Origin of the sequence: Cytobacillus sp. Bva_UNVM-123 (genome assembly GCF_046351715.2) — a bacterium.
Lineage (GTDB): Bacteria > Bacillota > Bacilli > Bacillales > Cytobacillaceae > Cytobacillus.
Genome location: NZ_CM177772.1, coordinates 4,317,334 through 4,548,019 on the forward strand (window position 1 = coordinate 4,317,334; position 230,686 = coordinate 4,548,019).

Genomic DNA, 230,686 nt, shown 5'->3' on the forward strand with positions numbered 1-230,686 from the left:
GCCCTTTTTAATCCAGAATTTCAATACGCCATTTTCGTCTACGTATTTCAACAATTTATGGCCACCTGATTTTGCCCATGCCGTTAAATCATTTATTGATCCTTTATCTGTAGTATGAATCTCAATTATTTGTCCCTCTTCTAATTCATTCATTGCTTTTTTTGTTCGCACAATGGGCATCGGGCAAGCTAAGCCTTTTACATCCACCATTTTTGCTACTTCCATTTATATAAAACCTCCTTTTTGTTAGCAACTCACGATATGTCAAACATTGCCTAATCTCCGCTCACTATGTTTGGAGAAGTATTTTTTTACCGCACGGCACAACGGTTTGGGCCAATTTCCATTTCACGTTGTTCTTCTTCATTTGGAGTCATTTTCCCCATGTTTGTTTGACGGATTTCTTTGTATGAGTTGGGCTGTGGTGGTAAATTTTCTGTTACAAGTCGTCTGAATTCATTCTCATCCTTTATGTTTAAGCCATGGTTTTCCGCAAAAAGCTTTCCTAGTGTTTTACTGACGCTACCGTCTTCATTTAATTCTTCCATTATCATGAAGTGAGCCGGAAGAACAATTAGCTCTTCAGATAATTGTTTATATCGTTTATATAGACTTTCTCTTAAATCATCAACCCAGTCTTCAGCAAGTCCTGCAAGGTCAGGCCTTCCGATTGAATCAATAAATAAAATATCACCAGAAAGTAAAAATTGCTCATCCACTACAAATGAAGTTGACCCAATTGTATGACCTGGTGTGTAAAGTGCATGAATATTAATGGCCGTCCGACCAATTGTGACATTATTTCCATCTTCTAGTGGCTCATAATTAAAAGTCACTTCTGTTGCATCTTTCGGTGGAAGCCAATAGATCGCATTTGCTTTCTCTGCAATGTTACGACCGCCAGAAATATGATCAGCATGGAGATGTGTATCAAAGACGTGGGTAATTTTTGCTCCCTTAAGAGTAGCAAACTCTAGAAAGACATCTGCCATTCTTGTCGCATCAATAATGGCAGCTTCCCCATTAGAAATAACCATATAGGATAAACAGCCTTTTCCGATCCGAACGAACTGATAAACCTCGCCTCCGTCTTTTAGATCACCTACTTTGACAGGCTCTAAATGTTCACTCCACGTTTTCATCCCACCTTCTAAATATGAAACAGTTAAACCAGCCTCTGAAAGCAATTCCGCAACATAAAGTGATGAACCTTCTTTCGCACAAACAACTAAAATATCTTTATGAGAAGGAAGTCTATCGAGAATTTCATCTACTCCATCAAGTAAGTCAAAGTACGGAATATTCAAGTATTCAAAGTGTTCCCCATCAATCTTCCAATCTTGAAAATCATCTGTATTACGTACATCAAGAATAAATAATTCTTCTTTATTAATTACTTTTTTTGTTATCTCTCCTGCTGTCATTACGTTTACAGCCATCTTCTTAGTTACCCCCTATGGTATTGTTTTACACAAAAAAATAATTTCTCTCATGCCTCATGATTAGCCTGCCTTTAGGACAGGCAACCACGAAATCCTATTAAAATGTTAATGTTACATCTGCGTCTTTGGCGAATTCTAAAAATGTTACGGCTCCCCCAACCTCAATTCCATCAACAAAAATGTCTTTTTCTAATCCCATGACATCCATTGTCATTTGACAGCCTATAAATTTAACACCCATTTCTTGAGCCATTCCAACCATTTCTGGAATAGCAGGGACATTTGCCTTAGCAAAGCCTTCTGCAAAATGCTCTTTTCCCTCTGGCATAGGAAGCTGCTTGTTTGCCTCTTTATGAATTAAATGTAAACCTTCAAATGTGAAAAATACGGCTACCTCCTGATCCGTCGCTGCTGCTGCAGTTGCAATATTAAATACTTTATATGCATCAAATAATCCACCATTGCTTGCAATAATCGCTACTTTTTTATTCATCATTACTCCCCCTCATTTTGTAATACTCTTAAAATATTTTCTGGATCATAGCCAATAATCCAGTGGCCATTAACTTCTGACTGAGGCACACCCATTTGTCCAGTTGTATGAATAAGCTTTCGCATCATTTCTGGGTTTGCTTCAACATTGACTTCATTAAAAGAAATCTTTTGATCCTTTAGAAAGTTTTTCAACATCACACAATATGGACATCTTGTAGTTGTGTAAACTGTGACTGCATTCATCTTCTACACCTCTTCACCTTGAATATTTACTGTCCGTCCAGACCATTCACTCATGCCTGGAATAACATTCATAACTTTTCCAAATCCCTTTTCTGCTAACTTTTGTGCGGCAAAATCGCTGCGATTTCCGGTACGGCAAATGACAAAAATTTCTGCGTCTTTCTCAAGTTCATGAAAGTGCTCTTCTAATTCACCTAAAGGAATGGAGAGTGCATTTGGAATATGGTTAAAAGCATATTCAGCTGCTTCCCTTACATCTAGAACAACAATATTATCTTTAACCAGTAGCTTTCGTTCAAGCTCTTCATTTGTTGCGATATGGGGGTACTTCTTTTCGTTCAGTTCTTCACCTGAGGATTTTCTGACATAATGAGCTAATACATCCCCATCCTTGATTGTCCCTAAATATTGATGTCCAGAACTTTTGGCCCATGCTTGCATATCTGCTCGAGAGCCTTGATCTGTCGCTTCAACCTTCAATACTTGACCAGCCTCTAAATCGGTTATCGCTTTTTTCGTTTTCACAATGGGCATTGGACAAGAAAGCCCTTTAGCATCAACCACCTGATCTGATTTAATATGATTCACTATGAAGCCTCCTCCACTTACCTTATAGGGTATATTTTTACGTAAAAAAATTACTCTACCTCTCCATCCCAAGAAAGCATTCCACCTGACATATTTATAACCTTGTAGCCGTAACTACTAAGAAACTGACAAGCACGGCCACTTCTACCACCTGAACGGCAAACGACAATATATTCTTTAGATTTATCTAATTCATGCATACGAAACTCTAGTAATCCTAACGGAATGTTAATAGCACCAGGTATTTTCCCGGCCTTAACCTCCTCTACTTCACGAACATCAATAATATTTAACGATTTGTCATTCAATAATAACTCATTCACTTCACTAGCATATAATTGTTCCATGATGATCACTCCTTTATTTGGCTTTGGATGTTAATTCAATGGGAGCTTTTGCTACATAAGTGATAATCGATCCACTTCAGTTTTTCATTCTTATCGCCAGGCACTTACTCCGCCTTTAACATTTGTGATTTTAGCAAATCCTAATTTTTTTAAAGTTTTACATCCTTGCTGACTTCTCATTCCACTTTGGCAAATAACAACGACCTCTTTATCTTTTGCTAGTTGACTTGCTTTTTGCGAAAGCTGGTTTAAAGGAATATTTTTGAACCCTCTAATATGATTACTTTTAAACTCCCCTGGTGTGCGAACATCAATAAATTGTTTTGTCCTGTCTTGCAATTCCTGTTTGAGCTCCGTTGTAGATATATGTTTAACCCCTTTAGTTGGTGCAAGGCGCCTTATGATGAAAATAATTAATAATGCTAAAATGAGATAATTTATATACTGCATGGCATTTGCCTCCTTTTTTACTTTACCATTACCCCTACGGGTATAATGTTATCTAAAATAAAAAGAGGTGTCAACTCTTTTTTCCAGCAAGAAGGGATAGTTCGACCTTCTCACTGGCTTGTCTTATGCTTGTCGCCCCTGAGCAAGGCACATCAGCTTTTCTTTGTCTAGCTTCTGTGCCTAGGGGCTCGAGGTCATAAGCCATTCCAGCAAGAAGGTATAGTTCGACCTTCTCACTGGCTTGTCTTATGCTTGTCGCCCCTGAGCAAGGCACATCAGCTTTTCTTACTACCTGCTTTTGACTAGGAGGTTGACTGCCTCTTTTACTAATTCCTCTGTACTTTTTTCTCCATTTTCTTCTGCGTGTTTGACACATTCTACTAAATTTGAACTGACAATGACGCCTATGGTGCGGTCGATTGCTGTTCTTGCAGCTGAAAGCTGAGTGATGACGTCCTTACAGTCTTGATCCTCTTCCATCATTCTTAATATTCCACGAAGTTGGCCTTCGATGCGTTTTACTCTATTTTTTATTTGATCATTGTAATCCATCGTACTCCCTCCCCCTTAACAAGATTTTAAATGATTTCTTTCAATTATAGTATACCCATCAACTTGATAACCTTTTTGCCGTAAATAACGAATACCTACATTTCTTTCTAGTGGTCCAGATGCAATAATATGAAGTTTCTCCTTCGGTATCTCGCTAAGGTTTCTATTAAGATACGCAATAGGGATATTTTTCGCTCCGAAGATCGGACTATGATTTGAAACATTGTAGTCCCTTATGTCAATAATATTCGTTTTCTCCTTATCTAAACTAGTGCAATCTACACTTTGTACGTGTAAGACAGGGATATATCTTATATATAGTAACCATATTACGAAACTGAGTAAAATGAGGATAAAATATAACAATGAAGAAACACTCCTTTTTAAAATAAGCGGCCAACCTTTATATTATACCCCGTTAGGTATGTTGTCAACTTATATAATTCCTTTTAAAACGATGTCTGCATTTACTTTTCAAAGGAAGATTTTTATTGCTTGCATTTCATAAAATTACGTTTAAAATAGGGGTAGGGGTATATGAAAACCGAAAGGATGGAGCAATATGAAGAAAAAGATATTGATAGTAGGTGGAGTGGCTGGAGGAGCAACTGCCGCTGCCCGACTTAGAAGATTAGATGAGAAGTCAACGATTATTTTATTTGAAAGAGGAGAACATATTTCCTTTGCAAACTGTGGGTTGCCTTATTACATTGGAGAAACAATTAAAAGCCGTGACAAACTGTTAGTGCAAACAGTAGAAGGGATGAGTAAAAAGTTTAACTTAGATATTCGTAATGTAAGTGAAGTAACTGCCATTAACCGTGAACAGAAAACAGTAACAGTGAAAAATATGAAGACGAATGAAGTTTATGAAGAAAGCTATGATGTGCTCTTGCTTTCTCCAGGTGCAAAGCCTATTGTTCCCCCTATCCCAGGGCTTAAAGAAGCAAATCATGTTTTTACATTAAGAAATATTCCGGATACGGATAAAATAAAAAGCTTTGTTGATGAACAGAAACCAAGCACTGCTGTTGTAATCGGTGGTGGATTTATTGGTTTAGAAATGGCGGAAAACTTAGCTGAACGTGGTGTACATGTCACGATTATCGAAATGGCAAATCAAGTAATGGCTCCGTTAGATTTTGAAATGGCAGCGATTGTTCATAATCATTTAATTGAAAAAGGTGCGAATTTAATATTAGAAGATGGTGTACAGTCTTTTGAAAATGATGGAAAAACCATTACATTATCGAGCGGACGAAAAATAAATACAGATATGATTCTCCTTTCAATTGGCGTTAGACCTGAAAACACATTAGCTATAGACGCAAATCTCAATATTGGTGAACGAGGCGGCATCCAGGTAAATGAATATTTACAAACGAATGACGAAAATATTTATGCGATTGGGGATGCCATTGAAGTAACTGATTATATAAATGGAAAACCTGCAATGATCCCACTTGCAGGACCTGCAAACCGTCAAGGTAGAATTGTCGCAAATAATATTTATGGAAAAAATGAAACGTATAAAGGAACATTAGGTACTTCTGTTGCTAAAGTCTTTGATTTAACCGTTTCTACAACCGGAAATAATGAAAAGTCATTAAAGAGATTAGGAATAGAATATAAGGTTGTTCATATCCATCCTTCCTCACATGCTGGCTACTATCCAGGAGCTTATCCAATAGCATTAAAGCTGATTTTTGATTCTCGAAATGGAAAAATATTTGGTGCACAAGCTGTTGGACGTGATGGAGTTGAAAAGAGAATGGATGTTATCGCGACAGCAATTAAAGGAAATTTAACAGTCGAAGATTTAACCGAAATTGAATTAGCGTACGCGCCACCGTTTTCATCTGCCAAGGATCCAGTTAATATGGCTGGGTATGTCGCAACTAACATCCTAAATGAAGATGTCAAAACCGTGCAATGGCATGAAATCAACCAAATAGTTGATGATGGTGGTCTGTTAATCGATGTTCGCGAACCGATTGAAAGAGAAATGGGCTTTATAAAAGGATCCATTAATATTCCTTTAGGAGAAATTCGCGAGCGCTTAAATGAAATTCCAAAGGACAAGTCTATTTATGTTTCATGTCAAGTCGGCTTAAGAGGATATTTAGCATCAAGAATTTTGTCAGAGAATGGATTTAATGTTTACAATGTAGACGGTGGTTGGAAAACATATGCTAGTGTTTATCGAGAGTCAACTAAAGCCAGATCAAAGGATCATTCTGAAAAAGCGACTGTATCGATTTCAATTGATACTTCTGGCATAATGTGTCCTGGACCTATTTCAGAAGTGCAAACAAATCTAACAAATCTACAGGTCGGAAATATCCTTGAAGTAACGACAACTGATAATACTTTTGTTGAGGACATTAAAACTTGGTGTGTAACAAACGAACAAACTTTCATTAAGGTTGATTGGCAAGAAAATCAATTCCACGTCCTGATTAGAAAAGAAAAATAAAAAAGGCAAAAAATCATTGCATTCGCCAGCTCCTTCTGGCGAATATTTTGTTTTTATCAGCAGAAAAATATTAATGAGCAGTTCTTTTTAATTTTTGGCCATGCTTTTTCACATGTTTATTAAAATAATTTCTAACCTCAATTGGCGTAATTCCAATCTTTTTAGCTGTTAAAATTAATGCCATCCACTCTTCGTCTAGCTCTTCCCCTTTTGTCTTTTTTAACGAGCTCATTTATGGTCATCTCCTAACTAGACATTATATCTTTCATTATGCTAACTATGGATTCGGCTACGATACTTATTCGTTAATTTAAGAATTTTTTTAATAGACATTTTCTCATTTTTTAGAAAGATGCTTTAATCATACAACTTCACTCTGAACAAATACTGAACATTCTGAATTTACCGTTAAAAAAAGCCGATAACAAGCTGCAAAAATGCACACTTTTTATCGACAAGATTTATTTTCAGAACTATACGATGAAATAGGCGATAATGGATAAACAAATGGATGTGATTCCCATAGCAATTAAAGGTTTTAACGCTTTTGTCCGCAGGTCGCGTAAACTTACATTCAGCCCAAGTCCAACCATTGCTGCGGTTAAGCACCATGTCGTTAAGTTTGCAATATCATTCATAAAATGATCAGAAACAGTAATAACGGGGCCAAGTACATAACTGCCCAAAACACTCATCATGATAAAGCCTAATAAAAACCAAGGAAATTCAACTTTTGTATCTTCTTTTTCTTCACCCTTATTTTTTCTTTTCATCCAATACATAAAAATAAAACATAATGGTACAAGAAGAAATACTCTACCGAGCTTCGCTAGCAAACCGATAGCAAGTGAATCCTGCCCTCCAGGTGCAGCCGCCAATGCTACATGGGCAATTTCATGCAAGCTTATCCCTGACCATATCCCATATTCAATATCTGTTAAAGGTAAAAACGGTCTTAAAATTGTATAAATAATAGCAAAAATGGTCCCGACTAGAGCAATAATGCCTACCCCTATGGCGGTTTCTTCATCCTTTGATTTAATGATCGGGGCTATGGCGGCAATGGCAGCAGCTCCACATACCCCCGTGCCTACACCAACTAGTAGGGAGATATTTTTTTCAGCTTTTAATAGACGAGCAAGCCACACCGTTAACAATATCGCAAACATAATCACACCTACATCACGAACGAGCAAGCCAAGCCCATCTTCAATAACCGTACCGATATTAAGTTTTAACCCATACAATATAATGGCAAAGCGTAATAATTTCTTCGATGAAAAACCAATGCCAGAGCGCAAAAATTCTGGATAGCCAAAAAACTGGCGGTACATTACAGCTAAAATAATTGCTGATGCTAATTGTCCAATATGATCAAAGCCAGGTAATTTTGCTAATAAAAAGCCAAGAAAGGCTATTAAAAATGTGAAGGCTATTCCACCTAGCCAGCGACCAAAATGGTTCTTTTTCTTATGAGTAGAATTTATATTCGTTTCATTTTCTTTTCCTAACTTATCTACCACTATCCACATCTCCAGTCTTTCTGTTTGGCTCTGTTAACCTTATCTGTTGATTTCCGCTGCAGGTTGCTCGCTTTCCGCGGGCGGTCCGGAAGCCTCCTCGGCGCTATCGCACCTGCGGGGTCTTCCCTGTCCCTTCCTCCCGCAGGAGTCTCGCCACCTTCCGCTCCAATCAACAGGTGCAAAAATCAACAATTCTCTCTAACAGAGCCTTCTATTTATAGAAAAATCAATTCGTCCATTTACGTAATTCTTGTTTTTATCATACTGCTATTTTTATCATTAGAAAAATAAAAATAAATAATACTAATGATAAGTAAAATTATATAATAGAGATGAACAGTACGAATTGAAAGAGGGACTCGACGTGGACCAGCAGCTCTTTATTTTTATAACTGTAGCAGAAAAGAAGAATTTTTCGCGGGCAGCAGAGGAATTGCATATGACGCAGCCTGCTGTAAGCCAATATATACAAGCACTTGAAAGAACGATGGGAACAAAATTATTAGAACGTAGCAATAAATATGTCCGCTTAAATAAAGCAGGAGAAATTGTCTATCACCACGCCAAAGAAATTCTCGGGCTTTATACAAAAATGCATTATTTAATTGATGACCTGACAAACAATACGAGCGGGCCGCTAGCAATAGGAGCGAGCTATACGTATGGAGAATATGTTTTGCCACATCTGCTTGCGAAAATGCAGGAAAAATACCCGGCAATCAATCCAACCATTTCGATTGGCAACACAAAGGAAATTGCTGAATTAGTACTCGGTCATCAATTAGATGTTGGAATTGTAGAGGGAAACTTTAAAGATAAAAACCTTCAGATTGAACCATTCGCCGTAGATTACATGAGCATTGTCGCATCACCAAATCACTCACTCGCACAAAAAAATAACGAAATTACGCTTTCAGATTTAACAGAAGCAACATGGATTGTAAGAGAAATTGGCTCTGGAACGCGAGAAGCAGTTGAAAACATGTTTGAGCAATACGAAATTTCCCCAAAGAAAAAATTGGAATTCGGCAGCACACAAATCATAAAGGAAGCGGTTGAAGCGAATCTTGGTATTAGCTTATTATCAGATTGGACAATTCGTAAAGAAATTTCACTAGGAACGTTGAAAGTGATTCATGTGAATGGTATTGCGATTACACGAGAATTTTCTACCGTTCTTTGCTCGCCTTTTCAGACAAAAGCTTTAAAAGTTTTTCTAGACATGATTAAAAAGAATTAGATGACATTGTATCTCATTATTTTTTCACTATAATAGAAGTGAGGTGAACACCATGGCACGGGAACGGAAATTTTCACTTGATGAACTTTATGCAACAACGAAAGAACTCCTTCTACTTCACGGATATGAGGGCTTTACATTTAGTATTTTAGCTGAAAGACTAGCTGTATCAAGAGGCACATTGTATAAATACTATGAAAATAAAGAAGAGCTGATTACAGATTATATGTTAGATGAAATGAATAAATTTTTAGTCAAGCTCCAAAAGTTTAATCAACATAATAGCTTTGAATCGCAATTTAATGAACTCATTGAACTAATTTTTGAGCATCGTGAAATTCATCATATTATCATAATTGCTTTACAAATACCCGCTAATATATCTAAAAAAGTGAAATTAAATAAAGCAAAACTAGATGCGCAGCATCTTGATATGTACAAGCATTTACAAGGCTTTATCCAATTAGGAAGAGAAGAACAAATGCTAAAGCCTCATATTCCAGATGGTTTAATTTTAGGTTTTATTTTTCAAACGATCGCGATTCCGAATCATTTTGGAATTTCTTATGCTGAATGGGTTGATTCGGTAAAGGAAATTATTAGTCACGGAATGTTTAAACATAATGATTGACACTAATGTCACCTATAGAAGATAATAACATTGACATTAGTGTCTTTTTATTTTTCCTCAAAGTGACAGTACTGTCACTTTGTCCATTCTAATAAGATGTAAGTAAATAATAAAAGAAAGGAATTAGATAATGAAATCATTTTTACACTTCATTACCGATCGTGTTACGACGAAAAAAGGAATGTGGATTACGTTAGCTGCTTGGTTCATTATAGCGATGGTGCTAGCCATTTTCGCTCCAAGTGCGAAAGACTATCAAGTTTCTTCCATTGATTCACTTCCTAAAGATGCCGAGTCCATCATTGCTCAAAATAAGGTCGATCAGTACTTTAAGGATAATGATGGCATTCCCGCCATATTAGTCTTTCAATCAAAAATTGGCGAAATTCAATTCGAACAGCTTGCCAACCTTTTTGACAAGATAACAGAAGAAAATATTAAAGGAGTAGAGCAAATTATTCCTTTATCTTCTATTCCTCCACAAGCTGCTTCTGGCTTCTTTTCTGAAGATAAGTCAACAGCATTAATTCCTTTATCATTTGATTCTTCTTTTGAGACGAAAGAAATTAAACTAGCAAAAGAAAAGATCGAAGAAATCGTCTCGTCCGAAACAGATTTAACTCTTTATGTGACAGGTCCTGCAGGAATTGGAATCGACTCTCTTGATCTTTTTTCTAGAGCGGATGTCGTCTTAATTTTATCAACAGTTGGGTTAATTCTAATTTTATTAGTCATTATTTATCGGTCACCGTTACTAGCTTTAATTCCATTGCTTGCTGCTGCCTTCGTTTATGAAGTCGTTATGCAAACACTCGGATTAATGGGCGCTGCCGGACTAGAGATGAGCAATCAAACGCTTTCGATTATGACAATTCTTTTATTTGCAGCTGTCATTGATTACTCATTATTCGTTTTCTCGCGATATCGTGAAGAACTCAAAAATCATGAAAGTAAATTCGAAGCGATGAAAGCGGCTATGCGAGAAACTGGCATGCCAGTGTTCTTCTCTGGAGGAACTGTACTTGCAGCTATGCTCGTTTTGTTCTTTGCACAGTTTGGTGATTATCGTAATTTTGCCCCGACCTTCGGGACAACGATGGTTATTATAATGGCAGCGTCCATCACGCTTGTTCCTGCCCTATTTACACTGTTTGGACGTAAATCATTTTGGCCGAAAATTCCACGTGTCGGAGAAACAACCATTAAGAAAAATTCTTTTTGGAGCCGAATTGGCCGCTTTGTTGTAAAAAAACCTGTTCTTTCCGTTTCATTAATGGGGATTTTCCTCCTTATTTCCGCAAGCAATATGTTCAATTTGAAGTATGAGTTTGACACAATGAAATCCTTCCCAGAAGATATGCCTTCAAGACAAGGGTATGAAATTTTGGAGGAGAATTTTGCTAAAGGGGATCTGGCTCCAACGACCGTCTTATTCGAAGCAGATGAAGTGATGACAGATGAACAAAAGGAGGCATTAAAGCAAGAGCTGGCCAATCAGCCGCTCGTAAGCAATGTTCGTGTGAACGGCATGGCTGAAGAGGGAAAAGTAATTAATTATAGTCTGACATTTGAAGAAAGTCCTTATGCAATTGAAATGATAGACGCTTTAGAAGAAATTAGAAGCAATGCTGAAAAAATTATCTCTGGCAGCAAAGTTTCAGGTGAGCTCTACTTCGCAGGCGAAACTGCTAAAAAGGTTGACGAGCGTTCAATCAACAATAGGGATTTAATCGTCATTGTCCTATTAGAAACGGTTCTCATTTTTGGGATGCTGATCGTTTTAACAAAATCATTTAAAATGCCAATCTATATGATGGGAACCATTTTAATTAGTTTCTTGGCTGCTCTCGGCTTAGGGATGTTTCTTACTAATTTATTCTTTGATATTCAAACGATTAGTGACCGTGTACCGCTTTATTCGTTTGTATTCTTAGTTGCACTCGGAATTGACTATAATATTATTTTAATATCGAGGTATCAAGAGGAAAAAAGAAAACATTCGGTTAAAGAAGCAGTTGAAATTGCTGTCGCAAATACAGGTGGAGTCATTTCCTCTGCAGGCTTAATCCTTGCCGCAACCTTTGCCGTATTAATGACCCAGCCGATTGAACTACTATTTGTTTTCGGTTTCATCATTGCAGTTGGAATCCTATTAGATACATTCTTAATTAGAGGTATTTTATTACCTGGATTAATCGTATTATTTGAGAAAGAAAAAGCCGTTAAAGGTGAACAATAAGGACAAGGGGACAGGTCCCTTGTCCTTTCCCCTTGGCAATTTTTTGTTTAATCAAAACCAACTTTTCTTAAAAATAAAACCTTACTTGATCGTTAATCTTATTGGATAGGGTACCTGTCCCTCTATCCGTTAAGTAAATGATTCTTTGGTTATGACTTCCCCTGAATAATAATGATAAATTTCTTTCTTCCATTTTGAAAGGCCCGTCTACAAGGACATCACAGAAGTTCAATAAATGTCGTTTGGTAGAATCTTTAATGATTTCTTCGTAAGTAAACCCACTATAGACCCATATGTTTTTTCCTAGTTTTTTGATTCTTTCTGCCAGCTTAGCTATTTCTTTTGCTTGAATAAATGGTTCTCCTCCTGAGAAAGTTACATTTGTTAATGGATTGTTTTCAATTTCACCCATTATTTCATCGATAGACATTTCCTTGCCGTTGCTCATATTCCAGCTCGAAGGATTGTGACAGCCTAAACAGCCATGCGGACACCCTGCGAAAAAGATAACCGTTCGCAGCCCTTCTCCATCAACAACAGAATCATGGAGAATATTCATCACCATCATCGGTGTTTCACTCTTTCTCTCTCTTCACTAAATTTCGCGGAATTCCATTTGCTCATATCCCCGACAAGATAGCCTGTTATCCTTCTAATCCGTTCGATATGTTGTTCATCATTATTTTCGCAGCTTGGGCATTCATGATCAATTATTCCAGAATAGCCACAGCACTTACATCTATCTACTGGGTGATTAATGGAGCCATAGCCCATATCGGCTAAAGCCATTGCTTTCACGATTGTATCTAATGCCGGTATATTTTTGGATACATCCCCATCACATTCAATATAAGAAATATGTCCGGCATTGCAAAGTGAATGGAAAGACCCTTCTTTTTTAATTTTTTCGATTGCTTTAATATCGTAGTAAACGGGTATATGAAAGGAATTCGTATAATAATCACGGTCTGTTATTCCTTTCAGCTTACCAAACTCAGTACGATCACGTTTCGTAAACTTTCCAGATAGCCCTTCTGCCGGGGTCGCAATGAGCGAAAAGTTAAGCTTATATTGGGCAGCCGCTTCATCCATTTTGTCTCTCATGAATTGGACAATTTGATAACCGATTTGATAAGCGTCTTCACTTTCTCCATGATGCTCGCCTAGCAATGCAACTAAAGCTTCTGCCAGCCCGATAAAACCGACACTCAATGTTCCATGCTTAAGCACTTGTTCCAGCGTGTCATTTTCGGTTAAGGTTTCGCTATCCTTCCAAACGTTCTGTGAATATAAAAATGGAAAATGACGTGCTTTTTTCTTTATTTGAAAATGATAGCGATCTAATAATTGTTGAATAGCTATATTTAAATAGTGATCCAATTTTTCAATAAATGCTTCATAGGTTGGATAGTTTAAAGCAAGTTTAACTAAATTAATCGAAGTAAAGGATAAGTTCCCTCTCCCAATACTATTCTCGTCACCATGGAGATTTGCCATTACTCTCGTTCGACAGCCCATGTACGATACTTCTGATTCAGGTGTCCCATTATAAAATGGACGGTTGAAGGTTGAATCAAGAAAACTAAAGTTTGGAAATAATCTTGTTGCTGTTGTTTTTAAAGCTAATAAATACAAATCATAATTTGGTTCACCACTCGAAAAATTGACACCCTTTTTCATTTTAAACACTTGGATTGGAAAAATCGGTGTCTCCCCTTTCCCTAATCCAGCCTGTGTGGCTAATAATATATTTTTTACAACCATTCTTCCTTCTTTTGATGAATCAGTGCCGTAATTTATCGAGACGAATGGAACTTGTCCCCCACCTCTTGAATGCATACTATTACAATTATGTATAAATGCCTCACATGCCTGGTAAACAATGTGATCGGTTTCCTGCCATGCTAGCTCACTCATTTCTTCTTCCGTAAAGGTTGTCGGATAGGAGTGAAGCCGCTTAATCGTTTTCTCATATGTTTTTCGTACATATGGAGCTAAATCAAAATCAAACATCGGATAGCTTTGCCCTCCATGCTGCATATTTTGATTGGACTGAAAAATAATGGAGGCTAACGCCATGGCGCTGCCAATATCATTCGGCTCTCTCATATGACCATGCCCAGTATTAAATCCATTTTTTAAGATTTTCCCTAAAGGAATTTGACAACATGTTGTGGTGCCAGTTGGAAGAAAATCTAAATCATGTGGATGAAGATAATTTTCATCAATGGCTTGTTTAACTTCCGAACGGAGCAGACATTCTTTTGCATAATATTTTCCACTTTCTGATGCGAATTTTCCCATTTGCCCCATTGGTGATTGACCATCTACATTTGCATTCTCCTGAAGGAGATCTTGATTATTTACCTCAACGATATCTTTGAATGCATCTAATAATTCATCCCTCACTGCGTTTTCCAAAACCAACTTATTCATCCTTTTCCCTCCCAAATGATTAAACAGAAACTATTAAATTAGGTAGGCTTTCCATATAAAAAAAGCCCACCATAGGTGAACTTAGGATAGGAAGAAGACATACTAAATAAAGCATCATATGTATGAATTTCACTTACCCCATCTTCTTTCACCCGAAGAAGCGGATAATAGATAAAGTCAACCATCCACCTGTGTTTTTGATGGTTTGTTGAACTTATCGGGACAATACGATCTATAACCATTCGTTCATCCGCGATCTAGGCAGGTCTCCTGGCTCGTGCTTCACTCTACTTTAAGCCCTTCCCATATAAAAAATCATATAGTGGTCTGCTTATTTCGTCACACTTACAGTTGCGGGGACAGCTTTGGCTTCACACCAAATTCCCTATTAAGTCTAAGAAAAGACACCTAATATCTAATATCTAAATCAATATGTAGTAGTGTTCACTTATATACTATCGTATATATAGTATTTTTCTTATTCTACCATAAACTTCTTTCTTTTGTCAGCCACTTTTGCGAAATAAAAAACCACCAATCATTTGATGGTGGTGTGCCCTTCTTAACTCGATATTTTCAATAAGTCAGCCGCTTTGCTCTCTGATATATCCTTTATTAAAATTAACTCACTAATTAAATTTCTTTGTGCGTTCTGAAGCATTTGTTTCTCACTTGAATTAAGGGTTTTTTCCTTATTTTGAAACAATAGATCTCGCACTACTTCAGCAGAATCACTCATTTTACCTGTCTTCATTTTCTCCATATTTGCATTAAATCTTTCTTTCCACGGAAGTGAGCGTTTTGGTTCTGCATGATGAAAATCATACAAAATATCCTTCATTGTCTCAAGATCAACAATGGCCCGAACACCCGATTTCGACATCTTATCCAAAGGAATCATGATATCCATCTTACTAATAGGGATAGTAATCACGTAATATTCCTGGGTTTTGCCAAGAATTTCTCTGTCTTCTATGGCTTTAATGATACCTGCCCCATGCATCGGATAAAAAACCTTGTCTCCAATTTGAAACAAATTCTCCACCTCCATATATACTTACAATATATATGGTATCATATTGAATAAAAATAAACAATTTTTAAATATAACATTTTATTTTAATATATGTCAATACATTTATGAAAAATATTTTTTGGATTTTTTTATAAGATTTTCGTGAAAATTTTTAATACTTCTTTTGGTTGATTAACGGGATTATTTAAGGAACAAAAAGTTCTGCTCCTTCCTTCTCCTCCTGAATTACTTCAACTCCTCCAAATCCTTCGATCTGGGCTCCAAATGATTGAATAAAGCTGCCTGCAATGGCTAATTTTTGTGCATTTAAGATCATTTCTTTATCAATTGTAGACAATTCTTGTGATACCCCTAAAGCTTCCATTATTTGTCCTAACGCTTGCACCCAATTTCCAACGACAATTTTTTGCTCGCCATGAGAGTCAACATTATCACTAATAAATAATAGCTTAGATAATAAAATGGCTTCACTTAATTGCCCAAATGCTTGCAGCCAAACAGCAACTTCTATTTGCTCTTCAAGGCTACGTATTAAAGATGCTCTGTCTGAAAATTTATTTTGGTTATCCTTATCCCATTTATCTTGATGATTTTCCATTTTAATCACTCCACTACACGAATCGAATTACAATCATTACTATTCTAATTTGAGAAAAACGTGAGTAACGCGGTGGAAGTTTATTTATATAAAAAGATGGTTAGCTCACCATTTTTATCAACTGTTGCTAACAATACGTCACTTACCTCGACCTGATGCGTTTTTTTTAAAGTATGAATTAGCCAATTTTCTTCCTTCCCCACCTGCTTTAATTCTTCATTATCAATGACACCTTCTCGAACAATTATTTTTGGTAAATCAAACGGTTGTGGCACGAGATTTACATCACTTCTAGTAACCGTTTGATGACTAGGAAGCAAAAAAAATGAAATGTGGCCATCTTGCTCCCACAAGGCTAGTGCAACTTTTCTAATATCTTCGATTTTGTCTTTTCTAGCTGCTGATAATAAATCATCTATTGAAATCCTTGCTTTGCGCAAATTCTCAGATAAGATCTGACCATTTTTAATTAATGGAAAAGCTTCTGGAAAAACAAACCTTCTAAGCTTTGCCCATTTTAAAGTTAAAAAAATGCTCAATAAATATAATATGGCGAGGACAATCATTGTAATGATAGGACCCTTTAATCCACGTCGTTCATCAGAAAGTGGGTGAGAAATAATATTTCCTATTATTAAAGCCATTGTAAAGTCAAGAAAGCTTAATTGTGAAATGGAACGCTGTCCCATTACTCTCGTAATAAGGAGCATAAAAAAATAAGCAATGATAGCTCTTAAGATCCATTGCATAGTCGTAAGCGTTTCCTGGCCGAAAAAAAAGTCCATTCGATATTCCTCCGAACAAACAAATTTGCTTTGGTAAACTTTGACCTGTTGAGTAAAGTTCATTTAATACTGATAATATGTCCTGAAATTCAGCTTTTAAGCAAAATCTTCCTTGCATGAGCTCGCTTGTTTAGGCAAATATTAGATCGTGGAAGGTGGATTTTTTGCGTTCCAATTTTTATTAAGGAAGTGGTTGAATTGAATAAGATGGTTTCCGCTCTCTTTAACATGAAAAGAACACAAAATCGTTTCAATATGTTTCGCAAAAAAAGAAACAATCGAGGGATACTTTGGACAACTGTGCTAAGTCTTGCTGTTAGTGCAGCCGCATTTGGAATAAAAAGAAATAGAAACAGAACAATTCAAAATTCTGTTCAAAATCTCATGAGTAACCTCAAAGTACCAAGCATGGGCCAAACACCTAAAATGGCTGATTTAACAGAGTTCTCAAAAGAGTTACTACCTGATAATAATCAAAATAAATAGCTTTCACGCCCACTTTAAGTGGGCATTTTACATTTGAGAGGGAATACTTTCAATGTTCCGAGGTCATATTAAAACTGCTATTGCGTTTAATATTGAAAAAGTTAGGAGCCTATTCTTCATGGACTACAAAGCTTTTCGATTCATTAATCAGCTTTCAGGACACTGTCGTCCGCTTGATTTACTGATGATATTCATATCGAATAAGATTCGCTATGTATTTATTTTTGTGATCATTTTTATGTGGATTAAAAAAAGCCGTTACCGGATTTTAGCATTAAATAGCATTTTCTCTATGGGTGTATCATTTTTCATATACAAGATCATTAAGATTTTTTATTTTAAACCACGCCCATTTATGAACAGACGAGTTGGCATCCTTATCCCGTCTAAAGTGGATTCTTCATTTCCAAGTAAGCACACAATACTTGTATATGCTATCTCTACGACTATTTATCTTCGCAATCGTCTGCTAGGTGCAATCATGCTTTTCCTATCAAGCTTAACAGGCTTCTCTCGTATATGGTTAGGTCATCATTATCCGCTTGATATTATCGGGAGTGCAACCATTGCATCTATAACTAGTTATGTTATTAATCAGATCGGATTCATGGATGAGAAAAATGAACATACAGAAAGGTGATATAATATGCCGTTTCTTCAAATAGATACTGAGACAAGAATGTATTATTCAGTGCGGGGAAGTGGAATTCCCATCGTTTTTATTCATCCCCCTGTCCTTACCTCTGCTAACTTTGACTACCAAACATCATACTTATCTCAGTATTTTCAAACGATCACCTTTGATATAAGAGGACATGGAAAAAGTGAGTTTTCAAATACATCTATTACATACCCGCTCATTGTCAGTGATATAAAAAAACTGCTGGACCATCTAGAAATAGAAAAAGCTTTCATATGCGGTTATTCTACCGGAGGATCTATCGCATTAGAGTTTTTACTGACCTTTCCAAATCGCGCTTATAGCGGAATCATTATTAGTGGAATGCCGAATGTTAATGATGATTATTTAAGAAAAAAGATTCTCATAGGAATTAATCTTGCGAAAGTAAGAGCAAAGTTTATATTGGCATGGTCCATTTCGATGGGTAATTCAAATACCTCAGCCATTTTCAAAAAGATGTTTGCCGAAGCTCGACAGGGAGATATAAGAAATATGGAACAGTATTTTCGTTGCAGCCTACAATATAATTGCACACAAAAGCTTGAAAAGATTGAACATCCTATTTTATTAGTGTACGGGAAAAAGGATTTATCATTTCACCAATATGCAATGGTGCTTCAGGAAAAATTACCACATAACCAATTATTATTAATAAATGAAAATCATCGAATTCCGACTAAAGCTGCAAAACAATTAAATGATTCGATCATGCAATTTGTCCATACAATTTCAATTGGTTAAGGTAATAATTTGAAAATCATCCATATTTTCATTTACATCATCTGGTATATCCTGTAAAATATCCGCTAGTCGAAGAGTAAAAAAATGAAATGTTTATGATTAACTACATAGCTGTGTTATAATATATGTAACTAGAAATAAATCATTTCAACTTGTCCACAAACCTGATTAGTAAACACTATTCAGGTTTTTTGTCGTCCAAAAAATGGTTCATAATTCAATCTTAATCGTTGTAACACGAGGTGGGGGTGTCTATGATTTAAGGAATGATAGATGTGGCAAACATTCGGTAAGACCAGAAATTTGTCGTATGTTTGGATTTTACGAAGGGCTTGCTTGTTTCCGAAAGCCTAAATTAGCAACAAAACAAATGCACCAATCTGTTAAAGTTAACCATATTGGGATTTTAACATTTGATTTTACTTGGGAAGATTTTAAGTAGCTATATCGATTGGAAAAAGCATATTAACATGCACATTTGTAGACTGTAGAAATCAAGTTGTATAAAAAAGGTTGGTTATAAGTGATAAATAAGTTATAATTAATAGCTATTAAAGTGCCAATTATTATTAAACCAACAAGGCAATCTGAGTGAGATGCCTTTTTTATTTTAATAAATTCAAAAAACTATTAAAGAGGGTGAATCAATTGATTAAAAAATTAAGGCAATTGAAAAACGTTTCAGTGTTCCAGACGCTTCTAAGTTAGAAAAAAATTTAGAAGCGAGGAATCTTAATATGAATAAACAAAAAATCTTTAATACATCATTTCTTTTTATCTTTATTAGCAACTTTTTCGTTTTTATTGGATTTGAAATGTTGCTTCCCATTTTGCCAGCCTATTTAATAAGTCTTAATGCTTCTACTATGCAAGTGGGTTTAGTGACAACGTTATTTACGATAGGCGCTGTCCTAATCAGACCTTTAGTAGGATATTATTTAATTGATAATCAACGGAAAAGTCTAGCCATTGGTGCAAGTGCAGTTCTAATGTTGATTACACTTATTTATCCTTTTCTCAATATCGTTTGGCTGTTTCTATTAATACGATTTTTTCATGGCATTACGTGGGGCGTCTCAACAACAGCCAATAGTACATTAGCAGTCGATTTAATTCCTAAGAAAAGGTTAGGAGAAGGAATGGGGTATTTCTCCGTCTCAACTACGGTGGGAGCTATCATAGCACCGAGTTTAGGGATTTTTATATATGACTCTTTTTCCTTTGACATTTTAATTTGGTCTTCTGCGATACTCAGTCTATTGGCAGTCATTGCATTTCAATTTGTCCATTCGCCTGCTCCTGTAAAGCGTAAGAAGCAACCTTTTCGATTTTTGGATATGATTTTTGAAAAAGATGTATCGTTTCAAGCATTACTGACGGTTATGACAACACTTGGTTTTGGAGCGATTATTACGTTCTTAGTTCTTTTTGGAAAACAAAAGGGATTAGATCATATTTTTCTTTTCTTTCTTATCAATGCAACGGTCGCCACTTTAATACGTCCGTTTACTGGGAAATGGTATGACAAAAAAGGACCTTGGTCTATCATCATAATGTCAGCAGTTTTAGGATTTTTGTCACTTATTTTGCTGTCTTATACCACAAATGATTTCCAACTTATTTTTGCGGCGATTTCATTTGGGGCCGGTTATGGAACTGTTATGCCATGTTTACAAGCATGGACAGTTCAAAAGGTAAGTGAAGAAAAAAGTGGCGCAGCCAACGCAACCTTTTTTTCCAGTTTTGACGTTGGGGTTGGAGTCAGCGCATTTATATTAGGTATTTTAGCTGAATGGGTCAGTTTAGAGATGATTTTTCGAATCGTTAGCCTAAGTTTTATTGTTGTGGCTGTATTAGTCTATAAGGATTATTTAAAAGAAAAAGTAAAAAATGATTAAATCACCCTAAAACAAATCCACCTCTATGTTATTAGAGGTGGATTTGTTTGCATAAAAAAGTCTTTGGCTTAAACGATGTTTATAATGTTATTTGTTTAATAACTTTTGCGGGATTCCCGCCAACAACAACATTTGCAGGTACATCTTTCGTTACTACTGCACCTGACGCAATTACAGCATTGTCTCCAATTTTAACACCTGGATTTATTACTACACTTCCACCAATCCAGACATTATTCCCGATCGTAATGGGTTTCGCATATTCTTTTCCTGAGTTACGTTCAGTTGGGTTAAGCGGGTGAGTTGCTGTATAAATATGTACCCCAGGTGCGAGCATACAATTATCCCCGAATCTTACTTCACAAACATCCAAGATGACACAATCAAAGTTTGCAAAAAAGTTATCTCCAACAAAAGTATTATAACCGTAATCAAAACGGATATTTGGCTCCATATATACGTTTTCTCCTATAGAACCTAAAAGCCCTTTTAATAATTGAGTGCGTTTATCACTTTCCGTTTCTAAAGTTTGATTATATATTCTTACTTGCCTTCTAGCATTTTCACGGTCTTTGACCAATTCAGGGTCAGCAGAATTATACATTTCTCCCGCCAACATTTTTTCTTTTTCAGTTTTCATTACAATCGCCTGCCTTTTTAAAACTTCATTTATTGCCCAGTCGTGATGTTCATGAAAAAGAAGCTCTTGTACACGGTTAATATCTATCCATTGAATAAAGTGATCATCATCGATTGGTTCTTGTTTTTTATCTAATAAGTCTACCAAGTAAAAATATCCGTCGTTAAGCTGAGGTTCATTTTTAGTAGAACGGAAAAATCTCATTGCATTCCCAATAAAAGAACCTATCAACACTTTATAACCCGTTTCCTCAAGCATTTCTCTTTCTAGACACTCTTGATAGCTTTCATTATTTTCAATTCCACCACCAGGTAAAAAATAGTGCCCCCTGGAAGTTTGGACTGTTAAAACTTTATTTCTTTCAGAGTTTAAAACTATCGCATAAACACATTTTCTTAATTTATAATCAAAACCAGCCATTTTTTCTCCAAACACTTTAACCATTTTTCACCTTGCCAATCACTATTTTTTATTTTGACAATACAACTTCTAATCCGAATCACTAATTCGAAAACTTGGTTTATCTTCATTATTATTGTCCTTGGCTGTAAAACAAAGAATAATAAATGTGTGAGTATTTAACTAAAAAACCTAGTTAGTAACTAGTTAACCCATTTCGACGAAACACCAAAAAATCCCTGTTTCTTTTTTAACTTGAACAAAAGTCTCCTAGAGCGAATTAAAAACCCCACATTTATAATGTGAGGTCACTAGATTACTCTATATTATCCTGAAATGTCTGTTAATGGATCTATAATTATAGTTAAATCTGATTGAGTTTCATTTTTACTAGGTAAATAAATATTTACCTTTTTCTGAAAAAACTAATTCAACTACTTTTTACTAATTACAATTTTTCTGTACATTCCATTCATCATTATCGGTTGATCTTCTCCTATCACTAACCCTTTATGATTTCTGGAATACAACTCTTCAAAATTCAATCCAATATCTGTCCCTAATACTCTAATAAATGGTCTGAGTATTTTTTTCAATAGTGAGGGTTTATTATTTTTTGGAGCAAATTTATCGAATATAATTATTTCTCCATCCCGTGTTAGTACCCTCGCCATTTCTTGAAAACACTTATCTGCATCAGGTACCACTGAAAGAATTAGACTGGCAAAGACATAATCAAACGATTCATTATTAAAAGACATATTAAGCGCATCCATTTCTAAAAACGTAATGGATGAATTCTTAAATTTCTCTCTTGCCTTTTTAAGCATATCAGGTGAAAAATCAATTGCGGTTATATCTAAATCAGATTGAGTTATTAGCTCTAAATCAGCACCCGTTCCTACACCAACAAAAAGAACCTTCTGTTTACTACGAAAAGGTATATGTTTAAATATTTGTCTTCTTGCATTTAAAAAAACACCTGAATTAAAAATCTTATCGTAAATTGGAGACCAAATTTTATATATCACTCTATTCCAAGTATTATTCATAAGTTTCCTCTCCCACTTTAATTCCTTCTTAGTTGTTCCAAACTTCTTCAAGGGTGTCCCTAAAAAGTTTATCTAATTTTGGAGTAAAGTTTGGAAACTGAAGATTAAGTGTTTTTGTATATTCACGGAGACGAATAATTTCGGCATTCAGAAAATTGTTTATTACCTGGATTTTTGGCTCTAAATCCAGCTCATCCCCAGCCAATTTTCTTTTTAAAAGAATTTGGATTTCATTCTTTAGTTCACTTTCTGGTATTAAGGTTTGCAATAATGTTTGAAATTTCAAAGGAGGAAATTCATTAAATCTCTCTATCCACTGTGCAGCTAATACGGGTCGAAGAACATAGAAATATTTTTTAATCTTCACTTTTTCTCCTTCTAAATATTCCCTAAAATTATTACTTGCCATATTTAAATAGTGATGGAGGCAAGCGCTTGGAGCAAAGATGGTTTTGCTTAGCTCTCTCATCTGTTCAATAGTTGAAAAATCTTGATAATAAATAATTCCTGAATGTAACCATTCCATTAATGGCGGATTGGATTTCCTAAATAATTTTAATGCTTTCGTTAAATCCCAGCCTGAAACATCAAGCAAATCATTTATAGGCAACTCAATAACATCTCGTTTCGTCCCTATTCCCATTTGATCAATGGTTAAGTAATCCTCTGTTTTATGAACATAAATAAATCGAACATCATAATCGCTATCCTTTGAAGGGAACCCCCAAGCCCTGCTGCCTGATTCACAAGCATAAAGAATTTTCACTTGAAAATCTTCCTCGATTTTTTTTAGAGATTCTACTATGGTTTCTTTCAATTTTATTACCTCAATCCATTTATGATAATTTTTTTGAACGTCATTTTTTACTACCCATATAAATGAACAAATTCTATATAAAAAGAGTTATTCCTTCTTCAATTAATACTGCCCTCCCATTTAAGAAGATATCTTGAGGGAATGAATTTCTCAGATTGATTCTCTGATTTTTTGTTTGCTTATTTTTTGGTTTATTTCTTTTATATTTTATTCCAAAAATATTGAATATATAATTCGATTAGTTTAGAATAAAAGAAATGTATAATGAGGAGGTTCGTTCTTTTATGAAACACCTTTATTCCCCACAGCCAATTGAAACCATTTCCATACAAGTAGAATCCTCACCTGTCTGGGAAGTAATTCTTGGAATTACAGGATATACACATGCACAGCTTCGACATACATTCGATTTAGATGAAAAGTGGTCATTAGAGCAGAACTCAATGCCTACATCATTAGTAAAGTATTTACAAGTGATTGAGAAGACTAACTTCTGGTATGGGATGATTATGATTCAAAATAAACTATCCACATCATCTGTTCAAGATTTTTCGAATCGTCTTTCAGAAATTCCAATTGATTATTTTTATGACATACTTTTACCTTACAAGAATCGAGATACTGAGGCAATTAGAAAAGCAACAGCCATTGGACATCAACAAGGTGAATTATTTGAGAAATACGCTACCTATTTTGAATCCCACGACTACTTAGGTGGATATATTCGTAATCTCGGTCATTATTCACATCAAGATATTTGCAAAATATTCACTAATACATTGGAGGAGTGGTATAAGTGGGTAAGCCAACAAGATGAATGGGAAAAGTGGACTCAGGCACTTACTTATGAGCAGAAGCAGTATAGCTCATTGAATAAATCAAAACCAATTGAGGAAATTGAACGAATTACAGGTGGTGTTCAGTATCTTCCTGAACCTTCTGTGTGGACTGTCAAACTAATTCCTCAAGTATCTTATCGTCCATGGGTATTGGAACAGCGAACACCTGATACTAAGCTTTTCTTTTATCCTTTGAAGGAAGAATATTTGCTCGAGGCAGGTATTCCACCAAATGAATTGATTCGTGGTCATAAGGCGTTAGGGGATGAACTCCGGTTGAAATTGCTATATCAGCTTCTCAAGGGACCGTTATCTCTTCAAGAGATTAGCACGCAGTTTAACACTTCCAAAACAACATTACATCACCAGCTTTCTATATTAAAAGCAGCAAAGTTTATTCGTGTTGATAAAGGGATCTATTCAGCAAATCTAGCGCAAATTCATGCTTTTTCTGGACGAATCACTCAGTATCTTGGAATTCACATATGAAGAGGCACTCGAAATCTTTTAAAGCACTTTGGGTAGGTGAAATCATATCAGAATTTGGTGGCGCCGCAGGGGGAATCATTAATGGTTTGCTGCTGTATGAACTAACAGGATCAAAGGAATGGATGGGTGTACTCTGGCTTATTTATTTTATTCCTTCTTTGATTTTACAAGGCATAAGTGCCCCCTTTCTAAACCATGTTGTGAAGGAAAAAACGCTTCGAAATATACAGTTAGTTCGTGCCGGAGCGTACATTCTTCCACTAGTTGGTTATGTAATTGGTATAAATGCGGGAACGATTTTTGGCTTAGTCGTTTTGCAATGTTTGTTAGGTTTGATGCAGCCGATTTATGCAAGTTTATCTTTTTCACTTCTGCCAGAAATTTGTAAAGAGAAAGAGCTTATCCATGCAAATTCACTTCTGGATGGGACTATACGACTTATGAGCTTTATTGCTCCCGGAGCAATTTCATTACTGTTATTGCTCATTCCTATGCATTTTATATACGGATTTTCATCTGTCATGTTCCTTGCTAGTTTTTTTGCACTATCACGCATTCCGGAGTCAAGTACAAAGAAAGTGGCAACTTGGACAAAGAAATTTTGGTGGACAGAAATGAAGGAAGGCTATCGAATATTTTTTAAACATCCGAATCTTTTGCGGCTCACAATCCTTTCTTCTACAGTACAATTTGCAGTTGGAGCAACAATGGTTTTAAGTGTGCCTTTTATACGTGGAGACCTTAATGGTCATTATTGGGAGTATGCCATCTTTTCTGGAGCATTCCCAGTCGGTTATTTCTTAGGGATGATGATACTTTCGAAGTTGCCAAAAACCTATCAAACTATGTATATCGGTCTAATTGGAGGCGGTCTTTCATTCGTGCTCTTGTTTTTTGTAAATTCCATTCCATTTGCTTGGGTATGTGAATTATTCGGAGGAATGTTATTTCCTTTATTCAATGCCCAAAGTGCAGCAACTTTTCAGCGTGAAGCCCCCAGCGATCGTTTAACCCAACTTAGTGCAGTACGATTACTTTTCCTGCGGCTTACCATGCCATTAGGAATATTGTTTGCTTCCTCATCATTTTTCGGTTTAAGTATTCGTCAAATCTATGCGATTGTTGGCTTAGTGATTGTTTTACCTGGGTTATTTTATTTCTTTGCTTCATTTTTTCAATCTGATAACGGATTACTTGCAAATAAAAAACGAAAAATAAGTTAATGATAAAGCGTATGTCAGAAATTCGTACATACGCTTTTTAGCGCAAATAAAAAGTTGTTTCGGCGATTAATAAGTAAGATTACTTAATTACCTTATGGTATCAAACAACTCTACATCAATATTTTCAGGATCATCCCAACTATAAAACTTTTCTAAATGCCATTTATTTTTGAGCCTTGAATATTTGTTATCATTTAATCGTTTTATTCTGTATTGTTGTCCCTGACATTTCATTCCCTCCTTATCGTTACCATTTTCTACAAAAAACAGAAAATACCTTCTATTCACGAGTAAAACATACTAACATTAGTAGTACAAACCAAGGCCATGGTTTGTGCTACTATTTTTTTATAGTAGAAGTGAAGGAAGGTCGACCAGCCTCTGGGACCATATTAGAGTCCGTATTATAAACAGACCAAATTCACACCCTTATTTGAATCAGTTTAGTATGTTGGGTCCGAAGAGATCGTGTATAAGAAAATGGAATCGATAAGGCAATGTGAAGACTTCTATGATTGGCAATAGGGGGAAGATTAAATGAAACATGTCATAGCTTTTGACGTTAGTAAGGGAAAAAGCACAATGACGGTCTATGACCGTTATAAACGTTGTGAATTTGAAGGAGAATTGGAACCATACTCGAACTAGCTTTTTAACACTTCATGAACGACTAATGGAGTTAACAACGTTAGATGGTCAAGCACCTGAAATTTATTTGAAGCGACAGGCGTATATTCAAAATTTAGAGGAATTTTTACGCGATCATGGTTATCAGTATAGCCGGATGAATCCGTTAGAGGCAAACCTACAAATGGCTTCCATGCGACGTCATAAAACAGATAAAAGTGATGCCCACGAGTTAGCTAAAACCCATTTCAATATGAATCGTGATTATACATATCAACAGGATGAATATTACGAACAGATGCGTGCATTAACACGGTATTATGGTGAAGTAGATACAGAAATGAATCATTTACGGAATCGTATGCATGCCATTTTACAACTAAGTTTTCCAGAGTTAGAAAAGCTCATTACACCAAAATCGGCTCTGTTTCTAAACATTGTACAACTCTATCCGCATCCAGCAATACTACTTACACATTCTAAAACCATAATCAAAAATAGATTAAAAGAAAACACACGTAAAAACCTTTCTTTAAAACGAGCAGAAGAAAAAGCAATTGTTTTATTAGAAGCTGCTAAAGAATCGTATCCTGCTATATCACCAATGGATATCCGATGCGAACAAGTAAAGGATTACGCAAAACGTATCGCAGAATTAAAAGAAAAAAAAGAACAGCTTGTTAAACAGATGGTCGAACTCTCAGAAGGAGGAACAGAATATAAAATTCTTCGTTCATTCCCTGGTATCGGAGATGCAACAGCTGTCCGTATTATTGGTGAGTTAGGAGATATTCGCCGATTTAAAAACAATAAGCAATTAAACGCCTATGTTGGAATTGATATTATGACGTATCAATCAGGTAACACGCGTTATCAGGATCGTATTAATAAGCGGGGAAATAAGAAACTACGAAAAATCTTATTTTTTATGCTCAAAGCGATGATTACATTACGCCAAATAACAAGTAACCATCTCGTCGATTATTATGACAAATTAAAAACGCAACCTCATAGAAAGCCTCATAAGGTTGCGGTCATCGCGTGTATGAATAAGTTCCTAAAACTGATTTCTCATCTTATTCATCACAATTTACCATATGATTACAACACAGCTAGACCCTGTGTGTAGATGGTTGATATAACTATAACATAGTCTGACCTTGCGAAAAAAGTAAATTTCGTAGGGGCTATTTGTCATGCACATTTTTTTTGTTTGGGGAGGGGGTACTCCCTCCCCAAACAAAAAAATCATCACTCTATACAAAATAATTTAATAAACTACTTGACTGGAGGTAAGAAAGAGGCTGGGACATAACTAATTTTCCACTTCGTAAAACCGAATGATATATTGAGAAACAACGTACAAAGAAAGTAAAAACCGAACTATTACGAAGTACTTAATTGTAGCTTCGTAAAATAGTTCGGTTTTTTTATTAGCTAAAATACTTTTGTCCCAGCCTCCTCCGAGAATTTAAGTATTTTCCTTAACCGTTAAAAATGGATTATCCTCGATTCTAGTGGCAGTTTTCCCCTTTACTAGCTTTAATGTCGCTACAATAAGAAAGCTTACAATTACTAATAAAAGCCACGAACTTACCTTTCCTAGATGAACGAGACTCCATGCAGTGGTTTGGTTTGGATATGTCCAAGCTCCAAAGAATGTTGCGATATTTTCAGCTATCCATATAAAAAATCCGATGAGCACAAATGAAAGAGCTAATGGCATACGGTAGCGAGTTCCATTAACCTCGTATGAGACCCAAGATTGCCAAAAGACGATTATGACAAGGCCTGATAACCACCAACGAACATCAATCCAATAATGATGGGTGAAGAAATTCAAATAAATCGCAGCGGCAAGAGGTACAACGACTATAAACGGTGGCCACTTAATTAGTTCCACATTCAATCTTCTCCACGCCTGACAAAGATAACTCGCTACACTAGCGTACATGAATCCACTATACAAAGGCACACCAAAAATCTTGAAATATCCTTCCTCTGGATAAGACCAGGAGCCCATATGTGTCTTGAAAAGTTCAAGAGTAAGTCCAATAATGTGAAACAATGTGATAACCTTTAGTTCATCTCGTGTTTCAAGCCCAGAACGCACCATCCACCATTGCATCAGAAAACAGATGATCAGCAGCCAGTCATACCGTGGTAGGAAGGGCAGTGGCATGAATTTTGTAATTGCCAAAGAAGCAAAAATAACGACAGGAAACAAACATGATAGGGCCTGCTCCCAACCAAAACGAATGAGTTGTTTTAATGCTCTCATAATTTATGCCTCCACTTTTTGGAACATGGAAATAGATTCAACTTCCCCGTGTCCCATCTTTTAATCTACTGTATCTTCATCCCTTCGGTATTCTAAAATATCTCCAGGCTGACAGTCTAAAGCCTTACAAATCGCTTCTAAAGTGGATAATCTAATTGCTTTTGCCTTTCCATTTTTCAATATAGAAAGGTTAGCCATTGTTATTCCAACCCTCTCCGAAAGCTCGGTTACACTCATTTTCCTTTTCGCTAACATCACATCAATATTGATTATAATTGCCATCTCATTCACCTCAGACCGTTAAATCATTTTCTGATTTTATATCAATTGCTTCTTGTAAAAGTTTTTGGAGAACAGCGGCAAAAACTGCGATAACCATCGAAGCAAAAGGAACAACCAATCCGATAAAGATGACACCTGGGGAATCGTCCTGCTGTGCAAAGAGATAGAAGAGTGGCAAGACTAGTACATGCAAACAACTGATTATGATTGCACAGTATTTAATTTTCTTTAAAGCATTGACAGAAATTTGCGAGAAAGCTTTATTTTCGTCAATATAACGCAAAAGTTTGAATGCCTGATACAAAGCAAAGTAAAAAGGCAGCGCTGATGCATAAAAAAGGATGGAAACGAGATATTTTATATAAGCAAACTTTGGGAGAAGTTTTGCTGCAACATTTCCTATCTCAGGCACCAAAAAGATGCACAAAGCAAGAATAGGAAGTCCAATCAGAATAACAGCAATCTTTAAAAAGAGTGTTGACACTTGTTTCATAAAAGCACCTCACTTCATTATTCACAAATTGATTTTAAAACAAAATTTATCGTTTTACAATAAATTTTTATTAATTTTAATAATATTTTTGTTGTTATAGCAACGTAATATTAGACAAAAAATCAAAAAGCATTCCTTATTAAAAAGAAATGCTCTATAGAAACATAAACCTATTCAATTAAATAATTGTTGAATCAAACTACCCATTAACCCATTGACTTCAACAAAAAAAAGTGCCGATCCTTCTCAGATTAACACCCCGAAGCGAAGCTGATATTAACATCTTACATATTTACGTTTGAAACCGATTCTGCCTTTATCAATTTCTTTTTGAATACTTTCGTAGGCGTTGAGAAAACTGCTTTTTTTCTTATCCCGTTTGATTTCTACTATCCCTACTTCCTTTGCGGTCTCGACCGCCTTTTCATGGAGTGGCAAATAGGAAGTCCCCACGGTGTACAGAAAATTATTCATGGCGGATTTCGTTCGTTCTGGCGAATCATGAATCGTATTTTTCACCACATTAAGCATATTCGACATTTTGCTCTCGGAAAATTCATGGTCTTTGCGATTCCCTAAAAGCCAGCAGTAGCAACTCCAGCCCGCTGACATTCTTAGCTCGTCACCGCTTGCAATCCACTTATCAGCAACTTCTTGTGCAATATCTGCTTCTGCTAAAGTTACTGCCACTACATAATCGGATAGCATATAAAAATATGTCGAATCCATCCAACGCTCAAAATCCAACTCAGTCATGGCTTTCGGATCCGCAATAATGCCTGCAAAGTACATGGCATCGTAATTACCTGTGTCATAAAGCTCATCCGCTAAATGTTGATTTATTTTTATTTTCTTTGCGATTGGTTTCATAGCACCAGTAGCCACGCCAAAAACTGGCTTACGTGCACCATTGGATAGGTATATTTTTTTCGTTCGCTCTTTACCAAGGGCTTCAAGCTCTTGCATAACTGTTTCGAAATCCATCGTTTTGCACTTCCTTCCTTAATCGTAATCCCCTTTTCATTGTATCCAACTAGTTTGTATTCTGTATCAGACTTCAATACTTCTCCATTTTATCATTAATCTAATTCCTGTATTCTGCCCACTCGCAAAAAGACAATTCCACTTATTAGTAAATTAATACAACCATACATTCCCACCTGTTAACATTTCTTCATTTTCATCGTTTGACAACAACTATCCCCCTCACTCTTGCACTATTCGTTTAATTACCATCATTACATTTTTGGAGCCTCCATTCCAAAATAAGCCCATTCTTCTTTTGCCGGACCATAAATGCCTGGAACAGTTAATCCTGCTTGTCGCATTAGAACCGTCATTTGTCCACGATGGTGGTTTTGATGCTGAATCAAAAATAACAAAAGAGATCCATTTGGAATTTTTTCACCTAAAAAGTCTATATATTCTACTAAGCTTTTATCGCTCCATTGAGCCTTTAATGACTGTATAAATGAATGACTGGCTTGCTGGTAGTTGTTCGCTATTAGCTGAGCTGAATCAGGAACAGGCCAATCTTTTGTTGGGGCCTCAAACGTTAAATTTGTATTTGAAGCAATTATGCGAATAGAACATACGATGTGCCAAGCTATACGTCCTAAAGTCCAATTTTGTGAAGTTATTTCCTGTTTAAGTGACCCATCAGTTAAATGATTTAATAATTTCTGAGTGGCCTCTGATTCATATTCCCAAGATTTTAAAAAATGCTCTATCTTTATGAACATAATAATCCTCCTAATTTTTTTATAAACAATTCGCTAAATATTTCAAATTCCCTTTCAATGATCGTGAATTTATACGATAACTTGAAGTTCAAGCAACATGCTATCTAGTCAATTTCTTGTTAGATTCTTTAGCCCTAATTTGTATTAATAAAATAGGGCTAATCATATCTTATAAAAAACCAAAAGAAGGAGTGAAATATTAGTTGATAAAAGTAAAGGTTAGTTTACGGCCTATTGTAAGCAAGCTGAATTTACCGACTGTTATGAAAACAACGATACTTCCAGGTGACTCAAGAGAAACCTTATTTATTGCAACCCAAGTAGGAGAGATCTTTTACATAAGAAATGGAGTTGTAAGCACTTTTTTAGATATTCGAGAGCGAATCATAAAATTAGGCACTTCTGAATCAGGAGTTTCTGGTCGTGGATATGATGAACGAGGATTGGTAGGGCTAGCGTTTCATCCAGAATTTTATAATAACGGTCTGTTTTTTCTTCATTATTCAGTAGCTGGAACACAAGGTCCGGGTGCTCTTCCTAAACCTTTTAGTCCTGATCCGTGTGATCCCAAAACTTTAAACCTAAAGTGGACAAATAGAGAGGCGCAATATGACCATATTGATACAGTTGAAGAGTGGATTTTACCATCAAATGGTCAACCACAAAAACGACGAACATTACTAAACTTAAGAAGACCATTTTTTAATCATAATGGTGTCAATAGCTTAAATTTTTCACCTGAAACTGGAAAGCTAGTTTTAACAACCGGAGATGGTGGTGCAGGCTATGATCCATTCAATTTAAGCCAAAATGATATAGAAATTGCCGGTAAAATAATTGAAATTGATGTAGCTAGGAATACATTTATCCAGAATCCTCCCGTAGTTACACGGTTTAATGAACTTCCCATACCTATTCAGGAAACACTTACAGTGATTGCCAAAGGCGTTCGGAATATAACAGGTATTTCATTTCAAAGGTTTTATAATCAATATATTAAATATGTAGGTATTGTCGGGCAGAATTTGGTAGAATCCATCTTCTCATTCAGCCAAAGTAGAAAAATCCCAGTTACCCAACTTGTTCAAGCTTTTTTAATGAAATCTGAGGTTGACCTTGAAGGATTTATTAACTTTGGCTGGCGAGGTTGGGAAGGTGTTTTCCCAACTCCAATTATAAGGGGCTGCACTGCAAATCCGTCTTTAAATGAAAAAACAATTGCTTATTACAATGAAGCAATAAAAACTTCAGTAAAGCGTCTTCAGCCTGTAACTAGTTATTTTCATGAGGATCAAAGGCCTGATAAATTTGGAGGAACTGCACTTACAGGAGTGCAAGCCTATATGGGGAATAATATCCCCGCTTTAACAGGAAGTGTTGTGTTTACCGATCTTCTCCGGAAGGAAGAAGCGCAATCTCCAGCTAGAGGGGTTTTAGCTTATAGTAGAATAAGAACAAATTGTAAACTAAATGATTTTAGTGTTATTCAAACCGATTATAATTTTGGGTCTGAATCAGCTTATTATGTTAGTTTAGGAACAAATTTGGATCAAACCACACTATATTTAGGGGTTCATGGCTCTATGAAAGTGACTGATTTTAACCAGGGGACTGTTTTTGAAATCATTCCGTAAAAAGGGAGCTGCCATAGCAACTCCCAGTTTTTGTTATTTTTTAACAATTACCTTTCCAGTCATTCCTTCATTGATATGGTAGCGACATATCAGCTCATATATACCTGATATTTTCGGTTGCACGGTAATTGTTGTTTCTTTTCCCGGCTGGATTTCGACGTCAATTCCAAGCTTTTCCACTGTGAAGGTGTGTTCTTTTCTACCTTTGTTTTTTAATATCAGCTTTGTCGTTCTACCATTGGAAATAGTGATGACTTTCGGATTAAAGTAATCATCGTACAACTCGACCTCAATATCTTTCACCGTCTCCATAGGTTGTGTAGCGGCACCAGATTCGACGGCAAATACGCTGAGTGAACCTGCTGTGTTCACAACCACAATCATTGCAAGCAAAGCAGCCAATCCTGTTAAACACTTTTTCACAAACATTCACAAACCTCCCTTCCTTTGCATTATTTTTTCCAATTTATAAAAAATTATCATTTAAAATTGAGTTCCAACGTGCTTTCAAATTTAAAAAGGACAATTAGTTCCATAAAAGAAGTAGAACTACATTGAAATTAGACAAAAACATAACCGTGCACAAATATATAAATCATATTAAGCACTGTCGCAGTGATTGATTTAAAGAAAGATTCTTTTAATACAATAGCACCAATTCCAAATAGAACTCCAGTAAACGACAACAAAAAAGGCACGATCAAGTTGCTCAAAACAACTAGTTGGGAAACCGTTCCACCCCTATTATCAATTACAAAAAGCATTGTATTTGAGATCAAATTGAAAGATACACAAATAAATGACATCTTATTGAATGTAAACATATATTTGCTTCCCCCAGTAATTTACAAATACATCTTATTGAATCTGCTGCATTGTAAACATTAACTGCCTAAACACGGTTTACTCATAATTAAACAGTGTTTAGGCAGTTAATAGTATCAAACTATATATTCCAAGCTCTAGCTAAATTTAGTGGAACATAAACTTTATCCCCTTGGATTTCCCTATGGATTATCGGTTCTTCAAAGTATTTTTGCATGGATAAGCGATTATTTATTTTATGTCTCGCTCGTTGATGATTTCCCAATAATTTTTCTAAGCTTTGAGTAGAAAATTTCATGTCAATCTCCCTCCATCTATTAGTAGATAATGCTTCAAAAAATAGTTTGAGAGTTATAGGAAACAAAAAGTAAATTACCTTTTGTTTCCTATCATCACCTTTTTTAGTGAACTGCTACTACTACGCATTTGCCATGATCCAATTCCTCTTCATAGCGCTCAGCTTCTGCGGTAGATAGCCCTAGTGACTCAAACTTTGAGCGAAGTTCATCACCTCGAGATCGAAAAACGTTTGCGATTGAGTCAAAAACACCTTGTTCTTCGATGCCAATATCATTAATATCAAGAGAATCTGACAGATCTTTTGAACGATGTTCGTCGTGAGCTAATAAATAAATTTCATGCTTATGAAAGCCTTGCATAATAAATTGCTCAATTTCTTTTTTTGCTTCTACACCGTTTTCTACAACTTTTACATTTACCATTTTCCATTCCTCCTCAAATGTATATTGGCCATTTGCTATCTCAATATGAAAATGATTAGCTTGACCTTTAATCTGTTATATAACCATTTCTTGAATGTTCGAAACCTATTTTTCTCGTATTCTACTAAGAAAATTTTTATTCCAAACAAGGATTGAGGCAAAGACGGGTAATTTGTGTGCTCCTAACTTTTTATTACAATGTTTAAACAATTAAGAAGCGGGTATTTAAATGACATACTCATTTAGAAAGGGGAATAAATAATTATGGGTTTAATTTGGACATTAATTATTGGAGGAGTTATCGGTTGGTTAGCAGGTCTCATTCTTGGGCGTGACATCCCAGGAGGGATTATTGGAAATATTATTGCAGGATTTATCGGTGCATGGCTTGGCTCATTCCTTTTAGGAAGCTGGGGACCTGTTATTGGAGGATTCTACCTAATTCCGGCACTTATCGGGGCTATTGTAATCGTTCTTATTTTGAGCTTTATTCTAAGAAGTGTTAGACGCACCTCATAATACGAATACTACACAAAGACGAGACTGCATGTATATGCAGTCTCGTCTTTGTGTAGTATAAAATAGATACTTGACCCTTAATACTTTCCTGCAACGATGCAAGTATCTACACCTTTCGGTAAATTCTTTCATGTGAATTAAAGTCCTCATATTTCATGCCCTTAGGCATACTTAGAATGGATTCTTTATTTCCGAGCCCAATGAATCCTCGGTCAGCCAGGCTATTATGAAATAAGCCATATACTTGCTGCTGCAGGTCTTTGTCAAAATAAATCATGACATTTCGGCAAAAGATCATATGAAACTCATTAAACGAACTATCAGTCACCAAATTATGCTGCGCAAAGATGAGGTTCTCATTCAAAATAGGATAAAAATAAGCAAACTGATGATCTGTTGTATAGTACTCGGAAAAGGCTTTTTTTCCACCTGCTTGTAAGTAATTTTTTGTATATTGCTGCATTTTCTTTAACGGAAATGCTCCTTTTTTAGCAGTTGAAAGTGCCTTTTCATTCATATCTGTTGCATAAATTTTTGTCTTTTCCAATAATCCTTCCTCTAGCATCACGATGGCCGTGGAATAGACCTCCTCTCCTGTCGCGCAGCCAGCATGCCAAATTCGAATCTCTGGTAGATCTCTTAGCAGAGGAACTACTTCATCACGAAAAGCCGCAAAAAAACGAGGATCTCTATACATTTCTGTCATTCGGATTGATAAATCATTTAGCAATTTCTCTAAAAATCCTTGTTCATGAAGTACTTTTTCCAATAGCGCTGTAATCGTAGGAAGTCTCTCCGCCTTCATACGATATAATATTCTTCTGCTCAAAGATGATCTCACATAACCTCGAAAATCATATCCAAACACCTGATATAAGCCCTCAAGAAGTAGGTTAATTTCTATTTTTTGAAGCTCATTTGGTGTGATTTGATCTGCTTCCGTCATTAGCCCTGATGAAAAATGAATCGTTGTGTTGCTCAATTTGGTTTCACCTGCTCTGTTAGCCACACACGCATCAATGAGAATAGCTGTTCAATATTTAATGGCTTCATTATATAATCAGAAGCTCCTGCTTCCATACACTTATCTCGCTCTCCTTTCATGGCTTTAGCCGTTAACGCGATAATTGGAAGACTTTCCATTTGCAAATCGTGACGTATTATCTTCATCGCCTCATAACCACCCATCACAGGCATCATGATATCCATGAAAATCAAGTCAAAGTCAGCATGATCCTGCAGAATTTCAATTGCTTGTTTACCGTTCTCAGCTACTTGAACTTTAATTCCCTTCTGCTCAAGAGCCGTTACAAGTGCAAATATATTTCGGCCATCATCCTCTACTAGAAGCACTTTCTTCCCCTTGAACAATTGTGCCTCTGAGCTTTTGGCATTAATCCGTTCAACTGAAATCTCTTCTGCATCTTTCTCAATATGATCTATTTCCTCATTTAATTCACTTAGGCTTACCGCCACTTCTGCTAACGCCAGATTATCTGCATATTCTTGCTGGTCAGATTTTAGCCTGCTTGGTATATATAAGGTAAATATGCTCCCCTTTTGTGGTTCACTTTGAAGTTCAATGGCACCCCCAAGCAAGTTTGTAAATTCACGACAAATCGATAATCCAAGTCCAGTCCCGCCATGTTGTCGGTTAGTAGTACCATCCACTTGTTGAAAGGCATCGAAAATAATTTGCTGTTTATCTGGCGGAATTCCAATTCCCGTATCCGTTATCGCTATCTCGAGTACAGGGATCCCAACTTCGTCCCTAAGTAACTCTTCAACTTTTTCAGAATGTGCAAGTTTAATTTGTACGGTGACAGAGCCCTGTTCAGTAAATTTAAAGGCATTGGATAGAAGGTTCTTCCAAATTTGTGCCAATCTTTGTCCGTCAGTTAGAATGATAGGAGGTACATTAGAATCAATTTGCACTTCAAATGTCAAATTCTTTTTAGCAGCTACTGGGTTAAACATATTCTTCATCATCTGAGGAATCTCTGTCACATTCACTTCATCCGTTAAGATTTCAATTTTACCTGCTTCAATCTTGGATAAATCTAAGATATCATCAATTAGTCGCAACAAATCTCCACCTGCGGTATAAACAACATGTGCCGATTCTCTCACTTCAGACATGTCCATATTATCCGTATTCTCCATGATCATTTGTGACAAAATCAGAATACTGTTCAATGGTGTACGTAGCTCATGAGACATATTTGCCAGAAATTCAGATTTATATTGTGAACTCATTTCCAATTTCAATGAATATTCTTCTAGTTCATCCTTCGCCTTTTTTAGCTCCAATGCTCGTTGTTCAGCAGATTGCTTTTGCTCTTCCAAAAATTCATTCGTAATTCGCAACTGTTCTTGCTGCATTTGCAATTCTTCAGATTGGGCTTGGAGTTCTTCAGATTGTGTCTGTAGTTCTTCCGTTAATACTTGAGATTCTCCTAGTAGCCTTTCCACTTCCATTCGTCCGGTCACATTTGTGATGGCTGAACCAAATTTATCTTGAAGCTGATCAAGCAAAGTCAGGTGCTGTGATAAAAACGGTTGAAGCGCCGCGAACTCGACAACTGCTTCTACTCGGCCCTCCACTAAAATTGGAGCAATTAATAAATTTCGGGGGGAAGAAGCCCCTAAGCCTGATGTCACTTTGATATGCTCTTCTGGTAGCTTATCAATAAGAAATATTCTTTTATCAAGGGCCACTTGACCGATCAATCCTTCTCCCAATCGAAAGCTAGTCTTAGCACATGCCTCATTCGCTATGGCATAGCCAGCTACTTTGGCATAGTCCGTTACTCCTTCATGATTTCGTCGAAGATAAATGACTCCGTAGCTTGCTTGAAGCAAAGGAGCAAGCTTTGTAACAAATGATTGCGTTAATTCTGTAATGTCGGTTTTTCCCTGATACATCGTCGCAATTTCCGCCATACTTTTCTGTACCCAGCTCTGTTTTTCGAGATTATTAAGAAGATGATTCATCGCTTCCGCAAGCTCCTTGGTCTCGTCACGAGTCTTTACCTCAATACGTGTAGTAAGGTCAATCTCTGAATCAGTAATGCTCTTAATTGTTTTTACAACTTTATTAATTGTACTTACAATCGAATTAGATGAAGAAAATGCTGTTATTACCGTAATGACAGTCACAAAAACAATAAGTGTATACAATGTAATTTTCAAATTCTTATTAGTCTCATTGAGATTATCGACTCTGTCAGCCGTCATTGTTTTTTGGTCAGCAATGAATGAATCTAGCTGGGTACGCAGCTGATCTGTTATGTTCTTTCCAATGTTTTTCTCGAAATGCTCGTTCAATCCAGATACGTTATTTGCCTTTTTTTGATTAATAACATAATCTCCAGAACTTGAAATCCATTTCATTATTAGAGATTTTATCTCTTCTAAATTTTGCTGTTTCATTCCATTTTCAACTAATAGGGAATGGAGTTTATTGTAGTTGTCCTGCCAGCTTCGACTCGCTAAATTATAAGGCTCAAGATATGCCTCATCTCCTGTTATCACATACCCTCTCATGCCAGTTTCCATATCTAGGACATTTTTTTGAATCTTATTTGCTAAATCATGTACTTCAATATCATGCTTAGATAAGAAATTTACCTCGTTTTGTAAATCGGTCATCCTATTAATAACGAAAAGTAAGGACAAGACCAAGCAAATTAAGATGGTTAAATAACCCATTAAAATTTTAGCTTTAATATTATTTAGGCCTTTTATTGTAACCGCCTCCTGGTATAGTTGGTCTACTAGAAATATACCTTATTCTACCATACCATCTAAATGCGAATCACTCAGTCGAATGTCACTTTCCCAGGCTTCATTATCAACGCATTATGCCCAAGCTTCTATACCCGTTTCCATCCTTTTTCAAACATGCTGGGAAAATAAAATTTCAGGTTTCAAATCACTAGCTGAAGGGTACAAAATTGATATCACGATTATTTCAAAAAATGGAGGAGAAAAACATGGTAAAAACAAAGGATGAAATCGAGTTAATAAAGGATACACTCAACAGGCAGGTGGCAAATTTCTCAGTTCTGTACATGAAACTTCATAATTACCATTGGTATGTAAAAGGTGCAAACTTTTTTACCTTACATGTTAAATTTGAGGAATTATTCTCAGAAGCTGCTTTGCAGCTCGATACCATTGCGGAAAGAATGCTTTCGCTTGGAGCTCTACCAACCGCAACACTTAAGGAGCACTTACAGCTTTCTACCATTAAAGAAGCGACCGGAGATGAAAATACACAGAAAATGATAGAGACATTAACGGATGACTTCAATACTATATGTAAAGAACTCACAGAGGGAATAAACCTTGCTGAGCGTAAGGACGATCAACCAACAGCTGATATGTTCATTGCTATTCGTACTTCTTTAGAAAAGCACAATTGGATGCTAAAAGCCTATCTAGCAGAATAAATTTACTAGATTTAAATTGACTACTTTAAAAATTGTACCCAACCAAACAACTTGCAGCTAAAAAGGCATTGAGGAATTCTGTTCCTCAATGACCTCATTGCAAGTTTTCATTTGCTCTTGATTTTCCAATCATTCTTTAGAAAATATTTAAAGTTCTGCGTTCGTTCTAAGCATAACTACGCACATATCATCCTTTTGTCCATTAAGCATCGTTGAAGTTGGTAGCAAATGTTGCAGTAAAGATTCAGGATTGTCATAGTCATGTTCCTGTAAGCAACTGATGATCTTAGAAATCGCATCATCATATTCCTCCTCCAGCCATTCGGACAGTCCATCTGTAAAGAGAAGAATACGTGCTTCTTGCTTGTAAGAAATGACACTTTTCTTCACTTCGATTTCTTCGAAAAAACCTAGTGCACAGCAGCCTTCTGACAACAGCATCACTTCATCATCTACAATTACAATACCTGCTGGATGCCCTGCATTGACATATTCGATGGTCTGCTTCTCTGTATCTAGGACAAAATATATGGCAGTTGTATAATAGTTTATTAAACTATCGGGAATTTGCAGCTGATTCATACGCCGATTCAATTCTTTCATTACACTTACTGGATCACATTGTCCGATAATCGTATCCTTTAATACTGAATAAATGTACATACAAACAAGTGATGATGAAATGCCATGTCCCATTACATCTAGTAAAATGACTCCATAGCGGGTTGGACTAATTTGATACCAGGCATATAAATCCCCAGCAAGCTCAAATGAAGGTTTATATACAGCCGAAATTTTAACATTTTCCCCTTGAAATGGCCCACTTAGCATACTTCGTTGGACCTGGTTAGCCAAGTCCAACTCATATTGAATTCGCCTATCACGTTCCTTACGCAAATCTTTCTCTTGCTTTAACCGAAGTACTGAACGTATTCGAGCTAGCAATTCAACTTTATTTATTGGTTTCATTACATAATCAAGAGCCCCAGCATCCATTGCCTCAGCCATCTTATATGAATCTCCCATTGCTGTAACAAAAATAATGGGAAGGTCCTCGAACCGCTCATTTGCCAAAATAGTTCGGCACGCTTCCATTCCATCAATTTCTGGCATCATCAGGTCCATTAGAATTAAATCCACTGGGACTTCAACTGAACTTGGCGCATCTAGTTTTAATAATTGATATAATTCCTTAGCAGATGAAAGCAATACTAGTCTATTATAGCCTGCCTTCTGCAAGATTTTTTCAATAATCATTAGATTTGTTGTATTATCGTCTACCACGGCAATCTTCATAGGCATTTTTAGCCTTCACCTCTTTTTGTAAAAAGCTACCAAACTCTCACTTTTTCAAGTTTTATTTATACCTTTAAAAGATTCACTAGCGAACGCCTTGCGCAATTTTTCAATCGCCTTCTTTTGCAGTCTTGAAACATGCATCTGTGAAATACCTAAATATTCACCTGTTTCCTTTTGACTCTTATTTTCTAAAAATGTGCAATGAATAATTTTTCTTTCTCTTTCCGTTAACACATGAAGTGCACTCTGAAGTAAAAGTCTTTGATCAACTTTTTCAAAGCCCTCATCTTGCGATCCGATTATATCGAGGACCGTAACCGGGCTTCCTTCGTGACCGGTTTCAATCGCTTGGTCTACTGAAGCAGCTTGATAACTTTTCCCCATTTCCATCGCTTCTAATAATTCCTCTTCTGTGATGTCCATATAATCAGCGATTTCCCTAATTTTAGGGGAGCGCTGATATTGGTTCGTCAACTCTTCTTCAACTTTCTTTATTTTGGATGATATTTCTTTTACCCGTCTCGGTACATGAACACTCCACGTTTTATCCCTAAGAAACCGCTTGATTTCTCCAATAACGGTAGGAAATAAGAAAGCTTCAAAAGATTTCCCCATTCCAGGATCATACCTTCTGATTGCACCTAATAACCCAAGCATACCTACTTGCATAATATCTTCATGAATATTTCTTCCCTTTGAATATTTTCTTGCAAGGCTTCCAACAAGAGCTGTGTAATGTTCCACTAAAAGGGTTTGTGCGGATGAACTCTCGTTCTGCTGGTATTCTAAAATCAAGGCCTCGATTTCTTCCTTAGACCTCTTCACAGTTTGAGATGGCTGTGTCATGATTTTCACGCTCCCCACTTAAATACTTCACCATGAAGACCGTTACGCCAGAGTGTTCCAAAACACGGACTTCATCCATAAGCGCTTCTATCAAATATAGACCTAACCCTCCCTCTGTAAGTTGGTCAACTGTACATGATTCTGTATAAGGACCTAATTCATTTTTGGTTTGGATAAAATTAAAGCTCTTTCCATTATCAGCTACCATCGTTTCTAACTTATCCCCATAAATCCCAAAGCCTATGATCACTTCACCAATCTCATCCTCAGAGTAAGCATGTTGGACAGCGTTTGTACAAGCTTCACTAACAGCTATCTTAAGATCCTCAATCTCCTCGTAAGTGTAACCCATATGGCTGGCGATTCCTGATAATGTCAATCTAACGACACCTATATATTCTGGTTTTGCTGGAATTTTTATTTCAATATAATCCTTCACTTTTTTCATCTTCCCCCATCTTCTGAATTTGTAGAAATATCCATAATATTACTTAAACCTGTAATCTTGAAAAGACGCTTTAGTCGATCCGATAAGTCTGTCAGCTTTAATTCCCCATTATTTTTCTTTAGTTGCTTGAATAAACTGACAAAAACACCAAGTCCAGTACTATCTAAATAGGACACATCCTTTAAATTAACAATGATCGTATAATTCCCTTCTGCATAAGGAAATAATTCTTCTCTTAGCTTTGGTGCTGTATATGCATCGATCTCTCCTGCAACAGTTGCCAATATTTCATTTTCATTCTGAAGTCTATTTATATGTAACTTCATATCATAATCACCTCTGAAAATATTTATTTCGTACATACCCAAATCATTAGAAGTCTAAACCTATCTTATTAAATAATAGAAAAAACATTGAGATTTTTATTTTGTATTATACCAAAATATTCTATTGAACGAATAAACCTAGTGTCCTAGACATTATGTGTTTTTACAAAAATATGTTTCACCATTCCATATTAGGGTAATAAAAATTAGAAACAAAAAATTCATCAGGAAGGAGTGTAGTATGATGGATGACAAAAAGAAGCAAAGAAAAAAAGACCTTCATATTAAGCTAAATTCAGCTGACAATAGCTCGATGGCACAAGATTTAGATGAAATAAAAAAACTAGGCAAGGAAATGGAGCAGGAGAAAACGAATACTGAGCTGCGAGAAGAAAATCTAACTCCAGATCCGAAACAATAGCCAAAGATTGTGGGTATGAATGTATTCCTTTAGCCATGGAAGAGGCTGTCCGAAAACAAAGAGCCTGGCACCTCCAACATTTTATATAGATAAAAAGCAGTTAAAGCTACTCTATATATTGTGTTGTGAGGAGAGAGCCAGGCACTTATCGGTCAGCCTCTTTGTATTCTCAGTTTGACATTATTTCAAAAAAGAACCTTTTGATTTTCCTTTTAAAAGGTCTCCTGTCCAACCTTTGATTTTCAAATACCCATAAAGCATGAGAGTTGAGATAACGATTAAAATGATTGACCAAACATAGCCATACTGCCATTCAAGTTCAGGCATATGCTTAAAATTCATTCCCCATAAAGCCCCTAAAGCCATAATAGGAGTAAAAATAGTCGTGATAACGGTCAAAGTTTTCATGATTTCGTTTCCCCGGTGAGAAGAAATTACTTCCTCTAAATTAATAATTGAATCCATCTCATGTTCATACTCTCTTAGCAGCACTAGTGCACGCTCAATTCTCTTGTATGTACATTCAAAAATTTCTCCCTTGTTAATTCCTTGAAAATTCATTTCATCAATCGCCATTTTAACTTCATTTATGGGAATCAAAAGGTTTTTCCACACTAATAGTTCATGCCTTCTCAGAAAGACAAGTTCGAAAATATCTTCCTTATTCTTCTTTCGCATACTCCATATAAGTGTTTTGATTGCTTCCTCAAACTGGTCAATTTCAACTAACATTTCATTCAAAATCTCACCAAGAATAAGTAAAAAGCCATCGACAGCATTTTCAGTCTTCTCTATTTGCTTTGATAGAAATTCAAGATTCGTTTGTTTAAGAAGTGTTAACTCAAGATCAAGTGTAGCTAACTGGTTCGTAGCTAGATAAAAATGAAATATTTTATAGTCACTTTCCTCTGAAAAATTTTGTTTGAAAATAAGGGAACCTTTCAAACATTTCTCCCCACTCTCCATGCATGTCATTCGGAGACAGTTTGTTTTACTTTTCCTCATACGTTTTCCCCCTACAGACTTGAAGTCATCCAGTTCAAACAATGGTGGCATTCTATCATTCTCATTATTTTTCAACTGAATCCACTTCCATCTGTTAGCACCAATTAATTTCTCCATTTTTATCTCTCCTTTTATAAAACCTTTTTTCATCTAATTCCCAAAGTATCCGTAAACGAAACCTCAAAAAAATGTTTAATTAAGTAGATAGCTGGGTATCCATAGGACAAATAGAGATTCATATTTTTTCAAATCTAAAGGAGGAAATTCTCATGAAACGTGTACTTGGTGTGAGCTCACTTTTGGCGGTAGGAATTGGTACATCAGCTGCAATTTGGTTATCCAATAAACCGAATCGCCTCAAGCTTGAAAATTTTATTCGAGACTGGAAACGAAAAATAATCCCGACAGTGTACGATAAAAGTGAGCATCTCCCTATCGAAAAAGGCGGCAATCCCGATCCACATGATATTGAAGATAACAGTATGGTTAGCGAAGGCGCGATGTATTCAGTAAAATTCTATAATGAAAAAAAACAGTGAAACTAGTAGTTGGGGCACTTTTGCTCCGACTATTTTTTGAGAGGTGCTTTTCACCATAAATATTAGTTTTCGGATTATCAAACGGCGATAAAAAAAGCCCTAAAAGGGCTTTTTTAGCTTTTTTTTACTTCCAAATACATAATTTGATAGCCTATCGCTTCATGAACCTTAAATACATAGCCTTCTACTTCCACTTCATCAACATTGACCATTTCAGCCTCTGATTTTTGTTGAAGATACCAGCCGCCAATTGTGTCCATATATTCCGAAGATAGCTCGATTCCAAGTAACTGATTGATATCACGAATTGGTAATTTAGCATCGATAATATAATGATTAGCTGCTATAGAACGAATCTCCTCCACTTCATCTTCGTCAAATTCATCCTTTACTTCTCCAATAATTTCTTCGATAATGTCCTCAACTGTCACTAATCCAGAAGTACCACCATATTCATCCATTAGAATGGCCATATGTGTTCCTTCTGTTTGCATTCTTATTAATAAATCATGGATTTGAATTGTTTCTAACACTCGAATAACAGGTTGAATAAATGGTTTGACATCCCAGTTTTGATTTGAGTTGAATATTTTCGTTATGAACATTTTAATGTTTATTACTCCAAGAATATGATCTTTATCTCCGTCTACAACTGGATAGCGGGTGTATTTTTCTGTCTTCATCCTTTCAACGACCTCAACAATTGAATCATCAACCGATATGCAACTCATTTCTGTACGGGGCACCATAATTTCTTTAGCAACCCGCTCATCAAATTCGAAAATATTGTCTACGTATTTCCATTCATTTTGGTTAATCTCTCCACCTTCATAGCTTTCAGAAAGGAGGATTCGCAGCTCTTCCTCTGAGTGAGCTATTTCATGTTCGGATTTAGACTTTAAACCAAAGATACGAACGAGCAAACGAGCGGAATGGTTTAATGCCAAAATTAGTGGATACATCATTTTATAAAATAAAATAATTGGTTTCGAAAAAAGCAATGTAATTTCTTCAGCTTTTTGGATCGCAACTGTTTTTGGTGCTAATTCCCCCACAACTACATGGATAAAAGTAACGATAAAAAAAGCGAGACTAAAGGATAAAACATGTGTAACGGTTTCGTTCAAATTTAGTGCCATTAGCAAGGGATGAAAGAGCTTTTCGACTGTAGGTTCTCCTAACCATCCAAGTCCTAATGCAGTAACCGTAATTCCGAGCTGACAGGCTGATAAATACTCATCTATGTGGGTCACTACCTTTTTAGCTGAGACAGCGCTTTTTTTTCCTTCATCTAACAATTGTTCAATCCTAGATGTTCTGACTTTTACGATGGCAAATTCGGTAGCTACAAAGAATGCAGTTAAAGCGATTAATAGCAAGATTACGAGTAAATTTATGAGTATCATTAGGCTCCAACACCTCCTAGATGAAACTTTTAATTCTAAAAATAACAATCCGAAATCATGGAAGGTTTCGGATTGCTTATTGTTCGGGTTTACAAATTATTTTCTTTGTCCAATTTATCATCTAGTTTACTTAAATATTTTGCCGCAAACTCTTTGCCTCCGAGACCAAAGGCCAGACCAAAGGCTAGAGCCAATCCACCTAAAACAAGAATAAAGGCAGCATTTACAATAGAATGAGCAACTCCGAGTTGATCTAATGCCATTATTGCTGTAATTGTAAAAATAGAATATTTTGCGATAGCTGCAAGGGAACGGGAATATCTTTGTTTCACTATATTTATTAATATACGTTCGATTAAATTTCCTAAATATAACCCTATCCCCAAAATAAGGACAGCAGCTAATAGCATAGGTAGGTAAGCAATAACCCCTGTAGCTAACGTGACTAAGAAATCTAAATGAACAATTTGTAACGCTTCAACAGTAAATAATAAAATAATAACCATTTTCGCCAATAAGCCGACTATTTGAGAAGGGGTGAATCTCTGCTGTTCTGGAGTGAATGAGCCGATGCCCATATATTGAAAGACAGCATCAAACTTGAACCGCCAGAGCATTTGTGTAACCATTCTCTCTACCCATTTTCCAAGCCATATGCTTACCAATATCAAAATAACGGCAACCGCGATATTAGGGATCATTGCCAGCACATCTTCAAGCATTGCAATAGCCGGATCGGAAACCCCTTTAAGATCTAGCTTTTCCAATGCCGTAATTATCGTTGGGATTAAGATAAAGATGAACACGATATTTCCAATCATGCTTGATAGATTCGTATCTTCTACGTTTTTTACCATTCTTGATTTCCATCTTAATTGATCCGTTCCTATACTTTTTAGAAAGTTTGTTAAAATATCACGCACTAATTTTGCAATGAGCCAGCCAACGAACATGATGAGGGCAGCTGCAAATACTTTCGGGATATATGCAAGGATCGTGGATAGAACATGTGAGAAAGGTTCTGAAACACCTTTAAGCTGTAATGCTCCTAAAACCGCTGGTAAAAATAGAAGGAGGATAAAATAAAAGATTGCTTTAGCAAAACTATTAACTTTAATAGAAGCTTCTAGTTCACTATTAACCATTTTCCATTTTACTAACTTACTCTCTAAATGAAGCATCGGAATCGCTTTTTTAAAGAGGAGCTGTAATAAAAAAGCAATTACCCAAGCAAATAATAGAATGAGAGCTGCTTTCAATAGATGAGGAATAGCTGCCATCATTGTTGTCACCATACTAACGAGTGGTTCTGCAATAAGACTTAGGTTCAGCATATTAAAAAAGAGTATCCACACCACAACTAGTAAGGTATAGTAAACAATTTTTCCGATAATCAATTCTATGGTATATTTTCTCTCGCCAAAATTAGGAAATAGTTTATCATCCATACTAGCTTTCTTTAATGCAGTCTCTACTGCTTTGCCAATTCCTTTCGCAATGAGCCAGCCAATCAATAATACAAGCAGTGCTAATAATAGGTTTGGGATTTGGTCAATGTATCGGTACCAACCTGCAGTCGTCATACCATCTACAGTCATTTAATATCTCTCCTTTTCTCTATCTCTCAATTACCTCGGTAAATGTAATACCCGGCCTTAATTATTTTAAACATAGCTGTTGAGCATTAGATTTTTGTCCATTTCCGAAAAGAAATGTTTCACTTTCAATTTCAATGGGAAGATAATGACCAGTTCCATTAACAAAAGGAGGAGAGAACATGAATAAAAAAATCTTTCTAACAGGTGGATTGGCTATATTACTTGCATTTGGTGGTTTAGCTGGTTGTGGTGATGGAGTCGACCAAGATAATGGCATTAGTGATGGCGAGCAAAAAGATAAGATAGATAACGATACAACAAATCAAGCCGAAAAAAGCATAAAGGAAGCAAAGGAAAATCTAAAGGATATGAAAAAGGATGTCGAGAAAGAATTAAAAAAGAAAGAAATCGATGATGGGGTAAATTAAGATAATCGTATTAGCAATGAGTTAAACATATGGATACATTAGATTAAAGTTTCGTTTTCTTTCACATAGGGTAATAGACTTATGAAACCAAAAAAGCAAATACAAGGAGGACATCAACATGAATAAAGATAAAATAAAAGGAAGTCTTGATCAAATAAAGGGTGAGGCAAAAGAGCAATGGGGGAAATTAACGAATGACCATTCAAAAGAAGCGGAAGGAAAACTAGATAAAATGAAAGGAAAAGTAAAGGAAGGCATAGGTAAAGCAAAGGAAAAATTGTGAAATCATGCCGTCTCTTTGCAAAATCCAAACCATTCGTTATAAATTCATCAAAACATACTAGACGTTGATAACATGTTAAAGCATATAAAAGCGAGACGCATTTCAATCGTACACGCCTCCGAGGCGGAAACAGCAAAAGTGAATGATCTTGCTAACGCTGAATCAACATGTTGGGCATTACTAAATTAAGTGAAAGGGGCCGTCCAGAAAGTTGCGTTGCCTAACTTTTGGATGCCCCCTGTATTATGCTTCAAAACCAGTAACATCATGACTTCATTTACTTAGCTAGTTAATTGAATATGAGCTCATTAGTCAGAGATAATAATTACATTTTCTGCAACCTGCTTTTGGTCAATAGAATTTGGTTTTTTAATTAAATCAAAGGATACTTTTTGCCCTTGTTTCAAGAATGTGAATCCGTCCGGAAATCTTTCTTTATCAGGTAAAATCGAACTGAAATGAACAAAAACATGATTTTCTTCCTCACCGTCAAGCATAACACGACCATACCCCTTTTCATCTTTATACCATTTAACAATTCCTTCTCGTTTCATGTTTGATCAGCCCCCTATTCATATTTTCCTTACACTCTTCTCGTTCGCCATAAATTCTACTAATTCCTTTATAGCTCAAAATTTCTATGCTAATTTAAAAACCTAATATTTACACATCTTTAATTTGTTTTTACAATAATTTGACATTATTTATATATGGGATCGGTATAATTTAGGAAGAATGCCATAAAGGAGGAGGAAAAATGAAGAAAAAGTTATTTATACATAAGCTAGTAATCTCATCGTTTGCTTCTTTAATAGCCATTGGTAGTCTGTTAGCAGCACCGGGAGCTAACGCAAATGAAAAAGAAGTCCAAGAAAATCAAGTTTCAAAGTTACGTGAACCAGTAACAGGATTCCGTGTTTTACCATATTTACAATCTCCAACGAGTACTTCTATGACCATTAGCTGGGTATCAGAGTTAAATGAGCCCGGAAAGGTAATTGTAACTGGTCCAGGAATAAGGATGAAAGAATTGACTTCTACTCCTCATTACATGAAATTAATGGAGTATACAGAAAAAGAATTAAAACAAAAATTATCTTATGACAATGGAAATGGCAAAAAAGAAACGATTCCACAAGGCTCTTGGTTACTATCAAATTCCAATTATAAGCATGCTGTCACAATTGATGGGTTAGATGCAAATTCAACCTATTATTTTACAGTCAAGCAAGGAGAAAAAAAGCATACTTCTCATTTTAAAACATATCCAAAGCGTGAAAATTGGGATGAATTAACTCTGATCGCCTTTTCTGATACTGAAACAGAACCATTTGGGGCGTTAGAGCATCGTGAGTGGGAATTACATACAGTCACCCCTTATGCAAAAGGCTCAGAGAAACGCCCAGATAAGGGATCGGCTTTTGATAAAAAATATGGAAATGTTACACGCAATGAAATGTTTTTAGTACGTTATCCACTTGATCAACAAACTGCTTTAAATGAAAACTTAGCTCATATTGAAGCAGCAAATCCAGATGCATTAATTATTGCTGGAGATTTGGCACAAGGTTCAGGATATCAACCTGCTTGGGATGAGTTTTGGCGACATTTTGCTGGTGAATTTACCGATATCGCTTCAAAGACACCACTATTAACCGCTTTAGGGAACTGGGAAACATATGCTGCCATTAATGGTGGATATGGGAATGATAAAGATCGTTCTCCAGCTGTTATTTCTCGCAATAGATATCATGAATACTTTGATACTCCTGGTGATCCGAAAAACCCTCAATACAAAGATTCATATTACCGAACAGAAATCGGTCCTATTACATTATTAACCTTAGATTCTACGAATGGAATTGCTGATGAATCAACGAGAACAGAAACTTTTACAGGGAAAGTGTACAGTGAAAATGACTCTGTATTAAAGGAATCAGTATGGGCAGACCAAGGTGTAAAAGGCGATCCATATATGACTACAGACACACAGGGTGAATTTACAGCTGAAGATTATAATAAAGCATATACAGAGGTGTTCAAAGGAACAACAACGAAAGATTCCGACTTGCCAAACTTTAATCCAGGTACTGCACAATACAAATGGGTTGAAGAACAATTAAAGGATGCCCGTAAAAAAGGACAAATTATTTTAGTGCAATTTCACCATGCTGCTTATTCAAGTGGGGTTCACGGTGCACCGCCAAATCATGAACGAGCAGACAACCAATCTGGGGTAGCCATGCGCGTATATTCACCTATGTTTGAGAAATATGGAGTAGCTGTTGTTATTTCTGGACATGACGAAATGTTTGAACGCAGTTGGGTAGATTTGAATGGAGATGGCATTGGTTTTCATTCTTATGACGTTGGGGTAGCAGCTGACGGTTTACGCGGGGAGAAAATGATTAAAGACAAAAACGGGAAGCTTGTACCGCAAAACTACAATACTCGTACTCAATGGAGTGCAACTCGAAATGTCCCTGAATTATGGGCAACGAATGAAAACGGAATAAAACATCTAATTGATGGTGGCTTACATTACGGACATTTACAAATGGATTTCGTAAAAACCTCATATGGGACGGAATTAACATTATCACCTGTGTATATTTTTCCAATCCTAGATGATGACTATAACTTAATCCATACAGAACGCCGCGTCTATAATGATGTACAAAAGGTTCATTTTGATGAAAAAGGAAAGATCTTAAAAAATGGTAAACCCAAAAAATAAGTTGTGAAACATAAACTACCTGTTTCCTCTATTCTACTGGAAACAGGTAGTTTTCTATAATTTTGATAGATTTCAATTACGACACTTATTTCGCAAATCGATGATTGCCGATTGTAACTGTTATTGGACGCGTAAGAATCCAGTTGCTCTTGGCTGTTTTTGGATTATAGAAGTATAAAGATCCCTTCCCTTGTCCTCTAAATGCTATCGCTTCATCTACTGCTTTGATAGAATCCTTGTCAGCGGGTTGATTGATCGTTCCATTTTGAACTGGTGTGAATGCGTAATGTCCACTTACCTTTTGATAAATGACCTCTCTCACAGTACTCGGAAAATCTTTATTATCAACTCGATTTAAAACTACTGTCGCAACTGCCACTTTCCCTGCGTAAGACTCCCCCTTTGCTTCAGCAGATACAAGACGTGCTATTAATTCTTTATCAGCAGCAGATAAAGCTGAGCTAGGAATGATAAGATTTTCCCCAGGATATAACAGATCCGTAGATTTATGATTTTCCTTTTTCAAGCTGTTAACCGAGATACCATATTTATTTGCAATGAGCCAATACGTTTCACCACTATGTACAAGATGTGTATTTACTGCTGCTTCTGAGTTAGAATGAAAACCAAATAATGAAATTGAAAAAGCTGCCACAATTAGTAGTTTCTTAATCTTCTTCATGCCTGTTTACCTCCTAATGACGAATTTATTAGTAGGTTAACAGATGTAATATCATGAATCATGGTCCAAAATATGTCATATCGCAAAAAGGGAAATGAAGCCGCTCTATACCTACTATAACTTTAACAGTGGTAAAGTATGGATAATAACATAAGCATACATAAGTTACCTTTTACTTCAAAAAATGGATCGTTTATAACAAGATTGTTTCAAGTTCGTAACAGCTAATATTGTCATTCTGCATATATTCTTCAAATTTTTAAAGTAAAATGGATATATTCCATTCATATAGGTGATGTGATGAACTATGAATAAACTTTCGATTAAGCTTGGAATATTGTTTTTCTTAATTTTTTTCGGCATAGAGACGATGATGTTTTTCTTTTTACATGCGACCATTGTTGGTTCTAGAGTCGAAGAAGAGCTTGCCGCACTTAGAGCTAGAGGAAATTCTCATCGGGACGTGCTTGAAAAGCACTTCGATACAAATACAATCTCCCACGTTTCTTTAATGGAGTCGGAAGCAAATACAAATGTTGTGATAACAAATGAACACGGGCAAATTCTTGATTCATCAGACGAGATTGTCCATTTTAGTTCGTATTTACATGCCATTCCTGCAGATATCCAAAGAAATGGGGAAATCATCGCGGATAATTGGAAAAATGAGCCGTATATCTCAACTGTCAGTCCAATTGAAATTGACGGCCAAATAGCTGGATTTGTTTATATGTTTCAAGATACGAATTCCGTTCACTCTTTAATAAATCGGCTTAATGAGCACTTCCTGTTCGCAGGTGTTATTGCTGTTGGTCTAACAGGAATTATTATTATTTTTTTAACAAAAGCACTTACAAAACCGCTTATAAAGATGAAGAATGCCACTTCACAAATGAGCAAGGGGAATTTCTCAGTTACCGTTCCTAAATCTACGAATGATGAGCTTGGGGATTTAGCAAAATCGATTCAATTATTAGCGAATGATCTTAGTTATTTAAGAGAAGAAAGAAATGAATTTTTGGCGAGCATTTCCCATGAATTGAGAACTCCGTTAACTTACATAAAAGGCTATGCTGATATCGTCCTAAAACGAAGCCTGTCAAAGGAAGAACAAGAAAAATATTTACTTATTATTCTTGAGGAAACGAACCGCATGTCTGCTTTAATTAAGGATTTGTTTGAATTAGCCAAAATTGATAAAAACACATTTGAAATTAAGAAAATCAAAATCAATTTAAATGATTTACTTTCATCCATTGTGAAAAAGCTGGTTCCTGCTTTTAAACAGAGAAACATGAATTTACGTATTTCTTGTCCTCCAAATGTTTTTGTTATGGCCGATCCTTCAAGATTGGAGCAAATCATCTTAAACTTATTGGACAATTCAATGAAATATTCATCAGTTGGTGGGACAACCACTTTAACAGTTGAGGGAAATAAACAAGCTGTCCAAATTTCCATCCATGATGATGGTAAGGGAATACCAGAAAAGGATCTCTCCTATATTTTCAATCGATTTTATCGAGTTGATAAAGCAAGAACGAGATCATTAGGTGGGACAGGACTTGGTCTCGCCATTGTAAAGGAACTAGTTGATAAACATGGCTGGGAAATTACTGTGAAAAGTGAATTAGCAGTTGGATCGGAATTCACGATTATCATTAAGGAGTGAGAATAAATGAAAACCATTTTACTAGTAGATGATGAACCACTAATGCTGGATTTACTTTCACTTTATTTAACACCGCTTGGATACAACTGTGTGAAGCTGACCTCTGCGCTTGAAGCCATCACCTTTTTAGAAGAAAACGAAGTAGATTTAGTGTTGCTTGATGTGATGATGCCGGAGATGGACGGGTGGGAAGCATGTCAAGAAATTCGAAAGCATTGGGAGGTTCCCATTATTATGCTCACTGCTAGAAGTGAAAAACCTAATATTGTGAAGGGTTTAAAAACAGGTGCAGATGATTATATTACAAAGCCATTCGACGAAGAAGAATTGACCGCTAGAATTGAAGCCGTCTTAAGAAGGAATAATAGTAAGATAGGAAAAATTCGTTTTCAAGGTCTTATTTTGGATTTAAATTCCTTTGTTCTGCAATACAATCATAAAGATATCTCCCTAACCCCTAAAGAATTTGCGATGATGGAGCTATTTTTAAATCATATGAATAAAGTATTTTCTCGAGAGCATTTAATTAATTCTATTTGGGGGTATGGCGTCTCCACTGAAGATCGAACGATCGATTCCCATGTTCGCAATTTACGTGATAAGCTTCGAAAAGCGGGGTTTCCCGCAGATACACATCTTGTGACCGTTTGGGGCATCGGTTATAAATGGGATGGAAAAGGATAAATCAGAAATCGAACTTTCCCTTTTATTGAAGGCGATTCTTTCTGCTTCCCATGGAGAATCGACCTTATTCCCTTCCTTAGAAGGCGATTCTTCCTGATCCTCCTGGAGAATCGATCTTATTCCCTTGCTTTGAAGGCGATTCTCCTTCCCTCACTCTAAGAATCGACCTTTCGCCTTCTTATTAAGGCATTTTCGAGGGCTATCCCTAATAAATTGGAGCAACTAAGCTAACGCTAAATAAAGATAGACTGTCCCATTTCGGGAACAGCCCACTACTAAAATAGAATTCTATCATTCACTTTTTGTCTCTAAAGGATTGTATGTGTTCGCTAAGTCAGTGCGAATGTAAATGACAATATCGCTAATGTCCTGTTCGCCTAATTGTTTTACACCATTTTCGCCTTTTAAAGAAGGGCCCATTCTTGTTCCATCTCGACCATAGGCAATGGAAAGCCACATTTGTTTATCCGTTATTTGTTTAAGTGTATCAGGATTAGCTATAGCCGCTGCAGCTGTCGAAAAACCACTACCTGTTTGTCCGTGACATGTCATGCAATTCGCTGCATAAAGCTGCTTTCCGTTATCTACATTTCCGGTAATTTTGGATGGCGCTTTAAAGGTAAGCGGCTTTGTTTGCCAGCTTCGGATTAGGGAGACTATGTTTGTCTTTTCCTCATCCTCCAAAAAACGATATGCTGGCATTAAAGCCTGGGGTCTGCCATTTTCAATCATATTTTTTAGATCATTATCGGAAAAAGTGCTTAAAAATTGTTGATTATTGAATGATATTCCTATTAATGCCCCTTCTCCCTCTCCAGTCTCACCATGACAGTCAAGACAAAGCTGAGTGTAGAGCTGCCTTCCTTTTACAATAGACTCTTCTTTCGCTACTTTAGTTTGATTATGAACCGTAGTGCTAATGGTAGCTACAATAATGATCGAGAAAAAAATAGCCATTCTTATTTGTCTTTTTTTCATCATCATTCCCTACTTAGGTTCTGGGGTAGGTGTCGGGGTCCCGAAGCTTCCATATTTCTTTACAATTGATTGGTGAATCTCCTTTAATTCCTTGCCTTCATTCTGTAGCTTAACCGCCTCCCGGGCGATTTCTACACAAATGTCTCAGGCGGTACCATGGGGATCCCATTTGATTACTTCATTATTTGGACCTAATTCTTCGATAAAACAATTCATATTGCTCATATGCCCAGCTGATTCATTGCAGTTGCAATAACATGGGACTGCAGCCACTACATCAGGGTGTTCTGCCGCCATCATATATGTTTCCTGTACATATGATGAAGTATTTAACACGAAGTCTGGTAAAGCAGTATGCTTCGGATCAAGAGCCATTTCTTTCTGCTCCTTATCACTGCTTGAACTACAGCCAGCTGCAATACTCATTGAAAAAACTCCAACTATTAATAAGAGTAGTAAGCGTTTCAAATTATCCCCTCCTTTTACACCTTTATCTCATTTATCTACAATTCGAATGTAAAAAATTAATATGCAGAAATTATGCAGAAAGCATGAAGAAATAATTAATATCATCTGAAAATAATCGAATTGTCACGATTTTTTCATAATACCTTAAAGACCCCAATACGTGATTGTATCAAGGATTCCTATGATTAACATAAAGCCCCCTGCTATTTTTTGTATGAGCATACCAAGCTTTCGCCCTTTCTTCTTAATGAGCGAGCCTCCTAAATCTAAATACCAGATTAGAAAAATCGCTATAAGTAACGGTAACGAAGTACCAATGGCAAAAACAATCGGAAGAACTGCTCCATAACTTACGGATGTTGCCATCGGCATCAGCGTGATGAAAAAGAGTGTAAACATCGTTGGACAAAATCCGAGTGTGAAGCTCACTCCCATAAAAAATGCACCTAGCCTGCCCTTTCTCTGCAATTTTTCTGGAAGGCTTCCAAAGGAAAAAGATTTATGAAATTTGATAAATCCGAGCATGAATAAACCAATCAAGATAAATAGAGGACCAACAATCTTTCTTATCCATGGAAAATAAGTAATGAAAGAAAAACGTACTTCACTTCCAACCACCCATACGATCAAACCTAAACCGGAAAAAACGACTATTTTTCCAAGTGTAAAAAACAATACATCGATCCAGGCAATATTTTTTTGTATGGATTGATTTCCATAGACCGTAATCGCCCCTAAATTTCCGGTAAACTGGCACGGTGCTAAGGCGCCGACAATTCCTAGCACAAAAGCGGATAAGAGAGGAATACTTGTCGTACTAAGGCCAATATTAATGAATGGTTCAGAAAAAAAATTGCTTATTTGGCTAAAGAAACTGTACATCTTTATTCTCCTTATTTGTATGAACGTTAGTCATCATGAGTTGACCATACAATAAAACTTTGCAGATTTCATGCACAAATATAAGAATACTTGAAGAGGCTGAAGCAAATATTAAGATTGATGTTAATTACTAAGGAGGGTTATGTTTCATGGACAAACTAAGAGCTCAAGAAATTATTACATCACCGACAATGATTAACGTAACTTATAATGGAGCCCCAATCTATATTCAAAATGTAGATAAAAAAAATGAAACAGCTCGAATCTATCCACTTGATGATCCAAATAATGAGCAAAATGTACCTATCTCATCCTTAAAGGAACATGGATAAAAAGAGCAGTAAAATCATAAGAATTTAGTTCAAACTCAATTCCTTTACTTTCAAATATTTTAACATTAAAATACTTAATATCATAATAAAAGGGGCAAACTTGTTTAACGAAAAGATTAAAAATGATAGAATGATTAAACAAGTTGCCCCACAATTTAAGGGGATGGATGAAAATGGGTAGATTAGATAATAAAATTGCCATTATTACTGGGGGAGCTTCAGGGATGGGGGCTGCAATGGCAAAATTATTTGCTAAAGAAGGAGCAACCGTTATTGCTGCAGATATTAGTGAAGAAAATTTAGCAAAGATTGCAGAAGTAGAAAATGTTGAAGGAATGAAATTAGACGTTACATCTGATGAAAATTGGGCTGAAGTAACGAAAGCAATTATAGACAAATATGGCCGCATAGATATTTTAATTAACAATGCAGGCATTTCCTCAGAAAAGTTGCCAGAACAAATTACGGATGCCGACTGGAGCTTGATGCACAAAATCAATTCATTCGGTCCATTTTTAGGAATAAAGCATGTTGCTAAATATATGAAAAATGCTGGTAAAGGGGCAATCGTTAACACTTCTTCATACACAGCTATTATTGGTTCTGGTTTTAACCATTACTCAGCTTCAAAAGGCTCTTTACGTGCGATTGCTCGTGCAGCTGCAGCTGATTTAGGTAAATTTAATATTCGTGTGAACACAGTATTCCCTGGTGTGATTGAAACACCAATGACGGCTAACTTAATCCAATACAAAGAAGCGATGGATATGCTTGTAAAGGCAACTCCCATGCAGCGTTTAGGACAACCTGAAGAAGTTGCAAACTCCATTCTTTTCCTAGCATCAGACGAAGCATCTTATATTACAGGTGGAGAACTCGTTATTGATGGTGGATATTCCGCACGGTAGTTTTAAGAATAAAAGGGGCTATTCCAAAAATTTACTTTTGGAATAGCCCCTTTCATTTAGTTAAACTGAAACTGTATGGCTTTTATCTTTCCCTTTATTAAAGAGTTTGCGTAAATATGGCAATACATAACGATCAAGTCCAAATTTTCCTGCATTGTATCCTGCAGCAACGATGAAGAATCCCATTAAGATGTCAGTAGGGTTGTGAGAAATTGTACCTGAAAGTAAGAATGAGAAATTCATCATCATTCCAAAGAATGCAGCTGCTGTTGTTAAACATCCTAAAATAAGTCCAAGTCCTACTAAGAATTCTCCCCAAGGGATAATAAAGCTAAATATCTCAGCATTTGGTGCTGCGACTGATTCGATGAATGTATGATACATTCCGAAAACAGGCTTGCCATTTTGTGCGACAGGGTTAGCTGCCGCATTTGCCAAGAATCCTGCTGCATCAAAACCGTTCGTTAGTTTCCCCCATCCAGCTGTAATCCAAGAATAACCCCAATATAGCCTAATAACAGTTAAAATCCCGGCTACGATATTATTTTCTCTTAACAATTTGTTAAACATAATCCTCATCCTTTCGAGATATTTTAATATAGGATAATTTCTACACTTAAAATGTAACACTTATTAAGAAAGCAGAAAATACCTTTGTGAGATAGTTCACATTTGTGTAAAAAAGATGTGGCGTTCTTTTGAACACCACATCTTTGACAACGTTTTCACAAAAAAAAGGAATCAAGAAAAAAAGTTATTAAATTAGGATTTTTTAGACGTGAATTAAAAAAGTGTCAAAAATATGTACCTAAGTGAGAAAAATTACTGCTATCATAAATCACAAATCTCTTTTTAATCGATTAAGTAACAACTATATATATAATATAATTTTGATATTCCGTAACATATATTTACTTAGAGCGTCTATTTACGATGAAGGGAGGTTATTATGGGAAATTTATATCGTATATTCATACTATTAAGCATTTTTTTCTCAATCATTTTAGCTAGCCACATCCTGCCTGTTTCGGCTACAAAGTGGATAGAGTTAGAGCCTCAAGAAATTGTTGACAGTGCTGAAGTAATCGTAATGGGCCAATATGACTTTTCTAGCAAACCTATATCAAGCAATTTTATTTTTCAAGGATTCCCCTTTCATATAACAAAGGTTTATAGAGGTGAAGTGTTTACGCCATTAATCGTGGGGATTGATGAATATGACGTTGGATGGGTAAAGCGTTTTCAAAATGCTGATGGCGAATTTATCTTATTTCTTGAAAAAAACGATGAAGCAACGTTCCTTGTACCAGTAGGAGGCCCAAATGGAATGATTCAATTCTCAAATGGGGAAATTCAAGAATCAAAGGATGAAAATAAAACTTTCTTCGAAGATTTTCTAAAAAAACAAATTGAAATACCAATCATTACAAAAATAGAACCTCCAAAACAAGATTTAAGCGGTACATCTATAACAAAGATAATCGTCATTGTATGTCTGTCGATTAGTATTGTACTCATCGTATTTTTCATTTCATTTCGTTACAAAAAATAGTTTTATCCTAAACAAAAATTCAACAATTTTTCCAACCATAACGATTTTTTGAGTCAAAGTTCATACTAATTTTTGCAATGAGTTGATTGGAGTGGAAGACGCGAAGACTCCTCGAAAATGCATACGCATTTTCTCGTGCGGGGTTAATTCTGAGATGATTACTCAACGTCCTGCGGGAAAAGCGGACAGGTGAGACCCCGCAGGAGCGTTCGCTTTCCTTGGAGGCTTACCGCTTGCTCCAAGGAAAGCGAAGCGTCTGGAACGGAAATCAACGGACAGGTTAATAAGAACATAAAAAAAAGAGTGCCCCTAAAGTTATACTTTCGGGACACCCTCCATGATATTAACGGTATTATTTCCAATATTATCTAATCGTTTTTAATGCCTTACTCCAAGTATTTACTTGATCAAGCATTAAATTGACATTATCAAAATGTAGATCTTGAGGTTTGAAAACAGATCCGTTCTCAAAATCAGTGAATAATGACAATGTTGGATGTGTACGAACATCTGCAATCATTAACTCACCCATAATTCCACGTAAATGTTCAGCTGCACGTGCTCCACCTGTTGAGCCATAGCTTACAATACCAGCTGCTTTGTTATTCCATGCTTCACGAGCTAAATCTAATGCATTTTTTAATGCACCTGTAATGCTATGATTGTATTCTTGAACAATAAACACAAATCCATCTAGGCTTGAAAGCTTTTCATTCCATTGAGCAATTCCTGGTGCATCCTCTTCTCCTAAAAACGGTAATTTAAAATCAGCAATATCTACAATTTCATAGTTGGCATCCCCACGTTTGTCAGCAATTCCTTTTACCCATTCTCCAACTTGTGGACTAACACGTCCTTGACGTGTGCTTCCTAAAATAATCCCGATGTTTAAAGTCGTGTTTGTCATTGTTTCTTCCTCCTTGATTGATCGATTAAATAATTTATTTAAAAAACTCATGTTTGATACCACCTATACTTATCTCATTAAACTTGTAATTGAATACGATTCCCAGAAGGATCGACAGTCATAATAAAACCATTTTCTTCAACAACAGTTGCACCCATATTTTTTAAGTTCGCTACAACAAGACGTCGTGCTTCTTCAGTTGGCAGAATTAATGTAAATAAATCAAGGCCAACACTATTTTCAGGAGGCGTAGGTGCTCCAACTCCATTCCATGTATTTAAACCTATATGGTGATGATACTTACCAGTTGAGATGAAGAGTGCTTGGGAGCCATAACGATTCACAACTTCAAATCCAAGTCCCTTCGTATAAAATTCCTCCGTTTGTTTCAATTCGGATACATGTAAATGAATATGACCCATGACAGTTTTAGCTGGTAGACCATGCCAATCTTCTTTTAATTCAGTAAGAAGATCATTAAAATCAAGTGGGTCAACTGCCATATCTACTTCCCCTCTATTCCAATCCCATTTAGAAGAAGGACGATCAACATAAATTTCAATCCCATTCCCGTCAGGATCTAATAAATAGAGAGCTTCACTAACTAGATGATCAGATGAGCCGATCTGAATTCTATTTTCAACGAAGTGTTTAACAATACTTGCTAAATCGGAACGTTTTGGCAAAAGAAGGGCAAAATGATATAAGCCTGTTGTCCTGCCTTGTTTTCGAATAACATCGGCTGGCTGTTCAATTGATAATAAAACGGTTTTCCCATCAGCGGTTAAGTTTGCTTTGCTTTCAGTCTGGTTTAGAACTTTAAAACCGATTATTTCCTTGTAAAATGCAAGTGCACGCTCTAAGCTTTCCACCTTTATATTCACTTGCCCCACAAAAGTATTTGGTTCGTGATGATAATTTACTTTAATCCCCTCCCTTAATACAAGCTTATATCTAGTCATTTAACCATTGCCAAGAACAAAACCTTGAATGAAGATTGCGCTTCCTAAAATAACTCATCATATGGTTGCTATCATCTATTCTTATCTTTTACTTTTCGGCCTTTTTTACACTTATTTGATCCTAACAAAGCAAAAAATTATTAAAACACAACTCGTTAGTTAGTTACTTTATGTAAGTAATTATATTTTTGTAAATTATTAATGTCAAGTAAGTATTTGAAAAAAAGTAATTTAATTATGATTAATTATTGGTATAATAGAAATAAGGAGTGATGAAAGTGGAAGAATCGCTAATTTGTCCTAGGTTCGAAAAAGCTATGAGTATTTTAAGTCAAAGGTGGACTGGATTAGTTATATTTCGGCTGCTGAACGGACCACAACGCTTCTGTAATATTGAAGCTTCAATTGGTGTAAGTGGAAGAGTCCTTTCAGAAAGATTGAAGGATTTGGAGAACGAAGGAATCGTGAAACGTGAAGTGTATCCAGAAACACCGGTTCGTATCGAATATTCATTAACTGAAAAAGGTTTAGCTTTAGAACCTCTTATGAAGGATATCGAAAAATGGGCACGAACTTGGATAGATCCTCAATAAGGAGTAGGAATTTCGTGCCTACCTTTATTAATTTTAGTAAAAACAGTCAATTGACAGCCACTATTAATTGTAACTATAATAGTTACAGGTGGTGAACCTTTATGAAAAATAGTCGATTTGCTGTTGCCATTCATATATTAGCGTTAGCGTCCTTTCAACCTGGTTCTACTTCAGATTTTATCGCAGGTAGTGTAAATACAAATCCAGTAGTCATAAGACGAATAAGCAGTTTGCTAAAAAAAGCTGGACTTTTAACATCAAAAGCTGGAGTTCCGGGTATAATAGTTACTAAGGATCCTTCTACTATTACTTTGTTAGATATTTACAAAGCCGTTCAAGGAAACGTTGAAACGACCTTTGCTATGCATGACAACCCTAATCCTAATTGTGCAGTCGGAAAAAATATTCAAGCTACACTTGAAAAAAAATTCAGACGTGCACAACTAGCAATGGAAAATGAATTAGCATCTCAAACACTTGACGACATCATTCATGATCTCTTTCATTAAAGAGATTTTTTCACCACTTAAATGTAACTAATATTGTTACAACTAGACGAATGGAGGTTTTTAATGATGAATATTGCAATTATCGGAGCAAGTGGAAAAGCCGGTGGAGCTATTTTGAAGGAAGCTGTTGAACGAGGACATTATGTTACAGCGATTGTAAGAGATGCTGCAAAACTAGCAGACAAAAATATAGCTGTCATTGAGAAAAATATATTTGAACTAACAACAAATGATATAAAAGAATTCGATGTTGTCGTCAATGCCTTTGGTGCTCCTCTCGGTGAAGAGCAAGCCCATGTCGATGCTGGTCATGCACTTATTGAAGCACTTAAAGGAACGAATACGAAAGCACTGATTGTCGGAGGTGCCGGCAGTCTTTATGTAGATGAAAATAAAACATTGAAAGTCATCGACACACCTGATTTTCCTGACATGTTTAAGCCTACAGCAAAAGGTCAAGGGCGCAACCTTCAAGAACTACAAGCAACATCTGATATTACATGGACATTTATTAGCCCTTCTGCCATATTTGACCCTGAAGGAAAACGAACAGGTTCATATCAAGCTGGAAAGGATCATCTTCTTGTAAATTCTAAAGGCGACAGCTATATTAGCTATGCTGACTATGCAATTGCTGTATTAGATGAAATTGAAAACCCTCAACATGTAAATGAAAGATTTACTGTTGTCGGAGAAGCTTAACTGAAAATTAAAAACGCAAGAATGTTGATTTAACAGCATTCTTGCGTTTTAATCTTTTTATTTAGCTCCTGCCTTTAACAATATTTCCTCTATTTCTTTGAAACCTTTAGCCTGTGCATGCTGAAATGGTGTCACATGATCATGATCAGGGATATTCACATCTGCCCCGTAATCAACTAATAATTGGACAACTTGCTGTTGTGTTTCGTTTCCATTATTCAAAATAATCGCTTCTATTAAAGCGGTCCATCCAAGGTTATTGACGTGGTTTATATCAATATCTGTATTTGTAAGCAGCTCTTTGATGACCTCTATATGGCCACGTTCAGAAGCTGGGATAATGGCAATCCCACCGTATCGATTCGTAATAGTTGGATCAGCACCGGCAGCGATTGTAAGTTTCAAAATCTCAAGATATCCTTCTGCACCTGCATAAAGAAAGGGATTATTTTTCATATGATCCCTAATATTAACATCCGCACCTGCCTCAATTAACACTTTAACCATTTCAGCGTCATTATTATATGTTGCAATCATGACAGGAGTTCTGCCTTCGATGTCCTGCCCATTTATGTTTGCGCCTTCCTTTAGCAACTCTTTAATCTTATTAGCCTCTCCATGTTCGACTGCTTGCTGGAGTTGTACATCTAATCCTTCACTCACGATATCTCTCCCCTTTTCCTGTTTATTCGTTTTTCCACTCTCATTTGTCGTACACCCTTGAAGAAAGAGAATCACTCCTATGATTATTCCTAACCATTTTCTCATGAGCATCAGTCCCCTTTATTAATTATTTATTTTTACATAAGACTTCTAAATTTGCTAGTTTTAGAAAAATTTAATTTTGTGCAAGACTGAACTTATTAGCGCTGCAAGAACAAACGCCAACAAAAAAAGGAAATAATCAGCATCCAAGCAACCAGTTTGATAATCAAGTTGTGAAACAATTTATAGACCCCTATAATCAAAGGGACTTTCAAAAAATCGCCAATCTTCTAGATGAACACGCTGTATTTAATTTTGTTGAACAATCTAGCAAAGAATATGGAAAAAATACGATTATGAAGGCTTCCCTCGCCTCTACTCAAAAGGAAACGAGACAACAAAATATTTTTGTCTATGAACAATTACTTTGGGGTAAAAAGGCTCTTATCTATGTGACTACTTCCAATAATAATAGGAACATATTATATGATGTTAATCTATTGGAAGTTGAAGATGAGAAAATTATCAATTGGCATAGCTATTATTTTTGTCGAGATTTTATGAAAAATGCTGCAAATGAATTAGGATTACTGCTTGAATCGTAACTTTAATACATTTGTGAATGACAGAAACTCATTGCCTATTAACTTAAAGAAGGGCGAGATATTTGCGGTGCAAAAAATAATGGAATTTCAATTATGTAAATTTTCGAAAGAGGATATAGAAGGACTGGTTAATCTTTCAGCCTCAGTTGGTTGGGACTATGACTGCGATGAAATCCATACTGTTTTGTCGGTCGGGACTATATATGGACATAAAACCGCTCAAGGGGAAATCATTTCAAGTGCAGCGATAATTCCTTATGATCATACTCTAGCTTCCATTGGAATGGTCATTGTAAAAGAACATTACAGAGGATATCGTTTAGGTAAAGAGCTTACACAAGCTTGTATAAATTCAGTACATCATAACGTTCCAATAATGTTAATCGCCACTGAGGCAGGCTATCCTCTTTATGAAAAATTAGGATTCCGAACCGTTACGACTGTACATAAGTTATTGAGTAATCAGGATTTACTCCTTCAAAATCAGCGAAATGAAGATTACGAAGTCTGTCCATTATCTGACCATCACTTTCCCCATATCCACAACTTGGATCAACTTGCTATTGGTGCAGATCGAGAACAGTTCCTTAAAGCAAGAATGAAACAAGCAAGAAAAGGAGTTGTAATTAAAGGAAAAAATGGGGAGGTAATTGGGTTTGGATTAAGTATAGAAGGACCTGCTAACTTAATTCTTGGACCAATTGTCGCGCTAAATGATGATATAGCCATTTATATCATTCATCACCTTGCTAAAGAATACAAAGGCAAACTTAGAATCGATGTACCAGATGGAAAAAATTCATTCGTAACCTATTTAGAGCAATGCGGATTCATCAAAGTAAGCCAACCACCAGTCATGATAAAAAATTCAGCCACTTTGCCATTAAGGAATCATTCCCTTTATGGCATTGCTGCACAAATTTTTGGTTAAGAATAGGAGCTGCATGCCACAGCTCCTATATTTATTGAAATTCATGTACCACAAAATGTACGGTAAGGACGCGATGATGGTGCAGGCAATTTGCTATATTCTGCCTGTTCTTGTGTATGTGCGTATGGGCTTGAAAGAACTTCAAGCATTCGCTCCATTACACTGTAGTCACCTTTGTTTACAGCAGCTTCCAACGCTTCTTCCACCCGATGGTTTCGAGGAATGACTGCAGGATTGCTGTTCCGCATTAACTGCTGAGAAGATTGCTTTGATTCCTGCTGCCTGCCTAGTCTTGCCTTCCAATTCTCATACCACTCGGTAAACTCCGAACTAGCGAATAACTTCAAGTCCTCCAAGTGCTCGAAAGTTAGCGCTCGGAAAGTATTCGTATAATCGGCACGATACTTTTGCATCATAGTGAGCAGCTCTTCAATTAGAGATACATCTTCTTCCTCTTCATTAAATATGCCCAACTTTGATTTCATGCCTTTAAGCCAATAGGATTGATATAACTTAGAAAAGTTTGAAATCTCATGTTGTGCGAGTTTAACGGCTTGTTCCTGATTATCGTGGAGAAGCGGCAAAAGTGTTTCAGCAAGTCGGGCAAGATTCCACCCGCCAATGTATGGCTGGTTTCCGTAGGCATAACGACCTTGTCTGTCTATGGAACTAAATACCGTTTCCGGATTATATTCATCCATAAATGCGCAAGGACCGTAATCGATCGTTTCTCCGCTAATCGTCATATTGTCGGTGTTCATTACCCCGTGAATAAAGCCAACCAATTGCCATTTAGCAATTAAAGCTGCCTGCTGTTTAATCACTTCCTGAAGCAGCGATAAATACCTGCTCTCATTCGTCTCTATATGCGGATAATGCCGATTGATCGTATAGTTAGCTAGATCTCGGAGTTCCTCATCTGTTCCCCATTTTGCAACGTATTGAAAGGTGCCAACACGAAGATGGCTCGCGGCAACACGTGTTAGTATGGCACCCTGTAGATCCGTTTCACGAACTACTTTTTCTCCGGTTGTTACAACCGCTAGACTGCGTGTAGTTGGGATCCCTAATGCATACATGGCTTCGCTAATCATATATTCGCGGAGCATCGGTCCAAGTGCTGCTCTACCATCACCCCCACGAGAGTATGGCGTTCTGCCAGAACCCTTAAGCTGAATATCAACCCGCTCCCCTTTTGGAGTTATTTGTTCGCCAAGTAATAGTGCACGACCATCTCCTAACATCGTAAAATGCCCAAATTGATGACCTGCATAGGCTTGAGCAAGAAAATGAGCACCTTGAGGAGTCTTATTACCCGCAAACACCTCCACTCCTTCTTCATTTTGCAAGGCTTGAGCATTCAAACCAAGTGCTGTTGCCAAAGATTCATTGAACATCACTAATTTCGGTGAGCGTACAGGGGTTGGCTTCAAGCTTGTAAAAAAAGAATTCGGCAGTCGCGCATAACTGTTATCGAAATTCCAGCCAACTTCTATTTCATGGTTATTTCTCATTTTGTCCCCCTTTCTCCATACAAATTAATAATTAAAATGACTCTATGATAGTATTCTATTTTCGATCATAACATAAACCTGCATATTTATTATTCAATAAGAATTAATGTAACAAGGCAGCACAAAAAAACGTCTTTAAAATAAACATTCAACGGAAAGGAAGGTGCTTAGGCTATGAAAAAGATACTCATATATAATTTGTTACTTTTATTCATATTAGTAGGCTGTTCATCTGCTATTCATACGAATCCAACGGCAAGATCTATCCTGAAAGAAGATTCTCGAGCAGATATTCTTCAGTACAATCAATTAATTTATATTAACGCCACTAACTTAAAAATCGATGGAAAAGCAGAATTTACAAAAGATGAGAAGTTAGGGGAGATTATGAAAACGACAACATCATCTAAAAATTTCAAAGATTTTTTTGCCACTCAATTACCAATTGGAACCGAGATTTACTCTACAAATGATAATAATACTTATACAATAATAGCTAAAGTTAATGGAAAAGAAATCCTTTATACGGTTCTTTTAGAGGGATAGTTAACCACATTATGAACAAAAAAGCCTAAATTCCCCCTTTAAAATCTTGAGAATTTAGGCATGAGTTATCATTTATATGCTTTTACTGACTTTATTTAAAAGTTTAATAAACAGTTCTTCATCTTCATTCGTAATTGACTCGAAAATGTGATCAATCAATTTACGATGCTCTGGCATAATTTTTTCCATCAGCGCAATGCCATCTTCAGTTAATGAGACATGAATGGCTCTACGATCACCAGGGCAAGCATTTCTTTTTAACAAGCCTCTTTGTTCTAATTTATCAATCACATACGTCATAGAACCGCTTGAGATTAATATGCTATTCACTATCTGCTGGATTGTTTGGATACCTTGGAAATAAAGAACCTCTAAAACGGAAAACTCCGTAATATTTAACTTATAAGTCAGCAATTCCATTTTAATTCGATCTTGAATCGCTTTGGATGTTTTCATCAACATTAAATAAGGCTGATTGCTACAATTATCTGCCATTTGATCACCCCCATATGATTACATGAATCATATTCAAGATATTTAAATTAAAATATCTTGAATATGAGATAATAGTAATATTATTCTTCCGTTGTGTCAAATAAGGAAAATAAAATGAATTGCATAAAGTGAATGTCCGCAATGGACAAATTTAGAATGGAAGTGTGGTCATTAGGAGACAGCTATCGGATAAGCCCAATATTCTGTGGATTATAGCTTATAGTTCCAGATAATATGTAAAGGTTCTGTCTCTATGTCAATAAATAGACTTATGGGACAGAACCTTTAAGCGATTTAAAAAGAAATATTTACATCCCCATCTTTTGATTTAATCTCTAGCTTATTAGTAGATTCCAAATTGTAAACAGCTTGAGTTTCAAATTCATTATTATTTACAATAATATCGCCAAAGTCATTGCTTATTTTGTAGCCAATTTCAGATTCTTTGTTTTGAAGCTGAATATTTACATCACCAAAATTAGAATGAATGATTGAATTACCTAAAAGCAAACCTTGTATATCAATAACACCGTCATTACTTTCAATATTCATTCCTTTGCTCGTAACATTTTGAAAGGCCGTGTCACCAAAGCTGTTTTTTAAATTGACAAAATCTGCGTTTACCTTATTAAACATCGCTTCTCCGTCGTTCGATTCGACATTTAACTCTTTTGTTTGTACATTCTCGCCTAAAATATCACCAAATTGATTCACAATTTTTAACTCATTAGCTTGCACATTGTTAATAGCTACGTCTCCATCTGAAACACGGATCGTTAATTTCTCGGTAATCATATCATCTAAACGAATATCGCCAAAATGGTTTACGAAGTTAACCTCTGAAAGACTTTCTCCACTAGGAAAATAAATTTTTATAACTGTTTGGGTTGAATGAGTTAAACCTAAATTAATATTAAAATTGAAGAATTTAGGTTGCTTTTTTTCTTTTTCCTCAATAAAAAGTGTGTCATTTTTGATTTCGTGAATAATTTTTTGACCTTTATTACGCTCAATTTGAACTTTATACTCATTTGAAGGGATCATTTCAATATCTGCATCAAATAAATTGATATCAATATTCGAAAAGGATGATAAAGATGTTGTTTCCATTTCCCGATCTTCAGGCTCCGCTACTTTAAAGCTTCCCTCTGCATTCGTTATGGATAATCTTGCACCCGCTGAATAGCCGATAACCGCAAGTAGGATACCAATGACAATCATACTACTAGCCACAATTGTCATCGTTTTTGTTAACTTCTTCATTTACAACTCCTCCTTACGTTTCCTCGTCATTTTATTAAATATTTTTTTAAGCCATTGTGCTAGTGTGTTGCTAGCACTTTTCACGACAAATACAAATGGAGAGAATAGGAGGATCCCGATGCCTGAAGCTGTTAACCCAACCCCAATAAAAAGCAGAGACGTTTGCCAATGTTGCGCAATAACAGAGAATCCTACTCCAATGCTAAAAATACCTGAAAAAGTTAAGGCTATAATAAGGGTAAAAAAGGTAAATATAAATGCAGCACATATCATAACGAAAGAAAATACGATCCCAAATACAAATATTAATATGGGCAATGCAATTGGCGAAGCAAGGATTGCGAGAAGGATAAACCAAATAGCCGATATGCTTTTCTTCGTTGAGTTGGGATATTCATCCAACTCTTTAGCAGCATAGTCTGCTAAAATATGCGTTGAAACCTGTGCAGGTGTACCTAATTTTCTTATTACTTGATCGGTATTTTCTTCTCCAGCTTCTTCAAAATACTCACGATAATAATCTAAAGCAGACTCCACCTCAATCCTTGGAAGCTTTTTCAGCTTTAACGCTAATTCCTTTAAATATGTCTCCCTATTCACGATTCAAACCTCCCTGCAGGACGGTATCAATTTTCTGTTTATATTCCGTCCATTCTTCAAGTAGCTCTTCATATTTATTTCTGCCACTATTCGTAATTTGATAGTATCTCCGGTTTCTTCCTTGAAACGACTGATCATATGTTGACAAATACTCGGCTTTCTGAAGTCTGCGTAGTACGGGATAAAGTGTTGATTCCGAAATATCCATCACTTCTTGTACTTGCTGTGTAAGAGAGTATCCGTACGCATCTTCTTTTGCGACAATAGCGAGTACGCATGCTTCTAGGAGTGCTGCTCCAAGTTGAAATGACATTGCTACACCTCCGAATGTCGTATTATATTACAAACCATATTATATTCCATATAATATTATAGCCAGTTATATTATATGAAGTATAATATAGGATGTCAATACGGATTAATATTGCCAAAAAAAACAGAGCTGCATATTGCAGCTCCACGTTTTCCGAATAGAAAATTCATAGTCTTATCATTTATCTGCCCATACCTGGGAATCCACCCATGCTTCCACCTGGGAATCCACCCATACCTGCGCCTGGGAATCCACCCATGCCTCCGCCTGGGAATCCACCCATACTTCCACCTGGAAATCCGCCCATGCTTCCGCCTGGGAATCCGCCCATACTTCCACCTGGAAATCCGCCCATACCTGCGCCCGGGAATCCGCCCATACCTGCGCCTGGGAATCCGCCCATACCTGCACCCGGGAATCCGCCCATACCTGCACCCGGGAATCCACCCATGCCTCCACCCGGGAATCCACCCATGCCTCCGCCTGGGAATCCACCCATGCCTCCACCTGGGAATCCACCCATGCCTCCACCTGGGAATCCGCCCATGCCTCCACCTGGGAATCCGCCCATGCCTGGCATTCCTAAAACTCGTTGAGAATCAAAAGTCATATACTCACCTACTTTTATTAGTCTTTTACATGCTATGCCAAAAGTAAATAAGGGAGCTTATTTCCCTTATTATTTAGGCGAATATATACTTATTTATCACTTATACGCTCATCTTATTTTTCTACTCTTTTAAAATAACGATATACTTTATCAAGTTTGACTATTTGTCTCCCTTTTGAACTTTCCATATTCCCAAATTCAAAAAACTTCACTCTCTTTATTCCGACATAATTAAATAAAGCCTTTTTCATCAGAATTTTATGTGCATTATTTAACCAAAGTAGTGGATATTTTGTTGGTCCCTTCATAGTGGATACACATACGACTGACTTTCCTTTCAAAAGCCCTTCTGGCAGTAATCCCTTCTTATCTTTATACGCGAAATTAGAGGAAAATAATTGATCAATATACCCTAATAGCATCGCAGGTGGCCGCCCCCACCAGATCGGATAAACAAAAACTAATTGATCTGCCCAAGTAATTTGTTCGCGATATTTCTCTAAAAGCGGATCGCGATACATATCTCGTCTGCGTTTATGTTCATTAAATACTAAGAGTGGATTAAATCCCTCTTCATATAAATCTAAAATCTTTATCTCTTTAACATTAGGATTCTCGTTATATCCTTTTATAATTTTCTGTAAGAACGCATAATTTAAGCTTTTATGATTTGGATATGTGTAAATAATCAACGCCTTCATAACATCCTCCTATTACTTATCAATTGATAACAAAATTATAAACGTCGTCATTTTAGTTGTCAAATGATAATTGTTTTATTACAACCTTTTTGTTATCTTACCAATAAGAGGTGAAAATTATGGACAACACTGCTCTATTTAATAAATTTGTATCATTTATTACTTCTGTTCATCATGTCACACACGAATTAACACAAAAAGTGAAATCAGATTCTATTACAGCTGTCCAATATAAAATTCTTGAATATTTAACAATTAGTCAGCCTGTTACTCCGAGTGAAATTAGTGAATGTCAACACATATCCTTGCCTAATACGAGCCGAGAATTAAAAAAATTAAAAGAAAAAAATTTGATTGAGAAAATAACAGATACAGAAGATAGAAGAAAGCAATATATCCGTCTTTCGAAAGATGGGGAATTTTTGATGAATGAAGCTTTTGCTGAAATAGAATTACACTTTCTAAATCGAATCCACAATGCTTCAAAGGAAGAGTTAAAAGAAATTGAACATGCTTTAGAAGTTTTACAAAAAAAAGTGTTTTATTAATAAATAAAAAAAGGGTGATAGCAGCAAATTATGATTCTACTATCACCTACAGTCAATATTTAATTTTAAGTGTTACTTTATCTTAGAACAATCCTGTTACTTCACCTTTGCTGTTAATATCAATTCTTTCTGCTGCAGGAACTTTAGGCAAGCCAGGCATCGTCATCATTGCCCCTGTAATGGCGACAATAAATCCTGCACCAGCTGATACTTTTAAATTACGGATAGTAATTCTAAAGCCTTGTGGTCTGCACAATAAATCTTTATCATCAGAGAAGGAATATTGTGTCTTAGCTACGCAGATTGGGAATTTTCCAAAGCCCATTTCAGTTAGAACCTTTAGCTCACGCTTCGCTTCAGTTGTGAAGTCAACACCATCTGCTCCATAAATTTTTGTTGCGATTTTTGTAAGCTTCTCTTCAATTGAATCCTCATCATCATAAACAAATTTGAAGTTGTTCTCTTGCTCAATGACGTCTTTCACTTTCGTTGCTAATTCTAGACCGCCTTTGCCGCCTTTGCCCCATACGTCTGCAACAATGGCTTCAACACCAATGCTTGCACAAGCACGTTTCACTTCTTCCATTTCTTCCTCAGTGTCTGTTGGGAATTTATTAATCGCAACAACCATCGGTAAGCCATAATTTGTTCTAATGTTTTCGATATGCTTCATTAAGTTTGGCATACCTTTCACGACAGCTTCCACATTTTCTGTGCTTAACTCTTTCTTATCTACTCCACCATGAAGCTTCAATGCTCGGATTGTAGCGACTAATACAACTGCGTCAGGATGAATATTCGCATTGCGACATTTAATATCAATGAACTTTTCTGCACCTAAATCTGCACCAAAGCCAGCTTCAGTTACAACATAATCTGCATATTTCAGCGCCATTTTCGTCGCAATAACACTATTACAGCCGTGAGCAATATTAGCAAATGGTCCGCCGTGAATAATCGCTGGAGTTTTCGCTAATGTTTGGACTAAGTTTGGTCGAATCGCGTCCTTTAATAGAACTGTCATCGCTCCTTCAGCCTTCAAATCCCCTGCTGTGATTGGTTTTCCAGCAACTGAATACCCGATAACAATATTTCTAATTCTTTCCTTCAAATCATCTAAATCATTTGATAAGCAAAGAATAGCCATAATTTCGGATGCCACTGTGATGTCATAACCATCTTCTCTTGGTACGCCGTTCGTTTTACCATTTAAACCATTCACAATATATCTAAGCTGACGATCGTTCATATCTACTACACGTTTCCAAGTGATACGGCGATTATCAATTTCTAATTCATTCCCATGGAAAATATGATTGTCAATGATCGCTGCTAATAAGTTGTTTGCAGCTCCAATGGCATGGAAATCTCCAGTAAAATGTAAATTGATATCTTCCATCGGCACTACTTGTGAATATCCGCCTCCAGCAGCTCCACCCTTCACACCGAATACTGGACCTAATGAAGGCTCCCTTAATGCTACTACTACTTTTTCTCCTAATTCGTGAAGGGCATCTGCTAGTCCAACTGAAGTTGTTGTTTTTCCTTCACCAGCTGCGGTTGGTGTAATCGCTGTTACTAAGATAAGCTTGCCATTCGGCTCGTCCTTAAGACGCTCTAATTCATTAATGTCTAGTTTTGCCTTATACTTCCCGTACATATCTAACGTATTTTCATCTATTCCAATACTTTTAGCTATGTCGACAACTGGAATCATCGTATTTTTATTTGCTATTTCAATATCACTAAGATGTGCCATTTTTATTCTCCTTTGTCGTAAAAACTCAATTCTTATAAGCTTTTTTCGATTTCACTATAAATATAGTCTGCTACCTTTGTGCCTTCTGCTAATATCTCTTTCCCTTTTTCATAGTACTCATCTTTAAAAGCTTCGTCCTTTACTCCGCCTAAGTTAATGAGCACATTTAACCAGCTACCATATAGTCCTGCTTTCATTGTTAATGCGGCAACACCTAAATCACTAGCTGCATTCGTATTTGATTTTCCAACCGCTGTTGTTGTCAAGCGAATTCCTTCAGCAATTAATACCATCGTTTCAAAAGGAACCTTTGTTGCATTTTTAAGTGCAGCCTGCATAGCTTCTTTTCTTCTTTCTTTATCCTCATCTGTTTCCTTTGGTAAATCGAATACAGCTGATACTTGATTAAATGCTTCTGTGTCGGCATCAATTGCTGCTAATAGGTCAGAGCTAAGATTTCTCATATTGTTTAATAAGCTTTCCATTTCATCATTGTATTCCGCATATTTCTTTTTACCGACGGTTAACTCTGTAACCATTTTTGTTAAAGAAGTTCCCACTGCTGCAACAAGTGCTGAAGCTGATCCACCACCTGGTGCAGGTTCATTTGATCCTAATACCTCAATAAAGTCTGTAATTTTTAAATCAACTAATTTAGGCATCTCTCATTCTCCTATTCTAAAAAAATATTTAGCTTATTTGTTCTGCATGTTCTGTTCCATTACTTTTCATAGCTTTGCGTGATTTCATCCAAGAGCGCAGCATTTGAATCGCCGTATAGATAACAACAAAGAAGATAACTTTCTGTAGCATGGCAATTGGCATATTCTTAACGATGAAGGCTGCAATAACAACCCCGATTGGTCCGCAGATGAGAAATGCCATAGATGCTTTACGGTGATATTGTCCTTCTTTCACATATTTAGCACCAGAAATTGTTTGCATGAATGCTGTTGCACCTGTCATAAGCGGGTATGCAGTAAGTGGAGATAAACCTAGAACAAAAGACATAGCCATAATCGGTGCGTATTGTCCAATTCCTAGACATGCCGCTACACCTACAACAAAACACCAAACAAATCCAATGGCTAATTTAGTTCCACGTAATCCCATTTCAACACCATTCATTTCGAATAGGCTGATAAAACCAGCAAACATTAGAAATGCGACGACGAATAATGCGACACCCATTGCTAATTGGATTTTTGCTTCTGATAATCTTGACACAACTGCAGCACCGAAATAGGCTCCAAGCATAGTAGCAGCGATTAAAACAACAAGTGTCAAGTAATCTACTTTCACAATAGTGATAAAGATAAATGCTTCTACAAAAACTGACGATGTCGTTCCTACATTCAATGTTCCGGGAATTTTCTTATCTGGCATCATTTTCCCGATCTTAAATGTAGCCGTAGAAAGTGCAAAACTACCAATTCCTAATGTATCGAAAAAGTTAACGATTGTTCCGATAATTCCAAATGAAGCGGTTTTTTTCGGAGATATATCTTCAAGGTTGCCCTCTTTTTTCGCTTTTATATAGTCTGTTATGAAAATACGCAGGTAATTAAGGAATAATAGAACCAATATTCCTAATATTATTTTTATATACATAACTATTGCTCCTTCGCAATTAGTTTATCTGTTTGAAAATAGGGCATTTATGTTGGGCTTATTGATAAATGCCCCGTCCAAACAGCTCTAAAGTACTTTTTTACAAGTGATACTCAATAATTTGTTCTGCACTAAAGCCGATTAAGCCGATGTTTTCTTCTAAAACTTTCACTAGTTTCGTGTAGTCTTTGCTATCAAATTCATATCCAAATTGCTTTGCTGCCTCTGCAACATATTCAACCTTAAGTGGTCCAACAAGTTCTGTAGCAATTACTTTAGTGCCTCTTTTTTGAGCTTCTTTTTCTACATAATCACGTAGCAAAACAAGTGGAGTTTCTGTTGCATTAAATACGTTCATAGAAACAGCTGTACCTGGTTTGCCTTCATCTTTAAAACCAACACTCTTAATGGATAACCAGCCATGTTCTTCACTTTTTACTAGTTTAGCAATCTCTTTTGAAATGCTTACATCTTCAGATTCTACGAAAACGTTGTAAGCAACTAAGCCTTCTAAATCAGAGCTTACTGTACATGCACCTTTTTTAGAATCTAATTTTCCGTCTACAGATAGATCCGGTTTTCTCATTTCTCTATCTGGATGGTTTTCATCTTCTAATAATGCTTTTAAGCCTTCATATTGGCCTTTACGAATATTTGTGTTTGATTTTTTATATTCAGTTCTTGCATTTAACCCTGAGAAGTATACTGGAACTTTCGTATGCTCATGTAGGGAATGTCCTAATTTCTCAGCTAATGCTTTTGTTTCTTTAATTGTAATATTTTCAAGCGGGAAAACAGGGAATGTATCAAGCGCTCCGATACGTGGGTGATCTCCTTTTTGAACTTCCATATTTACATCTCTATAAAGGATGTTTGCCATTTTTAGCATTGCTTCTTCAACATGCTGTGGTTCAACGATGAATGTTAATACTGTTCTGTTAAAGTTATATTCTGGTTCAACAGCTACAATCTTTACAGATTCAACCGCTTTTACTGCATCTACTACTGCATTGACAACTTCAAGATTACGTCCTTCACTGAAATTCGGTACCGCTAAAACGTGCTTCTTACTCATAATGAATTCCTCCTCAAAGTTTTTGTTTTGTTTTGTTTTTTGTTTTCTTACTACAGCTTCATCATAAAATGTAAGCGTCTACAAAACGTCTAATAAAAACTTTTCTAGATTTTATTTGTTGACGTTTTTGTGAATGTGCATGGCTTGTACCCGATCAAATTTTTGACGTTTCGTTTAAAAGCTAACGATGCTGTTACATAGCTCCTTCAATTTAGTTCTCATCGTTGAAATGAAATACAATGATCCAGTAATAACGAAGAAGTCTTCCTTGTCCATTTTATTGAGTATCGATGTAATGGCCTCTTCCCAATTAATCGCTACATGGCTATACCCGCATTTTTCATAATCTTCTATTGTTAAAGCGAGATTATGGTCAAATAACGTAATAATAAATTCCTCATATTGAATTTCTTCTATTAGATGGAGCATTCCAGAGACATCTTTCGTATTGATAGCAGAAAACAAAATATATAGTTTGCCTTTATCCGTTTTCGCAAGCATTTCCTGTATATTGTTTTGCAACCTTTTCATTGCATGGATATTATGAGCGCCGTCTGTAATGATATAAGGCCTTTCTGATAAAATTTCCATCCTTCCTGGAATAAAAGCATTATTCAAACTCTCACAGATGATTTCTCTATTTACATCAAACTGGCATTTTTCCATAAAGGTAAAGTAAATCTGGAGGGCCATTCCGGCATTTTCTACTTGATGCTTTCCAAGCAATGTCGTATATAAAATCGGAAATTGCTGTTCTTTATTTGTAAAAGAAAAATATTCTCTGGAGAGGTGCTCTGATAATATATGATGCACCGTATAATCTTCATTAAATCGATAAATGGTAGCACCGACACTCCTTGCCTTTTGCACTATCACATTCAATGCTCTCTCACCTATATTCCCTGTTACAACAGAACAATTTTCCTTAATGATTCCTGCTTTTTGTTCAGCGATTTTTTCAATTGTATCTCCTAAAATTTGCAGATGATCTAGCCCGATCGTCGTAATTCCACAAACAACGGGCTTGACTACATTGGTACTATCTAACAAACCGCCTAGCCCAACTTCAATGACTGCGACATCGACTTTTTGCTCGTAAAAATATGTGAACATCATTGCGGTAATAACTTCAAATTCAGTTACTCCGTTCACATCTTCATGTCTATCCATTTCCAAGACAATGGGTTTAATTTTATTGACTAAATAAACAAGGTCATCATTGGAAATATGATGACCATTTATGCTTATTTCTTCATTAAAGCTTTCGATAAATGGCGAAGTGAATGTACCAACAACTAATCCACTATTTTGCAAAAGCTCCTTAACATATGTGACCGTTGAGCCTTTTCCATTCGTACCCCCAATATGGATGACCTTTAACTCATGTTGGGGATTGCCTAGTTTTTCAAGTAAGTATTCCATTCTAAAAAGACCTGGACGTATTCCAAATTGTTTGCGACTATGAATCCACTGTAATGCTTCTACATAGTTCCTATCCATGCTATTTCCTCGATTCTACTTTCGTAAATTTTCGAAGCACCATGTATAAAAGACTCACTTCCATTGGGTAAAGCAGAATGCATTTGATTACTCGCGGTACAGCAAAGAAGTATGTTCCGTACATAATGTTAAGCCAAATCGGAGTCATGATTAAGTTCACAATCACTGTGACCAAAAGTACGGCTATAGCAACTCTTGGCAAAGTTACTTTTTTATTATGCAAAAGCAATCCGTAGATTACACCCATCACTAATGCGTTTAACGTGAAGCCAGGGAAGAAAAAGCCATTTGGTCTTAATAAAAAACCAATAACATCCCCAATCGAGGCCGCAATACCCGTATTAAGCGGTCCGTATAAATAGCCGAGTAAAGCAATTGGCAAGAAAGCAAAGCCAATTTCAAGTGTCGTTCCGAAGGAAATGGTAAACTGATTTAAAACTAGATTAAGTGCAATTAATAAGCCTGTTACAGTTAATTGCTTCGTTGTTATTTTGTTATACGCTGTTAATGGTCTCTCCACACGCATGGTAATCACCCTTTTGTTTTTTTGGCAGTCATATGCTGCTACTGAAGACAATTGCGCTTTTCTTAAAGCTAGTTCACACTAGCTTCTTCACCACCTGTTTGTGTAAACAGTTTTTCTTCCTTCGCTTTAACATTCTTCTCTGTTTCAGCTTTCTGTTGATAAGCCGAGACATAAAATCCACCTACAAATAATGCGCCGCCTACAGCATTACCAAGCCATACCGGAATGATATTTAATAAGAAATCTAACCATGAAAGCTCTCCTACGAAAATGGCTGCTGGAATAATGAAGAAATTAGCGACAACGTGCTGAAATCCAATTAAAACGAAAATCATGATCGGGAACCAAATCGCTAAAATTTTTCCGGCATAATCTTTCGCACCGTAGCAGAGCCAAACACCCATCCCAACTAACCAGTTACAACCAATCCCTGAAATGAATGCCGCAATAAATGAAGCATTAACCTTTGCATTTGCTGTTAAAATCGTTTTCTCTAAAAAAACACCTTCCGTTAATCCGATCACATGCCCGAATAAATAAGCTACAAAGATAGCTCCTAAACAATTATAAAAACTTACTAAAAACCAATTTTTCAGGAGCTCTACAAAGGAAACTTTTCTCGAAAACCAGGCGGCGCCAACTGCCATCATATTGCCGGTGATCAGTTCTCCTCCGCCTAATAATATGAGAATAAGCCCGATCGGGAAAACACTTGCCCCTAATAAATGTGGTAATCCACCCCATTCAGCAGGCAAATTCCCTGAAACTCTTATATAAGCTAAATAACCGAGCGCAATAAAAGCACCACCGATAAAAGACAAGATGCTTATCTTTTTATATGGCATTTTTGTCTTTTCAATTCCTTTTGCTATTGCTACATCTACAATTTCATTAGGACTATAACAACTCATCTTGAATCACCCTCATTCTTTCTTCATATAGATTTAACATGTTCATTTTTAAGTTTAGTGTCATTCCATCTATAAAACGTCAAAAGGAGGAGCATGCTGTAATTCAAACGTTGAGCATTCATTTATATGAATTTGTACATAGGAAAAGGAGCAATCCGATAAGCCGATTTCTCAGCCTTTGGTTGCCCCTTTTTTTATTCAATAATTATTTATTTAACTTACTAGTGGTGATTTGTCTTGTTGTTTTCCTTTCCGATTATCAAAATCAGGATGGTCAAAGTCCTGTAAATATTTATGAAAAACATTATGCAATGCTTGATTCGATTTCATCTCAGTCAAAATTATTTTTTTTGCTTCTGCAATGCTTTCTAATTCACTTGGACTTTTTAAAATTTGTGCATGTATATCAGCTGCTTTTAAATAAGTTAATGCCTGCATATATTCTTTCTCTTTAATAAGCAGGAGGCACATATATTTTTCTGCAATTGGCTGACTTAAATTGAATTCCAATTTATTGTATATAAGCAGCGCGTTTTGCAAATATTCCTTTGCTTTTGTGAAATTTTTGACATAGTAATATGCTTCGCCAGCATTCGTTTTAAATAAAGAAACACTTATCCACAGGTTCTTCTCTTTGCAAATGGAAATTGCTTTTTCGAAATAGTGAAGTGCTTCCTTATGCTTCCCTTGTTCTACACGAATTTCACCGATGTTATTATAGCAGGCAGCGATCTTTAGACGGTATTTTTCATACGTCCCTTTATCATGTGTATGGATTAAGATGCTTTTGCGAAAAAGGTCTTCTGCTTCCTCATAATTTTTCTGCAGATATTCATGCACCCCTTGATATCTAAGCCATACACCTACTATACATTTTTCAGTTGAGTCATCAATAAATTTGAGAACCTTCGCTAATTCTTGTCCCATAATCTTGACATTGCGTGTTTGAAGAGCATAAATGATTTTTTGTTCATATCCCTTTAGAATAAAATCTGTTCGTTTTTCCGTAATCGCTAACTGAATGGCTTCGTCAATATTCTTTAAACCACTTTCATACTTGCCTGTTCTAATTTTGTAACGACCATCTAAATAGCACACATGCATTTTAAACGAATTAAGCTCATCATTTAAAGGATACTCCTCTTTTACCTTTTCGAACAACTGAACGAGCTTCACTAAGTTTTGCTCTGTATCCTCTTCACCAAGGTATAACTTACTAAATGCCTCTTCGTCAAATTGAATGACAGGAAAACGTTCATGAATAAAATTAAGGAACATATTCATACTTTTAATCCGATATTTTAAGACATGTGTATCATTTCCTGCCTTTTCAAAATGGTAAATAAGTTTGTAGTATATATCTAAATCACTTAGATTGTGACGTAAATTTTGCTCAAGTAATTTTCCGATGCGATAGTGTAAAATCTTCTTCTTTCCATTGAAAACTTGCAAGTATTGAAATTCTCTTAATTTTTGATGGACAAATGTATAGCAAATATCACTTTGATACGTAATTTCCTTTAACAATCCTTTATCTACTAATGCTTCAGCAATTTCAATAATTTCAAGCTCATCTAAATCAAGCAGTTTTCCTAAAATTGAAATCGAAACTTCATCATAAAACAGCGATGTAATTTCTAAAATCTTTCTTTCATTTTGATTTAAATCAATGAATCTCGATTTTAAAACATCCATCATTCTAGCAGACATAATATTATTCGTTTTATTACTCATAATTGTTTGAACATATTCTGTTAAGAAGAAGGCGTTTCCTTCTGTTTCATGATAGATTTTCTGAATCATTTCGTTTGAAATCTTTTTTTCAGGAAGTGCTCGAGTTATAAATCGCATTACTTCGTTTTTATTAAATGGGGTTAATTCAAGAACATCTACGTTTGCATAATGATTAACATATACGAGAAACTTTTCGAGCTCGTGGTTCATTTCATTTCTCATCGTTAAGAAGAAGAAGCAATTTTTTAATTCCTCTTTTACGAGTAAACTATTTAATAGACGCATACTAGTTGCATCCATCCAATGAATATCTTCAAATATTAAGATCATTTTTTTTCTGTTTGATAATGATCTTAATAATTCTAATATAACGTCCTCTAATTCATATATTTGTGTCGTTTCGGTCGCAAGTCTTGGTAATTGTAAGATTTCATGGCGCTGACTTTCAAATTCAGGAGCAATGTTTCCAAGGACATCTAGCATTGTTTGTGACAGTTCAATATGCTCTGCTTTAATAATTTTTAAGATTTTTACTAACATAGACTTCCATGGTCTTAATACATAGTTTTCTTCGAATTTATAGCAATTCGCTTCAACAATATTAACCACTTCATCTGATATTTCATTTACAAAATACTCCTTCAAGCGCGTTTTGCCGACTCCCATATCGCCGCGAATAAGAAAGGATGTGTGGGATTTGCATTCATTAAAGGAATGATAATTCTTTTTGAGGAGCCGTGTTTCTTTATCTCTTCCGAAAAAGAATTTTTGCGAGGTTTTAATTTTATCTCTTTCATTCATTAAGTCGAGAATTTCATTGTAAACCCTTTTCGTATCTTTATTGGGCTCCACTTCTAATTCTTTTAAAAGCAAATCAGCCAGTTCATTATAAACAACGATGGCATTCGAATATTTTTGCTGTTCTTTATAACAATTCATCAACTCAACATAGCCTTTTTCATCATACTCATCAATTCGAATAATCATCCGGCAAATATTTTCAAGCTGCAAATAATCTTTGCTTTCTTTACATTCATTCAATTTATGACAGAGACGATTATAATAAAGATAATTACATTCATCTCTAACTTCGTACATCCACCGCTCAAACACATCTGCGTCCTTCACGGTATTGCCATGTAAAAATTCACCTTTATAAACTTCGATATCATCTTCATTTTGAATAAAAGCATCATAGTCTGATTCAATTTGTGCATCAGGATTCAAGGAGACCGAAGAAAGACCATTAAACGTAAATAGTTCGACATCAACAAACAGTTTTTTTAACGTGTACAATGCATTTCTTAAATTTTTTTTTGCAAGTTGATCGCCCATTTCAGACCAGAGTAAATTGGCTAAATGATCTCTTGTCGCAAATTTATTCACGACCAAGTAATAGAAAAGTGCTTCCACCTTCCCAAATGGAAAAGTGACTCTCTCATTATCAACAGTGGTCATAAAGTTGCCAAAAAAACTCACTTTGATTTTTCCCATTTACTTGCTCCTTTCTTCCGACATTATGATCTTATATTGAAGCAAAATTGATTACGCTTTCATCTACACCATTAGTATAAATTCAATTAAAATGGAAAACAATCATTCCTGAAATTTTCAACAGTAAACAAAAGTTGTATTCCTTTTTTTCGACACAAATTTTAATTAGCTATTCATAAGGTGATTTTTTTATTCATAATTCGGGTCCATACTTGAAAAAATAGAGGAAAAATGTAGATTTATGACGATCTGTGTAAATAACTAGTTTTTTTGCTTTATGTCGTGGGACTGATGTTACATGCTATTAACTGAGACACTATTCATTTGATATTTTTACCCCAATAATGACAGCTTGTTCAGGAGTAACACGTAATTCTGTACTATACATTTTAGGATGCTGCAGCCAATATTTTCTTACTAAGTCCTCTTTCCCTTTCCATTCATCTGGCCATAATTCAATTGGTGTTAAATCATCCAATAGGATCGTACCTCCAACTTTAAGGGCTGCAAACAACAAATCAGGTTCAAGTTCTTTTGCCTTTCCTCCATCAGCAAAAAGCAAATCAAATGGCTGTGATTTCAATATTTCTTTCCAATCCCCATGAACTACTTTAATATTTGAGCCTGTAATGTAACGAACTACAGCTCTAATTTTCTCTACATCATTATCAATTGTGATAAATTCACTATCAGGTGTAAGAGCTGCAATAATCCAGGACGCTCCAATTCCATAACCGGTGCCGATTTCACCAATTTTCCCACACCTAACTTGAGCAGCTAGAGTTCTTAAAAGCAGCCCTACTTCATCCATACAAGAATTTACAAATCCATTTTGTTTTGCCGTTCTTTTCACTTCCATTACATTACTCGGTAAAGCTTGATTAGACGAATTCATTTGAAACATTGGCAACAACCCTTTTCTCATAAATTTTGTCTACACGATCCTATTAGTCTGCCAGACTATCTAATATAGAACTTTCTCATAGCTAGCCCAACAAACTAGAATAGCTTCAGTAATAAGTACTTAGTCTACATTATTTTTGAATTCTTGCTTTAACAATGAATACATATATAAATCATCAAATTTCCCGCAAGTAAACTCATAACTTCGCAAAAGTCCCTCTCTCCTAAATCCCTGTCTTTCCACTAATTTTTGGGACGGAATATTTGGTGGTTCTATTAACGCTTCGATCCGCTGTAAATTCATTTGTTCAAATCCATATGTAAGAACTGCTTTCAATGCCTCACCTGCTATTCCCTTCCCCCAATGTTCTCTACTTAACTCAAAACCAATTTCAGAACGAAAATGCTGTGAAACCATGTTAAGAAAACCACAGCTCCCAATAACCTCATCTTGGTCCTTCAATGTAATCCCCCATCTTATTCCTGTTTCATTCTCAAAAATGGTTTGATACCACGAAATCTCATCCAATGCTTCATCTATAGACTTAAATGGTTCTAATCCAAAGTACTTCATGACGTCTGTATCAGACAAATACTTTAATATACTACTCGCATCATCTTTTGTAACTTGCCTTAATATCAATCTATCAGTTTCAAGTATCGGAAATGCACTTTCTTTTACCACTATAAACCACTCCCTCTTATTTATTACAGCGTCTTACATTGGAATTATATCCCTCCATTGTCACATCATTCAATGAAACTATCGTTTTAGTTTGCCAGTCCTTATCATTTTTATTAAAAATAGATCTGAAAAAAGGGAACGGTCTGAACCGTTCCCTTCTTCATAACTTGCCAAATATAAAGCGAACCTTCAATCGGAGGAAGGATTCCCTCTCATCCCCCAATTAGAAATTTTTGTTTCCTCAATATCTTGTAGTCTAACGACAGACAAGACGTGGCGCTCTCAGTGGGTTATACTGTTAATCTGCGATAAATGTTTTATTTTGTGAATTCTAGTTTAAAATCCCCATCATAAGGAATATGCTCTACAGTTATCGCTATGTCTTTGCCATCCTTATCTTTTCCATTTCGTTTGTATGTGAATTTATTTTCATTAAGCTCTGTAAGCTCTAGAGCTGCACCATACTTATTATCACCTAGTGAAACATGAGCTCTTATCTTATTTCCATGTCCTACATCAAAATAACCGTAATCCCCACGGCTTTCACCCGTTTTCGCATCAAAAAATTCATATCGACTTGTCTCATCATCATATTTTGCTAGACCTAAATAATTTGCATTATAGCTTGATACGTCATTGCCGTTTTCATCTAATGCCACAGTTCCTTGCCATAGAGTGCTAGATAAAATTTTGTCACCATCAACATTTGTAACTATTTCTCCTGTGGAAGTTTCCAAAGTCTTATCTGGATCTGTAAAGGAAAGCTCTGTTTCATTATAAGGAATATGATCCACGAATACTTCTACATCGTTACCATTTGCATCTTTACCCATTCTTTTATAGGTAAACATCTCATTATTTAGTTCTGTTATTTCGACTACCGCTTGGTAACCCATTGATTCCGAAATTAAGACCCGAACCTTTCCATCATTCGTGATAAAGAATGTTCCTTTATCACCACGGCTTTCTTTTGTCTCTTTATCAAAAAATTCATATCGTGATGTTTGATCATCATATTTTGCTAGACCAATAAAGTTTGCGTTCTCTTTTGTTAAGTCGTTATTATCTTTATCATATACTTTTGTACCTTGCCAATTTGTGCTGCTTAAAATGCTGGCAAATTCTTGTCCCGTCGTTAACTTTGTTTCTTGTTTACCCTCATTCTCTGTTTGTACATGCTTTTGTTCACTTTGATTTTCTTTTTGTACTTGCTTTTCTTTACTTTGATTTTCTTGTGAATTTGTGTTACATCCTGTAATTACTAATGTTAATCCTAGTAGGATAGATGATACTATTTTTGATTTTTTATTCATTATTTTCATCTCCTCATTTAACTTTTTTATGAAGGAACTCATCTGTCTATTATCCATCACAGTCATTTAGTGTGAGGTAACTATTTAAATGCTTAGATGATTTCGTTATTTTGCTCCTGCTTTCAACAAAACTTGCTCAATTTTTTTAAATCCTTTCCCACGAGCATGTTGTAAAGGAGTCACGTTATGACTATCTGGAATGTTAACATCTGCTCCATGATCAATTAACAGTTGTACGGTTTGCTGCTGTTTTTCGTCACCATTACTCAAAATGATTGCTTCTAATAACGCTGTCCAACCGGGATCATTTACATGATTTACATCAATATCCGTATTCGTTAGAAGTTCTTTAATCACATCCACATATCCATGTTCAGAAGCTGGGATTAAAGCAGTCCCTCCATACCGATTCGTTATAGACGGATCCGCACCTGCTTTAATTGTAAGTTTTAGAATATCTAGATAACCTTCCGCACCTGCATACAAGAAGGGATTATTTTGGATATGATCTTGGATATTAACGTCAGCACCCGCAGCAATGAGAACTTTCACTATCTCTACATCATTGTTATAAGTTGCAATCATCATGGCAGTTCGCCCATCTGAGTCCTGCGTATTTATATCGACGCCTTCTTCAATCAGCCCTCTTATTGTCTTAGCTTCTTTACGCTCTGCAGCTTGAAAAAGCTGTTCATTCATATCGATATCTACCTTTTTATTTGTTAGTTTATTTGGGTTTGCATCGTTATTTGGGGCTACGCTTCTGTTTGAGTCTAAGTTGTTATCTGGATCTATGGTGCTATTTGAATCTACATTGTTATTTGAGCCTACATTGTTGTTTGAGCCTACATTGTTATTTGAGTCTACATCGTTATTTGAGCCTACATTGTTATTTGAGTCTACATTGTTATTTGAGTCTACATCGTTATTTGAGTCTACATCGTTATTTGGAATACATCCTTGAAGAATGAACATACATCCAATGACTGCTGCTACCCACCTCCTCATCAAATTCACCATCCGCTCGCTTTATTATTTTTACTATTAAGTATGGAAAGAGAAATAATCAATATCCCCAATAAATGTTAATGTTGTTCTATTTGTTGTTCTATTTAATGTCTCATGAAAATTGCTCCTCCCTGAATGGAATTTGTATGAACACTAGTGATTACAACTACTATGGTAGTACTTATTCTTAAACTCCCTCTAAATAAATTCTTAAAAAACTTAAAACTTATTAAAAACATTTTTTAATAATTACTAGAAAAACTTAGACTCGACATGATCCTTTGGCGAATACCTTTGTTTTTCTTATGCGATATGTAGTGGATATTTTATTGAAATCTCCATTTTACTTTAATCCTGATTCCCGAAAAGGATAAGACTCACGCGGTTCGGGAATCAAACCCTTCAACCTTTTCCCGAAATGGACGAGGCTCACGCGGTTCGGGAATCAAACCCTTCAACCTTTTCCCGAAATGGACGAGGCTCTCGCGGTTCGGGAATCAAACTCTTCAACCTTTTCCCAAAATGGACGAAGCTCTCTCCGTTCGGGAATCAAACCCGACAACCTTTTCCTGAAATGGACGAGGTTCTCGCGGTTCGGGAATCAAACTCAATAACCTTTTACCGAAATAGACAAAGCCCTCTCCGTTCGGGAATCAAACTCTTCAACCTTTTCCCAAAATGGACGAAGCTCTCTCCGTTCGGGAATCAAACCCGACAACCTTTTCCTGAAATGGACGAGGTTCTCGCGGTTCGGGAATCAAACTCAATAACCTTTTACCGAAATAGACAAAGCCCTCTCCGTTCGGGAATCAAACCCTACAACCTTTCCCCAAAATGGACATTTTCTTCTGACAATTCTACAGTCTCATTGCTGCACTTTGAGACCACTACTCAACCCGTTTTGTCAAAGCTATGGTCTCATTCGAGTTCTTTGAGACCACTACTCAACCTGTTTTGTCGCAGCTGTGGTCTCATTCAAGCGCTTTGTGACCACTGCTCAACCTGTTTTGTCAAAGCTGTGGTCTCATTCAAGTTCTTTGAAACCAATACTCAACCTGTTTTGTCGCAGCTGTGGTCTCATTCAAGTTCTTTGAAACCACTGCTCAACCTGTTTTGTCGCAGCTGTGGTCTCATTCGGGAGCTTTGAGACCATTGCCTATCCCATTTTGATGAAAGAACAGTCTCAATATAGAGTTACTCATTTTTTGTAAGTTCAGGGAGTAGCAATCCCGAGGGTCGGATGGTTACTAGGCGCTACACACTCCTTAGACTTCAAAGATATAAATTCTGATATTACAAGAAAAACCGTCACAATTGTGACGGTTCGTAATAAACAATCGGTAAATTAAACATTAAATCGATACCCAGCTCCCCAAACGGTTTCTAGGAATTTTGGTTGTGAAGGGTCACTTTCAATTTTTCCACGGAGTTTCCTAATATGGACGGTGACCGTTGAAACGTCGGCCGCTGAATCAAATCCCCAAATATTTTCATAGAGCTGCTCTTTGCTTAATACTTGATTCGGGTGCATGACAAGAAATACTAGTAAGTCAAATTCTTTTGTGGTAAATGGAATTTCCTCTCCATTAATATGAACTTTGCGCGCTGATTTATCAATTGAGATTCCATGAACGAAAATGCTATTTGTTTGAGCTTGATTGACTGCTAAACGATCATAACGCTCAATATGTGCTTTCACTCTTGCTACCAATTCACTAGGGCTAAAAGGTTTCGTAATATAATCGTCTGCCCCTAAACCGAGGCCTCTGATTTTATCGATATCCTCTTTTTTAGCGGATACAAACAAAATGGGTATATTTTTAACTGCACGTATTTGTTTACATATCTCAAATCCATTTATACCTGGAAGCATAATGTCTAAAATAATTAAATCATAATGTTCCTGAAGAGCCTGTTGGAGTCCGATTTCACCAGTATGTTGAATATCGACATGAAAATGATTAATTTCTAAATAATCTCTTTGTAATTCTGCAATACTTACTTCATCTTCAATAAGTAATATTTTTTTCATAATGAATCACCTTTCTTTAAGGTAAAAAAGACACTGGTACCCTTTCCTAATTCACTAGTAGCCCAAACATGCCCTTCATGCTCTTTAATAATTTGCTGTGTAATGGCAAGACCTAAGCCACTTCCACCTGTTGCTGAATTTCTAGATTCTTCTGCTCGATAAAAGCGATTAAAAATATGTGGTAAAGCAGACGGCTCTATTCCTAAGCCATTATCCGCTACTTGTACAACTACATCATACGGCCCTTCATATAAATAAATCGAAATGCACTTTTCTTCTTTATTCATATACTTTACACCGTTGCTAATAAGATTAGCTAACACGCGCTTTAATTTTTCCCGATCTGCCTTCACGTATATCGGACTGGAAATTAAATGCTGTTTAATTTGTATCCCTTTTTGCAATAAATCTAGATGAAGCTCCTCCACATAATCTTGCAAATATTGTACAAGTTCAATACTTTCAAAAGAAAAGTACTCTTTATTTAAATCAAGCTTTGAAAATAAAAATAGTTCGTCTATCAATAAATCCATATCTTTTGCTTTTGAGTAAATCGTTGATAAATATTTATCCATTTTCTCTGGGGTATTCGCTACACCATCTTTAATCCCCTCGACATATCCGATAATTGACGTAATTGGTGTTTTCAAATCATGTGAAATATTTGAAAGAAGTTCCTTTCGATTTTCCTCATACTGAAGCTGGAGACTGACAGACTCTTTTAGCTTTATTCTCATTTCTTCAAATGACCTATTCAATTGTCCAATTTCATCTTTTGAGTTCGTTTTGATTATAAAGTCTAAATCTCCTGATTTAATCCGTTCCGCACCTTCTTTTAATATCGAGATAGGCTTAATAATGCTTCTAGACACAACATAGTTCAATAATCCAATAATGATAATAAGAAGAAAAAGTAAAAGTCCGAATAAAATTGGAAATATCTCTCGAATATACTCGACATGTGTGCTTGCCTCTCTTAATACAAAAATACTTCCTTTACTTCTATCGGAAAAATAAAAATCGAACTTCACAAACGTGTAAAAGAAACCGTCTATTTTAATTGTGTCTCTGGTGTTGATGTTCATTTCTTCAAACTTAGGTAATGATGTAACCAATGCATTTTTATCAAGAGTTGGGGAAGCGTATTCAATATTCCTTCCTTTCCTGACGACAATCGCAATATCATTTTGTTCCAATTGTTCCAACTGATCAACGTGTAAAAGCTGTTCTGGATTATTTTTAGCTAAAAGCTTTAAATCAAGGAACACACTTTCCTCAACTTCGGTCAACGGTTTTTGAATATAAGATTTTTTGTAAAAATTCTCGATCGCTTTTACATCACCTGTTAAGGCAAAAATCAGTAAAAAACCAGCTGCTAAAAGTAAGGTAATCGAAATAATGATGACGCCAACATATGATAGCAGAAACCTCATTTTTATAGACATTCATTCACCGCCTTTCACCCACTTACACCTTTATCCAATAGGTTCAACCACTTATTAGTCTGTACTCAAATGCATCATACTGATTGTCATCCTAACGATAATTTATATAAGAAACTAACAAAACAATATCACACAATCCTTAAAATTCTCTAAAATTATTATAAAAAATCCAAAAATATCTTTGTTATTGCATTTATAGGTTGCCCTATTTTATTCACAAAGTGAAGAGCATGAATGTTTCCATTTAAATCATCAAAACAATATTTGTCGCTTCTTAACGTAACACCAGTCTTTTGACGAAGTTGTTTGTGTAAAAAAATAACCTTGAATGGTATTAGTACCCATCAAGGTTGATAAAATTCAGCAAGTTTCAGATCGTGTTTAAACTATTAATACTTGATCTTTTCAGTTAAATTTACCCATGGTAGTCAGCCCAATTTATGGCCAAGTAACCATAATATAATACTAGAAGCAAATTTTAAAATACCATATTCTTATTAAGGCTTATATATTAAAATATTTATAAGACTACAGAAAAGCAGGGGAATATATATGAAGAAAGTATTATATTTTATTAGCTTGTGGGATTGTAGGGGCTAGCGTCATTACACCTTTTACAAAAGCAGAAGCAGCCTCAGAAACGAAAGCTGAATCTTTAGTGAAAACAGCAGAACAATATGCAGGCGCATTAAAATGGCAAATCTCTTATGAGCTTACAAAAGAAATTAAGTATCCAGATATGAAAATTTTCAACTTAACAAAGGAGGCTTATTTAAATGCAAAAAAAGAGATTGCTAAAGTTAGCGGTAAGGATAAAGCAAATTTAGAAAAGCGTCTCGAAGAAAATGTAGGGATTCATTATAGCCGTGCAATGGGTTATATTGATGCGATTACTTCTGGCAAGAAAATTGTTGATAAAGCAAATCAATTTAATTCTTTATATGCAGCAAACCCAATCTCAGCTGTAACGGAAAAAAGTTATCATGAATTATCAAGCGAGATTCGTAAACAAGCGATTTTACTATATCGTGTTTACGGAAAATCAACACGTGATGCGATACTTTCCAAGTATAAAACTCCTGGGGAAAAGGCACTTCAATCTACTAAATATGTCATTACAGCGAAGATGCATTTAGATGAACTTGATGCGCTGATTGCTAAAAATGCGGATCAAAAAACAGTAGAGGCACATGTTGCTGCATTTTACGACCTACTAGATGCAATTGAAGATGATGCCATCTACAGTGATCTATACGATGCTTATTTAGAAAGTATTAGAAAAGATTCGAACTTCATTGCTCAGGAAAAAGAAATTACTGAGTTCTTCAAAAAAGCAGATGATTATGCAAATGCCGAAGATGTTGAAGGGTTACTTAGTTTATACAGCAAGGAGTACCCTGACTACACAAATCTTAAAGAAGAAATTGAAACAGCATTTAAAGATTATGATATAAAACGTGAAACAATTGGTCTTGAGGTACATTATATAATTGACGGAGAAGCATTAGTTGTTCAAGATGAAAAGGCAACGATCGAACAAGCAGAAGAATTTGAAAGTACATATGTTTATCTTTTGAAAAAAGATGAATCTGGCAACTGGAAATTCATTGATATACTTGACATGCAATAACTGATATCGCCTACAAAAATTGGGGCTCTACGAACAAATTCACATTTTGGTAGTAGAACCCCTATGTTGTTTTATTTTTATTTCCCGCTAAGATCATAAAATTTATGTATCGGTCAGGCTGAGGGATTCATAGATAAGGGACAATCCGTTAAGGGCTAATATAATTTTCCCTATATCAATTTTTCTTCAGCTACTTCGTATTTCACTTCTGAAAAATTCTTAAAAAGTAGGGACTCATCAACATAATTTCCTGTTTTCTTATCAACAACCTTTCTCCAGATTTCATTTTTACGATAAATTTTATCGTTTTGTTTCATGAATGTATGATTTCTTTCCTCAATATGATATGAATATCTCCATTCTTTATCTGTATAAATAGCCCCTTTTAAATGCTTATTCGTTACCCAAACTTTAATTTGAAAAGGCTGATTCGTTGGATTTTTAAATCTTAAATCGACGTAATTGTAAAACACACTTGCACCACTTCCAAAAGGAAGAACCCTCCCTTCGTCAGGAAAAGGATCAAAGCTATGATGATGACGTTCTATAACCACTAAAGGTGTATGAAGAGCCAGCCAATAAAGTAGATTTGCCAATTGACAAATCCCCCCACCAATACCGGTCTTAACCTCCCCCATTGAAAGCAGCATCCCCTCAATATATCCTTTTTTTCTTGAAGTTTTTCCGACTAATTCCCAAAAAGAAAAAGTTTCTCCGGGATTAATAAGGATGCCATCCAGTTTACTGGCTGCCAATTTTAAATTAGTAATTTTATTTTCTTGAAGTTGCGGATCGCTATTCCCTAATTTTCTTCTTAAAAGGGATTGATGCTTCTTACAAGTAAACGAATAAGAGTCCCTACTTATATTTTTAGAAAATCTGCTTCTCTCTTTCATATTCAGAATAGAACGGAAAAATCGTTTCTCTTATTCTCAGGTTGTAAAGTATAGGATGGATTTCTGTTAATCTCATTTTTCTCTCCCTTTCTACACTTTTACTAAAATAAATTCATCATCTTTAAATCTACTAATTTCACATTTTTCAAGGGATTCAAATTCTTTCAGTCTATCTTCAATTGGATATATCCTTATTTTAACAAAAAAACAAAGAATCAGAAATTTCAATTTAAAAAATAATAAATGACCCCTCTCAAGTCGAGAAGGGCCATTTTACTAGCTTCCAGTTCGAAAACATCGTTGGAACCATTTAAAAGGAAAGCATGATTAATTCTTGTTTAAGCTTTCTTTCATTAATAAAGAAATCTTCTTTTCGTCCATATTTGGGCTCTGTTCCAGTTGATTAATAACTAGATTTTTCCGGAGAAAAGAATGATTTTGACTTAACTTTGCTTTCCCCTCTATCTTGTTGATTTCTATTTTGAATCCTAAAACTCCATTATTCATCCCGTCGAGGAACTTAGCATCTACATCTTGCAGTTTATATGAACTATCTGGAGCTTCATACTTCAATACCAGGTCATGCAAGGAATCTATTAATTCTTGTTCATCCTCAATAAGTTCAACTTTGCCATACACATGAACTGTCACATAATTCCATGTTGGGACAGCTTTATTTGTCTCATACCAAGAGGGGGATATATAACAGTGAGGACCATGAAAAACAGCTAAGACTGTTTGATTTTCAATGTCTTTCCATTGCGGATTCGGCCGTGCAAAATGTCCATATAAGTAGGTCTTCTCCTTATCCAACATTAACGGTAAATGTGTGGCGAATGGCATTCCATCATGTTGAGAAAACAAAGTCGCAAACCCATTTTCTTGTATAACATCGAAGACTGCTGCTAATTCTCTCATTTCAAAATGCTTTGGGATATACATAAAAAGCCTCCTTCATCGTTTTAAAAATAATACGATACAAACTGACATTTAAAAAGGTACAATTATAAATAAATATACATGTCAGAGGAGATTACAATGAAAAATACCATTTTCACTTTTACGAATGACTCTTCCAAATACAAACAAATCTACGAGCAATTTAAATTATTCATTGAACAAGGAGACATACAGGCCAATGAACAATTGCCATCCATTCGTCAACTGGCAGACTCCCTTCAAGTAAGCCGTAATACGACATTGATGGCTTATGAACAGCTAGTAGCTGAAGGGTATATTCGTGGAGAAGGACGAAAAGGCTATTTTGCAAATCAACTAGAGCCTTACTTTTTCCAAGAGGAATTCATCCCACCAAATATACAGCAAACCGCATCGGAAGCACCTATCCTCATAGATTTCCGAGCAGGTGCTGTTGATCAAACACATTTCCCTTTAAAAATATGGAGAAGAGTAGCCAATCAGGTATTAACGTTACAAGATAGCTATCGATATGGTGAACCCTTTGGTGAGATGTGCCTGCGCGAACAAATTTCCACTTACTTACTCCAATCACGCGGGGTGAAAACTGATGCACATGCCATTATGATCGGAAACGGTACACAGCAAATGCTAGTATATCTTGGACTTATACTGAAGGAAGAATTCCCAAGCTTGATCGTAGAGGACCCTGGATATGATGGCGCGAGAAAGGCTTTTCAAATAAATGGTTTTACGCTTGAAACATTACCGGTAAATGAAACAAGCGCTGATTTTTCACTATTGGATCAAATGAAATCACGTTTAATCTATGTCGCCCCTTCCCACCACAGTCCATACGGGGTTAGCATGTCTATTCAACAACGGCATGCGCTCATTCATTGGGCTAATCAAAGGCTTGGATATATTATTGAAGATGATTATGATAGTGAATTTCGCTATACACAACAACCATTTCCAGCTCTCGCTTCCATCGATTCAGCAAGGGTCATCTATTTAGGAAATTTCTCAAAGTCGTTTCTTCCAGGAATCCGTTTAAGCTATATGGTGCTGCCAGAGCCCTTTTTAAAACATTACAAAAAACAATTCCTTTATTTCGAAAGCACCACTTCTATTTTAAGTCAGCTCTCAATGGCTAAATTTATGGAAGAAGGAGAATGGAATCGCCACATTAAACGAATGCGTTTAGTTTATAAACGAAAAATGCAATGCTTAGTATCAGTATTAAAAAAAGAATTCGCTCAAAATATATCCATCATTGGTGAGCAGTCTGGCTTGTACCTATTAGTCAAGGTGCACCTTAAACATTCCGAAGAATGGCTAATAAGCAGAGCTTCCTTTTATGGTGTTAAAGTGTATCCAACCTCAATCTATTTCATTAAAAATCATTCTGAAAAACCAATGATTAAACTTGGCTTTAGTAATCTTTCATGTGAGGAAATCCAGCTTGGTGTGGAGCTTTTGAAAAAAGCGTGGTTATAAAAAACACGTAACTAGCTTAGTGTTAACAAGCCAAAATCCAAAATCTGTTTTAAGAAAATGCTTTTCTTTCAAAAAACAATATTTATTCATAAATAACAAATGAAACCGAATCGTGTAGTTAATCGTCTAAGTACGAAATTTGAAGTAAAGCGGGGTGAAATAGATTGTATTTTGAGGAAAAAAGCGATGTTAATTATACATTTATAAGTGGAAAAGATATGAATGCTGTCATAGAAGATTTAATGCTCGATTATGGTACAGAATTAACCTCATTAGCTTTTTCCTACGTAAAAGACATGGCACAAGCAAAAGATATCGTTCAAAACGTTTTTATTCTTTGTTATCAGCATTTACACCAGTTTAAAGGTGATTCTTCAATTAAAACATGGCTCTATCGGATTACCATTAATCAATGTAAAGATTATTTAAAGAGCAGTTATTTTAGAAGAATGTTTTCTTTTGAAAAGATGGAAAAAGAAATTCGGTCAGAAGGCAATCCTGAGGTTGATCTACTAAGTAAAGACCGGAAATCCCAAGTGGAGAAGATTGTACTATCATTAAGACCGAAATATAAGGAAGTTATCTTCTTATATTACTATAAAGATTTTTCGATCGAAGAAGTAGCCTCCATTTTGAAAATTCCTGCAAACACAGTCAAAACAAGACTTAAAAGAGGTAGAGACTATTTAAAAAAATTAATGGAAGAGAGGGATTTCGAATGGGAAGAGATCTGAATAAAGATAAGAGAGTTTTAAATAGCGAGCTTTTTCCAGAAATATTATTTTCTGCGGATGACCGTCATCAAGTACATACATTACTTAAGGAAAAAAAGGCCCATCATCGTATTTTTACTAATTGGAGGAAAGCTTTAGCACCAGTAATAATCGCGATAACATTGCTATTTGCGACTAACTATTTTTCTTTGAACCCCGTTTTGGCGCTATCAAAGCTCCCTTTCTTTGAATCGATCTTTCAATTTTTAGGTGATAACGGTTTGAAAGGAGCAGCTATAGAGGAAAAGCAAACTATTCAGCTGCAGAAAAAAGAAAATGGCATTAACATGGAAATCCAGGAAGCTGTTTATGACGGGAAAAGACTTTCCATTAGCTATGCCATTAAATCAGATAAGCCTATTAAGAATTATGCCAGCCGTATGGTTAATGCTTATATCCCCATCAATGGCATTCAAAAAGGAGTTATTTTTTCGAGTGATCAATTTAAACAAATATCTGATTATGAAGTGATCGGCTACTCCACTTTTACGAACACAGCAGCAGAAATACGAGATGAAATGAAAGTAGATTTGCTTTATAAAGGTACGACAGATTTTTTTGGAGCTAAGGAGAAGGAATTTAAATTTTTGTTTGAGATCCCGATAAAAAAGACTTCAATGGTTGATACAGTCGCAATCAATAAAAAGCAAACCTATGGAGAAGAAGAGCTAAAACTGCAGAAAATAAGTGTAAGTCCGATTTCAACGGTCATCAACTTACAGTACAAAATTCCTTATAAAAATAACCAAGAAACGGAATCGCTATCCATTCGCCTGCTTGATCAAGACAATCGAGTCATAAGAGAAGTGGCCAACAGCTTTGGATGGGCCGGAACACAAATCAAGCAAGAAAATCGCTGGTATTCATTACAGGAAGCAAATTTATTATTTGAACCACTTGATGAACAGATAAAAGAACTCAAAATCCAGCTATTCAAAAATAAGAATATCGTGAATTCAACTGCTATGCAGGAGAATTTCATCGGCTTGCATGAAGGAAAGAACCAAATTCTCGACCTTGGTGAAAGAGGCACAATGAAAATTACTACTATTGAACAAGAAGCAGGTTCTGCCGTCATACGGTATGAATATAAAAGTAAGTTCGCTTTTTATGATAACCTTTCACCACTTGTGCTAGAAAGGGCAGATGGCACATCATTTCGTGGCATTGAAAAAGAGCGAAAGTATTTAGGGAACGAAACGTATATGGTTGAAGAATTATTTCTTGATCTACCAGATGAGGAGTTAGCAGTGAGATATGTACAAGAAAAAGCACCTAATTTAATAGAAGAACTAGAGATAAAGGTTTCAGCTGATGAAATCCGAAATGGAACGAAAGTAAAATAACAATTTAGCTGTCAATATGTTAGACATGGGTTTTAGCAGATACTTGGCATGAGTTCGGTTTTCAACTGGACTCATGCCCTTTTGTTTTTTCTAAATCCGTTCGTAATTATAATTCTCTAATTCTATTTATATGCCATTTGCACCCTTTCCTATATTCGATGACCCCTTTTTTGGTTAATCATTAACGGGATAAATAAATATAAAGCATATGCAAAGGACATCCATGCGGTGAAAGCAATAACCTGTGAATCATTTAAGTTTGGAAAAACTAGATGATGATTAGATAAAGAAAAAGTGTCTAATGCTAAACCAATAATTGTACCAAATACTCCGAACTTTAACGCTGCATTATTTGTTTTATCGAATAATAGATACACATATGTAATACCGAACAATAGAGCTGATGTGCCAACTAATAATAGGATAATGCTGATAATGAAATCATTTGTGCCTGGACTGAAAAGAACATGTTCTCCAAAAAACTTAAAAAATATTGTTGCAAATAACCACACGAAACCTCCCCACATTGCCGTGAATAAATAGACTTTCACTACTTGTCCTCCTTCCTTACCAAATTATTAAGTCCACTAATTAGTTGCGCGAATTCCTTATATGTTTTTTCGATCGGAAAATCTTTTTGTAATAATGCCTGTACAGCCAATCCGTCAACAATAGCATTTAATAATATTCCCCATGTCTCAAGTGAAACCCCTTCTATCGGTGTATCTGTCCATAAGTTTGATAAATTCCCAGTTAAAGCTTCATTTTCTGTTATTATAATTTCAGCAAGTTTACCTCTTATTTCCACGTTATTAAAACTTGAAGCAACTAATGAAAAAAATAATTTATGAAAATGCGAATCATATGAGCAACGACTTTTAGCTGATGCAATAGCATGATCAATCATATGATCATTACGTTGAGATATTTCTTGCCAACTAGTTTCGCATATATTCTGGACGATATCTAATAACAACTGTTCCTTCGTTCTAAAATGGTAATAAATTGTACCTTGTGTAACTCCTGCCGTCTCAGCCACTGCTCTTAAGGTGAATTTTTCAATGCCTTTATCAACCAAACACTCCTTTGCATATTTAATTAAATCTTCCTTATTTACCACATTTGGTTTTGCCATTATACTATCACCTCTTAGTTATTCAACTAACTAACTATATGTTAACAACTAAAACCAATACTTGCAATTAAATAATACAGCCTAAGGGTAATACTTTCTCGAAGTAGTTAATAAAATGTTTAAAATTATGGAGCCATTTGGGAGTTCTAAAATCTGTTTGTGCTTCAATTTCTGCAACATAGTCATTAAAGATGTTTCGTACAGCCTTTTCATCAACCTTTTTACCATGTTTATAGAAGTTAGGTACTGACTCGCATTTGGGACAATATGAAAGAGGGGTAATTATTTGACTCAACTAAGAATCTATAATCATCTTAGTCCTCTATCATATCAATAGTCTTAAGGGTTTGGAAGGTTTAATAGAAGAACTAGAAATTAAGGTTTCAGCTGATGAAATCCGAAATGGAGCGAAAGATAAGTAACCATTTCGCTGTAAGTGAGACCAAAAATGTTAGAAAGGTTTTATGCAGATACTTGGGCATGAGTTCGGTATTTAACTGGACTCATGCCTTTTCGTTTTTTCTAAATAAAATCCTTTTTATATTGGACGGCAAGGTAAATTCCACCAGCTAAAAATACCAACGTATATTTGAACATGAAAAAGATGTTCCACATATAGTCTTTAGGAAAAATTATGTCGCATAGAACAATTGCCAAAAACATACAGTAACAGCTTTTCAAAGAGATTTTATTTGTCCGTTCATCGTCTGGCCCCATCTTCTTATGAAATTTATAGGCAAAAATCGCACTACCCATAAGCAGTAAAAAACCAACTCCAATGAGAATATTCCAATTTCCCGGAGATTGTTCAGCCCAGGACTTTAAAGGGTAAAAAATTGCGTTAGGGATATCTGAGATAGACTTAATTTCCATTTTGATCATTTCCTTTCACATAAGTAAATATTTCGTTTACATCAACATTAAAAAATTCGGCAATTCGAAAAGCCAACAGCAGAGTCGGAACATAATTTCCTTTTTCCATTACGAAGATGGTTTGTTTGGAAACCCCGACTTTCTCTGCTAATTCTTGCTGAGACATTCTGGCAAGTACACGATATTCATAAACCCTATTTGATATCGAATCACCAAAATCTTTCTTCACGACCATCACCTCTTGAATCAAATTATAAATTAACTTATTACAAAAGTAAAGTAAACTTATATAAAAGAGTCAAATACCTTTATATTTTCTTAGATTACTTTGATTTAACAAGAGCCAAAATGCAGAAAGAACCTGACGAATTTGATGATTCCGTCAGGTTCACATATCGATCTAGTGTAATATATGGTTTTTGGTGGTGTATTTTATGATACCCATTCATTTATTCCACCTTTACTCCTTCTTTATTCTATCTTTATCTAACTATCTTACGATTATTTCAAATCTAAAGATTGATAGAGAAGGAGAGTAAACCTTAATGAGAAAAAAAAATCTAGTATTCTTTATTATTTCTATCCTATTTCTTTGCTTACTATTCATTGTCTATAAAAGCGATATGAAAAAACCCATATTTCTACTTAACGCTAAACAAAGTGATGAATTAAAAGCAGATAGCAATCATCCAGAACTATTGGAAGGAAAAACAATTGTAATTGATGCGGGACATGGTGGTTTTGACAGAGGCACGGTTGGGCTATCATATGAAACGATTGAAAAGGATTTAAATCTTACAGTTGCACATAACATTAAACAAGAACTTGAAAAAAGAACTCGTGCTACTGTTGTATTAACTCGTGAAGATGATTCGAATCCAGGCAACAATCAAAAGGATTCATTACAGAAACGAATCGAGCTTGCCGACGCTTCTTCTGCAGACCTTTTTATGAGCATCCATCATGATGCCTTTACTGATCGTGATGTGAAAGGTATTACTACACACTATAGTTCACATCTTAAGGATAATAAAAAATTAGCAAAAATCATGCAGCAATCTATTTTTAGACAAAATATACAAACACGTGATAGGGGCATTAAAGATAGTGATTTTTATATTCTAAAAAATAATTCTAAGCCTGCAATTTTATTAGAGCTAGGATTTACATCTAACGAAGAAGATGAAATACGAATGATTTCAGAAGAATTTCAAACGAACTCTACAAAGGCAATTGTCGATGGTGTTATTGAATTCTTTTCAGAATAAAAAAGCGGTCATAGGGATAACTCCTTTATTGAGTAGTTCTATGACCGCTTTTGTCTATTCATTTATTTGTAAATAGAAATAAAATTGCACCCCATCTTCTGTATTGCAAACACCATAATCTACATTATGTAATTGCAAAATATTCTTAGAGATAGCAAGTCCTAATCCAGTGCCGCCTATCGACCTCTTTCTCGAAGTATCAACACGGTAGAAACGATCCCATACTTTTTCTATTAAATCATCCTCAATGTGTGCACCTTTATTCTCTATACTTATTTTCACTGTTGTTTCTTTTTTTTCAGTCACAATACATATTCTTTCCCCATTAGGAGTATAACGGATAGCATTCGTCATAAAATTAGTAAGAACTTGTTCAATTCGATTTTTGTTCGCTACTACTTCTATAGATAATAATGATGCTTCCACTTGCAATTGCTTTGCTTTTATTTCATGTGATAGCTTTTCACACATTTCTTCCATTAATTCATCAATATAAAATGAATTCATTTGCATTTTATACGTCCCAGATTCATACTTTGCTAATTCAAGCATATCTACAATCATTAGGTCCATCTTATCAACTTCTTTTTCCATAGCATTGAAATAGTATTCCTTTTTATGGGTCGCTACTTGACCTCTCAAAATAGTGATGCAGCTTTTCATAATACTTAATGGTGTTTTTAATTCATGTGAGACACCCGAAATGAACTCTTTCCTCGTATTCTCGAGTTTCTTTTCTTTCTCAATATCATGTTGTAGCTGCTCAATATACGTACTCAATTTATATGAAAGAGAGTTAATATTACGTGACAAATCTCCTATTTCATCCTTGGAATGAACGGAAATGGTCTCGGAGAAATCTAAGTTAGCCATTTTTTTCGTCGTTCGATTGATTCTTAATAATGGCTTAGCAATTTTTCTAGAATAGTAAAAGGAAGCAAGTAGAATTAATATGAAAACAAAAGCAATAATATATACATAATATTCTTCTATCATTTGAATAGCTTCATCTACAGGCTGCAACGATGTCATCGAATAGATATAAGAAATATTCCCATCTAATTGTTTTATTGGCTTAATTAAAATATTATATTTAATATCATTTTGTTCATATTCAGTAATTTGCATCGATGGATCAAAAGAATACGTGTCATTCAATAAAATCTTGTTTTGAAAATCTCGAATTTGATCCAAAAATAAAGAATTGGAATAAATAACACTTGATAATGTATTCCTTTCTGGAAATTCTATATTCCTAATTTTACCACCAATACCAACAAATTTTGACTCTTTCATCGATACGCGATTCTCTTTTAATATGCTTACTGGATCACCTGTTAGATTAATAAGTAACTTGTTTTTATAATTCACTGGTTCCTTCCATGCTCCAGAATTCGTATCTTCTAATTCACCTTCAATTATCATATCAACAGGAATGATTTGAGAGCCTCTTAAAATTCCGAATATATAAGCTTCCCCTTGATTAATTAAAGATTCTGAGGACTGCTGCAAATTGCCCTCTTCAAAATTATCAATCATATATAAAGGGGCTTTAACAGTTTTAAAGTCATATAATCGCTGATAATATTCGTTTAATTCAATTTCGATGAAAAAATCATTCTCATATTTCAAGTTCCCATTCTCATCTAATATAGTAATCCACGCATTATTTTTTTCAGAAAAACTTCTCTCAAGCTGTTGAATTTTGTGAAGATCATCTACATTTTCTAAATAACTTTTCTCAAAAGCATGAATACTTGTCTTTAAATCTTCTACTTTTTTATTTACATAAAATTGTTTAAAAAAAATGGTTTGTCCGATAAATATCGTCGCTAGAATAAGCACACAAAGTGCAGTCGTTAACAAGAATAATTTAAGAACAATGCCTCTTATCATTGGATATCCTCAAATTTATAGCCTGTTCGTACAATCGTTTTAATACAGGTTGAATAATCACCTAATTTATTTCGTAAATTTCTCATATGACTATTTATTGTCCGATCATCTTCAATAAGTTCATAACCCCATACTTTCGTTATGAGTTGCTCCCTAGTTAGGACAATTCCTTTATTCTTCATCAAATACAATAGCATTTCATATTCGGTATGTGTGAAAGAAATCTCTTCATTATTTACCTTCACTGTCCGAGATGGCATATGAATTCGTATGCCACTGCTTTCAATATAATCCGTACTTAAATGATTTTTTATATCCCGATTATGCAATAATCTTTTTGCACGCGCTAATAAAACTAATGGATTATAAGGCTTCGTCACATAGTCATCCGCCCCTAGTTCAAAACCTAATAATGTATCATCTTCATCTACCCGCGCAGTTAGCATAATGATTGGAATATTTGAAGTCTTTCTTATTCGACGACAGATAGACCAGCCATCCAATTTCGGTAGCATAATGTCAAGTATAATTAAATGAAATTCATTTTCCTCAAACAATTCCATTGCTTCTTCTCCATCAATCGCTTCTAAAACTGAATAACCTTCATTCAGAAAATAATCTTTAAGAATTTCTCGTAAAATATCTTCATCTTCTACGATTAATATATTTTTCGTCATGCTTTATACCCTCACTCGATTATTCCATATAGTATTCAAACCTATAATTAAATTACAGTCAATCAACCTACTTCTAAAAGGTTCGTTATCATCTTAATGTACGTTACATTTGGAGGCAATGTCCTTTCAAAATCTTGATATTATCTTTATAACAATAGCCTAATAATTGGAACAAAAAAGGCAAGGCTGACAAACAATTTTGGCTCAGCTTAGCTTTTTAATAATTTAAATACACATACCCTCTGTTTTAATACAAATATTGCGTAAAAAAGCGCGAATTTATGTATATTATATTAAACGAATTATTAGTTGATAAGAAACACTTTTTTGTAAAAACTTCAATTTGCTTACGAATATAAAAAAAGACGCGTTCCTAAGTAAACGCGCCCTTTGGCAGAAGATAATGGCAAAGCCTTATTGAATAAAAGATCCTGTTAATCGAATGAGACACGAAAAAATTCTCATTTCAACTGTCAATAAAAATTCATTCACCTACTCTTTTTCTCTTGCCCTCTGTGTATCTCTTATATTCTTTTGAATCGTTATGGCTGCAAATATACTAAGAACAAAAGCCATCCCATAAAATCCTTTTTCGCTTAAAATAATACTTCCTGCATTGTATAAACCGATGGCCATTAATGAAATGGAGACAATAAGGGCAAACCAACTAATACCATAATAAATATTTGTTACGGGTATCCCCTCATCCTTATCTCTAACTGCTTTTTGTAAAGAGATCGCTGAATAAAGGCCGAACACTAATATGGCAAAGTAATAGCCTTTTTCGTTCAGTTCCATATTTGCGTTATACAAACCGATAAGATAAGATGTAACCCCTATTAATAGCGCTGCCCAAGAAGCCCCTTTGAAGGCCGATGTCGGTTCTCCATCTTTCCTAATTTCTTTTACTTTAGGATCAGTTCGTTTTCCTTTATCTAATAAAACCTCATTATCATTGGACATTCAATGTTTCACCCCTTCTTTAAAACAAAAAAAACACTGTAGTGCTCTTACCTACAACTATTATATAGAATTTTCTTACAAATAACAGATGTATTTATAATTAATTTCCCTCTCAAAAGAAAAACTCCATTTTGGCCATTGTGTCCAAAACGGAGTTTTTCTTAGTGCTCGTATATAAGGATTAAAGTTGTTTTAAAACCAACTTAATCTGCCAAGTTCACATAGTATTTCAATTATCATTAGTGTTAAAAGCCATTTGATAGTCGAACAATGATTCTATAAAAAGGAAACGAATTGGTTCGAATTATACACTTTTCCATATAATACGCTTTACTCCTATTATTATAAGTGATACAATGATTCCCCCAACTACAATCATACCAATCGAGATAAACACCCCACCGAGTCCAAGTTCTGCATCGTGGTAAGTGATAATTGGCGATGCACCATATCCATCTGGCCAAATTACAAACCTGGCGATTTCTAAGTATCCGAGGTGAAAGCCAATTGTCGCCCAGAGACTTTTTGTCCAAATACGGATCAATTGTAAACATATTCCAAAGCATAGAATTAATATGATATAAGGCATATTAATGAAGTTTCCGGGGGTAAGCCCAACGAGTGCTTGAATCTGGGAAACTGCTAATGGGACAGATAAGAATAATAATGTTTGAAACAATACTGCTAACCAAGCGGCAAACTTGTGACGTAAGACATCAAATAGCATACCCCGCATTGCTAATTCCTCTGGCAAAGCTTCATAAAAAAAAGCAATGACAATATTTATGAGTAGTGCAGCAAACCACTGATCAGGGGCATGCCATTTTTCAATAACAATCCATCCAAGGTAAGCAGCTATAATGAAACCCAATGAAGCCAGTGCCATTGCCAATAGAACACCAGTAATAAAGTGATATAGTTTTTTCCATGAATATACTGGTATTTTAGGTTTATCACCAGTCATGCGATAGACATGTTTATATAAATACAAAATAACGGGAACAACCAACCCACTCATCACAAGACCCTGAACTAATAACTGAGAATTTCTTGATAAACTGAATAATTGTGCAGCCATTCCACCAGAAAGAGAGCCTAAGAACAGCCCTCCGGTTAATGTTGACCATCCTGCGAGCACCAAAAGCACCCATTTCATATCTTATTTCCTCCTATAAGCCTATTAATTGATTTACATTTTTTGCTTTCATCGTGTCGATGAACTTTTGTCATCATTCTTACTCATTTACAAAAGTAAACCATGCATAACTCCTTTCATGTTCTTTAACAATATTTTATTTATGCACGAGGATGTAATCTATCACTTCAGAATGACACTTTGTCAACTTGAGGTTGCACTAGTGTTGCATAATGTATTTTTTAAGAAAAAATCCGATTTACTACACGGTTCTCTTTGAAAATACTTACTCTTTTGCAAAACAGGGATTCTACGTATCTAATGCGTACTTTGAAGGAGAATTAAGGAATAAAAAAATTAAACATCCTTGTTGGGGTAGTGGCAGGTTAATGTCCCTTAACATAAAAGAAAGAGCGTAATTCTTCCTGCAGAATTGCGCTCTTTTATGGAGTAACTATGATCTATGGGAAAAGCCCTATTCATTAAAATAGTTAACTTAAAAAACGTCCCTTTTAGTTACGGCATCTATTTAAGGTGTTTTGTAAAATTGCAGGTCCTAACTTATTGGTTTTTGAGTTAGAAAGGCGTATTTGCACGTGTGTATTCTCGGGAAGTTCTGAGGATATCTCGTCAAATTTGCCTACCCAAGAAGTTCCGCCAAACCAGCTTGGAGGGGCTTCCTTTACTAGATACATCTTAAATCGCCAACTGATGATACCAGATATTTGGGCGAAGCCTTCATATTGGTCATAATCTCCAAATGTAGATGGGAACGGAAGCCAATCAGCATAGATTCCCACGCTCTTCCGTATTCTTAGAGGACTGGTTTGTGAATCGGTATAAGGCTTTTTTACTTGAGCAATTAAAGCAGTGCCGAGAGCATTAGGAATATCCCTTACCGGTTGAAGAACCACACTGCAGGGATAGGACACTTGTGGGAGAGTTTGTGCCTGAGATGCTCCCGAATAAAATAAAATTAGAACGAGACATACCATTAAACACTTTAATATTTTATACAACTTAACCACCCCATAATATGAGGATAGTTTATCCAATCCCATCTCCGAAAATTCGTCCTATATTTTCCTTGAGGATAACTGCCCGATTGCTTTATGAAAATTATTTCAATCTCCCCACTAACTTAATCAAAAAAGAACGCTTAGCGATATAAATTTATCTAATTTTCTCTTTTTTGTTATCAAATATTGGTTCCAATACGGCCAGTAATAATGCGATTATAAACTTCGTTTCCAAGATAAGGGTGACACTTTCCATAAACGCATCCACTGTAAAAAGAACGAGCCAGTTTGACGCAAATCCAAAAAGTAATTGAATAAAAAATGCATTTACATTTCCCTTTACTTTTTCAACGGTCAGTTTAGCAAAAGCATCAAAAATCAAGTCAACCAATAATCCCAAAATATAGAAACTGGCAACAAATATAGCCAATGACCAATTAGACTGATAATGAACACCTAGTAATTTAAAAATGCCTGCAAATCCAAAAAGGTAAATTCCAAATATAAATCCGATTACTAGAACCATTAAGAGCGTAATTCCAATAACTGTTGCTATTTTATCTTTCATATTCATATTTTTAAATGAATCATCACTTTGTTCTGCCATTTAGTTTCAATAATTCTTCTATTTCAACTCTCAGTTTTTCCGGTTCTGTCTGTGGAGCAAAACGCTTTACCACGTTCCCTTTTCGGTCTACTAAAAATTTTGTAAAATTCCATTTGACTGCCTGTGAACCTAATGCACCTTTAGCCTCCTTTTTTATGTATTGATAAAGTGGGTCTGCATTCACACCATTAACGTCTACTTTTGCAAACATTGGAAAGCTCACATTGTAATTCAAATCGCAAAACTGCTGAATTTCCTTGTTCGTTCCTGGTTCCTGTTGACCAAATTGATTACAAGGAAATCCTAAAATCTCCAATCCTAAATCACGGTACTTATCATACAACGCTTGTAACCCTTTATACTGTGGTGTAAAGCCACACTTGCTCGCCGTATTGACGATAAGGACAACTTTTCCTTCGTAACGAGACAACGGCTCTGTCTGTCCGTCGATTTTCTTAACTATAAAGTCATACACGCTCATTTATGTCTCACCTCATAATAAAATTTCTTCAATCGAAGTCAATTATCCTTCTTCATTCTGCCAGTTAATCCTGTGACAGTAGCATCTAAAAGGTCTTCTCCCCAAGACATAGCTAATACTAGGTTACCAAACTGGGAGACATTATTTACTTGCATGTACATTTCTATGACATTTTCCATTTCAAAGATCACTGATTTTATTTTCTGTTTTGTTCCTTTTTTATTAAATTGATATTCCCTTCATGAAAGGCTCTCATTCCTCTTAAATAGGAATAGCCTTCTATTAAATAAAAACTATCACCTTCAGATTCAATCGCACTTCTTACATCTTTAATATATCGTAAGGACTCCTCTTTTCGTTTGTTCATTTCTTCTCTATTTCCTGTTACATGCCCGTGACCCGGAACAAGAAAACGTATGTCATGTTTAGTTAAAATCCCATCCGTTTTTTTCAATGTTTCCTCATACTTTTCACTACTGAAATAAATATATGGGAATTCAATATCTGACAAATAATCACCAGCAATCCAAATTCCTAATGGTTCTATGATTGTAAAAATACCATCATCTGTGTGCCCATCCGCTTTATAAAAGGTAAGGGTGGTTTTACCAATATTGAATACTTGCCCATCCTCTCTAACGACTATATCCACTTTAGGGTAGAGAATGGGATAATGGCGATCTATATAATATTTATCATCAAACCCTCTTATTTGTTCCAGTATACTTTCTTTATCTTTCACCTCTTTTAAACCTTTACTTGCAATGATGATGGCATCTGGAAAAGCACCATATCCTAGTATATGATCCCAATCTGAGTGAGTAAAAAGAAGATAGATTTGCTTATTCTGTTTAATGTTATTCATATGCTGTCTTATTTCCTCTACCTCGTTTGGAAGCCATGTTGGATCAACCACAATTATACAATCGTCTGTTTGTATGACGACAGATGTCGTTTTGAATAATTGACTTTCAAAAATTGTAAAATCTTTATTTTTAAATTGGATCAATTATTTCCTCTCCTTTTTTACGTTTCATAAACAACTTCTGTCTTCATAGCAAAAATCCTCCTTTATACAAACCTGCCCATTATCAACTTAAATAACATGAATAGGCGATCATATTCAAGTGATGAATAATAAAGACCTGTATTTTATCGGCTTAAATGGCCCGTTAATAAAAAAGACGTGTTTCTAAATAAACGTGCCCTTTTCTGGAACAAGTTTATTCTCCTGAGTAAAAAATATATTCACCTCAGTTGTCACAATATATTATAGAGGTGATTGAATATGAGACCAAAATTATCCGCAATTTCTGTAATTGCTGTACTTCTTATGAGTATTTTAGTGCCTTACACATCCTATGCAACTATGCAAAAAGGCAACAATGGTAGTATGAATTTCGATATTGACCTAACAGGTTATCGACTCTATGGATTTGGTGATTTTAATCAGCTGGGTTATAAAATAACACCACTTGCCCAATTATATTTTACAATTATTCAGTTGGAGGAAGAATGGATTAATGAACCACGACTATATATCAAGGGTAACAAAGGTTATGTTCACCTTTGGAAAGAAGATGGAACTAATGTACTTTATACTGTTGAAAAACAAACAAGTGGCCCATTAAAAGATATGTGGAAAATTGTTGATGTTAAGAGAAAGAAAATTAACCGAATACCCGTTCCAAAACAATTACTTAAAGAAGCATTGATTGAACGCTTAGTCGACCCAATAAGTAAAGCTATTGAAACATATTATAAACCTAAACTGTGGGATCGGGGATTCGAGAAAATCCTTAAAATAGAGAGAGATGAGACAAATTTCAACTTAAATGTAACTGTTCAAGTTCAAACTTTTGAGGGGGCACATAATCCACCTTATGGTGAAGAAACAATTACTTTTCAAATTCAAGGTAGCCAAATTAAGGTTGTTGATTATAAACATAGAGGCATTCCAAAAGAAGAATGGACTAAGATAGGATTAAGAAATAATTCTTATAAAAAAGCAAGGCAGCAATAAAAAAATTTCGAAACTCAAGACCTATCACTTTGCCTGCCAGCAAAATGTAAATTTACAACGTTATGGAAATCAATATTAACAAAGCCCAATTTTCATTCTGAGAAATTGGGCAATCTTCAAAAGACTTTAATAATGTTCTTCCACTATTGCCCCTGTTCATACAATAAGAAAGGTCTTCTCGTAATTAAGAAATGATCCCTGATATATAAACTCTAATTTAAATTTAATTCTATTTCACCTATTCCATTTTGATAACGAATGTTTGCTATTGCTCCATTCACTAAGGTTATTTGTGGTGGTAAATGGCTAATATCCACGTCATAAACAAAAGGAATGTTTGCTTCAGAAAAAATATCCTTTAAAACATCTAATAATTCATAGTCTTTGGAGGCTGTATACCCACTAAGTCTTCCGATAAGAACGCCATTCGTATTTTTAAACCAACCATTTATTTTCATTTGCCATAAAGCACGGTAAATTTCAGCAGCACTCATATCAACGCTTTCGAAATACCATACGGTTCCTACATCAATTGTATAATTCTCTATATAACTTTCAACGTTATCAAAAGGCGTTCCGTGAAGTAATTGCAAAGTATTAAGAATCCCTCCAATTAACCTACCTGAAAAAGAAGTTTGCTCTACGGTACTTTTCCATTCTGTTTTTGTATCTAAATAAAATCCTGTAGCTGGATTTTGAAATACTTTTTCCCATGATGATTGAAATTTTTCAGATGAATTTTGTTTAATTAAATCCCCTTTGTTAGCAGTTAATACATCATGCCAATCGCTACTTGTTTCATCTAGCTGCGGGGCAGACATTTCATTAAAATTAATACCATGAGCTGATGCGTTACCAGTGGTAGTTGTATAAACAAAATTAAAAGTACTTATGTCTGAGTATCCTAAAATCCACTTTGGAGGTAGTTTTTTTAGTTTCTCCCAATCAATTAATGGAAGAACTTCTATAGCAAACTGACCTCCCCAAGGTGGGATAATAGCTTTTATCATTGGATCAGTGTAAAAATCCATGAACTCTGCTGCTTCCCTAGCCTCCTCAATAAACAAAGAATTATCTCTTGTATTCGCCGTTTTTCTTAATATTCCTATACAACTTGTTAAAGCTAATAGATTTGATGAGTATGATAAGAAAACAAATAAGCAGTTTTAACTTTAGACTTAGATTCACCCCAATCATATTCAATCCGTGTTGGGCAAGAAAAATTGCTTCTCGACCAGCTCCACAACCAACATCCAACCCAACTGTCTCCTTTGGAAAGCTTATAGTGGCAATAAAAGCTGCCATCCTCAAAGATATCCACTTCTGTCCGTGTCAAAATCATTCTCAAATAAATAATATAAATACTAATTGAGTGGACTAATTTCAATTAATTCAAAATTCATTTTTTAAAAATTTAGTAAAAGTCTATTACTTAAAGGAGATAATCATGAAGAAATCAACGAAGTTAAAGCATTTGCTGAATTCCCCACAAAAACCGGAGTTTCTAATGGAAGCCCATAATGGTCTTTCCGCAAAAGTGGTCGAGGAAGCAGGTTTTAAAGGTATATGGGCAAGTGGACTATCCATATCTGCTTCATTGGGAGTGAGAGATAATAACGAAGCTTCTTGGACACAAGTATTAGATGTTCTTGAATTTATGAGTGATGCTACAACAATACCAATTCTATTAGATGGTGATACGGGATATGGAAACTTTAATAATGCAAGAAGGTTAGTTAAAAAATTAGAACAATTGGATATAGCTGGTGTTTGTATTGAAGATAAAACCTTTCCGAAATCGAATTCTTTTATAAGAGGCGAAGCACAGCCACTTGCTTCCATTGAAGAATTTTGCGGGAAAATTAAAGCGATGAAAGATACACAGATGGATGAAGATTTTATTGTTGTAGCTAGAGTTGAAGCTTTTATCGCAGGTTGGGGATTAGAAGAAGCACTGAAACGCGCTGAGGCCTATAGGCAGGCAGGTGCTGATGCAATCCTTATACACAGTAAAAAATCTCATTTTAATGAAATTGAAGAATTTATGAAAGCATGGAATAATCAACATCCAGTTATAATTGTTCCCACCAAATATTATTCAACACCAACTGAAAAATTCAAGAATTTAGGAGTCAACGCAGTCATCTGGGCCAATCATAACTTAAGAGCATCACTTACTGCTATGCAAAAAATATCAAAACAAATATTAAAAGATGAAAGTCTCATAGAGGTTGAGGATTCTATAGCAAGTGTTGAAGAAATTTTTAGAATTCAAAATGACGAAGAACTTCAAAGTGCTGAGAAGAAATATTTACCCAAAACCAATTTGGAAACGGAGTAAATGTATGTTGAATACGAATCGTTTTGGAAATGAGCTTAAAAAACTAGGTTTTGACTTTTACAGTGGAGTACCATGTTCATTTTTAAAGAATCTGATCAACTATGCCATTAATGAATGTGAATATATGGCAGCTGTAAACGAGGGGGATGCTATTGCCATTGCATCGGGAGCTTATTTAGGCGGTAAAAAGCCAGTTGTTTTAATGCAGAACTCCGGCCTTACTAATGCTGTTTCCCCACTGACTTCATTAAATTATCCCTTTCAAATACCTATACTTGGTTTTGTAAGTTTAAGAGGAGATCCTAGTTTAAACGATGAGCCACAGCATGAAATAATGGGGAAAATTACAACGAAAATGCTAGATCTCATGCAAATAAAATGGCAATTCCTATCCCCTGATTTACACGAGGCCATGATACAACTTAAATCAGCTAACAATTGGATTGAAAACAACAAATCATTCTTCTTTGTAGTAAAGAAAGGAACCTTTGAAACAGAAAAACTTAAGTCAATTGAACATTCTATTCATAACAACAAGAAAAAACTCGATAAATCCCTTATGGATGAACTTCCAAGTAGGTTTCAAACTTTAAAAGTGATTAATGGATTGAAAGATGAAAAAACTGTTCAACTCGCAACTACTGGCAAAACAGGCAGAGAGTTATATGAAATTGAAGATTCCCCTAATAATTTGTATATGGTAGGTTCTATGGGGTGTGTCAGTTCTCTAGGTGTTGGATTAGCATTTTCACGAAAAGATTTAGATGTAGTTGTCATTGATGGAGATGGATCTCTCCTAATGCGAATGGGGAGTTTAGCTACAAATGGATATTATAGACCAAAAAATATGTTACACATTTTATTAGATAATGAAACTCATGATTCAACCGGAGGGCAAAGTACCGTTTCTCACAACGTTAATTTTGTAACTATTGCTGCTTCATGCGGTTACGAAAAATCATTTTATCTTCACAGCCTAAAGGAACTCGAAGAACAGATTCAATTATGGAAAAAGACAAATGGACTCACTTTTCTTTATCTAAAAATTTCTAAAGGGTCTGAACCAAACTTAGGCCGTCCCAAAATTTCACCAAGTGAGGTTAAAATTCGCTTACGCAAATTTATTAAATAAAAAGGGTGAGCTCTATGAAAAAAGTTAAGAGGCATATATTATTAAATCCCGGTCCTGCCACTACAACAGATTCAGTTAAATACGCACAGGTAGTACCCGATATTTGCCCCCGTGAAAATGATTTTTTTCACATCATGCATTTTGTTTCCACTGAACTAACTAGCTTAGTGGCTGATAAAGAGCAATATGCTACCGTTTTGTTTGGAGGATCAGGGACTGCTTCTGTAGAAGCAATCTTAAGTTCTGTTATGACTGACGGGGCTATCGTAATAATTAATAATGGTGCGTACGGTCAACGATTGTGTGAAATTGCTCATGCGTATCAATTGGATTGGTATGAGTTTAAATGTCCACTAAATCACCCCATTCAATTAGATGCATTGAAATCGTTTATTCAAGAACTTCCTAAAACAGTTTCCTATCTTGCAGTCGTTCATAATGAAACAACAACGGGAATATTAAACGACATTGAGGCGATCGGAACTTTTTGCAAGGAAAAGAATATTGAAATGATGGTAGATGCCATGAGCTCTTTTGCAGCCATCCCTATTGATATGAACAAAATGAATATAGCTTACTTAGCTGCAAGTTCCAATAAAAATCTTCAAGGGATGGCAGGAATCTCGTTTGTTATAGCCCCAAAAAGTAAATTAGAGAAAAAAACAACAACTAAGCCCACTAACTATTATTTAAATCTTTTTTCACAATATAAATATTTCATAGAAACAGGACAAATGCGGTTTACCCCACCTGTTCAGACAATATATGCATTAAAACAAGCAATTATAGAATTAAAAGAAGAAGGTGTGAAAGAAAGATATGAACGATATTCACAGTTATGGGAAACATTAATCAAAGGACTCACTAAACTCGGCTTTAAATACATTATCCCTATAGAGAATCATTCGAAAATAATTACTGCCATTTTAGAGCCTACATGTAAGACATATGATTTCACTGACATGCATGATTATTTTTATAAAAACAATATCACAATTTACCCAGGTAAGCTTAAAAATATGAATTCTTTTAGAGTAGCTAATATTGGTGATCTTACTAAAAATGATATAGAACTTTTTCTAACTATAATGGAAAAATATCTGCAATACATTGGAATAGATACTAAGAAAGAAAATCTGACAGGTATACTTTACGAAAGTAAATAAGAGTAATTAATAGATACCAATACAGTTGAATTAAAAATGAGGTGTATTTTTTGAGAGATGCAGTAGGAAAATGGGAACAATCTTTACTGTTGCAACAAGACCCAGTAATAAGAAATAGTATTCCAGAAACGAAAATGTATACTATTAATAATTTAATAGAATTACTTAATCGTTATAGTCATGTTTATGTAAAACACACTAGTACAGGCCAAGGAAGGGCGATATTTAAAATCCTTAAAAGAAAAGACGGATTATATTGTTATAATGGCTTTACTATTCAAGGTAAGCATATAAACAAATGTGTTTCATCAATCAATGAGTTTCATCAGATTCTACATCCATTTTTAAAATTTGGCAGAGAAAGTGGGCTTTATGTGATCCAAGAAGGAATCGAAAGTGTGACACAAAGTGGGCTGCCTTTTATGATTCGAGTTCATATTCAACTTCTAGAAGATAATTGGTTGGTAGGTGGAATGTATGGAAACATTGGATTAGCAAAAGCTGAATCTAATGGAATTGTTAATTCTCATCAAGGTGCCAAAGTAATATCGATAAACGAATTATTGACGCTGCATTTAAAATTGGACCAAGGAAAACAATATGAAACTATAGAGACTCTAAATAGATTGGCTATTTCAGTAGCTAAAGTATTTTCCTCACAATTTCCACGCAGAGAATATGGTATGGATTTTGGATTAAATAAAAATGGAACCCCCATATTATTTGAAGTAAATACAACCCCAAGTATACGCAGTTTTGCTGAAATTGAAAACAAAGCTGTATGGGAGAACATTGTCAGGATTCGAAAACAGCAGAATAAAGGCTTCGAGAATTAAATATAGATCAAAAAGAGCTGAATATCAGCTCTTTTTAAACAATGAATTTATTGTGGAATTTTCACTTTAAAGGAGTCAAACTCAATCGGCTGTATAGAGTTCCCTTTATATTCTAACTCTATTTCCTTGCCATTTTCGTCAATTTCCACTCCTCCCCCGCCCGATGGGATGACTACATAAGGAGTAATTGTCAATTCCGTAATATTAGAATCAAAAGGATCAAATTGCTTACTACTCTTGTACTCTATTCTATCCTTAACTCTTTCACCTCTTGCTCCACCCGAGCGACCTGTAAGTTCATTTCCATCTTGATCTACTACTAAGAAATCGATATTTCCTCCGCGACTTAGCTCAAAATCTGTTTCCTCTTCAGAACTCTCATAGGCTATACTTACACCTGTTTCACTATAAGACATTTCTGTTACAGTAAGGTTCAAACCATCAACCGTCTGTGAATGTTGAACAGGAATTTTCTGAATGTTAATTTTCTCAACTGGCGTTGAGAAATACCATGTTTCTCCCTTTTCCCCATGCAACATTAATCCAAGCTCGAACTTCTCGGGCATATCTTCAGTCACATTTATTTCTTGAATGGCAGTCCGGGTTGTTGCCGAAAGAATATTTTCACCGTAACTCCCAGTGGATCCAGCAGGATAATCCCCATTCATCGTAAAATCCATCCCAGCTCCAAAATAAAATTCTTCAAGGTCCTTTTCAGATTCAATGAAAAGTCCGATAGTAATATTATTTTGATCATATAGAATTTCATCAAGTGTAACGGAAATTCCATTGATCGTCTGGGTCTCCCCAATTTCATTCGTTAGCCCATTTTTTTTGGCTTGTTGTAAACTGATTAGATCAGAATTCCCGAAAACAGAACCGATGATCGGTATTTGGGACAAACTACTTGCCAAAGCTGGAGAATAGTAGGAGGAACCGACCAATATGCCAAAAACAGCTGCTACACTGCACATAGCATAGAGTATTTTTCTTTTCCCTTTGTTCACTCTTACACGAGGTGTATCTAATTGCTCTTTAGCTTGCACGATTCCCGAACGAATAGCTGAACGAACTTGATCTTGTGGAAACTCCTCGAAAGGCTCATATGACTTTTTCATTTAATTGATAACTCCTTTCTAACTCACTTTTCAATTTTTTTCTCGCTCTACGTAAATTCGTTTTCACTGTACTAACCGGCATCTCCATCACGTCGGAAATATCCTTAATAGACAGGTCATGATAGTAAAATAAGATAATGGATTCTTGATAGGACGAATTTAGCCTCGATAATGCCTCACTTAAATGAAAAGAATCTATCTCTTCTTCCTGCTTACGATCTAACTTCTTCAACAATTCGCTTTCCTCATAAAGGATCATTTGGTCTCGTTCTTTTAATAGCCTATAACATTCACGTATTAAAATTCTAAACAGCCAAGTTGAAAAATACTCCGGATTCCGCAATTGCCCGATCGCAAGGAATGCATTGTACGCCGTTTCCTGAATCGCATCTAAAGCATCTTCCTTTTTACCAACGTAAGAAAGCGCCTTGTAATATAGCATTTTTTCTTCTTTAAAAAGCAATTCTTCAAAAGCTTCAGCATCTCCATTAATCGCCCTTTTCACAATATGAAGATCATGTTTCATCGTGTTATCACTCCCTCCTCTCACTAATTAGAGTGATTTAGGTGAACAACAAGTTTCAATTTTTTCATTTTTCCTAGTTTATTTTTGATAATCGTTTTGATTTTCTTAAAAAGCCTCACTTATTTCTCCAAAAGAAAAGCACGCCCGAAGGAATGCTTTTTGATCGATTCTTTCATTTAATTGCTTTTGAATGTTGCAAATGAATTCCTATATGTCCTATGCCTAAGATTAATGTGGAAATGAGCATCCAAATCACCTTTCCATAAATACCTAAAAGCAAAAATGCAAGAATAGGTAAAGTAGCTCCGGGAACGGGTATACCGAAAAAACTACCGTAAAAGTTTTCTAATGTTTTTTCATGTGTAAAATATTTAAACCACCAACATTCGTACATCAACATTAATGCAAATGACGCGATTAGCCATACAGTCCAATATGAAAATGGAGATATGTTAAAATCTAAAAAAATCAATGCACAGATCGTAACTAGCACTTGTCCTATACACTCAAATAATAAGAGAATTTTATTTTCATTACCGACAATTTTATCGTAATCTGTCGGTAGATTCTTTAACCACATCATATTTGGTACAAACAGCATGAACAAATAAATAAATCCTATATATGAAAATCCTAAATGACCTGTCATAAAACATCTCCTTCCGCGTATTCATTTCGACAAAATGCAGAAAGTTCCTTGTTATTTTCCGGACAATTAAAATAAAAAAGCACTCCCGAAGGAATGCTTAATAATCAGTATGTGGTACAAACTATTCTATTTTTAATGGTAGGTCGTATTCTAACTATAATGACTACAAAGAAGCGTATGACAATTATTACAATAAATATTATTTCTTATCTTTTAATTTTAGTAAGTAGTGGTTCCGTTAATCCTTCCACTCCAACTAATCCTAATACGGTTAAAAATAATTTCTGTACACCTAGATACGCATCTGTTGGGTCATAATATTCATTTAAGGTATGATATCCACCCGAGTCTCCTCCGCCACAAAGGGTGACTGCTGGAATTCCAAGATAAATGGGAATATTGGAATCCGTACTGACTGCATCTGTTAGGGCTGGGGTAATTCCGATTGCTAACGATGCTGCGGCTGATGCTTGTACAATGGTTGAATCAGGGCTTTGCGAACCAGCTGGACGATCTCCGACTATTGCTACATCTACAGTAATCTCATCTAATTTGTTCCAGCGTTGATTCTCTTCCTCGGCAGCGAATTTAATAATACTTAGTAATTTCTCTTCTAAATTTACTAACTCTTTTTGAGCGTTTGAGCGTAGATCCACAAGCATTTCACATTTTTCAGCGATTGTATTTATGGAAGTTCCCCCACTAATAATACCCACATTAAAGGTTGTTTTTGGATTAGAAGGGGTCTGAATATTGGCAAGCTCACTAATTGCTCTCCCCATTGCATTAATAGGGCTTGGTGTTCCAAAGTTTCCAAAACTATGACCACCTGGTCCTTGATACGTTACTTTATATCTTTTACTGCCGGTTCCAAGATATGTAATTCGACCAGTTTCCCCTGGTTCAACAGATATAAAACCATCAATATCATCCCTATTTGCGAATAAAGCTTTCACTCCTCGTAAATCCCCGAGCCCCTCCTCGCCAACAGTAGCTCCGATAATCAAATCACCGATGGTTTGTATATGAGCTTGATTCAAAGCTCTAGTAAGGGAAAGAACTGCCGCCAATCCTCTTCCATCATCTGCGATGCCGGGCGCATAGATTTTACCGTTCTTCCTTTTTGCCAACGTATCTGTTCCTGCAGGAAAAACAGTATCTAAATGAGCACAAACAACTAATTTGGGACCATTTCCACTACCTGGTCGAATCCCAAATACATTCCCAACTTCATCTATCGTAATATCGCGAATGCCAAGAGCCGCTAACTTTTCTTTATAATACAGCCCTCTTTTTTCCTCAAAAAAGGTCGGTGCCTCAATAGCTGTAAGTTCCATCTGCTCTTCTGCCGTATCGTCATTATCATCTTTCAAAAAGGAGAGGCCATCCTCTACTTGGGGAGTAGCCCGCAGTGTTTGATATACTAATTCAATTGATTCAGAAACGATTGGCTTTTCCCCGGTTTGTTCTTCAAACATTATCTCATCCTCCAAATAATCGATTATTTCTTTCCCATGGTTATCCTTGAAGTAGCATGATTGTACTATCATTCAATGCCAGATAATGTCTTAGGGATAAAACGTACACCTTTAAATAAACCTCTAACTTTCCCTACATCGTCCATAATAAACTTGATTCTTTCACCCCACGGGGTCATAAAGCTATCAATTGAATAGGGCATCAATGGTAAAAGATTGTCTTGCCCCTTCATCTGAATACCATTATCAGCTAGTACAATCTCCGCTTTGTGTCCCTCATCTGATTGGTAGACACCAATGAAACCCTTTAATTGTTCTACAGAAAGTTTGTATATGGTAAACTTCCTATCTGTTACATCAGGGAGTTGAAGGCCGTGGTTTAATGAGGTCATAGCTAGTTTCTCTGGAGCAGCCTCTGCAATATTAATAAGAACGGAAACCGTGATGCCTTGTTCTTTGGCAACTTTCATATGAGAAGAAACGCCCTTGACGCTTCCACCATGCCCAAAAATATTCATGCCGGAAAGACAATCCACTTTCAGACCATACCCATAGCGCTCACCCGTCGGCATTGTCACTTGGGCCGAAGTCATCTTTTGGATACTCGCTTTAGAAACAATTCTTTCTCCCTTCACGGTTCCATCAAGACGGAAAACTTCTAAATACTTCATTAGATCTGAACTAGATGTTTTCATAGACCCGTTTGAATAAATATCCCCTACATCCCACCATGCAGGTGAGTGGAAAACAGAAGGCTTATTATCTTGCTCTCTTCTATATGCATAAAGCTCCGTCACGTTCTGAAGTTTCTTTAGGTCAGAGGTTAAGAAAAAGGAACGATTCATCCCTAAAGGTTGGAAGATATTTTTCTGTACATATGGAATGAAGCCCTCTCCACTTGCTCTTTCGATTATTTCTTGGAGTAGGGCATAACTTTCATTTGAGTAGTTAAACATGGAACCAGGAGGGCCAAGTAGTGAATACTCTGTTTCACTCATAACCTCCATTAGTTCTTTAACGTTTTTAATTCGTTTTTCATTTGCTAATAGAGACAAGCTATCAAATAGGTACTCTCCGTGTGGATCATTCAAGACACTATTTGCTCTTGCACAGTTTACGGTATTCAACCCTGGCAAACCGCTAGTATGTAAGAGCAAATGATGAATTTTTATTTTTTCCCCATACTGTTGGTTAGGCATTTTGAGTTCAGGTAGCCACAAGATTAATTGATCATCCACTGAGAGCTTTCCAGCATCCTCTAGTTGCATAACAGCTAGAGCCGTTAATGATTTTGTGATAGAAGCAACTCCGAAAACAGTGTCCTCATTAACCGGTAGCTTATTTTCAATATCGCGGTAACCAAAATATTTTTCAAAAATTGGCTGACCATTTTGCGACATGATCAAAGCCATTCCAGGAAGATTTGCCTTCATACAAGTATCATTAAGGACCTCATCAAGTGTAGATACTATCTGTTTGGGTAACATTGGATCTGTATCTCCTTTTAATTAATTGTATAAATGACACGCAACAAAATGTTGTGGCGATACTTCCTTTTTGACTGGCACCACGTGTTTGCATTCATCCTTTGCGTATGGACAGCGTGTATGGAAAACACACCCCGAAGGTAAATTAAGAGGAGAAGGAATCTCACCCTTTAAAATAATACGTTCTTTCTTAAACTCTGAATTTGTACGGGGGATAGCTGATAACAAAGCCTCCGTATAAGGATGAAGTGGCTTTGCATATAAGCTTTCCGTCTTTGCTACCTCTACCATATTCCCTAAATACATGACACCTACACGATCGGAAATATGGCGGACAACACTAAGGTCATGCGAAATGAACAGGTATGCCAGGTTCAATTCAGCCTGCAATTCTTGTAATAAATTGATAATTTGCGACTGAATGGAGACATCAAGAGCCGAGACAGGCTCGTCACAAATCACTATTTTCGGATTGACAATTAATGCTCGAGCCAACCCAATACGCTGCTTTTGTCCACCCGAAAACTCATGAGGATAACGATAATAATGATCTACCTGCAAACCCACTTTGTGCAAAATATCCATTACCATTTCGGTACGTTCCTTTTTATTGCCAATTCCATGAATGATTAAAGGTTCTTCTAAGATGGAACCGATTCTTTTTTTCGGATTTAATGAGGAATAGGGATCTTGGAAAACCATTTGTAATTCTTGGCGCATATTATTAAATGACATCGGTGACAGTTTGAAAACATCATTGTCTTTATAGATGGCTTTTCCTTCCGTTGGTTCCGTAAGTCGTAAAATGGTTCTACCTAATGTACTTTTCCCACACCCTGATTCTCCTACCAAACCAAACGTTTCACCTTCAAACAGTTCAAACGAAACATTATTAACAGCTTTCACATTTCCTTTTGTCCCACCTAAAAATCCTAGGGAGCTTTTTACTGGAAAGTACTTCTTTAATCCTTGGATTTGAAGAATAGGCTTCTTTTCGCTTTCAGTTTGAATGGACATATTCTTCCTCCTCTAGTTCAGCAATTTTCTCATAGTGCCAGCAGCGAACCTTTTGGTCACCTTTATATTGCTTAAGGTCAGGAGCTTGGCTCCGGCATAATTCATCCGCATACTGGCAGCGTGGTGCGAAACGACAGCCTTTAGGGATATTATTTAAAGAGGGGACGATTCCCTCGATTGTGAATAACTTCTGGGAACGCTCCCCCTCAAGTTGAGGAATAGACTTGATTAATCCTTTCGTGTATGGGTGAAGTGGATTTGAGAACAAACTATTTGTATCGGCCTCTTCCACAATTTGTCCAAGATACATCACGACCACTCTTGTACAAATTTCCGATACAACACCGAGGTCATGAGTGATAAAAATAATCCCCATCCCCATTTCTTTATTCATTTGCAAAATTAAATCTAAAATTTGCGCTTGTATCGTCACATCTAAAGCCGTTGTCGGCTCATCCGCAATCAATAGTTTCGGCTGACAAATGAGAGCGATCGCAATTAAAATCCGTTGTCTCATCCCACCAGATAGCTGGTGAGGATATTCGTGTATTCTCTTCTCTGGAGATGGGATTCCAGTCATTTTTAACATTTCAATCGCTTTTTGATAGGCTTCCTTTTTGGAAACCTTTTGGTGTAAAAGAATGGTTTCGACAATCTGATCGCCTATCGTATAAACCGGATCAAGTGAACTCATGGGATCTTGGAATATCATCGAAATATCATTTCCACGAATTTTTTGCATTGCATTTTCCGTTAACGTTAATAAGTTTTTGCCGTTAAAATTGATTTCACCTTCATATTGAACCGCTTCTTTTTCATCGTATAATTTAAGAATCGTTTGAGCAGTAGCACTTTTACCGCATCCCGACTCACCGACTACACCTAATATCTCGTTTTCGTTAACATTAAAGGAAATTCCATCGATTGCCGTGACACGTCCTCGTTCCGTATAGAAATGGGTCTTTAATTCTTTTAACTCTAAAATAGGTTTGTCCATGTTATTCCTCCTCTCAATCATTTCTTCTTTTTCCCGCCTTTAATATGTGGATCTAATAAATCACGTAATCCATCCCCTAAAAGGTTTAATCCTAGGACTGATAAAACAATCATCAATCCTGAGAAAATAACCATCCAAGGTGTATTAAAAATAACCATTTTCCCGTCGTATAAAATGGTTCCCCAACTTGGATCAGGTGTTGGTACTCCAGCTCCTAAAAAGCTTAATGATGCTTCATTTATGATGGCATCGGCAAAGATAAAAGTAGCTTGTACAATCATTGGAGATAGAATATTTGGTGTAATATGCCGCCAGATAATCCGAAATGTACTTGCCCCCTGTGCCTTCATTGCCTCAATATACGTTTCCTCTTTTATGATTAAGGCAGCTGAACGCACCACTCGAGCAATATAGGGTGTGAATACAATCGTGAGAGCCAATATGACATTTCCCGTTTTAGGTCCTAATGCTGCCATTAAAGCAATCGCTAATAAAATACTTGGGAAGGCCATTAAGCCATCCATTATTCTCATTAAAACACCATCTAAATAACGAAAATAACTTGAACATAACCCAATAATCAATCCAATAATGGAGGAGATGATGGAGACTGATAACCCAATTCCCATCGATACTTTCGCTCCATAAACAATTCGCGTAAACAAATCACGACCATATTCATCAGTTCCTAAAAAATGCTCTGCATTTGGTCCTTGAAGCTTGTTAACTGTTTCCATTTCATATGGGGTATACGGTGTAAGCAATGGTCCAATAATCGTTAACAAGAGAAGGAAAACGATAATAAGACTTCCTAAAACCATTAGCTTATTGGATAGGAATTTTCGGATGAATAGATTACGCTGTTCCTTTTTCAAGGTGTGTTTTATTTGTGCTCTTTCTATATTTAATTGACCAATTTCCATCTTCATCCCCCTTATTTCTGTTCTAAGCGAACCCTTGGATCAATGAACCCATATAGTAAATCGACCAAAAAGTTAATGAAAACAAATGTAATCGTTGCAAACAGGACGGTTCCTTGAATAATAGGTAAATCTCGGCGCTCTACTGAATTAATAATTAATTGCCCAATTCCTGGAATGTTAAAAATGGTTTCTATTACGACAGCCCCAGTAATAAGCCCCCCTAAACTTTGTCCAATAACCGTCAATATAGGTAATAGAGCATTTCTTAACGCATGTTTAAATAACACTTGTCTTTCCTTCGAACCTTTTGCTCGTGACGCTTTTATAAAATCCTTTTTTAAAACATCTAACATTGAGGATCTCGTCATCCGAGCTAACAGTGCGGCTTGCATCGACCCTAAAGCAAATGCTGGCATAATCAAAAATTTCAAATAATTCCATAGACCATTATTAAGAGATTGATAGCCTGCTACTGGTAGCCATTGCAATTTGACGGCAAAAATCAACATTAAAAATAACCCTAACAAAAAACTAGGAATAGATATCCCCAAAAGCGAAATGCCCATAAATGATTGATCGATGAAGGAGCCCCGATGCTTTGCTGCTAAAACCCCGATTGGAATGGCAATTAAGATACAAATAATTTGAGCGATGGCAGCAAGAGCCAGTGTAGGACCCAAGTGGTTAAAAATCGCTTCCATGACAGGTTGTTTCAAAAAATAAGATATTCCTAAATCGCCTTGAATAGCTGCGATTATCCAATTTACGTATTGTTTATAGATAGGGACATTCAACCCTAATTCTTCTCTTAATTTTTCAACTTGTTCCGATGATGCTTCTGGACCAAGCATCACGGATGCCGGATCCCCTGGAGTTAAATGAATAATTAAAAAAACAATCGTGGAAACAATAAACAAAATAGGAATAAGTGAAAATAATCGCTTTACTAAATAACTTTTCAATAAAAACCCTCCCTATTTAACAAGCTGATGCCCTACATTTACCTTTAAAAAGGAATCAGAAGGGCATCAGTTTAGAACTAAATATCCAAAAATAATTGGGATCCTTTATTTTCTAACGTATGATTATTTAGATACCTTTGTATTCCATAATATTGCACCATTTAGATCGGAGAATCCTTCTACTTTATTTGTTGTCGCGTCAATATAATTGAATTCGCCAATTTGTGTAATTGGTAAATAATCCTCCCATGCTAAACGTTGCGCTTCATCCCAATAAGCTTTTGCTTCTTCTTGAGTGATCGCACGTTCGCTCTTTACTAATAACTCAGTAATTTGCGGATCTGCTCCATAGCCTGGTCGATCATCACCCAAAGTAGAAAGTTGAGAAGGTGATGTAACCAATGTGATACCAAACGTTAACATGTCGTAACTTGATGGGTCTTTCATCAGACCAGAATAGGTAGCCCAATCAACCGTTTGCAGTTTGATATTCATGCCGATTTTTTCTAATTGTTCCTTGATAACGACAGCGCCTTTATATTGATAGGCATCATCACGAGTCGTTAAAAATCTAATCTCTTCGCCGTTATATCCAGCTTCTTCTAATAATTTTTTCGCTTTTTCTGGATTTGCTTGATTATACATTTCCTTGCCCGCATCACTAAACCATTCCTTTTGGGATTCACTCATATAACCAGAAGTTGCTTTATATAAATCCTCATTGCCAAAGGCAACTTCTAAAATTTCCTGTGCATTGATTGCGGCATTAACGGCATGTCTCATCTTTTTATCTGCAAATACTCCTTGTTTCTTGTTATAGACAAGGATCGTGTCTCCAATTGGGAAAACATATACTTTTTCATTTTTACTATTTTTTAATTGTTCATAGTTGTTCGTGTCCATTGCCAGACCAACATCATATTGTCCTGTTTGCAAGCCTGATAGTCGTGTTGATGGGTCTGTAACAATATCGAAGTATAAGTCATCAACTAATGCTTCTTTTTTACCAGCTAATCCATCAGCAGGAGTGTCTACAGACTTGTAATCTTCATACTTCTTTAAGTGAATATATTGGTCTTGTTTCCATTCAACATATTGAAATGGTCCCGTTCCAATGAACTCTGTTACACCGTCTGGTTTTGCAGCATCAATAACTTCCTTTGGCATGATGGCTGGGAATTGTTTATGTGTAGCCATTACCCCTAATGTTCCCAGTGCCGGTTGTTCTAACACCAATTCAACTGTGTAGTCATCTACCTCTTTAAATACAGCATTATCGCCCATAACTTTTCTCGCTGCATCATAAAGTTGTATCCAGCGATTCATAGAAGCTACTACGTCTTCTGCTTTCATTTCCTTGCCATTTTGAAACGTTACGCCTTTTCTTAGGTTGAACGTATACAATTTTCCGTCTTCGCTCATTTCTACAGACTCAGCTAACATGGGTACTGGCTTGTATTCCGAATTCAATGTCACAAGTGTCTCGAAAACATGTCTCATGACAACCTTGGTCGGCGATCCAGTAATCATCTGTGGATCAAGTGTTGTTGGCTGTGCCTCCAAAGCAACCCTTAATTCATTTTTATATTCTTTCGTTTCAGATGTTTCTGCACCGTTTTTACTACATCCTGCAAGTGAAAAAGCTAAGATTAACGTTAAAAGCAATATGCCCATTTTATTTTTCATTTCGTTGTCTCCCTTTCTTTAATCGCCAATTATGATTCTACCAATCCCATTTTCAATTTTGATTTCAGTTCCAAGTGGTTTAGACAATTCTTGTAACTTTGTTAATATGCTGGTATCACTCGTAAGAGTCGGCCACCCTCTTTTGTATCGTGGGAGCCCAAATCCTAATTCAATTGGATACAGTTCAATTTCGAGTAAGGTTCCATCCGACATTTTCCACACAGGGACGAAGGATGACCAAATATTAGGATTAACTGCAAATCCCCTCGTCTCATTGCTGCTTCGAACATCTAAGGCGTCCGCAATACTATGGGTATTGTTTAAACCATATTTTTCATAAAAATCAGCAGGCAAGTGGCTAACCGAATCGTTTTGGAAGATAAAGTTTCCTAAGCTATAAAAAATCGGTCGTTTTTTATAAATTTCGATTCCCCGAACAATATGGGGACCATGACCAATGACGGAATGAGCGCCTTCATCAATACATCTTCGCGAAAATTCGCTTAAGAATTCTGCTTGTTGACTTAGATCCTGTCCCTTCATCTCATGGGCATGAATGCTTACCAATACATAATCTGCTTGACGACTAGCTTCCCGAATTGATCGACTAATACGCTCTAAGTCAATTTGAGAAGGGGTCGTTTTTTCTCCCTCATGAACTCCCTCTTTAAAATAATGACCACCAAAATAAAATAAGTCGTCATCATTCTCTACGATAAATCCATCTTTAACGGACAAATCATACTCCGCATTAATGTTTACTGCTTCAGCAATCGACTTAAGTTGCGCCATTTTTTCGGCAGTGATGGTGTAAATTGTATCGTGACGCAAAGGATTTATGCCCGGTCTCCCTGCCATACCTGGTCGTTCATTGCCAGCAATCCAAGATTCATGGAAACTAGAGGTTACTGATATCAACGCTACTCTTCCAGAAGCTGTTTCCAAATATCTTGGTTCACTTGCTTTTGCCAGATTTTCCCCTGCTCCTGCATGAATAAATCCATATTGATTTAAATATTTCTCCGTTGCACGGAGCCCCCCAAACGAGTAGTCCAACGTATGATTGTTCGCCCATGCTGCTAGATTAAACCCATAATCCTTTAAATCTTCTAGAACTGTTGGTGCTGCCAGAGCCCAAGTTCCTCCACTTACAGCACCCGGCTCTCCCTCAAAGTTATGGGTTGTCACCTCTAAATTCATAAATCGCACGTCTGTACTTTTTAAAAGAGAAGCTAATTCTTGAAATGACTTATCTTTTGAAGGTAACCTTCTTGTAATAAAACTATCTCCTGTTGCAGAAAATACGATTTGTTTACTCAAAAAAACCACCCTTGTGTAAATGATTATTTACTCATTTTTTTCAATTTTCATACATTACTTTTAATAAAAAAATACTCTAATAAAGTTATAAAAAGGACTTTCGCGTACTCTGAAACCTAAAACAGTTTTTATTTCCCTACTTTTCAAACCTCCCATTTCTAAAATAAATTTTGTCATTTTTTGTAGAAAAGTATATTATAAAACTATTGCAAATTATTTCGTAAATCAAATTAATTTTTATAATAACGCTTATTGAAAAAATTAATACTAGGTGGAATATAATGAATATTGAGCAAATAGAGGCTTTTTTATACGTGGCTACAACATCAAGTTTCAGCAAAGCAGGAGAGATTTTATATACGACACAACCAACAATAAGTTCACGGATTAAATCTTTAGAAACTTTACTAAGTTGTCAACTCTTTGATAGGAAAGGAAATAATATCTCCTTAACAGAGGAAGGCGAGGCTTTTCTACCACATGCCAAAAACGTACTTCATCACTTACAAACAGGGAAAAAAGCAATTCAACGAAAAAACATGAAATTAGGTGGCGAAATTGATATGTCAGCCGTTTTTACTGGGGCAATCAACTTTCTCCCTTACTTTATAAAAGAATTTAATGTGATTTATCCTAATGTAAAAATAAATGTACGGACAGGGCATTCAAACCAAGTGTTAGATATGGTATTGAAAAATCAATCATCCTTCGGCATCTCAAGGTCTATTCATCATCCGAAATTTGAAACCATCCATTTATTTAAAGATCAAATGGTGCTGGCCATTTATCCTGGCCATCCGTTTCAATCACACAAGACCATATCAATAAAAGATTTAACCAATGAAAAATTTATTCAATATGCAAGAAATACAATGGATTGGACCCTTGTTCAAAATGCTTTTGATCGTTTGAATTATTCCCCCGATATTATTATCGAAGTTGATAACATTGAAGTTTCTAAACAGATGGTAAAAAGTGGACTAGGAATTGCTATTTTACCAAGATCGGCGATTAAAGTGGAACTGACAAGTGGTTGCCTGATAGAAGTAATTGTATCTGACCTACCAGATATTCAAACAAACTACGATTTAATTTATCTTAAGGATAAAACCTTTGATAATTTAACAAACAGCTTTTTAAATTTTTTATTGAAACACAGCAGTCACGATACACCATAAGAGATCAGGGACGCAACATTTTATAGATACATAGAAATTATTAATATTAAAATTACTTATGCTAGCAAAAACAAACCAACGAAAGAATAAACGTTGATTTCTTCTTTCATTGGTTTGTTAAAATAAAACTTCAGGAGCTCCTTGTACCTTTGGATAATATAGGATAAAATAGAAACATATGTTCCTATTCCGTTATATCAATAGACACCCATTATAAGGTCTTATACCATTTACTAGCTGCTTCAACTTCCGTAGCAGTCAATTGATGACCTCTATTTTCCCAATGAAGTTCAACCTTAGCATTCGCATTTTCTAATAACTCTTGAAGTTCCAATGATTCGGATGGTGAACAAATTGGATCGTTTGTTCCAGCTGCAATAAACACTGATTTTCCAGACAAATCTGGGATCTTTACTCCTCTTCTCGGAACCATTGGATGATGAAGAATTGCACCTTTCAATGAATTTTGATAGTGAAATAATAAACTTGCTGCAATATTCGCTCCATTTGAATAACCAAGGGCAATAATGTTATCTCGGTCAAAACCATACTTCACTGAAGCTTCATCAAGAAATTCATTTAATTCCTTCGTTCGAAAAATAAGATCTTCTTCATCGAATACTCCTTCGGCTAATCGTTTAAAGAAGCGTGGCATTCCATTTTCTAATACATTTCCCCGCACACTTAATATAGAAGAGTCCTCATCAATTCTTCCTGCAAGAGGCAATAAGTCTAACTCATTGCCACCAGTTCCATGAAGTAATAAAAATGTTGGTTTATTTGAATCTTTCCCTTTATTGAATATATGCTTCATTATTATTTCCCTCCAAAATACGAACTTCAACAGAAGGCAAGGTTTCTTCTAGTTCTGCTCGTTTTGATTCTAACCATGACGGTAACATCAATCTTCTTCCAATTGCTGTATGAGTAGCACCATTAAACCCTTTAATCGCATGTATGTCCTCATTTCCTTTTGAATCGTACATCATTCTATTTAGGTCGTATGATTTCGAAGTTCTCTCCGATTTTTGCATAATTGGAACCAGCCAATCGACTTACAGCTGCTAATCCTTTTGCATCTATTCTTCCATTATCGTAGAGATCATTTTCAACATGAAATTGAATGACCTTTCCGATGATCAAATCACAGCCAGGATGATCTTTATCTCCCAATTCCAAGGCATGTTCTAGTATACACTCCATGCGGATTTTTGCTTGTTTAACACCTGGGACATTGATTTTTGTACTCTCAACTTTTGTTAATCCCGCCAACTCAATTTCACTTTCATGAGGAGGAAGTTGAGCAGCAGTTTTATTAATCTTTTCCACATTTTGTTCGTCCACAATATGAATGACAAATTCTTTCTTCTTCAAAATGTTTCTAGCCGTATCCTTCTGTTTTCCTTCCAAACGTTGGATGGATAAAGAAATCATCGGAGGATTGGAAGAGACAATATTAAAATAACTAAAGGGAGCTCCGTTTAGAACACCATCATCAGATAAGGTCGTCACGAATGCAATGGGTCTTGGGATAACACTTCCAACAAGAAGTTTATAATTCTCCCTTTCCGTATTTGTATGAGGATCAATAGAAAGCATAGAAATCATTCCTTTCGGATTTTAATCTAATTCTCGGACTTTGATCGGTATCAAACTATGTTCAAGCTGCTCTCGATATTGTTCATACTGCACAGGCAACATTAACTTTTCCCCCATCGTTTCTTGAGATTCATCATGAGCGAAACCGGGAGGATCTGTTGCAATTTCGAATAAAATTTCTCCATACTCTCTAAAGTATATGGCATTAAAGTAATTTCGATCTTGAACAGGAGTTACGCCATACCCATTCGAAGTGACATATTTCTTCCATTCTAATTGATCGTTGTCATCGATCGCTCTCCATGCGATATGGTGAACAGTTCCGACACCCATTTGACCTCTTCCAGTTGAAGTAGCTTTTAGGTCGATGATATTTCCAATATCGGCTGTAGAACGGAAACGAATCAAGTCTTCCTCTTGACCAACAAGTTCAAGCCCCATTACCTTTTCTAGCAATTCTGCTGTTTTGTTTGGCTGAGCGGAAAATAAAGTTGCACCCCCAAAACCTTTAATTGCTACTTCTGGGGTTACCCCGCCAAAAGTCCATGTATTCATTTCCCCTTCTTCTCGTTCAACAATTTCTAAGTGCAGTCCATGTGGGTCATCAAATTGTAAATACTGCTCATTAAAGCGCTCATGTTTAGTAAAGGGAATATTAAAACTCTCTAATCTTTGTTCCCAAAATTTCATCGCTCCTTTTGGAACTACATAACTCGTTACCCCTACCTGTCCATCACCAATCACTCCTTGACGAGCTCCTACCCACGGAAAAAATGTAATAATCGTTCCTGGTTTTCCACCTGCATCACCAAAATATAGGTGGTAAGTATTTGGATCATCAAAGTTTACCGTTTGCTTCACTAAACGTAAGCCAAGAACTCCTGCATAAAAGTCCACATTTTCTTGCGGATGTCCTACGATAGCAGTGATGTGATGAATTCCAGTTGTTTTTTTAGTCATTTCTTTTCCCTCCAATTTATAATTAAAACTAAGTAATTTGATAGAATAACCACGCGATTTTCTGCGTTCAAATTTTTTCCTCTGCTTGCATAATCATTATTTTATATTGTCCATAGGCCGCCCGCTGTAGTCTTTCTTTCGTTTCGACAGACGATACATCAATGAATGGTCATTCTATTTATTGTTATTATCTCGAAATTATATATTATTAATTCGAGATAATTAGTTAAAAAATTTTATACATTCTGTGCGTAATAGCCCAACTTTTTTAATTGCTCAATCAAGACCTCTTTTTCATTCGTCGTTAATCCCGCACATATATCTTTAATCGCTGATTTATGTTTAGGAAAAACAGCAGCCATAAAATCCATACCAGCTTGAGTAATCGTGGCAAAGGTAATCCGTCGATCTTCTGGACAAGTCCTTCTTTTTATCAATTCTTTCTTCTCTAACTTATCCACTACATAAGTAATGCTACTACTTGCAATCAATACCGTCTCACCAATTTTTTGTATCGGCTGATCACCTTTACTATAAATAAACTCAAGAACAGCAAACTCTGTTGGATTTAAGCCCAAGCACTTTATATCTTCTTCCACACGTCTCTTGATTGAATTTAAGGCTCTAGTCAAAACAATAAATAACTTTAAGGACAATTCTTCTTCTATTTCATCTCGGACTTTCTCGTCCATCCACATCATCCCTTTAAACTAATTATCTCGAATTCGAGATAATTATATAATCGAATTCATCCCTTTGTCAATTCATTTATTAAATTTCTTGCAATACGCTATTAGGAATAATTTGTATAACAGCTTTAACCTTCCCCATATTCAGTGAAAGAGGATCTAAATAGAAAAAATCAGTTAAACAAGATCCTCTAATAAGGCTTTCAAGTATTGGAACAAAGAGATCTGTTTGCCATTGGTATCCAACCTCTTAGGAGTGCGCCACCGTCTGAATGGTTACCTACGACAAGGTCACCCCCATGTTGCGTAATGATACTGTTTGAAATAGTCAATCCCAGCCCTACTCCCCCAGTTGAACGATTTCTTGATGATTCACCACGATACAATGGTTCAAAAACACGTTGAAGCTCCTCTGAAGAGAAGCCCTTGCCTGTATCTTTAATAGTAAAGGACACATTGTTGCCGTTCTTATAGCATTCTAAAAAAATCTTCCCATGCCGAGGTGTATGTCTGACCGCATTATCCAATAAATTGTTCATGGCTCGCTCCAATAAGTGCGAATCACCAATGACAACACAATCTTCATCTATGTGGTTCATGATGATAGATATGTATTTTTGATCTGCTAGTGGACTAACGCTGTCAATCGACTTCTGTAGAACAAATGAAAGGTCAACCTTATTTTCTTTGAGTTCCATCTCCAAAAATTCCGTCTTTGTAAATGTGAAAAGGTCTTCTACAAGTCTGTCCAATTGTGCAGACTTTTCCTTACAAACCTGCAGATACTTTACTTGTTTTTCAGGTGAATCAGCAATGCCTTGCTCTAGACCATCCAAATAACCTCTTAGAGCGAATAACGGTGTCCGTAAATCATGTGCTACAGCAGCAATTACAAATCGACGTTCTTCTTCCAATTTCACTTGCTTTTGAATGGATTCATAGAGTCCATCTATCATCACTTTAAATCCGTCACGTACTTCAGTAATTTCTGTAATCCGGGACACAGGTGGTAATTGGACCTCTAAATCACCATCTGCCATTTCTCGAACCACAATGCTCATTTTTTCAAGAGGTTTAATAATGAACCTTCTCATTACATAACCAATAATAAAAAAAGCAATTAGTAGTCCAGCAAATGCAGCAATCATCGGAATCAATTTCGAATTTGGCAGGTAGATCACTACCCTTCCGATTACATTCCCTCCCTGAATGACCGAAAATTGTTCAGTTGAAATAGATGAGCTGTTCTGCTTAGGGATGAATTTAAAAATCTCCTGATTCGATTCCGATAAAATAGCAACACCAATATTTGTTTCCTGTAACCGACTTTTTAATTGGATTTGCCAAACTGAGTTAGTCCAGTTATCCGAATTTTTTTCTATAAGCGCTCTTGTAGATGCCAAATCCTTTTTCTGAATTTCATTCATTTCGAAACTGAGTGATTTTGTTTCAATTATGTATGTCGTTACAAAAAATAACCATGGCAGCAAGAGAATAAAAGCTAAGCTAAGTATAGTGAACGTACGAATTCGAATGGTTCTCATATCATTCTCCTTTGAAGCGATAGCCTACACCCCATACGTTGACTATATATTCTGGGTGGTTTGGGTCGGATTCAATTTTCTCACGAACCCGACTAATAGGAACTCGAACGGTATGTTTGTCACCAACTCCATCCCAAAATTTTTCAAGCAATTGATCATACGAAAAAACAAATTGTGGATGTTCTGAAAACAATCGCAGCAATTCATATTCTTTCGGTGTAAGCGTGATTGTTTGCCCTTCTACAAATACCTCTCTTGTAGATAAGTTCAACTTAAGTCTTCCATAATCCAAAACTCTTGCTTTGAACTCTTTCTGTAAATTTGAGCGTCGTAATACAGCTTTCACTCTAGCAACAATCTCACCTGGCGAAGCGGTTTTAACTATATAGTCATCTCCTCCAAGTGCCAGACCGCGAATTTTGTCAACATCATCACTGCGAGCACTTAGAAAAAGGATAGGTATGTTGCTTTCTTCCCGAATACGTCGACATAACTCGAAGCCGTTTTGTCCCGGCATCATAATGTCAAGGACCATGCAATGAATTGGATCTTTCTCTAGGACTGTTAGTGCCTGATTGGCATCATTAGCGATTTTTACATGAAAACCGTCATTTTCTAAGAAATCCCTCAATAGTTCTGCAATACTTTTGTCATCATCTACGACTAGTATGGTTTGTAATTCCTTCACAAATATCCACCTTTCCTGAGTTGCCTCTTCCTAGTCATAACCTGTCAATTGAAATTAATTTTTAGTTTATCATTTTTTTGATAAGGAAAAAGCATAGTCACTCGTTTTGTGACGGATTGTTATGATTTTGTGACTTTTTTTTATCTTTGTTTGAGATATTCATTGATTATTCTCTTAATGTGAAACGAATTGAAAATATCCACTACCGCTAGAATGCTATCAATCGCTTCACAGTCAATCTAATATAAAGGAGGTTATACAAATGGGGGTTGAAAATCACAGTTTCTCATTCTTTCCATTCGGTGTTTTGTTTTGCCTAACACTATTTAGTTTTGTAGCAGTTCGAATATTTGAGATTAAACAACGATATAAGACTGACAATCAACAGGCAAAAGAAATTACGAAACAAAATAAATAACACTTAATTTAAAAAATCAGACTGTTTAATTCGATCCATTCCAATTTTGACATGAAGGAAATATATATGAATATACAAATTGTATTGTTTGATGGCTTTGATTTATTAGACGCTATTGCTCCTTATGAGGTATTTACTGCTGCTTCGATGTACTCAAACGAAAAAGTAACAGTTAAGCTTGTATCTGCTGAAGGTCAGCGGATGGTGACAAGCGGCGTAAATCAATTACAAGTTCAAGCAAGTGGTAAACTTGATTTAAACTGCAAAGGAATCATTCTGATTCCCGGAGCATCTGGTTCTGTTCATGATAATGAACCAGATTCGATACCAGTAAAATTACAACAAGCAACTGAAACAGAATTAAGCAATTTACTAAATGAAGCCATTAAGAAACCTGATATTTTACTCTCCACAGTGTGCGGAGGTTCTCTCATATTAGCAATGGCTGGTTTACTAAAAGACAGGCATGCCGTTACACATCATATGGGCATAGATCTTTTAAGTGCCACAAATGCTATTCCAGTTAACGCACGCGTTGTGGATGATGGTAATCTCATCACTGGGGGGGTGTTACATCGGGATTAGATGTTGCCCTTTACTTAGTTGAACGAGAGTTAGGTCCCCAAATAGCACACGCTGTTGAGCAATTATTTGAGTACGAACGAAGAGGGACAATTTGGAAGGCTGAGGGACATGCACCTAAAAAAAGCAAACATAAAAATTTAATTGAAGCGACAAAACAACATACCACTGCTCAATCTAATGAAATAAGGAATTTTCAGGGAAAATGGGATACTACCATTTCCACTCCTATAGGAAAGATTTCCGTATTAATTGATTTATCTTCTAAAGATGGTCAAATAGTAGGAACTGCCATGCAAGGAGAAGATATTGTCCCTTTAGACAACCCTTTACTTGAAGGAAATCAATTAAAGTGGTCGATGAAAGTGACTAAGCCAATAAGTCTTAACTTAAAATTTATCGTTTCTATAGATGGAAACCAAATGCATGGTGAAGCAAAGGCTGGTATGCTTCCCCCATCTAAATTAATTGGACATCGTATTTCATAAAAGGAAATAGATGACTATATATTCATTCCTTATATTTCTTCATGTTGTTAGTGCTTTATTTTTGGGAAGTTTCCTTTCCTTACCTTTTATCATTTATATCATTTTTTCTCGTACGGGCAATGAATTAAAGACAGTACTTAAAACGTTCTTGAGCTTTATGCGTTCAGGTCATTATGCATTAATGCTTTTGATGATTTCAGGAGGGTGGATGTTCTTTGTTTATTCATCCTATCCTTCAATCCTATGGGTAGGTATTGCAATCGTACTGCTTGTCCTGATTGGCGGCACGATAGGAATGATGCATATAAACCTAAAAAGGATTATTATTTCAGAACACCCTGAGAAGAAATTAGTAGAAAATATATCAAAGTTAAGATTATATAGCTGGATTACCTTTTTATTCATAATTGCCGCTGTCTTTATTATGACTAACCGCAGTCTTTTTTCCTAAGCATCAATGGAGGAAGAGCTAATGAAAAAATTCATTCGAATTGCCATTTTAATCATCCCAATCCTGTGGGTATTTCATACATTTTCTAAGAATTTTATGGTTGATCCTACTTTTGAAAAATTTATATCTAAAAAGGCTCTAATTCTGACAGATAAATCCCTCTGGATATTAATGATTCGTATTCATATTTTGCTGGCTATTATTTCGCTACTCACTGGCCCATTAGGGGTGATAAAAAGAATTCGCATTAAATCTATCCAGTTTCACCGATGGAACGGCCAACTATATGTCTTGTCTATTATTTTAAACTTCATTCCCGGAGTCTATGTCTCTTTCTCCGCAACAGGGGGATGGCCAAGTACATTGGGGTTCCTAATTTTAAATACATTATGGCTTGGAACAACTATCCTTGGTTATTGGTATATCAAGAGACAAAAAATAATCCTACACAGAAAATGGATTATTCGAAGTTTCTTTCTTTCCTTTGCAAATATGACTATTTATATAATTGTAGCCATTGCTCATAACGCAATGAATTTTTCCTATGGAAATGCCTATACGATAGCAGTCTGGTTATGTTGGATTCTTAATCTATTTATAGCAGAGATAACAATTAGAAAAAGAGCATTCATATAAGAGGGAAATGATACATCCACAACAGGAGCCTATATAACTAGAGAGACCGTCTCTCCTGACGGTCTCTCTTTAAATCAATTTTTATAAAATGAAAATATACTTCGCTAATTCATAGAAAAAGGCAATTAAAGAGGATAAATCTCCTTAAAATAACCTCCTTTTTATATAATTGATTGAACAAAAGAAATTAGTAGTTTATTAAATTCCTCATAGTTATCATAATTTGCATTATGAGAAGCATTGGAAATAACCTTCAATGAATACCCTGTCTTTTCTGTCCAGCTATTACAGTACTTTTTAACATAACCTGTATTGTCATATTCTCCATAAGTAATCAGAATTGGACAATTGAATTGAACTTCATCTTCGATCTTCAAAAACTCACCATAAATCGCACTAACCGCCTTCAACATATCTTTTTTGCCCAAACTAACTAATGTTTTGTACATACTTGTCCTTGCTTCATCCGTTACCGTAATAGCTTTAGCACCTGCTTTACAGTAATAACTATAGGGATACAATTTGGCAATGGCAGAATAGTGTTTAATCCAAAACAGTTCCGACTTCTTATAATAACTTTTACCAAAAGGCGTTGTGCCGATGCCTACAAAACCTATTACTTTATCTTTATATTCATGAATAAAAGACTGAGCAATATAACCTCCTGCTGACTGCCCTACTAATACTATTTTTTCTATATTTTCTTGTTCGAGTATAGTTAACAGCTCTTCATTTACATTTGCGAAGGAAAAATCTTCATAGGGTCTAGATTTTCCATGTAAAGGATAATCCCAAGCTATCAACTTATATTCAGCAGATAGATGGACAACTTGTTTATCAAAAAGGGTGTGGTCTGCTGTTAATCCATGACAAAAGACAATAGCAAATTTCTGTGGGGTAACCATTTCATTCGTCCAGTAATAGACTGTTCCTTTAGAGGATTGTATATTTTTTTCAAACATTTACTTCTCCTTCCTATAATAATTGTGTTTTAAGTTTTTTAAATACAAACGGAATTCATTTAAAGCTCCTTCTTTTTCCATCTTTCCATTATCAAAGACTCGAAAATAAAAGCCGTTTGATAAATCAATAATGATTTCATAGAGAATCTCTAAGTCGTCCTCATGACGAAACTTAGACTTGTCGACACAATTTAACACTTCCATTTTTCTTCTTTTTATACTTTCTGAAATTATGCGATTTACTTCTTTATTATTTATTAGGCTATTTTCATCATAAACCCTCATCAAAAATCGGTATTTAAAAGGAAACCTCTCTATCAACTTTAATCGTAGATTAAGTTCATATTCTAGCAAATCAAAAAAGTCTTGCCCATTAGTATAGATCTTGGTATTTTCTTGGTCTTGAAGTATTCTAATTGCTGATAAAAACAGAAATTCATACAAAGTTTGCTTATTGTGAAAATAATGAAACAAAAGAGATTTGGATATCCCTGCTTCATCAGCTATCAGTTGCATCGAAGCTTTTTTATATGTGTTGCTTGAAAATACCTTATACCCCGAATTCAGAATTTTTCGTTGTTTTCGATCTGGAAGTCCAAAAAAATGTTTATTCATGTTCTACCTCATTGACCAAATCGGTTAATTGTTTTATAAAACAGTATACTGATTGACCGATTTTGAGAAGGGGTTTTGGCCCAATTTATAAAAACTGATTTCTGATCAGTATCTAAGAAATACGAAAACTCTATCATCTCCTTTCAGGAGCAGGATAGTACAGCTGGTATAGTATAAGATATAATGGATTAATAAGTAAAAAATCGATAGGAGGATAGTTAGTTATGGTTTATATCGCTCTTCTTCGTGGGATTAATGTAGGTGGAAAAAATAAAATTGACATGAAGTTGCTTAAACAAACGTTTGAACGAGTCGGAATGAATGATGTGGTAACATACATCAATACAGGTAATATTATTTTTTCATACAAAGGCACTTCAAAAACTGAACTATCATGTATTTTGGAAGAAGCGATACATAATGATTTTGGATTGCTAATTAAAGTAGTCGTTCGTAGTTTCGATGATATTAGAGGAATTATTAACGCTATTCCTGATACATGGAAAAATGACAAAGACATGAAAAGTGATGTCCTGTTTTTGTGGGATGAAATTGATAATGAATCCGTGCTATTGAATTTGGTCATCAAACCAAATATTGACACGGTGAAATATGTCCCTGGAGCGATTCTATGGTCTGTTGAAAAGGAAAATGTAACTAAAAGCGGAATGTCAAAGATCATTGGATCAAAGGTATACAAACAAGTTACGGTAAGAAATGTCAATACCGCTCGTAAGATATATGAACTCATGCAAGCTCAAAACAGTTAAGAAATCTACTTCAAGAGGACATAGCAGGTAAGCAATTAAGTATGAATGAATTTATAGTCCCCTTTAGGGGAAGCCTGAAAAACAATCCGCGGTTGGCAGATCATTCAAAGCAGCTTGAGATGTGGCTAATTCATGCCCTTATATAGGGATGAGAAAACCACCGGTTAGACCGGTGGTTTTGATGATGCCATTTAGTTGTTAAAAAACACCTATTATTCGATTATTAAGTTTGATAATTTTAGTTTTCTAGTGAACTATCTAGGTTAACCCAGCAACAAAAAAAGTTTACTTAAAGTTTTTGTAAAGATTACCCATTTCAATAGCTCCTACAGCAGCTTCGTAACCTTTATTTCCAGCTTTTGTACCTGCACGTTCTATCGCCTGTTCAATTGTGTCTGTTGTTAGCACACCAAAGATGATCGGTATTCCACTTTGCATTCCTGAATTTGCCACACCTTTTGCCACTTCACTGCTAACATATTCAAAGTGAGGAGTAGCGCCTCTAATTACTGTTCCTAGTGTAATTATTGAGTTAAACTCGCCTTGGTCGGCTAATTTCTTCGCTGCAAGAGGAATTTCAAAAGCGCCAGGAACCCACATTACTGTAATATCCTCTTCGTTGACACCATGTCTTTTAAGTGCATCCTCTGCTCCACTAAGTAATTTATTCGTTATAAACTCATTAAAACGAGAAACTACAATTCCAATTTTCAACCCTGTACCAATTAAATTCCCCTCAAGCACTTTTTTCATCATCATCCACTCCTATTAAAATGTTAGTAAATGTCCAAGCTTTTCTTGTTTTGTTTTAAGATAATGTTCATTTTCCTTTTTCGTTGTCATTTGAATGGGCACTCGCTCAACTACCTCTAAGCCATAATCAGCAAGGCCGGCTATTTTTCGAGGATTATTTGTTAATAAACGCATCTTTCTAACACCAAGATTTCGTAATATTTGGGCACCAATACTATAGTCGCGTAAATCTGCCTTAAATCCTAGCTTATGATTAGCTTCGACGGTATCATAACCTTCTTCTTGGAGCTTGTATGCTTTTAATTTATTTATCAAACCAATTCCTCTTCCTTCTTGTCTCATATAAAGCAAGATCCCCTGTCCTTCCTCTTCAATTTGAGCAAGGGCGGCATGAAGCTGAGGACCACAATCACAGCGATTAGAACCAAACACATCTCCAGTTAAACATTCTGAATGTACTCTTAAAAGAATGGGCTCATCTTCATTAATCTCACCTTTTACAAGAGCTATATGCTCCTTGCCATCATTCCTAGTAGTAAACCCGATTGCCCTAAAGTCCCCAAATTCAGTAGGGAGCTGGATTTCTACTTCCCTCTTAACTAGCGAATCGTACTCTAACCGATACTCAATAAGATCTTTAATCGTAATCATTTTCAAATTGATTTTTTCTGCAACCTTTTTTAAATCATCTATACGTGCCATCGTTCCATCATCATTCATAATTTCACAAATTACACCTGTCAATTTTGAATCAGCTAGTCTAGCCAAATCAATCGCTGCTTCCGTATGTCCTTTCCGGCGTAGAACACCACCTTCTTTTGCTACAAGGGGAAAAATATGTCCTGGTCTTTTAAAATCACTTGGAAGAGAGTCTTCATCAAATATTTTTTGAACAGTCAAAGCTCGTTCAAATGCACTAATTCCTGTTGTTGTTCCAACATGGTCAATACTAACTGTAAAGGCTGTTTCATGACTGTCTGTGTTGACCTCCACCATTGGTTCAAGTTCTAGTCTTTCAGCTATTGACTCTGCAATAGGAACACAAATCAGTCCTCTACCTTCCTTAGCCATGAAATTAATCATTTCTGGAGTCGCAAATTCCCCCAGACCTACAAAATCTCCTTCATTTTCACGATCCTCATCATCACAAACAATGATGACCTTTCCTGCTTTTAAGTCTTCCAGTGCATCCTCTATTTTATGGAACATAGGCCTGTTACCCCTTTCATTTCATAATGATGTCTTTTACTTTCTTATCTCACAGTGAATCATTATGAATTTGACTGACTACATAAAGTGAAACTCAATCAGTGGGGGTTTTTCCGAAGCACAGGAAGTGCAAGTAACGCTTCGCCTTATTGGTCCCTCTAAAGGCCTCCATCTCCCACTGATTGTTAGTTGAACTAATCGGGCATTTACGGGCTGTTAGATCCCCCTCTTAGAATTTAGGTTCCCTCTTCTTCTTAAAGTGGGGTCTTACAGCACGTTAATCTGCGATAAATCCATTCTCTTTTAGAAAATCCGTAGAAATACTGCCGTCTTGCTTTTGCCGTCTATTTTTATCAAGAAAGGAGTAGAGGTATTTTCCAATCATGTCAAACTCGATATTAACCTTATCCCCTATCTTCTTTTTACCAAGAACACTTTCTTTCGTTGTATGTGGGATGATGGACACTGTTACTTGATCATTGTTTATCCCGAATATCGTTAATGATGTTCCATCAAGGGCAATAGACCCTTTATACAAGATTAGATGGTTGAATTCTCTAGGAAAAGTAATGTCAAAATAGATGGCATTTTCCTTTAATTCTCTTTTGACAATTTGTCCGACAGCATCGACATGTCCAGAAACAAAGTGTCCTCCAAAACGGCCATTTGAACTCATAGCTCGTTCTAGATTAACTTGTGAGCCCTGCTGCAGCCCTGACAATGATGTACTGTGAAATGTTTCAGGCATAAGATCAACAAGAAAGGAAGTATGGTTGTATTCTGTTACGGTTAAACAGACACCGTTTACGGCGATGCTGTCTCCAAGTTTTAAATCATCTAGAACTTTCTTTCCTTGAATGGTTAGGACCATGGTACTCCCTTGAGATTGTATTTTTTGAATCGTCCCTAACTCTTCAATTATTCCGGTAAACAAGATTAGTCTCCTCCCTCTTTAAGAGGCTTTGCAGTGATTTTAATATCTGGACCCAACTGTTCCACCGCTGAAAAATGAAGTTTTTTCCCTAACTTCACGAGATCGGTGCCAACTCCACCAATAAAAGGAATAGCATTCCTGCCACCAATTATTTTTGGAGCAATATACGTTATAATTTGCTGAAAAGCATCTTCTTCAATAAATGAAGCGTGGATTTCTGAACCTCCCTCTACTAATACGGACATTATCTTATGTTCGCCTAAAGTATCTAAAACTTCCTTTACGGAAATAGTAGATCTCCCTTGTGAAATAACGGTTACACCGAGGCTCTCAAGTTCTTTTTTTCGATTAATATTGAACTGATCTCCTGTAAAAATGATTGTCTTAGTAGAGCGATCTTGAATAACATTTGAAGAAATTGGAATCTTTAATTCCGTGTCTAAAACAATTCGAATGGGATTTTTTCCACCTTGGGGTCTTCTGGTGGTTAAAAGGGGATTATCTTGTAAGATTGTGTTGATTCCTACTAATATTCCGTCATGCTCATGACGAAGATTATGCACATCTTGTCGTGATTCAGGTGAGGTAATCCACTTACTATCACCTGATTTAGCTGCTGTTTTTCCATCTAATGAAATGCCTGCTTTTATGGTAACAAATGGAGTTTTTGTTTGAATAAAGTGAAAAAACTTTTCGTTGACCTGCAGAGCTTCTTCTCTACATAGGCCAACATCGACCTCAATTCCTGCATTTCTAAGCTTTTCAATGCCTTTGCCTGCAACAAGAGGATTTGGGTCTAGAGTTGCTACGAAAACCTTTTTAATGCCTGTCTCTAATATAAGGTCAGCACAAGGAGGTGTTTTCCCATGGTGGCTACAGGGCTCAAGTGTGACATACATAATGGCATCCTTGGCAATGCCTGTAGCAGCTCTAATAGCATGAACTTCTGCATGGGGAGTACCTGCTTTAAAATGGGCACCTGTCCCAACTAATCTCCCATCCTTCACTAACACAGCACCAACGCTTGGGTTCGGGCTTGTTTGGCCCATAGTAGCGCGCGCTAATGAAATGGCTAAGTTCATATATTCACAATCGTTCATCTAAAATAAGGTAGCCCCTTTCTTTATAGATTCTCCATTGAAACAAAAAATCCCTTACTAATAGTAGTAAGGGAGAAATAGGCAGCACAAATAAATGTCCAAATGAGCATTTTTGAACAATTTATATTCCTTCTCCCATCCAGACTTTTACTGTCGGCTTTGGAATTTCACCAAATCCACCGTTTTCATATTCATGAACCCGGGTCACGGACTAAGAGGTACACATACCTCATCACCGCCGGTTGGGAATTGCACCCGACCCCGAAGGAAATCCTATTGAATTATAAAAAGAATAGCAGATTAAATAAATTACTACAAGCATTATAGATTTATAGAAATTAGTAGATTATGCTTCGTTAAAATGCACCATCAAACGCACGTTCCATTGAATCGGCCTCTTTAGAAACCGCGAAGAAGACAAATGGCCCCTTCGTTTTTAACACATGATTTTCGACAAGAAAATATTCATCTGGGCGATAGTCCTTGAATTTCATTTTCTGTGCTTCGATTCGTTGCTCAATATTCTCTTTGACACTTTCTGCCTGACTCTCATCCTTTAGCTTGATAACGGCCAATTCGTCAGCCTTTACATTTGATGCAGACGTATAAAGAATAAAATCATCCACGTCGACTGCATCCATCTTATACATTTTCTGAAGCTTATTCAGATCCCCCTTTTTCATTTCCTTTAGACTCACTCCCTGTTCGATACTTTTTCCGATTTCGATGGCCGACAATTGAGCTGGTATCTTGACATCCTTGCCCGAGCAACCGGACAAAACGCCAATCACGATAACTAATGCAAACAGAAGCGGGTAAAAACTGCTCTTCCCTTTCCAGTGTTTTTTCATTTGATCACTCCGTTAAATTTTTTATAAATGGGTCCTCAAAAAACGTATTCGCATTATAAAGCAATAGCATATCCTGAATACCGTGTTCATTCACGAACGTCACCAAATCTTCCTCATAATACCGAAGGTCTACTACATTAATTTCGCTAAAATGATTTAATAAGAAAGGAATGAGGCTGTTTGCGTACGAATCTTTGACAACCAGCAGTTTTCTCCCTGACGTATTAGCCGTCTTAATTTGGATAAGCGCATGGTTACCGTTAAGAAACACCGCATATTTATCCTTCCTTTGTAGCTGCTCCATCTCATACAATGAATCCGTTGTCTTCCCTTCATCAACATATGTTACGGTATATTTCTTTTGATCCTTTGGCAAATACAGCTTCATACGATCGGGCCGTACATGTTTGAAACCGCTTTTTGAATATAGTGAGCCGTAAAATTCAGCGGCTACTTGCTTAATATTAAACTCTTCCTCAGTCTGCGGTGTCAGCCCCATTTGTCTGCAAAGCTCAAGGTAAGCAACATAAGCGCCTTGGGTCGTCCAATGATGATCGGTCTTATAAAATATAGGTTGATTGCTCTCAGCATATAAACTTGGAAAAACATCAATAAAACGAATATTGGGTTGCAGCATTTGCTGTACTTTTTTCAGATATGTTTCTTGATCGCCGATGATAGCATATTTCGGGAGCTTGTCTTTATATAGAGCTGCTGCCGTTGGCACAAGCATCATGTATTTTTGTAATTCAGGTGTGGCTTGGTTAAATGCATGAATGGCATCAATCTTTTCCTTCAAATCCTCTTTCGTTGGGGGATTAAATTCCTGAATCAGATACCCGTTATTCCCCAGGTAAATTCCATTACTCTCCTTTTTCCCCATAAGTCGGTCCGTATCGTTTTTTGCTCCGATCCAAAAGTCTCTGAAAATAAATTGGTCGGACACATATTTTTCGAAATCAACAGTGAAATCTCCTGACAGCAATGCTTTCAGCGAGAATGGCGGCAACTGCTCCAGTATCCGGTTTTCCGACTCGGAAAATGAACGATCCGTCGACGAAAGATTAAAAACTGCGACTACGCTTATAAATAGAAGCAGTAGTAAGGCCAGCGATTTTTTTATGATTTTTTTGTAATTTTCCATGGCTGTCCCCTTTTAAAATCGAAAGTATAAAAACGGATTGTATGTTTCATTGACTAAATATGCCGTCGATAGGAACATGAATAGTAAATAAACAAGTGGAATAGTTATCACGCCGGCAATTCTCCATTTTTCCTTCATGCAAGATAACATCTTTCCCGGAAGCGGAGTTGCACAGATGGCTAATACAAAAAACAATACAATATTCGTAGACAAATCATAGAGCGCCTGCTGATCCGCAAAACCATTCCCGCCAAAACCAAACATCACACTGATGAAACGCCAAGCAGAAGTCAGATTCTCCACTTCAAACAAAACCCAGCCGATTATAACGACCATAAGGGTGTAAACATGGCCGACAAAAGCGGGTCTGCGTCCAAGACTTTGCAAGAGAAATAGTTTCTCAATCATCACAAAGAAACCAAAATACAAGCCCCACACGATAAAATTCCAGCTGGCCCCATGCCATAAGCCCGTTAAAAACCAGACAACCAATAAGTTCCGGAGCTGCTTCATGAGCCCTGACCTATTGCCGCCAAACGGTATATAAACGTATTCCCGAAACCAGCTGCCGAGCGAAATATGCCATCTACGCCAAAATTCTGTTACACTTTTGGAGATATAGGGATAACGAAAGTTTTCCATGAAATCAAACCCGAACATTTTGCCTAGCCCGCGAGCCATATCAGAATAACCGCTGAAATCAAAATAGATTTGCAATGTAAATGCGATAATGCCGAGCCAGGCGGATAGTACGCTCAATTCCTCAATCTGTGTCGCTTTAACACTTGCCCACAATAATCCAATATTGTTGGCTAGCAGCACTTTTTTGGCAAGTCCTCTGATGAACAGCTCTGCACCTTCACCAAAACGGTCCAGCGACACCTTACGGGAAACAAGCTGCCCCGCGATGTAGCCGTATTTAACAATGGGACCGGCAACAAGCTGTGGGAACATGGCTACGTATGCCCCAAAAGAGATGATATTCTTTTGCACTGGTACTTTATCCAAGTAGACGTCAATGACATAAGACATCGTTTGAAACGTATAAAAGGATATACCCACTGGTAGTGGCAGATCGGCCACTTGGATATTTAGTTGAAACACCTGATTAATATTGTCCACCACAAAATTGGCATATTTGAAAAATCCGAGAATGCCCAGACTACCGGCCATCGAACCGATAAAGATTGATCTAACAATCAACTTTCGATGTCTATACTTATCGATCAGCAGCCCGTTGATATAATCGAAGACAGTGGAAAATATCATGATGAAAATGTATAGCGGCTCACCCCATGCATAAAAGATCAGGCTGACGACAAGCAGGATAGCATTCCGAAAATTCATTGGAGATATGTAATAGATTAGAACGGTAATTGGTAGAAAGAAGAACAGAAATAGTAAACTGCTAAAGACCAATATTTACACCCCCAAATGGCTGTTCCATTTGTCTCCTATTCCACTTGCTCTTTCAGCAAATCCAGCATTCTTTTGTAAAACTCCGGTTTAAAATGAATTCCGTCCGAGTCGTACAGATCATCTGAGCCGTTTGAAAATATCGGGGACAAATCAACAAATCCAATATTTTTCTTCTCCGATTGCTCTTTTAAGCCTTGGTTATAATCATTGATATTTTTGTATCTCGGTTCCAGCTTTTCCGCTTCCACCGTCACTGGAGTGACCGTTAAAAGTGTAATTTTTGCTTGCGGAAGTTTTTCCTTGATCGTACCGATCAGCTTCTCATAGTTTTTCATAGAATAGTCTTTGGGATTATCCACAGGCCACAAAATGTCATCTGAACCCAATTGGATAAAGATATGTTCCGGGTCCCGCTTGATCAACTCATCAATATCTTCCAGTGCAAATTCCGCCGTTTTTCCTGCGCCGGCCAGAACATTCTCCTCTTCAAGTACATCATGAAAGGATAAACCCTCTGTAATGGAATCTCCAAAAAATACGCTAGTCCGGAAAAGTGCTTGATAAGCAGTTTCCGCTGAGCCTTTTGATTCGGTTGCCTGTTCTTCGGCTTGGGGGTTAGGTTGCTGCGGGTTCGAACTTGCGGATTCATTTCCGCATGCTGCCAAGGCAAGTGTCATACCCCCAAGCAGTAATGTCGTAACTATTTTCTTCATGATCATGTTTCTCTCTTTCATTTAATTTTTAGAGCTTTCTTAATTCCGGCCAGAATAGAGCTTGCCATCCGGTATCGGACAGCTTTCGTGAGCATTCCATTCTCTTCTTTCGATCGAGTCATACGTTCTCTCCTCCACCTGAAAAACAGTGTAATTGCTAGAGATAAAGATAAGGTGCAGATTATATCAAATTGTCATATAGAATTAGGTTTGCTACGGCAAATAAAAAGGAGCTGTCCCTCGCAGGTCAGAAAAAGACCTGCGAGGACAGCTCCCCAAAACTAACTATATATTTGTTCCTTTTTGAAAAAGAATTGAAACTGTTGTCCCAGCATTCTGAGTACTATCAATTTTTATAATAGCATCGTGAGCATCAACTAAGGCTTTTACAATAGACAGCCCGATTCCTATTCCCCCTGTTTTACGTGCTCTTGATTTGTCACCACGGTAAAAACGATGAAAGATAAATGGTAGGTCCTCTTTCGCTATGCCGATACCCTCGTCTTTAATAATAAACCCGACATAATGCTCCATTTCTTTAATTGAAACCGTTACACTTTTTCCTGAAGGAGTATAATTTAATGCATTTTGAATGATATTCGTTAAAATTTGAATTAATCGATCATGATCTGCACATAAATAATACTCTTTATCTGTCTTTTTAATATTTAATTTTACACCTCTTTTGTTGAAAGATGGCTTAAATTGATTTTCGATTAAAGCAAGTATTTTTCCCGTCTCAATTTCAGTTTTATGTAATTGTATTTGAGGATTTTCAGCAGACAAAAGTTTCTCTAATTCGTTCACAAGCCTGACCAATCTCATCAATTCATCATGACTTTGTTGAAGTCTTTTTTGAGTGGGTTCCCAAACTCCATCCTGATAGGCTTCAATTTGACTTCTTAAGGTTGCTAGAGGTGTCCTAAGCTCATGTGCAAGATCTCCTGTAAATTGTTTTCTTAATAACTCTTCTCTAGATAGAGATTCAGCTAAATTATTAAAAGATGTTCCGAGTAATTTCATCTCTTCCGATAGATTTTCCACTGGTACTCGTACGTTCAAATTATGATTCTGAATTTCTTTAACTGCTTGCGAAAGACGATTAAACCCTGAAGTAAGCTTTTTAGAAAATAAAATACTAAACAACAATGAGAGAACAATTGTTAATCCCACTGCTACAATAATATAACGCTTGATTGTTTCTAAAAAAACAAATTCTTCATCAACCATTCCTAGTGGATAAAAAGCTTCGATCGTTCCAATTTTTTTATTATCGATCATTATTGGATATAAAGTAGAATGTAACTTTTTATCTTGATTGCTAGGCTGCATCCCCATTTGTTCCATCATGTTAATCATTGATGTAGAATCAACCTGTAACCCCCCTTCAATATCAAACACCTTATAAAATAATTTCTCTATCATAGCCTGTTCATGCATATAGTTAAAAATCTGATTATTCTTGAATTCCCCAGTCTTTTTATATTCAGCCACTATTTCTTGTTTAATGCGATTAATCTTTTTTTCTCGATCCTGATTGAGATAATTCACAAAACTAGATTCAAAACCCCATTGAATCGATAGGCTTACAAAGACGATTCCACTTAATGAAACTAAGAGAATGTAAAAAAGAATTCTAAAGCGCAATGTCTTAAACATCCATTTTTCCTCCGAATTTATATCCCATACCAAATACTGTTAAAATAAAATTAGGATGTCTTGTATCATCTTCAATCTTTTTCCTTAAGTTTTTTATATGAGTATCAATATTTCGTTCATACCCTTCAAAAAAAGTTCCATCTTCCTGTACTTTTGCAAGTAAATCCGCACGACTATACACACGACCAGGATAATGAACGAAATTCGTAAGAAGCTTATATTCAATAGGTGTTAACGCAATAATATTTCCATCAACCTTTACTTCTTTCTTAAAAAAATCTAGAACAAGCTTGCCATTATTAAAAGCCATGTGCTTGGTAGTTCCATCCTTATTAACTCTCCTTAAAATGGCTTGTGCTCTCACAACTACTTCTCTCGGACTAAAGGGTTTTATTACATAATCATCTGCCCCTATTAAAATCCCATTGATTCTATCTTCCTCAGCAGACCTTGCTGTTAACATAATGATCGGTACATCATTATCTTTCCTAATTAGGCTACAGACTTCTTGACCAGAAATATCCGGAAGCATCAAGTCAAGTACAATAAGATCTGGGTTGTCATTCCTTGCTTTTCTCAATGCTTCTATTCCGTTCTCAGCTATTATCACACTGTATCCTGCTTTATTGAAATAAGCTTGAAGAATTTCTGTAATCATCGGCTCATCATCGACTAAAAGGATCTTAATCACTATTATCACCTCAATTCGTAGTTTATCACTTTTAGAAATTAATAAATCAATCTCCATAACTTCCACATAAGTTCTCCATCATATCTCCATTTATTCAGTTTATTCTAGAACCAAGAAGGGAGAGGAAATAGAATGAAAAAATTAGCTATCGGAATTTTAAGCACAACATTTATTTTAGGAGCAGGAACTTATGCATTTGCACAAGGAACTGGGAATGGATTTTTGAACTTTGAAGAAATGAAGCCGTATATGCAGAAAATGCATCCGAACTTCAACGACAAAGAGCTACAAGATATGTACCAGGCATGCCATGGAGAAGGCGGGATTATGGAAAATGGTAGCCCACAAGGTATGATGAATAAATTCTAACCATGAGGTGAAACGAGATGATGGGAGTACCTGGATTTGGAATGATGGGTTATGGTCTTTTTGGATGGCTAATAAACCTTGTCGTTATAGGATTTGTAGTGTACTTTGCCGTCAAGCTTGCATTGCAGGCAAAGGATAAGAATTGATTTGATTATTATCCCCCCTTATTAAAGGATTGGTCTCTACCAATCCTTTATCTTTTTCGTTTAACAAAAAAACTAGCCCAACTTTATTTAATGATAACGTTGGGCTAGCTGTATTGGACATCATAAGAATATCTAGAGTTTAAGTGCCGTTGCTATAAATGTCTGCATCTCAGCAAATGTCTTAAACATTTCCTCCCCCTTCCCTCTATCATGGGAACCCTCCGCAATAACGCGAAGAAGGATTGGATTCTCACTCTGATTCAACTCCTGCATTTTTGCAGCAAATTTTTTCGCATGATAAGGAGGGACATTATTGTCAAATTCACCTGTTTGTAAATATATTGCTGGATACTTGGCTGGTTTTATATTGTGGTATGGTGAATAGGAAAGCATGTAATCAAATAGCTCTTTATCCATTGGATCACCATACTCCGTTATATACATAGGACCTCTATCGTCATTTTTAAATCTTATCATATCTGTATGAGGAACTGATGCAATAACTGCCCCCCAAAGGTCAGGGCGGAGTGTGGTCAAGGCTGTCATTAATAATCCCCCATTCGATCCACCACAAATTGCAATTTTCTTGGGGTTAGTCCATCCTTTCTCAATTAACCATTCTGTTATATCAATAAAGTCAAAAAATACGTTTTTCTTGTTTTCTAAATTCCCTTCCCTGTGCCATTGGGTACCATACTCATTTCCCCCGCGTATGTTGCAATTGACATAGACAAGTCCCTTTTCCACCCATTCATGAATATCCATCCCTATGAAAAAGTTTGCAAAGGACGGAGGCATAGCATGATTATAACCACCATAGCCATACATTAAGGTGGGGTTATTACCATCCAAATCGATATCCTTTTTATGAACAATGAAGGCAGGAACCCTAGTCCCATCACGGACTACAATAAACTCTCTTGTAACAGTAATATCGTCTTTTACATCTGCTTCCTCTGTTACAAATGCTGTTTTAAGTTCATCCGTTTTTAAATTATATTTAAGTCTACTAGGTGGGATTAAGAAGGATTCAAAGCCAAAATATATGATGCCTGACGGTGAAACTACTGTTGAATTAAATCCTCCTATTCCGGCTACTGTCCCCATTTCAGATGGTAAAGTTAAATTTTTAATCCACTCACCTTGATAATCAAAAACAGCTAACTCTGAAACAACGTCGTTCATATAGGAAACGATTATTTTTTCATCTTCCGCTATTGCACCTTGAATAATCTTTCCACATTCCGGGATTACGATTTTTGCATTTTCATAGGTTCCGCCGCTCGCATCAATAGCAATGATTTTACCAAAAGGGGAGTTATCGTTTGAAACAACATAATGGTAATGATTTGTTGTGCCTATATATTCAAAACCACCCACTATATTTCCGGTTAAGAGGCGTGCTTCCTTTTTATCAGCTTCGATCATTATAAGCTTACTGTTTACATAATCAGTACATATTTGGGCAAATATGTATTTGCCATCCCTAGAGGCCTTTAGCATGATAAAAGGAGAATTTTCGTAATAAATGAATACTGTTTCTGTCACATCTGTTTTCCAATTATACGTCTTAATATAATTTATATTTATTCCTTTCTCATGGTCAACCTCCGCATCAGAGAAGTACATTGTTTCCCCATCGCCCGACCAGACAGCAGAAAAGCAGTTATCTATTTGCTTAAACAATTCCTTTGTTTGATAGTTGTAAATCAATGCAGATGGACGTGCTGCACCATGAGGATTTGCAGAAACAATGCATAGTCCATTGTCATTTGGTGAGGGGCTTACATCATAAATATTAAATTTATTGTCAAACATATTACCATTGGCAATAATATCAAGTTCATTATATTCTAAGTCTAAAATAACTGCAGACATTTCCCCTTTCCCATTCATTTTGCCAGCAAAAATTTTATCTCCTAGCTCATATTCACCAAAATATTCAGTTCTTATTACTTTTTCACGTAGCGTCTTTTGAAGTCCTTGAACATCATCCTTAATTGAAGTAGCAAAATAGTTTTCAGTAAACCTATTTTGTTGTTCGACCCATTCTAATACCTCTGGGTCCTTTGCATTTTCAAGCCAAACAAAGGGATCAGACAAGGTTGTTCCATGGTAAATCTCGCTAAATTCAACTTTTTTTGTATGAGGATATTTTATTTTCATTATTTATACCTCTTTCACTTTTTATTAAATAATGGCCCGCAGCCCGTCTGCATAAAATACAGATAAGCAACGGACCATCTAATTTCTATATGCTATGAACTTTTTTCTTTTGCAAATAATCTGCAACTAAAAGCCCACATTCCAACTGTATAGCAACGAGATTTTTAATAGGTACAACCTGATAATTTATTTTCTCTTCCAATTCTTCACTAAGTTCTTTTAATTTTTCAAGTGCGCTGTCAAACGACTCTTTCAAAGTATCTTTTTTATTCTGATTATCTTCGTTATTCTCTGCCATCTTTGTTAATTCGGTTTCACTTGCCCTTACCAATAAGCCATAGGAGAGCATTTTATAAAACTTTGTGACTAATAGATTGTCAAACTTCTCTGCAACTGTCGCAGTCTTAGAGAAATCAGGATTTACCGAAACCATTGTTCTCGTAGCGGCGTTGCTTTCCTTATTGTCGGTAAATGCCTCCAATGCTAATCGGAAAGGATTCCGTTCATCTGTAAAATCTTTGATTTTATTTAGCGTTTTTATGATAAATTCATCTGCCTCTTCTGTAAAATCAAGACTCTGCAAGACAGCATCCTTTCTACTTAAATCCGATTCCGTCAAATCTTTGATTCTTTCATCATAGAAATAAGGCAATTCAGTCAACAAGGTAAACGATCCCCACTTTTCCTTCGCGTAGTCGGCGCTACACGTACCAACATTTAGACTCTTCTCAGGATTTTCAATGCCGTACTCTTCCAAATAGTCATAATTTTGGCGAATTCCTAAACTTTGATAAATAGCAGGATCATATGTTACACAGTAAGGTGCTTCTGGTTCTCCCAAGCTGAGTGGAACCCCTTGTTTTGTTGCTGCATTCCTCATATCATCGTAGATTTCGCGAGTTTCGCTCGTAATATACCAGTACGCACCACCAAAACCAGCATTATGCAGTGAATAGATGAACTTTGGTTTTATCTCATCAATAAGATTCATCATCGCTTCGGTTTCAGGAATAGCTTTACTAAAATGCAAATTTTTATAATCAATTGGGAAAGTCCAGTCTACTTGCTGATGTCCAGCAGGTCTGAAAAAGTTCCGCGAGTATTGATATAGGGTAAATGGTCCTTTAAACCATTTTTCATTCAGCTTTGTACCGTCTGCATCCCATGCCTTTATGACGTACCAAGTATAATCCAACTCTTCCCGCAAGGCATCATTGCTCGCAAGCTCCCTTGTAAAATACTCCAACATCATTGCCCCAATAGGTTCATTTGGATGAGGCAATCCGAACATAAGCGCATTATTTGAACCATTTCCAATTTTCAAACAATAGAGAGGGTGGTTTTCTCTCGTTCTCCCCATTTCAAACAGGTCTACTACATCCGGAAACTCTTCAGCCAGTTTGCGACTGCTTGCATCCATCTCTTCAACAGTTAAAAATTCTTTATAATCAGGAATTTGGTTGATTACCTCATCAAATATTTTTTTCATAACCTACCTCCTCGTATATTAGGTCAAAGGATAAACATTCTATCTAAAGGTATTAATTATTTTATATCAGTATAGGTATACTCTGCCCATCCCCATTTACCAGCACCATCAATCGGCAGGTTTACATAGTCAGCATTATTGGCATCGTAACCTGCATAAGCAACAATCGGTACATAAGGAAGATCCTTAGCTAACAATGCCTGGGCTTCTTTATAATATTGGGCTCTCATCGCTTGATCTCCGGTTGCAGCTCCTTTTGCTGTTAATTCATCAAACTGAGCATTGCTATATTCACCGTAGTTGCTTCCTTCTCCAGTACCAAACCTTTTAGCTAAAGCTGCGGGATCAGGACCCATAAATCCACCTTGAAGTTCAAGCATAAAGTCTCTATTAACGCTAACCTTTTGGCTCCATGCATTGAATTCACTTACCTTTACCTCTATGCCGATGCCTGCCTCAGCTAAAGTCGCTTTCATCAGGTTAGCCATATCCGGATACCCGCTTCCTTCAAATACATCTAGCGTAATACCTGTTACATAGAAACCGTCTGCATTCTTCTTATATCCCGCATCCTCAAGGATTTTTCGCGCTTCTTCAATACTAAAATGTGGGGATGTCCCCTCGCTGTTGGACACCCATTCGATGAGGGCTGGATACATATTGAACTCCGGTTTCTGGACGCCATTGTAAACTTTTTTTGATATTTCCTCCTTATTTATTGCAGTGGCAATTGCTTTTCTTAGATTGACGTCTTGCAATACCTTATCATTCAGATTAAATATCATTCTGGCAGGTGAAGGATACTCATTTAATGCCATTCTTATTTTGTCATTTGCATTCAATTGGTCAACACTTGACGATGGCACATTGTCAAAAACATCAATCTCTCCATTAATTAGAGCCTGAATGGCCGTTTGATCGTCCGGGATGATGGAAAAAACTAGTTTATCAAGCTTTGGGGCTCCATCATGATAGTCTTTATTAGGTAGCAAGGTAACATTTACCCCTTGCTTAAATTCGGAAAATTTAAACGGACCGGAACCAATCGGATTTTTAGAGGCTGGATTATCCTCCCATTTCTCACCATTATTAAAAACATGTTCAGGCAGAATAAAGGTAGCATACCAACCAAGGTCAGCAATAAAAGAAACGTCTGGGTTATTCATTTTAAAAATGACTGTGTGATCATCTGGAGTTTCAATGGAACTAATAATTTCAAGTCTTGTACTGAAATAGTAGGTTTTATTTTCCTTTATCGTGTCAAAAGTGTATTTTACATCTTTACTCGTCACAGGCTTTCCATCATGCCATTTTGCGTTTTCCTTCAAATTGAAAGTAATAACTAACCCATCATCGCTTACTTCCCAATCCTTTGCTAGATCAGGAATGATTTGTTTGGATGCATCTAATTTAACTAATCTGTTATAGAGATTCTGCACAATGGCATACGCATTGTCATCCGCTATTGTATCAGGGTTAAATGACATGGGATCGCCAGTTGCCCTAGCTATCAATACTTTTTCTTTTTGAGAGCCTGTTTCTGTTGAAGTACCTGAGCACCCAATGGTGAGTATGGAAACGAAAGCTAGTATTAATGTTAGGCTAAAGAATTTCCCTTTCATAATATCTCTCCTCGTCATAATTTACTTGGAATGTTCTAGCAAGCTAGTCCTCCGGGTTTCCTCTCAATTACTACTAAAGACATTTGCTTAACCCTAATGAAAGGACGAAAATCTTTCTTCAACCTCCAACCCTTTACTAGTTGATAATCTTGCCCCATAATCAGCTCCTTCCACGTTATTATCCTTTTACTCTATTTAATTCAATCTATCACAGGCTACTAGATGTCCTTTACTGACTTCTATAGCGGCCGGATATTTTTGAAAACATTCCTCTGAAGCCTTAAAGCACCGTGGAGCAAAATAGCAACCTGGCCCTGGATTAACCGGGGTAGGCGGTTCTCCCTGAATTTTTATTATTTCCTTTATTTCTTCTGGATCGGTTGATGAACAATTGGAAATTAAAGCTTGGGTATATGGGTGCTTCGGATCGTTTATGATTGTATCACTATCCCCATACTCCACTACCTTACCTAAATACATGACAGCTATTTTGTCTGAAATGTATCGTGTCAAAGCAATATCATGACTGATAAAAATAACTGTCGCATTCTTTTCTTTACTTAAGGATAGAAGCATGTTGATAATCTCGGCACGGACTGAAACATCCAACATTGAAACTGGTTCATCTGCAATGATAAATTTTGGTTCAAAAAGCATGGAACGCAGGATGGATATTCGTTGTAGCTGACCTCCCGATAGTTCATGGGGGTATCTCTTCATGATCTCCTCTGCCGGCCGAAGACCACCTGATTCCAATGTCTTTATACAAATTTCTCTTCTTTCTTCAATCGTTTTTCCAATTCCATGAATTTTTAGAGGTCTCATTAATATCTTTTCGATTGTATCTCTTGGAGTAAATGTATCAAATGGATTTTGAAAGACGATTTGCACCATTCTTCTAAATTTTTTAGTATCCTTCTGCATTAGTTCTTTGGTCGAGACACTATCAATGTATACATCGCCATGTGTCGGGTTTTCAAGCCTAGCGAGCACCTTGCCTAAAGTGGTTTTTCCACAACCACTTTCGCCAATTACCCCTAAGATTTCCCCGCGTTCAAGTTCAAACGAAACTTGATCTACTGCCTTTATCCATTTCTTTTCCTCCCGGAACGTCTTTAAAAGATTTTTAGATTTTTGTGGATACCACATGGAGATTTGTTCAATCTTTATATATGGGCTGTCTTTCCTCACTTATTAGCTCACCTCCGTTTGAATACAAATGACACCATACTGTGCTCTCATCCGGCATTTCCTCACCAACCGGCTTCTCATGTATACATTTTTCCGTAGCATATTGGCATCTTGGAGCAAAAATACAACCCTCATGTATCTTTGAGAGATCCGGTAGATAGCCGCCAATACTAGTTAATTTCGATTTCTCGCCCTTGAGTGAAGGAAAAGAGGACAAAAGCCCCCTTGTATAAGGGTGTTTTGGATTCTTTAGAACATCCTTCACATATCCCGATTCCATGAATTCCCCAGCATACATGACGGCAATTTTATTGCAGGAAGCAGCTACCACCGATATGTCATGGGTAATCATAATCCTCGTTACATCCAAGGTTTGTTCCATTTTTACAATTTCATCCAATATTTGGCCTTGTGTTACTACATCAAGAGCAGTCGTTGCTTCATCCATAATTAATAATTTTGGATTGTGGATTAGACTTATCGCGATCGACACTCTTTGCAGCATGCCACCAGACAATTCATGAGGATACATTGAATAGACTCTCTCCGAAAGATTTACCAATCGGAGTAAGTATGTTATCCGACTAAATATCTCTTCCTTGCTCGCATTCGGTTTATGCACCCTATAAATATCTTCTATTTGTTTACCAATTCGATGTACTGGGCTGAGAGAATTCATAGATTTTTGAAAAACAGCCGCTAGCTCCCTCCACCTAATGTTTCTCAATTCTTTCTTATTTAATTGAACTAAATCTTTATCGATAAAATTAGCAATTCCTGTAATCTGCGTACTCTTTTCCGGTAGCAACCTTAATAGCGCCATCGCTAAAGTAGATTTACCTGAACCAGACTCTCCCACAATGCCTAAAGAGTCACCCTTTTTCATTTTTAAGTTGACGTTTTTTACAGCGTATACCTTTTTGCTTTTATTCTTATATGTCACACTAAAATTGTTGATCTCCAAAATATGAACCATTATTCCCCACCCTTCCTGTTGCTATGTTTCGGGTTCAGAACATGGTTTAACCCATCACCCAGCAAATAAAACACTGTTACTGTCAGAACAATCGCCACTCCAGCAAAAGTCGCAATCCACCAGGCTGTAGTTATATATTGCTTACCAGTAAAGATCATTTGTCCCCAGCTAATTACGTTAGGATCACCGAGCCCTAAAAAGCTGAGCCCCGCTTCCGTTAAAATCGCATTTGACATGCCGATTGTCGTATTTGCCACGACCGGAAAAATACCATTTGGAATAATGTATTTGAATAAAATTTGAGACTTACTTTCTCCCATAGCAATAGCGCTCTTTACAAATGTCCTTTCCCTTAGTGAAAGAGCCTGTGCCCTAATCAATTTGGCATTACTTGGCCAAGTAGTAAGACCTATTACAATCATGACATTCGTAATACTATTATCAAAAAGTGCGATTACTAGAAGGATTAGAAAAAACGTCGGTACCATCATGAATGCATTAATACATTCTGTAACAATCAAATCTAACTTACCGCCAAAATAGCCAGCGATACCGCCAATTAATATTCCTAACACGGCAGAAATGAGAGCAGAAATAACGGCTACCATCAGAGAGGTCCTTGCCCCATAGATAATCATACTGAAAATATCTTGACCTAGATGATTAGTTCCAAGTAAATGTCCATTCACTCCTACACCATTTAAAATATTTTGGCCAAAGTGATATGGGTTAAACGGAGCAATAATCGGTGAAAAAATGACAACAAGTAGTAGAAAGAGTATGCCACACACTCCTAACTTAAGCTGTATGTCACTGTTGATTACTTTAATAGTTGTATAAGTATTCCTTTTAACACTCAACATAATAAGTCCCCCCTTTAGAATCGGATTCTCGGGTCTAATGCGGCATAAATGATATCTACCAACACCATGACAACCGCTACTGAAATTGACATAACCAGATAGATTCCCATCAAAGTGGGATAATCCCGCTGAGTGATGGCAGTAAGCATTAAGCTGCCGGTTCCCGGCCAGGCAAAGACGGTTTCTATCAAAGCAACCCCTGTAATTAAATAGGCCATCGAAATGCCAAAAATGGTGATAGTAGGTAAAATGGCGTTCCGGAGTATATATTTATTGAAAATTTTTCTCTCGCTCATTCCTGTCGCCCGTAAGGTGACAATAAAATCCTCATTCGTTACTTGTAAGATGGAGGATTTTGCAATTCGAAAATAAATTGGAATTTCCACTAGCAATAATGTACCCACAGGCAAAACCATATGGACGATTACATCGATAATGTAATCGAATCCGGTATGTGCTTCCCGGGTATTAATCATTCCGTAGGAGGGAAGAAGACCGAGAATGGATGAAAAGACAATAATTAGCATCAAACCAAGCCAAAAAGCGGGCATGGAATTAAAAATATAGGCTACCCCTGAAAAGAAGACGTCAATTTTGGATCCTTCGTTTTTTGCTGCGTACATCCCCATCAATGTTCCAATTATTAGCGCCAAAACCGCAGCAGTAAGTACCAATAAAAGAGTTGGGGCAATTCTCTCAGTTATCATTGTGATGACCTGCTTGTTGTAAATTATTGATGTTCCTAGGTCTCCAGTTATGGCGTTTTTCAGATAAACAGCATACTGGGTTACCATTGGTTTATCAAAACCATATTTTTGTTCCAAAGCTGCTCTTAAAACAGGATCATCATTATCTTTACCCATAATCGTTGAAATGGGATCTCCAGGAGCTATCTTGATAATAATGAAATTGATTGAAAATACCACCAAAATGGTTAATAGCCCCATTAATAGTCTTCTAGTCACATATCTTTTCACTCGTTTCCCCCCTATAGTGTATTTTTATCTAGTAAATATGGATTCTTGTGATTTTTTTCTCTCCACATATGAACGTGTTCATATTATACTGAAAATATTAGCAACATTATTTAGTGGTGTCAACAAGTATTCAGATTATTTTAAATTATTTTTTAAGTGTGTATACTTTTAATTAACTGACTATAACCGAGGAGGATCTCTATGCCAAAGCAAACTTACTTCAATTTACCACCTGAAAAAAAACAAAGAATTATGGACGCTACATATGAAATTTTTATTACGGAGAATTATGAGGATGTAAACATTAGGGATATTGCAAAAAATGCCGGCATTTCGATTGGCAGTTTCTATCAATATTTTTATGACAAAGATGATTTGTATTTATACTTTTTCAATTGCATTGAAAAGAAATATATGGATAAGCAAAAGGAGAAAACAAGCAGTATCTTATTCGGGAAAGAAACGGTTCCTATCGAGGAAGTATGTACAAAAATTGAGATTGAATTTAATCGGACATGGTATAAAGTCCCCATGGAAGTAATGCAAAAGTTTTATTTTGGCGAATATAGCAAGGAACTGGATGCGCCTTTAATGGATGAACTAATGGAGTACAAAAATGCTGGCAAATTAAAGGATACTGTTGACATTCAATTTATTTTCCATTTATACGCTACATCCATGTTTAATATATTGAACTACTTTAGAGAGAACAATATTACAGATGAAAATGAACGATTGGAAATCAAGCAAAAGTATTATAAGGATATATTTCTTAATGGTATTCTGAAGGATTAATAAGGGCTCACCAACAATGCAATAATAATTATTAAAACAAGCCACATTTTTATTCACTATCAGAACTACCCTATTTTCTAATGATCCAATTCATTTAATAATCTTAAAAAGGGAATTAACACTCCTTGTGATAATTCCCTTAATTGTCTCTCACCTTCACTATATTAAAATAGCGTTTCCACTATAACGTAGAAACGCAACCTTTTGTTCAATAAGAACTTGTATCTATGAATCAAATAATAGGAGATAACTCAGATCACATCATACCTTATGAGCAAATTCTACAGTTTTTTAGTCAATGGAAACAAAACACAATCCTTAATTGTATCACTATTTGTTAGTACCATTAACAAGCGTTCAATTCCAAATCTCCATCCAGAAATAGGGGGCATCCCATATTCCATTGCAGTTAGATAATCTTCATCCATCTCCATAGCTTCTAAATCCCCATTACTCTTGAGAAGGGCTTGAGCTTCCAGCCGTCTTCTTTGTTCAAGAGGATCTACTAACTCTGAATACGCATTTATTATTTCAGCACCGTTAACTACTAACTGGAATCGATCTGTTAGAGTAGGGTCAATATCATTAGCCCTAGCTAATGGAGATAAATCGATAGGGTGCTGGATTAAAAATGTCGGGTTTACAATTTGAGGTCGGCTCACTTTCTTATATAGTAGATCAATGAAATTGCCTCTTCCTAAAGATTCAATATCCAAATGTTCTAAATCAATATTTTTCCTTTTCGTTTCTTGGTATAAACCTTTAACATCAGGATAAAGGTCAATATCAATCCCTGTGTCCTTTAAGATTAAATCCCTGAACGAAATAATGTCCCAATCTAATGAAAAATCAACCAGTTGACCCTGTATGGTAATGATAGTTGTGTTAAATGTTTGTTCAATAACAAAGAGAACCATATTTCTCATAAATTTCATTGTATCTTTATAATTCCAGTATGCAGCATAGCCTTCTACCATTGTAAATTCCTGAAGGTGCTGAGGACTGATTCCTTCATTTCTAAAACACTTTGCAATTTCAAATACTTTCGTAAATCCACCTACAATTAATCTTTTTAAATAGGTTTCTGGGGCAATTCGTAAGTTTAATTCTGTGTTTAAAGAATTATGATAAGTCCTAAAAGGCTTAGCTAATGCACCCAGTGAAGTATGATGTAATACAGGAGTTACAACCTCATAGAAATTTTGGTCCTCAAAGAATCTCCGATTGGCACGCACCATTTTCGTTCTTGCTATAAAACGACTTTGCGTTTCCTTTGTCATGATTAAATCTAAATAACGTTGCCTATATCGAGTTTCAATAGTACTTAAACCATGCCAATTCTCTGGTAAAGTTCTTAAGGCTTTCCCAAGAAATATATAACGCTCAATTCGCAGTGTTTTCTCATTTGTTTTGGGTCAGTATATAAAAGAAAGGTGGTATGAGAAGTCGAGATTAAGCACTCCCTCTTACTCGATTATCATTTGATTAGCAATTTCGATAATATCTTTTTTATGTTGTTTATTAGAAATATTATTGTTCATATATAGGATAGAATAAGATATTTTATCTTTGCTAAAAGACAAAGCCTTACCTGAATAAATAGCCACAATATCACCTTTAAGTTCAATAGGTTCCGTATTGGAGGTATCGATGTTACTCTCGATGTTAGAAACAGAAATTATTAATAAGATTTTCTCATCTTTGTTTTTTGAGAAAGATTTAAACTCTACCATAAAAACCTTACCATCGTGTTTAAAATCCATAAATGTTGGTGGCTGGAAAGGTGTTGATTCAAAAGGTAGTTTTTTAGGTAATTTTATTTCAAACGGAAGAGCCACCAATCCTGCTTTTAAAGAGGATGCTTCATAGGAAATAGGTATCTTTTCTTGCTGTTGCTCTGTTAAATCTTCCATCTCTATTTTATTTAATTTCGATGTATCAAGTGTCCCGTTTTTAGTGTCCTGACACCCCGTTAATAAAATCCCCATCAGAACTACAACGGAAAGAAATTTCATATTAGATCTCCTCTCTTTGAAAAATTCTGAATTCATGTTCATATTAACATATATCTGGAAAAAATCCTTGAATGTTAGTCGAAACAATCCAATTAGTGTAAAAAAAACACCCCTTTAGATAACCATATCCAAAGGGGTAAAACTCCACATTTTTTTGGAAGCATTGTGACTTTATCTTAAAACTACAACTTCTTAATACATCAAAGTTGATATTATTTTATTGCGATTGTTTTTTGATTTCCATCGATAACAGTTAATGTGTTTTGTTTAATCGTCACTAGAATGCCTAAACTACGTAAGAAAAACTCATCTTCTTTAACCGCATGTAACTCAAGTGGCATTGTACTTGGTAAGAAAATATATAAGTGATTATCTTCTAGTAAAGCTACTTCAATCACATGTTCAGGGTGTTCTTGCAGTTGGTATTTGCCTTCATAGCGCTGTAAAGTTTCGGATGGTAAATGGACAGCTTTTATTTGCTTAGGCTTTTTCGGTAACTGGAATTCATTTGTGATAAGTGTTTGTTCAATCGCTTCCCCGATCGCTAATTCATATTCTAATTCTTGTTCTTTGCTTCGTAAAAAGACAAAGATAGTTTTAGCATGCAGATAAATTTTAAATGTAGTTGCATAGCCAGGCCAGCCTCCGCTATGCCATACGCATTTTCCCAGTTGTTGATCTTCATTAATAAACCAGCCCAAACCGTAAGCAAAAGGTTGTTCTACCGTTTGTGTCGATGGAATAAAGGCTTGCATAAGTAATGCTTCATTCCAAAGCTGTGCATAAATGATAGCACGACCTAATTTCCATAAATCCTCTACCGTTGAATAGATCCCCCCATCACCAGTAATATAATTCAAGCAGGTAGTACCTTTCGTTTCTGCAAATTCAGCAGGATTAACATGGTGACCAGCATACACATCATACACATAGCCATGTGCAATTTCATTCGTATTTTGTTCTGTAAAAGTTAATGAAGTTACAGTTGTGTGGGTCATATTTAGCGGTTTAAAAATAGCCTCTGTCATATAGTTAGAAAAACTTTGATTAGTCACACGCTCGATTAAAAGAGCGAGTAACACATATCCTGTATTGCTGTATTCCATTCGTTCACCTGCTTCAAAAAGGCGAGGTGGCGCATATTGAGTTAATAGCTGCAGTACATCTTCATTTGTCGCAAATGTTGTTTCGTCCCAATGCTCTGTAAACAATTCCATATAATCAGGCAGACCTGATGTATGTTGTAATAAGTGTCGCACAGTAATATTAGTGTAAGGCAATTTACCGAACCATTGGTTAATATCATCATCTAATGTAATTTTATTTTCTTGTACTAATAGTAAAATACCCAATGCTGTAATGGGTTTTGATACGGAAGCTAAGTTAAAATATTGATGAAGTTGCATTGGGGCATGTGTTTGAATAGAAGCTTCGCCATAGGCACCTTGTAATAAAATTGTCTCGTCTTGTGCAAGTAGTACAGTACCATTAAACGTGTTTTCAAGCTGTTCTTTTACCTTATTCCAATCCATCATTTGTCATTACCTCCTCAACAATTTGATGCAAGCGTAGAATTAAACTACGCAGTTGCTCTAAATCTTTCACTGGCATTTTGCTATAAATTTTTTCAATAATGAGCTCGTTAATTTGTTCTTCTCGATGATAATATGCTTTTCCGCGTTCAGCCATCATGACAACCACTTCTCGGCGATTGTTTGGGTTAATGTCGCGCTTGAGATAATTTTCTTTTTCAAGTCTTGAAACTATTTGACTTACGGCACTAGGAGAACTCTCCATATAGTGCGCAATATCGCCCATCATACATCTTCCATTCTTTTGTACAAAATCAAGTACCATCGTTTGCTTCGTTGATAAATCATCTTCAAACAAAGCTTCTTGTGCTTTCACTAATTTTGCATTCATTTCATAAGAATATTGACTAATGTCATCAACAATTTGTTTAATTTCTTTATTCATTTTAATCACCTTAATTGTTTATGTAACTAAAATATAAAACAACATAAATCATTTTGTCAAATATAAACCTTTACTCTGGGTATGTAGATTGGTGAAAAAAGTTTATTCCTTTCTCGGAATCTTTTTGAAAGCTACTTTCCAAAGAGCAGCCAAACAAATAATGGCAATCGTCATATATAGATAGATTCCGTAAGAGAACAAAGTGCTCTTACTTGGGAAAAGATTATTAGATAATTTGTTGGGAACCGAAGCGATATACACCACACAGGTTAGGATTAAAGCTCAAAACGGGGATGTCCCAAAAGTGGACAACCCCATTTTCTTATCAGCTCTTGTGTGACGAAAAGCCATTTGAATCCGTGTTTTGTTAGTGGTACACAAATAATTTGTTGTTTAACCTTTTATCCATAAATGTGCTTTGCCGGATACCACCGCCAGCATTATTTACCAACACATCAACCGCTAAATGTAGAAAGAGCTTCTTCAACCATTGAGTTCACTTCTTCTTTTTTCATCACATCAGCTTAAATGGCAATTAAATACTAAGATAAGACTCTATAGAGTTTTTCATATAGTCAACTAGGGCTATCACCTCGGACTCCATTCCTTCCCACTTATCAACATACTCTCCTCGATAGGCTTTTCTGGCTAAATCGAGTAAAGTCGCATGTTCATTAGGTAGCAGAGGTATAGCCCATTTAGCAGCCACATCTTGGGTAGGAACTTATGCATTTGCACAAGGACTGGGAATGGATTTTTGAACTTTGAAGAAATGAAGCCGTATATGCAGAAAATGCATCCTAACTTCAACGACAAAGAGCTACTAGATATGTATCAGGCATGCCATGGAGAAGGCGGGATTATGGAAAATGGTAGCCCACCAAGTATGATGAATAAATTCTAACCAAGAGGTGATTCGAGATGATGGGAGTACATGGATTTGGAATGATGGGTTATGGTCTTTTTGGATTCCTAATAAACCTTGTCGTTATTGGATTTGTAGTGTACTTTGCCGTCATCCTTTTTAATTTTCCATGTTCATTTTATTCCATTTAAGTTTTTATTATTGTTTCTCCATAATTTCTCCATATTTATTTGATAAGGTTCTCTATGTCATTGAATAATAAGGGAGGAACAAGGATGAAGATAAAAACAACACTTTTAGCTGTTTCGCTTACTTCTATTCTATTAGTTGGTTGTGGAGAAACCAGTTCAAATGACGACGTTGCGTTAAAAGTTGAAAACATCAAAGAATTAGTGAGTGATTACAGTGGAGCGACTAATAAGAGTGAGTCTGCTTCAATTACTTCTCAACAGCTAATTGTAAATAAAGCAGATGGAGACAAATTTGTCTATGACTTATCTGAAGAAGATTTTTTCGTTTCGATTGCGCCTTACGTTGACCAAACCCACCCTTGAACGAATCATAGCTTGACAGGTTGTCAAGGTGAATTAGCTGATAAAGAGTTTGATGTATACATTGAAGATACAGAAGGTAATGTGATTTTGGACGAAAAGGTAAAAGCCCAATCTAATGGTTTTTTCGATTTATGGCTCCCAAGAGATAAAACATATCAAGTAAAAATTAAATATGATGGAAAAGTATCTGAATCAGAAATTTCAACTTTTGAGAATGACGGTACTTGTATTACAACTATGCAGTTAACCTAAAGGCACCTATATAGGTGCTTGCTTTTTCAGATTTTATTAAACTATTTTTCTGGTTGACCTTTTCTATATGGTCATATGATTACGGTAGTCGGGGTAGAACGTCGCCCCAACTACAGGTACCATATTAGACGTATTATCCTCTTCAAACTTGTTTCTTTTAAGATTTATCACCATTTTTTCACAAAATACAAAAAGGTCTTGGCGACCATACGAAAATTTCACTTAAAAAGGAGACTTTTTCAGTGACCTCGAACGATTCTAATGTTCCGATGAAAGAAGAAGAACCGTCCCCTGCTCATAAACTATTGAAGCATCTTCTCCAAATGCTTCATGGTTGGGGTTAAATTAGCATAGAAATAGGCTTCACGAAGTCTTCTTGCAGGGGCGCAATCTCTCAAGTACCCTGCACTTCCATGATGAAGCATACAAGCTTGGACAGCCTCTAAAGCGAGATAGGCGGTTTTTAGACGATGCTCGGCAATCTCGTTCCATTTCAGTTCATCCATACTGACAGCTTCTGCTAGCTTTTTCTTAATTTCACTTAAGGATTCCTGTAAATCGTGGGGTTGTATTTTTAAGAAACGGTTACATCCATTCTGCCTTGAAGTCATTTTCTCAATAGAAGCAATGGATGCCCCAATAATACCAAGACTTAGAGGAATTTGATTGGCGACAAAAGCTGGACGGATCTGTTCTGCAAATGAAGCAGCATTGTTCGCTAATACATTATCGTTAGGTACGAATACATCATTAAATATACAAGAATAAGTAGCACTTCCGTTTGCACCAAGATAGTCCACTTGCTCCTTTAATTTTAGACCATTAGCCTTGGCAGATACGAACAACGCCACTTTCTCATTCTCACCCACACTTGCAATAATTCCAAACCAGTGATCCTCTCCCAAATTCGAAACGGCAGGTAATGTGCCTGAAATTAGGTAGCCGTTCTCCGTTGGCTGAGCGCTTAAATGTAGATTTTCAAGACCAGCAAAATATTTCATTGCGTTGGAAATGCCTACTCCTCCTAGAATTTCACCCTTTTCAAGAGGAGTCAAAAACTTAGTTCTTAAAGCCCTATTATCTGTTTTGCGAAGAAAGATCAAGGCCCCAAGGTGGCACCAGAGACAAAAGGCAGTCGTCATACACACGAGGGCAATTTCTTCAACTAATTTCATGCCGTCCTTTAATATTTCTTTGTCTGTCTTACCTGAAGAGGACAACAAACCCACTTCACCAAGCTTCTTAAGGAAGCGTTCTGCATAATAGTCACCAGATTCAATTTTTTTCACATAAGGTTTTAAGTACTCATCAATCAATCCTACAAGTGTTTCATTTTTGTTTTCGATCCTACTCATCATTAACCACTCCGAATCTTCAAAGCTATCAATTTACGAACTTTATAAATTCCCACCTATTTAGTTGGTTTAACGACATGGTAATACATCTTGGTAAAGAAAACAATAAAATACTTAAATACCCAAAAACTCAATCATCAAAAAAACACATCACGGGTGATGTAAGGCCGTTTCTGATGTTATTTTTCAGTTGTCAGTTGCGGTGTGAATCAAATTGGGGTTCGCGGCTTGACGGGCTTTAATAACTGTCTCTTCATCTAGAGAAATCCCTACTTATTAGACAAGCTCTATATGTATTTATAGATTTTTCGCATAGCAATGTGCATATATGATAGGTTTTTTGAATTGGAAAAGGCTAGGTATATTAGTAAAATGTACTAGAGTTTATATGAAGAAAATATTAAATATTGATGTTTCAGATGCTTAAGGGGGAAAAGTCATGGGTTCGGGAAGCAGACCGCTCATCCAAATAAAACAAGTGAGTATAAGCTTTCATCATAAAAATATCCGTAATCAAGTATTACAACAAATATCTTTGGATATAAACCGAGGAGAAATAGTCTCAATACTAGGGGAAAGCGGCTGTGGAAAAAGCACCCTTCTCAATATCATCGGTGGCTTTGAGAAAGCTGACGAAGGTCAAGTTTTGCTTGATGGAAATACTGTTAATCAACCTAGTCGAAAATGTGTAATGCTTTTTCAAGACTACGGACTATTGCCCTGGAGATCGGTAATAAAGAATGTGGAATTAGGGCTTGAAGGATTGAAGCTGAGTGCAGCAGAGCGAAAAGAAAGAGCCCTTCATTATCTGGACTTAGTAGGGTTAAGTGGAAAGGAAGGACTGCTCCCAAATGAGTTGTCAGGAGGAATGAAACAACGAGTCGGAATTGCAAGAGCGCTTAGCCTACAGCCAGAAGTCATCTTGCTAGATGAGCCCTTTGCTGCTTTAGATACATTTAACCGCTATAACCTTCAAAATGAACTTCTTCGCATTCAACATGCAGAAAAGACAACAATGGTTTTAGTCACTCATGATATCGATGAGGCGATTTATTTGTCTGACCGGGTCTATATTATGCAGTCGAATCCTGGACATGTTCAAAAGGAATTAAAAATCTCACTTTCAAAACCAAGAGACAGAAATCATCAAGAATTTCAAAACTATCGAAGGATCGTCTTTGATCATTTTCATATGAATCAATCAGACCTAGTTTTAGAGTATAGTAGCTAAATTTCAAGTTTGAGAATAGGAGCCTAAAATGAAAAAGACATACCGAATTAGTTTAACTTTATTGATTAGCCTTATGATATTAATACTCGCAGCCTGTGGAGGAACTGAAAATACCAAATCCTCTGGAAGTGCAAAAGGGGAAAAAAGAACGGTTAAAATCGGATATTTACCGATCACTCATGCCGTTCCTCTATTCATAGAAAAAGAACAAGAGAAATACGAGAATTTTGATTTGGAGCTTGTCAAGTTTGGCACGTGGCCAGAGTTAATAGATGCATTGAACACAGGAAATATTGATGGCGCTTCCATGCTTGTCACACTGGCAATGGCTGCAAAAGAGCAAGGAATCGATATTAAAGCAGTAGCCCTCGGACACCGTGATGGAAATGTTCTTGTCGTTGGAAACGAGATTAATAGTGTCGAAGATTTGAAAGGTCAAAATTTTGCCATCCCTCATAAATTTTCTACTCACAATATCCTACTTTATCAAATGCTTAAGCAAAACGGTCTAGAATACACTGATGTCAATGCGATTGAGCTTGCTCCGGCAGAAATGCCAGCTGCTTTATCAGAAGGAAGAATCAAAGGATATGTAGTTGCAGAGCCTTTTGGAGCAGCATCCGTCGCGATTCAAAATGGAAAGGTTCTATATCAAGATAATGAAATTTGGAAAAACTCCATTGACTGTTCCCTTGTCCTTCGCGATGACTTTATTAATGGAGAAAAGGAAATTGCCGAGGAGTTTGTACTATTTAGAAGCTGGTAAAACAGCCGAGCTTAAAGATGAACATACCCATGAAATGTCAGGAAAGTATATGCCAGTCAATAAAGAAGTAATGGAATTATCCTTTGAGTGGATCGTCTATGATGATTTGCAAATCCATGAAGAAGACTATGCTGAATTAACTAAAAACCTAATAGAGATGGGACTACAGGAAGACCCACCATCCTATGAGGATTTTGTAGATAATTCATTATTTGAAAAGGTGAAGCCTTAAGTATGGATATATCCTTATCGATTGTTGTCCCTGTATATGAAACTCCTCATTTTTGAAAAGGCAAGTGATTAAATGGTTAGGTATAGAAGTATCATTTACATTAATCAAGACCAAAATTATTAAAAGTTAGATAAAATAAAGGACATAACATATTTTATATGACTAATATGTTATGTCTTTTCTTGTTGAACTAACTCCCCCAATAGTACAAGAAGATTCAATCCTTAAATTTAAAACTTGTTCCATCACCTTTTACTATTTGTTTAAAGGTTTCTGCATCCAAAATTATATATTTATATTTGAGGGACTTATCAGTGTTTAGTATGGAACAATAAAAATACACTTGGCGATTAGGACTAACTCCACTATGTGGATCGGCATAAACATTGTATAAATTTATGTAGTAATAATCAGTCACTTTGGATTTGATAAACGATTTTAAGTCCTTGTAAAGCAATTTTTGCCGAAAATTTATATCAGCTTCCTTATATTCGGTATAATTCGTTAGGCTGCCATTAAGAAAATACTCCTCGGCACTAATAAATTGCTTTTCCTTATTATCTGGAAATAGATAATTATCTTTAGCCAAGATGTGAATTGGATTTTGCAAGTGAACTATTGAAAAAATAAACACAGACAAAATGATTAAGTAAAGCTTCTTCATGAGGACACTCCCTTTTGGTTTTTAAGCTGTCCATAGAGACATTCAACTAAACTTCCAATACTTCAATAAGAAAGAGCTATTCTCCTTCTTGAAGAATAGCCCTCGTTTTAAGTGAATTAATCAGTAGGTTTAATTTTTTTCATACATACCATGGTAATTTATAATCCATTTTCTTACCTTGTTTACTATTTTTATCTGTTACTATCCAATTACCATCTTTCTTTTGTACTTGATAATTTACATTTGTACCATCAGACTTTTTAAAGAGAATATAACCTGTATTTCCTTTAATAATGGTTACAGGGTCAATAACATTTTTGTAGGGTATCTCTCTTTCAGGAAGCAAAACGTTTGTTACGATTTCTTCTGCAATATTAAATAAAGATTTAAATTCCTTATTTATTTCTGTTTGGTATTGCAATTGATTGTATGTGTAAGAAGAGTAAGACTCTGAATTCAAATTAAAAGACTGTTTTATATCTGAAAGTGTTGCTTTATAAAATTCATTTATATCCTTTTCTAATTTATCTCCCTCATGTTGAAAGCTAATTGTTTTAACCCCAAATGTGTCTATTTTGAAAGTCATTGTTTCCTTACCATAAGGAGGGTCATGTGCATGGTCAAATGTTGTGACTTGGATTTTTGCAATAAAGCTAAACTGACCCTCATGCCCTCTGATGATACTCAAAATCTTAGCATCATATAAACCATATTGTTTAGGATATCCATAGTAATTAATTATTTCCTTTTGTATGGATGGTTCAAGTGATGTAATCAATGTATCATATATAAGTTTACAATCAGGTTGCTCACTTTGGGCATCAAGATTTCCTGAAAGTTTTTCCGCAACCACTTGATGGTTATTAATATGGATGCTAAGAAGAACAACAGATAATATTACCAGGAATTTCTTCATCGAAAACTCCTTTAATATAGATTTAATTAATGAGTATTTTTCACTGAAATCTTTAAATTATTCTTCAACTAAATTGCCCGTTAGGTGAAGAAGAGGGGTAGAAGGTTATTCTCCTTTATAACTTTTTATAAACATCTGCATAAGCAACTTTCAGTTGCTCTCTGAGTTGTTTATTTTCTTCCTCCAATTTTTTGTTCTTTCTTTTTAGTGAGGCGATAAGGGCATCTTTATTGCTTTCGTTCATTTCTCGTTTTACTTGTTTCGGTGTAGGTACTTGTAATTGCTGATTTCGTAATGTTTCAATTCTCGAACGGAATTCCTTGTTGTTATACAGTGTTGCTTTTGATATACCAGCTTCATTGGATACACTGTTGAAATTTATTTTTTCATTAGCTTTAATAAGCCTTTTAATGGCTTCGTCTACCTTCTGATAGGTGTTAGCTCTACGAATCGCATGAATGGCTTTCAAGTGGGCTGAACGATCAGCCATTTTGAACACCTAAATTTCTTTTGATACGGGCTTGTCTACCAAAGATAATATTTCCTCCTTGAAGGGTATTTAAAATGTTCTGATACCGTTGTAAATTTCTTTCGTTTTTCTCAGCTATATCTTTTCGACCTCTTTGTTTTGCTATTTCAATTGCTTTTATAGTTGTTTTAATGTGAAGCTCATATTTTTCCTTATCTAACTCTGAAAAGCCAACAGCTAAATCCTTACATGGTGTTTGATTGTCACCGCAAGTAAGACAGGGTGGGGCTTCCATATAAGGACAGCTTCCGTTTAATCGAGCGTGACATGTTCCATAAGGGTTGTCCATCGCATTCAGCTTGTGATCCTGCCATAAGGCATCTAATATATCGGTTGGTATGTCTTCATCTGCCCTGATTTCCTGTACTTCGCCGTTTAGGTTAAATGTGAAAACTCCTTGCCTGATTACCGATTCAAATGCCTTTCTTTTCGTATCGTCTAATAGTCTTGCATACCTTAATGTCATTTCTGGTGAAGCGTGTGCTAAAAGCTCCTGTACCGTCAGTATATCCGCACCACCGTTTAACATCTTCACCCCATAAGTATGTCGGAATTGGTGAGTTTTAAAATGAAATAAGATTCCACTTTCATCAGTGATATTCTTTTTCATTGCCAATACGTTTAATTCTACTCTTATAAAATCTTGATCAAAAGGTTTTCCTTTCCTTTGACCACGATAACGAACGAAAATATAACCTTCGGGATTGTTATCTTGATTGCTATGCTTTTTAGATTTTTCTATCAAAACCGCAAGGATTCCAGCTAATTCATCATCAATGGGGATTCGGTGCCCTTTAACATAGGTTTTTTCAATATCAGTTTCAATGGAGTATTGACCATTTAGTTTCACCAAGCAATCAGAAGTTAACCCTAATACATCGGAAATTCTAAGGCCTGTTTTAAATGCAACCATGACAACAGGAATAACATCTTTATGCAAGTCATCAATATGAGTAAAGAGTTGCTCTAATACATAGTCAGGGATGTAATCAATTTCATCAATTGATTTTTTTCTTATTTTAGGCTTATCTTCAGGATAGATTAACAATCTTACATGAGTGGCGGGAGCCATTTCATACTCATATCGTTGAATATCCTCAAGAAACTTTTGTAAGTATGTTAATGATTGATATACATACAGTTCAGGATTCGAGTCTCGTCGTTTTAGATTGTTTTTAGCGTATTCATGTAAGTATTCAACGTACTCTTCAATATGATGACGTTTTAAGGATTTTATATCAAACCATGATTTTTCCTTAGAGAAGATAAACTTGAAAAATTCAGATAAAGAATAAAGATATTTTATTGCTGTACTCCAAGAGAAGTTATTTTTACTTAATAACCGTTGTTTATAGTATTTTTTAACTTGCTCACGAACTCTTGGGTCAATATTGTAAATATTAAGGAAATAATTTTTATCGGATTTATTGTAATAAATACCGTATTTTTCATGTAAATTACGAATATCCCATTTGTCTTTTTTCCATTCTTCACGTTTATCAGTGAATCGTAATAGGGCATTATAAATGAGTCTCAAAAAACTAGCTACTGGTGTTTTTATGATAGAATCTTTTCTTATTTCTCGTTTTTTAATAAAATGGGTCTTCAGTCCAATTTCATTCAACCAAAACAAATACTCACGTTCTACTTTATCAATATCTAACCCCAAGAAAGATGATAGTTTAGGATATTTCTCGTTAAAGAACTTCGTCAAGTTATTTAACAATTTTTGATATTCAGATGCAGTTTGGATTGACCACAAATCATTAAACAGTTTCTTATAATACACATATTTCACTTGTAAATTGATAGATGGATTGATGAATTGAAACTTAAGAAATTTAAGTGAATCCTTATAGTTCGTTACCATTTTATTAAATTGCTTAATTTTACCTATATCATAGATACTCCATATGTCGTTGATTAAGAAATATGGATTGTTTACTTCTTCAAATGAAACAGAACCATCTTCATGTACTGTTTTTTCGAAGTACATTGAAAGTTCTCTTTGTAAACCTTCATGAAAACCTATTCCTTTTACCTGAACATTCTTTATTTGCTTCATCCATTAACTCCTTTCAGCTATTTTTCTTTAAGTTAAATTCGGATTGTGCCTTTTGCCAATCTTCTCGAATATCTTCATTCGAAGGATGTAGGTATAGGTTCATGGTTGTTTGGATTTGTGAGTGTCCTAACCGTTCTTGCACTTGTTTAATATCCTTCGTTTTCTGATAATAGATTGTAGCGTGAGTATGGCGGAATAGATGAGGGTGTAGGTTTATCCCTGTTTTCTTTTTTAAACGCTTAAATAAGGATTCTACATTCCAGTATTCCATTGGTTTCCCTACATCTTTACCTCGCAACTTTACAAAAACAAAGTTTGAATCTAAATCCAATTCGTCAATCACTTCATACAAGTAATCATCATATAAGTCCAATAAGGATTGTGACACATATATTTCTCGTTCTCCTGTTTTTAACATAGCACCATTTTTCAACTCGCCACGATCTACTAAACGAATCCGATGCCCCTTCCCATGATCATAAACAAAATCCTCCATGAAAAGAGCGAGAGCTTCACCAATACGCAATCCTGTTTCAAATAACAATTGAATTAAGAACCTATCTCTTATATTAGTAGTTGCTTGTAATACTTGTTCTTTTGAGAGTGTTTCTACTCTTTTGCGTGGTTCATTTAATTTTAGTATGTTTCTGATTGACGGCTTGTCCTTATTAACATGATGTAAGAAACTTTTGTAGCGTGAGTGTCCTCCTGTAAAAACTTGCCTCATTAACTTTTCCATCATGTCATTTTGTACTTCTTCATTTCGGTAGAGGTAATCATAGAAGTTTGCGATAACTGTAATTGTAAGGTTAATTGTTTTTTCTGTTCGCTTTGCTTTCTCTTTTTGTAGAGGAGTGACTTTTGAACTCTCATAAGGACTTCTTAACCAACCCACAAACTCTACTAAATCTTCTAACCTAATAGACCAATAATCTATATTTGTTTCTTCCAAATAAGTGAAAAAATGTTTTATGGAATAGCAATATGTTTTTTGAGTATTAGGACTTTTCCCTGTCTTATCTAAATATTTTATATATTTCATAACTGGCATTACAGGGAATCCATTTTGATCCAATAATATGTACCTCTTACTGTTATTCTCCAAGATAACCTCTTGAACCCTAATAGCATTTCACCTCCGAAAATTTAGTAACGTTCGGTCTAAAGACCTCACTACGCCTCCCGGTGTGGGCTACGTCCTCCACCTTGCTGTAGCAAACGTATGTTCTCTTTATTATATACATATTAGACTATATTTTCAATAATTAGTTAATAAATCAAGTATGTATAAAATAAGAGGATATATGCTCATATATTGAACATAATATCCTCTTATTAGTTTAGTCTATTTAATAACGTTACAATCGGGTTTATCATTTTAATAGCGATATGGCAAACAATCAGCCTAGTTGGAGGGTATAATACTGCCCTCTTCCCAACACCATCACAGGTACTAGATGCTATCATCTCTCTCATTAAAAATGGAACTCTCTTTGAACATTTTCAAGTAAGTATGTACCGGTTTTTAGCTGGGTACCTTTCAGCTGTGGTCATAGCAATTATTCTAGGGCTGATTTTGGGGCGGATTAGTATACTGTGGGGAGTCATTGACCCAATTGTACAGCTACTACGACCTGTTTCTCCTACAGCTTGGTCACCTTTTATCGTTCTTTGGTTTGGGATTGGCGATATGCCAGCGATTGTGATTATCTTTATTGCAGCATTTTTCCCAGTTTTATTATCTACAGTTTCAGCCGTTGGGAAGGTGGATAAGACCTATCTAAAATTAGCTCAAAATTTAGAACTAAAAGGGTTTGAGCTCTTACGAAAGATTATTTTTCCAGCCGCATTCCCATATATTGCAAATGGGCTTCATATCGCTGTAGGTACAGCATGGATTTTCCTCGTAGCCGGTGAAATGGTTGGTACTCAATCAGGGCTCGGATACTTGATTGTTGATGCCCGAAATTCATTAAGACTGGACTTAGTAATGGAGGGGATCCTATTCATTGGTGCAACTGGTTTAATACTAGACAAAGCAGTTGGCCTCTTTGAAACCTGGATTAATCGGATATGGGGTAGAGCATAGTGCTGTATTAGAAAGGCTTGATCATTGGGATTGAGCCTTTCTTATATAGGGGCATAATTAATTGATACGGAGGGAAAAAAGATGCATATTAAACAAAGTGTGGATTTAATCGAATCCTATTTAGATTTAGGCCGAAAACCAGTAGGAATTAAATTTTTCTTTGACAAAAATGAATTCAAAAATTTCGAAGTTCCTCAAAAAGATCGTAAAGTAACCTATTGCAACTCTGTACAGCTTGCAAGTAAAGGGGACTCTATGAAACTTACGAAAGAAAATCAAGCATGTCCCAATGGAGCGAGAGCTTTAAAAATGGAAGCAGTACCTGGGGCAATGGCAAGTGGACAAGCAAGGTTTTGCAAAAATATGTATCATGATGTGGAAACATCAAAAAGTATTAGTGACGAATTGTTATTCTTAAAGGAAGAGCCTGCTGGCGTAGTCGTTATGCCTCTCGAAAATTATAAAGAAGATCCAGATGTTGTAGTTATAGTGAGCAGTTCCTATAATGTTATGAGAATCATACAAGGACACGGCTATTTCAATGGTTACACGTCTAACTTAAGAACAGTTGGAATACAAGCAGTTTGTCAAGACTTAACAACTTATCCGTATAATACCAAAGATATTAATATCTCTTTATTTTGTCCGGGAACTCTCTTAGTTGCGAATTGGCAAGCGGGTGAAATAGGAGTTGGTATTCCTTTTGAAAAATGGGATGAAATTGTGGAAGGTGTTAAGGAAACAACTAATCCATTTGAAAGAAACAAAAATAAGAAAAGCATTGAAAAAAGATTAAAAGAGCGTGGGTTAGATGCTAGTGGTATCAAATTTAATGAAAATTATGATGATGGAGCTTATACTGGTGGAAAAATTGAAATTGACCTATAGATTTTTGCAATAAAATACTTAAGAGTTTACCACCATTCTTCATAAACTTAACATTAATACCAAATGCTATTAATCTTTCATCTTTATCTTCAACTACAAATTCTTTTTTATTGTAATGAGTGTTATCTTGTCATTGTTTTTTTCTTATGGTTTAGTTATCAATTTACTAAATAAGTTTTAAAAAGAGTAAGATATTAAATCAACGGGTCCCACCATATGGTCGGGTCCCGTTATTTTATGATATCTACATCTATATAATTTTAGTAACATTAATAATTATGAAAAAGAAGATGAACGATTTCCCATGCTGTAAAGTCTAATAGGTAGCAGGGGGGAAGGAGGCAACGCTGTGGTTGGGTTAGATATTGTTGAAAAAGCAATAAAAAGGGATGAGCAAGCTCTTTTACAAGTGCTGGAATCATATGAAGATGTAATGTATCGGACAGCGTTCGCTTATTTGAAAAATGAGCATGATGCAATTGAAGCCATTCAAGAAACAACTTACCGAAGCTTTAAAAAAATCCATACGCTAAAAGAGCCGCGTTATGTCGGAACTTGGCTCGTTCGAATATTGCTTAATGTATGTCACGATATGCATAGGAGAAAAAGTCGAATTGAGCTGCGAGAATCATTGGAGGTCGAAGGACAGTACTATGATACTCCTAAGCTAGAGATTGCTGAAGCGATTTCGCAATTACCGTATGAACAACAGCAATTAATTTATTTGAAATATTTTTTAGATAAGAAAAATAATGAGATTGCAAGCGTGCAAAAAATTCCTGAAGGGACAGTTAAATCTAGACTGCACACAGCTCTTCGGAAGTTACGCCATTATTTTAGCGACAGGAGGGAATTCTAAATGAATGAAAAAGAATATTCCACTTTAAAGAATGAACTTGATTCAATTCCAGTTCCAAAAGAAGCACTCTCCTTTGCAAGGACAAACGGTTTAAAGAGAATACGAAGTGAAAGACGTAGCCGCAAGAGATGGACAGGAACGTTTGCTGTTACAGCTGCTCTTATCTTAATCTTTGTTACAACAATTCGCGTATCCCCTGCTTTTGCACAAGCTGTTGCGAAAATACCAGGCTTTGCTCCACTCGTTGAAATGATTGCCTATGATAAAGGAATTGAGGATATATTAAAAAATGATTATTATGAAGAGCTTAATATAACGGAAACAAAGAATGATTTAACCCTTACATTGCTTGGTATTATTGCAGATGAATCGGGAATGATTATTAACTATAAGCTTGAAGCTCCCTACGAGATTCATGAACTCGACACAAAAGGCGTTGAGATTAGCCAAAATAATAAAGTACTGCAGGCTGGATTAACATATAGTTGGTATGGCAAGGAGCCAACAAACTATATAGAAGATATCATAGAGGTTACCTCTAATAAAAATATTGATTACACAAATCCGAATTTCGAATTATCCATTTCCTTTAAAGATAAGCATGAGACAACATTCAACATCCCTTTTTCTTTGCAAAAGAAAATCGCAAAAAGCAAATATTACAAATTAGATCAAACTGTAGAAATTGATGGGCAAAAATTCAAGGTAAAGTCACTAAGAATTTCTCCGCTTCGTGCCAAGCTTGATATCTCTATCAATCCTGAAAATACCATGCAAATTTTGCAAATTAAAAGCATGCGTTTATTGGATGAGAAGGGCGAAGTATGGGGGACAATTACAAATGGATTTTCTGGTTTTGGGGGTATGCGGGACGCAGAGGCATCACTCTTCTTTCAAAGCAACTATTTCAGAGAACCCAAAAGCTTGACATTGGAAATCAATGATGTTCAAGCATTGCCGAAAGGTAAGGATTATATTGAAGTTGATTTTCTAAAGAAGAAGGTTCTCTATGTTCCTGACAATGTAAATGTAACTATTCATATTGAAAACAGTAATACTATTCGTGCTGCCTATAAGTCGAAAGAAGAAAATCATTTCTATCAAATGTTTTTCCAAGCAATCGATGCACAAGGCGAGAAAGTTGATACTAATGGTTTTAGTCATACTAATGGAAAGGAGTTGGAAGAATCAACCTATACATTTGATACAAGCACTAAAATAAATCCGATTCGGATTTATTTCAATAGCTACGAACAGTTTTTAAGGGGATCTGCGACTGTGAATATTCCCTTAGAGTAGTTCGCTATTACAGAAGGTAGAGGAGAATTTAGAGTTTATTTTTTAAAACGATTAAGCAGTTTATTTATTTAGCAGATACTTTCAGTTTAGGTGATGGAAATTAGGAATCCTATAAATTATATGTTACAATATGTTAACCATTTGATTTACTGTTTTTCATGTTGGGGCTGTCCGATAAGTGCCTGGCTCTCTCCTCACAACACAATATATAGAGTAGTTTTAACTGCTTTTTATCTATATAAAGTGTTGGAGGTGCCAGGCTCTTTGTTTTCGGACAGCCCCTTTTTTGTTTTTTAAGAAAAGGAAAAACAGACTCTAAAAAAGAGTCTGTCCATGTTTGGTATTATAATTAAGCCTTACGAACGTTAGCTGCTTGTGCTCCACGTTGACCTTGCTCAACATCAAAAGTTACTTCTTGACCTTCTTCTAATGTTTTGTACCCTTCGCCTTGGATAGCTGAGAAATGAACGAATACGTCTTCTCCGCCTTCACGTTCGATGAATCCGAAGCCTTTTTCGCCATTAAACCATTTTACTTTACCTTTTTCCATGTTTGTTGCCTCCTAGTGTGTTAGCACACACAATGTATTACTATCCTTGCTCTCAGTGATCATCAAGACGAAAAGTTCTTACTAATACTATCCTTTACACCGAACAAAAATAATTCATTTTTAGAATAGCATTTTTTGAAATTGTTTGCAAGGAACCCTCATTCTTTAACAAAAACACCCTATCGTTATTGATTGCCATACTCCTCCCTAACAGGTACAAGACCACATTTTTTGTGAAAGTTTGTGTTGTGTTCCTCATTGGAAACAATTACAATTTCCAGTCCAAAGCGTTGAGATTCTCGCAACAATTTCGAATTTCCTTTTTATTAACTTTGATATAAAATACTGTTAAGATAATAAAGATAATGAACCTAAAAGGAATTGCAGGTGATTAACATATTAGAAATTAAGACATCTCCGTTAAGTGATGGAGAATTTAATCGAGGAGTATTTGCAACTGTTGATATAGTGAAAGGTGAGCTGATCCATGAGGCTCCAGTCCTTCCATATCCTAATAAGGAACATGTTTTTATTGAAAAAACTTTGCTTGCAGATTATGTGTTCGAGTATGGAAAAAAGCATACTGCTATCTTGCTCGGGTACGGTATGCTTTTTAATCATTCGTATGAGCCTAATGCTACTTATGTGATTAACTTTCAGAACCATACGTTTGACTTCTATGCCTACTCAGATATAAAAGCAGGAGAAGAGATCTTTATCAACTATAATGGTGATGTTGATGATAAGGAACCGCTATGGTTCGATAAAGACCAAGTTTCAAGTAATGATTAAAAAGTTAGCAGGAAATCAAACCATTTTTATCATTTAAAAGAAGGATAAATTCACCATTATCATCAACTCAAAATTTTTACGGGGAGAGGTAAAAAAGAATTAACATTCTTGGAAGGTGGCTAATACTGAATAGAATCTGAGATATTACTATAACTAATATAAAGTTCAGTTTATTTTTATTTCTAATCGCGGAATATTTTTATAAACTGTTTCTTCTTGAAGTGCAACGACAATCATATTGAATAATGTAAAAAACCATTCCTTTAAAGGTACAATTGTAAAATGATTTATAATAACGATCTCCAAGGGTTCGCCCCTTTCGAAAGGCTCCAAATAGAAAAAAGGGACACCCCCCCTGACCTCATCGTTGCCATGGATGCGAATCCCACCTTAGTTAGTTTCACTGCTCTAATATTCAATAACAGCACGACTTTGAATGTACAACTTTGATTATACGCAGTAAAGTTTTAATAGAGTATTTTCTTGTCGTATCGGTATTTTTTCGCATCCTTATGGTTCTTTTTCTCCATTTTTACCATACTCCTCTCCCCTTATGTACTTTGATAACACCTCCAACATGGCCCGAAGTTATGCTCATTTTATTCGCAATAGGCGATTAAGGTAATAGCTTCACTCCGTACATAAAAAAGCACTACCATTATTTATTTCTTTTTGTATTTATTACCTACGATAACAATGAGTAAGAACAGCACCCCCAATCCGATAATCATCAGTGGATACATCATGGTACTGTCGTTACTGTTTTCAGTACGGTCGATTATTCCTTCGGTTTTAGACGTGGATGTCGGCACGTCTGTTTTGCTTTCGTCAGGTTTAGGAGTTGATGTCGGCGTTTCAGTTTTGCTTTCGCCTGCCTTTTTGTCAAAGGTTTCATTTACAAAACGCATCAAATCGTCGGCCAACTGCCTGCGCTCCTGTTTTTGTTCCTCTGTAGACCCAACCTTGGCGGAATAGCGATCCACATCCGAAAGTAAATCCGTTCCGTGTTCGTAGCTGGATAAGAGGTGAAACTCCTTTTGCTCCGAAGCGCTGGCGTCATAAATGGGCTTTACTTCGTCATAGAAATTTCCGACGGGGTCATCGCTCGATACAGCGAAAAAAGCAGGAACGTCTATCTTTGCAACGGCTTCCAATGCGTTTCCCCTTGAATTTTTCGGAGAAGATAATAACGCCAACCCTACCAAGTCGGGAATATGAGGTGCGGCGACAGCAGTGGCGTTACCGCCGTCAGACGCCCCCATGCCCAATATTTCAGTGGCGCCTCGTTCCCTTAACACCTGCGCTGCTGCAAGCACATCCAAGTCCCAGCGCTGGCTTTCCGATTGAGGGGACGACCCAGACGGGAGAATATTTCTGAATTCCCAAATTATCACCATATATCCCGCATCCACAAGCCGTTCGCCAAAGGGAAGCCAGCTCGAAACCATCCAACCATTTGCGTGGCCAAGCGTGATCCCTTGGTTGCCCTCGCCCAACACATAACCGGACAGCAAAACCCCATCCTCAGTACGGAATTGGACGGCGTTATCACGGTATTTTTCTGGGAAACGGTATCCCTCCGGCAAATGGTCGTCTGTGGGAACATCCTGCCCGATCGCTACGATGATGCTTGTTCCATTTTCAGCATCGGCGTGTGCAAGAGTCGGTAAAAACAATATTGCCGCACAAAGCACCATAAGAATACATTTAGATGTTTTTTCCAATGGGAGTCCCTCCAAATATACATTTCTTTTTGTATTTAATTATTACATTTATTTACTCATAATTTTCCCGTCTCCATGTTATCTCTAGTTGTGCTTCTTAATTATACAAAAAAGTACCCTATTGGTAGACTTTTTTGGTGTCTACTTAATAGGGTACATCGTACTCTCTTTTATCGAGGAATTAAGCTTTTTATCTTCCACAATCGCGTCCGAACGTTGAAGATCGTTATTGAACTATAGCCCCCTACTGTATTTCACCAAACGACCAAACGATAGGGAAAACACAATATTATTCTTTAAATGATAAACTTTCTTCTTCTAATGAAGTTCTCATAATTGGTAAGGAAGCTGGTCCAATACCATGGATTTTTAGAATTTCTTTTTCAGTGAACTTTGAGAGTTTTTGCAAAGTATCAATCCCTTCGTTAATTAAGGCATTTCTGGCAGGTGAACTTAGTTTCGATAGGAAACCACTTTCAGGTTTATTCTCTTTATCACAAGTAGGACAACTTGGACAATCACTACTTTTGTAATACTTATGTCCTTTTTCACAAACCCTTAAACTTTTTTCTGCTGTCAAATTAACCCCTCCTACTTATTTCTGTAGCCAATATAACATACCTCTTATTGAACTGAAGTTACTACAGGAAGATAATAATATAGTGATTACTGAAATAAAGACCATATTTATAGATAATCTACAGTGTAAAATATTAAAATCACCCCAACTATACACATAATCCAAGATAAGGCAGAACTTGAACTGTTTGATATTTTATTCCGAAGATTAACTAAGGTAGGACTTATTAACTTTCCAAACAATTTATATCCTAAAAATATAAGCAAAGCTGGTAGAACCATAATCATATTGTATGCTGCGATAATAAGAATCCACTGATAAAAAGGTATATCTATTGTAGTTAATAAACCAATAGCTGTAAAATACGGTAAAGCTGTGCCTGCCTCAATGATAAAAGTCGTAACACCAATAATTATAATGGAGAATAAGCTTTGAGTTTTAGGCTTTGGAATATTACTTTTTTTATTTGCGGGGATAAAAAAGCTAGCAATAAATAAGATCACCCCTATTATGAAGATTCCCCAGCTAAAAATTTTATTTTGAAATATATTTGTGAATGCTTCCATAATAAAATTTAAGCCTAACATCATGATGATACCTAATGAAAAATACAATAGGACTACCGTAAATAGATATGCCAATAATCTTGATGTTACATTTTTATTGTCTGTTAAAACCAAAAATAAAGTAACACCAACAATTGTGGGGCTTAATGTATCTACAAGAGCTAAGCCACCCAAATAAATTAATATATCTGTTCCCATCTTTCCCTCCATATGGTTCAATTAGCTATGAATTATTATCGAGATAATGTATATATGCCTTTTCCATAAAGTTAAGGACTTCTTGATCAATTGGATATAGGTTGTATTTTTTTGACTCCTCGGGTGACATTCTAATGTCCCAAAGTTTATCTAAAAAGACATCTTCGTCATTAAAGTCTTCACCTTTTTTTACATCCATTCTCTTAATGATATTTTGTATTCGAGTATTACTATAACCAAGGTGCATATATTTCTTTAATTGCCCTACTAAAGCAATCCACTCTAAAGAATCAGGATCACTACTAGCCATATTTGGAAGTTTTCCTAGTACTTCGGTGTCTTTGACATTTAATTCATCTCGATTATAATTTAATACTTCTTTAGAATCCTTATTATATAAATCCATGATTTTTTTAATCCTAAATTCTTCTCCATCAATCGCTATACCGTTTATTAGTTCCCTTAAACTAATTTCTATCTTTGAAAGACGGTCCTTTTCACTTATAACATAAGATAGTTGTTTCATTAGACTATTGGACCAATCCCATTCTTCGGACTCTAACATAGTTTTGATCTCACTTAATTGAAATCCTATAGTTTTTAAGAATTGTATTTGCTGAAGTTTCTTCAACTCAGTGTTTGAGTATAATCGATGACCTCCTTCAGTTTTTGATACAGGTTTCAGAAGTCCAATTTTGTCATAATATCTAAAGGTTCTAACTGATACACCGCTCAGTTTTTTAAATTCGTTAATATGAAACAAACTAATACCCTACCTTCTTATTCATTTGTATTATTAAAAAACATGGTTTTTAATACGTAACCAATTCCTAAGCCAATCAATACCCCTGGAAAAGCATGATCAAAAAATAAACCGACCCCAGCTCCAATAATAACGCAAGCATAAATAATAATATCGTCTTTCTTCATAATAGGATTCTCCTTTTAAATTAGTGTGAAAGTAAAAGCTCTCATACAGTATAAAAGATGACGCAAGGTCACTTTCAAGTAATTTAAGCCTCCCATTGCTTATAATTTGAAACTGACTTTACGTCATTTAATATAATCAGGTTTAAGGAGGGAGAAAAATGATTAAACAAACAACCATAAGTTTATTTTTAGTACTAATTATGCTCGCAGGCTGTTCAACAGGAGAGGAAGAAGTAGTCGTAAATAAAGGATCCATAGAAGATATTGAGGAGATTAAGATAAATTTTGCAAGTACAGATGTTGCCTTTTCTCCAAGCGAAACAAATGAAATAGAAGCATATTTAACTGTTTATGATGACGGACCAGGTGCAATATTAGAGAAATCTTCAAAACAGTTATTAATTAAATTAGATACTGATATCACTCGCTTACTAAACTCTCGTAAAAATCCAAGTTTAGAAGTTAAAGTACCTCATCAATTCAAGGGTAAAATAATTTTGGATGGCTCTTCTGGCAATGTTACTGGAAAGGAATTAATTCAAAATGACATTGAAATACGCTCAAGCAGTGGCAAAGTTAAACTTCATTTTACAGAATTAAATAATGATGTAAAAATAACAACCACAAGTGGTAAGGTATCAGTAAATTTTGATGAAGAACAGCCTAATTTAAAATTAGATATCAATACAAACAGTGGCAGACAATCAATTGACTTAACACTATTCGGCCATTCACAGACAAAAAAGGGATTACAGGGCTTTTCAGGTAATGGTGATCATAAGATGCAAATTACAACAAAGTCGGGAAATATTAATTTGAATTAAAAGGGTTTTCGGAAGTTTAATCCCATTGATAGTCAATTCAAATTTCCCCTATAATAATATTGAAATGGTGGATCAATAATAGAAGATAGGCGAGTAAAATCGTCACCGATACATAGGGGGATGCAATGTATAAACTTTTACTCGTTGAAGATGAAATGAATATTGCGAATACATTAAAGAATCATTTTGAAAAATATAATTATGTTTGCCATATTGTAGAGGATTTTGAAAGGGTCCTTGACACTTTCCAAGAATTCCAGCCGCATCTCGTTATAATGGATATTAATCTTCCCGCCTTTGATGGCTATTATTGGTCTCGAAAAATTAGGCAAATATCAAATTGTCCCATAACGATCCTTTCTGCCCGTATGAGTGAGTTAGATCAAGTGTATGGGATTGAAAATGGGGCAGATGACTTCATAACAAAACCTTTTTTAATGGATGTCATTCTAGCAAAAATAAATGGACAAATTCGTCGAGTATATGGGGAATATGCGGAGGATTTGCAAACTCGAAAGTTGAAAATAGGAAATACAACTTTAAATTTGGAGACTGTTCGATTATTTACACCCGAACACGAGTCAATATTGACAATAAAGGAACTTCAGCTATGTTCTGTGCTCTTTGAAGCATTCCCGAATGTTGTGACGAGGCAGCAGCTGCTAGCAGCCATTTGGGATGATGAAACATTCGTCGAAGAAAATACACTAACAGTCAATATTGTTCGATTACGCAAAAGGTTAGAAGCTATTCATTCATCATTGGCAATAACAACGATCCGAGGGATTGGCTATCAATTAACGGAGAAAAGCGTATGAAGCTTTTTTTACGTGATCATTTAAGCTTTATCATTCTTTATATTATCACGATGATTTGCTTGCCAATTATTATTCATCGACTAGATGACCTGAGCAATCATTATGCCTACTTTATCTTTTTAGCTATCATTTTATTAGCCATTCTTCTTTTATTTCGATATCTTCGACGCAAAAAAATGTATGCACAATTGAATGGAAAAGGATTAGGGGCAGATGATTTATTGATTCACCATCCACAAGCTCCGATTGAAAAGGCATATGCAAATCAAATGCGGTTCATTCAGTCCCTTTTTCTTTCAAAAGAGGATGAACATAATGATTTCTTACATGAACAGCAACTAATGATTTCCCAAACTGTTCACCAAATGAAAACACCGCTTTCTGTCATTCAATTACTCATACAAACTAATCGATTAAAGGAACCAAATTTACTCTTAGAATGGCAAAAGGTAAAAAAAGAATGCGATAAAGTGAATTTCTCTTTAAATCAACTATTAACGTATAGCCGATCATCCCAATTATTAGCCGATCTAAAGATTGAACCGATATCCTTAAAGACTCTAGTCCAAGAAGTGGCTAACGATTTAAAAGATTACTTTATTGAAATGGAAGTATACCCTAAAAGTACAATCGATGAAAATATCTTCATTTATTCTGATCGTAAATGGCTTACAGTTGTTATCTACCAGCTAGTAAGTAATGCTGTCAAATATGGTGAAAAGAAATCCTTCGTTCTCATTCGTTATGAAAATGGTCAGTTATCGATCAAGAACAAAGGCGAAGCGATACCGGAAAGTGAAATTAACCGTGTATTTGAATTGTTTTACACTGGAACAAAGGGACGCATCCAAGGTGAGGCGACTGGTATCGGACTATATCTAGTCAAGAAAATACTCTCTACGCTGCATCATCCATATAAGCTATCCTCTGCTCATCATGAAACGATCTTTATGATTGATTTTTCCAGAAGTATGACGGCTGCCAAATAAGGTAGCCGTTTTTGAATATGACAAATTTGTCATACTGCTGTCATGTTGAAAGATTTTATGGGGAGAACGGTTTGTTTATACTAAACGTATCAAAGAGCACCAAGGAGTGAAACCGTAATGACAAATACAATTTTAAATGTAAAGCAGCTACAAAAAGAATATACGGGAGAAATCACATATAAGGCATTAAAAGGCATCGATTTTCATTTAGGTGAGAAAGAATTTGTGGCTGTGATGGGCCCATCTGGCAGTGGAAAAACGACCTTCCTTAATTGCATTTCCACCATCGATCGCCCTTCGAATGGTTCAATCATCATCAATTCAAAAGATCCGTATAAATTAAATGATGATGAATTAGCAAGATTTCGACGTACAGAGTTAGGCTTTGTCTTTCAGGATTTTAATCTTGTCCATACATTAACAGTAGAGGAGAATATATTACTTCCTTTAACACTTGATTCTGTAACAGAGAAAAAAATGAAACAGAGTTTAGCGAAAGTCGTTAGCTTTTTAGGGATTGAGGAAATATTAAAAAAGCGAACGTTTGAAATTTCTGGTGGACAAAAACAACGTGTAGCGATTGCAAGGGCGGTTATTCATAATCCAAAATTATTATTAGCAGATGAACCGACTGGAAACTTGGATTCCAAATCTGTGAATAGTGTGATGACGTTATTTGAATCAATAAATAAAACCTTTAATACAGCCATTTTAATGGTGACACATGATGCCTATGTTGCTAGTTTTGCGGAGCGTGTCATCTTTATACAAGACGGGATTCTCTATAATGAGATCCATCGCGGCAAAAACAAACAGCAATTTTACCAAGAAATTATGGACACACTTACATTTTTAGGTGGTGGCCAGCATGAATTTTAATCATATTGTTGTTCAAAATATTTTACAAGATAAGTCGACATACATTTCCTACTTTTTAAGCAGTGTATTTTCTATATTAGTTTTTTTCCTGTTTGCAACTACAGCTTTTCATCCAATGTTGGCGAAATTGGATACAACAAGTACATTAGGAATAACAATGCTGTTAGCCAGCTTCTTTATTTATGTTTTTTCTATTGTCTTTATTATCTATTCGTTGTTCGCTTTTTTGAAAAAGAAAACGAAAACGCTTGGTACCTTTATGATGATGGGTGCTTCCATGAGGCAAATCCGCAAAATGGTTTTTAGAGAAAATATGATCATTGCTGGTGCAGCGATTATGACAGCGATTGTATGCGGGCTTGTTATTGCCCCATTATTTTTAATGGTTGCCAAAAAGATATTACGAGCAGAAATATTTGGCATGTATGTCCCAATTAAAGCTATCCTCTTAACGGTTGTTTTATTTTCTCTTCTTTTCTTAGTTGTTACCAAATTTATGACCCGTATGATTAAAAAGGAAGAAATTGTTCAATTATTAAAAGCAGATATTACACAGGAAAAGTTGATTAAATCTGCACCATTTAAACTGATCCTATCCATCATCGTGAGTGTATTCCTGCTCTTTTCTATGATAAAGGAAATGAATTGGATGGAATCCTTTGGAATGTTCTCTTACATTGCATTGTTTATTAGTCTATTATTAGCCATTTACTTTACAGTCACACAAGGAATGTTATTAGCCATTCGTTTATGGCAAAAGCAGCCATCATATTTTAGAAAAACCAATATGCTTTTTGTTTCTAACGTAAAGGCGAAAGGGCGTTCACACGCCCATATCATTTATTTATTAACAATCTTACTATTAGGTGCCTTTGTTTGTACAAGCGTACTATACAGCTCTTACTATAATGTAAAGGGAAAAACTGAAATGTTATATCCTTACAGTTTCCAATATACTTCACTACCAGGTAACGAATTAGAAGCGAAGAACGATATCACATTTATTGAAGAGACTTTAGATAAAGCAGGTAACTATGAAGCATTCTACTCTTCCTTTAAAACCGATGAAAAGCGCAGGATTGCTTTTATGTCCGTTACGAATTTCAATCAGCTTGGCCTGCATAAGCCTATCACGTTAGAAGACAATGAGTATTTTGTTGCAGCTGGTCATGAAGGTGTTCACCCTAACATAGAATCCATTCATGATTACTCATTTGGAAATCTTGAATTTACGGGTATAGAAAAGAGAAATATTTTATCAACCGGATTACAAAATGTATATTATATCGTTCCTGATGAAGTATATGAAACAATTGAGTATCCAGATTATAAAGTATTTGCTTATGAATTGGATGATTGGACAAACAAGGTCAATACGGCTAAAACGATTTTATCAAAAGTGAATACAGAACCTGATATACGCTTAATGGCTTCTAAAATTGAATTATATGATGTAGAAAAGTTTGTAAAAAGCATCATGTTCTTCATTGGTTTTATGCTTAGTCTGATTTTTATGAGCGCAGCAATGAGTATTCTATATTTTTACCTCCAAACATCGCTTGAACGAGAAAAAGGAAAATTTTCAGGCATTAGAAAAATTGGTTTTTCCATGAAAGAATTAACAGCTGTTGTGACAAAAGAGCTGGCAACCTTAATTTTTATCCCATTTACAATTGCAGCTTTTATTTTATTTGCAACGCTGATCGGTATGCATAACCATATCTCATTGGCATTTTACCAACTAACAGCAATGGGCTTAAGTATATTTTTACTGTTGTTTATAATAAGCTTTTTCTTCATTCGGAGGGGTTATTTAAATAAACTTGTGAATTAAAAATGTCCGATTTAACTAGCAAGTAGTATAAATGTTGCTGATGGTCTGCGGAATTCTTTTAAATAGAATAATACTGTATTAACCTGGAAATTGTTCATCTCTAATTAAATGTAATACAGTATTTTAAGAGTGCGAAAATGGTCGCACTCTGTTTTTTATACGTTATTAAACTGAGAGGAATATACGTCACCTAAAATTTATAATTGTACTTTTCGCATAATAAAATTGAGCCGCATTAATCATGAAAATATGAGCTAATCCTTTTTCAGTAAAATCAGTTTTGAGATTACTTGCAGTCAATGAATGTATCGTCTTTTACATAGTTTTCCCCACTGAGACATTGTAGTAATAAAAAATGACTTATTTAAAATTCATTAAATTAACTTATTTAAAATTCATTAAATTAACTTATTTAAAATAAATTCTTATTTAATTAGTTTCAAAATGAAGACTTGATGTTTACATACCATTAGGGTTCGAAACCCTTCTGGCTAATGAAAAGTTCATCTTCCGAAAAATACTGCCGCATTCGTTTATAAACTATTTGATAGACGGATGGATGATACCATTCTTCCATTTCCAGATTTCTATATAATGCTTGTATGCCCATCTTGTGTGTTCGTTTACCACCGCTGCCGTCCCCCATAAAATAATCGTCAATACATACTCGGTTTACCAAGGGACGCAATATTTCTGCAAATGGCTCGCTGCTTGGTAATACGGGGGCGATGGCAACCTGTGCAGGAATACCGAAATCAGCAAGCAGTTGGAGTGTTTTAAGCCTTGCTGTAATAGGGGGAGCATTGGGCGTAAAATGCTTGCGCATATCTTCCCTATCGGTCTCTACTGTCATACTTACCCGAACTTTATCTTTAAAATGCTGCAGTAAATCGATATCTCGACTTACTAGTGGGCTTCTAGTCTGTACGAATAGGAAGTCAGGGGAATCTTCTGCCATTACTTCTAGTAATGATCGTGTCACTTTTTCCTTATGCTCTATAGGTTGATACGGGTCTGTACTTGATGACATGAAAATGGTTACATTCCCTTTGGATTTGGCGCGACGGAGCTCTTTTCTTAATAAATCCGCAGCTCCGTTTTTAACATCGACCCAATTTCCCCATTCCCCGTCTCGGAAAAGAGATACAGGCATTCCGCGTACATAACAATAGGAACACCCAAATGAACAGCCTATATAAGGATTTAGTGAATGAGTATATCCAGAAAGAAAGCCAGTCCCTTTATTCAGAATGGTTTTCGGACTTTTATAGAATAATTCACTTTTCATGAGCGGAACCCCCATTCATTGTACGGCGATCATTACTCATTGCTAGATGAAGCTTGCTTTTCCAGATCCAGTAGCCGTGTCTTCATTTCTAATCCGCCCCGATAGCCAGTTAATGAGCCATTCTTTCCTATTACACGATGGCACGGGACAGTAATTAATACCGGATTCGCCCCCATAGCCGTGCCTACTGCACGAACAGCTTCTGGTTTATTTATATCATTTGCAATGTCGGAATAGGATTTCGTCTGTCCATAAGGAATTTCACACAGTGCATTCCAGACTGCTAGCTGAAATTGCGTACCTACGGACTCAAATGGAACAGTAAAGGTTTTCCGCTTTCCTTCTAGATACTGAGTGATTTCAACGGCATAGGGTTCAAGCTTTTCATCATCTTCAACAAGAGGACTTCCTGGAAAGCGTTTCTTAGCCCATTTTAACAATTCCTCGAATGGTTTGTTCTGTGAACCTACAAACACAAGTCCCTTTGAAGTTGAAGCGAGATAAAAATTCCAATCCTTAAACTTTAGTAAAGACCAATAAAGGGCTGGTTTATTCTTCGTTTCCATTGTACTTTTCCTCCATTTTACTCATTTGACGAAATTGTGCAGGTGTCTGTCCAGTTTTCTTTTTAAATAAAGTAATAAAATAAGGCGCGTTAGCCATACCCACACATATGGCGATATCTCCAATCGCTTTATTTGTCTGAATCAAATACTCTTTAGCCGCGTGTACTCTAACTTGTTGTATATACTCAACCGGCGTAATGCCTTTAATCTTTTTAAATGTTCGATGCATATGATACGGACTCCCATGACAAATATTTGCTAGCGATTCTAGCGTTAATTTTTCTGTGAAATTTTTATCAATGTATTCAGTAATTAATTCGACCCACTCGCTATCAGGCAGATTTTCATTCGTGGGCTTACAACGTTTACAAGGGCGAAAATTTGCGCGGAGAGCTTGTTCTGCGTTTGCAAAAATGCATACATTTTCTTTTTTCGGGACGCGAGATTTACAGGATGGTTTACAGAATATCCCTGTTGACTTTACAGCGTAGAAAAATTGATTATTGTACGCTGTATCATTATTTACAATTGCTTGCCACTTTTCATCTGTTATCATTTCTACATCATTCGAAATTCTATGATCATGGCTCTCTTTATGTCCATTATTATTGATACTATCCGACATTTATCTCACCTCTCCTTACAATTTACTCCCTATAAATTCAGAATGTACAATTCTAGGGATGGAATAGCAAGATATTGAAGTTTAATTTTTATCCCACATTAACGGGCTGTAAGACTCCCACCTCAAAACTTAGAGAAATCAGAGAAGCTTAGGTGGGAGATGAGCAGCCCGTAAAAGCCCGATTGGTTTAACTAATGATCAGTGGGGGATGAAGAAAACCCCCACTGATCAAAGTTTCACTTTATTTAGAATCGTGAAAAATGATTCCAAGACCGTATCGGTCTCCAGAAGTAACCGTGCTTACTCCGTGACGAACCGTATTTTTGTAATATCCTTTTTTACCTAGAACAGGTCTATGGTTAGTAGGAAAGATCAGCGCACTTCCTTGTTCTAAAGTAATGACATGTCCCCTACTCTGAGCACGAGGAATTTGTTCCACTAATAGAGATTCTCCACCGCAAAAGTCTTTATCTCGTTGATTTAATACAAATACTACTTGAAACGGGAAAAATATGTCGCCATATAAATCTTGATGCAAACAATTAAACCCGCCTGTTTCATACTTTAATATTAAAGGTGTCGGTCTAGTTTGTTCATATTCTTCACAGGTGTTCAAAAAATCTTGAAGATGATCTGGGAACTGTTCTGTTTTCTTTAAATAACCCAACCATCGATTGGCTGTTTTCGCCAATTCTAGATAAAAGGACTCTCTTAAACTTTGGATGATTTCAGGCAATGGATAGGAAAAATATTTGTACTCCCCATTCCCAAAGCGATATCTCGTCATATTGATTGTCGTTCTGTATGACTCTTCCTCACAATACAATTCTATGAAAAATTCACATTCCTCTTTTGTTAAAATCGCTGGAAGCTTTGCAAATCCTTGCTCATCTAATTCATTTTGAATTAAGTCCCAATTTAAGTTTTCGACACGTGTTTTTATATCTTGGACCATTTTATCCACCCCTGTTTAGCATTCTTGATAACTAACACTATAACCTCATAAATAGAAAAAAATAAGATGTTTAGAATGTAATAGCAAGATAACAAAATTAGTAAAGATTATTATGTGATAAAGTAAAATTTAGTAAATAGTATAGAAAATCCTAAAAAGATGAGGAGAATGAAAAAATGACATGGCATGAAGTCAATGATGTAATTGTAATTACATTACCTGAAAATTTCGACATGAATGCTAACCTAGGCTATCTAACAAGGGAAAAAAATGAATGCATGTATGAAATAGAGAACGATATCATTACAAAAGTTATAGCCATTGGGGAAATTCGGTCCTTAGTACAGATAAGCGTAATCAATATTAAACAAATGGTTGTTCAATTCCTAAATGATTCTAGACCTATTGAAAAGTGGAAACGGGAAGAGATTGTAAAATACATTCATGAATGGTTTGATCTTGATAACGATTTAACGCCATTTTATGAAATGGCAAAAGCAGACCCATTACTTAAAATACCTGCCCGAAAATTCTATGGATTGCGAGTTGTCGGCATTCCCAATTTATTTGAAGCTTTATGTTGGGGAGTTTTAGGGCAACAAATTAACTTAGCCTTCGCGTACTCCTTAAAGAAGCAATTTGTAGAAGGATTTGGTGATTCTATCGAATGGAATGGTAAAAAGTATTGGGTGTTCCCACCGTACGAACGAATTGCACAGTTAACACCTACCGACCTAGCAGATATTAAAATGACGGTTAAAAAAAGTGAGTATATCATTGGAATTGCCAGATTAATGGCAAATGGAGAATTATCGAGGGAAAAATTAATGAAAATGAACTTTAAAGATGCTGAAAAAAACTTAATTAAAATACGAGGAATCGGTCCTTGGACAGCCAATTATGTTCTAATGCGCTGCCTCAGGTTCCAGACAGCTTTTCCAATCGATGATGTGGGTCTTATTAATTCGATAAAAATATTACGTAATTTGAACCGAAAGCCTACGAAAGATGAAATCTTAGAAATATCAATTCCATGGAAAAACTGGGAATCATATGCTACCTTTTATTTATGGCGTGTCCTTTACTGAATAATTACAACTTAAACCGGAATGTACTCAATAAAAAGAGAATGAACTTTAAAACCTAATCCCTTCATTAATTAATCCTATATAAATATCAAGCACCTTGTTTAGGGACGATAAGTATAAGACAAACTTTTAAAAAGGTGCTGTTTGCCTTCTTCATAGGGATTGGCTTTAACTCCTAGATTAGGGAGCCCCTAGCCTAACTGGAAGCCTTGACTCTTCCAGATTATGGTCCCTTAATTGAACAATACAGTCAAAAGAAAAACCCTATATTAATACAGTGATCTGTGCTTTAAGAATAAGAAAAAGTAGGTTCACAAGGAAAAAAGAGTTAAATTCATAAAGTTAGCTCCTTTAAATTTATACATAATAGTATAGGAGATATCTAAATCTCAAAGTTCTATCCTTACTATATTTTTCTTCTGGCACTTCGTTTTAAAAATCAAAAAACAAAACACCGTTCTGAATAGTAACGGTGTTAACTGAATTTCTTTATATGAACATTATCCGTTTCTTATTGAAGCATATTTCCGCCATTCCGGAAAAATTATGGTTCAAATCACAACAAAATGTGAAATGAAGCATGTTATTGCCAAATTATGAACCATGTTATTGCCAGACCATGGTGCTCTAAGGTTTAAGGATAACGATCTTCCTATAACTTTTTTTCTTAAAATAATATGACCTATACAATAATAGTTTTTTTCTATTTCAGGCAATCATAATATTCATTAAATTATTTTATGCAAGGATATATTCATTAATGAATAACTACTACACAAGATTGTTTTATTGTTTAGAAATAGTGAATCTGAAGCAATTTGAGTAAACGTTAAACAAAATCTTCTTTGTACTAAAGCATGCACAACTGATACGCATTAATTGCATCTGCTTTTACCTTTCGTAAACTGGATCTCTTACTCTAAGAAGAAATAATAGTATTAAGCAAGATATATAAAACCTAATAATTGATCAAATTTATACTAGTAGCCCTGATAAACAAGCAAAAAGAAAGAGCATATTTTGAAAAAAGATTGATCAAAACACGCTCTTGATATATTTTATTGAATCATTTTTTTAAAAAAGTTTGATTATTTCCATGATATTTTCTCCATTAAAGCGCCCTATAATGGAATAACTAGAACATGATCTTAATCTTAATTGTAGAAGGAAAAATATCCATAAAAATGTTAAATTAGCGATTACTGCTACAGTGTGCTATACTTAGTCTACCATTTGTACTATTACTGATTGTGTTTCATGATTGTTGCACAAGCCCTATTCATTTATTGAATAGGGCTTTCATTTTGTTGATAAAGTCTCTTGTTCTGTATATTATCTTGAATTGGCAATCCTACTGTCCCTAAATACAGATAAAAGCAATTTAAGCAAATAAAAAAACAGACCCTTCATTTAGGGTCTGTTATCTGCTGTTTTTAAGCTTTTTGAACGTTTGTAGCTTGTGGGCCACGTTGTCCTTGTTCAACTTCAAACGTTACACTTTGACCTTCGTCTAAAGATTTGAAACCTTCGCTTTGGATTGCTGAGAAATGTACGAATACGTCTTCTCCTGCTTCACGCTCGATGAATCCAAAACCTTTTTCTGCATTAAACCACTTAACTTTACCTTGTTCCATAATTGTTGCCTCCTCGTGTGGATCTCCACACATTGTGTTACTATCCTTGCTCAAATACCTTAGACGAAAAACAAAATCTATTCTCAATCTGAAAAAAGAACAAAAATAATTCTTCTTAAGAATAACAGACATATCATGAAATAGCAAATAGTATATCTCTCATTTCTGATGAAGGTATTTCTTTATCAAATGTTATTGAAGAAAATGGTCCGATACAAAAGAACACCTTCTTCAAGAATGGCGCCCTTTAATGGAATAACTAAAATATAATGTCAATGCTAATTCTGATTGAACTAACGCACCCTATAGTTTAAGTGAATTCCATCACAAACTTTACCTTTTTCTACTGCCACGATTATTTTATTTTATAAAAAGTTATTTATTGAAATTAATAAATAAAATCTTAATGCTATTATTTTCTTTTTGAGGATACCCTTATATAATAACCATCAGGATCAATGACTCTAAAATCGACCATCCCCCAAGTTTGTTGTTTTAAATCTGATTCAATTGAATTGGTTTTTTTTTGTTTTATACTTTTATATAACTCTTCAACTTGATCCGTTATAATTATAAATTCTACACCACCACCAAGTTTAGCGAAGTTATGTTTTTTAAAATAATGATTGTCCTCTAAAACATCAAATGATGTTAAAAGAAGATGAGATTCATCACTAATAAAACTCGCGCTGTTTTCTCCCTGTTGTAATAATTTCAGTCTTAAAATATTTTGATAGAACACTACTGATTTCTCAATATCGTTTACAAAAAACTCAATTCTAAATGCATCATAATCCCTCTCATCATTAATTAGATTGTTCAAAACTCTTTTCTAATCTTTAAGTTCTATTAATTTCTTTTAGAATTTTTCTTTCACTAAATGCCGCGTTTGTTGAACAAAAAAGCTTTCCTGTATGGTAGCTGATTTTTAACATAAGTACCCTTCTGCTTTTAGTGCATTATATAACATCCTTTTTATGGATCTCTTAAAGTAGTTTAATTAATGCCTTTAAGTTTTTTCCACTCACTTAAGTACATATCTGGTTTGTTCTCAGGCTCTGCAGGGAGTTTACAGATAAATTCCAATGAATTTTCATCTGGGTCATGAAAATACACCATAGCATGGGCTTGATCTGGCATTACAATTGGTTCAGTAGGTTTAAAACCGAACTCTTCACGTATATCAATGCCCCGTTCTTTTAACCATTGCTTTGCATTTTTTAAATCCTCAAAATCTACCTTAAACGCTATATGTCTTAAGGATGGATGATATTTTGTATTAACACCTTGGTCACTTTCCCATAAACCAATCCAGCTATTATTCTCTACTATCCAAAAAAACGCTATCTTTTCATACCTTATTGCTAACTTTAAGCCTAAGTCTTTGTAGAATTCAATCGACTTTTTTAAATTACTTACTGGTAAATGTGCTTCATATATCCTCTAATCATCTATTTACCCTCCTTTTATTAGGTTTAGCATACAATTTAGTAAAGGAGTCTACGACGGAGAATAGTTTGAACTATCCTACGACTTTTGGAGTATTTATATCTTCATTCTCTTATACTATACTGCTCGTTCGTATTATAAGGTCAGCCAGATATTTCTGGTTGAGCATTTTTTATATCGATATATGATTAATGTAGCCGGGGTAGAACGTATGGCCCGTGGGACCATGATCCCGTCCGCAAAACAGTTCACCCCCTACTTGTAGAAACATGTTTGAGGCTGGTTGGGACTAAGATCTCGTATAACAAGCGAAGCTATGACACTACAGGAAGAATTAGGGGTACCGGTAATTATTTTTGGAGGAGGAATTTGAATGAATCCAGTCATTGGTCTGGATGTAGCAAAAGGTGAAAGTCAGGTTCAAGCATACTTGGATAGAAAGAAACCATATAAAAAGAGTTTTAAAGTACAACATCATCTTGAAGGGTTAGCTAGTTTATTAGATTTTATTAAAGAGTTAGAGGATGTAGCAGGAGAACGACCTCCGATTATACTAGAATCAACTGGACACTATCACAAACCCATTGTTCAATATTTCGAGGATAGAGGATATTTAATTATTATCGTAAATCCACTTGTATCTTATAAAGCAAAGAATTCTAGTTTACGTAAAGTTAAGACAGATATCATAGACGCCAATCACCTCTGCGAGCTGTACTATAAAGAAGATTTAGAACCTTATAAAAAGCGAGGAATTCAATTATTAAATCTACGTAATCTTACAAGACAGCACGATAATCTTACAGGGATAGTTGTTCAAACCAAACTGCAATTTCAGGCTGTTTTAGATCAAGTATTTCCTGAATACAGCAAGGTTTTTGGAAACCTATACTCAGATGTTTCCTTACTAACTTTACAAGCATATCCTACTTCTGAAGAGGCTTTGAAAGCTGATTGTGAAACTTTAGCTATTAAAATTAAAGAATTCTGTAATACCCGTTCACTACGATGGGCAAATAAACAGGCAGAAAAATTAATGGCTGCCGCAGCACAAAACCCATTTCAGAAGAATTTATATTCTAGTCTAATACTAAGCCTAGATATGTATATTAAAATGCTTCTTGAATACAAAAAGCATCTATCCATGCTTGAAGATGAGATAAATGCTTTAGCAAAAAGTGTTGAAGAATATGAGATTATCCGTTCAATCCCCGGTGTAGGTGAAAAAATCGCCGCCACGATTATTTCTGAAATTGGGGAGATAGAAAGGTATAATCATCCTAAGAAACTAGTTGCCTTTGCAGGCATTGATCCGACTGTCTTTGAATCTGGAACATTCAAAGGTACTCAAAATCGAATTACTAAAAGAGGTTCTAGTAGATTAAGAAAAACTCTATATATAGCTGTTAAATGTGCCATTCGGGACTGTCGAAAACAAAAAACGACGGATGAAATTATCCCACGCAACAAGCGTTTACGAGCCTTTTATGATAAGAAACGTGAAGAAGGAAAGCCATATAAAGTAGCCCTTATTGCGTGTGCTAATAAACTCTTACATTGGCTCTATGCACTTTTAAAAAACAAGACTAGCTTAATTTAACAATATTACTAAACACACCAAAGCTTTCCAAACATAGTGTTTGGAGGGTTATTTGGTATGCGTAAATTTAGTATATCATGAAATTTTTTAAGTTTTTACTGAAAAATGTTGACAACTATTAGCTGGTTTACTTCAATAACATGAAGTGGTATGCGGTGAATCTTTCTCTTTTAGCAGGCTAATAATTCATCTTTTGAAACAATACGCCATTCATGTGCTACAAATTTTCCTATATAGTCATTGATACTAATTTCTTCTAATTCAATTGCAAGTGGATGTAGGGATACATAGCATTCATTTGTCTCATAATTTAGGGTAACTTTTACAACCTCATATCCAATATGAATTCTTAAATCAAAATCTGGGTCATCAATAATATCTCCTTTAACAGGAACAAGAAAAAGCTGCTATTGGATCTATTAATACGTGACATTTTTTAGTATCTTCTTGTGGAGAGTGGGTGGTTCCTTTGTTCTTCTAGATGGCAACTCACTCGTTCGAGAAAAGTTGCTAGGGATAGAGTATTGGACAAGTAGTCTCATGGGACAAGGGACCTGTCCCCTCGTCCCATTATTCGGGGAAACCATTGAAGTAAAAGGAAATAACAAAAGTATACTCAAGTACAAAGCGGTGATTATGCTTGGTCCCCCCCCTATGATCAGAGTTCATATTTACAAAGGGGTAGAAGATCAATTAAAATTTTAGAAACGTTTTCTGCTTAAGAGACACATTGTCCTTTTAGAATATCAAATTGTACGCGTAGCCCTTCATCAAAGGATTTAAAACCATCACCAGTAATCTTTACTATTGTTATGAAAATAAAATAAAAAATGGTTTCCTGGTCTGGAAACCATTTTTGTAGTTGACCATATGGTGTTACCAATTCGTTTTTCTCTTTTACGTAAAGAAGATAAACAATTACTATTCACTGTCTCAGTAGATGTAAAAAATTCTTAAAGATAGAGGTGAGATTGATTGTTTTTTCTTCTAGAAATAATGACTTAAATAATATATTGTATACCTAAAACAATGAAAGCCCTACCTCTCTTTTCATCCTTACGGCTCCTTGTCCGTGCCAGTGTGAATCAGGATTGCAAAAATCAAGTGACTATTTTATCGAGTTATTTGATGAAACTTCAAACCTTCGTAAAAGAAATTTAAATAATAAAAATGGATTAGATTGTAGAAATAACAAAAGAGGTTAATGCTTTAAAGGTGAGTTGGAGAAGTTGAATGTCTTTGAAAAGATTTACTTTTAATAATAAACATATTCCCAAAAAATTCAGGATATTTTCGGGAGATGTAATACATTATCTTAAATTAACCTTAACAGAAACTTTTTATTTGATTTTCAGTAATCCCTTTAATTAATCCCAGTTCACTAATCAAAAATTGATGTGCGTTATCTAACATTTTTTTTTCGCTTGCATTAAGTGCTTTTTCTTTCTTCATACGCATTAAATCACGTACAACTTCAGTACATTCTTGTATTTTACCCGTTTTTATTTTGTCCGTGTTCACTTTATACCTTTGTTTCCACGGCAGTAATCTATCTGATTCTCCATGATGAAAAATGTGTATGATGTGTTTTAATGCAATTATGTCAGTAACAGGGCGTATACTTGAACTCAATATTTTACCCGTAGGAATCATGACTTGCATATTACCGATTAACATTTCTATGACATAATACTGTTGTTTTTCCCCTGAGATTTCCTTTTCTTCTATGGCTTTAATTATACCTACTCCGTGCATTGGATAAACAATGTTATCGCCAATTTGAAACAAATAATCCACCTCCATATATAGTAACCTTCTTAACCTTAACATATATATTATTTTTTATCAAATTTTTAATTTTATCATAAATTCATTTTCAACGTCAACTACTTTTTCATTAAAAATCAGAAAAAGCAAAAACAATAGGAATCGTGTCGGATTACCAATAAAGGGAAGGTTTATTTTCCCACGTATATTCTGAAACCTCTACTACCTTAATATTATTATTCTATATAAAACCTTCCTGCGCAAATAACACAAAAAGCGACTGCCTTGTTCAGCAATCGCACATGACCAAGTAAGCTCTGAATCACTTCAAGTGGCGTACCATTGTTAATCATATATGTGTAGCATAGCTGTTTCGTAATTGATAAGGATGTATACTTTTTTATCCCAGCTCGATTTGATATGCGTTTGATAATATATCTTAGATTATCAATACTCATACGCCTGTTTGGCCTTCTTTCCGTAATAAACAATCAGGAATCCTCATCATCTCGCTCATCTTGATATCTTTTTAACCAAATGTAGCAACGGGTATTAAAGTACACTCCCCTTTCTTTATCGCCTTCCCATGAACAATAACTGAATTCGTTAAAAAACTAATATCATCACGATTCAATTTAATAACTTCTCCAATACGGCAGCCTGTCGAATACATAAATTCAAATAACGCATTCTCCAAAGAAGTATGACAAGCTTCACTAAGATGTTCAATTTCTCTTTCTGACGCAAGTAAGTGAGGCTTATACGGTGCGTGCTAAAACACTTCAGCACTCCCTTAAAACACATTTGTCAATGTATAAAATACCATCAGAAGCTTGCATGCATAGAATCAGTGTTGGCAAATATACTTACGGGCTTAGTCCAATTTCAACTTATTGAAATGTGTTTTTAAGTATGCAAAAAGAAAAACCTGAGATCATTTTTATGATCATCAGGTTTTCTTTTAACCACCAATTAAAAAAACTATATTCTAGAAATATAACATTTACAATCTTATTCTTCTTATGTTATTATATATAAAATTTGTTCCATAAACATCGAACTGATTATTGTTCCAAGGAGGTAGAACTTTATGTCTTTTCAAGTAATTGTAGATTTTTCACCTGTTAACGAACTTATTACAAGCTTGTATCACTACATCAATTTCAAACAGCATCGCAATTTCTCCCTCAGTAAAGACTGGCATAATTCCGTTAAAACAGAACTTCATCCTCATTTCGCAGCTGAGCTGGAAGATGACCGATTAGAAGTATTGCATCGAATCAATTTATTAGTTTGGCAATGCCCTGGGGAGAGAACTCCAAAAGAATTTATCAAATGGCTTCAAGACCAGCCACCTGGTGATTTATATGAACGATTGGCTCCCTGGATTAACAATATACCTGGTAATTTAAAAGAACTGCGTGATCGAATGGTATACCTATTATCAGAGTGGGATGTACAGTACTTTCAGCACATTGATCCTAGAATTATTGAACAATTAAAGGATGATGCAAAACAAAAACGGAACCTGATTTCTAAAGTATCTTCTATTAATTTAATTGAAGAAGCGACAAATGGAATTAGAATTGAACCAAATGAAATGTTAAAAACCGTGTTTCTCATTCCACAATATCATTGCCGTCCGGCAACGATACTCGATTACTTCGAATCTATGTGCACTTGTCTATATCCAGTAAAGTCAGCAGCAAATGATGCTAACGAACTGCCCTGGGAATTAACATTTGTTACCCATGCTTTAGCTGATGAGAATCGTTTAAAAATACTGCGATTTTTGCATTCCGGAATGCAAAATTTTTCGGCCGTTCAAAGTTATATTGGACTCGCAAAAAGCACTACCAACCACCATTTGTCCATTTTAAGAAGGGCAGGATTGATCAGGACTCACTATTTTGGAAGTAAGTTTATTCACCAATACAGTCTGCGTGAGGAAGGACTGGAGCAAATGCAAAACCTGATCAATGCTTATATTAGGAACAATGACGGTGGAGTATAACATGAATAAAGCCAATCTGTTCTTAAAACAATATCATCCAATCGTACATACACTTCTTTTTGGTACGTTTTTAATCGCGCTTGCTCAATCAATGAGTCTGTTATTTTTGCCTATCTATTTGGTGAAAGAACTTCATATGGATCCTGTAGTCATAGGACTTACTGTTGGGGCTGGTCCTCTTGCGGCAACGTTTGGAGGATTCATAGCAGGTGTTGTGTCAGATAGGATAGGGAGAAGGAAGGTATTGCTTGCATCCCTTTTATTATCATCGTTTTCTTTTTTGGGCTTTGTTTTTGCTGAAACACCAATTTTTCTCATCATATTAGTGATCTTAATAGGGTTAAGCAACTCATTCTTTACGCCAGTCGCTAAGGCACTAATGGGAGATGTCACCGATGCGGATAAACGGGTTCGCGTCTTTTCCCTTCGATATGTAGTTAACAACCTCGGTTTTGCAATTGGCCCAATAATCGGAGCTTATCTTGCACTGTCTGCAAATGAAGTTCCCTTTCTTATTGCAGCATGTCTATATTTAGGATTCACTATTCTTCTTCATATATTATTGAAACGATTTGGTATTAAACAAATAGAGGCTCAAGATACAGAAAAGATAACTTTAAGGAAATCTTTAAGTGTACTGCGCTCAGACACTATCCTCCTCTACTTTGTTATTGGAGGAATCATTTGCATGGTAGTACATGGACAATGGTCGGTTCCTGTATCACAATATTTGGAAAATGATTTCACGAATGGTGTTCAATTGTTTGCTATCATCTTGATTGCAAACAGCATTGGAGTCATTACCATGCAATATCCAATAACGAGATGGGCAGAAAAACGAACACCATTATTTACAATAATAATCGGATGTATTTTTACAGCTTTTGGCTTGTTATTGTTTGCTTTTTCCGAGACCGCGGTTATGTTCGTTATTTCGACGATTATTTTTACTATAGGGGAAGTACTTGTGATACCGGCAGAGTATAAACTTATTGATCAAATCACGCCAAAAGCATTGCGAGGAACGTATTATGGGGCACAGAGCTTTAACTCTTTAGGAAGTTTTATCGGGCCAATGCTCGGAGGCTTTATGTTAAAACAATTTAGCGGAACTGCTTTTTTTCTAACAATGGCTCTCATTTCAATACTGAGCATTCTATTCTTCTGGCGTGGTGTTAATCTTTTTAAAAATAAAAACACAGCTTCAAATGTTGATTTTGAAAAAAGATTCAAAAGTAACTCACAAACCAGCATTTTACGATAAATAAAAAGAATCCATTTTGAAAAAAGATTGATCAAAATGGATTCTTTTTCAGTAGATTTAAGATTGGTTTGTATAAAAAAAGAATTATCATTTTCTACCTTTGTTGTTTAACAATCGCCCCCGATCGTATTATTAGGTCAGCCAGAAAATATTTCTGGTTGACCATTTTTTATATCGATATATGATAACGGTAGCCGGGGTAGAACGTTCGCGCCCGTAGGGCTAAGACCCCGTCCGCAAAACAGTTCGCCCCCTACTTGTAGAAACATGTTTGAGGCTGGTTGGGACAATGATCTCGTATAACAAGCGAAGCTATGACACTACAAGAAGGATTAGGGGTACCGGTAATTATATTTGGAGGAGGAAGTTTATAATGAATCCAGTCATTGGTCTGGATGTGGCAAAAGGTGAAAGTCAGATTCAAGCATACTTGGAGAGAAAGAAACCCTACAAAAAAAGTTTCAAAGTAAAACATGATCTTGATGGGTTAGCTAGTTTATTAGATTTTATTAAAGAGATAGAAGATATTTCAGGAGAACGTCCCCCTCTTGTAATGGAATCAACGGGTCATTATCATACACCGGTTGTTCAATATTTTGAGGACAAAGGCTATTTAATTATTATCGTAAATCCACTCATCTCCTATAAAGCAAAAAGTTCTAGTTTGCGAAAGGTAAAAACAGATATCATTGATGCCAATCACCTCTGCGAGCTGTATTATAAAGAGGATTTAGAGCCTTATAAAAAGCGTGGTATCCAACTTATGAACTTACGTCATCTTACGAGACAGCACGATAATATCACAGGCATGTTTGTACAAACCAAACTACAATTTCAAGCAGTTTTGGATCAAGTTTTTCCTGGATATAGTAAGGTTTTTGGAGATTTATATTCGGACGTTTCTTTAAAGACATTACAAGCATTTCCTACTTCAGAAGATGTCTTGAAAGGTGATACTGAAACATTAACAACTAAAATAAAAGAATTCTGTAATACTCGTTCACTACAATGGGCAAACAAACAGGCTGAAAAGCTAATGACTGCCGCAGCTCAAAACCCTTTTCAGAAGGTTTTATACTCTAGTCTTGCCCTGAGCTTAGATATGTTTATTAATATGCTCTTTGAATACAAAAAACATCTATCCATGCTTGAAAATGAGATAGATGTTTTAGCAAAAAGTATTGAAGAATCTAAGATTATCCGATCAATTCCCGGTATCGGTGAAAAAATCGCAGCCACGATTATTTCTGAAGTTGGGGAAATTGAAAGGTTTAATCATCCTAAGAAACTAGTCGCATTTGCCGGTCTTGATCCAAGTGTCTTTGAATCTGGCACATTCAAAGGTACTTACAATCGAATTACCAAAAGAGGCTCTAGCAGACTACGTCAAGCTTTGTATATGGCTGTTAAATGTGCTATTCGTGACTGTCGCAAACAGAAAACAACGGATGAAATCCTTCCTCGTAATAAGAGATTACGAGCGTTTTATGATAAAAAACGGGAAGAAGGAAAACCTTTTAGAGTAGCTGTGATAGCTTGTGCAAACAAACTCCTACATTGGATTTATGCACTTTTAAAAAGCAAAACTTCTTTCCAAGATTTAGCTTGATTTAACAATTTAACCGAGTTAACCGGAACTTTCCAAACACAGTATTTGGACGGTTATTTGGTATACACAAATTTAGTATAACATGATATTTTTAATTTTTTTATTAAAAAATGTTGACAACTATTGGCTGGTTTTGTGGATTAAGGTCAACTTCTATTTGCTGGTTTAATGGAGTAACGGAGCTCCTTCAAAATCACAATGGCGATACTGGTTATAAATCACCATTGTACTTTTTCTCATACTGACATCAAATGCCACTACGTGTTTCATCATCTTCTATTCTCCTTATTAGCCAATCATAGAAGTCTTCTCAGTGCCTTATCGATTCCATTTTCTTTTACACGATGTCACGGACCCAACATACTAAACTGATTCAAATAAGGGTGTGAAGTTGGACAGTTTTTAATACGGACTCTATATTGGTCCTAGGGGCTGTTCGACCTTACTTCACTTCTACTATAAAAAATAGTAGCACAAACCATGGCCTTGGTCTGTGCTACTAATGTTAGTATGTTTTTAATCGTTTTTCTTATTGTTGTTAATAGCTGCTTGTAAAGCATTTCTTATTTGTAATAGTCTTTTGCTTTTTTATCAATGTTTATTAAGGAGTTACTTGGTTTTATATAATCGTTATGAACTTTTCCAGCTTCATCGGTCCAAGTTACTTTAACTTTAATATCATTGACAAATTTATCGTAATTTTTTATATTGACGGCATTTTCATCTAATAGAAATGCCCTACTTGAAGTAATTCCTTTTACTTCATTATTTTTAGGGTCTAAAGTAAACACTGAACTACTTTCTTGATTAATAGCTGCAATATTTGAAAATCCTAAGGAATCAGCTTTAAGAAACTCCTTCATTTCTGAATTAATTAATCCTGTAATAGCAACGTCTTTCATATAATTTTTTGGTTCATCAACAATAATATCATAGATAATTCGATCTTCATCAGTACCAAATTCACCGAAAACATTGACCTGTAAACGATAATTATCACTTTGATCTTTAAAACTTACTTCTTTTTGAGCTTCAATCATGGTAACTTCTTTTTCTAATACAGACACTAATTCAACATCGTTACTTAACTCTTTTTCCTTGCCTACTAGTTCTCCTTTTGATGATTCACAACCTACGATAAGTAATAAAAGTAAAACGCAGATTAATCCTTTTACTTTTTTCATTCTATCACCCTCTGTAATGAAAAATGGGATAAAGGGAAACAGGATAAAATCCTGTTTCCCTTTCATTATTTTAATAAGTTTCTGGTGGGTAAGCCCAATATCCTCTAGTCCAGTTATACCATGCTCTATAAGTAATTTCACTATTATTGTTATAATTTGCAGATAAATTAGTAACCACAGGAGAATGTCCAGTAGCTCTTGTATAATCTCTAGTATGTGTTCTAGTATAACCATTTTGATTTACATAAGATGCAAAATAATGTTTATATGTTTCCCTTGAGAGGTTTAAGAGGGAGGCTTTCTTTTGATTTTCCACTTAGTTATTGGATATTTCTTCAATTGTTTTGAAAACCCTTGAATATACATCTTGAATATTTTGTTCATTTACCTTGTCATTATATAAACCGTATCCCCAATGCCTTTCACTATCACTATCATAAAGATAAGCATACATACCTGACTCATCATCAGGATAGTCTTCAAAATCGATATTATCATGAACATATGGAACATAAGATTTTGGAGTTTCGATAAATAGGAATGGGATATGACTGCTGTTGTAAATGCTTGCATATTTCGGTTTTTCTGCTTCTTTTAAATTTTCCTTGGTTATAAAAACCGCATCAATGTTTGAAAAGTTATCTACATTCTGCAAATCATTAAAATCTATATTTGTAAACTTAATGTTGTCTTCTCTAATCTTTGGCACTTCACCAATAATTCCAATTAGTAATGATTTCCCGTTATAAATTTCTGTCTCCACACTTTCATCTGACTTTGAACACCCAAATACGACAAATAAAACAGAAATCAATAAAATGACAAGATTAACTTTTGACTTCATTCGTGCATTCCCCTTCCTTTAATATCACAACCATATTTTACCATATTCTATTTGATCCTTGTTTTAAAAAACTGCCCGGTTACTTTAAGTACAAAACATCAAAATCTATTCTAAGCTCTAACATACATATCCAAATTTCTTTAAAGTGTTATTCATTTAAATGGCCCTTAAATTGAAAAGACGCGTTCCTAAATAAACGCGCCATATAATTGAATAACTATAGCCCTAAAAATCCCTTAATTCCTTTTTCACTAATGCTACCCTATAGTTTAAGTGGAATTATTCACAAACTCAGCTCTTATGTGTAAGCTATATTCAACTAAAACAGGAATACTGCCTCTTTAATTAAAGAAAAAAGCCCGGAGAAAGCCGGACCAGCAACCTTTATGATGAGAACTTCTTCATTTGTTTGGTTATGTCTTCTAGAACCTTTTCAGAATCAGCTAAAGTAAAATTATCGGTTATGATAAAATCTATAAGGTAAGTTCTACCATTTGCGTTTATATTGACTATAACAAGCTCAGCATCTCTTTTGATATGTTCATACAAGATTGGAACTCCATTAATTTCTCTTTCCTTTATATCATCCCAATCAAATTCTACACGACCAGGGCGGTATTGAATGCTAAATGCTCTTTGCTCCTGATATGGTCCGTACAAAAGGGTAGCTCCTTGTTCCTTTTCCCATTTCTGTCGGTTAGCTTCCTTTGAAAATGCAGGTTCCAGTTCCCCCTTGCTTTTACCATAAGAAATCGTTAGGTCCACTGGTTCATTACTAAAAGGTGGATGTGATATAGTTGCAAAAGTAATGGGGTAATCTTTAAATTCTGGAATGAACACAGGTTGACCAAATTCTTCTGTTGCCTTCTTTTCAATAGTTGCTGAAACATTTTCTGTGCCATTAATAAAGGGTTTAAGCAACATAAAGGATATTAACAATACCAAACCGGCGGCAACAGCAGGTATAATGAACGCTAATCGCTTCAAAGACCTTTTTTGGGGCAGCTTTTTTATCTTGGAGGCAAAATAGTTAGCTTCAGTTTCTGACAAAGTAAGGTGGTCAAAAAAGTATTTATCAAGTGCCTTTTTTATCGGCTTTCGAAATTTCCCCAATAAAATCTAACCTCCTTTTCACCAAATCCCTGCTGCGGTTTAATCTCGTCTTTACTGTGTTTAAATTTATGTTAAGTATATTGCTTATTTCGTTCGTATCCAGTTCTTCATAATAATATAGGATGATGACTTCACGATATTTGATTGGAAGGTCCATAATAACCCTGGCAAGTTCCTGGTCCCAATCATTGTCGATAATTACTTGTTCAGTTTTTCGACTTACGGAATCTTCCTTTATCAAATTGGTTACTTTAATTGCCCTGTAGTTCCAGCTTTTTAAATAATCCTTTGCTTTATTTATGGCTATTTTAATAAGCCAAGTTTTGATTGCACTATCCCCTCGAAATTGGCCAAGATTACGATAGGCAGACAAAAACACTTCCTGTGTGATGTCCTCCATTGTGTGATGATTTTTGACATATGTGTAAATGATTTTCCGGATATCATTAACATATTCTCTAACGATTTCATCGAACTCTTCATTGTTCCTAGCCTTATATGGCTCCACGGCTTCCCCCCTTTCTTTTCCATTCAATATAATGACGAGGCAATGTCGGTTTAGGGTTCAAAAATGTTTATCAAAAAAGATGCCGTCTTAGGCATCTTAAAGGAAAATTAAGAAGTAATATTAAATGAAAACAACAAGACCTTATCATTTCCTGTCTTCTTGAAGAAAACTGCCCCGTTACTTTTAGTACAAAACTTCACACTCTGCTTCTAAACTCTAACATACATATCCAATTTTCTTTAAAGTCTTATTCAATTAAATAGCCCTATAATGAAAATAAGCGCTGTTCCTTATTACAGAAAAGCGCCCTTTTCTTGAATAAACAAAAATTTTTTTGTGGTAATGCTGAAGAATAGAACAGGTTTCAAAAAAACAATGGACTATTCTATGTCGTGACATGACTATTGGAACAGCCCATTGATGTTATAATGTCTTCCAAGGCTAAATTCAGCTCAGACCGTTCGGATGTCTCTTCAAATATTCTGCTCTTGCTCCATTTAACAACTCCATCAATACCATAATATCTTCCTCAGTTGAATCGTAGTTCGTAATGCAAGCTCGCAGTACTGGAACCTTGTTTATTTCGTATACTGAAATCCATGCCTGCCCTGAACGTAATATCTCTTGACATATAAATGATGCGAAATTCGATTGGATCTTTGATTGAATATTGAAATCAGTAAAGCATACAACAGGCAATATGGTATCATTGACAACCTTCCAGTTAGAGCATGCAAGCTCCCTGCGTAACCGATTGCCCATCTCTGTCTGGTGCTGCACCATGCTGCGATAGCCTTCCCAACCAGCAGTTACAAGTGATAAATACACTTTCAAACCGATAAACCTTCGCGACCATTGAATCGAATGGGTGAACGGATCAATTACATCCAGATCAACCCCTTCTTTCGGCATATAATCTGCCGTGATGCTGAAAGTTCTATGTAAGATGTCCTTATGCCGTGTAATATAAATTCCCGCCCCCATCGGGACAGACATCCACTTGTGCGCATCGAAGGTAATGGAGTCAGCTCGGTCAATACCATGAAGTAGATCAAGCATTTCTGGTGCAAACACGGAGGCTCCACCGTACGCAGCATCCACATGCAGCCACAGTTGCTCACGTTCAGCCAAGTTTGCGATTTCATTAATGGGATCAATCGCTCCGGCGCCGGTCGTTCCACCCGTCGCAATGATGAGAAAAGGAGTGTATCCAGCAGCGCGATCCACTTGAATCTGATGATGAAGCGCAGGAACATCTATATGCATTTCAGAGTCCGTCGTAATAATACGAAGGGAATCTGTACCTAGTCCGCAGGAACGCGCTGCCTTTACCAGAGAATGGTGGCTCTCAGCAGAAGCGTACATGACAGGATGCGTGGGGAGTGACCTCAGCCCTTCTTTGGCATAAGATGGGAAATAATGCACTAGTGCGGTCAGTACGGCCGTCAAATTTGCTTCCGCTCCCCCCGTTGTAAATGTCCCATCTGCTGCCTCTGCTGAATAACCGAATTTTGAAGCTATCTCTTTCAATACATAGTTCTCTATTTCGACCGCTACAGGCGCATGGCTCCAGGCTGCAAGCTGCGGATTGAATGCTGCAGTAATCGTATCCGCCATAATTCCCATGAAGTTGGGCCGCGGATTATACAGACCGAAATATCGCGGGTGTGGCGTATGTACCTGGTATTGCCTTAACCCCTCCAAGATATGATAAATCGCCTCGCGTGCGCTGACGGGATGCTCAAAAGATATTCTACGTACATATTCTGCAACCTCATCCACACTGAGTTCAGGTGAAACACGAACCCCGCGTATGTGCGTCATATAATCATTGATTTGCTCCAACAGGTAGGTTCCAATGTGCATGCGTTCATCCGTATCAAGATTAAGAATTGAATTATGCTTCAGCATGTGGAAAATGCCTCTCCCTTCATTTTGTAAAAATTCCATTGCTAATTCAGATTATACATTAGCAGAACTCGGGTGGTATGCATCTTCGAATAAAACCGCAATATTTCGAAACAATCTCTCTCCACTTGGCGATGCTGTCGGCGCTCGCCAGCGACGGCGGCCGAAATGAATAATAACACCACCAAAATAGTTCAAGAATGCTTATTATACTTATCGTTATATTGAATGCTACACAAAAAAATGACATTTTATTGGCAGGCAAAAGAATCCCCTCGTTCACTTATTAAACTCTTCTTCCCTATAGTTTAATTGTAATCTTTTACAAAAATCACACTAGCATTACCTTATTTATTCGATTCTTCTTGGGATTCTTCCTCCATTAAATGGCCCTATAATGAAAATAAGCGCTGTTCCTTATTACAGAGCGCCCGATTCTTGAAGATCGTTCCATCATTATTACCAAAGAAAAAAAGCCCACCGTTGTTCAATAAGATTAAAAAGAGATTTAGTTACCAGTTCTATTAATAACAACGTCAGGGTGTGCTTTGTAAGTTTTTTACTTCCATAAACATTTTTATAGTTATATACAAAAACCATGCTTTGACATCGTCTAAAGCATGGTAATTATTTTAACTAATTTAAAACTGCTAAGTTAATTTTTTTCGCTCATCTATTTATTGAATTCATTAACTGGAAGAAGTATTCAGGTTTATGAGTCTTATTTAGGTTATACCATGAATGTAATGTATCTGGTGCAAATACATCTAATTTTTTCAGTACTTCCATCGCAAATTCCAGAGGAGCTACTCCTGATGCAGTGACCAAATTCTCACCAGATACCACAGGTCCCATCTCATGAAATTCTTCTCCTTTATAATTAGGACAGACCATTTTAATGTACTCTAAGTTATTGCTTGTATGTTTTCTAGAATCTAGGTATCCAATATTCGCTAGTCCCTCAGTTGCACCACAAATTGCAGCAACAATAGTCCCAAGCTTTAAAGCTTCGCCAGTTTTTTTCAAGATAGGTTGATGAATATCTTCTCTCCAAGTATTCCCTCCAGGTAAAACTAAAAGATCTTTACTCTCAAGAGTACATTCATCAAGGGAAATATCTGGTTTTATGCTCAGACCTCCCATCGTAGTAATAATTTCTTTATTAACTCCTACTGTAACTACTTTTAAAGGTGCTAAATCTTTTTTGAAAAATCTTCCTGAGTTTAGTTCAGCAATTAAATATCCATATTCCCAGTCTGACATTGTATTAAATACATAAAGATAAACTTTTTTTCTTTGCATCCATTAACACTCCAATTACAATTGATATAGCCTATTATAATATAACTTCCCTGACAGCTAACGTCAGGGAAGTTATCATACTTGATGAAATTTTATTAATTCCGACAGAACTTCAATAAGTCTTTTCTTAAGACTTATTGGCTCAATAACTTGAATAGATTTACCGTACGGTAAAAGTAAATAAGGTACATATGTATGTATCATATTTTTTTCAAGAAGAAATACTGCTTGATTTGATGTCCGTTCTTGTAAATAATGTCCTAAAAACCAATGTTGGCAAATATCACCCAACACCCTTGCGTTTCCATTAATAACCAAAGGAATAATCCCTTCCTTATCTTCTATAGTTGGAAGGAGGTTTTTCATAAAAAAGTCACGTGCTGAAAAATTTTCTGGCCGGTTAAACTTATTTTCGGTTAGCATTAGACTTTCAATTCGATCTACTCTAAAACTACGAATATCATTCCTAAGATGACAAAATCCAATCACATACCACTTATTATTCCAATAAATAATTCTGTACGGATCAACCAATCTATACTTTGATTGCTCTTCGCCACTTTTATGGTATAGAATTTTTGTAGAGTATCCATCAGCTACGGCCTGCTCCAACTCCTTCAAGAAAGGTTCCATAGAGAGGGAACTTAATCGACTTATTACTTCAAGACTGGTTAAATGTTGGTTTATCTTTGTTTCCTGCTCTTGATTTGAATATTTGCTTAGCTTTGAAATAGCCCTATTTAGTGCTTCACCTCCATAATATCCGGCTTCTTCTGCAAAAACAGCAGCGTGAAATAGTGAGGTTTGCTCCTCAAAATCAAAAAAAAGAGGAGCTTCAATAAAATTGTTCAATAAAGTGTATCCACCGTTATGTCCTGTGTCTGAAATTATAGGTACACCACTTGTTGAAAGTGTATCAATATAACGATACACAGTCCTTATATTCATCTCTAACTTTTCTGAAATTTGTTTTGCAGTAATTTTTTCACCTGAACTAAGCATCCATAGAATTGCTAGTATATTGTCAATTTTAGGCATATGAATCCACCTCTATATGGAATTTATTATCTATCTTATAAGTTTATTTTTTCCTTAATTAGTAATAAGTAAATTTTACAGTATTTATCATTAAAATTTAACTTATTTCCTTGAATTAAACTATTCTGTCTTGTTAGTTTAAGTATAATTCTTTACAATCTATTTCCGATTTTTAGTATAACTCATCAACCGCGTTATTCAACAATCTGGCCCTTTAATTGAACAATACATTAAAAAGAATATCTCTTTATTAATACTGTAATTTTTCAGAAAAGCTTTATGAATAAGAATAAAAAAGTTCACAATAACAAAGAGTTAAATTCTTTAAGTTAATACCTTTATATTTCTGCACCATAGTATAGGAAATATCTAAATCCCAAAGTTCTTTCCTTACTATTTTCTATTCTTGTACATCAAAAAACACCGTTCGAATAGGAATGGTGTTAAATGTATTTCTTTATATATTATTATTAGCTTCTTATTGAAGCATATTTTTCCCAAAAGTTTATTGAAATTATGGTTCAATTCACACAAATGTGAAATGAACCATATTATTGCCTAGTTGTGAATCATTCTATTGCCAAACTATGGGGCTCTAAGGATTTATAACACCGATGTTCGACTAACTTTTCTTTCAAAAAAGAAAAATAGCACCTTCAATAATAGCTATTGTATTCTTGGCAATTATAATCTTCACAAATTTATTTTAGGCAAAGAAATATTCACTTAAAAATAACCACAAAAGAAACCATATGAGAATGTTTTACTCTTGAGTATTTGTAATAAATATAAAAATGACATATTTAGAACTTACTAAATAAAAATTGTTTTTGGCAATAAAAAAATGTGGTTTACAGCAATATGTTTTTTGAATTGAAATCAAGGCTTTATATACATGTAATGTATAAAATCTTGTATATAAAGCCTTATTTAAACTAAATTCTTATTTAATTAAAGCGCCCGATTGTTGACCGAATTAGACAAAAAAACAGGGCTTTCCCCCCCTGTTAATGTAGCTTTTTTGATTAAATTAAATGAAGCCCTTGCTTTTTTTACGCAATGGCTTCCGGCTTCCACTAAGCTTTGGTCATGGCATCTTCCACTATTTTACGGTCGCAATACATTTGGGAATGTAGGCATTCTTCCCAATTCTCAGGGAAGCCCATTTTAACAAGGCGGACTATATCGGCATGTTGACCAATTTCTGCAGACAAGGCATCAATGAATTGATCCCATTCTTGTAATGCACTTACATGGAATGCAAGTACATTTTTGATTGTGAGCATAATTGCAAAAAGGGTATCATTATCATTTGCTGCAATGCCGGCCTTTTTGGTATCCTCTTTAAGTAATTTAGGAGTGGATACGTTAAAATATCGGCCATAAAGTCGATTGTAATGAGCACAGTCATTTCGAAGGAAGTTTATGCAACGAAACCACCCTAACATAAATTTACGGTATCCCTTGTCATAAGCATTATCTATCCAATAGTGAAGAAAATCTGTATCAAGTGCTTGAGCAAAATGATAGACGTCACCATAAGTTACTTCTTCAAGTAAAACCCATAGTGGAATTCTACTTTCCTTCTTTTTATAATGAAGAATTGCGTCTGATTTACTTTCATTAATTGTTTTAGTAAACTTATCCATTATTTCAGTTGCATCATCAATCTTCTTCTGTTTTTCATGGCGATATACTCCATAGTCCAGGTATAATTCACCTGTCTCATGAGAAAATAAAAGTGTATCATTCAATGTTTCTGGTATTTCATGTGCAGATACTTCAGCTTGTTTCATTTCATAAAACTTACACACATATTCAATTAATGTTGCTCGTAGCATGAGTTCAATATCTCGAATAAAATATGATAAATTGTCACGGATGAATGTGTTGAAGTTGTATAACCTGACACAATCGGAAAAGCAATACAGCTTTCCTTCTATTCTAGGTAATAGCTTTCTATAGATAGAAAAGCTAAAGTAATTATGGGAATAGAAAAATTCTTTTGCTAAAACGATTTCTGTTTCATTAAATGATAATGGATATTCATCTTTTATTTTTAATTCCTCAATAATCTGTTCAACTGACATAAATTCTTTCATTGGACTTGGTTCTATAGTAGGGTTGTCCACTTCACTGATTACATCTGAAGAAAAATGCTCTGTACCTTCTGGAAGCAAAGTGACTGTTGTTGTTTCTTGGTTTGACATTTAATTTACCTCTGAAAATTCTCTTTCTTCCATTCTAGCACATTTAACCTAATTTTCATGAAAACGGCAAAAAAAACCATCAAGTTCCAAGTATCTAGCGATAGAGGAGTGATGGATTCTTTTATTTGTATCCTAGTCTAGGATCTTAATAGTAAGTATATAAAAAAAAAGACCCATCGGGGTCCGCGTATCGTATCTTAACGATAGAGGCGTGATGGATTCGTGTATCTATTACCTTAAACCATATTTAAATAAAAATCAAGGGTTTTTTAAAAATTTGTAAACTTTCATCCTTGTTCAACTAAATGGCTCTTTTCATGAAGAAAGACGCTTTCCTTATTTCAGAAAAGTGCCCGATTGTAGAGAAGTTGGTTCAATTGATTGATAAATATCTTTACATTAACAATATAAATACGGATCCACCGAAACTTAATATCGTACTTACAAATAATAACTTAAAGTATTCTTTTTTCTTGTTCATTGACATTTCAACCAGCTGAACAGCATTTGATAGTCCTAAGAAAAAGAGCATACCAAAAAGTAATAAATTCATGTTATCAGGTAAAGGACTGGCATTCCTTAACCCCGATATAGAAATAAAAATAACTCGAAAAGCAAAATAAATTGCAATTATACTTATTAAAACCTTCAGGATGAAAAAGAACTTACTTTTTCTATATTCTTCTTGAATTCTGTCTAATATTCTCACCCTTCCCTCACCCCTTTATTTGCAGTCTGGACCGTTTGTAGATCTACCAAAAATCAAACTATCACTACAATAAGTATTCAATTTCCCCTCGATATTCTTCCTCCATTAAAGGCCTTAAAATGAAAAATCGCTTTTGGATTAAAACAAGAAAAAGAGCAGTTTTACCAGCTCAACGATTTTCAAGTAAATCTCCTATTTAAACAGTTCATAGTTGCTCAAATAAATTACTCCATTTTTTCTCGTTACTTGAAAATTTAATTCATCATTAACTTTAAACATAGAACCGGTAATCTCTAAATTTTTTCTCTTTATAAAATACACACCATACCCATTATTTTCGGGATAACCATATATATAACAGACAACTTTCCCTTTATTCAAAAAAACTATTTGATTCATTGCATCACTTACTGTATCCGTTATATTGTCCCATTTATACCCTACTTCTTCATACACCGTCTCTACAGGTGTATAGGGATCAAAGGAATATACGACATCCCATTCAAATGGGGTGACATCTAATAAATTTATTGTATCAACGGATTCTTCAATTGCTAACACTTCTTTTCTTAATAACTTTGCATTTACATCCCACAAATCTTTCGTAAAAAAATTGCTTATTATAGCAATAAATAGTATGCCAAGAGCAATAATTGCTCCAGTTTTTATCAATTTCAAATCGTTTCTACCTCATCCCTTTAAATAAATAGTTCTTACTAAACTAAACTGCTGCGTTACTTTAGGTACATTTCTTCACAATATCTTCCTAATTTTAGCATAATACTGTAGCTGTGTTCCTCCACAATCTGGCCCTTTTCATGAAGAAAGACGCTTTCCTTATTACAGATAAGCGCCCGATTGTTGAAGATCGCTATTGAACTAAAGCACCCGTTACTTTAAGTATAATTCTTCACAAACTTTTTCCTTTATTTTGATTGTTATCAAAAAAGAGAAACCCAAGATGTATATTAACGGGTTCCGTTTTGAGGTGCAAACATAAGAAAAATCATATAATTTCTGCTCTAATTTCATAGTGAAAATCACAGTAAAAAACGCTATTGTAAAATTATCAGCAGCGTTTTTTTGTTGGATTGTTAACTGCAATGCTCTATTTTAAAACTGTCTCGGCTGGGGTAAATGCTTCCCATTGATTATATTTCGTTGTTATTGATGAAATAAACCAATACTCTCTAAATGGTTCTAAATTCTTTTCCACGATTATAATCTTCTGCCCACCACCAAAATTTCCATATGATGCCCATAAATCGTATTTAACGGTATACCGCATTCTGGATTCGCTAAGCTTTTCTACTTTGGTAAAACGAAAGTTACTAACCGAAGGGCTTGACTGACCTGTTACCCAACGAGTTTGCTCAAATTTACTCCTTGATTGTTTTTGAAGTGAAGGGGATAACATCGCATATTGAACAGCACCACTTCGATTATTTACGCCTAATATCCACAATTCAACGGCTTGTTTTGGTTCGCCTACCATCAAACCAGTCATAAAAGACATTAACTGGATTTCTAAAGGATTGAGTTGTTTTGTGGCTGCTATTGCGGGATTGTTATTAAAAAGCATTAGTAAAAATAAAAGTATTATTAATCGCAATAATTTCACCTCCAAAGATTTTTTTCTTAGAGGTATTATTCTACCTGTAATTACTATTGATTCGTTATCAAACGATTTGCATTGATATACAATACTCCAGCTATTCTTCTCCTCAAACCTGCTTCGTTACTTTAATAAGAAAAATACCTTGCCTCGTATTGAAGCAAAGCACCCGTTACTTGAATAACTCATATCAAACCTTATTAGGTAAATACTACCTATTGAGGTGAAATCAATGATATTAAAATTATTTTTTTCTTTAAATATCTTAACAGCATTCCAAACAAATATTAGTCAAGATATACCTTCGCAACCACCTAATCCAAGGATTTTAAGTATTAGTACAGACTATCCTAATGATGGAAATTGGATACAGATACCTAAAGGGACAAAAGAAATAACGTTTAAAGTTAAAGCAACAAACACGGAAACTGTTTTATTCTGGCTAATTCCTACTGGTACTCAAACATGGACAGAAAGAAGACTTATAGGCTATGACATTCAGGAAAACGAAAACGATAATAACTTTTCTTTGACTTGGAACATTGATAAGCCTTACCTACATGACCATTTACATATTCAAGCAATAGGTGAAGGAATAGTAACGAATGACATAATCAATTTATCAATGAACTAAAGGCTGATGCTTCTTCAAGTAAACTGCGTCGTTACTTTAAGTACAAAACTTCACAATCTGCTTCTAACCCTAAAATACATATCCAATTTCCTTTAAAGTCTTATTCAATTAAATGGCCCGTTTGTTGAATAAGCGCAACTTTAAAATTATGTATAAATATTAGTATCTATGCAGTTTGTTTTTGAAAAATGATTCATAAAAATTAATAAACATACTGCCAAAAAATCCATTACTTAAATGCCAGATACAATAATACTGAATTTTAAATAAATCATCATAGGTATAAGATTATTTCCCCTGTGGCTTTTTTTCGATACCTAATTCATTTAAGATTTGGTTATATGTTTCAAAATAGTACTGTGTTCTAAATAATCCTGGTTTCTTTAATATTCGTTCCACTAGGAGTCTTGAGGGATAAATACCTTTTTTATTTAAATCCTTTACAGTTTTAATAATATTATTTTTATTATTTGTTCTATTTATTAATAGTTGTTGCTCTACGTAATTTTTATATTTCTTCCTTATTATATTTGCTTCATCCGGAAAATTAACGGAAATATAGTCCCTTTGGGTTATACCTAAACCCTCTGTTATCTTATTTAAGGAAATAGGCACCGTTTTTACGTCATCATATGTTCGTAGAATCTTTTCTAGCTGATTTTTAATCGCGGGTTTATTATGTCTGTTTTGTAATCTTTTTATTAATTTGTTCTTTTTTGTTATCGGAAGTTCTCTTAATCTATTGGTCTCCGTTTTCCCACTAAGAATTTCTATCAATGTTAAATCCACGCAATAACATATATTAAGCATGTTTTCAAGCGAGGGGAAATTCTTTTTATAGATCCATCCATAAACTGTATTATAGCTTATCTTCAAAAAATCCTTAGCAAATCTTCTAATAGGTACATTATTTAACATTACATTTCTTAAGACTTTAGCAACAACTTCACTAACAATCTCATGATTGAGTAACCTTCTTTGTTCTTGATCGTTCATATGTATTAACTCATTAATATTGTTATATATCCAAGATTGCCAAGTTATTTGACCTCTATCACCTAATAATTGGATTTGATAATCTTTTATTCCTAGCCACATTCCACAATGATGACAGTAACCTGGGATAGAATTAGGGCTTAATACAGGTTGATAATTATCACAATTCGTACATTGATTCTCTAATTTTACATCATGGATAGGACAGTAGTTGATACAATTAAAAGCCCATATTAACTTTTCATAGACAAGTCCACTTTTCTTCCCTTCTTCCAAGCAAACTGGGCACCATGATTTAGTTGTTTTTAAAGTGAACTTTAGTTTTAGTGATTGACTTAACGGTTGTAAGGTTAACAATGGCAATGTTTGTATTTCTGTCAAATTTATTATTCTCTCAATAATTTCAACATTTAATTGACCATAACCGTTTATTAAATATGGATCAACAACTTTATTTTCATTGTCAAATTCAACACCACTTGCCCTAATGGTGAGATCTAATGCATATTTAAAAAAATCACTTACTTTGATATTGTGGTATAAACACAGCCGAGAAATATATCCCGTTAGGCTCTCTTTTTCAACGGTTACTGGGGAAATAGAATAGAAAACACTCCTTTCAGGAGTGCCCTCTTGGGAAACTAAGCTACAATTCATCTTTTTTAATCACTCTCTTTTTAAATAATAAAGATACTAAAGTTACTGCGCTTCTTGGAGTCCAACTGCATCTCTCTTAGGGTTCCTTACCCCTGGCTTCCTTTTCTTGTTATCATTATTTGTATCTTCATTATTCTCTTCATGTTCAACTTCGGACGATAAATTAAGTTTTATATCTAAATTGTCTTCATCTTGTTCCGGTAATAATGATTCTTCTTTATCAATTGCTTCTTCTGCCATCTTATACGATTGATCTATAGTATGTGCAAACTCGGAAAATGAGTCCATACTTAATGTCTTTAAATTATGATCTAAGTGCAAATGATATTTAAAAGTCCTAAATATCCAATCCTTTAATATTCCAATACAACCAATGGTCCTCTTATAAAAAAATTCCCATTCATCAACGAGGTTAGGTTCACGTTCTAATGGTAAGTGTTTTTGAAAATTCCATAGAACATCTATAAATGCCTCTTTTTCTATTTGGTACTCTACTCTATATCGAGGAAAGTGAACATCTAAACCTCTTCGAATTAGTTGACCCCCTAAGTCTCTGAATTCCAGCAAATCGTAAGTTCCAAATAGGATTACAGGAATATGCATTTGTGCACCAAATGATTTCAATGCCTCCATCTGATTTCTTAAACTCCTGCTACTTGCGACCTTCGTTAAATGTTGTGCTTCATCAATTAAAAACAATTTAGTGTTTCTGTATTTTACCGCATTTTCAAGAGAGCGTCTTAGCACAGCTTTAGTATCACTTTTAGCTATTAATTTATTTTCAGTAAATTCTCGACTAATTTTATAATCGATTAAAGGTTCCTTCATAGAAACAAGGGAGCGATAGTAAAAGTCTCTCCAATCAAAACGTCCATCCTCTGGAGATACCGCTTCGACTCCAGCTATCGGAATAAAGCCCTTATCAGTTTCCATTTCATTTTCATATTTTTGGTAATAATCATTAATAAGTTTGTGAAATAAAGTAGATTTCCCCACACCACTGGGTCCGTACACTAATAAAAAAGAGTTTGGTTTAGCCACTAATATGTTCTTCATCAATTGCTGATATGCTTTTTTTAATGCTGGATGCGCTACAGTATAATCCTCAAAATATTTTATTTTACTTTCAATATCCATTTCTAACAATTCACTCGGGAAGTATTGGTCGTTTTCCATCTTAAAACTCCTCAAGTACTTTAAATTTTCTCTCAGGACTTTTAGTATGCTCGCCTGAATTTTGTTTTTGTTCACTATTATTTTTCTTCAACATTTTTTTCTTCTTTTGTTCTGCTGTTTTACTTTTTCCTCCATCTATTACGTGGAGAGTATTACGAACTGCATTATCCATTAATCTTTGCATTAATAATAACTCTTTAGCCTCAGTAGTTTCTAAAAAACCAGCTAACGCCCTTCCAGAAATATTTATATCTTTTGCAGTGACCTTTTTTCTTTTTCTTAATTCTTCTGACGTCATTTTAATTTCTTTTTCAGTCCTGTTTTGGAAAATCAATTCGTACTCTGAACGGAGTTTTATCCACCGGTTTTTAACATACGCATATGCAACTGACATATCAAATGGATCATATCTAACAAATACTTGGCTTCCTTCTACATTCGGATCTTTAAATGCATCCGACCAATAATAAATGTTATTCATTCTAATTCCCTGCCCCACATACACTTTTGCTGTTCCTTTTTTGGTGGAAGGTAGTGTTAATATAATAAAGACTTTATCATAAGCAATATATTTACTTGCCCTGTCACCTGTTTTATATATCCTATTAATAAAACATTCTCTAGGGCTCTCATCTAATGCTATGTGCGGTTGCTTATCATATATCTCGAAAGCCCATTGATTTAACGCTTCGTAAAATGCCTCAAAAGTCCAAACAGCTTGATTTTTTGGTTGATATTTTTTAGTAACCTCTCTAACATTCTTCATAATCTGAGTGTTACCGGTTAAGTTATTAATAAACTCTGTATTTACAGTTCCAAATAATCTTTCACATACCGATCCGAATCTTGGTTTTGCTCCCGGCCTTAATTATTCGATACTTTGCTAAAAGGGTATCAAAATATACACTATGAAAGTCTTTTCCTCCATCTACTACTAATACGTCAGGAAGTCTTGAATGCCTTTTTACACATTCCCTCATTACCATCATATTGGACCTATAACTTGGCGCATCAAATGTAAGATAAAATGCAAGAAGCCTCCTTGAATATGCATCTACAAGAAAACTTACCCATGGATTACCCAAGTTTTTTTTGTCTCTGAACATCTAAGTTCTATGTCAAGTTTCGTATGATCAAGGTGACAAATTTCGAAAGGCCTCTCTCCATGCTTTGGAGTAGTTTCCTCAAGATAATAATAAAACTGTTCATATTTATATGCACTCTTAGGACCTTTTCTTTTATTCTCCTGTTCATATTTTGGTCGTCTTGAAACCTCAGTTACAAATGTCCTATAACTAGGAACATCGCAACCTCTTTTTAAGCATTCCGCTTCAAATAGCCTATACACTGATTTGACATTAGACATTTTTTTATTTTCATACCTATTGTTAATATATTCTTCCATTAAAGCTATTACATTGGGATCTAGTTTTCTTTTTCTATTCCCTTGTTTATGCTTCGATGATAATAATCCAGCATATCCATCACCAAAAGGTTCCTCTGCATCTCTGTATTGCTTGTCCCAATACCGAAGAGTACGAGCAGGTGTTTCGATGTTTTGGTTTCCGGCCCAATATTGTTGCAACAATTGATATTTCACATTCGCTTTAGATAGCTCATCTGGACTTGCAGAACTTATTAAATCAATAAGTACTTCATTATCTTTAACTTCTGTTAAATCACTGACTGATTTTATTAAGTTCCTTTTAATTAATTGTTCAAAAGCCACATGTGGGAAAGAAACTAATTGTTCACCGTTTAATATTGTTATCTCAGATTCTCCGATATTTACTACTGTACATTGGTTACCACCCCAGTTAATTATTTGTCCAGGAGTGACTGTTATGATGCCGGTATTGTATATGTCTTCTCTGTTTGCAAAACTAATATTACGAAAAGTCTCTGCTACTTCTTTATTTAGATACAAAGGAAATTGATCAAACTCCGTAATTAAATAGTGATCTAGCTCCACATATATTTCACTTGTTGCTATTAATGTGTAGATATCATCAGAAGTAAAACCTGCTTGCAAATTAATTAAACTTTCCAATAAGATTCCTGGATTCTCTCTTACTAAACATAAAATTATATATTTGCTTTGATCAGTAACAGACGGGTGATCTTCTAATAGATAATCTTCCAAAAATCTTAAATTACGCTGATATGTCCAATTTATCTCATTTGAAATTCTCATTCTGAAAGATAGACCAAATTGCTCAGCATATTTCTCTGCAGGTGGACAATGCCAAATCCCCATTTCATCAAGATGATATCTATTTGGAAACCTCTCTAGTAATTTAGGCATTTCCTCTTCCTTTTTCCATTCTTCCCATCCAATCCAGTCATTTTCAATTACAAAAAAATCCGGAGTATAGGCATGCCCAAAGTTTTTACCCTTGTGTTCGTATCTGATAGTGAAAGTGGAAGGTTGATCATAATATTCTATGACTTCCTCCTCAAATTCTTTTTCGTAAATACTGGCTAATTCGAGTGTTCTACTTTCAAATTGAATGGTTAGTCCCATTTTCTTTGAAGGGTATACACCAGATACATTTTTCGCCTTACTCCCAACCTTACGAACAGGTTCTGAGTGTCGTATATCTTCAATTTTTTGTATAGCTTTTTCACTAATTCTTAATCGCTTGTATAAGTCTGATAAATTTAATTTCATTTATTCTCACCTTTATTAGAAGATTAATGTTTCTAACCTTATGAAAATACATCGATTAGCTGTTTGTATGAAAATTAATTTCTTTCTGAATATTGAATTTCCATTAACTCTTTCCAAATAATTGCAACTTCTTTTTCTTTTATTAAGTACTTATGGTTTAACAAAGACTCTACCTGCCTTCTACTCGGATACATATCATCTTTAACAAGGCAGGAAATAGCTCCTTCTACTTTATTTTTTATCAAAATACACCTATTTTTCTTTTTTTCTCTAACATAGTTTAAATAATTTTTCTTTATAATTTCACACTCTACAGGGTATTGTTTAGATAAGAGCCTTCTATCACAACCAACTATTATTGCTAATTTAGTTAAAGACATAGGAACATTTTGCTTCATAATCATTTGCATCTTTTGTTTTATAAGTGAATGCTCCTTTTTTCTAGCTAGTGAAGCTGATTTAACTTCTCCCCTGCACTTTAATAATTCACGTTCGGCCAACGTTAATTCTGCCATATCAAAGAATTCACATATGCTTAAATTTAGATAAATACAAATTTCTATTAATGATTCTAAAGGAGGTAAACTCTTACCTTTTAGCCATCCCCAAAGCGTAGTCTTGGGTATACAAATCTTTGTTGCTGCAAGACCTATGGATCCCTCAAAATATTGTTCGACATAGTAAGTTAATGATTTTGATATTCCATATTCCCCAGTCATATTAATATATTCTTGCGTATTGATTAACATATTTCCTAAAATAAACTCTTTCTTAATACAATTAGAGTAAATATAATTAGTTTCTATTCCGAGCCAAGCAAAACATTTTGAACAATATCCGGGTCTTAACTGTCTTTCTAAAAAAAACATTTCAGATTTACATTTTGGGCAAGTATTTATGAGTTCAATTTTATGAATTAAACAATAATTGTACGGTTGTACACTCCAGACTAATTGCTCATACACTATTTGATTTTTTTCTAACTGTTCTTGATAGCAACATGGACACCAATGTCTTTTCTTCTTACTCAGTCCCCTGGTTGGAAGTAATGAACTCCAAGGAAGCAATGTAGTCTCTTTTAAATCTTGTCTTGAAGTGAGCATGGAAAAAGTTTCAACAAATTCTTTTGCTAATAACCCAATCCCATTTATGCTGCTGGTTGATTTATAAAAACCATCACCTCCTTTTTTAGCAATGTTGTTAAGATAGTTTTTATTCAATATCGGTGTAACTATCTTCGAAAACAAATCACCTACTGATAGGCAGTGCAAATCCGAAACGCGGGCAATATAACCACTCAAACTTTCAACAAAGGGAGTGCCTAATTTTTCGGGCGATATATTATATAAACAAGTTCTGTCCTTTAAGTTATTAATTGCTAACACCTCCTTCGCTGGGTATTATTAGCAATTAATGAAATATAATCCTTTATCTATGCGGATATAACATCCAATTTCATACAATAGTGCAGAAAACCTATTTTTTATTTAAAATAAATAGGTGGGTTATTATTTATAGATAAAACTATATAGTTATATCTATACTATAGTTTTATCTATAAGTTTTGCAATCCATTTCGAAAAACTTTTTAAGGAGGAATATATAATGACGGTGGGTGAGAGATTAAGAAGTCTTAGGATTACGCAGAACCTTTCCCAAGCTGAATTCGCTAAAAGTATCGGCATTAAGCAAAGTTCACTAAGCCTAATTGAAAAGGGAACTACAAAGCCATCGATTGACACTATACTTGCTGCGAGCAAAAAGTATGGAGTAACTACTGATTGGTTATTAAAAGGTCATTAACGGTGTTTAATCTAAAAGACCAACTGTAAGTATGAAATGATCCTAAAAGTTAAACATTATTTTGTTAGGCAGCTGAAAAGGCCTGACTCGGTATTTAACTGAGCTCAGGCCTTTTAGTTTTGCTATTATTCTTTTGTTATTATGGTGAAAATCTGTGCCTATTTTCTTGACATAATATCACTGGCAGATAGTGCCTCTTATTGCTATTGTAAGCCCCGTAGATGTATTCAGCATTCAAAGAGCTCGTTTATGCCACTAAATTTTTCGAGCGCGAAGAAGATGAAAGGTTTGAACATTCAAAAATCCTTTGTTGATTAGGGGATATAGTTGAAGAATGATTTAATAATAAACACCTAGTAAAGAACCTGATTCATCAGAATCAGTAAGCACTTTAGAAAGTATGTTGTTTTTTACTTCTATCGCTACACTTTCTGGAAGATCATCTGAATTCAACGTGATAATATATTGGAATTCCTTTTCTAAGGATTTTTCTTTTCCAAAACGTAATGCCTCTGCTATCTGTCTTTCATCTACAGGATCATAAAGAGCACTATCATGTATTAGAACATCCATTTTTCTGCCTAAATATGTAGACATTTGAATCATCATCATGTCAAAGCAGTAAATAAGCATACTATTTATGCCAGTACTACCTTGGTTTCTAGAAACCATTTCAATATCGTATCTACCAGTTTTAGTTTGACCAATATTTAATTGTGCTGCTGAATTATATAAAGATTTAGAGGCTTCTTCTACTAACAAAATTGCTTTTTGTTTCGTTTTAGTATGTTCTTCCAGAGATTTAGTAATTTCAATTATTAATTTCTGTTCTGCTATTTTTAAATTTGCTTCTTCCTCTCGTATTGAGATAATAAGCTTTTGTTGATTCTTATAAGTTATTATTCTATTAACTAGTTCATTCAATTCTGTTTGAAGTAAGGAATATTGTTCTAATGCTCCATGTGTATTAAGAACTTCCATCCTTTTGGACTGTTCAATCGAGAGATTTTTTATTAAACCCTCTCTTTCTTTAACTAATTTTTCATACTTATTAAGCTCCGAACTAAGATAATTTTTTCTGTTGCTAATTAATCTTTCATGAAATATCTTTGAATCAGAAAAAGTTTTAACTAGTGCGTCGGGAAGTTTTACCTTCACTTCTTCATATAGATCTTTTATATTAATGTCTGAAATATTCTCTTCATTTTTTGATGCTTCTTTAAGCTCTGTTATTATCTGTCGATCTATAAAATTTTTATTACTTAAGTCTGAAATTTGTTTAGCGTAGCTACTTGCTTCAACCTCGATTTCTTTATATTTTGGATGTACCTGAAAACTTTCAAGCTCTCTTTTTAAGTTATTGGCTTTTTCCTCCAAAATAGTTATTTCTGTATCTAAATTGATTCCCTCATTAACGATTTCCTGATATGCATCAGTCTTTAATACCTTTTTAAGATCAGCAATTTCTTTTTTCTTTTCCTCTAGATTTTTTTGATCTATAGACAGTTTTGTATCAAGTCCAAGTAAATAAGTTAGGGCTATTTGTGTAGGAAAGACTTTTTGGTTTTTGTAATATCTTGAAGATTCTAAAAATCCCCCGTCAGCAGCCTTTCGAGCAAAGTATGGAAATAAAGTTCGGAACTTGATGTTCTCATTTATTCTCGAATCTTTATTGTCTAAATTAAATAATGATTCTCCCAAGAATTCATTCCAATCTGCTACTTTCATTTTTCTCTCTTGTTCTCCAAAAAAGCTATCATATTTACTTCCTTTTTCACAACACACATAGACATAATTTGAATCAAATCCACGCCTCTTTACTGTGAATTTGGTATCATCTAGCACATAATCCATAATAAAAAAGTGATTTTTAAAAATAGGAAGTTTAAAGACACTATTATTAGTACAGCTACCTCCAAATAAAAAATGTATTATTTCAACGAAGGTAGTTTTACCTAAGCCATTTCTTGTATCCTTATCGGTGGATTTTTTTGTAATATCAGCAAGCAATATATTTAGCCCATTATGGAGTTTTATTTCATCAAACGTTTCAAGTGTACTGTATATTTTTTCAATCATTTATTTCCCCTCCATAATAAGTCATTTTCATACTCAATCGCCCCTATGATATATAAAAAATCTAGGGCTAGTATAAACAAATCAAATTGAATTCGTGGTACATTATTTGATTCTTGATTTTGGAAATTAAGGTAAGCCTCCCATGTCGAACTTAACGTTCTAGGAGAAGTTAAAAAAGATAAAATCCTAGCACCAATCTTTAAAATAGTTTTATCTTCATGTAAATTCTTTGTTGGTGTTAGCACTTTAGCTCCCCCTTTTCCTATCAGTAATCTAAACTGTTTTTTCTTTTTTATTTCACCATTAACAATCTTCTCTAATTCTATATAACATTCATTATACATGGTTAAACAGTAGCTACTCTTTCAAAAATTGTACATTGCTCAAAAAAATATGCCAGAACTGTATGTACTGCGACCATATATATTTGATCACCCTTTTTGTCCTCATCCGATATAAACTTAACTAGTTCACTGTATATATCATCTGGCTCTAAGCATAATACATCTCTAAAATGCTCATACTGTTTTTTTAGTGTACCAGCGATTTGGTCTCCAAGATTAATATTTGTTTGTAAGTTCAAATATTGCCTAACTAAAGGAGCTCTAATTATTCCAGTTTTAATTAACTCTATAATTGGATCACTGAAACCATTTATCATTAATTTATCTTCTGGAACTGGAATAAAGTCTTCTTCTTTTGGGTTAGACCTTTTAGATATGGATTTAATGACAGGCTGAATGTCTTCAAAAGTTAAATTTGTAAAATTAGTCCTTGAAGGAATTGGTCCTAAGATCTCGTCGATAAGAAAATCTTCAAGTGAGAAAATTATATCTTTTAGTTCACTAGGTCCCCAAAAACTAAGTTCAATCTGCTCAAATTTAGTATTTAATTCAAGCAACTTTTTATTTACTTTGGGTGGTAAGCCCATTTGATTATGTACAAAAGACCATCTATCGAAATAATCTTCCCAATAATCCAAAGCTCCTTCCAAATCACTTTCTATTTTATTAATCATCCTATTTTGATTTAAACTTCGAGGGCCATTCACTGCAAATAGATATCTTTCATTAATAAGATACCCATCATTTTTCCTATCTCCTTCTCTTCCCCATGGTTGGCAGGGCATAAAATTATCTTTATGTTTAAGCTTCATTACCTTAGAAAAGAAGTCTTCATACTGCGTATCTGTTCTTTCACGAATTATATCTTTAAAGTTATACTCATAAAAAGCCTTAGATAAATCATCCATAACGGTTCCTCCCACTTGGGTATCTTTCAATCAAGAGGTGATTGTTTACTATATTAATAGTAATAGTAATTATAAAGAGAATAATTTTTACCAATTAAATCTTTTTTTAGTGATTTCATAAATTTAATTTTCTATACAACGCAACTTAATAAGTACATTATACCTAAAAACCCAGTTTATGGTTCCTGAAAATAATAAAATAAAACCTTGTATGCTTATAAAATTTACAACTAAAACTAATTTATTAGCTTCTTACTTTCAATCTGTCCCTAAAATGAAAAATGAGCGCTAAACCTTGTTCCAGGATAGCACCAAATTGGTGAAACATGCATCATGTACATTGAATGGTACGTTTTTATACATATGAAGAAGTTTTTTGTATATAAATTAATAAGACAGCCACAAAAGTAGCTGCCTATTTGATATATGTTCTGTAGGACAAAACCATAAAATAAATTTCAGACTAATACTCTTTTCTTTCTTATCTACCATTATTCTAAAATCTCTTCAGCCATTTAAAAAGATTGTAGATTCATTAATTTTTCACTTATCGATACATCAAAATCCTTCGGTAACAATGCTGCTTTACATACGTACGAAGCAATCATTATAGCAAATTTAGCAGCTTGGTTATATTTTGTTGCTAATTGCCTAGACAGAGTATAAGCACTTGAATCGACAGACATTGTTTCAAAAGCTACTTCTCTTAATAACAAAGGAACTCTGGACGTTGAATATGGTTCTTCTAAGAACTGCCTAATTAATTGGACAAATAAATCCCATTCTGGAAGTTCAATCTCATCATCATTACCTTTATTACTAGCTATTTGGTATAACTTTTTCCAATATAAATACTGGTCCATTCCTCCCCATAGCCAAATTTTTAATTCTCTTGATAGGTTCTCCTTGGTCTCTGGAAGAAGATATTGATTAAAAATATCCAAAGTGACTCTGTTTAAAGCTATAGAGAATAGGGAGATTAAGTCAATTAAAAGGGCTAAATGCTCGGGATTATCTGGATTAAGCTCTCTTCGAATCCCTCTAATTGTGTAAAGTGTCTTTCTAAGCTTTAATTTGTCATCAGAGACATTCCAAAAATCGTTTTTTACAAATTTTAATGCATTTTCTAAATGTGGGAACCTCTTATGCAATTCATAATATTTATCCCATGTATCACCATCGCACAATGCGCTGTTTGCTACTTTATAGTTTGTGGAAGTTTTATTTGCAAGAATTTCAAAATCCTTCTCTGACAAAAGACTCACATTCATATTAGAAGAAAGTTGTTTATGATCTCTTTCAATTTCCTTAGTGAGAAGAACTATTCCTCTTTCTGCCTTAAGCAATCCCATTAATCCACTTAACCAAAGAGACCTAGTTATAGGAGATTGATTTTTTAATGTTTTACAATCTCCTATTAAAAAACTAAGTTCTCCAAAGTTAGATGGTATTAAAGCCAATGTATCGAGATCAGTTACTATCTTCCTTTTGGGTGATACACCTTCTGCAAAATAAATTTCTGCTTCCATATGTGGAAACCATTCATTTGCTATGTAGTATTTTAACAATTTAAGTTTTAAACCTTTATCCTTAATAATGTTAAACCCCCCCTATAAATATATTGTCTACCTCTTCTTGATGTTCTTCAGAAAGTGCTACATTTTCTGTTTCTTTTAACTTATTTGCGCTTATTAGTGATTCGACATATGTTTGTCCTTGACTTATAGCCAACCTCATTTGGTCGTCAACCTCTAAACCTTGTCCTTCTCCCATTGATACTAGATCTAATGCTAAACTTACGGCTTTAATATTTTCTTCTGTATCAATTAGTACGAATTTATGCCATCCAGCTGTTGTAGATACAAGGTTCCCTACTCTTAGTACAGTTAATTGTCTATACTGTTCAAGTGCTTCTGTATTTGCACCAATTTCATGATCATTTTTCAATTTCCTGAGTATAGCATGTGGGCTCCTTATAGCGTACTCCTTTGGCAAATACTGTCCTTGTCTTACTGCAGAAACAAGTGCCATTGCTCTTTCGTAAATTTCTCTTTTGGTTGGGCTTAGACGTGCATTTCCCGGTTTAGGAGTAAACAAGAAGTAATTCACTCCTGCATGGGAAGTCTTTATGGACGGTGGCTTTATCATGCTATCGTGCGCTAAACTCTTTAAAAGATTTATTTCAGGATCTGTAAGCTTAACTCCGTTTATCTCTTTCCTTTGTTCAATAATGTGTAAAGGAATCCCTTGCGCTTGTTTTATTAATGTTAATATTTTTTGGACAGTCTTTGCACCAGATTTGGCAACAAGATCAGAGAATAAATCAGCATTTTCCGAAAAATAGACAGGACTTAATAATATGTCCTTTCCTCTACTTCTCTTATTAATAATATAGTTTCCTTGTTTACCAATAGATAAGTTACGATCCACTAGTTTTTTCTCAGCCCCAAGTTCATAAATTGTAGAAGAACTTACCGGAGAGTTTGTTAGCTTTTTCAATATAGTTACTGCTAGTTGCTCTGTTTCATTAATTTGTTTTGTTT

The 230,686-nt window shown here is 35.4% G+C and carries 240 protein-coding genes, 4 pseudogenes and 2 riboswitches (2 of these 246 running past the window's edge); of the genes and pseudogenes, 73 read left to right on the top strand and 171 right to left on the bottom strand.

The genetic code is table 11. From position 1 onward, the window contains the following. The 8 genes from KDN24_RS22165 to KDN24_RS22200 all read right to left on the bottom strand — a co-directional run. Positions 1-225 carry the 5' portion of a sulfurtransferase TusA family protein gene (locus KDN24_RS22165; protein ID WP_409974070.1) on the bottom strand. The gene continues 6 nt to the left of window position 1, outside the view, so the window shows 225 of its 231 coding nt (coding positions 1-225); it begins with the start codon at positions 223-225; the stop codon falls past the left edge of the window. Positions 226-311: 86 nt separating this feature from the next. Next, the gene (locus KDN24_RS22170) at positions 312-1,439 is read right to left on the bottom strand and encodes an MBL fold metallo-hydrolase (RefSeq protein ID WP_409974069.1); all 1,128 of its coding nucleotides are present in this window, start codon (positions 1,437-1,439) and stop codon (positions 312-314) included. A gap of 100 nt (positions 1,440-1,539) precedes the next feature. Further along, entirely contained in the window at positions 1,540-1,935 is a 396-nt protein-coding gene (locus KDN24_RS22175) for a DsrE/DsrF/DrsH-like family protein (RefSeq protein ID WP_409974068.1), read from the bottom strand. 2 nt (positions 1,936-1,937) lie between these two features. After that, entirely contained in the window at positions 1,938-2,180 is a 243-nt protein-coding gene (locus tag KDN24_RS22180; protein WP_409974067.1) for a glutaredoxin family protein, read from the bottom strand. A gap of 3 nt (positions 2,181-2,183) precedes the next feature. Then, complete coding sequence (locus KDN24_RS22185; RefSeq protein WP_409974066.1) at positions 2,184-2,768, bottom strand: sulfurtransferase TusA family protein; 585 nt, start codon at positions 2,766-2,768, stop codon at positions 2,184-2,186. Positions 2,769-2,818: 50 nt separating this feature from the next. Continuing rightward, positions 2,819-3,115, bottom strand: a complete 297-nt coding sequence (locus tag KDN24_RS22190; protein WP_409974065.1) for a rhodanese-like domain-containing protein — start codon at positions 3,113-3,115, stop codon at positions 2,819-2,821. Positions 3,116-3,205: 90 nt separating this feature from the next. After that, positions 3,206-3,565: a rhodanese-like domain-containing protein gene (locus KDN24_RS22195; protein WP_409974064.1), complete on the bottom strand. Its 360-nt coding sequence runs from the start codon at positions 3,563-3,565 to the stop codon at positions 3,206-3,208. 288 nt (positions 3,566-3,853) lie between these two features. Further along, positions 3,854-4,117 carry a metal-sensitive transcriptional regulator gene (locus tag KDN24_RS22200; protein WP_409974063.1) on the bottom strand — a complete coding sequence of 88 codons (264 nt, stop codon included), beginning with the start codon at positions 4,115-4,117 and terminating at the stop codon, positions 3,854-3,856. Between the two features lie 562 nt (positions 4,118-4,679). Between KDN24_RS22200 and KDN24_RS22205 the strand changes: the two genes are divergently transcribed. After that, positions 4,680-6,593 carry a CoA-disulfide reductase gene (locus tag KDN24_RS22205; protein ID WP_409974062.1) on the top strand — a complete coding sequence of 638 codons (1,914 nt, stop codon included), beginning with the start codon at positions 4,680-4,682 and terminating at the stop codon, positions 6,591-6,593. 70 nt (positions 6,594-6,663) lie between these two features. On the opposite strand, the gene sinI is transcribed toward KDN24_RS22205, so the two are convergent. Together sinI and KDN24_RS22215 are read right to left on the bottom strand one after the other, a co-directional pair. After that, complete coding sequence (gene sinI, locus KDN24_RS22210) at positions 6,664-6,825, bottom strand: anti-repressor SinI family protein (protein ID WP_409974061.1); 162 nt, start codon at positions 6,823-6,825, stop codon at positions 6,664-6,666. Positions 6,826-7,066: 241 nt separating this feature from the next. After that, a complete protein-coding gene (locus KDN24_RS22215) occupies positions 7,067-8,080 on the bottom strand; it encodes a YeiH family protein (RefSeq protein ID WP_409974337.1) in 1,014 nt (337 codons plus the stop codon). A gap of 400 nt (positions 8,081-8,480) precedes the next feature. Between KDN24_RS22215 and KDN24_RS22220 the strand changes: the two genes are divergently transcribed. From KDN24_RS22220 to KDN24_RS22230, 3 genes are all read left to right on the top strand, one after another. Beyond that, a complete protein-coding gene (locus KDN24_RS22220) occupies positions 8,481-9,356 on the top strand; it encodes a LysR family transcriptional regulator (RefSeq protein ID WP_409974060.1) in 876 nt (291 codons plus the stop codon). Positions 9,357-9,408: 52 nt separating this feature from the next. Next, on the top strand, positions 9,409-9,987 hold the full coding sequence (locus tag KDN24_RS22225; RefSeq protein WP_409974059.1) for a TetR/AcrR family transcriptional regulator: 579 nt from the start codon (positions 9,409-9,411) through the stop codon (positions 9,985-9,987). Positions 9,988-10,117: 130 nt separating this feature from the next. Beyond that, positions 10,118-12,226, top strand: coding sequence for an MMPL family transporter (locus KDN24_RS22230; RefSeq protein WP_491348164.1), 2,109 nt, complete (start codon positions 10,118-10,120; stop codon positions 12,224-12,226). Between the two features lie 67 nt (positions 12,227-12,293). Here KDN24_RS22230 and nrdG read toward each other — a convergent pair whose 3' ends face one another. The 6 genes from nrdG to KDN24_RS22260 all read right to left on the bottom strand — a co-directional run bounded on the left by nrdG (position 12,294) and on the right by KDN24_RS22260 (position 17,081). Beyond that, a complete protein-coding gene (nrdG, locus tag KDN24_RS22235; RefSeq protein WP_409974058.1) occupies positions 12,294-12,794 on the bottom strand; it encodes an anaerobic ribonucleoside-triphosphate reductase activating protein in 501 nt (166 codons plus the stop codon). Then, positions 12,791-14,662: an anaerobic ribonucleoside triphosphate reductase gene (locus KDN24_RS22240; protein ID WP_409974057.1), complete on the bottom strand. Its 1,872-nt coding sequence runs from the start codon at positions 14,660-14,662 to the stop codon at positions 12,791-12,793. The genes nrdG and KDN24_RS22240 overlap by 4 nt, the downstream gene beginning before the upstream one ends. A 38-nt stretch (positions 14,663-14,700) precedes the next feature. After that, on the bottom strand, positions 14,701-14,904 hold the full coding sequence (locus KDN24_RS22245; protein ID WP_409974056.1) for a hypothetical protein: 204 nt from the start codon (positions 14,902-14,904) through the stop codon (positions 14,701-14,703). A 1-nt stretch (position 14,905) separates the two neighbouring features. Continuing rightward, a riboswitch (cobalamin riboswitch) is annotated at positions 14,906-15,089 on the bottom strand. A gap of 135 nt (positions 15,090-15,224) precedes the next feature. Beyond that, on the bottom strand, positions 15,225-15,698 hold the full coding sequence (locus KDN24_RS22250; protein ID WP_491348165.1) for a CarD family transcriptional regulator: 474 nt from the start codon (positions 15,696-15,698) through the stop codon (positions 15,225-15,227). Between the two features lie 184 nt (positions 15,699-15,882). Continuing rightward, positions 15,883-16,296 (bottom strand): DUF6944 family repetitive protein, encoded by a 414-nt coding sequence (locus KDN24_RS22255; protein ID WP_409974055.1) that lies wholly within the window; start codon positions 16,294-16,296, stop codon positions 15,883-15,885. Positions 16,297-16,376: 80 nt separating this feature from the next. Beyond that, positions 16,377-17,081: a DUF421 domain-containing protein gene (locus tag KDN24_RS22260; RefSeq protein WP_409974054.1), complete on the bottom strand. Its 705-nt coding sequence runs from the start codon at positions 17,079-17,081 to the stop codon at positions 16,377-16,379. 198 nt (positions 17,082-17,279) lie between these two features. Between KDN24_RS22260 and KDN24_RS22265 the strand changes: the two genes are divergently transcribed. From KDN24_RS22265 to KDN24_RS22285, 5 genes are all read left to right on the top strand, one after another. Continuing rightward, positions 17,280-17,567: a hypothetical protein gene (locus KDN24_RS22265; protein WP_409974053.1), complete on the top strand. Its 288-nt coding sequence runs from the start codon at positions 17,280-17,282 to the stop codon at positions 17,565-17,567. Positions 17,568-17,685: 118 nt separating this feature from the next. Continuing rightward, a complete protein-coding gene (locus tag KDN24_RS22270; protein ID WP_409974052.1) occupies positions 17,686-18,207 on the top strand; it encodes an undecaprenyl-diphosphatase in 522 nt (173 codons plus the stop codon). Positions 18,208-18,213: 6 nt separating this feature from the next. Beyond that, positions 18,214-18,990, top strand: a complete 777-nt coding sequence (locus KDN24_RS22275) for an alpha/beta fold hydrolase (RefSeq protein WP_409974051.1) — start codon at positions 18,214-18,216, stop codon at positions 18,988-18,990. A gap of 205 nt (positions 18,991-19,195) precedes the next feature. Beyond that, positions 19,196-19,432, top strand: coding sequence for a YkgJ family cysteine cluster protein (locus KDN24_RS22280; RefSeq protein ID WP_409974050.1), 237 nt, complete (start codon positions 19,196-19,198; stop codon positions 19,430-19,432). 295 nt (positions 19,433-19,727) lie between these two features. Beyond that, positions 19,728-20,888, top strand: a complete 1,161-nt coding sequence (locus KDN24_RS22285; RefSeq protein ID WP_409974049.1) for an MFS transporter — start codon at positions 19,728-19,730, stop codon at positions 20,886-20,888. A gap of 79 nt (positions 20,889-20,967) precedes the next feature. Here the strand turns inward: KDN24_RS22285 and KDN24_RS22290 are convergent, their stop codons facing one another. The 4 genes and pseudogenes from KDN24_RS22290 to KDN24_RS22305 all read right to left on the bottom strand — a co-directional run bounded on the left by KDN24_RS22290 (position 20,968) and on the right by KDN24_RS22305 (position 23,796). After that, positions 20,968-21,528: a sugar O-acetyltransferase gene (locus tag KDN24_RS22290; protein WP_409974336.1), complete on the bottom strand. Its 561-nt coding sequence runs from the start codon at positions 21,526-21,528 to the stop codon at positions 20,968-20,970. Between the two features lie 111 nt (positions 21,529-21,639). Next, positions 21,640-21,972, bottom strand: a pseudogene (locus KDN24_RS22295) (NUDIX domain-containing protein); the annotation flags it as partial. A gap of 389 nt (positions 21,973-22,361) precedes the next feature. Next, positions 22,362-22,979, bottom strand: a complete 618-nt coding sequence (locus KDN24_RS22300; RefSeq protein ID WP_491348166.1) for a class I SAM-dependent methyltransferase — start codon at positions 22,977-22,979, stop codon at positions 22,362-22,364. Between the two features lie 28 nt (positions 22,980-23,007). Further along, positions 23,008-23,796, bottom strand: coding sequence for a nucleotidyltransferase domain-containing protein (locus KDN24_RS22305; protein ID WP_409974048.1), 789 nt, complete (start codon positions 23,794-23,796; stop codon positions 23,008-23,010). Positions 23,797-24,080: 284 nt separating this feature from the next. On the opposite strand from KDN24_RS22305, the gene KDN24_RS22310 reads away from it, so the two are divergent. The 3 genes from KDN24_RS22310 to KDN24_RS22320 all read left to right on the top strand — a co-directional run bounded on the left by KDN24_RS22310 (position 24,081) and on the right by KDN24_RS22320 (position 28,103). Beyond that, positions 24,081-25,124, top strand: coding sequence for an ArsR family transcriptional regulator (locus tag KDN24_RS22310; RefSeq protein ID WP_409974047.1), 1,044 nt, complete (start codon positions 24,081-24,083; stop codon positions 25,122-25,124). Next, positions 25,121-26,347, top strand: a complete 1,227-nt coding sequence (locus KDN24_RS22315; RefSeq protein ID WP_409974046.1) for an MFS transporter — start codon at positions 25,121-25,123, stop codon at positions 26,345-26,347. The genes KDN24_RS22310 and KDN24_RS22315 overlap by 4 nt, the downstream gene beginning before the upstream one ends. A gap of 673 nt (positions 26,348-27,020) precedes the next feature. Beyond that, entirely contained in the window at positions 27,021-28,103 is a 1,083-nt protein-coding gene (locus KDN24_RS22320; RefSeq protein WP_491348167.1) for an IS110 family RNA-guided transposase, read from the top strand. A 342-nt stretch (positions 28,104-28,445) separates the two neighbouring features. Here the strand turns inward: KDN24_RS22320 and KDN24_RS22325 are convergent, their stop codons facing one another. From KDN24_RS22325 to KDN24_RS22345, 5 genes are all read right to left on the bottom strand, one after another. Then, the gene (locus tag KDN24_RS22325) at positions 28,446-29,255 is read right to left on the bottom strand and encodes a DUF817 domain-containing protein (protein ID WP_409974044.1); all 810 of its coding nucleotides are present in this window, start codon (positions 29,253-29,255) and stop codon (positions 28,446-28,448) included. Between the two features lie 60 nt (positions 29,256-29,315). After that, the gene (locus tag KDN24_RS22330; RefSeq protein ID WP_409974043.1) at positions 29,316-29,537 is read right to left on the bottom strand and encodes a helix-turn-helix domain-containing protein; all 222 of its coding nucleotides are present in this window, start codon (positions 29,535-29,537) and stop codon (positions 29,316-29,318) included. A 10-nt stretch (positions 29,538-29,547) separates the two neighbouring features. After that, positions 29,548-30,030 carry a DUF2975 domain-containing protein gene (locus tag KDN24_RS22335; RefSeq protein WP_409974042.1) on the bottom strand — a complete coding sequence of 161 codons (483 nt, stop codon included), beginning with the start codon at positions 30,028-30,030 and terminating at the stop codon, positions 29,548-29,550. Between the two features lie 276 nt (positions 30,031-30,306). Further along, positions 30,307-31,014 (bottom strand): DNA alkylation repair protein, encoded by a 708-nt coding sequence (locus tag KDN24_RS22340; RefSeq protein WP_409974041.1) that lies wholly within the window; start codon positions 31,012-31,014, stop codon positions 30,307-30,309. Positions 31,015-31,268: 254 nt separating this feature from the next. Further along, on the bottom strand, positions 31,269-31,772 hold the full coding sequence (locus KDN24_RS22345) for a DinB family protein (protein WP_409974040.1): 504 nt from the start codon (positions 31,770-31,772) through the stop codon (positions 31,269-31,271). A 203-nt stretch (positions 31,773-31,975) separates the two neighbouring features. Here KDN24_RS22345 and KDN24_RS22350 point away from each other — a divergent pair, with 203 nt between their 5' ends. After that, entirely contained in the window at positions 31,976-33,406 is a 1,431-nt protein-coding gene (locus tag KDN24_RS22350) for a PQQ-dependent sugar dehydrogenase (protein WP_491348168.1), read from the top strand. Positions 33,407-33,439: 33 nt separating this feature from the next. Here the strand turns inward: KDN24_RS22350 and KDN24_RS22355 are convergent, their stop codons facing one another. The 4 genes from KDN24_RS22355 to KDN24_RS22370 all read right to left on the bottom strand — a co-directional run bounded on the left by KDN24_RS22355 (position 33,440) and on the right by KDN24_RS22370 (position 34,953). Then, positions 33,440-33,835: a cupredoxin domain-containing protein gene (locus KDN24_RS22355; RefSeq protein WP_409974038.1), complete on the bottom strand. Its 396-nt coding sequence runs from the start codon at positions 33,833-33,835 to the stop codon at positions 33,440-33,442. Positions 33,836-33,966: 131 nt separating this feature from the next. Then, a complete protein-coding gene (locus KDN24_RS22360) occupies positions 33,967-34,230 on the bottom strand; it encodes a hypothetical protein (RefSeq protein WP_409974037.1) in 264 nt (87 codons plus the stop codon). A gap of 122 nt (positions 34,231-34,352) precedes the next feature. Then, complete coding sequence (locus tag KDN24_RS22365; RefSeq protein ID WP_409974036.1) at positions 34,353-34,529, bottom strand: hypothetical protein; 177 nt, start codon at positions 34,527-34,529, stop codon at positions 34,353-34,355. Between the two features lie 103 nt (positions 34,530-34,632). Further along, on the bottom strand, positions 34,633-34,953 hold the full coding sequence (locus tag KDN24_RS22370) for a YflT domain-containing protein (RefSeq protein ID WP_491348169.1): 321 nt from the start codon (positions 34,951-34,953) through the stop codon (positions 34,633-34,635). 264 nt (positions 34,954-35,217) lie between these two features. On the opposite strand from KDN24_RS22370, the gene KDN24_RS22375 reads away from it, so the two are divergent. Beyond that, a complete protein-coding gene (locus tag KDN24_RS22375) occupies positions 35,218-35,472 on the top strand; it encodes a GlsB/YeaQ/YmgE family stress response membrane protein (RefSeq protein WP_409974034.1) in 255 nt (84 codons plus the stop codon). Between the two features lie 106 nt (positions 35,473-35,578). Here KDN24_RS22375 and KDN24_RS22380 read toward each other — a convergent pair whose 3' ends face one another. Both KDN24_RS22380 and KDN24_RS22385 read right to left on the bottom strand, forming a co-directional pair. Further along, positions 35,579-36,418 (bottom strand): CheR family methyltransferase, encoded by an 840-nt coding sequence (locus tag KDN24_RS22380; protein ID WP_409974335.1) that lies wholly within the window; start codon positions 36,416-36,418, stop codon positions 35,579-35,581. 32 nt (positions 36,419-36,450) lie between these two features. Further along, the gene (locus KDN24_RS22385; RefSeq protein ID WP_409974033.1) at positions 36,451-39,123 is read right to left on the bottom strand and encodes a CHASE3 domain-containing protein; all 2,673 of its coding nucleotides are present in this window, start codon (positions 39,121-39,123) and stop codon (positions 36,451-36,453) included. A gap of 344 nt (positions 39,124-39,467) precedes the next feature. On the opposite strand from KDN24_RS22385, the gene KDN24_RS22390 reads away from it, so the two are divergent. Beyond that, positions 39,468-39,926, top strand: coding sequence for a Dps family protein (locus tag KDN24_RS22390; protein ID WP_491348170.1), 459 nt, complete (start codon positions 39,468-39,470; stop codon positions 39,924-39,926). 147 nt (positions 39,927-40,073) lie between these two features. Here KDN24_RS22390 and KDN24_RS22395 read toward each other — a convergent pair whose 3' ends face one another. Genes KDN24_RS22395 through KDN24_RS22410 form a run of 4 tightly spaced genes read right to left on the bottom strand, consistent with a single transcriptional unit; the run spans position 40,074 to position 42,845 of the window. Next, positions 40,074-41,222 carry a PP2C family protein-serine/threonine phosphatase gene (locus tag KDN24_RS22395; RefSeq protein WP_409974334.1) on the bottom strand — a complete coding sequence of 383 codons (1,149 nt, stop codon included), beginning with the start codon at positions 41,220-41,222 and terminating at the stop codon, positions 40,074-40,076. Between the two features lie 54 nt (positions 41,223-41,276). After that, a complete protein-coding gene (sigB, locus tag KDN24_RS22400) occupies positions 41,277-42,071 on the bottom strand; it encodes an RNA polymerase sigma factor SigB (RefSeq protein ID WP_409974032.1) in 795 nt (264 codons plus the stop codon). Next, the gene (rsbW, locus tag KDN24_RS22405) at positions 42,037-42,519 is read right to left on the bottom strand and encodes an anti-sigma B factor RsbW (RefSeq protein ID WP_491348171.1); all 483 of its coding nucleotides are present in this window, start codon (positions 42,517-42,519) and stop codon (positions 42,037-42,039) included. The genes sigB and rsbW overlap by 35 nt, the downstream gene beginning before the upstream one ends. After that, the gene (locus KDN24_RS22410; protein ID WP_409974030.1) at positions 42,516-42,845 is read right to left on the bottom strand and encodes an anti-sigma factor antagonist; all 330 of its coding nucleotides are present in this window, start codon (positions 42,843-42,845) and stop codon (positions 42,516-42,518) included. The genes rsbW and KDN24_RS22410 overlap by 4 nt, the downstream gene beginning before the upstream one ends. A gap of 241 nt (positions 42,846-43,086) precedes the next feature. On the opposite strand from KDN24_RS22410, the gene KDN24_RS22415 reads away from it, so the two are divergent. Continuing rightward, positions 43,087-43,266: a hypothetical protein gene (locus KDN24_RS22415; RefSeq protein WP_491348172.1), complete on the top strand. Its 180-nt coding sequence runs from the start codon at positions 43,087-43,089 to the stop codon at positions 43,264-43,266. A gap of 180 nt (positions 43,267-43,446) precedes the next feature. On the opposite strand, the gene KDN24_RS22420 is transcribed toward KDN24_RS22415, so the two are convergent. Then, positions 43,447-44,388 carry a magnesium transporter CorA family protein gene (locus tag KDN24_RS22420; protein WP_409974028.1) on the bottom strand — a complete coding sequence of 314 codons (942 nt, stop codon included), beginning with the start codon at positions 44,386-44,388 and terminating at the stop codon, positions 43,447-43,449. Positions 44,389-44,540: 152 nt separating this feature from the next. On the opposite strand from KDN24_RS22420, the gene KDN24_RS22425 reads away from it, so the two are divergent. Further along, entirely contained in the window at positions 44,541-44,810 is a 270-nt protein-coding gene (locus KDN24_RS22425) for a YbyB family protein (RefSeq protein WP_409974027.1), read from the top strand. 113 nt (positions 44,811-44,923) lie between these two features. Here KDN24_RS22425 and KDN24_RS22430 read toward each other — a convergent pair whose 3' ends face one another. Both KDN24_RS22430 and KDN24_RS22435 read right to left on the bottom strand, forming a co-directional pair. Continuing rightward, positions 44,924-46,216, bottom strand: a complete 1,293-nt coding sequence (locus tag KDN24_RS22430) for a hemolysin family protein (RefSeq protein ID WP_409974026.1) — start codon at positions 46,214-46,216, stop codon at positions 44,924-44,926. A gap of 89 nt (positions 46,217-46,305) precedes the next feature. After that, on the bottom strand, positions 46,306-47,814 hold the full coding sequence (locus KDN24_RS22435) for a mechanosensitive ion channel (protein ID WP_409974025.1): 1,509 nt from the start codon (positions 47,812-47,814) through the stop codon (positions 46,306-46,308). A gap of 179 nt (positions 47,815-47,993) precedes the next feature. Between KDN24_RS22435 and KDN24_RS22440 the strand changes: the two genes are divergently transcribed. After that, on the top strand, positions 47,994-48,242 hold the full coding sequence (locus KDN24_RS22440) for a hypothetical protein (RefSeq protein WP_409974024.1): 249 nt from the start codon (positions 47,994-47,996) through the stop codon (positions 48,240-48,242). Positions 48,243-48,360: 118 nt separating this feature from the next. After that, the gene (locus tag KDN24_RS22445; protein WP_409974023.1) at positions 48,361-48,525 is read left to right on the top strand and encodes a CsbD family protein; all 165 of its coding nucleotides are present in this window, start codon (positions 48,361-48,363) and stop codon (positions 48,523-48,525) included. Between the two features lie 308 nt (positions 48,526-48,833). On the opposite strand, the gene KDN24_RS22450 is transcribed toward KDN24_RS22445, so the two are convergent. Beyond that, positions 48,834-49,079, bottom strand: coding sequence for a cold-shock protein (locus tag KDN24_RS22450; RefSeq protein WP_409974022.1), 246 nt, complete (start codon positions 49,077-49,079; stop codon positions 48,834-48,836). A 203-nt stretch (positions 49,080-49,282) separates the two neighbouring features. Between KDN24_RS22450 and KDN24_RS22455 the strand changes: the two genes are divergently transcribed. After that, positions 49,283-51,262: a metallophosphoesterase family protein gene (locus tag KDN24_RS22455; protein WP_409974021.1), complete on the top strand. Its 1,980-nt coding sequence runs from the start codon at positions 49,283-49,285 to the stop codon at positions 51,260-51,262. A gap of 85 nt (positions 51,263-51,347) precedes the next feature. Here KDN24_RS22455 and KDN24_RS22460 read toward each other — a convergent pair whose 3' ends face one another. Continuing rightward, entirely contained in the window at positions 51,348-51,944 is a 597-nt protein-coding gene (locus KDN24_RS22460; RefSeq protein WP_409974020.1) for a cell wall hydrolase, read from the bottom strand. 307 nt (positions 51,945-52,251) lie between these two features. Between KDN24_RS22460 and KDN24_RS22465 the strand changes: the two genes are divergently transcribed. Together KDN24_RS22465 and KDN24_RS22470 are read left to right on the top strand one after the other, a co-directional pair. After that, positions 52,252-53,616 (top strand): HAMP domain-containing sensor histidine kinase, encoded by a 1,365-nt coding sequence (locus KDN24_RS22465; RefSeq protein WP_409974019.1) that lies wholly within the window; start codon positions 52,252-52,254, stop codon positions 53,614-53,616. A gap of 6 nt (positions 53,617-53,622) precedes the next feature. After that, positions 53,623-54,300, top strand: coding sequence for a response regulator transcription factor (locus KDN24_RS22470; protein ID WP_409974018.1), 678 nt, complete (start codon positions 53,623-53,625; stop codon positions 54,298-54,300). Positions 54,301-54,591: 291 nt separating this feature from the next. On the opposite strand, the gene KDN24_RS22475 is transcribed toward KDN24_RS22470, so the two are convergent. The 3 genes from KDN24_RS22475 to KDN24_RS22485 all read right to left on the bottom strand — a co-directional run bounded on the left by KDN24_RS22475 (position 54,592) and on the right by KDN24_RS22485 (position 56,628). Continuing rightward, positions 54,592-55,278: a c-type cytochrome gene (locus tag KDN24_RS22475; RefSeq protein WP_409974017.1), complete on the bottom strand. Its 687-nt coding sequence runs from the start codon at positions 55,276-55,278 to the stop codon at positions 54,592-54,594. Between the two features lie 9 nt (positions 55,279-55,287). Further along, a complete protein-coding gene (locus KDN24_RS22480; protein WP_409974016.1) occupies positions 55,288-55,746 on the bottom strand; it encodes a PCYCGC motif-containing (lipo)protein in 459 nt (152 codons plus the stop codon). 144 nt (positions 55,747-55,890) lie between these two features. Further along, positions 55,891-56,628 (bottom strand): urease accessory protein UreH domain-containing protein, encoded by a 738-nt coding sequence (locus tag KDN24_RS22485; RefSeq protein WP_409974015.1) that lies wholly within the window; start codon positions 56,626-56,628, stop codon positions 55,891-55,893. 149 nt (positions 56,629-56,777) lie between these two features. Here KDN24_RS22485 and KDN24_RS22490 point away from each other — a divergent pair, with 149 nt between their 5' ends. Beyond that, complete coding sequence (locus KDN24_RS22490; RefSeq protein WP_409974014.1) at positions 56,778-56,960, top strand: small acid-soluble spore protein H; 183 nt, start codon at positions 56,778-56,780, stop codon at positions 56,958-56,960. 173 nt (positions 56,961-57,133) lie between these two features. Beyond that, the gene (locus tag KDN24_RS22495; RefSeq protein WP_409974013.1) at positions 57,134-57,868 is read left to right on the top strand and encodes an SDR family NAD(P)-dependent oxidoreductase; all 735 of its coding nucleotides are present in this window, start codon (positions 57,134-57,136) and stop codon (positions 57,866-57,868) included. A gap of 60 nt (positions 57,869-57,928) precedes the next feature. Here the strand turns inward: KDN24_RS22495 and KDN24_RS22500 are convergent, their stop codons facing one another. Next, complete coding sequence (locus tag KDN24_RS22500; protein WP_409974012.1) at positions 57,929-58,438, bottom strand: DoxX family protein; 510 nt, start codon at positions 58,436-58,438, stop codon at positions 57,929-57,931. 379 nt (positions 58,439-58,817) lie between these two features. Between KDN24_RS22500 and KDN24_RS22505 the strand changes: the two genes are divergently transcribed. Further along, a complete protein-coding gene (locus KDN24_RS22505) occupies positions 58,818-59,420 on the top strand; it encodes a hypothetical protein (RefSeq protein WP_409974011.1) in 603 nt (200 codons plus the stop codon). A gap of 364 nt (positions 59,421-59,784) precedes the next feature. Here the strand turns inward: KDN24_RS22505 and KDN24_RS22510 are convergent, their stop codons facing one another. Beyond that, positions 59,785-60,378: an NADPH-dependent FMN reductase gene (locus KDN24_RS22510; RefSeq protein WP_409974010.1), complete on the bottom strand. Its 594-nt coding sequence runs from the start codon at positions 60,376-60,378 to the stop codon at positions 59,785-59,787. Between the two features lie 26 nt (positions 60,379-60,404). After that, on the bottom strand, positions 60,405-61,289 hold the full coding sequence (locus KDN24_RS22515) for a VOC family protein (RefSeq protein ID WP_409974009.1): 885 nt from the start codon (positions 61,287-61,289) through the stop codon (positions 60,405-60,407). 278 nt (positions 61,290-61,567) lie between these two features. Between KDN24_RS22515 and KDN24_RS22520 the strand changes: the two genes are divergently transcribed. The 3 genes from KDN24_RS22520 (at position 61,568) to KDN24_RS22530 (ending at position 63,093) form a co-directional block, all read left to right on the top strand. Continuing rightward, entirely contained in the window at positions 61,568-61,882 is a 315-nt protein-coding gene (locus tag KDN24_RS22520; protein ID WP_491348173.1) for a winged helix-turn-helix transcriptional regulator, read from the top strand. 101 nt (positions 61,883-61,983) lie between these two features. Then, a complete protein-coding gene (locus KDN24_RS22525; protein ID WP_409974007.1) occupies positions 61,984-62,391 on the top strand; it encodes an Rrf2 family transcriptional regulator in 408 nt (135 codons plus the stop codon). A gap of 66 nt (positions 62,392-62,457) precedes the next feature. Next, positions 62,458-63,093 carry an NAD(P)-dependent oxidoreductase gene (locus KDN24_RS22530; protein ID WP_409974333.1) on the top strand — a complete coding sequence of 212 codons (636 nt, stop codon included), beginning with the start codon at positions 62,458-62,460 and terminating at the stop codon, positions 63,091-63,093. Between the two features lie 57 nt (positions 63,094-63,150). Here the strand turns inward: KDN24_RS22530 and KDN24_RS22535 are convergent, their stop codons facing one another. Next, complete coding sequence (locus KDN24_RS22535) at positions 63,151-63,861, bottom strand: ankyrin repeat domain-containing protein (RefSeq protein ID WP_409974006.1); 711 nt, start codon at positions 63,859-63,861, stop codon at positions 63,151-63,153. A 170-nt stretch (positions 63,862-64,031) separates the two neighbouring features. Between KDN24_RS22535 and KDN24_RS22540 the strand changes: the two genes are divergently transcribed. Then, the gene (locus KDN24_RS22540) at positions 64,032-64,403 is read left to right on the top strand and encodes a hypothetical protein (protein ID WP_409974005.1); all 372 of its coding nucleotides are present in this window, start codon (positions 64,032-64,034) and stop codon (positions 64,401-64,403) included. Between the two features lie 79 nt (positions 64,404-64,482). Continuing rightward, on the top strand, positions 64,483-65,334 hold the full coding sequence (locus KDN24_RS22545; RefSeq protein WP_409974004.1) for a GNAT family N-acetyltransferase: 852 nt from the start codon (positions 64,483-64,485) through the stop codon (positions 65,332-65,334). Positions 65,335-65,375: 41 nt separating this feature from the next. Here the strand turns inward: KDN24_RS22545 and KDN24_RS22550 are convergent, their stop codons facing one another. Continuing rightward, entirely contained in the window at positions 65,376-66,848 is a 1,473-nt protein-coding gene (locus tag KDN24_RS22550; RefSeq protein WP_409974003.1) for a protein adenylyltransferase SelO, read from the bottom strand. Between the two features lie 174 nt (positions 66,849-67,022). Between KDN24_RS22550 and KDN24_RS22555 the strand changes: the two genes are divergently transcribed. Beyond that, positions 67,023-67,394, top strand: coding sequence for a hypothetical protein (locus KDN24_RS22555; protein WP_409974002.1), 372 nt, complete (start codon positions 67,023-67,025; stop codon positions 67,392-67,394). A gap of 72 nt (positions 67,395-67,466) precedes the next feature. Here the strand turns inward: KDN24_RS22555 and KDN24_RS22560 are convergent, their stop codons facing one another. From KDN24_RS22560 to KDN24_RS22585, 6 genes are all read right to left on the bottom strand, one after another. Beyond that, positions 67,467-67,889: a MarR family winged helix-turn-helix transcriptional regulator gene (locus tag KDN24_RS22560; protein WP_409974001.1), complete on the bottom strand. Its 423-nt coding sequence runs from the start codon at positions 67,887-67,889 to the stop codon at positions 67,467-67,469. A gap of 294 nt (positions 67,890-68,183) precedes the next feature. Further along, complete coding sequence (locus tag KDN24_RS22565) at positions 68,184-69,152, bottom strand: DUF4097 family beta strand repeat-containing protein (RefSeq protein ID WP_409974000.1); 969 nt, start codon at positions 69,150-69,152, stop codon at positions 68,184-68,186. Beyond that, positions 69,153-69,752: a DUF1700 domain-containing protein gene (locus KDN24_RS22570; protein ID WP_409973999.1), complete on the bottom strand. Its 600-nt coding sequence runs from the start codon at positions 69,750-69,752 to the stop codon at positions 69,153-69,155. Next, positions 69,745-70,065: a PadR family transcriptional regulator gene (locus KDN24_RS22575; RefSeq protein ID WP_409973998.1), complete on the bottom strand. Its 321-nt coding sequence runs from the start codon at positions 70,063-70,065 to the stop codon at positions 69,745-69,747. Before KDN24_RS22575 ends, KDN24_RS22570 begins: the two co-directional genes overlap by 8 nt. A 181-nt stretch (positions 70,066-70,246) precedes the next feature. Then, positions 70,247-70,675: a hypothetical protein gene (locus KDN24_RS22580; RefSeq protein ID WP_491348174.1), complete on the bottom strand. Its 429-nt coding sequence runs from the start codon at positions 70,673-70,675 to the stop codon at positions 70,247-70,249. Positions 70,676-70,788: 113 nt separating this feature from the next. After that, positions 70,789-71,376 (bottom strand): NAD(P)H-dependent oxidoreductase, encoded by a 588-nt coding sequence (locus tag KDN24_RS22585; protein ID WP_409973996.1) that lies wholly within the window; start codon positions 71,374-71,376, stop codon positions 70,789-70,791. A gap of 119 nt (positions 71,377-71,495) precedes the next feature. On the opposite strand from KDN24_RS22585, the gene KDN24_RS22590 reads away from it, so the two are divergent. After that, positions 71,496-71,924 (top strand): MarR family winged helix-turn-helix transcriptional regulator, encoded by a 429-nt coding sequence (locus KDN24_RS22590; RefSeq protein ID WP_409973995.1) that lies wholly within the window; start codon positions 71,496-71,498, stop codon positions 71,922-71,924. An 82-nt stretch (positions 71,925-72,006) separates the two neighbouring features. Here the strand turns inward: KDN24_RS22590 and KDN24_RS22595 are convergent, their stop codons facing one another. The 14 genes from KDN24_RS22595 to KDN24_RS22660 form a co-directional block, all read right to left on the bottom strand. Then, entirely contained in the window at positions 72,007-73,683 is a 1,677-nt protein-coding gene (locus KDN24_RS22595; RefSeq protein WP_409973994.1) for a formate--tetrahydrofolate ligase, read from the bottom strand. A 32-nt stretch (positions 73,684-73,715) separates the two neighbouring features. Next, positions 73,716-74,345, bottom strand: coding sequence for a cyclodeaminase/cyclohydrolase family protein (locus tag KDN24_RS22600; RefSeq protein WP_409973993.1), 630 nt, complete (start codon positions 74,343-74,345; stop codon positions 73,716-73,718). Between the two features lie 28 nt (positions 74,346-74,373). After that, positions 74,374-75,294 (bottom strand): sulfite exporter TauE/SafE family protein, encoded by a 921-nt coding sequence (locus tag KDN24_RS22605; protein ID WP_409973992.1) that lies wholly within the window; start codon positions 75,292-75,294, stop codon positions 74,374-74,376. A 100-nt stretch (positions 75,295-75,394) separates the two neighbouring features. Next, positions 75,395-76,369, bottom strand: coding sequence for a hypothetical protein (locus tag KDN24_RS22610; RefSeq protein ID WP_409973991.1), 975 nt, complete (start codon positions 76,367-76,369; stop codon positions 75,395-75,397). 174 nt (positions 76,370-76,543) lie between these two features. Continuing rightward, on the bottom strand, positions 76,544-77,869 hold the full coding sequence (locus KDN24_RS22615; RefSeq protein WP_409973990.1) for a bifunctional folylpolyglutamate synthase/dihydrofolate synthase: 1,326 nt from the start codon (positions 77,867-77,869) through the stop codon (positions 76,544-76,546). A 1-nt stretch (position 77,870) separates the two neighbouring features. Then, positions 77,871-78,395: a folate family ECF transporter S component gene (locus KDN24_RS22620; RefSeq protein ID WP_409973989.1), complete on the bottom strand. Its 525-nt coding sequence runs from the start codon at positions 78,393-78,395 to the stop codon at positions 77,871-77,873. Positions 78,396-78,463: 68 nt separating this feature from the next. Then, positions 78,464-79,306: a formate/nitrite transporter family protein gene (locus KDN24_RS22625; protein ID WP_409973988.1), complete on the bottom strand. Its 843-nt coding sequence runs from the start codon at positions 79,304-79,306 to the stop codon at positions 78,464-78,466. A gap of 213 nt (positions 79,307-79,519) precedes the next feature. Then, the gene (locus KDN24_RS22630; RefSeq protein WP_491348175.1) at positions 79,520-82,534 is read right to left on the bottom strand and encodes an AAA family ATPase; all 3,015 of its coding nucleotides are present in this window, start codon (positions 82,532-82,534) and stop codon (positions 79,520-79,522) included. A 316-nt stretch (positions 82,535-82,850) separates the two neighbouring features. Continuing rightward, complete coding sequence (locus KDN24_RS22635; protein WP_409973986.1) at positions 82,851-83,438, bottom strand: O-methyltransferase; 588 nt, start codon at positions 83,436-83,438, stop codon at positions 82,851-82,853. Positions 83,439-83,558: 120 nt separating this feature from the next. Continuing rightward, positions 83,559-84,122, bottom strand: coding sequence for a GNAT family N-acetyltransferase (locus KDN24_RS22640; protein ID WP_409973985.1), 564 nt, complete (start codon positions 84,120-84,122; stop codon positions 83,559-83,561). Between the two features lie 317 nt (positions 84,123-84,439). Beyond that, a complete protein-coding gene (locus KDN24_RS22645) occupies positions 84,440-85,435 on the bottom strand; it encodes a DUF4822 domain-containing protein (protein WP_409973984.1) in 996 nt (331 codons plus the stop codon). Between the two features lie 105 nt (positions 85,436-85,540). Beyond that, positions 85,541-86,230 (bottom strand): ankyrin repeat domain-containing protein, encoded by a 690-nt coding sequence (locus tag KDN24_RS22650; protein WP_409974332.1) that lies wholly within the window; start codon positions 86,228-86,230, stop codon positions 85,541-85,543. A 1,558-nt stretch (positions 86,231-87,788) separates the two neighbouring features. Beyond that, positions 87,789-88,475 (bottom strand): response regulator transcription factor, encoded by a 687-nt coding sequence (locus tag KDN24_RS22655; RefSeq protein WP_409973983.1) that lies wholly within the window; start codon positions 88,473-88,475, stop codon positions 87,789-87,791. Next, positions 88,472-89,920 carry a sensor histidine kinase gene (locus tag KDN24_RS22660; protein WP_491348176.1) on the bottom strand — a complete coding sequence of 483 codons (1,449 nt, stop codon included), beginning with the start codon at positions 89,918-89,920 and terminating at the stop codon, positions 88,472-88,474. The genes KDN24_RS22655 and KDN24_RS22660 overlap by 4 nt, the downstream gene beginning before the upstream one ends. 658 nt (positions 89,921-90,578) lie before the next feature. Between KDN24_RS22660 and KDN24_RS22665 the strand changes: the two genes are divergently transcribed. Continuing rightward, a complete protein-coding gene (locus KDN24_RS22665) occupies positions 90,579-91,550 on the top strand; it encodes a hypothetical protein (protein ID WP_409973982.1) in 972 nt (323 codons plus the stop codon). A gap of 170 nt (positions 91,551-91,720) precedes the next feature. Here the strand turns inward: KDN24_RS22665 and KDN24_RS22670 are convergent, their stop codons facing one another. Further along, positions 91,721-92,446 (bottom strand): VanW family protein, encoded by a 726-nt coding sequence (locus KDN24_RS22670; RefSeq protein WP_409973981.1) that lies wholly within the window; start codon positions 92,444-92,446, stop codon positions 91,721-91,723. A 327-nt stretch (positions 92,447-92,773) separates the two neighbouring features. Beyond that, the gene (locus KDN24_RS22675; protein ID WP_409973980.1) at positions 92,774-93,388 is read right to left on the bottom strand and encodes an FMN-binding negative transcriptional regulator; all 615 of its coding nucleotides are present in this window, start codon (positions 93,386-93,388) and stop codon (positions 92,774-92,776) included. A gap of 96 nt (positions 93,389-93,484) precedes the next feature. Between KDN24_RS22675 and pdxR the strand changes: the two genes are divergently transcribed. The 3 genes from pdxR (at position 93,485) to KDN24_RS22690 (ending at position 96,983) form a co-directional block, all read left to right on the top strand. After that, the gene (gene pdxR, locus KDN24_RS22680) at positions 93,485-94,864 is read left to right on the top strand and encodes a MocR-like pyridoxine biosynthesis transcription factor PdxR (protein ID WP_409973979.1); all 1,380 of its coding nucleotides are present in this window, start codon (positions 93,485-93,487) and stop codon (positions 94,862-94,864) included. A gap of 164 nt (positions 94,865-95,028) precedes the next feature. Further along, positions 95,029-95,598 (top strand): sigma-70 family RNA polymerase sigma factor, encoded by a 570-nt coding sequence (locus KDN24_RS22685; protein WP_409973978.1) that lies wholly within the window; start codon positions 95,029-95,031, stop codon positions 95,596-95,598. Next, a complete protein-coding gene (locus KDN24_RS22690; protein ID WP_409973977.1) occupies positions 95,583-96,983 on the top strand; it encodes a DUF4179 domain-containing protein in 1,401 nt (466 codons plus the stop codon). The genes KDN24_RS22685 and KDN24_RS22690 overlap by 16 nt, the downstream gene beginning before the upstream one ends. A gap of 149 nt (positions 96,984-97,132) precedes the next feature. Here KDN24_RS22690 and KDN24_RS22695 read toward each other — a convergent pair whose 3' ends face one another. The 4 genes from KDN24_RS22695 to KDN24_RS22710 all read right to left on the bottom strand — a co-directional run bounded on the left by KDN24_RS22695 (position 97,133) and on the right by KDN24_RS22710 (position 99,226). Then, a complete protein-coding gene (locus tag KDN24_RS22695; protein WP_409973976.1) occupies positions 97,133-97,534 on the bottom strand; it encodes a DUF5367 family protein in 402 nt (133 codons plus the stop codon). Next, complete coding sequence (locus KDN24_RS22700; protein ID WP_409973975.1) at positions 97,534-98,118, bottom strand: TetR/AcrR family transcriptional regulator; 585 nt, start codon at positions 98,116-98,118, stop codon at positions 97,534-97,536. The genes KDN24_RS22695 and KDN24_RS22700 overlap by 1 nt, the downstream gene beginning before the upstream one ends. Positions 98,119-98,640: 522 nt before the next feature. Further along, positions 98,641-98,991, bottom strand: coding sequence for a DUF2178 domain-containing protein (locus KDN24_RS22705; protein ID WP_409973974.1), 351 nt, complete (start codon positions 98,989-98,991; stop codon positions 98,641-98,643). Then, a complete protein-coding gene (locus KDN24_RS22710) occupies positions 98,981-99,226 on the bottom strand; it encodes a helix-turn-helix transcriptional regulator (RefSeq protein ID WP_409974331.1) in 246 nt (81 codons plus the stop codon). The genes KDN24_RS22705 and KDN24_RS22710 overlap by 11 nt, the downstream gene beginning before the upstream one ends. Before the next feature lie 310 nt (positions 99,227-99,536). Between KDN24_RS22710 and KDN24_RS22715 the strand changes: the two genes are divergently transcribed. Beyond that, the gene (locus KDN24_RS22715; RefSeq protein WP_409973973.1) at positions 99,537-100,259 is read left to right on the top strand and encodes an N-acetylmuramoyl-L-alanine amidase family protein; all 723 of its coding nucleotides are present in this window, start codon (positions 99,537-99,539) and stop codon (positions 100,257-100,259) included. A 54-nt stretch (positions 100,260-100,313) separates the two neighbouring features. Here KDN24_RS22715 and KDN24_RS22720 read toward each other — a convergent pair whose 3' ends face one another. From KDN24_RS22720 to KDN24_RS22755, 8 genes are all read right to left on the bottom strand, one after another. Further along, positions 100,314-102,155 (bottom strand): sensor histidine kinase, encoded by a 1,842-nt coding sequence (locus KDN24_RS22720; protein ID WP_409973972.1) that lies wholly within the window; start codon positions 102,153-102,155, stop codon positions 100,314-100,316. After that, the gene (locus KDN24_RS22725) at positions 102,152-102,832 is read right to left on the bottom strand and encodes a response regulator transcription factor (protein WP_409973971.1); all 681 of its coding nucleotides are present in this window, start codon (positions 102,830-102,832) and stop codon (positions 102,152-102,154) included. The genes KDN24_RS22720 and KDN24_RS22725 overlap by 4 nt, the downstream gene beginning before the upstream one ends. Positions 102,833-103,324: 492 nt before the next feature. Further along, positions 103,325-103,795, bottom strand: a complete 471-nt coding sequence (yiaA, locus tag KDN24_RS22730) for an inner membrane protein YiaA (RefSeq protein ID WP_409973970.1) — start codon at positions 103,793-103,795, stop codon at positions 103,325-103,327. A 304-nt stretch (positions 103,796-104,099) separates the two neighbouring features. Next, positions 104,100-104,951, bottom strand: coding sequence for a CPBP family intramembrane glutamic endopeptidase (locus tag KDN24_RS22735; RefSeq protein ID WP_409973969.1), 852 nt, complete (start codon positions 104,949-104,951; stop codon positions 104,100-104,102). A gap of 491 nt (positions 104,952-105,442) precedes the next feature. Beyond that, positions 105,443-105,949: a YoqH family protein gene (locus KDN24_RS22740; RefSeq protein ID WP_491348177.1), complete on the bottom strand. Its 507-nt coding sequence runs from the start codon at positions 105,947-105,949 to the stop codon at positions 105,443-105,445. Positions 105,950-106,103: 154 nt separating this feature from the next. Next, the gene (locus tag KDN24_RS22745) at positions 106,104-106,556 is read right to left on the bottom strand and encodes a YrvL family regulatory protein (RefSeq protein ID WP_409973967.1); all 453 of its coding nucleotides are present in this window, start codon (positions 106,554-106,556) and stop codon (positions 106,104-106,106) included. Then, the gene (locus KDN24_RS22750) at positions 106,540-107,037 is read right to left on the bottom strand and encodes a glutathione peroxidase (RefSeq protein WP_409973966.1); all 498 of its coding nucleotides are present in this window, start codon (positions 107,035-107,037) and stop codon (positions 106,540-106,542) included. Before KDN24_RS22750 ends, KDN24_RS22745 begins: the two co-directional genes overlap by 17 nt. A gap of 196 nt (positions 107,038-107,233) precedes the next feature. Further along, positions 107,234-108,046, bottom strand: a complete 813-nt coding sequence (locus KDN24_RS22755; protein WP_409973965.1) for an MBL fold metallo-hydrolase — start codon at positions 108,044-108,046, stop codon at positions 107,234-107,236. Between the two features lie 279 nt (positions 108,047-108,325). On the opposite strand from KDN24_RS22755, the gene KDN24_RS22760 reads away from it, so the two are divergent. Continuing rightward, entirely contained in the window at positions 108,326-109,060 is a 735-nt protein-coding gene (locus tag KDN24_RS22760) for a DUF3888 domain-containing protein (RefSeq protein WP_409973964.1), read from the top strand. A gap of 212 nt (positions 109,061-109,272) precedes the next feature. Here the strand turns inward: KDN24_RS22760 and KDN24_RS22765 are convergent, their stop codons facing one another. After that, on the bottom strand, positions 109,273-110,127 hold the full coding sequence (locus KDN24_RS22765; protein ID WP_491348178.1) for a S66 family peptidase: 855 nt from the start codon (positions 110,125-110,127) through the stop codon (positions 109,273-109,275). A gap of 380 nt (positions 110,128-110,507) precedes the next feature. Between KDN24_RS22765 and aepX the strand changes: the two genes are divergently transcribed. The 4 genes from aepX to KDN24_RS22785 are packed head-to-tail and all read left to right on the top strand — an operon-like array spanning position 110,508 to position 114,535. Continuing rightward, the gene (gene aepX, locus KDN24_RS22770; RefSeq protein ID WP_409973963.1) at positions 110,508-111,401 is read left to right on the top strand and encodes a phosphoenolpyruvate mutase; all 894 of its coding nucleotides are present in this window, start codon (positions 110,508-110,510) and stop codon (positions 111,399-111,401) included. Between the two features lie 4 nt (positions 111,402-111,405). Beyond that, a complete protein-coding gene (aepY, locus tag KDN24_RS22775) occupies positions 111,406-112,533 on the top strand; it encodes a phosphonopyruvate decarboxylase (protein WP_409973962.1) in 1,128 nt (375 codons plus the stop codon). Between the two features lie 14 nt (positions 112,534-112,547). Continuing rightward, positions 112,548-113,699, top strand: a complete 1,152-nt coding sequence (locus KDN24_RS22780; protein ID WP_491348179.1) for a 2-aminoethylphosphonate aminotransferase — start codon at positions 112,548-112,550, stop codon at positions 113,697-113,699. Positions 113,700-113,749: 50 nt separating this feature from the next. Further along, the gene (locus KDN24_RS22785) at positions 113,750-114,535 is read left to right on the top strand and encodes a YheC/YheD family protein (RefSeq protein ID WP_409973960.1); all 786 of its coding nucleotides are present in this window, start codon (positions 113,750-113,752) and stop codon (positions 114,533-114,535) included. 47 nt (positions 114,536-114,582) lie between these two features. On the opposite strand, the gene KDN24_RS22790 is transcribed toward KDN24_RS22785, so the two are convergent. The 11 genes from KDN24_RS22790 to KDN24_RS22840 all read right to left on the bottom strand — a co-directional run bounded on the left by KDN24_RS22790 (position 114,583) and on the right by KDN24_RS22840 (position 126,698). Then, a complete protein-coding gene (locus tag KDN24_RS22790; RefSeq protein ID WP_409973959.1) occupies positions 114,583-115,653 on the bottom strand; it encodes a DUF4179 domain-containing protein in 1,071 nt (356 codons plus the stop codon). Then, positions 115,637-116,179 (bottom strand): sigma-70 family RNA polymerase sigma factor, encoded by a 543-nt coding sequence (locus KDN24_RS22795; RefSeq protein WP_409973958.1) that lies wholly within the window; start codon positions 116,177-116,179, stop codon positions 115,637-115,639. The genes KDN24_RS22790 and KDN24_RS22795 overlap by 17 nt, the downstream gene beginning before the upstream one ends. Positions 116,180-116,351: 172 nt before the next feature. Continuing rightward, entirely contained in the window at positions 116,352-116,828 is a 477-nt protein-coding gene (locus tag KDN24_RS22800) for a hypothetical protein (protein WP_409973957.1), read from the bottom strand. Positions 116,829-117,034: 206 nt separating this feature from the next. Next, positions 117,035-118,306: a M20/M25/M40 family metallo-hydrolase gene (locus tag KDN24_RS22805; RefSeq protein WP_409973956.1), complete on the bottom strand. Its 1,272-nt coding sequence runs from the start codon at positions 118,304-118,306 to the stop codon at positions 117,035-117,037. Between the two features lie 68 nt (positions 118,307-118,374). Further along, a complete protein-coding gene (locus KDN24_RS22810; RefSeq protein WP_409973955.1) occupies positions 118,375-119,793 on the bottom strand; it encodes a serine hydrolase domain-containing protein in 1,419 nt (472 codons plus the stop codon). Between the two features lie 21 nt (positions 119,794-119,814). Next, on the bottom strand, positions 119,815-120,810 hold the full coding sequence (locus KDN24_RS22815; RefSeq protein WP_409973954.1) for an ABC transporter ATP-binding protein: 996 nt from the start codon (positions 120,808-120,810) through the stop codon (positions 119,815-119,817). Further along, complete coding sequence (locus KDN24_RS22820; protein WP_409973953.1) at positions 120,794-121,807, bottom strand: ABC transporter ATP-binding protein; 1,014 nt, start codon at positions 121,805-121,807, stop codon at positions 120,794-120,796. Before KDN24_RS22820 ends, KDN24_RS22815 begins: the two co-directional genes overlap by 17 nt. A gap of 17 nt (positions 121,808-121,824) precedes the next feature. Further along, the gene (locus tag KDN24_RS22825) at positions 121,825-122,730 is read right to left on the bottom strand and encodes an ABC transporter permease (RefSeq protein ID WP_409973952.1); all 906 of its coding nucleotides are present in this window, start codon (positions 122,728-122,730) and stop codon (positions 121,825-121,827) included. A gap of 11 nt (positions 122,731-122,741) precedes the next feature. Next, positions 122,742-123,692 (bottom strand): nickel ABC transporter permease, encoded by a 951-nt coding sequence (gene nikB, locus KDN24_RS22830; protein ID WP_409973951.1) that lies wholly within the window; start codon positions 123,690-123,692, stop codon positions 122,742-122,744. A gap of 123 nt (positions 123,693-123,815) precedes the next feature. Continuing rightward, positions 123,816-125,378, bottom strand: a complete 1,563-nt coding sequence (locus KDN24_RS22835) for an ABC transporter substrate-binding protein (RefSeq protein WP_409973950.1) — start codon at positions 125,376-125,378, stop codon at positions 123,816-123,818. 18 nt (positions 125,379-125,396) lie between these two features. Then, positions 125,397-126,698 carry a CapA family protein gene (locus KDN24_RS22840; protein ID WP_491348180.1) on the bottom strand — a complete coding sequence of 434 codons (1,302 nt, stop codon included), beginning with the start codon at positions 126,696-126,698 and terminating at the stop codon, positions 125,397-125,399. A 281-nt stretch (positions 126,699-126,979) separates the two neighbouring features. On the opposite strand from KDN24_RS22840, the gene KDN24_RS22845 reads away from it, so the two are divergent. Beyond that, a complete protein-coding gene (locus KDN24_RS22845) occupies positions 126,980-127,876 on the top strand; it encodes a LysR family transcriptional regulator (RefSeq protein WP_409973948.1) in 897 nt (298 codons plus the stop codon). Between the two features lie 211 nt (positions 127,877-128,087). Here the strand turns inward: KDN24_RS22845 and KDN24_RS22850 are convergent, their stop codons facing one another. From KDN24_RS22850 to KDN24_RS22880, 7 genes are all read right to left on the bottom strand, one after another. After that, a complete protein-coding gene (locus KDN24_RS22850; protein WP_409973947.1) occupies positions 128,088-128,690 on the bottom strand; it encodes an alpha/beta hydrolase in 603 nt (200 codons plus the stop codon). Next, positions 128,671-128,910 (bottom strand): hypothetical protein, encoded by a 240-nt coding sequence (locus KDN24_RS22855; protein WP_491348510.1) that lies wholly within the window; start codon positions 128,908-128,910, stop codon positions 128,671-128,673. The genes KDN24_RS22850 and KDN24_RS22855 overlap by 20 nt, the downstream gene beginning before the upstream one ends. After that, positions 128,867-129,475, bottom strand: a complete 609-nt coding sequence (locus KDN24_RS22860) for a flavin reductase family protein (RefSeq protein WP_409973945.1) — start codon at positions 129,473-129,475, stop codon at positions 128,867-128,869. Before KDN24_RS22860 ends, KDN24_RS22855 begins: the two co-directional genes overlap by 44 nt. Positions 129,476-129,496: 21 nt before the next feature. Then, on the bottom strand, positions 129,497-130,435 hold the full coding sequence (locus KDN24_RS22865; RefSeq protein WP_409973944.1) for a ring-cleaving dioxygenase: 939 nt from the start codon (positions 130,433-130,435) through the stop codon (positions 129,497-129,499). 236 nt (positions 130,436-130,671) lie between these two features. Beyond that, complete coding sequence (locus KDN24_RS22870; RefSeq protein ID WP_409973943.1) at positions 130,672-131,127, bottom strand: MarR family winged helix-turn-helix transcriptional regulator; 456 nt, start codon at positions 131,125-131,127, stop codon at positions 130,672-130,674. A 200-nt stretch (positions 131,128-131,327) separates the two neighbouring features. Next, on the bottom strand, positions 131,328-132,668 hold the full coding sequence (locus KDN24_RS22875) for a sensor histidine kinase (RefSeq protein WP_409973942.1): 1,341 nt from the start codon (positions 132,666-132,668) through the stop codon (positions 131,328-131,330). 1 nt (position 132,669) lies between these two features. Beyond that, positions 132,670-133,356: a response regulator transcription factor gene (locus KDN24_RS22880; RefSeq protein ID WP_409973941.1), complete on the bottom strand. Its 687-nt coding sequence runs from the start codon at positions 133,354-133,356 to the stop codon at positions 132,670-132,672. Positions 133,357-133,618: 262 nt separating this feature from the next. Here KDN24_RS22880 and KDN24_RS22885 point away from each other — a divergent pair, with 262 nt between their 5' ends. The 4 genes and pseudogenes from KDN24_RS22885 (at position 133,619) to KDN24_RS22900 (ending at position 135,931) form a co-directional block, all read left to right on the top strand. Further along, on the top strand, positions 133,619-133,774 hold the full coding sequence (locus tag KDN24_RS22885; protein ID WP_409973940.1) for a hypothetical protein: 156 nt from the start codon (positions 133,619-133,621) through the stop codon (positions 133,772-133,774). A gap of 66 nt (positions 133,775-133,840) precedes the next feature. After that, a pseudogene (locus tag KDN24_RS22890) lies at positions 133,841-134,844 on the top strand (DJ-1/PfpI family protein). A gap of 208 nt (positions 134,845-135,052) precedes the next feature. Further along, complete coding sequence (locus tag KDN24_RS22895; protein ID WP_409973939.1) at positions 135,053-135,295, top strand: hypothetical protein; 243 nt, start codon at positions 135,053-135,055, stop codon at positions 135,293-135,295. 21 nt (positions 135,296-135,316) lie between these two features. Then, positions 135,317-135,931 carry a DUF2306 domain-containing protein gene (locus KDN24_RS22900; RefSeq protein ID WP_409973938.1) on the top strand — a complete coding sequence of 205 codons (615 nt, stop codon included), beginning with the start codon at positions 135,317-135,319 and terminating at the stop codon, positions 135,929-135,931. A 161-nt stretch (positions 135,932-136,092) separates the two neighbouring features. On the opposite strand, the gene KDN24_RS22905 is transcribed toward KDN24_RS22900, so the two are convergent. Together KDN24_RS22905 and KDN24_RS22910 are read right to left on the bottom strand one after the other, a co-directional pair. Next, the gene (locus tag KDN24_RS22905; protein WP_491348181.1) at positions 136,093-136,893 is read right to left on the bottom strand and encodes an alpha/beta fold hydrolase; all 801 of its coding nucleotides are present in this window, start codon (positions 136,891-136,893) and stop codon (positions 136,093-136,095) included. Continuing rightward, a complete protein-coding gene (locus KDN24_RS22910) occupies positions 136,894-137,508 on the bottom strand; it encodes a TetR/AcrR family transcriptional regulator (RefSeq protein ID WP_409973936.1) in 615 nt (204 codons plus the stop codon). It lies immediately after the preceding gene. A gap of 224 nt (positions 137,509-137,732) precedes the next feature. Between KDN24_RS22910 and KDN24_RS22915 the strand changes: the two genes are divergently transcribed. Next, positions 137,733-138,278: a DUF1697 domain-containing protein gene (locus KDN24_RS22915; RefSeq protein ID WP_409973935.1), complete on the top strand. Its 546-nt coding sequence runs from the start codon at positions 137,733-137,735 to the stop codon at positions 138,276-138,278. A 285-nt stretch (positions 138,279-138,563) separates the two neighbouring features. On the opposite strand, the gene ribH is transcribed toward KDN24_RS22915, so the two are convergent. From ribH to KDN24_RS22965, 10 genes are all read right to left on the bottom strand, one after another. After that, positions 138,564-139,031 (bottom strand): 6,7-dimethyl-8-ribityllumazine synthase, encoded by a 468-nt coding sequence (gene ribH / locus KDN24_RS22920; protein ID WP_409973934.1) that lies wholly within the window; start codon positions 139,029-139,031, stop codon positions 138,564-138,566. 15 nt (positions 139,032-139,046) lie between these two features. Further along, complete coding sequence (locus KDN24_RS22925; protein WP_409973933.1) at positions 139,047-140,240, bottom strand: bifunctional 3,4-dihydroxy-2-butanone-4-phosphate synthase/GTP cyclohydrolase II; 1,194 nt, start codon at positions 140,238-140,240, stop codon at positions 139,047-139,049. A gap of 277 nt (positions 140,241-140,517) precedes the next feature. After that, positions 140,518-141,174, bottom strand: coding sequence for a riboflavin synthase (gene ribE / locus KDN24_RS22930; RefSeq protein ID WP_409973932.1), 657 nt, complete (start codon positions 141,172-141,174; stop codon positions 140,518-140,520). Between the two features lie 2 nt (positions 141,175-141,176). Continuing rightward, entirely contained in the window at positions 141,177-142,274 is a 1,098-nt protein-coding gene (gene ribD / locus KDN24_RS22935; protein ID WP_409973931.1) for a bifunctional diaminohydroxyphosphoribosylaminopyrimidine deaminase/5-amino-6-(5-phosphoribosylamino)uracil reductase RibD, read from the bottom strand. Positions 142,275-142,397: 123 nt separating this feature from the next. After that, a riboswitch (FMN riboswitch) is annotated at positions 142,398-142,547 on the bottom strand. Positions 142,548-142,630: 83 nt separating this feature from the next. After that, the gene (locus KDN24_RS22940) at positions 142,631-143,125 is read right to left on the bottom strand and encodes a DUF4358 domain-containing protein (protein ID WP_409973930.1); all 495 of its coding nucleotides are present in this window, start codon (positions 143,123-143,125) and stop codon (positions 142,631-142,633) included. A 4-nt stretch (positions 143,126-143,129) separates the two neighbouring features. Continuing rightward, positions 143,130-144,269 carry a DHHW family protein gene (locus KDN24_RS22945; protein WP_409973929.1) on the bottom strand — a complete coding sequence of 380 codons (1,140 nt, stop codon included), beginning with the start codon at positions 144,267-144,269 and terminating at the stop codon, positions 143,130-143,132. 12 nt (positions 144,270-144,281) lie between these two features. Then, positions 144,282-145,688, bottom strand: coding sequence for an MBOAT family O-acyltransferase (locus KDN24_RS22950; protein WP_409973928.1), 1,407 nt, complete (start codon positions 145,686-145,688; stop codon positions 144,282-144,284). 35 nt (positions 145,689-145,723) lie between these two features. Beyond that, complete coding sequence (locus KDN24_RS22955; protein ID WP_409973927.1) at positions 145,724-146,407, bottom strand: GDSL-type esterase/lipase family protein; 684 nt, start codon at positions 146,405-146,407, stop codon at positions 145,724-145,726. A 279-nt stretch (positions 146,408-146,686) separates the two neighbouring features. Next, on the bottom strand, positions 146,687-148,060 hold the full coding sequence (locus KDN24_RS22960) for an ATP-binding protein (protein WP_409973926.1): 1,374 nt from the start codon (positions 148,058-148,060) through the stop codon (positions 146,687-146,689). Continuing rightward, positions 148,053-148,751, bottom strand: coding sequence for a response regulator transcription factor (locus KDN24_RS22965; protein ID WP_409974329.1), 699 nt, complete (start codon positions 148,749-148,751; stop codon positions 148,053-148,055). Before KDN24_RS22965 ends, KDN24_RS22960 begins: the two co-directional genes overlap by 8 nt. Before the next feature lie 132 nt (positions 148,752-148,883). Between KDN24_RS22965 and KDN24_RS22970 the strand changes: the two genes are divergently transcribed. Continuing rightward, on the top strand, positions 148,884-149,120 hold the full coding sequence (locus tag KDN24_RS22970) for a PLC family EF-hand domain-containing protein (RefSeq protein WP_491348182.1): 237 nt from the start codon (positions 148,884-148,886) through the stop codon (positions 149,118-149,120). A gap of 17 nt (positions 149,121-149,137) precedes the next feature. Beyond that, complete coding sequence (locus KDN24_RS22975; RefSeq protein ID WP_491348183.1) at positions 149,138-149,266, top strand: hypothetical protein; 129 nt, start codon at positions 149,138-149,140, stop codon at positions 149,264-149,266. A gap of 132 nt (positions 149,267-149,398) precedes the next feature. On the opposite strand, the gene KDN24_RS22980 is transcribed toward KDN24_RS22975, so the two are convergent. From KDN24_RS22980 to KDN24_RS23010, 7 genes are all read right to left on the bottom strand, one after another. Next, complete coding sequence (locus KDN24_RS22980; RefSeq protein WP_409973924.1) at positions 149,399-151,432, bottom strand: prolyl oligopeptidase family serine peptidase; 2,034 nt, start codon at positions 151,430-151,432, stop codon at positions 149,399-149,401. Between the two features lie 85 nt (positions 151,433-151,517). Then, the gene (locus tag KDN24_RS22985; protein WP_409973923.1) at positions 151,518-152,921 is read right to left on the bottom strand and encodes a M14 family zinc carboxypeptidase; all 1,404 of its coding nucleotides are present in this window, start codon (positions 152,919-152,921) and stop codon (positions 151,518-151,520) included. Between the two features lie 56 nt (positions 152,922-152,977). Continuing rightward, positions 152,978-154,543, bottom strand: coding sequence for an ABC transporter substrate-binding protein (locus tag KDN24_RS22990; RefSeq protein ID WP_409973922.1), 1,566 nt, complete (start codon positions 154,541-154,543; stop codon positions 152,978-152,980). Between the two features lie 195 nt (positions 154,544-154,738). After that, positions 154,739-155,734, bottom strand: a complete 996-nt coding sequence (locus KDN24_RS22995; RefSeq protein WP_409973921.1) for an oligopeptide/dipeptide ABC transporter ATP-binding protein — start codon at positions 155,732-155,734, stop codon at positions 154,739-154,741. Then, positions 155,703-156,710: an ABC transporter ATP-binding protein gene (locus KDN24_RS23000; RefSeq protein ID WP_409973920.1), complete on the bottom strand. Its 1,008-nt coding sequence runs from the start codon at positions 156,708-156,710 to the stop codon at positions 155,703-155,705. The genes KDN24_RS22995 and KDN24_RS23000 overlap by 32 nt, the downstream gene beginning before the upstream one ends. Further along, entirely contained in the window at positions 156,710-157,573 is an 864-nt protein-coding gene (locus tag KDN24_RS23005; RefSeq protein ID WP_409973919.1) for an ABC transporter permease, read from the bottom strand. The genes KDN24_RS23000 and KDN24_RS23005 overlap by 1 nt, the downstream gene beginning before the upstream one ends. 14 nt (positions 157,574-157,587) lie before the next feature. Further along, on the bottom strand, positions 157,588-158,550 hold the full coding sequence (locus KDN24_RS23010) for an ABC transporter permease (protein WP_409973918.1): 963 nt from the start codon (positions 158,548-158,550) through the stop codon (positions 157,588-157,590). A 201-nt stretch (positions 158,551-158,751) separates the two neighbouring features. Here KDN24_RS23010 and KDN24_RS23015 point away from each other — a divergent pair, with 201 nt between their 5' ends. After that, on the top strand, positions 158,752-159,345 hold the full coding sequence (locus tag KDN24_RS23015) for a TetR/AcrR family transcriptional regulator (RefSeq protein WP_409973917.1): 594 nt from the start codon (positions 158,752-158,754) through the stop codon (positions 159,343-159,345). Positions 159,346-159,626: 281 nt separating this feature from the next. Here KDN24_RS23015 and KDN24_RS23020 read toward each other — a convergent pair whose 3' ends face one another. The 5 genes and pseudogenes from KDN24_RS23020 to KDN24_RS23040 all read right to left on the bottom strand — a co-directional run. Then, the gene (locus KDN24_RS23020; protein WP_491348184.1) at positions 159,627-160,625 is read right to left on the bottom strand and encodes an amino acid--tRNA ligase-related protein; all 999 of its coding nucleotides are present in this window, start codon (positions 160,623-160,625) and stop codon (positions 159,627-159,629) included. Between the two features lie 186 nt (positions 160,626-160,811). Continuing rightward, positions 160,812-161,360, bottom strand: a complete 549-nt coding sequence (locus KDN24_RS23025) for a hypothetical protein (RefSeq protein ID WP_409973916.1) — start codon at positions 161,358-161,360, stop codon at positions 160,812-160,814. A 212-nt stretch (positions 161,361-161,572) separates the two neighbouring features. Beyond that, positions 161,573-162,895, bottom strand: a complete 1,323-nt coding sequence (locus KDN24_RS23030) for a serine hydrolase domain-containing protein (RefSeq protein ID WP_409973915.1) — start codon at positions 162,893-162,895, stop codon at positions 161,573-161,575. Further along, a complete protein-coding gene (locus KDN24_RS23035; protein WP_409973914.1) occupies positions 162,879-163,337 on the bottom strand; it encodes a MarR family winged helix-turn-helix transcriptional regulator in 459 nt (152 codons plus the stop codon). The genes KDN24_RS23030 and KDN24_RS23035 overlap by 17 nt, the downstream gene beginning before the upstream one ends. A gap of 535 nt (positions 163,338-163,872) precedes the next feature. After that, a pseudogene (locus KDN24_RS23040) lies at positions 163,873-164,049 on the bottom strand (aminoglycoside adenylyltransferase domain-containing protein); the annotation flags it as partial. Positions 164,050-164,258: 209 nt separating this feature from the next. On the opposite strand from KDN24_RS23040, the gene KDN24_RS23045 reads away from it, so the two are divergent. Next, positions 164,259-164,393, top strand: a complete 135-nt coding sequence (locus tag KDN24_RS23045; protein WP_409973913.1) for a hypothetical protein — start codon at positions 164,259-164,261, stop codon at positions 164,391-164,393. 84 nt (positions 164,394-164,477) lie between these two features. Beyond that, positions 164,478-165,008, top strand: coding sequence for a CueP family metal-binding protein (locus KDN24_RS23050; RefSeq protein ID WP_409973912.1), 531 nt, complete (start codon positions 164,478-164,480; stop codon positions 165,006-165,008). A 302-nt stretch (positions 165,009-165,310) separates the two neighbouring features. On the opposite strand, the gene KDN24_RS23055 is transcribed toward KDN24_RS23050, so the two are convergent. Continuing rightward, positions 165,311-166,363 (bottom strand): acyl-CoA dehydrogenase family protein, encoded by a 1,053-nt coding sequence (locus KDN24_RS23055; protein ID WP_409973911.1) that lies wholly within the window; start codon positions 166,361-166,363, stop codon positions 165,311-165,313. A gap of 439 nt (positions 166,364-166,802) precedes the next feature. Between KDN24_RS23055 and KDN24_RS23060 the strand changes: the two genes are divergently transcribed. Genes KDN24_RS23060 through KDN24_RS23070 form a run of 3 tightly spaced genes read left to right on the top strand, consistent with a single transcriptional unit; the run spans position 166,803 to position 168,592 of the window. Further along, positions 166,803-167,594, top strand: a complete 792-nt coding sequence (locus tag KDN24_RS23060) for an ABC transporter ATP-binding protein (RefSeq protein WP_409973910.1) — start codon at positions 166,803-166,805, stop codon at positions 167,592-167,594. Positions 167,595-167,622: 28 nt separating this feature from the next. Continuing rightward, entirely contained in the window at positions 167,623-168,360 is a 738-nt protein-coding gene (locus KDN24_RS23065; protein ID WP_409973909.1) for an ABC transporter substrate-binding protein, read from the top strand. Beyond that, entirely contained in the window at positions 168,338-168,592 is a 255-nt protein-coding gene (locus tag KDN24_RS23070; protein ID WP_491348185.1) for a hypothetical protein, read from the top strand. The genes KDN24_RS23065 and KDN24_RS23070 overlap by 23 nt, the downstream gene beginning before the upstream one ends. Positions 168,593-168,809: 217 nt before the next feature. On the opposite strand, the gene KDN24_RS23075 is transcribed toward KDN24_RS23070, so the two are convergent. From KDN24_RS23075 to KDN24_RS23095, 5 genes are all read right to left on the bottom strand, one after another. Next, positions 168,810-169,256, bottom strand: a complete 447-nt coding sequence (locus tag KDN24_RS23075) for a hypothetical protein (protein ID WP_409970505.1) — start codon at positions 169,254-169,256, stop codon at positions 168,810-168,812. 139 nt (positions 169,257-169,395) lie between these two features. Further along, on the bottom strand, positions 169,396-170,172 hold the full coding sequence (locus tag KDN24_RS23080) for a DUF3888 domain-containing protein (protein ID WP_491348080.1): 777 nt from the start codon (positions 170,170-170,172) through the stop codon (positions 169,396-169,398). A gap of 115 nt (positions 170,173-170,287) precedes the next feature. Beyond that, positions 170,288-170,662 (bottom strand): DUF6262 family protein, encoded by a 375-nt coding sequence (locus KDN24_RS23085; RefSeq protein ID WP_491348186.1) that lies wholly within the window; start codon positions 170,660-170,662, stop codon positions 170,288-170,290. Next, positions 170,655-172,766: a tyrosine-type recombinase/integrase gene (locus tag KDN24_RS23090; RefSeq protein WP_409970512.1), complete on the bottom strand. Its 2,112-nt coding sequence runs from the start codon at positions 172,764-172,766 to the stop codon at positions 170,655-170,657. The genes KDN24_RS23085 and KDN24_RS23090 overlap by 8 nt, the downstream gene beginning before the upstream one ends. Before the next feature lie 13 nt (positions 172,767-172,779). Then, positions 172,780-173,892: a tyrosine-type recombinase/integrase gene (locus tag KDN24_RS23095; protein WP_409970513.1), complete on the bottom strand. Its 1,113-nt coding sequence runs from the start codon at positions 173,890-173,892 to the stop codon at positions 172,780-172,782. Positions 173,893-174,129: 237 nt separating this feature from the next. On the opposite strand from KDN24_RS23095, the gene KDN24_RS23100 reads away from it, so the two are divergent. From KDN24_RS23100 to KDN24_RS23115, 4 genes are all read left to right on the top strand, one after another. Continuing rightward, the gene (locus KDN24_RS23100; RefSeq protein WP_409970650.1) at positions 174,130-174,855 is read left to right on the top strand and encodes an ABC transporter permease; all 726 of its coding nucleotides are present in this window, start codon (positions 174,130-174,132) and stop codon (positions 174,853-174,855) included. An 81-nt stretch (positions 174,856-174,936) separates the two neighbouring features. Next, positions 174,937-175,743: a DUF169 domain-containing protein gene (locus KDN24_RS23105; RefSeq protein WP_409970647.1), complete on the top strand. Its 807-nt coding sequence runs from the start codon at positions 174,937-174,939 to the stop codon at positions 175,741-175,743. Between the two features lie 349 nt (positions 175,744-176,092). After that, entirely contained in the window at positions 176,093-176,602 is a 510-nt protein-coding gene (locus KDN24_RS23110) for a sigma-70 family RNA polymerase sigma factor (RefSeq protein WP_409970646.1), read from the top strand. Continuing rightward, the gene (locus KDN24_RS23115; RefSeq protein WP_409970645.1) at positions 176,603-177,901 is read left to right on the top strand and encodes a DUF4179 domain-containing protein; all 1,299 of its coding nucleotides are present in this window, start codon (positions 176,603-176,605) and stop codon (positions 177,899-177,901) included. Between the two features lie 349 nt (positions 177,902-178,250). Here KDN24_RS23115 and KDN24_RS23120 read toward each other — a convergent pair whose 3' ends face one another. After that, positions 178,251-178,451, bottom strand: coding sequence for a cold-shock protein (locus KDN24_RS23120; protein WP_027322326.1), 201 nt, complete (start codon positions 178,449-178,451; stop codon positions 178,251-178,253). A 396-nt stretch (positions 178,452-178,847) separates the two neighbouring features. Between KDN24_RS23120 and KDN24_RS23125 the strand changes: the two genes are divergently transcribed. After that, positions 178,848-179,243, top strand: coding sequence for an SET domain-containing protein (locus tag KDN24_RS23125; RefSeq protein ID WP_409970649.1), 396 nt, complete (start codon positions 178,848-178,850; stop codon positions 179,241-179,243). A gap of 165 nt (positions 179,244-179,408) precedes the next feature. Here the strand turns inward: KDN24_RS23125 and KDN24_RS23130 are convergent, their stop codons facing one another. The 6 genes from KDN24_RS23130 to KDN24_RS23155 all read right to left on the bottom strand — a co-directional run bounded on the left by KDN24_RS23130 (position 179,409) and on the right by KDN24_RS23155 (position 183,241). Next, complete coding sequence (locus KDN24_RS23130) at positions 179,409-179,549, bottom strand: hypothetical protein (protein WP_409970644.1); 141 nt, start codon at positions 179,547-179,549, stop codon at positions 179,409-179,411. A gap of 356 nt (positions 179,550-179,905) precedes the next feature. After that, entirely contained in the window at positions 179,906-180,967 is a 1,062-nt protein-coding gene (locus tag KDN24_RS23135; RefSeq protein ID WP_409970643.1) for an alpha/beta hydrolase, read from the bottom strand. Positions 180,968-181,256: 289 nt separating this feature from the next. Next, positions 181,257-181,547 carry an RNA polymerase alpha subunit C-terminal domain-containing protein gene (locus KDN24_RS23140; protein WP_409970642.1) on the bottom strand — a complete coding sequence of 97 codons (291 nt, stop codon included), beginning with the start codon at positions 181,545-181,547 and terminating at the stop codon, positions 181,257-181,259. Positions 181,548-181,654: 107 nt separating this feature from the next. Then, positions 181,655-182,311: a GAP family protein gene (locus tag KDN24_RS23145; RefSeq protein WP_409970641.1), complete on the bottom strand. Its 657-nt coding sequence runs from the start codon at positions 182,309-182,311 to the stop codon at positions 181,655-181,657. Positions 182,312-182,336: 25 nt separating this feature from the next. Then, the gene (locus KDN24_RS23150; RefSeq protein WP_409970640.1) at positions 182,337-183,074 is read right to left on the bottom strand and encodes a MerR family transcriptional regulator; all 738 of its coding nucleotides are present in this window, start codon (positions 183,072-183,074) and stop codon (positions 182,337-182,339) included. 17 nt (positions 183,075-183,091) lie between these two features. Further along, complete coding sequence (locus KDN24_RS23155) at positions 183,092-183,241, bottom strand: hypothetical protein (RefSeq protein WP_409970639.1); 150 nt, start codon at positions 183,239-183,241, stop codon at positions 183,092-183,094. Between the two features lie 158 nt (positions 183,242-183,399). Between KDN24_RS23155 and KDN24_RS23160 the strand changes: the two genes are divergently transcribed. The 5 genes from KDN24_RS23160 to KDN24_RS23180 all read left to right on the top strand — a co-directional run bounded on the left by KDN24_RS23160 (position 183,400) and on the right by KDN24_RS23180 (position 188,585). Continuing rightward, positions 183,400-184,065: a DUF4097 family beta strand repeat-containing protein gene (locus KDN24_RS23160; protein WP_409970638.1), complete on the top strand. Its 666-nt coding sequence runs from the start codon at positions 183,400-183,402 to the stop codon at positions 184,063-184,065. 125 nt (positions 184,066-184,190) lie between these two features. Further along, positions 184,191-184,883: a response regulator gene (locus KDN24_RS23165; RefSeq protein ID WP_409970637.1), complete on the top strand. Its 693-nt coding sequence runs from the start codon at positions 184,191-184,193 to the stop codon at positions 184,881-184,883. Continuing rightward, positions 184,880-185,872, top strand: coding sequence for a sensor histidine kinase (locus tag KDN24_RS23170; protein ID WP_409970636.1), 993 nt, complete (start codon positions 184,880-184,882; stop codon positions 185,870-185,872). Before KDN24_RS23165 ends, KDN24_RS23170 begins: the two co-directional genes overlap by 4 nt. A 117-nt stretch (positions 185,873-185,989) precedes the next feature. Continuing rightward, complete coding sequence (locus KDN24_RS23175) at positions 185,990-186,751, top strand: ABC transporter ATP-binding protein (RefSeq protein ID WP_409970635.1); 762 nt, start codon at positions 185,990-185,992, stop codon at positions 186,749-186,751. Beyond that, a complete protein-coding gene (locus KDN24_RS23180) occupies positions 186,741-188,585 on the top strand; it encodes an FtsX-like permease family protein (protein WP_409970634.1) in 1,845 nt (614 codons plus the stop codon). Before KDN24_RS23175 ends, KDN24_RS23180 begins: the two co-directional genes overlap by 11 nt. 469 nt (positions 188,586-189,054) lie before the next feature. Here the strand turns inward: KDN24_RS23180 and KDN24_RS23185 are convergent, their stop codons facing one another. The 4 genes from KDN24_RS23185 to KDN24_RS23200 form a co-directional block, all read right to left on the bottom strand. Beyond that, positions 189,055-189,873 (bottom strand): SPL family radical SAM protein, encoded by an 819-nt coding sequence (locus KDN24_RS23185; protein WP_409970633.1) that lies wholly within the window; start codon positions 189,871-189,873, stop codon positions 189,055-189,057. A 32-nt stretch (positions 189,874-189,905) separates the two neighbouring features. Beyond that, a complete protein-coding gene (gene adaB / locus KDN24_RS23190) occupies positions 189,906-190,439 on the bottom strand; it encodes a methylated-DNA--[protein]-cysteine S-methyltransferase (protein ID WP_409970632.1) in 534 nt (177 codons plus the stop codon). Continuing rightward, positions 190,423-191,064 (bottom strand): bifunctional transcriptional activator/DNA repair enzyme AdaA, encoded by a 642-nt coding sequence (locus KDN24_RS23195; RefSeq protein WP_409970631.1) that lies wholly within the window; start codon positions 191,062-191,064, stop codon positions 190,423-190,425. The genes adaB and KDN24_RS23195 overlap by 17 nt, the downstream gene beginning before the upstream one ends. Positions 191,065-191,305: 241 nt before the next feature. Continuing rightward, complete coding sequence (locus KDN24_RS23200; protein WP_409970630.1) at positions 191,306-192,019, bottom strand: 2OG-Fe(II) oxygenase; 714 nt, start codon at positions 192,017-192,019, stop codon at positions 191,306-191,308. Positions 192,020-192,195: 176 nt separating this feature from the next. Here KDN24_RS23200 and KDN24_RS23205 point away from each other — a divergent pair, with 176 nt between their 5' ends. Further along, complete coding sequence (locus tag KDN24_RS23205; RefSeq protein WP_409970629.1) at positions 192,196-193,107, top strand: DNA glycosylase; 912 nt, start codon at positions 192,196-192,198, stop codon at positions 193,105-193,107. A gap of 1,433 nt (positions 193,108-194,540) precedes the next feature. Here KDN24_RS23205 and KDN24_RS23210 read toward each other — a convergent pair. The 3 genes from KDN24_RS23210 to KDN24_RS23220 all read right to left on the bottom strand — a co-directional run bounded on the left by KDN24_RS23210 (position 194,541) and on the right by KDN24_RS23220 (position 196,181). After that, positions 194,541-194,741: a cold-shock protein gene (locus tag KDN24_RS23210; RefSeq protein WP_053474558.1), complete on the bottom strand. Its 201-nt coding sequence runs from the start codon at positions 194,739-194,741 to the stop codon at positions 194,541-194,543. Between the two features lie 412 nt (positions 194,742-195,153). Then, positions 195,154-195,564 carry a VOC family protein gene (locus KDN24_RS23215; protein ID WP_409970628.1) on the bottom strand — a complete coding sequence of 137 codons (411 nt, stop codon included), beginning with the start codon at positions 195,562-195,564 and terminating at the stop codon, positions 195,154-195,156. A gap of 173 nt (positions 195,565-195,737) precedes the next feature. Beyond that, positions 195,738-196,181, bottom strand: a complete 444-nt coding sequence (locus tag KDN24_RS23220) for a VOC family protein (RefSeq protein ID WP_409970648.1) — start codon at positions 196,179-196,181, stop codon at positions 195,738-195,740. Between the two features lie 382 nt (positions 196,182-196,563). Here KDN24_RS23220 and KDN24_RS23225 point away from each other — a divergent pair, with 382 nt between their 5' ends. Next, on the top strand, positions 196,564-197,790 hold the full coding sequence (locus KDN24_RS23225; protein ID WP_409970627.1) for an IS110 family RNA-guided transposase: 1,227 nt from the start codon (positions 196,564-196,566) through the stop codon (positions 197,788-197,790). A 1,326-nt stretch (positions 197,791-199,116) separates the two neighbouring features. On the opposite strand, the gene KDN24_RS23230 is transcribed toward KDN24_RS23225, so the two are convergent. The 3 genes from KDN24_RS23230 to KDN24_RS23240 form a co-directional block, all read right to left on the bottom strand. Continuing rightward, positions 199,117-199,593: a CarD family transcriptional regulator gene (locus KDN24_RS23230; protein ID WP_525931257.1), complete on the bottom strand. Its 477-nt coding sequence runs from the start codon at positions 199,591-199,593 to the stop codon at positions 199,117-199,119. A 200-nt stretch (positions 199,594-199,793) separates the two neighbouring features. After that, complete coding sequence (locus KDN24_RS23235) at positions 199,794-200,015, bottom strand: hypothetical protein (RefSeq protein ID WP_409970625.1); 222 nt, start codon at positions 200,013-200,015, stop codon at positions 199,794-199,796. Between the two features lie 71 nt (positions 200,016-200,086). Then, positions 200,087-200,254: a tyrosine-type recombinase/integrase gene (locus tag KDN24_RS23240; protein ID WP_321172073.1), complete on the bottom strand. Its 168-nt coding sequence runs from the start codon at positions 200,252-200,254 to the stop codon at positions 200,087-200,089. A 393-nt stretch (positions 200,255-200,647) separates the two neighbouring features. On the opposite strand from KDN24_RS23240, the gene KDN24_RS23245 reads away from it, so the two are divergent. From KDN24_RS23245 to KDN24_RS23255, 3 genes are all read left to right on the top strand, one after another. Next, positions 200,648-201,571, top strand: coding sequence for an ArsR/SmtB family transcription factor (locus tag KDN24_RS23245; RefSeq protein ID WP_409970624.1), 924 nt, complete (start codon positions 200,648-200,650; stop codon positions 201,569-201,571). A 1-nt stretch (position 201,572) separates the two neighbouring features. After that, a complete protein-coding gene (locus tag KDN24_RS23250) occupies positions 201,573-202,835 on the top strand; it encodes an MDR family MFS transporter (protein WP_409970623.1) in 1,263 nt (420 codons plus the stop codon). A gap of 373 nt (positions 202,836-203,208) precedes the next feature. Then, positions 203,209-204,444, top strand: a complete 1,236-nt coding sequence (locus KDN24_RS23255) for an IS110 family RNA-guided transposase (RefSeq protein WP_491348142.1) — start codon at positions 203,209-203,211, stop codon at positions 204,442-204,444. A 183-nt stretch (positions 204,445-204,627) separates the two neighbouring features. Here the strand turns inward: KDN24_RS23255 and KDN24_RS23260 are convergent. The 12 genes and pseudogenes from KDN24_RS23260 to KDN24_RS23315 form a co-directional block, all read right to left on the bottom strand. Next, positions 204,628-204,714 (bottom strand): annotated as a pseudogene (locus KDN24_RS23260) (transposase); the annotation flags it as partial. Positions 204,715-205,007: 293 nt separating this feature from the next. Then, positions 205,008-205,628 (bottom strand): hypothetical protein, encoded by a 621-nt coding sequence (locus tag KDN24_RS23265; protein ID WP_409973454.1) that lies wholly within the window; start codon positions 205,626-205,628, stop codon positions 205,008-205,010. A 316-nt stretch (positions 205,629-205,944) separates the two neighbouring features. Beyond that, a complete protein-coding gene (locus tag KDN24_RS23270) occupies positions 205,945-206,472 on the bottom strand; it encodes a hypothetical protein (RefSeq protein ID WP_409973453.1) in 528 nt (175 codons plus the stop codon). A 384-nt stretch (positions 206,473-206,856) separates the two neighbouring features. After that, the gene (locus KDN24_RS23275; RefSeq protein WP_409973452.1) at positions 206,857-207,585 is read right to left on the bottom strand and encodes a hypothetical protein; all 729 of its coding nucleotides are present in this window, start codon (positions 207,583-207,585) and stop codon (positions 206,857-206,859) included. Then, positions 207,548-208,093: a sigma-70 family RNA polymerase sigma factor gene (locus KDN24_RS23280; RefSeq protein ID WP_409973451.1), complete on the bottom strand. Its 546-nt coding sequence runs from the start codon at positions 208,091-208,093 to the stop codon at positions 207,548-207,550. The genes KDN24_RS23275 and KDN24_RS23280 overlap by 38 nt, the downstream gene beginning before the upstream one ends. 447 nt (positions 208,094-208,540) lie before the next feature. Then, positions 208,541-210,004 (bottom strand): pyridoxal phosphate-dependent decarboxylase family protein, encoded by a 1,464-nt coding sequence (locus KDN24_RS23285; protein WP_056684597.1) that lies wholly within the window; start codon positions 210,002-210,004, stop codon positions 208,541-208,543. A 666-nt stretch (positions 210,005-210,670) separates the two neighbouring features. Beyond that, a complete protein-coding gene (locus KDN24_RS23290) occupies positions 210,671-211,303 on the bottom strand; it encodes a type 1 glutamine amidotransferase family protein (RefSeq protein WP_335489839.1) in 633 nt (210 codons plus the stop codon). 75 nt (positions 211,304-211,378) lie between these two features. Next, positions 211,379-212,341, bottom strand: a complete 963-nt coding sequence (locus tag KDN24_RS23295; protein ID WP_491348188.1) for a helix-turn-helix transcriptional regulator — start codon at positions 212,339-212,341, stop codon at positions 211,379-211,381. A 1,076-nt stretch (positions 212,342-213,417) separates the two neighbouring features. Beyond that, positions 213,418-214,551 (bottom strand): Abi family protein, encoded by a 1,134-nt coding sequence (locus tag KDN24_RS23300; RefSeq protein ID WP_409973449.1) that lies wholly within the window; start codon positions 214,549-214,551, stop codon positions 213,418-213,420. Positions 214,552-214,945: 394 nt separating this feature from the next. Next, positions 214,946-215,260, bottom strand: coding sequence for a hypothetical protein (locus tag KDN24_RS23305; protein WP_409973448.1), 315 nt, complete (start codon positions 215,258-215,260; stop codon positions 214,946-214,948). 192 nt (positions 215,261-215,452) lie between these two features. Then, complete coding sequence (locus KDN24_RS23310) at positions 215,453-215,938, bottom strand: hypothetical protein (RefSeq protein WP_409973447.1); 486 nt, start codon at positions 215,936-215,938, stop codon at positions 215,453-215,455. 430 nt (positions 215,939-216,368) lie between these two features. After that, entirely contained in the window at positions 216,369-216,872 is a 504-nt protein-coding gene (locus tag KDN24_RS23315) for a hypothetical protein (protein ID WP_409973446.1), read from the bottom strand. Positions 216,873-217,107: 235 nt separating this feature from the next. Here KDN24_RS23315 and KDN24_RS23320 point away from each other — a divergent pair, with 235 nt between their 5' ends. Continuing rightward, positions 217,108-217,509: a hypothetical protein gene (locus tag KDN24_RS23320; protein ID WP_409973445.1), complete on the top strand. Its 402-nt coding sequence runs from the start codon at positions 217,108-217,110 to the stop codon at positions 217,507-217,509. A gap of 288 nt (positions 217,510-217,797) precedes the next feature. On the opposite strand, the gene KDN24_RS23325 is transcribed toward KDN24_RS23320, so the two are convergent. The 6 genes from KDN24_RS23325 to KDN24_RS23350 all read right to left on the bottom strand — a co-directional run bounded on the left by KDN24_RS23325 (position 217,798) and on the right by KDN24_RS23350 (position 224,394). Further along, complete coding sequence (locus KDN24_RS23325) at positions 217,798-219,162, bottom strand: TniQ family protein (protein WP_409973444.1); 1,365 nt, start codon at positions 219,160-219,162, stop codon at positions 217,798-217,800. A 42-nt stretch (positions 219,163-219,204) separates the two neighbouring features. Further along, positions 219,205-220,338, bottom strand: a complete 1,134-nt coding sequence (locus KDN24_RS23330; RefSeq protein ID WP_409973443.1) for an AAA family ATPase — start codon at positions 220,336-220,338, stop codon at positions 219,205-219,207. A 1-nt stretch (position 220,339) separates the two neighbouring features. Then, the gene (locus KDN24_RS23335) at positions 220,340-221,104 is read right to left on the bottom strand and encodes a Mu transposase C-terminal domain-containing protein (protein ID WP_409973442.1); all 765 of its coding nucleotides are present in this window, start codon (positions 221,102-221,104) and stop codon (positions 220,340-220,342) included. A 61-nt stretch (positions 221,105-221,165) separates the two neighbouring features. Then, positions 221,166-221,444 (bottom strand): TnsB C-terminal domain-containing protein, encoded by a 279-nt coding sequence (locus KDN24_RS23340; RefSeq protein WP_490337825.1) that lies wholly within the window; start codon positions 221,442-221,444, stop codon positions 221,166-221,168. Next, positions 221,405-223,009, bottom strand: a complete 1,605-nt coding sequence (locus tag KDN24_RS23345; protein WP_409973441.1) for a TnsA endonuclease N-terminal domain-containing protein — start codon at positions 223,007-223,009, stop codon at positions 221,405-221,407. The genes KDN24_RS23340 and KDN24_RS23345 overlap by 40 nt, the downstream gene beginning before the upstream one ends. A 74-nt stretch (positions 223,010-223,083) precedes the next feature. Then, positions 223,084-224,394 carry a TniQ family protein gene (locus KDN24_RS23350; protein WP_409973440.1) on the bottom strand — a complete coding sequence of 437 codons (1,311 nt, stop codon included), beginning with the start codon at positions 224,392-224,394 and terminating at the stop codon, positions 223,084-223,086. 220 nt (positions 224,395-224,614) lie between these two features. Here KDN24_RS23350 and relB point away from each other — a divergent pair, with 220 nt between their 5' ends. Further along, positions 224,615-224,812, top strand: coding sequence for a type II toxin-antitoxin system RelB family anti-toxin (relB, locus tag KDN24_RS23355; RefSeq protein WP_409973439.1), 198 nt, complete (start codon positions 224,615-224,617; stop codon positions 224,810-224,812). 339 nt (positions 224,813-225,151) lie between these two features. Here the strand turns inward: relB and KDN24_RS23360 are convergent, their stop codons facing one another. The 5 genes from KDN24_RS23360 to KDN24_RS23380 all read right to left on the bottom strand — a co-directional run. Further along, the gene (locus KDN24_RS23360) at positions 225,152-226,891 is read right to left on the bottom strand and encodes a DUF2326 domain-containing protein (RefSeq protein ID WP_409973438.1); all 1,740 of its coding nucleotides are present in this window, start codon (positions 226,889-226,891) and stop codon (positions 225,152-225,154) included. After that, positions 226,888-227,136, bottom strand: coding sequence for an ABC-three component system middle component 6 (locus tag KDN24_RS23365; protein WP_409973437.1), 249 nt, complete (start codon positions 227,134-227,136; stop codon positions 226,888-226,890). Before KDN24_RS23365 ends, KDN24_RS23360 begins: the two co-directional genes overlap by 4 nt. Before the next feature lie 101 nt (positions 227,137-227,237). Then, the gene (locus tag KDN24_RS23370) at positions 227,238-228,143 is read right to left on the bottom strand and encodes an ABC-three component system protein (protein WP_409973436.1); all 906 of its coding nucleotides are present in this window, start codon (positions 228,141-228,143) and stop codon (positions 227,238-227,240) included. 515 nt (positions 228,144-228,658) lie between these two features. Further along, entirely contained in the window at positions 228,659-229,672 is a 1,014-nt protein-coding gene (locus KDN24_RS23375; RefSeq protein WP_409973435.1) for a hypothetical protein, read from the bottom strand. A 70-nt stretch (positions 229,673-229,742) separates the two neighbouring features. Then, on the bottom strand, positions 229,743-230,686 hold the 3' portion of the coding sequence (locus KDN24_RS23380; RefSeq protein ID WP_409973434.1) for a hypothetical protein. 334 nt of this gene lie beyond the right edge of the window; the window shows 944 of its 1,278 coding nt (coding positions 335-1,278); its start codon lies off the right edge, out of view; it ends in the stop codon at positions 229,743-229,745.

Bases quoted from the DNA above. Each gene is read 5' to 3' on its own strand.
- KDN24_RS22700 (WP_409973975.1), bottom strand. From the start codon at position 98,118: ATGGCAAAACCAAATGTGGTAAATAAGGAAGATTTAATTAAATATGCA.
- KDN24_RS22505 (WP_409974011.1), top strand. From the start codon at position 58,818: ATGGGAAATTTATATCGTATATTCATACTATTAAGCATTTTTTTCTCA.
- KDN24_RS23225 (WP_409970627.1), top strand. From the start codon at position 196,564: ATGAATCCAGTCATTGGTCTGGATGTAGCAAAAGGTGAAAGTCAGGTT.
- KDN24_RS22380 (WP_409974335.1), bottom strand. From the start codon at position 36,418: ATGACGGAAGCAGATCAAATCACACCAAATGAGCTTCAAAAAATAGAA.
- KDN24_RS22530 (WP_409974333.1), top strand. From the start codon at position 62,458: ATGAATATTGCAATTATCGGAGCAAGTGGAAAAGCCGGTGGAGCTATT.
- KDN24_RS22860 (WP_409973945.1), bottom strand. From the start codon at position 129,475: ATGCTTTCTATTGATCCTCATACAAATACGGAAAGGGAGAATTATAAA.
- KDN24_RS23270 (WP_409973453.1), bottom strand. From the start codon at position 206,472: ATGAAGTCAAAAGTTAATCTTGTCATTTTATTGATTTCTGTTTTATTT.
- KDN24_RS22555 (WP_409974002.1), top strand. From the start codon at position 67,023: ATGAAAAAGATACTCATATATAATTTGTTACTTTTATTCATATTAGTA.
- KDN24_RS22410 (WP_409974030.1), bottom strand. From the start codon at position 42,845: ATGAAGTTACATATAAATAGACTTCAGAATGAAAATGAAATATTGGCA.
- KDN24_RS22180 (WP_409974067.1), bottom strand. From the start codon at position 2,180: ATGAATGCAGTCACAGTTTACACAACTACAAGATGTCCATATTGTGTG.
- KDN24_RS22435 (WP_409974025.1), bottom strand. From the start codon at position 47,814: ATGACTGTAGATGGTATGACGACTGCAGGTTGGTACCGATACATTGAC.
- KDN24_RS23180 (WP_409970634.1), top strand. From the start codon at position 186,741: ATGAATTTTAATCATATTGTTGTTCAAAATATTTTACAAGATAAGTCG.
- KDN24_RS23205 (WP_409970629.1), top strand. From the start codon at position 192,196: ATGACATGGCATGAAGTCAATGATGTAATTGTAATTACATTACCTGAA.
- KDN24_RS22205 (WP_409974062.1), top strand. From the start codon at position 4,680: ATGAAGAAAAAGATATTGATAGTAGGTGGAGTGGCTGGAGGAGCAACT.
- KDN24_RS23360 (WP_409973438.1), bottom strand. From the start codon at position 226,891: ATGATTGAAAAAATATACAGTACACTTGAAACGTTTGATGAAATAAAA.
- KDN24_RS22450 (WP_409974022.1), bottom strand. From the start codon at position 49,079: ATGAAACGAGAAGGAATTGTTAAATGGTATAAAGATGAAAAGGGGTAT.
- nrdG (WP_409974058.1), bottom strand. From the start codon at position 12,794: ATGATGGTGATGAATATTCTCCATGATTCTGTTGTTGATGGAGAAGGG.
- KDN24_RS22610 (WP_409973991.1), bottom strand. From the start codon at position 76,369: ATGAGTAAGAAGCACGTTTTAGCGGTACCGAATTTCAGTGAAGGACGT.
- KDN24_RS22310 (WP_409974047.1), top strand. From the start codon at position 24,081: ATGAAACACCTTTATTCCCCACAGCCAATTGAAACCATTTCCATACAA.
- KDN24_RS22415 (WP_491348172.1), top strand. From the start codon at position 43,087: ATGATGGATGACAAAAAGAAGCAAAGAAAAAAAGACCTTCATATTAAG.
- KDN24_RS23210 (WP_053474558.1), bottom strand. From the start codon at position 194,741: ATGGAACAAGGTAAAGTTAAGTGGTTTAATGCAGAAAAAGGTTTTGGA.
- KDN24_RS23230 (WP_525931257.1), bottom strand. From the start codon at position 199,593: ATGGAGGTGGATTATTTGTTTCAAATTGGCGATAACATTGTTTATCCA.
- KDN24_RS22825 (WP_409973952.1), bottom strand. From the start codon at position 122,730: ATGGAAATTGGTCAATTAAATATAGAAAGAGCACAAATAAAACACACC.
- KDN24_RS23005 (WP_409973919.1), bottom strand. From the start codon at position 157,573: ATGTTGAGTGTTAAAAGGAATACTTATACAACTATTAAAGTAATCAAC.
- KDN24_RS23255 (WP_491348142.1), top strand. From the start codon at position 203,209: ATGAATCCAGTCATTGGTCTGGATGTGGCAAAAGGTGAAAGTCAGATT.
- aepX (WP_409973963.1), top strand. From the start codon at position 110,508: ATGAAGAAATCAACGAAGTTAAAGCATTTGCTGAATTCCCCACAAAAA.
- KDN24_RS22340 (WP_409974041.1), bottom strand. From the start codon at position 31,014: ATGGATTTCGAAACAGTTATGCAAGAGCTTGAAGCCCTTGGTAAAGAG.
- KDN24_RS23330 (WP_409973443.1), bottom strand. From the start codon at position 220,338: ATGGAAAACGACCAATACTTCCCGAGTGAATTGTTAGAAATGGATATT.
- KDN24_RS22320 (WP_491348167.1), top strand. From the start codon at position 27,021: ATGGAGTTAACAACGTTAGATGGTCAAGCACCTGAAATTTATTTGAAG.
- KDN24_RS22925 (WP_409973933.1), bottom strand. From the start codon at position 140,240: ATGTTCCATAAAATAGAGGATGCACTGGAAGACTTAAAAGCAGGAAAG.
- KDN24_RS22870 (WP_409973943.1), bottom strand. From the start codon at position 131,127: ATGGACGAGAAAGTCCGAGATGAAATAGAAGAAGAATTGTCCTTAAAG.
- KDN24_RS22615 (WP_409973990.1), bottom strand. From the start codon at position 77,869: ATGGATAGGAACTATGTAGAAGCATTACAGTGGATTCATAGTCGCAAA.
- yiaA (WP_409973970.1), bottom strand. From the start codon at position 103,795: ATGTCCAATGATAATGAGGTTTTATTAGATAAAGGAAAACGAACTGAT.
- KDN24_RS22780 (WP_491348179.1), top strand. From the start codon at position 112,548: ATGAAAAAAGTTAAGAGGCATATATTATTAAATCCCGGTCCTGCCACT.
- KDN24_RS22300 (WP_491348166.1), bottom strand. From the start codon at position 22,979: ATGAATAATACTTGGAATAGAGTGATATATAAAATTTGGTCTCCAATT.
- KDN24_RS22940 (WP_409973930.1), bottom strand. From the start codon at position 143,125: ATGAAAAAACACTGGAAAGGGAAGAGCAGTTTTTACCCGCTTCTGTTT.
- KDN24_RS22330 (WP_409974043.1), bottom strand. From the start codon at position 29,537: ATGGCAATTATAATCAATATTGATGTGATGTTAGCGAAAAGGAAAATG.
- KDN24_RS22820 (WP_409973953.1), bottom strand. From the start codon at position 121,807: ATGGACAAACCTATTTTAGAGTTAAAAGAATTAAAGACCCATTTCTAT.
- KDN24_RS23250 (WP_409970623.1), top strand. From the start codon at position 201,573: ATGAATAAAGCCAATCTGTTCTTAAAACAATATCATCCAATCGTACAT.
- KDN24_RS22750 (WP_409973966.1), bottom strand. From the start codon at position 107,037: ATGAGCGTGTATGACTTTATAGTTAAGAAAATCGACGGACAGACAGAG.
- KDN24_RS22575 (WP_409973998.1), bottom strand. From the start codon at position 70,065: ATGTCATTTCAACTTGGAGCAGCACTCCTAGAAGCATGCGTACTCGCT.
- KDN24_RS22455 (WP_409974021.1), top strand. From the start codon at position 49,283: ATGAAGAAAAAGTTATTTATACATAAGCTAGTAATCTCATCGTTTGCT.
- KDN24_RS23075 (WP_409970505.1), bottom strand. From the start codon at position 169,256: ATGAAGAAGCTTTACTTAATCATTTTGTCTGTGTTTATTTTTTCAATA.
- KDN24_RS22725 (WP_409973971.1), bottom strand. From the start codon at position 102,832: ATGACGAAAAATATATTAATCGTAGAAGATGAAGATATTTTACGAGAA.
- KDN24_RS22590 (WP_409973995.1), top strand. From the start codon at position 71,496: ATGGACAACACTGCTCTATTTAATAAATTTGTATCATTTATTACTTCT.
- KDN24_RS23155 (WP_409970639.1), bottom strand. From the start codon at position 183,241: ATGAAGAAAGACGATATTATTATTTATGCTTGCGTTATTATTGGAGCT.
- KDN24_RS22470 (WP_409974018.1), top strand. From the start codon at position 53,623: ATGAAAACCATTTTACTAGTAGATGATGAACCACTAATGCTGGATTTA.
- KDN24_RS23060 (WP_409973910.1), top strand. From the start codon at position 166,803: ATGGGTTCGGGAAGCAGACCGCTCATCCAAATAAAACAAGTGAGTATA.
- KDN24_RS23320 (WP_409973445.1), top strand. From the start codon at position 217,108: ATGATATTAAAATTATTTTTTTCTTTAAATATCTTAACAGCATTCCAA.
- KDN24_RS22645 (WP_409973984.1), bottom strand. From the start codon at position 85,435: ATGAATAAAAAATCAAAAATAGTATCATCTATCCTACTAGGATTAACA.
- KDN24_RS22600 (WP_409973993.1), bottom strand. From the start codon at position 74,345: ATGCCTAAATTAGTTGATTTAAAAATTACAGACTTTATTGAGGTATTA.
- KDN24_RS22195 (WP_409974064.1), bottom strand. From the start codon at position 3,565: ATGCAGTATATAAATTATCTCATTTTAGCATTATTAATTATTTTCATC.
- KDN24_RS23020 (WP_491348184.1), bottom strand. From the start codon at position 160,625: ATGACAAAGGAAACGCAAAGTCGTTTTATAGCAAGAACGAAAATGGTG.
- KDN24_RS23345 (WP_409973441.1), bottom strand. From the start codon at position 223,009: ATGAAATTAAATTTATCAGACTTATACAAGCGATTAAGAATTAGTGAA.
- KDN24_RS22270 (WP_409974052.1), top strand. From the start codon at position 17,686: ATGGACTACAAAGCTTTTCGATTCATTAATCAGCTTTCAGGACACTGT.
- KDN24_RS22735 (WP_409973969.1), bottom strand. From the start codon at position 104,951: ATGAAATGGGTGCTTTTGGTGCTCGCAGGATGGTCAACATTAACCGGA.
- KDN24_RS22635 (WP_409973986.1), bottom strand. From the start codon at position 83,438: ATGTTTCAAATGAATTCGTCTAATCAAGCTTTACCGAGTAATGTAATG.
- ribH (WP_409973934.1), bottom strand. From the start codon at position 139,031: ATGAAAAAAGTGCTTGAGGGGAATTTAATTGGTACAGGGTTGAAAATT.
- KDN24_RS22885 (WP_409973940.1), top strand. From the start codon at position 133,619: ATGGGGGTTGAAAATCACAGTTTCTCATTCTTTCCATTCGGTGTTTTG.
- KDN24_RS22440 (WP_409974024.1), top strand. From the start codon at position 47,994: ATGAATAAAAAAATCTTTCTAACAGGTGGATTGGCTATATTACTTGCA.
- KDN24_RS23185 (WP_409970633.1), bottom strand. From the start codon at position 189,873: ATGAAAAGTGAATTATTCTATAAAAGTCCGAAAACCATTCTGAATAAA.
- KDN24_RS22325 (WP_409974044.1), bottom strand. From the start codon at position 29,255: ATGAGAGCATTAAAACAACTCATTCGTTTTGGTTGGGAGCAGGCCCTA.
- KDN24_RS22230 (WP_491348164.1), top strand. From the start codon at position 10,118: ATGAAATCATTTTTACACTTCATTACCGATCGTGTTACGACGAAAAAA.
- KDN24_RS22465 (WP_409974019.1), top strand. From the start codon at position 52,252: ATGAATAAACTTTCGATTAAGCTTGGAATATTGTTTTTCTTAATTTTT.
- KDN24_RS23030 (WP_409973915.1), bottom strand. From the start codon at position 162,895: ATGATGGATTGGAATAAGGTAAAAGAACAGCTTGAAAACACGTTTAAT.
- KDN24_RS23160 (WP_409970638.1), top strand. From the start codon at position 183,400: ATGATTAAACAAACAACCATAAGTTTATTTTTAGTACTAATTATGCTC.
- KDN24_RS22595 (WP_409973994.1), bottom strand. From the start codon at position 73,683: ATGGCACATCTTAGTGATATTGAAATAGCAAATAAAAATACGATGATT.
- KDN24_RS23175 (WP_409970635.1), top strand. From the start codon at position 185,990: ATGACAAATACAATTTTAAATGTAAAGCAGCTACAAAAAGAATATACG.
- KDN24_RS22675 (WP_409973980.1), bottom strand. From the start codon at position 93,388: ATGTATATCCCAAAGCATTTTGAAATGAGAGAATTAGCAGCAGTCTTC.
- KDN24_RS22900 (WP_409973938.1), top strand. From the start codon at position 135,317: ATGAAAAAATTCATTCGAATTGCCATTTTAATCATCCCAATCCTGTGG.
- KDN24_RS22850 (WP_409973947.1), bottom strand. From the start codon at position 128,690: ATGAAGCATATATTCAATAAAGGGAAAGATTCAAATAAACCAACATTT.
- KDN24_RS22545 (WP_409974004.1), top strand. From the start codon at position 64,483: ATGGAATTTCAATTATGTAAATTTTCGAAAGAGGATATAGAAGGACTG.
- KDN24_RS22815 (WP_409973954.1), bottom strand. From the start codon at position 120,810: ATGTCCATTCAAACTGAAAGCGAAAAGAAGCCTATTCTTCAAATCCAA.
- KDN24_RS22945 (WP_409973929.1), bottom strand. From the start codon at position 144,269: ATGGAAAATTACAAAAAAATCATAAAAAAATCGCTGGCCTTACTACTG.
- KDN24_RS23085 (WP_491348186.1), bottom strand. From the start codon at position 170,662: ATGGCTGATCGTTCAGCCCACTTGAAAGCCATTCATGCGATTCGTAGA.
- pdxR (WP_409973979.1), top strand. From the start codon at position 93,485: ATGAAAAATACCATTTTCACTTTTACGAATGACTCTTCCAAATACAAA.
- KDN24_RS22655 (WP_409973983.1), bottom strand. From the start codon at position 88,475: ATGAAAAAAATATTACTTATTGAAGATGAAGTAAGTATTGCAGAATTA.
- KDN24_RS23080 (WP_491348080.1), bottom strand. From the start codon at position 170,172: ATGAAGAAATTCCTGGTAATATTATCTGTTGTTCTTCTTAGCATCCAT.
- KDN24_RS22355 (WP_409974038.1), bottom strand. From the start codon at position 33,835: ATGTTTGTGAAAAAGTGTTTAACAGGATTGGCTGCTTTGCTTGCAATG.
- KDN24_RS22565 (WP_409974000.1), bottom strand. From the start codon at position 69,152: ATGAAGAAGTTAACAAAAACGATGACAATTGTGGCTAGTAGTATGATT.
- KDN24_RS22495 (WP_409974013.1), top strand. From the start codon at position 57,134: ATGGGTAGATTAGATAATAAAATTGCCATTATTACTGGGGGAGCTTCA.
- KDN24_RS22760 (WP_409973964.1), top strand. From the start codon at position 108,326: ATGAGACCAAAATTATCCGCAATTTCTGTAATTGCTGTACTTCTTATG.
- KDN24_RS22335 (WP_409974042.1), bottom strand. From the start codon at position 30,030: ATGAAACAAGTGTCAACACTCTTTTTAAAGATTGCTGTTATTCTGATT.
- KDN24_RS22705 (WP_409973974.1), bottom strand. From the start codon at position 98,991: ATGGAAATTAAGTCTATCTCAGATATCCCTAACGCAATTTTTTACCCT.
- KDN24_RS22625 (WP_409973988.1), bottom strand. From the start codon at position 79,306: ATGAGTTGTTATAGTCCTAATGAAATTGTAGATGTAGCAATAGCAAAA.
- KDN24_RS22515 (WP_409974009.1), bottom strand. From the start codon at position 61,289: ATGACTAGATATAAGCTTGTATTAAGGGAGGGGATTAAAGTAAATTAT.
- KDN24_RS22960 (WP_409973926.1), bottom strand. From the start codon at position 148,060: ATGTTTAAGACATTGCGCTTTAGAATTCTTTTTTACATTCTCTTAGTT.
- KDN24_RS22980 (WP_409973924.1), bottom strand. From the start codon at position 151,432: ATGAAAATAAAATATCCTCATACAAAAAAAGTTGAATTTAGCGAGATT.
- KDN24_RS22630 (WP_491348175.1), bottom strand. From the start codon at position 82,534: ATGGGAAAAATCAAAGTGAGTTTTTTTGGCAACTTTATGACCACTGTT.
- KDN24_RS22970 (WP_491348182.1), top strand. From the start codon at position 148,884: ATGAAAAAATTAGCTATCGGAATTTTAAGCACAACATTTATTTTAGGA.
- KDN24_RS22175 (WP_409974068.1), bottom strand. From the start codon at position 1,935: ATGAATAAAAAAGTAGCGATTATTGCAAGCAATGGTGGATTATTTGAT.
- KDN24_RS23115 (WP_409970645.1), top strand. From the start codon at position 176,603: ATGAATGAAAAAGAATATTCCACTTTAAAGAATGAACTTGATTCAATT.
- KDN24_RS22245 (WP_409974056.1), bottom strand. From the start codon at position 14,904: ATGGTTATAGATCGTATTGTCCCGATAAGTTCAACAAACCATCAAAAA.
- KDN24_RS22855 (WP_491348510.1), bottom strand. From the start codon at position 128,910: ATGCAAAAATCGGAGAGAACTTCGAAATCATACGACCTAAATAGAATG.
- KDN24_RS22550 (WP_409974003.1), bottom strand. From the start codon at position 66,848: ATGAGAAATAACCATGAAATAGAAGTTGGCTGGAATTTCGATAACAGT.
- KDN24_RS23195 (WP_409970631.1), bottom strand. From the start codon at position 191,064: ATGTCGGATAGTATCAATAATAATGGACATAAAGAGAGCCATGATCAT.
- KDN24_RS22255 (WP_409974055.1), bottom strand. From the start codon at position 16,296: ATGGAAAATCATCAAGATAAATGGGATAAGGATAACCAAAATAAATTT.
- KDN24_RS22845 (WP_409973948.1), top strand. From the start codon at position 126,980: ATGAATATTGAGCAAATAGAGGCTTTTTTATACGTGGCTACAACATCA.
- KDN24_RS22915 (WP_409973935.1), top strand. From the start codon at position 137,733: ATGGTTTATATCGCTCTTCTTCGTGGGATTAATGTAGGTGGAAAAAAT.
- aepY (WP_409973962.1), top strand. From the start codon at position 111,406: ATGTTGAATACGAATCGTTTTGGAAATGAGCTTAAAAAACTAGGTTTT.
- KDN24_RS23300 (WP_409973449.1), bottom strand. From the start codon at position 214,551: ATGTCAAACCAAGAAACAACAACAGTCACTTTGCTTCCAGAAGGTACA.
- KDN24_RS22170 (WP_409974069.1), bottom strand. From the start codon at position 1,439: ATGGCTGTAAACGTAATGACAGCAGGAGAGATAACAAAAAAAGTAATT.
- KDN24_RS22805 (WP_409973956.1), bottom strand. From the start codon at position 118,306: ATGTTTGAAGAACAAACCGGGGAAAAGCCAATCGTTTCTGAATCAATT.
- KDN24_RS23035 (WP_409973914.1), bottom strand. From the start codon at position 163,337: ATGAATAAAGAAATTAAACAAATTGTTGATGACATTAGTCAATATTCT.
- KDN24_RS22690 (WP_409973977.1), top strand. From the start codon at position 95,583: ATGGGAAGAGATCTGAATAAAGATAAGAGAGTTTTAAATAGCGAGCTT.
- KDN24_RS23025 (WP_409973916.1), bottom strand. From the start codon at position 161,360: ATGAAATTTCTTTCCGTTGTAGTTCTGATGGGGATTTTATTAACGGGG.
- KDN24_RS22905 (WP_491348181.1), bottom strand. From the start codon at position 136,893: ATGTTTGAAAAAAATATACAATCCTCTAAAGGAACAGTCTATTACTGG.
- KDN24_RS23245 (WP_409970624.1), top strand. From the start codon at position 200,648: ATGTCTTTTCAAGTAATTGTAGATTTTTCACCTGTTAACGAACTTATT.
- KDN24_RS22420 (WP_409974028.1), bottom strand. From the start codon at position 44,388: ATGGAGAAATTAATTGGTGCTAACAGATGGAAGTGGATTCAGTTGAAA.
- KDN24_RS22240 (WP_409974057.1), bottom strand. From the start codon at position 14,662: ATGAATAAGTTGGTTTTGGAAAACGCAGTGAGGGATGAATTATTAGAT.
- KDN24_RS22620 (WP_409973989.1), bottom strand. From the start codon at position 78,395: ATGCGTGTGGAGAGACCATTAACAGCGTATAACAAAATAACAACGAAG.
- KDN24_RS23065 (WP_409973909.1), top strand. From the start codon at position 167,623: ATGAAAAAGACATACCGAATTAGTTTAACTTTATTGATTAGCCTTATG.
- ribD (WP_409973931.1), bottom strand. From the start codon at position 142,274: ATGAACGATTGTGAATATATGAACTTAGCCATTTCATTAGCGCGCGCT.
- KDN24_RS22200 (WP_409974063.1), bottom strand. From the start codon at position 4,117: ATGGATTACAATGATCAAATAAAAAATAGAGTAAAACGCATCGAAGGC.
- KDN24_RS22190 (WP_409974065.1), bottom strand. From the start codon at position 3,115: ATGGAACAATTATATGCTAGTGAAGTGAATGAGTTATTATTGAATGAC.
- KDN24_RS22375 (WP_409974034.1), top strand. From the start codon at position 35,218: ATGGGTTTAATTTGGACATTAATTATTGGAGGAGTTATCGGTTGGTTA.
- KDN24_RS22670 (WP_409973981.1), bottom strand. From the start codon at position 92,446: ATGAAAGAGAGAAGCAGATTTTCTAAAAATATAAGTAGGGACTCTTAT.
- KDN24_RS22525 (WP_409974007.1), top strand. From the start codon at position 61,984: ATGAAAAATAGTCGATTTGCTGTTGCCATTCATATATTAGCGTTAGCG.
- KDN24_RS22715 (WP_409973973.1), top strand. From the start codon at position 99,537: ATGAGAAAAAAAAATCTAGTATTCTTTATTATTTCTATCCTATTTCTT.
- relB (WP_409973439.1), top strand. From the start codon at position 224,615: ATGACGGTGGGTGAGAGATTAAGAAGTCTTAGGATTACGCAGAACCTT.
- KDN24_RS22490 (WP_409974014.1), top strand. From the start codon at position 56,778: ATGGACAAACTAAGAGCTCAAGAAATTATTACATCACCGACAATGATT.
- KDN24_RS23200 (WP_409970630.1), bottom strand. From the start codon at position 192,019: ATGGTCCAAGATATAAAAACACGTGTCGAAAACTTAAATTGGGACTTA.
- KDN24_RS22460 (WP_409974020.1), bottom strand. From the start codon at position 51,944: ATGAAGAAGATTAAGAAACTACTAATTGTGGCAGCTTTTTCAATTTCA.
- sinI (WP_409974061.1), bottom strand. From the start codon at position 6,825: ATGAGCTCGTTAAAAAAGACAAAAGGGGAAGAGCTAGACGAAGAGTGG.
- KDN24_RS22315 (WP_409974046.1), top strand. From the start codon at position 25,121: ATGAAGAGGCACTCGAAATCTTTTAAAGCACTTTGGGTAGGTGAAATC.
- KDN24_RS23045 (WP_409973913.1), top strand. From the start codon at position 164,259: ATGATGGGAGTACATGGATTTGGAATGATGGGTTATGGTCTTTTTGGA.
- KDN24_RS22710 (WP_409974331.1), bottom strand. From the start codon at position 99,226: ATGGTCGTGAAGAAAGATTTTGGTGATTCGATATCAAATAGGGTTTAT.
- KDN24_RS22280 (WP_409974050.1), top strand. From the start codon at position 19,196: ATGGTTCATAATTCAATCTTAATCGTTGTAACACGAGGTGGGGGTGTC.
- KDN24_RS22745 (WP_409973967.1), bottom strand. From the start codon at position 106,556: ATGGCAGAACAAAGTGATGATTCATTTAAAAATATGAATATGAAAGAT.
- KDN24_RS23105 (WP_409970647.1), top strand. From the start codon at position 174,937: ATGCATATTAAACAAAGTGTGGATTTAATCGAATCCTATTTAGATTTA.
- KDN24_RS22990 (WP_409973922.1), bottom strand. From the start codon at position 154,543: ATGAAAGGGAAATTCTTTAGCCTAACATTAATACTAGCTTTCGTTTCC.
- KDN24_RS23265 (WP_409973454.1), bottom strand. From the start codon at position 205,628: ATGAAAAAAGTAAAAGGATTAATCTGCGTTTTACTTTTATTACTTATC.
- KDN24_RS22835 (WP_409973950.1), bottom strand. From the start codon at position 125,378: ATGAAAAATAAAATGGGCATATTGCTTTTAACGTTAATCTTAGCTTTT.
- KDN24_RS22225 (WP_409974059.1), top strand. From the start codon at position 9,409: ATGGCACGGGAACGGAAATTTTCACTTGATGAACTTTATGCAACAACG.
- KDN24_RS22875 (WP_409973942.1), bottom strand. From the start codon at position 132,668: ATGAGAACCATTCGAATTCGTACGTTCACTATACTTAGCTTAGCTTTT.
- KDN24_RS23055 (WP_409973911.1), bottom strand. From the start codon at position 166,363: ATGAGTAGGATCGAAAACAAAAATGAAACACTTGTAGGATTGATTGAT.
- KDN24_RS22445 (WP_409974023.1), top strand. From the start codon at position 48,361: ATGAATAAAGATAAAATAAAAGGAAGTCTTGATCAAATAAAGGGTGAG.
- KDN24_RS23340 (WP_490337825.1), bottom strand. From the start codon at position 221,444: ATGTTCAGAGACAAAAAAAACTTGGGTAATCCATGGGTAAGTTTTCTT.
- KDN24_RS23370 (WP_409973436.1), bottom strand. From the start codon at position 228,143: ATGGATGATTTATCTAAGGCTTTTTATGAGTATAACTTTAAAGATATA.
- KDN24_RS22345 (WP_409974040.1), bottom strand. From the start codon at position 31,772: ATGTTCATAAAGATAGAGCATTTTTTAAAATCTTGGGAATATGAATCA.
- KDN24_RS22290 (WP_409974336.1), bottom strand. From the start codon at position 21,528: ATGAAAACTGAAAAAGAAAAAATGTTGGCGGGAGAAATGTATAATTCT.
- KDN24_RS23295 (WP_491348188.1), bottom strand. From the start codon at position 212,341: ATGCCTAAAATTGACAATATACTAGCAATTCTATGGATGCTTAGTTCA.
- KDN24_RS22975 (WP_491348183.1), top strand. From the start codon at position 149,138: ATGATGGGAGTACCTGGATTTGGAATGATGGGTTATGGTCTTTTTGGA.
- KDN24_RS22370 (WP_491348169.1), bottom strand. From the start codon at position 34,953: ATGGTAAATGTAAAAGTTGTAGAAAACGGTGTAGAAGCAAAAAAAGAA.
- KDN24_RS23015 (WP_409973917.1), top strand. From the start codon at position 158,752: ATGCCAAAGCAAACTTACTTCAATTTACCACCTGAAAAAAAACAAAGA.
- KDN24_RS22810 (WP_409973955.1), bottom strand. From the start codon at position 119,793: ATGTTACCCAAACAGATAGTATCTACACTTGATGAGGTCCTTAATGAT.
- KDN24_RS23120 (WP_027322326.1), bottom strand. From the start codon at position 178,451: ATGGAAAAAGGTAAAGTAAAATGGTTTAATGGCGAAAAAGGCTTCGGA.
- KDN24_RS22660 (WP_491348176.1), bottom strand. From the start codon at position 89,920: ATGTCTATAAAAATGAGGTTTCTGCTATCATATGTTGGCGTCATCATT.
- KDN24_RS22910 (WP_409973936.1), bottom strand. From the start codon at position 137,508: ATGAATAAACATTTTTTTGGACTTCCAGATCGAAAACAACGAAAAATT.
- KDN24_RS23165 (WP_409970637.1), top strand. From the start codon at position 184,191: ATGTATAAACTTTTACTCGTTGAAGATGAAATGAATATTGCGAATACA.
- sigB (WP_409974032.1), bottom strand. From the start codon at position 42,071: ATGACACAGCCATCTCAAACTGTGAAGAGGTCTAAGGAAGAAATCGAG.
- adaB (WP_409970632.1), bottom strand. From the start codon at position 190,439: ATGGAAACGAAGAATAAACCAGCCCTTTATTGGTCTTTACTAAAGTTT.
- KDN24_RS22360 (WP_409974037.1), bottom strand. From the start codon at position 34,230: ATGTTTACATTCAATAAGATGTCATTTATTTGTGTATCTTTCAATTTG.
- rsbW (WP_491348171.1), bottom strand. From the start codon at position 42,519: ATGAAAAAAGTGAAGGATTATATTGAAATAAAAATTCCAGCAAAACCA.
- KDN24_RS22720 (WP_409973972.1), bottom strand. From the start codon at position 102,155: ATGATAAGAGGCATTGTTCTTAAATTATTCTTGTTAACGACTGCACTT.
- KDN24_RS23285 (WP_056684597.1), bottom strand. From the start codon at position 210,004: ATGCTGAAGCATAATTCAATTCTTAATCTTGATACGGATGAACGCATG.
- KDN24_RS23145 (WP_409970641.1), bottom strand. From the start codon at position 182,311: ATGGGAACAGATATATTAATTTATTTGGGTGGCTTAGCTCTTGTAGAT.
- KDN24_RS22790 (WP_409973959.1), bottom strand. From the start codon at position 115,653: ATGAAAAAGTCATATGAGCCTTTCGAGGAGTTTCCACAAGATCAAGTT.
- KDN24_RS23325 (WP_409973444.1), bottom strand. From the start codon at position 219,162: ATGAATTGTAGCTTAGTTTCCCAAGAGGGCACTCCTGAAAGGAGTGTT.
- KDN24_RS23375 (WP_409973435.1), bottom strand. From the start codon at position 229,672: ATGGAAGCAGAAATTTATTTTGCAGAAGGTGTATCACCCAAAAGGAAG.
- KDN24_RS22955 (WP_409973927.1), bottom strand. From the start codon at position 146,407: ATGATCATGAAGAAAATAGTTACGACATTACTGCTTGGGGGTATGACA.
- KDN24_RS23335 (WP_409973442.1), bottom strand. From the start codon at position 221,104: ATGAAGAATGTTAGAGAGGTTACTAAAAAATATCAACCAAAAAATCAA.
- KDN24_RS22365 (WP_409974036.1), bottom strand. From the start codon at position 34,529: ATGAAATTTTCTACTCAAAGCTTAGAAAAATTATTGGGAAATCATCAA.
- KDN24_RS22285 (WP_409974049.1), top strand. From the start codon at position 19,728: ATGAATAAACAAAAAATCTTTAATACATCATTTCTTTTTATCTTTATT.
- KDN24_RS22795 (WP_409973958.1), bottom strand. From the start codon at position 116,179: ATGAAACATGATCTTCATATTGTGAAAAGGGCGATTAATGGAGATGCT.
- KDN24_RS22985 (WP_409973923.1), bottom strand. From the start codon at position 152,921: ATGAAAAAAATATTTGATGAGGTAATCAACCAAATTCCTGATTATAAA.
- KDN24_RS22535 (WP_409974006.1), bottom strand. From the start codon at position 63,861: ATGAGAAAATGGTTAGGAATAATCATAGGAGTGATTCTCTTTCTTCAA.
- KDN24_RS22895 (WP_409973939.1), top strand. From the start codon at position 135,053: ATGTTCTTTGTTTATTCATCCTATCCTTCAATCCTATGGGTAGGTATT.
- KDN24_RS22475 (WP_409974017.1), bottom strand. From the start codon at position 55,278: ATGAAAAAAAGACAAATAAGAATGGCTATTTTTTTCTCGATCATTATT.
- KDN24_RS22580 (WP_491348174.1), bottom strand. From the start codon at position 70,675: ATGACTTTTGATTCTCAACGAGTTTTAGGAATGCCAGGCATGGGCGGA.
- KDN24_RS22510 (WP_409974010.1), bottom strand. From the start codon at position 60,378: ATGAGTTTTTTAAATAAATTATTTAATCGATCAATCAAGGAGGAAGAA.
- KDN24_RS23090 (WP_409970512.1), bottom strand. From the start codon at position 172,766: ATGAAGCAAATAAAGAATGTTCAGGTAAAAGGAATAGGTTTTCATGAA.
- KDN24_RS22390 (WP_491348170.1), top strand. From the start codon at position 39,468: ATGGTAAAAACAAAGGATGAAATCGAGTTAATAAAGGATACACTCAAC.
- KDN24_RS23000 (WP_409973920.1), bottom strand. From the start codon at position 156,710: ATGGTTCATATTTTGGAGATCAACAATTTTAGTGTGACATATAAGAAT.
- KDN24_RS22275 (WP_409974051.1), top strand. From the start codon at position 18,214: ATGCCGTTTCTTCAAATAGATACTGAGACAAGAATGTATTATTCAGTG.
- KDN24_RS22800 (WP_409973957.1), bottom strand. From the start codon at position 116,828: ATGACAGGTCATTTAGGATTTTCATATATAGGATTTATTTATTTGTTC.
- KDN24_RS23170 (WP_409970636.1), top strand. From the start codon at position 184,880: ATGAAGCTTTTTTTACGTGATCATTTAAGCTTTATCATTCTTTATATT.
- KDN24_RS23235 (WP_409970625.1), bottom strand. From the start codon at position 200,015: ATGAGTATTGATAATCTAAGATATATTATCAAACGCATATCAAATCGA.
- KDN24_RS22585 (WP_409973996.1), bottom strand. From the start codon at position 71,376: ATGAAGGCGTTGATTATTTACACATATCCAAATCATAAAAGCTTAAAT.
- KDN24_RS22385 (WP_409974033.1), bottom strand. From the start codon at position 39,123: ATGACCGATTTACAAAACGAGGTAAATTTCTTATCTAAGCATGATATT.
- KDN24_RS22260 (WP_409974054.1), bottom strand. From the start codon at position 17,081: ATGGACTTTTTTTTCGGCCAGGAAACGCTTACGACTATGCAATGGATC.
- KDN24_RS22560 (WP_409974001.1), bottom strand. From the start codon at position 67,889: ATGGCAGATAATTGTAGCAATCAGCCTTATTTAATGTTGATGAAAACA.
- KDN24_RS23290 (WP_335489839.1), bottom strand. From the start codon at position 211,303: ATGCAAAGAAAAAAAGTTTATCTTTATGTATTTAATACAATGTCAGAC.
- KDN24_RS22395 (WP_409974334.1), bottom strand. From the start codon at position 41,222: ATGAAGATTGCCGTGGTAGACGATAATACAACAAATCTAATGATTATT.
- KDN24_RS22485 (WP_409974015.1), bottom strand. From the start codon at position 56,628: ATGTACAGTTTCTTTAGCCAAATAAGCAATTTTTTTTCTGAACCATTC.
- KDN24_RS22865 (WP_409973944.1), bottom strand. From the start codon at position 130,435: ATGACTAAAAAAACAACTGGAATTCATCACATCACTGCTATCGTAGGA.
- KDN24_RS22605 (WP_409973992.1), bottom strand. From the start codon at position 75,294: ATGTATATAAAAATAATATTAGGAATATTGGTTCTATTATTCCTTAAT.
- KDN24_RS22500 (WP_409974012.1), bottom strand. From the start codon at position 58,438: ATGTTTAACAAATTGTTAAGAGAAAATAATATCGTAGCCGGGATTTTA.
- KDN24_RS22430 (WP_409974026.1), bottom strand. From the start codon at position 46,216: ATGATACTCATAAATTTACTCGTAATCTTGCTATTAATCGCTTTAACT.
- KDN24_RS22425 (WP_409974027.1), top strand. From the start codon at position 44,541: ATGAAACGTGTACTTGGTGTGAGCTCACTTTTGGCGGTAGGAATTGGT.